Annotated in this window: 166 protein-coding genes, 1 tRNA gene and 1 pseudogene (1 of these 168 only partly in view); 63 read left to right on the forward strand and 105 right to left on the reverse strand. The window is 64.6% G+C overall.

The features are described from left to right. On the reverse strand, positions 1–692 hold the 5' portion of the coding sequence (locus E4K64_RS12745) for an IclR family transcriptional regulator (RefSeq protein WP_135163816.1). 283 nt of this gene lie to the left of the window's left edge; the window shows 692 of its 975 coding nt (coding positions 1–692); it begins with the start codon at positions 690–692; its stop codon lies off the left edge, out of view. 94 nt (positions 693–786) lie between these two features. On the opposite strand from E4K64_RS12745, the gene E4K64_RS12750 reads away from it, so the two are divergent. From E4K64_RS12750 to glsA, 4 genes are all read left to right on the forward strand, one after another. Beyond that, entirely contained in the window at positions 787–1,008 is a 222-nt protein-coding gene (locus E4K64_RS12750; protein WP_135163817.1) for an acyl-CoA carboxylase biotin carboxyl carrier protein subunit, read from the forward strand. A gap of 165 nt (positions 1,009–1,173) precedes the next feature. Then, entirely contained in the window at positions 1,174–2,340 is a 1,167-nt protein-coding gene (locus E4K64_RS12755) for a TAXI family TRAP transporter solute-binding subunit (RefSeq protein WP_135163818.1), read from the forward strand. Positions 2,341–2,576: 236 nt separating this feature from the next. Beyond that, a complete protein-coding gene (locus E4K64_RS12765; RefSeq protein ID WP_135163819.1) occupies positions 2,577–4,649 on the forward strand; it encodes a TRAP transporter permease in 2,073 nt (690 codons plus the stop codon). A 21-nt stretch (positions 4,650–4,670) separates the two neighbouring features. Continuing rightward, a complete protein-coding gene (gene glsA / locus E4K64_RS12770; RefSeq protein WP_135163820.1) occupies positions 4,671–6,518 on the forward strand; it encodes a glutaminase A in 1,848 nt (615 codons plus the stop codon). Between the two features lie 267 nt (positions 6,519–6,785). On the opposite strand, the gene E4K64_RS12775 is transcribed toward glsA, so the two are convergent. The 14 genes from E4K64_RS12775 to E4K64_RS12840 form a co-directional block, all read right to left on the reverse strand. Next, a complete protein-coding gene (locus tag E4K64_RS12775) occupies positions 6,786–7,088 on the reverse strand; it encodes a nucleoside triphosphate pyrophosphohydrolase family protein (protein ID WP_167771971.1) in 303 nt (100 codons plus the stop codon). Positions 7,089–7,115: 27 nt separating this feature from the next. Continuing rightward, positions 7,116–7,643 carry a carboxymuconolactone decarboxylase family protein gene (locus E4K64_RS12780; RefSeq protein ID WP_135163822.1) on the reverse strand — a complete coding sequence of 176 codons (528 nt, stop codon included), beginning with the start codon at positions 7,641–7,643 and terminating at the stop codon, positions 7,116–7,118. 550 nt (positions 7,644–8,193) lie between these two features. After that, positions 8,194–8,553, reverse strand: coding sequence for a Zn-ribbon domain-containing OB-fold protein (locus tag E4K64_RS12785; protein ID WP_135163823.1), 360 nt, complete (start codon positions 8,551–8,553; stop codon positions 8,194–8,196). Continuing rightward, positions 8,550–9,686 (reverse strand): thiolase family protein, encoded by a 1,137-nt coding sequence (locus E4K64_RS12790; protein ID WP_135163824.1) that lies wholly within the window; start codon positions 9,684–9,686, stop codon positions 8,550–8,552. Before E4K64_RS12790 ends, E4K64_RS12785 begins: the two co-directional genes overlap by 4 nt. A gap of 152 nt (positions 9,687–9,838) precedes the next feature. Beyond that, positions 9,839–11,038, reverse strand: coding sequence for a CaiB/BaiF CoA transferase family protein (locus E4K64_RS12795; protein WP_135163825.1), 1,200 nt, complete (start codon positions 11,036–11,038; stop codon positions 9,839–9,841). Between the two features lie 128 nt (positions 11,039–11,166). Further along, on the reverse strand, positions 11,167–11,373 hold the full coding sequence (locus tag E4K64_RS12800) for a hypothetical protein (protein WP_135163826.1): 207 nt from the start codon (positions 11,371–11,373) through the stop codon (positions 11,167–11,169). Between the two features lie 123 nt (positions 11,374–11,496). Beyond that, positions 11,497–12,666, reverse strand: coding sequence for an acetyl-CoA acetyltransferase (locus tag E4K64_RS12805; RefSeq protein ID WP_135163827.1), 1,170 nt, complete (start codon positions 12,664–12,666; stop codon positions 11,497–11,499). 60 nt (positions 12,667–12,726) lie between these two features. Continuing rightward, positions 12,727–13,377, reverse strand: coding sequence for a bifunctional 4-hydroxy-2-oxoglutarate aldolase/2-dehydro-3-deoxy-phosphogluconate aldolase (gene eda, locus E4K64_RS12810; protein WP_126261146.1), 651 nt, complete (start codon positions 13,375–13,377; stop codon positions 12,727–12,729). 11 nt (positions 13,378–13,388) lie between these two features. Continuing rightward, a complete protein-coding gene (locus E4K64_RS12815) occupies positions 13,389–14,357 on the reverse strand; it encodes a sugar kinase (RefSeq protein ID WP_135163828.1) in 969 nt (322 codons plus the stop codon). Between the two features lie 24 nt (positions 14,358–14,381). Continuing rightward, the gene (denD, locus tag E4K64_RS12820) at positions 14,382–15,368 is read right to left on the reverse strand and encodes a D-erythronate dehydrogenase (RefSeq protein WP_135163829.1); all 987 of its coding nucleotides are present in this window, start codon (positions 15,366–15,368) and stop codon (positions 14,382–14,384) included. A gap of 65 nt (positions 15,369–15,433) precedes the next feature. Then, complete coding sequence (locus tag E4K64_RS12825; protein ID WP_135163830.1) at positions 15,434–16,357, reverse strand: carbohydrate ABC transporter permease; 924 nt, start codon at positions 16,355–16,357, stop codon at positions 15,434–15,436. Then, complete coding sequence (locus tag E4K64_RS12830; protein WP_167771986.1) at positions 16,350–17,267, reverse strand: carbohydrate ABC transporter permease; 918 nt, start codon at positions 17,265–17,267, stop codon at positions 16,350–16,352. Before E4K64_RS12830 ends, E4K64_RS12825 begins: the two co-directional genes overlap by 8 nt. A gap of 99 nt (positions 17,268–17,366) precedes the next feature. Further along, on the reverse strand, positions 17,367–18,686 hold the full coding sequence (locus tag E4K64_RS12835; protein WP_135163832.1) for an ABC transporter substrate-binding protein: 1,320 nt from the start codon (positions 18,684–18,686) through the stop codon (positions 17,367–17,369). 46 nt (positions 18,687–18,732) lie between these two features. Further along, positions 18,733–19,800: an ABC transporter ATP-binding protein gene (locus tag E4K64_RS12840; protein WP_135163833.1), complete on the reverse strand. Its 1,068-nt coding sequence runs from the start codon at positions 19,798–19,800 to the stop codon at positions 18,733–18,735. Positions 19,801–20,002: 202 nt separating this feature from the next. On the opposite strand from E4K64_RS12840, the gene gntR reads away from it, so the two are divergent. From gntR to E4K64_RS12875, 7 genes are all read left to right on the forward strand, one after another. After that, positions 20,003–21,103 (forward strand): HTH-type transcriptional regulator GntR, encoded by a 1,101-nt coding sequence (gntR, locus tag E4K64_RS12845; RefSeq protein ID WP_135163834.1) that lies wholly within the window; start codon positions 20,003–20,005, stop codon positions 21,101–21,103. A gap of 122 nt (positions 21,104–21,225) precedes the next feature. After that, entirely contained in the window at positions 21,226–23,055 is a 1,830-nt protein-coding gene (locus E4K64_RS12850) for an IlvD/Edd family dehydratase (RefSeq protein WP_126261154.1), read from the forward strand. A 131-nt stretch (positions 23,056–23,186) separates the two neighbouring features. Then, entirely contained in the window at positions 23,187–23,918 is a 732-nt protein-coding gene (locus tag E4K64_RS12855) for an SDR family oxidoreductase (protein WP_167771972.1), read from the forward strand. Positions 23,919–23,935: 17 nt separating this feature from the next. Then, positions 23,936–24,682 (forward strand): SDR family NAD(P)-dependent oxidoreductase, encoded by a 747-nt coding sequence (locus tag E4K64_RS12860; RefSeq protein WP_135163836.1) that lies wholly within the window; start codon positions 23,936–23,938, stop codon positions 24,680–24,682. Between the two features lie 7 nt (positions 24,683–24,689). After that, the gene (locus tag E4K64_RS12865; protein WP_135163837.1) at positions 24,690–25,082 is read left to right on the forward strand and encodes a GFA family protein; all 393 of its coding nucleotides are present in this window, start codon (positions 24,690–24,692) and stop codon (positions 25,080–25,082) included. A gap of 146 nt (positions 25,083–25,228) precedes the next feature. Next, on the forward strand, positions 25,229–25,909 hold the full coding sequence (locus tag E4K64_RS12870; RefSeq protein ID WP_135163838.1) for a site-2 protease family protein: 681 nt from the start codon (positions 25,229–25,231) through the stop codon (positions 25,907–25,909). Between the two features lie 62 nt (positions 25,910–25,971). Further along, positions 25,972–26,388: a hypothetical protein gene (locus tag E4K64_RS12875; protein WP_135163963.1), complete on the forward strand. Its 417-nt coding sequence runs from the start codon at positions 25,972–25,974 to the stop codon at positions 26,386–26,388. Here E4K64_RS12875 and E4K64_RS12880 read toward each other — a convergent pair. From E4K64_RS12880 to E4K64_RS12905, 6 genes are all read right to left on the reverse strand, one after another. Continuing rightward, on the reverse strand, positions 26,376–27,188 hold the full coding sequence (locus tag E4K64_RS12880) for an energy transducer TonB family protein (RefSeq protein WP_135163839.1): 813 nt from the start codon (positions 27,186–27,188) through the stop codon (positions 26,376–26,378). The genes E4K64_RS12875 and E4K64_RS12880 overlap by 13 nt on opposite strands. A gap of 11 nt (positions 27,189–27,199) precedes the next feature. Beyond that, positions 27,200–27,646: a TonB system transport protein ExbD gene (exbD, locus tag E4K64_RS12885; RefSeq protein WP_135163840.1), complete on the reverse strand. Its 447-nt coding sequence runs from the start codon at positions 27,644–27,646 to the stop codon at positions 27,200–27,202. Between the two features lie 3 nt (positions 27,647–27,649). Continuing rightward, the gene (gene exbB, locus E4K64_RS12890; protein ID WP_135163841.1) at positions 27,650–28,576 is read right to left on the reverse strand and encodes a tonB-system energizer ExbB; all 927 of its coding nucleotides are present in this window, start codon (positions 28,574–28,576) and stop codon (positions 27,650–27,652) included. After that, positions 28,573–29,262 (reverse strand): Fe2+-dependent dioxygenase, encoded by a 690-nt coding sequence (locus tag E4K64_RS12895; RefSeq protein WP_135163842.1) that lies wholly within the window; start codon positions 29,260–29,262, stop codon positions 28,573–28,575. Before E4K64_RS12895 ends, exbB begins: the two co-directional genes overlap by 4 nt. A 2-nt stretch (positions 29,263–29,264) precedes the next feature. After that, on the reverse strand, positions 29,265–31,667 hold the full coding sequence (locus E4K64_RS12900) for a TonB-dependent receptor (protein WP_135163964.1): 2,403 nt from the start codon (positions 31,665–31,667) through the stop codon (positions 29,265–29,267). A gap of 216 nt (positions 31,668–31,883) precedes the next feature. Then, positions 31,884–32,123: a hypothetical protein gene (locus E4K64_RS12905; protein WP_135163965.1), complete on the reverse strand. Its 240-nt coding sequence runs from the start codon at positions 32,121–32,123 to the stop codon at positions 31,884–31,886. A 375-nt stretch (positions 32,124–32,498) separates the two neighbouring features. On the opposite strand from E4K64_RS12905, the gene E4K64_RS12910 reads away from it, so the two are divergent. From E4K64_RS12910 to E4K64_RS12920, 3 genes are all read left to right on the forward strand, one after another. Continuing rightward, positions 32,499–33,668 (forward strand): efflux RND transporter periplasmic adaptor subunit, encoded by a 1,170-nt coding sequence (locus E4K64_RS12910; RefSeq protein ID WP_167771973.1) that lies wholly within the window; start codon positions 32,499–32,501, stop codon positions 33,666–33,668. Next, complete coding sequence (locus tag E4K64_RS12915) at positions 33,665–36,811, forward strand: multidrug efflux RND transporter permease subunit (protein WP_135163843.1); 3,147 nt, start codon at positions 33,665–33,667, stop codon at positions 36,809–36,811. Before E4K64_RS12910 ends, E4K64_RS12915 begins: the two co-directional genes overlap by 4 nt. A 64-nt stretch (positions 36,812–36,875) precedes the next feature. Then, positions 36,876–37,442, forward strand: a complete 567-nt coding sequence (locus E4K64_RS12920; protein ID WP_167771974.1) for an invasion associated locus B family protein — start codon at positions 36,876–36,878, stop codon at positions 37,440–37,442. 10 nt (positions 37,443–37,452) lie between these two features. Here the strand turns inward: E4K64_RS12920 and E4K64_RS12925 are convergent, their stop codons facing one another. The 4 genes from E4K64_RS12925 to E4K64_RS12940 form a co-directional block, all read right to left on the reverse strand. Then, entirely contained in the window at positions 37,453–37,815 is a 363-nt protein-coding gene (locus tag E4K64_RS12925; RefSeq protein WP_167771975.1) for a DUF1428 domain-containing protein, read from the reverse strand. 173 nt (positions 37,816–37,988) lie between these two features. Next, a tRNA-Gln gene (locus E4K64_RS12930) sits at positions 37,989–38,062 on the reverse strand. A gap of 269 nt (positions 38,063–38,331) precedes the next feature. After that, a complete protein-coding gene (gene rnz, locus E4K64_RS12935; protein ID WP_135163845.1) occupies positions 38,332–39,237 on the reverse strand; it encodes a ribonuclease Z in 906 nt (301 codons plus the stop codon). 82 nt (positions 39,238–39,319) lie between these two features. Then, positions 39,320–39,925 carry a TetR/AcrR family transcriptional regulator gene (locus tag E4K64_RS12940; RefSeq protein WP_135163846.1) on the reverse strand — a complete coding sequence of 202 codons (606 nt, stop codon included), beginning with the start codon at positions 39,923–39,925 and terminating at the stop codon, positions 39,320–39,322. A 200-nt stretch (positions 39,926–40,125) separates the two neighbouring features. Between E4K64_RS12940 and E4K64_RS12945 the strand changes: the two genes are divergently transcribed. Next, on the forward strand, positions 40,126–41,367 hold the full coding sequence (locus tag E4K64_RS12945) for an efflux RND transporter periplasmic adaptor subunit (RefSeq protein ID WP_135163847.1): 1,242 nt from the start codon (positions 40,126–40,128) through the stop codon (positions 41,365–41,367). A 184-nt stretch (positions 41,368–41,551) separates the two neighbouring features. Then, entirely contained in the window at positions 41,552–44,740 is a 3,189-nt protein-coding gene (locus tag E4K64_RS12950) for an efflux RND transporter permease subunit (RefSeq protein WP_135163848.1), read from the forward strand. A 393-nt stretch (positions 44,741–45,133) separates the two neighbouring features. On the opposite strand, the gene E4K64_RS12960 is transcribed toward E4K64_RS12950, so the two are convergent. From E4K64_RS12960 to E4K64_RS12980, 5 genes are all read right to left on the reverse strand, one after another. Then, the gene (locus E4K64_RS12960) at positions 45,134–45,631 is read right to left on the reverse strand and encodes a hypothetical protein (RefSeq protein ID WP_135163849.1); all 498 of its coding nucleotides are present in this window, start codon (positions 45,629–45,631) and stop codon (positions 45,134–45,136) included. 528 nt (positions 45,632–46,159) lie between these two features. Beyond that, a complete protein-coding gene (locus E4K64_RS12965) occupies positions 46,160–46,582 on the reverse strand; it encodes a hypothetical protein (protein WP_135163850.1) in 423 nt (140 codons plus the stop codon). Between the two features lie 12 nt (positions 46,583–46,594). Beyond that, positions 46,595–46,816 (reverse strand): hypothetical protein, encoded by a 222-nt coding sequence (locus E4K64_RS12970; RefSeq protein WP_028135731.1) that lies wholly within the window; start codon positions 46,814–46,816, stop codon positions 46,595–46,597. Positions 46,817–46,926: 110 nt separating this feature from the next. Then, the gene (locus E4K64_RS12975) at positions 46,927–47,745 is read right to left on the reverse strand and encodes a lytic murein transglycosylase (protein WP_135163851.1); all 819 of its coding nucleotides are present in this window, start codon (positions 47,743–47,745) and stop codon (positions 46,927–46,929) included. 35 nt (positions 47,746–47,780) lie between these two features. After that, complete coding sequence (locus E4K64_RS12980) at positions 47,781–49,634, reverse strand: flavin-containing monooxygenase (protein ID WP_135163852.1); 1,854 nt, start codon at positions 49,632–49,634, stop codon at positions 47,781–47,783. A gap of 176 nt (positions 49,635–49,810) precedes the next feature. Between E4K64_RS12980 and E4K64_RS12985 the strand changes: the two genes are divergently transcribed. Continuing rightward, on the forward strand, positions 49,811–51,436 hold the full coding sequence (locus E4K64_RS12985; RefSeq protein ID WP_135163853.1) for a long-chain fatty acid--CoA ligase: 1,626 nt from the start codon (positions 49,811–49,813) through the stop codon (positions 51,434–51,436). Positions 51,437–51,484: 48 nt separating this feature from the next. Beyond that, positions 51,485–52,696, forward strand: a complete 1,212-nt coding sequence (locus tag E4K64_RS12990; protein WP_135163854.1) for an acyl-CoA dehydrogenase family protein — start codon at positions 51,485–51,487, stop codon at positions 52,694–52,696. Positions 52,697–52,928: 232 nt separating this feature from the next. Here the strand turns inward: E4K64_RS12990 and E4K64_RS12995 are convergent, their stop codons facing one another. The 5 genes from E4K64_RS12995 to E4K64_RS13015 all read right to left on the reverse strand — a co-directional run bounded on the left by E4K64_RS12995 (position 52,929) and on the right by E4K64_RS13015 (position 58,123). Next, on the reverse strand, positions 52,929–53,837 hold the full coding sequence (locus E4K64_RS12995) for an amino acid ABC transporter substrate-binding protein (protein WP_135163855.1): 909 nt from the start codon (positions 53,835–53,837) through the stop codon (positions 52,929–52,931). 137 nt (positions 53,838–53,974) lie between these two features. After that, positions 53,975–55,408 (reverse strand): amidohydrolase family protein, encoded by a 1,434-nt coding sequence (locus E4K64_RS13000; protein ID WP_135163856.1) that lies wholly within the window; start codon positions 55,406–55,408, stop codon positions 53,975–53,977. Between the two features lie 16 nt (positions 55,409–55,424). After that, a complete protein-coding gene (locus tag E4K64_RS13005; protein WP_135163857.1) occupies positions 55,425–56,450 on the reverse strand; it encodes an ABC transporter substrate-binding protein in 1,026 nt (341 codons plus the stop codon). A 39-nt stretch (positions 56,451–56,489) separates the two neighbouring features. Further along, positions 56,490–57,266 (reverse strand): ABC transporter permease, encoded by a 777-nt coding sequence (locus tag E4K64_RS13010; RefSeq protein ID WP_135163858.1) that lies wholly within the window; start codon positions 57,264–57,266, stop codon positions 56,490–56,492. After that, positions 57,266–58,123, reverse strand: a complete 858-nt coding sequence (locus E4K64_RS13015; RefSeq protein ID WP_135163859.1) for an ABC transporter ATP-binding protein — start codon at positions 58,121–58,123, stop codon at positions 57,266–57,268. The genes E4K64_RS13010 and E4K64_RS13015 overlap by 1 nt, the downstream gene beginning before the upstream one ends. 191 nt (positions 58,124–58,314) lie before the next feature. Here E4K64_RS13015 and E4K64_RS13020 point away from each other — a divergent pair, with 191 nt between their 5' ends. Beyond that, entirely contained in the window at positions 58,315–59,073 is a 759-nt protein-coding gene (locus E4K64_RS13020) for a GntR family transcriptional regulator (protein ID WP_135163860.1), read from the forward strand. Here E4K64_RS13020 and E4K64_RS13025 read toward each other — a convergent pair. Further along, positions 59,070–59,486: a nuclear transport factor 2-like protein gene (locus E4K64_RS13025; RefSeq protein WP_135163861.1), complete on the reverse strand. Its 417-nt coding sequence runs from the start codon at positions 59,484–59,486 to the stop codon at positions 59,070–59,072. The two genes, E4K64_RS13020 and E4K64_RS13025, sit on opposite strands and share 4 nt — an antisense overlap. Before the next feature lie 148 nt (positions 59,487–59,634). Between E4K64_RS13025 and E4K64_RS13030 the strand changes: the two genes are divergently transcribed. Both E4K64_RS13030 and E4K64_RS13035 read left to right on the forward strand, forming a co-directional pair. After that, positions 59,635–60,891 carry an amidohydrolase family protein gene (locus tag E4K64_RS13030; protein WP_135163862.1) on the forward strand — a complete coding sequence of 419 codons (1,257 nt, stop codon included), beginning with the start codon at positions 59,635–59,637 and terminating at the stop codon, positions 60,889–60,891. Between the two features lie 201 nt (positions 60,892–61,092). Beyond that, positions 61,093–61,413 carry a hypothetical protein gene (locus E4K64_RS13035; protein WP_135163863.1) on the forward strand — a complete coding sequence of 107 codons (321 nt, stop codon included), beginning with the start codon at positions 61,093–61,095 and terminating at the stop codon, positions 61,411–61,413. A gap of 16 nt (positions 61,414–61,429) precedes the next feature. Here the strand turns inward: E4K64_RS13035 and E4K64_RS13040 are convergent, their stop codons facing one another. From E4K64_RS13040 to E4K64_RS13065, 6 genes are read right to left on the reverse strand one after another with little or no spacing between them, the layout of a single operon-like run. Next, positions 61,430–62,344 (reverse strand): DUF1932 domain-containing protein, encoded by a 915-nt coding sequence (locus tag E4K64_RS13040; RefSeq protein WP_135163864.1) that lies wholly within the window; start codon positions 62,342–62,344, stop codon positions 61,430–61,432. Between the two features lie 4 nt (positions 62,345–62,348). Further along, positions 62,349–63,218 carry a substrate-binding domain-containing protein gene (locus E4K64_RS13045; RefSeq protein ID WP_135163865.1) on the reverse strand — a complete coding sequence of 290 codons (870 nt, stop codon included), beginning with the start codon at positions 63,216–63,218 and terminating at the stop codon, positions 62,349–62,351. Between the two features lie 24 nt (positions 63,219–63,242). Then, complete coding sequence (locus E4K64_RS13050) at positions 63,243–63,926, reverse strand: 4-carboxy-4-hydroxy-2-oxoadipate aldolase/oxaloacetate decarboxylase (RefSeq protein WP_135163866.1); 684 nt, start codon at positions 63,924–63,926, stop codon at positions 63,243–63,245. Further along, positions 63,923–64,636, reverse strand: a complete 714-nt coding sequence (locus tag E4K64_RS13055) for a PIG-L deacetylase family protein (RefSeq protein ID WP_126261200.1) — start codon at positions 64,634–64,636, stop codon at positions 63,923–63,925. Before E4K64_RS13055 ends, E4K64_RS13050 begins: the two co-directional genes overlap by 4 nt. A gap of 51 nt (positions 64,637–64,687) precedes the next feature. Beyond that, complete coding sequence (locus E4K64_RS13060; protein ID WP_135163867.1) at positions 64,688–65,572, reverse strand: amidohydrolase family protein; 885 nt, start codon at positions 65,570–65,572, stop codon at positions 64,688–64,690. A gap of 32 nt (positions 65,573–65,604) precedes the next feature. After that, complete coding sequence (locus tag E4K64_RS13065; protein ID WP_135163868.1) at positions 65,605–66,315, reverse strand: TetR/AcrR family transcriptional regulator; 711 nt, start codon at positions 66,313–66,315, stop codon at positions 65,605–65,607. A 206-nt stretch (positions 66,316–66,521) separates the two neighbouring features. On the opposite strand from E4K64_RS13065, the gene E4K64_RS13070 reads away from it, so the two are divergent. Further along, a complete protein-coding gene (locus tag E4K64_RS13070) occupies positions 66,522–67,445 on the forward strand; it encodes a PepSY-associated TM helix domain-containing protein (protein ID WP_135163869.1) in 924 nt (307 codons plus the stop codon). A gap of 12 nt (positions 67,446–67,457) precedes the next feature. Here the strand turns inward: E4K64_RS13070 and E4K64_RS13075 are convergent, their stop codons facing one another. Continuing rightward, complete coding sequence (locus E4K64_RS13075) at positions 67,458–68,600, reverse strand: mechanosensitive ion channel family protein (RefSeq protein WP_135163870.1); 1,143 nt, start codon at positions 68,598–68,600, stop codon at positions 67,458–67,460. Between the two features lie 128 nt (positions 68,601–68,728). On the opposite strand from E4K64_RS13075, the gene E4K64_RS13080 reads away from it, so the two are divergent. Beyond that, entirely contained in the window at positions 68,729–70,018 is a 1,290-nt protein-coding gene (locus E4K64_RS13080) for a DUF763 domain-containing protein (RefSeq protein WP_135163871.1), read from the forward strand. On the opposite strand, the gene E4K64_RS13085 is transcribed toward E4K64_RS13080, so the two are convergent. From E4K64_RS13085 to E4K64_RS13115, 7 genes are all read right to left on the reverse strand, one after another. Next, entirely contained in the window at positions 70,015–70,257 is a 243-nt protein-coding gene (locus E4K64_RS13085; RefSeq protein ID WP_135163872.1) for a hypothetical protein, read from the reverse strand. The two genes, E4K64_RS13080 and E4K64_RS13085, sit on opposite strands and share 4 nt — an antisense overlap. A gap of 32 nt (positions 70,258–70,289) precedes the next feature. Next, positions 70,290–70,553, reverse strand: coding sequence for a hypothetical protein (locus E4K64_RS13090; protein ID WP_135163873.1), 264 nt, complete (start codon positions 70,551–70,553; stop codon positions 70,290–70,292). Positions 70,554–70,569: 16 nt separating this feature from the next. Continuing rightward, positions 70,570–70,770, reverse strand: coding sequence for a hypothetical protein (locus E4K64_RS13095; protein WP_135163874.1), 201 nt, complete (start codon positions 70,768–70,770; stop codon positions 70,570–70,572). A 14-nt stretch (positions 70,771–70,784) separates the two neighbouring features. Continuing rightward, complete coding sequence (locus E4K64_RS13100; protein ID WP_135163875.1) at positions 70,785–70,970, reverse strand: hypothetical protein; 186 nt, start codon at positions 70,968–70,970, stop codon at positions 70,785–70,787. Between the two features lie 150 nt (positions 70,971–71,120). After that, positions 71,121–72,389, reverse strand: coding sequence for a cytochrome P450 (locus E4K64_RS13105; RefSeq protein WP_135163876.1), 1,269 nt, complete (start codon positions 72,387–72,389; stop codon positions 71,121–71,123). Between the two features lie 91 nt (positions 72,390–72,480). Then, positions 72,481–72,804: a hypothetical protein gene (locus tag E4K64_RS13110; protein ID WP_135163877.1), complete on the reverse strand. Its 324-nt coding sequence runs from the start codon at positions 72,802–72,804 to the stop codon at positions 72,481–72,483. Positions 72,805–72,899: 95 nt separating this feature from the next. Then, positions 72,900–73,673: a ferredoxin--NADP reductase gene (locus tag E4K64_RS13115; RefSeq protein ID WP_135163878.1), complete on the reverse strand. Its 774-nt coding sequence runs from the start codon at positions 73,671–73,673 to the stop codon at positions 72,900–72,902. A gap of 157 nt (positions 73,674–73,830) precedes the next feature. Between E4K64_RS13115 and E4K64_RS13120 the strand changes: the two genes are divergently transcribed. Both E4K64_RS13120 and E4K64_RS13125 read left to right on the forward strand, forming a co-directional pair. Beyond that, positions 73,831–75,027 (forward strand): amidohydrolase family protein, encoded by a 1,197-nt coding sequence (locus E4K64_RS13120; protein WP_135163879.1) that lies wholly within the window; start codon positions 73,831–73,833, stop codon positions 75,025–75,027. Positions 75,028–75,153: 126 nt separating this feature from the next. Next, positions 75,154–75,843: a hypothetical protein gene (locus E4K64_RS13125; RefSeq protein ID WP_135163880.1), complete on the forward strand. Its 690-nt coding sequence runs from the start codon at positions 75,154–75,156 to the stop codon at positions 75,841–75,843. A 195-nt stretch (positions 75,844–76,038) separates the two neighbouring features. On the opposite strand, the gene E4K64_RS13130 is transcribed toward E4K64_RS13125, so the two are convergent. The 8 genes from E4K64_RS13130 to E4K64_RS13165 form a co-directional block, all read right to left on the reverse strand. Then, the gene (locus E4K64_RS13130; RefSeq protein WP_135163881.1) at positions 76,039–76,494 is read right to left on the reverse strand and encodes a MarR family winged helix-turn-helix transcriptional regulator; all 456 of its coding nucleotides are present in this window, start codon (positions 76,492–76,494) and stop codon (positions 76,039–76,041) included. 25 nt (positions 76,495–76,519) lie between these two features. Next, a complete protein-coding gene (locus E4K64_RS13135; RefSeq protein ID WP_135163882.1) occupies positions 76,520–77,224 on the reverse strand; it encodes an ABC transporter ATP-binding protein in 705 nt (234 codons plus the stop codon). Next, the gene (locus E4K64_RS13140; protein WP_135163883.1) at positions 77,221–78,012 is read right to left on the reverse strand and encodes an ABC transporter ATP-binding protein; all 792 of its coding nucleotides are present in this window, start codon (positions 78,010–78,012) and stop codon (positions 77,221–77,223) included. Before E4K64_RS13140 ends, E4K64_RS13135 begins: the two co-directional genes overlap by 4 nt. Further along, positions 78,009–79,898: an ABC transporter permease gene (locus tag E4K64_RS13145; protein WP_135163884.1), complete on the reverse strand. Its 1,890-nt coding sequence runs from the start codon at positions 79,896–79,898 to the stop codon at positions 78,009–78,011. The genes E4K64_RS13140 and E4K64_RS13145 overlap by 4 nt, the downstream gene beginning before the upstream one ends. A 170-nt stretch (positions 79,899–80,068) precedes the next feature. Further along, positions 80,069–81,271, reverse strand: a complete 1,203-nt coding sequence (locus E4K64_RS13150) for an ABC transporter substrate-binding protein (protein ID WP_135163885.1) — start codon at positions 81,269–81,271, stop codon at positions 80,069–80,071. A gap of 82 nt (positions 81,272–81,353) precedes the next feature. Then, positions 81,354–81,938: an amino acid synthesis family protein gene (locus E4K64_RS13155; protein WP_135163886.1), complete on the reverse strand. Its 585-nt coding sequence runs from the start codon at positions 81,936–81,938 to the stop codon at positions 81,354–81,356. Positions 81,939–81,953: 15 nt separating this feature from the next. Next, positions 81,954–82,850, reverse strand: a complete 897-nt coding sequence (locus tag E4K64_RS13160; RefSeq protein WP_135163968.1) for a UPF0280 family protein — start codon at positions 82,848–82,850, stop codon at positions 81,954–81,956. Continuing rightward, complete coding sequence (locus E4K64_RS13165; RefSeq protein WP_135163887.1) at positions 82,847–84,304, reverse strand: 6-hydroxynicotinate reductase; 1,458 nt, start codon at positions 84,302–84,304, stop codon at positions 82,847–82,849. The genes E4K64_RS13160 and E4K64_RS13165 overlap by 4 nt, the downstream gene beginning before the upstream one ends. Positions 84,305–84,554: 250 nt before the next feature. Here E4K64_RS13165 and E4K64_RS13170 point away from each other — a divergent pair, with 250 nt between their 5' ends. Together E4K64_RS13170 and E4K64_RS13175 are read left to right on the forward strand one after the other, a co-directional pair. Beyond that, positions 84,555–85,037, forward strand: coding sequence for a (2Fe-2S)-binding protein (locus E4K64_RS13170; protein WP_135163888.1), 483 nt, complete (start codon positions 84,555–84,557; stop codon positions 85,035–85,037). Further along, positions 85,037–88,555, forward strand: coding sequence for a molybdopterin cofactor-binding domain-containing protein (locus E4K64_RS13175; RefSeq protein ID WP_135163889.1), 3,519 nt, complete (start codon positions 85,037–85,039; stop codon positions 88,553–88,555). The genes E4K64_RS13170 and E4K64_RS13175 overlap by 1 nt, the downstream gene beginning before the upstream one ends. Positions 88,556–88,684: 129 nt before the next feature. Here the strand turns inward: E4K64_RS13175 and E4K64_RS13180 are convergent, their stop codons facing one another. After that, positions 88,685–89,653, reverse strand: a complete 969-nt coding sequence (locus E4K64_RS13180; RefSeq protein ID WP_135163890.1) for a catechol 2,3-dioxygenase — start codon at positions 89,651–89,653, stop codon at positions 88,685–88,687. Positions 89,654–90,092: 439 nt separating this feature from the next. On the opposite strand from E4K64_RS13180, the gene E4K64_RS13185 reads away from it, so the two are divergent. After that, entirely contained in the window at positions 90,093–91,832 is a 1,740-nt protein-coding gene (locus tag E4K64_RS13185; protein WP_135163891.1) for an ATP-binding protein, read from the forward strand. Between the two features lie 331 nt (positions 91,833–92,163). Here the strand turns inward: E4K64_RS13185 and E4K64_RS13195 are convergent, their stop codons facing one another. The 4 genes from E4K64_RS13195 to E4K64_RS40285 all read right to left on the reverse strand — a co-directional run bounded on the left by E4K64_RS13195 (position 92,164) and on the right by E4K64_RS40285 (position 98,555). Further along, complete coding sequence (locus E4K64_RS13195) at positions 92,164–93,309, reverse strand: PepSY-associated TM helix domain-containing protein (RefSeq protein ID WP_135163893.1); 1,146 nt, start codon at positions 93,307–93,309, stop codon at positions 92,164–92,166. Positions 93,310–93,314: 5 nt separating this feature from the next. Beyond that, on the reverse strand, positions 93,315–95,279 hold the full coding sequence (locus E4K64_RS13200; RefSeq protein WP_135163969.1) for a TonB-dependent siderophore receptor: 1,965 nt from the start codon (positions 95,277–95,279) through the stop codon (positions 93,315–93,317). A 547-nt stretch (positions 95,280–95,826) separates the two neighbouring features. Next, the gene (locus E4K64_RS13205; RefSeq protein ID WP_135163894.1) at positions 95,827–98,391 is read right to left on the reverse strand and encodes a cation-translocating P-type ATPase; all 2,565 of its coding nucleotides are present in this window, start codon (positions 98,389–98,391) and stop codon (positions 95,827–95,829) included. Further along, entirely contained in the window at positions 98,388–98,555 is a 168-nt protein-coding gene (locus E4K64_RS40285) for a hypothetical protein (protein ID WP_164719030.1), read from the reverse strand. The genes E4K64_RS13205 and E4K64_RS40285 overlap by 4 nt, the downstream gene beginning before the upstream one ends. Positions 98,556–98,987: 432 nt before the next feature. Between E4K64_RS40285 and E4K64_RS13210 the strand changes: the two genes are divergently transcribed. The 7 genes from E4K64_RS13210 to E4K64_RS13240 all read left to right on the forward strand — a co-directional run bounded on the left by E4K64_RS13210 (position 98,988) and on the right by E4K64_RS13240 (position 104,891). Then, complete coding sequence (locus E4K64_RS13210; RefSeq protein WP_135163895.1) at positions 98,988–99,917, forward strand: hypothetical protein; 930 nt, start codon at positions 98,988–98,990, stop codon at positions 99,915–99,917. Between the two features lie 212 nt (positions 99,918–100,129). Further along, positions 100,130–100,471, forward strand: coding sequence for a hypothetical protein (locus E4K64_RS13215; RefSeq protein WP_135163896.1), 342 nt, complete (start codon positions 100,130–100,132; stop codon positions 100,469–100,471). 212 nt (positions 100,472–100,683) lie between these two features. After that, entirely contained in the window at positions 100,684–100,971 is a 288-nt protein-coding gene (locus E4K64_RS13220; RefSeq protein ID WP_007592476.1) for an acyl carrier protein, read from the forward strand. A 10-nt stretch (positions 100,972–100,981) separates the two neighbouring features. After that, on the forward strand, positions 100,982–101,452 hold the full coding sequence (locus tag E4K64_RS13225; RefSeq protein ID WP_135163897.1) for a 3-hydroxyacyl-ACP dehydratase FabZ family protein: 471 nt from the start codon (positions 100,982–100,984) through the stop codon (positions 101,450–101,452). After that, a complete protein-coding gene (locus E4K64_RS13230) occupies positions 101,449–102,654 on the forward strand; it encodes a beta-ketoacyl-ACP synthase (protein ID WP_126261229.1) in 1,206 nt (401 codons plus the stop codon). The genes E4K64_RS13225 and E4K64_RS13230 overlap by 4 nt, the downstream gene beginning before the upstream one ends. An 18-nt stretch (positions 102,655–102,672) precedes the next feature. After that, a complete protein-coding gene (locus E4K64_RS13235) occupies positions 102,673–103,950 on the forward strand; it encodes a beta-ketoacyl-ACP synthase (protein ID WP_135163898.1) in 1,278 nt (425 codons plus the stop codon). An 8-nt stretch (positions 103,951–103,958) separates the two neighbouring features. Then, positions 103,959–104,891: a lipid A biosynthesis lauroyl acyltransferase gene (locus tag E4K64_RS13240; RefSeq protein ID WP_135163899.1), complete on the forward strand. Its 933-nt coding sequence runs from the start codon at positions 103,959–103,961 to the stop codon at positions 104,889–104,891. A gap of 106 nt (positions 104,892–104,997) precedes the next feature. Here E4K64_RS13240 and E4K64_RS13245 read toward each other — a convergent pair. From E4K64_RS13245 to E4K64_RS13275, 7 genes and pseudogenes are all read right to left on the reverse strand, one after another. After that, positions 104,998–106,122 (reverse strand): annotated as a pseudogene (locus E4K64_RS13245) (polyamine ABC transporter substrate-binding protein); the annotation flags it as partial. A 2-nt stretch (positions 106,123–106,124) separates the two neighbouring features. Beyond that, positions 106,125–107,303: an aminotransferase gene (locus E4K64_RS13250; RefSeq protein ID WP_135163900.1), complete on the reverse strand. Its 1,179-nt coding sequence runs from the start codon at positions 107,301–107,303 to the stop codon at positions 106,125–106,127. Positions 107,304–107,312: 9 nt separating this feature from the next. Continuing rightward, positions 107,313–107,639 (reverse strand): rhodanese-like domain-containing protein, encoded by a 327-nt coding sequence (locus tag E4K64_RS13255; protein ID WP_128925005.1) that lies wholly within the window; start codon positions 107,637–107,639, stop codon positions 107,313–107,315. 332 nt (positions 107,640–107,971) lie between these two features. Further along, the gene (locus tag E4K64_RS13260) at positions 107,972–109,900 is read right to left on the reverse strand and encodes a potassium transporter Kup (protein WP_135163902.1); all 1,929 of its coding nucleotides are present in this window, start codon (positions 109,898–109,900) and stop codon (positions 107,972–107,974) included. A gap of 137 nt (positions 109,901–110,037) precedes the next feature. Further along, positions 110,038–111,936 (reverse strand): potassium transporter Kup, encoded by a 1,899-nt coding sequence (locus E4K64_RS13265; RefSeq protein ID WP_135163903.1) that lies wholly within the window; start codon positions 111,934–111,936, stop codon positions 110,038–110,040. A 223-nt stretch (positions 111,937–112,159) separates the two neighbouring features. Continuing rightward, positions 112,160–112,990: an OmpA/MotB family protein gene (locus tag E4K64_RS13270; RefSeq protein ID WP_135163904.1), complete on the reverse strand. Its 831-nt coding sequence runs from the start codon at positions 112,988–112,990 to the stop codon at positions 112,160–112,162. A 23-nt stretch (positions 112,991–113,013) separates the two neighbouring features. After that, positions 113,014–113,787, reverse strand: a complete 774-nt coding sequence (locus E4K64_RS13275; RefSeq protein ID WP_091954071.1) for a motility protein A — start codon at positions 113,785–113,787, stop codon at positions 113,014–113,016. A gap of 297 nt (positions 113,788–114,084) precedes the next feature. Here E4K64_RS13275 and plsY point away from each other — a divergent pair, with 297 nt between their 5' ends. Both plsY and E4K64_RS13285 read left to right on the forward strand, forming a co-directional pair. Next, positions 114,085–114,765, forward strand: a complete 681-nt coding sequence (plsY, locus tag E4K64_RS13280) for a glycerol-3-phosphate 1-O-acyltransferase PlsY (protein ID WP_135163905.1) — start codon at positions 114,085–114,087, stop codon at positions 114,763–114,765. A gap of 158 nt (positions 114,766–114,923) precedes the next feature. Further along, positions 114,924–115,217 carry a hypothetical protein gene (locus E4K64_RS13285; RefSeq protein WP_135163906.1) on the forward strand — a complete coding sequence of 98 codons (294 nt, stop codon included), beginning with the start codon at positions 114,924–114,926 and terminating at the stop codon, positions 115,215–115,217. 2 nt (positions 115,218–115,219) lie between these two features. On the opposite strand, the gene E4K64_RS13290 is transcribed toward E4K64_RS13285, so the two are convergent. The 4 genes from E4K64_RS13290 to E4K64_RS13305 form a co-directional block, all read right to left on the reverse strand. Continuing rightward, complete coding sequence (locus tag E4K64_RS13290) at positions 115,220–115,939, reverse strand: RraA family protein (protein ID WP_135163907.1); 720 nt, start codon at positions 115,937–115,939, stop codon at positions 115,220–115,222. Positions 115,940–116,061: 122 nt separating this feature from the next. Next, positions 116,062–116,943: a CDP-alcohol phosphatidyltransferase family protein gene (locus tag E4K64_RS13295; protein ID WP_135163908.1), complete on the reverse strand. Its 882-nt coding sequence runs from the start codon at positions 116,941–116,943 to the stop codon at positions 116,062–116,064. Positions 116,944–117,029: 86 nt separating this feature from the next. Then, positions 117,030–117,734, reverse strand: coding sequence for a phosphatidylserine decarboxylase (locus E4K64_RS13300; RefSeq protein WP_283812317.1), 705 nt, complete (start codon positions 117,732–117,734; stop codon positions 117,030–117,032). A 69-nt stretch (positions 117,735–117,803) separates the two neighbouring features. Further along, the gene (locus E4K64_RS13305) at positions 117,804–119,753 is read right to left on the reverse strand and encodes an ABCB family ABC transporter ATP-binding protein/permease (protein ID WP_135163910.1); all 1,950 of its coding nucleotides are present in this window, start codon (positions 119,751–119,753) and stop codon (positions 117,804–117,806) included. A gap of 201 nt (positions 119,754–119,954) precedes the next feature. Between E4K64_RS13305 and E4K64_RS13310 the strand changes: the two genes are divergently transcribed. After that, complete coding sequence (locus tag E4K64_RS13310) at positions 119,955–120,560, forward strand: LOG family protein (RefSeq protein WP_167771976.1); 606 nt, start codon at positions 119,955–119,957, stop codon at positions 120,558–120,560. Between the two features lie 109 nt (positions 120,561–120,669). Here the strand turns inward: E4K64_RS13310 and E4K64_RS13315 are convergent, their stop codons facing one another. From E4K64_RS13315 to cysS, 4 genes are all read right to left on the reverse strand, one after another. Further along, positions 120,670–121,047 carry a VOC family protein gene (locus E4K64_RS13315; protein ID WP_135163912.1) on the reverse strand — a complete coding sequence of 126 codons (378 nt, stop codon included), beginning with the start codon at positions 121,045–121,047 and terminating at the stop codon, positions 120,670–120,672. A 135-nt stretch (positions 121,048–121,182) separates the two neighbouring features. Beyond that, positions 121,183–122,790, reverse strand: a complete 1,608-nt coding sequence (gene cimA / locus E4K64_RS13320) for a citramalate synthase (RefSeq protein WP_135163913.1) — start codon at positions 122,788–122,790, stop codon at positions 121,183–121,185. 298 nt (positions 122,791–123,088) lie between these two features. After that, complete coding sequence (locus E4K64_RS13325) at positions 123,089–123,580, reverse strand: GNAT family N-acetyltransferase (RefSeq protein ID WP_167771977.1); 492 nt, start codon at positions 123,578–123,580, stop codon at positions 123,089–123,091. A gap of 115 nt (positions 123,581–123,695) precedes the next feature. Next, positions 123,696–125,078, reverse strand: coding sequence for a cysteine--tRNA ligase (gene cysS, locus E4K64_RS13330; protein ID WP_135163915.1), 1,383 nt, complete (start codon positions 125,076–125,078; stop codon positions 123,696–123,698). A 286-nt stretch (positions 125,079–125,364) separates the two neighbouring features. Between cysS and E4K64_RS13335 the strand changes: the two genes are divergently transcribed. Next, positions 125,365–125,670: a hypothetical protein gene (locus E4K64_RS13335; protein WP_135163916.1), complete on the forward strand. Its 306-nt coding sequence runs from the start codon at positions 125,365–125,367 to the stop codon at positions 125,668–125,670. Between the two features lie 155 nt (positions 125,671–125,825). After that, positions 125,826–127,013, forward strand: coding sequence for a DUF2865 domain-containing protein (locus E4K64_RS13340; protein WP_135163917.1), 1,188 nt, complete (start codon positions 125,826–125,828; stop codon positions 127,011–127,013). 176 nt (positions 127,014–127,189) lie between these two features. Here E4K64_RS13340 and E4K64_RS13345 read toward each other — a convergent pair whose 3' ends face one another. After that, the gene (locus tag E4K64_RS13345) at positions 127,190–128,095 is read right to left on the reverse strand and encodes a DUF2189 domain-containing protein (protein ID WP_167771988.1); all 906 of its coding nucleotides are present in this window, start codon (positions 128,093–128,095) and stop codon (positions 127,190–127,192) included. Positions 128,096–128,631: 536 nt separating this feature from the next. Here E4K64_RS13345 and E4K64_RS13350 point away from each other — a divergent pair. The 5 genes from E4K64_RS13350 (at position 128,632) to E4K64_RS13370 (ending at position 133,161) form a co-directional block, all read left to right on the forward strand. Then, complete coding sequence (locus E4K64_RS13350) at positions 128,632–129,465, forward strand: cytochrome c oxidase subunit II (protein ID WP_126261573.1); 834 nt, start codon at positions 128,632–128,634, stop codon at positions 129,463–129,465. A 77-nt stretch (positions 129,466–129,542) separates the two neighbouring features. Beyond that, positions 129,543–131,321, forward strand: coding sequence for a cbb3-type cytochrome c oxidase subunit I (locus E4K64_RS13355; protein WP_135163918.1), 1,779 nt, complete (start codon positions 129,543–129,545; stop codon positions 131,319–131,321). Next, entirely contained in the window at positions 131,318–132,022 is a 705-nt protein-coding gene (locus E4K64_RS13360) for a cytochrome c oxidase subunit 3 (protein ID WP_135163919.1), read from the forward strand. Before E4K64_RS13355 ends, E4K64_RS13360 begins: the two co-directional genes overlap by 4 nt. 14 nt (positions 132,023–132,036) lie before the next feature. Continuing rightward, positions 132,037–132,759: a heme-copper oxidase subunit III family protein gene (locus tag E4K64_RS13365; protein ID WP_135163920.1), complete on the forward strand. Its 723-nt coding sequence runs from the start codon at positions 132,037–132,039 to the stop codon at positions 132,757–132,759. A 9-nt stretch (positions 132,760–132,768) separates the two neighbouring features. Beyond that, positions 132,769–133,161: a cytochrome C oxidase subunit IV family protein gene (locus E4K64_RS13370; protein ID WP_167771978.1), complete on the forward strand. Its 393-nt coding sequence runs from the start codon at positions 132,769–132,771 to the stop codon at positions 133,159–133,161. Between the two features lie 196 nt (positions 133,162–133,357). Here E4K64_RS13370 and E4K64_RS13375 read toward each other — a convergent pair whose 3' ends face one another. Genes E4K64_RS13375 through E4K64_RS13385 form a run of 3 tightly spaced genes read right to left on the reverse strand, consistent with a single transcriptional unit; the run spans position 133,358 to position 136,885 of the window. Then, positions 133,358–135,115, reverse strand: coding sequence for an NAD+ synthase (locus E4K64_RS13375; RefSeq protein WP_135163922.1), 1,758 nt, complete (start codon positions 135,113–135,115; stop codon positions 133,358–133,360). Positions 135,116–135,138: 23 nt separating this feature from the next. Further along, a complete protein-coding gene (locus E4K64_RS13380) occupies positions 135,139–135,492 on the reverse strand; it encodes a diacylglycerol kinase (RefSeq protein WP_135163923.1) in 354 nt (117 codons plus the stop codon). A gap of 4 nt (positions 135,493–135,496) precedes the next feature. Further along, entirely contained in the window at positions 135,497–136,885 is a 1,389-nt protein-coding gene (locus E4K64_RS13385) for a class II 3-deoxy-7-phosphoheptulonate synthase (RefSeq protein ID WP_126261566.1), read from the reverse strand. Positions 136,886–137,066: 181 nt separating this feature from the next. Here E4K64_RS13385 and E4K64_RS13390 point away from each other — a divergent pair, with 181 nt between their 5' ends. Beyond that, positions 137,067–137,963 carry an alpha/beta hydrolase family protein gene (locus tag E4K64_RS13390; protein WP_135163924.1) on the forward strand — a complete coding sequence of 299 codons (897 nt, stop codon included), beginning with the start codon at positions 137,067–137,069 and terminating at the stop codon, positions 137,961–137,963. A 7-nt stretch (positions 137,964–137,970) separates the two neighbouring features. Here the strand turns inward: E4K64_RS13390 and E4K64_RS13395 are convergent, their stop codons facing one another. The 8 genes from E4K64_RS13395 to E4K64_RS13430 form a co-directional block, all read right to left on the reverse strand. Continuing rightward, entirely contained in the window at positions 137,971–138,234 is a 264-nt protein-coding gene (locus E4K64_RS13395) for a hypothetical protein (RefSeq protein WP_135163925.1), read from the reverse strand. A 205-nt stretch (positions 138,235–138,439) separates the two neighbouring features. Then, positions 138,440–139,024, reverse strand: a complete 585-nt coding sequence (locus tag E4K64_RS13400) for a TIGR00645 family protein (protein WP_135163926.1) — start codon at positions 139,022–139,024, stop codon at positions 138,440–138,442. A 32-nt stretch (positions 139,025–139,056) separates the two neighbouring features. After that, positions 139,057–139,692 carry a TerC family protein gene (locus tag E4K64_RS13405; protein WP_135163927.1) on the reverse strand — a complete coding sequence of 212 codons (636 nt, stop codon included), beginning with the start codon at positions 139,690–139,692 and terminating at the stop codon, positions 139,057–139,059. Continuing rightward, a complete protein-coding gene (locus E4K64_RS13410; RefSeq protein WP_135163928.1) occupies positions 139,689–140,051 on the reverse strand; it encodes a hypothetical protein in 363 nt (120 codons plus the stop codon). The genes E4K64_RS13405 and E4K64_RS13410 overlap by 4 nt, the downstream gene beginning before the upstream one ends. 2 nt (positions 140,052–140,053) lie before the next feature. Further along, entirely contained in the window at positions 140,054–140,527 is a 474-nt protein-coding gene (locus E4K64_RS13415) for a TerB family tellurite resistance protein (RefSeq protein ID WP_135163929.1), read from the reverse strand. 302 nt (positions 140,528–140,829) lie between these two features. Next, complete coding sequence (locus E4K64_RS13420; RefSeq protein WP_135163930.1) at positions 140,830–141,312, reverse strand: hypothetical protein; 483 nt, start codon at positions 141,310–141,312, stop codon at positions 140,830–140,832. After that, complete coding sequence (locus E4K64_RS13425) at positions 141,309–141,908, reverse strand: hypothetical protein (RefSeq protein WP_135163931.1); 600 nt, start codon at positions 141,906–141,908, stop codon at positions 141,309–141,311. The genes E4K64_RS13420 and E4K64_RS13425 overlap by 4 nt, the downstream gene beginning before the upstream one ends. Before the next feature lie 177 nt (positions 141,909–142,085). Then, complete coding sequence (locus E4K64_RS13430; RefSeq protein WP_167771979.1) at positions 142,086–142,859, reverse strand: cobalamin B12-binding domain-containing protein; 774 nt, start codon at positions 142,857–142,859, stop codon at positions 142,086–142,088. 521 nt (positions 142,860–143,380) lie between these two features. Between E4K64_RS13430 and E4K64_RS13435 the strand changes: the two genes are divergently transcribed. The 3 genes from E4K64_RS13435 to E4K64_RS13445 all read left to right on the forward strand — a co-directional run bounded on the left by E4K64_RS13435 (position 143,381) and on the right by E4K64_RS13445 (position 145,702). Beyond that, positions 143,381–144,208 carry a class II glutamine amidotransferase gene (locus E4K64_RS13435; RefSeq protein WP_126261558.1) on the forward strand — a complete coding sequence of 276 codons (828 nt, stop codon included), beginning with the start codon at positions 143,381–143,383 and terminating at the stop codon, positions 144,206–144,208. Between the two features lie 16 nt (positions 144,209–144,224). Beyond that, the gene (locus E4K64_RS13440) at positions 144,225–145,454 is read left to right on the forward strand and encodes a carboxylate-amine ligase (RefSeq protein WP_135163933.1); all 1,230 of its coding nucleotides are present in this window, start codon (positions 144,225–144,227) and stop codon (positions 145,452–145,454) included. A gap of 62 nt (positions 145,455–145,516) precedes the next feature. Further along, the gene (locus E4K64_RS13445) at positions 145,517–145,702 is read left to right on the forward strand and encodes a hypothetical protein (protein WP_135163934.1); all 186 of its coding nucleotides are present in this window, start codon (positions 145,517–145,519) and stop codon (positions 145,700–145,702) included. 15 nt (positions 145,703–145,717) lie between these two features. Here the strand turns inward: E4K64_RS13445 and E4K64_RS13450 are convergent, their stop codons facing one another. Then, positions 145,718–146,026, reverse strand: a complete 309-nt coding sequence (locus E4K64_RS13450) for a hypothetical protein (RefSeq protein WP_235884661.1) — start codon at positions 146,024–146,026, stop codon at positions 145,718–145,720. 377 nt (positions 146,027–146,403) lie between these two features. On the opposite strand from E4K64_RS13450, the gene E4K64_RS13455 reads away from it, so the two are divergent. Next, complete coding sequence (locus E4K64_RS13455) at positions 146,404–147,543, forward strand: hypothetical protein (protein ID WP_135163935.1); 1,140 nt, start codon at positions 146,404–146,406, stop codon at positions 147,541–147,543. A gap of 10 nt (positions 147,544–147,553) precedes the next feature. Here the strand turns inward: E4K64_RS13455 and gor are convergent, their stop codons facing one another. The 3 genes from gor to rpiA form a co-directional block, all read right to left on the reverse strand. Then, on the reverse strand, positions 147,554–148,942 hold the full coding sequence (gene gor / locus E4K64_RS13460) for a glutathione-disulfide reductase (RefSeq protein WP_135163936.1): 1,389 nt from the start codon (positions 148,940–148,942) through the stop codon (positions 147,554–147,556). Between the two features lie 125 nt (positions 148,943–149,067). Continuing rightward, entirely contained in the window at positions 149,068–149,607 is a 540-nt protein-coding gene (locus E4K64_RS13465; protein WP_126261548.1) for a DUF2059 domain-containing protein, read from the reverse strand. A gap of 2 nt (positions 149,608–149,609) precedes the next feature. Continuing rightward, complete coding sequence (gene rpiA / locus E4K64_RS13470) at positions 149,610–150,323, reverse strand: ribose-5-phosphate isomerase RpiA (protein ID WP_126261547.1); 714 nt, start codon at positions 150,321–150,323, stop codon at positions 149,610–149,612. A gap of 155 nt (positions 150,324–150,478) precedes the next feature. On the opposite strand from rpiA, the gene E4K64_RS13475 reads away from it, so the two are divergent. The 6 genes from E4K64_RS13475 to E4K64_RS13500 all read left to right on the forward strand — a co-directional run bounded on the left by E4K64_RS13475 (position 150,479) and on the right by E4K64_RS13500 (position 156,775). Next, on the forward strand, positions 150,479–151,153 hold the full coding sequence (locus E4K64_RS13475) for an HAD family hydrolase (protein ID WP_135163937.1): 675 nt from the start codon (positions 150,479–150,481) through the stop codon (positions 151,151–151,153). Between the two features lie 157 nt (positions 151,154–151,310). Next, positions 151,311–151,805: a hypothetical protein gene (locus E4K64_RS13480; RefSeq protein ID WP_167771980.1), complete on the forward strand. Its 495-nt coding sequence runs from the start codon at positions 151,311–151,313 to the stop codon at positions 151,803–151,805. A 109-nt stretch (positions 151,806–151,914) separates the two neighbouring features. After that, positions 151,915–152,934 (forward strand): GTP 3',8-cyclase MoaA, encoded by a 1,020-nt coding sequence (moaA, locus tag E4K64_RS13485; RefSeq protein WP_135163939.1) that lies wholly within the window; start codon positions 151,915–151,917, stop codon positions 152,932–152,934. A 169-nt stretch (positions 152,935–153,103) separates the two neighbouring features. Next, positions 153,104–153,685: a TRAP transporter small permease subunit gene (locus E4K64_RS13490; protein WP_135163940.1), complete on the forward strand. Its 582-nt coding sequence runs from the start codon at positions 153,104–153,106 to the stop codon at positions 153,683–153,685. A 26-nt stretch (positions 153,686–153,711) separates the two neighbouring features. Beyond that, positions 153,712–155,367 (forward strand): TRAP transporter large permease, encoded by a 1,656-nt coding sequence (locus E4K64_RS13495; RefSeq protein ID WP_135163941.1) that lies wholly within the window; start codon positions 153,712–153,714, stop codon positions 155,365–155,367. A 118-nt stretch (positions 155,368–155,485) separates the two neighbouring features. Continuing rightward, the gene (locus E4K64_RS13500) at positions 155,486–156,775 is read left to right on the forward strand and encodes a M20/M25/M40 family metallo-hydrolase (protein WP_135163942.1); all 1,290 of its coding nucleotides are present in this window, start codon (positions 155,486–155,488) and stop codon (positions 156,773–156,775) included. A 119-nt stretch (positions 156,776–156,894) separates the two neighbouring features. On the opposite strand, the gene E4K64_RS13505 is transcribed toward E4K64_RS13500, so the two are convergent. Both E4K64_RS13505 and E4K64_RS13510 read right to left on the reverse strand, forming a co-directional pair. Further along, entirely contained in the window at positions 156,895–158,328 is a 1,434-nt protein-coding gene (locus tag E4K64_RS13505) for a sensor histidine kinase (RefSeq protein WP_167771981.1), read from the reverse strand. Between the two features lies 1 nt (position 158,329). After that, positions 158,330–159,004 (reverse strand): response regulator, encoded by a 675-nt coding sequence (locus E4K64_RS13510; protein WP_135163943.1) that lies wholly within the window; start codon positions 159,002–159,004, stop codon positions 158,330–158,332. Between the two features lie 439 nt (positions 159,005–159,443). On the opposite strand from E4K64_RS13510, the gene E4K64_RS13515 reads away from it, so the two are divergent. Further along, a complete protein-coding gene (locus E4K64_RS13515; RefSeq protein WP_430642494.1) occupies positions 159,444–160,973 on the forward strand; it encodes an FAD-dependent monooxygenase in 1,530 nt (509 codons plus the stop codon). Between the two features lie 138 nt (positions 160,974–161,111). On the opposite strand, the gene E4K64_RS41105 is transcribed toward E4K64_RS13515, so the two are convergent. The 6 genes from E4K64_RS41105 to E4K64_RS13545 all read right to left on the reverse strand — a co-directional run bounded on the left by E4K64_RS41105 (position 161,112) and on the right by E4K64_RS13545 (position 166,371). Continuing rightward, the gene (locus E4K64_RS41105) at positions 161,112–161,297 is read right to left on the reverse strand and encodes a hypothetical protein (protein ID WP_235884662.1); all 186 of its coding nucleotides are present in this window, start codon (positions 161,295–161,297) and stop codon (positions 161,112–161,114) included. A gap of 283 nt (positions 161,298–161,580) precedes the next feature. Beyond that, positions 161,581–161,937 carry a YunG family protein gene (locus tag E4K64_RS13525; protein WP_430642495.1) on the reverse strand — a complete coding sequence of 119 codons (357 nt, stop codon included), beginning with the start codon at positions 161,935–161,937 and terminating at the stop codon, positions 161,581–161,583. A gap of 171 nt (positions 161,938–162,108) precedes the next feature. Continuing rightward, positions 162,109–163,197: a TRAP transporter substrate-binding protein gene (locus E4K64_RS13530; protein ID WP_135163974.1), complete on the reverse strand. Its 1,089-nt coding sequence runs from the start codon at positions 163,195–163,197 to the stop codon at positions 162,109–162,111. Positions 163,198–163,362: 165 nt separating this feature from the next. Beyond that, positions 163,363–164,451 (reverse strand): TRAP transporter substrate-binding protein, encoded by a 1,089-nt coding sequence (locus tag E4K64_RS13535; protein ID WP_135163945.1) that lies wholly within the window; start codon positions 164,449–164,451, stop codon positions 163,363–163,365. Positions 164,452–164,667: 216 nt separating this feature from the next. Beyond that, positions 164,668–165,804 carry an Mrp/NBP35 family ATP-binding protein gene (locus E4K64_RS13540; RefSeq protein WP_028135633.1) on the reverse strand — a complete coding sequence of 379 codons (1,137 nt, stop codon included), beginning with the start codon at positions 165,802–165,804 and terminating at the stop codon, positions 164,668–164,670. A gap of 129 nt (positions 165,805–165,933) precedes the next feature. After that, a complete protein-coding gene (locus E4K64_RS13545; protein WP_135163946.1) occupies positions 165,934–166,371 on the reverse strand; it encodes a VOC family protein in 438 nt (145 codons plus the stop codon). A gap of 198 nt (positions 166,372–166,569) precedes the next feature. Between E4K64_RS13545 and E4K64_RS13550 the strand changes: the two genes are divergently transcribed. From E4K64_RS13550 to E4K64_RS13570, 5 genes are all read left to right on the forward strand, one after another. Beyond that, entirely contained in the window at positions 166,570–167,442 is an 873-nt protein-coding gene (locus tag E4K64_RS13550) for an NAD(P)-dependent oxidoreductase (protein ID WP_135163947.1), read from the forward strand. 114 nt (positions 167,443–167,556) lie between these two features. After that, on the forward strand, positions 167,557–168,837 hold the full coding sequence (gene nhaD, locus E4K64_RS13555) for a sodium:proton antiporter NhaD (protein ID WP_135163948.1): 1,281 nt from the start codon (positions 167,557–167,559) through the stop codon (positions 168,835–168,837). 139 nt (positions 168,838–168,976) lie between these two features. After that, positions 168,977–170,572: a sensor histidine kinase gene (locus E4K64_RS13560; RefSeq protein WP_135163949.1), complete on the forward strand. Its 1,596-nt coding sequence runs from the start codon at positions 168,977–168,979 to the stop codon at positions 170,570–170,572. A 44-nt stretch (positions 170,573–170,616) separates the two neighbouring features. Beyond that, on the forward strand, positions 170,617–170,820 hold the full coding sequence (locus E4K64_RS13565; RefSeq protein WP_135163950.1) for a DUF1289 domain-containing protein: 204 nt from the start codon (positions 170,617–170,619) through the stop codon (positions 170,818–170,820). A 28-nt stretch (positions 170,821–170,848) separates the two neighbouring features. After that, on the forward strand, positions 170,849–171,403 hold the full coding sequence (locus E4K64_RS13570) for a TIGR02281 family clan AA aspartic protease (protein ID WP_135163951.1): 555 nt from the start codon (positions 170,849–170,851) through the stop codon (positions 171,401–171,403). 33 nt (positions 171,404–171,436) lie between these two features. On the opposite strand, the gene E4K64_RS13575 is transcribed toward E4K64_RS13570, so the two are convergent. The 3 genes from E4K64_RS13575 to dctA are packed head-to-tail and all read right to left on the reverse strand — an operon-like array spanning position 171,437 to position 174,168. Continuing rightward, positions 171,437–172,276, reverse strand: coding sequence for a bifunctional allantoicase/(S)-ureidoglycine aminohydrolase (locus E4K64_RS13575; protein ID WP_135163975.1), 840 nt, complete (start codon positions 172,274–172,276; stop codon positions 171,437–171,439). A 34-nt stretch (positions 172,277–172,310) separates the two neighbouring features. Beyond that, entirely contained in the window at positions 172,311–172,811 is a 501-nt protein-coding gene (locus E4K64_RS13580) for an ureidoglycolate lyase (RefSeq protein ID WP_135163952.1), read from the reverse strand. Between the two features lie 22 nt (positions 172,812–172,833). Further along, a complete protein-coding gene (gene dctA, locus E4K64_RS13585; RefSeq protein ID WP_135163953.1) occupies positions 172,834–174,168 on the reverse strand; it encodes a C4-dicarboxylate transporter DctA in 1,335 nt (444 codons plus the stop codon). 194 nt (positions 174,169–174,362) lie between these two features. Between dctA and E4K64_RS13590 the strand changes: the two genes are divergently transcribed. Next, positions 174,363–175,259, forward strand: coding sequence for a LysR substrate-binding domain-containing protein (locus E4K64_RS13590; RefSeq protein WP_135163954.1), 897 nt, complete (start codon positions 174,363–174,365; stop codon positions 175,257–175,259). Positions 175,260–175,858: the final 599 nt, after the last annotated feature.

Raw genomic sequence — 175,858 nt, forward strand, 5'->3', positions numbered from 1 at the left:
GTCTGGTATTGCGGCGACCATATCGGCAGCGCGAGACCGTTGATGTGCGGGCTCCACAGGCCGCAGGCCACGACATAACCGCGCTCGCGCAGCATCTGCCGGTTGGCTTCGATGCGCGGCTTCAGGATCTTCGCCGCCTCGGGAGCTTCCCGCTCCATCTCCGCGATGAAGGCATCGCCGACCTCCGGCGCCAGCGCCGCGGTGTAGGCCGCGCCCGCGGCGGTGGAGGCCATCGCGATGCGGCTGCCGGTGCCCTCGTGCAGGCCGAGTGCGGTCGCCGAGCGCGCGAACAGGAGATAGACGAGATGGAAGCGATCCGGAACGACGAAGCCGACCGTTCCCGGCAATTGCTCGGCGACGTCCTGCAGCCGCTGGCGAATCATGCTGCGCAGCTGCGCGCCCTTCATCATCGTGGCGCTCATCGCGACCGCGCTCGGGCCGATGCGATATTTCTGATCGCGCGGCAGATAGACCAATTGTCCCATCCGCGTCAGCGTGTGTGTGAGCCGCGACACCGTCGAGCGCGGCAGCCCGCAGCGATTTGAAATCTCGAGATTGCCGAGCCTGGCCTCGTGGCCCTCGAAGCATCGCAACACGTCGAACGCGCGCGAGACCACCTGGATGACATCTCCCTCGCCGGCATCGCCAGCGAGCACGCCTTGCCTACTCAACCGCTCCGATCGTCGTCCCATGTTCCCTACCGTATGTTCCGCTGTGCGGAATTAAATTCCGCTTGCAGACGACGCTACCTCAGGCATTTTGCGGCGACAACAAAAAGGCGATGGCATGCCAGAAATTAAGATCGTCACCGAGATCGCGGGACGCATCTGCGCAACTCCCGTGCAAGTTGGAGGAACCGTCGCGGATGGCGATGACGTTGTGGTGGTCGAAGCGATGAAGATGGAGATACCGGTGTCCTCGCCCGCAAGCGGCACGATCACGTCTCTGCTGGTGAAACTCGACGACGTCATCGCGGAGGGTCAGGCGATCGCCATCGTCGCGTGCTGAATGTTCTGTTCGAAGTACGCGCGACAATCTGTCAGCCTCATTCCGCATGCGCGGTACGGCGTTGCCATCGCTCGATCGCGGTGACATGATCTGTTGCAAACAAAACGTTGTTTCAAACAAAGAACGAAAATCTTCGCGGCAAAGCGAGGATCATTGGAGGGAAACATGCTTCGTGGGCTGCTCGTGCTCGCGCCTGCCTTGGTGGCAGGCATTTCTTTTGCGTCTACACGCTACTCGTTCGCCGAAGACATCAAGCTGCCGGCGACGCTGGCCTTCACCGCCTATGACACCGGCACTGCCGGCTTCAACATCGCGGTCGGCGTCGGCAAGATGATGAAGGACAAGTACGGCACCGACGTGCGCGTGCTCCCCGCCGGCAACGACGTCGCCCGCCTTGCGCCGCTGCGCGCCAAGCGCGCGGTGGCCTCGGCGATGGGGTCCGGCACCTACTTCGCGCAGGAAGGCGTGTTCGAGTTCGGCGCCAGGGAATGGGGCCCGCAACCGCTTCAGACCCTGCTCTCGACCGTCGACTGCAATTGCGCCTCGCTTGCGGTGGCCGCCGACACCGGCGTGAAGGAGCTGAAGGACCTCAAGGGCAAGCGCGTCGGATTCGTGGTCGGCTCGCCGGCGCTGAACCAGAACTCGCTCGCGGTGCTCGCCTTCGCCGGCCTGACGCAGAAGGACGTCAAGGTCGTCGAGTTCGCGAGCTACGGCGCGATGTGGAAGGGCCTGATCAACAACGACGTCGATGCCGCCTTCGGCACCACCATCACCGGCCCCGCCAAGGAAGCCGAGACCTCACCGCGCGGCCTGATCTGGCCGCCGCTGCCCGCCAAGGACAAGGAAGGCTGGGCGCGGATGCAGAAGGTCGGCTCGTTCTTCTTCCCGCAGGTCGCAACCTGCGGCGCCGGCATCTCGCCGGAGAAACCGGTCGAACTCGGCAATTACCCCTACCCGATCTTCGTGGCCTACGCCTCGCAGCCGGCCGATCAGGTCTATGCGATGACCAAGGCCATGATCGTCAATTACGACGCCTACAAGGATTCCGCGCCCGGCGCCGGCGGCCTTGCCGCCGATCGCCAGACCAAGAACTGGGTGGTGCCGGTGCATCCCGGCGCGGTGAAGGCGCTGAAGGAGGCCGGGCAATGGAGCGATGCGCAGGAGGCGCACAACAACAAGCTGATCAAGCGGCAAGAGGTGCTCGGCGCGGCGTGGACCGATTACGGCAAGTCCAATCCGCCGGCGGACGACAAGGCGTTTCTCGAGGGCTGGATGAAGGCCCGCGCGGCGGCGCTTGCCAAAGCCGGCATGCCGAACGGGTTCGAGGAATAGAGCGAATGGACCCCGCTTCGCGCCAAGAGGGAAGTGCGCTCCCTCCCCCGCTTGCGGGGGAGGGTTGGGGAGAGGGTGTTTCCATGGTGGGATTCCCGCAGAGGCGAAAGCCCTCACCCGGCGCTGCGCGCCGACCTCTCCCGCAAGCGGGAGAGGTTGAGCCCGTGGCGCGGGCGATTCAAACAACTGTCATTCGATTAATCTGCTTTCAGTAGCCCACGCGCAGGGTCCACCTCATGTCCTCTTCCACCACCACCGCCCCGCAAGACGAGGCCAAGCGGGTCGTGTTCGACGATCCGCATGGCGCCGCCGCCAACATGCAGGAAGCGGAGGTCACGCGTGTGCGTACGCTGCGCGGCGCCTGGCGCTGGCTGCTGGTGGCCGCGACCGCGGCGACCATCCTGCTGTGCATCAACCAGCAATTCTCGCTGCGATTCTTCGTCGGCTATACCCAGCTCAACACGGAATATTTCTACCTCCTGATCGCGTTGATGCTGCCGTTCACCTTCCTGATCTTCCCGGGCACCGAGCGCGCGCCGCTCGACCGCATTCCCTGGTATGACCTTGTCCTGTTCGTCGCGACCTTCGCCGCCGCGCTGCTGCTGATGTCGAACGTCCGCAAGGCCGCGGAGGCCGGCTGGGAATTCGGCGGCGCGCCGAACAACGTGATCGCCGCGGGCCTCGTGATGTGGGTGATGCTGATGGAGGCGCTGCGCCGCACCGGCGGCTGGAGCCTTTTGCTGAGCGTTCTCCCTTTCACCGTCTATCCGCTGTTCGCCGAGGCCGGCTGGCTCGGACCGTTCCGCGGCACGCAATCGACGATCGAACAGGCGACCGCCTATCACGTGCTGTCGGGCGAGAGCCTGCTTGGCATTCCGATCCAGGCCTTTGCCGACACCGTGATCGGCTTCTTGGTGTTCGGCACCGCGCTGATGATGACCGGCGCCGGAAAGTTCTTCATCAACCTCTCTTTCGCGCTGTGCGGCACCTTCCGCGGCGGCGCGGCCAAGGTCTGCATCTTCGCCAGCGGCCTGCTCGGCATGATGTCGGGCTCGATCATCTCCAACGTGCTCACCGCCGGCACCATGACCATCCCGGTGATGAAGAAGAGCGGCTTCCGCGCCTCCTATGCGGCAGCTATCGAGGCCTGTGCCTCGACCGGCGCGGTGCTGGCACCGCCGGTGATGGGTGCCACCGCCTTCGTGATCGCCCAGTTCCTCAACGTCAGCTACGCCGACGTCGCGGTGGCCGCGATCATTCCGGCCGTGCTCTATTACGCCGGCCTGTTCATGCAGGTCGACGCCTACGCCGCGCGCCACAAGCTGAAGGGCATTCCGCGCGCCGACCTGCCGCGCGTCATGGATACGATCAAGGACGGCTGGTACTACGTCTTCGTCATCGCGCTCTTGATCGTGATGCTGCTCTACTTCAAGCGCGAGAGTCATGCGCCGTTCTACGCCACCGCGCTGCTGCTCGTGCTCAACCAGCTCTTCTCCAAGGACACGCGCTGGACGCTTGCGACCATCGGCAAATTCCTCGAGGTCAACGGCCGCACCTTCGTCGAGCTCGTCGGCATCCTCGCCGGCTGCGGCCTGCTGATCGGCGCATTCTCGATGACCGGCGTGGTGTCGAGTCTTGCCAACGACCTGTTGCATATCGCCGGCGACAATCCCTTCCTGCTGCTCGGCATGTGCGCCCTGACCAGCCTGATCCTCGGCCTCGGGCTGACGACGACGGCCTGCTACATCTTCCTCGCCATCCTGGTCGCGCCCGCGCTGGAGAAGCTCGGGCTCAACCGCATGGCGGTGCACATGTTCATCTTCTATTGGGGCATGCTGTCGTCGATCACCCCGCCGGTCGCGATCGCCTCCTTCGCCGCCGCCGGCATTGCCGGCTCGCCGGCGATGAAGACCGGCTGGGAATCGATGTGGGTCGGCAGCATCATCTATTTTCTGCCGTTCTTCTTCGTTCTCAATCCGGCGCTGGTGCTGCAGGGGCCGAGCCCGTATCTCGCCGGCCTCGGCCTGATGGGGCTCGCGGCATTCGGCACGCTGTTCATCTGCGGCGGCATTCAGGGCTACCAGCCTTTCGTCGGGGACTTGCGCGGCGCCGGCGTGCTGGAATGGCCGCTCCGCGTGCTGCTGGTGATCGGCGGCTTCGTGGTGGCCACGCCCGGCGGCGGCATCATGCCGCTGTCGCAGCTGCAGGTGACGCTGCTCGGCCTTGGGATCCTCCTGCCGACGATCTTGATCGCGCTTCTGCTGATCCGACGCCAGCCCGTGATGCCGGACGGGTTGCGCGTCCCCTGATTGCGTTGCACAAGTGAGGCGATGACACCGCTCTCGCCTCTCGCAGCCGCCTGGACCCGCTCGAAACCGCCTTTGCTGCGGTTTCTGGACAATTGCCTCAACGAATTCTCTGCCGAAACTTCAGGCAGCGTTGCCGACTACATTCCCGAGCTGAGCAAGGCCGACCCTGCCTGTTTCGGCATCAGCCTCGCGACCCTGGATGGCCACGTCTACGAGGTCGGCGATTCCAGGGTGCCCTTCACCATCCAGTCGATGTCGAAACCGTTCGTGTTCGCGCTGGCGCTGGACCTGCTCGGCGCCGGCAGGGTCGAGAGCGCGATCGGCGTCGAGCCCTCGGGCGATCCCTTCAACTCGATCCGCCTCAACGCCGAGAACCACCCGTTCAACCCGATGGTCAATGCCGGCGCGATCGCCTGCACCGGGCTGATCCACGACAGCAAGGGCGCAGAAGCCTTCGAGCAGATCCGTCTCGCACTCGGCCGCTTTGCGGGCCGCGAGCTCGCCGTGGACGAGGCCGTCTATGCTTCCGAAAGCCAGACCGGCGACCGCAACCGCGCCATCGCCTATCTCCTCAAGACCAACGCGGTGATCTCGGACGACGTCGCCGCCGTGCTCGACGTCTATTTCCGGCAATGCGCGGTGCTGGTCACCGCGCGCGACATCGCGGTGATGGCGGCAACGCTGGCCAATCGCGGCGTCAATCCGGTCACGGGCGAGCAGGTGCTGACGCCCTACGCGATCTCGCGTACCCTCTCGGTGATGACCTCGTCGGGCATGTACGACTATGCCGGCGAGTGGATCTACCGCATCGGCATTCCCGCCAAGAGCGGCGTCGGCGGCGGCATTCTGGCGGCGCTCCCTGCCCGCCTCGGGCTCGGCACTTATTCGCCAAAGCTCGACAAGCACGGCAACAGCGTGCGCGGCATCAAGGTCTGCGAGGCGCTGTCCTCGCACTACGACCTGCACATGCTCAACCGCAGCGACGATGCCCGCAACGCCGTCATCGCCGATTACGATATCGGCAAGAGCCCGTCGCGCCGCGTGCGCCGGCCGCAGGAGCGCGAGATCCTGGCCGCGCATGAGCAGGAGGTACGGGTCATCGAGCTGGTCGGCACGCTGTCGCTGTCGGCCGTCGACTACGTCTCGCGCCGGCTGGCCGGACGACCGCGGCCGCAAATCGTCGTGTTCGACCTGCACCGTGTCACGTCCACCACCCGCGCAGGCGCGCGGCTGATCGCCGAAGCCTTCGAGGAGCTCGCGGCCCTGAACGTCACTGTGGTGCTGTCCGGCGTCAGGCGCGCCTCCAGGGAATGGGACAGCTTGCGGGAATGGACCGCCGAGCTGAAGAACGTCCGCGACTTCTACCTGCTCGACACCGCGGTCGAATGGGCCGAAGACCAGATCGTCTACCGCTATGGCGGCTCGATCGACTTTCACGAGACCACCGAGCTCGCCGAGCAGCCGCTGCTTGCCGGCATGAGCGAGGAAGAGCTGACGGATCTCGCCTCGATCTGCACGATCCGAACCTTTCAGGCCGGCGCGAAGATCATCACCACGGGCGATCCGGCCTCCTCCCTGTTCTTCCTGCGCAGCGGCGCGGTGCATGTCACGCTGCCCGACGGCGTGCGGCTGGCGACGCTGACCGCCGGCATGGCGTTCGGCGAGATGGCGCTGCTGGAGCCGACGCGCTCGGCCGACGTGTTCGCCGACATGGCGGCGACAGCGTTCGAAGTGCCGCTGAAGGAGTTCGAACGCTTCCGCAAGCAGCACCCGCGCGCCAGCGAGCGCGTCATGCGCAACCTCGCGCAGCTGCTCGCCGACCGCCTGATCGTCGCCAATGCGAAGGTGGATATCTTGACCTCGACCTGAGCGGCGGTGTCTTTGGGGAGACAGAGCTATGACGCTTTGCGGGACCTGAGCACGCGCCTCGTCCTTCGAGACGACCGCTTCGCGGTCTCCTCAGGATGAGGCTAAGCAGCATTGGTGCTCGTTGAAACTCGCGCCGCGCACCCGATCCTCATCCTGAGGGCCCGCCAACGGCGGGCGTCTCGAAGGATGGCCACAGGCGAGATCGCTCCAATATGCGATTGCCCTGCGGAGGGAAGCGGTAGACGGAGCGCACAGTTCGCACATTGCCTAGCGGCTCGCCGCCTCGCTCAGCCGTCGCTTGATCTTCTTTGCGCTCGCTTCGAGCAGCTCTGACGGCTGCTGGCCGGTCGCGGCGCACAGGCAGGCCCAGTAGTAGATGACATCGCCGAGCTCATCGACCAGACCCGCCTTGTCGAGCCAGTCGTCGCGCAGCAGCTTCTTGATGTGATCGGCGACCTCGCCGGCTTCACCGGCAAGACCGAGGCCGAGATAGGACAGCCGCTCGTTGGACGGATGCTCATCGACCTTGGCAATGGTCGCGGCCCAGGCCGCGTAATCGTCGATCGTCATCGGCATCTCTCGCCGCGTTCTTGGGGTTCAGCCTACCACTTCGGTGACGGGTTGGAGATCGATTTCGAAGGTCTCCAGAAATTTCGAGGTCATGATGTAGAAACCGACCGAGAGCTGCAGCTCGACCAGCGCGGCCGGCGTGAGCTTCGACGCGATCGCCCTGAAGGTGGCATCGGTCGGCTTCTTCAGCTTGACGATCTCGTCGGTGAAGGCGAGCGCGGCGCGCTGCACCTCGTTGAAGCAGGTCGCCGCCTGCCAGTTCTCGAGCGCCTCGTTCTGCGCGTCGGTGACGCCGACATTCTTGCCGATCCGCTTGTGCGCAACGATCTCGTACGGCGCCTCACAGAGGATCCCAGTGCGGGTGATCGCGAGCTCGCGCACGATCGGATCGAGCTCACCCTTGTGGCGGATCGCGCCCCCGAGCCGGCAGTACTGCTCGAAATAGCTCGGCGAGTGCGCCATCATGCGGAAGATGTTGGCGTTGCGGTTCTTGTCGAGGATCTCGCGGGTGCGGTCGGATGCCTTGGACGGGTCGCTGTACTGAATGCGGGCCATGATTTTCCTGAAGTTTTCCCAGAGCTCTTGATTCTTTTTGTAATCGCCGGCGAGAGTTGCTCGAAACTCTAGTCTTGCACCGACGCGGGAGCAACATCATCGAGTCAAAATGCCGCCGCATTGCTGATCGACCCTGAGACAGTCGATATTCGCCGCGTGGGGATTACATTGCGGTGAGTACTCGAGAAGTGGGGTGTTCCGAGTAAAACAATTGGCCGTCGGGTGCGCTAGCCGCACAACGATGAGTCACGCCCAAGTCTAGGGAGAAAACGGCATGAAGGAAGCCACCAAGGGGGCGGCCTCGGGAGCGCTCGCGCATATGCTGGCGGTGACGGCGATGCTCGTCATCGCCAGCATCTTGTTCTACGGGCGTTAGAGTCCTTGTTTGCGCGTGATCTTTCCGGAAAACCGGCTCGCACTTTTCCGGATCATGCGCGCAGCGTTTTCGTCATTCCGGGGTGGCTCTCGCACAGGCCAGGCCCAGAATACCCGTTCCAGGCTCGGTCCTCCGGACCGCCCCCGAATGACGAAGCCCGCTCCATGGTCCCCACTATTTCGTCCTGGCAAAGAACGGCACGAGCTTGCCGGCAAAGGGTCTGAAGCTCGCGATGACCGAATCGCCGATCGCAAGGTCATTCTCCCCGTGAGCCATCATGCGAAAACCTTCGGCGCAATCGACCAGCAGGATGTTGTAGGGCACGTGCGCCCGCGTCTCGGGCGCGGCGGCGCGGCAGACCAGCGAGGCCGCGTAGACCCTGCCCTTGCCGCTGGCGCGCAGCACGCGGAGATCCGATTCTCCGCACGCCGCGCAGAAGGCCCGATGGAAATACTGCACGTGCCCGCATGAGGTGCAGGCCTGGTAAGTGATGGCCTCTTCGCCTTTGGTCCAGTCCGCCGGAGGCTCACTCATCGCACCCGCTCCAGGAACATGCTCACATGCGACGACAGCACGCCGCCGTCGCCATGCAGCAGCGCGATCGAGGCATCGCGCACCTGGCGGGCAGCCGCCCGCCCCGTCATCTGCAAATGCGCCTCGACCAGATGCGCCATGGCGCCGCCGACGCCGCAATGGCCGTAGCTGAGCAGGCCGCCATGGGTGTTCAGCGGCATCGCGCCGTCGCGGCCGAAATGACCTGAGCGCACGCGGGCCGCGGCTTCGCCGCGACCGGCAAGGCCGAGGTCTTCCAGCAGCATGGCGAGCGTGATCGTGAAACTGTCGTAGATCGCGGCGTAGCGCACGTCGGAGATCGTAACGCCGCAAGCCTCCCTGCCGCGCGCGATGGAGATCTCGGCGCCGAGCTCGTGAAGCGCGGGCGCCGCCGTGACATGCTGATGGGTATGCGCCTGGGCGCAGCCGCGGATGCGCACGCCCGCTTCTCCGGTCCGCTCGCGGCTGATGACGAAGGCCGCGCCACCGTCGGACACCGGGCAGCAATCGAGCAGCTTGAGCGGCATCGCCACCGGCTTCGAGGCCATGACGTCGGCGACCGTGATGGGATCGCGGAATTGCGCGCCGGGATGGGTGCAGGCGTGGCTGCGCATCAGCACCGCGAACTCGGCGAGATCCTGTTCGGTCACGCCGTATTCGTGCATGTATCTGCTGGCGACGAGGCCGTAATAGGCGGGAATGGTCGGACCTAACGGCACCTCGTAGTCGGGATGGCCGACCTGTGCCAGCGCCTGGATCGAGGCATCGCGGCTCTGCCCGGTGAGGCGGTTCTCGCCGGCGACGACGAGCACGTGGCGCGCCACGCCTGACGTGACGAGGTGATGCGCCAGCATCGTCATCGCGAGCCCCGTGGCGCCGCCGACCTGCACGGCGTGAGCGTAGGCAGGGCGGATGCCGAAATGCTCGGCGAACACGGTCGCCAGCATGATGTGGGGCGAGACGGTGGAATAGCCGCAAAGAATGCCGTCGATGTCCGAACGCTTCAGCCCGGCATCGTCGAGCGCGGCTTGCGCCGCTTTGCTCATCAGGTCCAGCGAGGACGAGCCCTCGTGCTTGCCGAACGACGTGAGGCCGACGCCGGTGACGAAGCTCATGCTCTCTCTCCGCTGTCATTCCGGGGCGGTCCGAAGGACCGAGCCCGGAATCCATCGCGCCGCGTGTGCGGAGGATGGATGGATTCCGGGCTCGCGACTTCGTCGCGCCCCGGAATGACGGATGAGAGAGTCGTCTTACATATCGTCATTCCCTACTCCGGCGCCGACCGCGTCGCGCCATCGCGGACCATGGCGGCGATCTCGTCAGCGGAATAGCCGATCTCGCGCAAAATCTCCTCGCCGTGCTCGTTCAGCCGCGGCGCCAGCCGCACCGGCTCGGCCTCGGTCTCCGACCAGGTTGCCGTCACCTTCATGCTGCGGATCGGACCTTCCGTCGGATGGGTCACGACCGGAAAGAAATTCGTCGCCTCCAGATGCGGATCGTGCAGGATCGAGGCAAGGTCATGCATCGGCATCACGGGCACGTCGGCCTTCGTCAGCAGCTCGATCCATTCGGCCGTGCTGCGCGTCTCGAAGATGCGCGCGAGCTCGGCATAGACGACGTCGATGTTGGCGGCACGTCCCGCGAAGGTCGCGAATTTGGGATCGGCGCGCAGGTCGTCGCGCGCCGTCGCCTTGAAGAAGTTCTCCCACTGCTTGTCGTTGTAGACGATGACGCTGAGATAGCCGTCCGAGGTCTTGTAGGGCCTGCGGTCGCGCGACAAGTGGCGGGCATAGCCGCCCTTGTCGAGCGGCGGCTCGTAAGTGAGGCCGCCCATGTGGTCGCCCATGACGAAGCCGGCCATGGTCTCGAACATCGGGACGTCGACGCGCTGGCCGCGGCCGGTGCGGTCGCGGTGCACCAGGCTGGCGCAGATCGCCCCGACGGCGGTGAGACCGACGATGCGGTCGACCAGCGCGTTCGGCACGTAGCGCGGCACGCCGTCGCCGGTCTGCGCCATCAACGCCGGCAACGCGGTGGCCCCCTGGATCAGGTCGTCATAGGCGGGCTTTGCGGCATAGGGCCCGTCCTGGCCGAATCCGAACACGCCGGCATAGACGAGACGCGGATTGATGGCGGACACGACATCGTAGCCGAGCTGAAGCCGCGCCATCGCCTGCGGACGGACGTTGTAGACGAGGACGTCGGCGTCCTTCAGCAGCCGCAGCACGGCCTCGCGGCCGGCAGGCTTTTTCAGATCGAGGCAGATCGAGCGCTTGCTGCGGTTGGTGTTGAGGAATACCGGGCCCATGCCGGCGTGGCGCATCGGGCCGATCAGGCGGGTGACGTCGCCGTCGAGCGATTCCACCTTGATGACGTCGGCCCCGTAGTCCCCGAGCATCTGGGTCGCATAGGGCCCCATCAGCACGGTGGTCATGTCGATGACCTTGATGCCCTTCAGCGGCCCCATCGTTCGCTCCCGATTGCGCAGGGGCTCAAGGCGCGGCCCCGCGATTTCGGTCCAGCTAAAGGCAGCGAGGCCGTGCGTGCAAGGGCGGCCGGCGTATGGCCGCATGCGCCGCGCGGCGATACCGGCCGCTATTTCTTCTGGCGGGATTCGCGGATCTTGAGCAGCCGGTCGAGTTCGTCGTTCTGCTGGTTGATCCGGTCGGCGATGCGCGACTCGCTCTGCTCGCCCGAGGCGGCCGCGGCCTGCTCGATCAGCTGGCGGATATTGTCCTCGAGGATCGCGATGCGATCGTTGAGTGCGTCGAGGGAGAGAGAGTCTTCGTAGTCGTTGCTCATGATGCGCGTCTCGCCAATCAATCAGGAGCCGGAGGGTGGGCCAAGCGAAGCGGGCCTACCATGATCTAACGCAAGGAAAGGGTGGGCACGGCGCTTACGCGCCTTTGCCCACCCTACGAGAGCCTACTTCAGCGGCTCCAGGATGGAGACATAGTTGGCGACCGCGGCCCCGCCCATGTTGAAAATGCCGCCGAGCTTGGCATTGTTGAGCTGCATGCCCTCGGGCGCCTGGCCTGCGAGCTGCATCGCGGTCATCACGTGCATGGAGACGCCGGTGGCGCCGATCGGATGGCCCTTGGCCTTCAGACCGCCGGACGGGTTGACCGGCAGCTTGCCGTCCTTGAGCGTCCAGCCTTCCTTGATGGCGCGGGCGCCCTGCCCCTTCGGCGTCAGGCCCATCGCTTCGTACTCGATCAGCTCGGCGACGGTAAAGCAGTCGTGGGTTTCGACGAAGGAGAGATCGGACAGCGTCACCCCCGCCTTCTCCAGCGCGCGCTGCCAGGCGACGGTGCAGCCCTCGAACTGAAGGATGTCGCGCTTGCTCATCGGCAGGAAGTCCTGGGCGTGCGCGGTGGCGCGGAAGCCGATCGACTTGGCCATGCCCTTGGCGGTCTCGGCATCGGCCAGAACCAGCGCCGCGGCGCCGTCGGAGACCAGCGAGCAGTCGGTGCGCTTCAGGGGGCCGGCGACGTAAGGATTCTTCTCGCTCTCGGCGCGGCAGAAGTCGAAGCCGAAATCCTTGCGCATCTGGGCGAAGGGATTGGCGACGCCGTTCTTGTGGTTCTTGGCGGCGATCAGCGCCAGCGCATCGGACTGGTCGCCGTATTTCTGGAAGTAGGAGCTGGCGATCTTGCCGAACACGCCGGCAAAGCCGCCGACGGTGTCACCGTCCTCGGGCAGATAGGAGGCCTTGAGCAGGTTCTTGCCGATCTCCGCGCTGGGGGTGCGGGTCATCTGCTCGACGCCGACGACCAACACGATCTTGGCGGCGCCTGCGGCAATCGCGCGCAGGCCCTGATGCACGGCGGCGGAGCCCGTGGCACAGGCGTTCTCGACGCGGGTCGCCGGCTTGAAGCGCAGCTTCGGATCGGCCTGGAGCACCAGCGAGGCGGTAAAGTCCTGCGGCGAGAAGCCGGCGTTGAAATGGCCGAGCACGATCTCGTCGACATCCCCGGCCGAAATGCCGGCATCCGCCATCGCCTCATTGGCTACACGGATAACCAGGCTTTCGACGGTTTCGGTGTCGAACTTGCCGAACGGCGTATGCGCCCATCCGACGATGCTGGCGGTCATGATGTTCTCTCCCTGGGGGTCTTGTCCTGAGCTAAGTCTTAGCCCAGGGATGGCAAGACTTCACGCGGCTTTCAGGGCTTTCAGGGTGCGCTGGCAGATGGCTGTTATGCCGGCCCAGTTCCCGGCCCTGATCTCCGCCGTCGGGCAAAGCCAGGAACCGCCGACCGCGACCACGTTGGGCTCGGCGAGCCAGCTCGCCGCATTGGCCTCACCGATGCCGCCGGTCGGGCAGAACCGCACGTTCGGGAACGGCCCGCCGAGCGAGCGCAGGCCCTTGATGCCGCCGGCCTGCTCGGCCGGGAAGAATTTTGCCACGTCGAAGCCGTGCGCCAGCGCCATCATCAGCTCGGACGCCGTGGCGATGCCCGGCGCGAACGGCAGGGAGCTATGGGTGGCGGCCTTGAGAAGGTCGGGGGTCAGGCCCGGGCTGATGCCGAACGCGACGCCGAGCTTCTCGACACGGGTGAAGTCGGCCGGATTGAGGATCGTGCCGATGCCGACGACCGCCTCGGGCACTTCGGCCATCATCGCCCGCGCCGCCTCGATCGCAACGGGGGTGCGCAGGGTCACCTCCAGCGTGCGGACGCCGCCGGCGACCAGCGCACGCGCCAGCGGCACGGCGTCCTGGATGCGCTCGATGGTGAGGACGGGAATGACGGTCGCGTCCCTGAACAGCGCGACGAGGTGGTTCTGTTGGGCAGTCGTGGGCATAGGATCTCGATTCACTTGGTCGCTTGACGCGTGGCCGCCGGCCGGTGCCGCTTCTTCGGCGGCATGGCATAGCCCGGAATGATGGCGCCGGGATAGCAGATCACGAGGCTGGCGAGGCGATGCCCGGCCTGGGCAGCCTCGACCGGATCGGAACCGGCGAGCCGGGCGGCAATGTAGGCGGCAGCAAAGCTGTCGCCGGCCGCCGTGGTGTCGACGACCGGCTTGGACATCGGTTCGGCGCGGACCTCGCTCGTGCCGCCGGGGAAGCGCAGCAGGCTGACCGGCTCGGCGAGGCGGAATACCAGCTCGGGCGCCGGGATGCGCGCCATCAACTGGTGGTTGCTCTCGCCGGGATAGAGCGCGAGCAGGTCCTCGGTCGAGGTCAGCACGATGTCGGCGGTCGCGAAGGCTGCGGCAAAGACCTCCCGCGCGACGTCGCGGTCCGGCCATCCCCGCGCGCGGAAATTGGTGTCGAACACGAAGCGGGTGCCGAGCAGGCGCGCGCGCTTGATCGCGGCGAACAGGCGCTCGCGCCCCGGCGCATCGTAGATCGAGAGCGTGATCGCCGAGAGATAGACGATGTCGTAGCTCATCAGCGAATTGAGCAGCTCGTCGGTCTCCGGCAGATTCATCAGCTGGCGCGCCGCCGCGCTGTCGCGCCAGTGAAAGAACTGGCGCTCGCCCTTCGCATCCGTCTGGATCATGTAGAGGCCGGGCAACTTGCCCGCCAGCCGCACGACACGCCGCGTGCCGACACCTTCCGTCGTCAAGGCCGCGATCATCTCGTCGCTGAGGGCATCGTCGCCGAGCGCGGTGAGATAGTCGACCTTGATTTCGAGCCGCGCCAGATAGACGGCGGTGTTGAGGGTATCACCGCCGAAGCCGCGCGAATAAAGCCCGCCCCCCTGCCCGGCAGACGCCCCGCCCTGGGCCTGCCGGAGCTCGACCATGCATTCGCCGATGCAAGCAACGCTCGCCATCACCAGGACCCGCTCAGTCAGCGATCAGGCGACGAAATTGCCGCCGAGCTCGTCTTCGATGTGAATTCGGATGATGTCGTCGAAGGTCTTCTCGGCGGTGGTGAAGCCGAGTTCGAGCGCCCGCTTTGGGTTGAAATTGCGCGGCCAGCCACCGACGATGCCGACGATGAAGGGATCGGGCTCGCGCTTGATGCGGGCAGCGACCTTCTCGCCGGCAACGCGCTTCAGGGCCGCGATCTGCTCGCCGACCGTGGCCGAAAGTCCCGGCATGGTCAGGTTGCGGCGCGGGCCGACCGCAGCGAGATCCATGGTGCCGGCATGGAGCAGGAAGCCGACGGCCGAGCGCGGCGTGGCATGCCAGTGGCGGACGTCCTCGGAAACCGGGAGCACCGCTTCCTTGCCGGCCAGCGGCTCGCGCAGGATGTTGGAGAAGAAGCCGGAGGCCGCCTTGTTGGGCAGGCCGGGCCGGATGCAGATGGTCGGCAGGCGGATGCCGATGCCGTCGAGGAAGCCGCGGCGCGAATAGTCGGCCAGCAGGAGTTCGCCGATCGCCTTCTGGGTGCCGTAGCTGAGCAGCGGGGTGTGGAAGAACTCGTCGCCGATTGCATCCGGAAACGGCGCGCCGAACACCGCGATCGAGGACGTGAAGACGACGCGCGGCTTGTAGCCGCCGCCAACCAGCCTGACGGCATCGAGCAGCATCCGCGTGCCGTCCAGATTGATGCGGTAACCCTTGTCGAAATCGAGCTCGGCTTCGCCGGAGACGATGGCGGCGAGATGGAAGATCACGTCGGGGCGGCCGGCGATCAGCTTTTCGGCCGCGCCCGGCACGGCGAAATCGCCCGACACGGTCTCGACGGGGAAACCGGCCTTCTCCGGCTTCTTCGGCTCCACCACATCATGCATGGTCAGTTTGGTGATGTCGCTCTTGCCGAGCCGACCGTCGCGCAGCAGCCGTTCACAGAGTTTGCGGCCGACCATGCCGGCGGCGCCCAGAACCAGAATGTGCAAGAGCTCAACTCCTTGTCATTGGCCGGAGCGCGCCGCTCCTGGCGCGCTCTTAAGCAGCCCGGCGGTCATTCCTTCACGGCGCCGGTCATCGCGGACACATAATGCTCCACGAAGAAGGCGTAAAGGATGACGAGCGGCAACGAGCCGGCCAGGGCTCCCGCCATCAGCGAGCCCCAGCGGTAGATGTCGCCGTCCACGAACTCGTTGACGATCGCGACCGGCACCGTCTTGTTGCTGGTCGATTGCAGGAACGTCAACGCGTAGATGAACTCGTTCCAGCACAGCGTGAAGCAGAAGATGAAGGCCGAGATCAGGCCGGGAATGGCGAGCGGCAGCACGATCTTGATCAGGATCTGCCAGCGGCTCGCCCCGTCGATCAGCGCGCATTCCTCGAGTTCGAACGGGATGGTCTTGAAATAGCCCATCAAGAGCCAGGTCGAGAACGGGATCAGGATGGTCGGGTAGGTCAGGATCAGCGCCAGCGGCGAATCGAACAGGCCGTACTGAAACACGACGGTGGCGAGCGGGATGAACAGGATCGAGGGCGGCACCAGATAGGCGAGGAAGATCAGCCCGCCGACCAGATTGGCACCCTTGTAGCGCAAGCGCACGATCGCGTAGGCCGCAAACACCGATGCGACGATCGAGAGAATGGTGGCGCAGATCGCCACGTACATCGTGTTCCAGAGCCAGTACGGATAGTAGCTCTCGAACAGCAGCTTGTGGAAGTGCTTGAAGGTCGGATTCCAGGTCCAGAATGGGTTGAACCTGTCGAGATCGAGCAACTGATCGTCCGGCTTCACCGAGGTCAGCGCCATCCAGTAGAACGGAAACAGGAGGACCACGACGATGATCGTGAGCGGCAGATACAGCGTCACGAGCCGGCGCGGCACCGACTGCAGATAGCTCATGCCCTCGCTGTTATCGACGCGCGCGGACGCCGACAGGACGGACTTGAGATCGACTTTCGAGGCAGGAAGATCAGTCATTGTTCTCTCCCTGTTGCCACTTGCGGCGCTGCAGGCCGAACCAGGACACCATGATCGCAGCGAGCAGGAACGGAATCATGGCGCTGGAGATCGCCGCGCCCTCGCCGAGCTGCCCGGCGATGATCGCGCGCTGATAGGACAGCGTCGCCATCAGATGGGTGGCGTTGACCGGGCCGCCGCGCGTCATCGCCCAGATCAGCTGGAAGTCGGTGAAGGTGAACAGCACCGAGAAGGTCATCACGACGGCGATGATCGGGGTCAGCAGCGGATAGGTGATGTAGCGGAAATTCTGCCAGCGCGTGGCGCCGTCGAGCGTCGCGGCTTCGTAGAGCGACGGCGACACCGTCTGCAGGCCGGCGAGCAGCGTGATCGCCACGAACGGCACGCCGCGCCAGATATTGGCGAAGATCACGCAAATGCGCGCCCAGGTCGTGTCGCCGAGGAAATTGATGTTCTGATTGATCACACCGAGATGCTTCAGAGACCAGGAGATGATGGAGAATTGAGAGTCGAAGATCCACCAGAACGCCAATGCCGAGAGCACCGTCGGCACGATGAAGGGGATCAGGACCATCGCGCGAAGCATCGCCTTGAACGGCATGTTCTCGTTCAGCAGCAGCGCGAGATAGAGGCCGATCGCGAATTTGAGGGCACTGGCGACGAAGGTGTAGAGCAGCGTGTTGAACACCGACAGCCAGAAGATGGAATCGTCCCACAGCCACTCATAGTTCTCGGTGCCGACGAAGTGCCCGACCCTGCCGATGCGGGTGTCGGTGAAGGACAGCCAGATGCCGAGCCCCAGCGGATAGGCCAGGAAGAAGATCAGGAACGCCATGGCCGGCACCATGAACCAGAAGCCGAGCCAGTTGCGGTTGTGTTTAAGCTGGGTCCAGGCGCCGCCCTCGCTCATCGAAGGCTTGGCCCGGGGAATTGCGACATCAGCCATGCCCGATATCCCTGATCGAAATGTTGATGGGCGGGCGGCCCAAGAGCGCCCGCCCCGTGACCGTCAGCGATAGATGCGCTTCAACTGGCGCTCGGCTTCAGCCATCGCGCCCTTCGTATCCTTGGCGCCGGTGCAGTAATTGGCGAACATGTCGACGACGATGAAATCGGCAATCGCGGTCGCCGCCTTCTCACCGACCGTGCCGATGCCGGACGCCGGCAGCGTGCGCTTGGAGGCCTGCGAGAACACGGCGTTCTTGGGATCGGCCGTCCAGACCGGCGCCGATTCATAGGCGTTCAAGGTCTGCTGCAGATAGCCTTGCGCGCCATCCAGCCACTTCTCGTAGTTCTCCTTCTCCAGCATGAAGGCGACGAAGGCCTTCGCCGCGTTCGGATATTTGGTGAAGTTGAAGGCGAGGATCGGCAGCGTAAGCTGCAGCTCGCTCGGCTTGCCGACCGGTCCGACCGGCCAGAGCGCGTGATGGGTGTCCTCGGCAAGCTCCTTCTTGCTGGGATCGGTCTTGGCGGCGACGTAGATCGAGATGCCGTTGGCCGTGCAATAGAGCTCGCCGGCGAGGAACGCCTTGTTGTTGGAGGAATCGTTCCAGGACGCCGTGCCCGGGATGAAGTTCTCGTACAGCGCCTTGCAATACTCCAGCGCCTTCGCCGTCTCCGGCGAATTGATGATGACCTTGTCGCTCTGGTCGACCGTGTAGGCGCCGTGCCCCCACAGCACCCAGTGCAGCCACGAATTGGCGTCGCCCGAGGCGTGACCGAGCGCGAAGCCGGCCGGCGTGTTGTTGGCCTTCAGCGCCTTGCACATATCGAGGAAGCCGGGGAAGTCCTTCGGGAATTCCTTGAAGCCGGCCTTGTCGAGCGCCGACTTGCGGTAGGTCATGTAACCGCCATTGGTCGCGACGGGAATGCCGAGCCAGTCGTCGCCGAGCTTGCAGGTCTTGGCCGCCGCATCGGTCCAGCCGCCGTATTTCTTGCCGAGATAATCGGCGACGTCGTTCATCTTCAGCACTTTGGTCGGGAACAGCTGCGGCAGCGTGTGCAGGCCCCAGGCGAGGTCGAGCCCCGAGCCGGTATTGGCCGCAACCGAGGCCTTCGGCTGCACGTCCTCGAAGGATTCGCTGAAGACGTTCATTTCGGTGCCGGTCGCAGCCTTGAACGCTGCCACCATCTGGTTGAACGCATCGTCTTCCGCAGGCACGAAGCGCTTCCAGCGCATCACGGTCAGCTTGGCGCCCGCCTCCGGCTTCCAGGGCGCGCTCTGCGCCCAGGCCTTGGCGAAGTCGAACAGCGCCGGCCCGGTGAGCATGCCGGTCGCAGCCAGTGCCGTTCCGCCTTGAAGCAGCGTCCGGCGGGTAAAGTCTTGCATGTCGTCCTCCCTGTGATGCTTTTTATTGTCTTAAGTAAAACTCACACTACGCGTTCAGGCGTTTTCCTGTCGCTTCGTCGAACAAGTGCACCAGTGACGGGTCGGGCTTCAGCCGGATCTTGTCGCCCGGGTTGAACTGGTGACGCTCGCGGAAGACCGCAACGACCTGCTCGCCGCCGATCTTGGCGAATACCTGCGTCTCCGAGCCCGTCGGCTCGACCACGATGATTTCCGCTTCGGCGCCGTCGTCGGCGATGGTGAAATGCTCGGGCCGCACGCCGTACACCGCAGGACGGCCGTCGGACGCCGCGGGCGCGGTCTTGAGCGGCAGCTTGACGCCGTTCGGCCCCTCGAAGGTCGCGACACCGTTGACGCGCACATGCCCCTTCAGGAAGTTCATCGCGGGCGAGCCGATGAAGCCGGCGACGAACTGGTTGTCGGGCTTGTCGTACAGCTCGAGCGGCGTACCCATCTGCTCGACGATACCGTCATGCATGACGACGATCTTGTCGGCCATGGTCATGGCCTCGATCTGGTCGTGGGTGACGTAGACGGTCGTCGTCTTCAGCCGCTGGTGCAGCTCCTTGATCTCCGTGCGCATGGCGACGCGCAGCTTGGCGTCGAGGTTCGACAAGGGCTCGTCGAATAGGAAGACCTGCGGGTCGCGCACGATGGCGCGGCCCATCGCGACGCGCTGGCGCTGGCCGCCGGAGAGCTGGCGCGGGTAGCGATCGAGCAGCGGCGCCAGCGCGAGGATCTCGGCGGCGCGCTTGACGCGCTTGTTGATCTCGTCGGCGCTCGCATTCCGCAGCTTGAGCGAGAAGCCCATATTGTCGGCAACGGTCATGTGCGGATAGAGCGCGTAGTTCTGGAACACCATCGCAATGTCCCGCTCCTTGGGCTGGACATTGTTGACGACGCGGTCGCCGATCGAGATCGTGCCGGAGGTGATGTTCTCGAGACCGGCGAGCATGCGCAGAAGCGTCGACTTGCCGCAGCCGGAGGGGCCGACCAGGACGACGAACTGCCCATCTTCGATCGGTACGGTCACGCCGTGCAGGACTTCAAAGTTGCCGAACGATTTCCGCACGTCGCGGATTTGCACAGACGACATCTAGCTCCCTCCTCGATAGTCCACGACGCCCCTGGCGCCGCGACCGTCTTGTTTTTTCAGACTTCGCCGAACGAAGCCCGACCGTAGCGGGCAACATTGTCGGCAGTTTGTGCGGTTTTGGCAATTTGTCTTTGGTTAGTCGCTGCTGGTAGCGCTGTCAACGTTCCTTTGTTTGCGGGACTGACTGTGTTAAGAGCAGCAAATGGGTCGAAAACGCACCAAGTCAGGCAAAATCCGGCTGGCGGAAGTCGCCGAGCTTGCCGGCGTCAGCCCGATTACGGCGTCACGCTTCTTTCGTAATCCGGAAGCCCTGTCGGTGGCCAAGCGGACGCGGGTGGAGAGCGCCGCCAAGGAGCTCGGCTACGTCCCGAACCTTGCGGCACGCGCACTGGCCTCGCAACGCACCGAGGTCATCGGTGTCTTGATCCCCTCTCTCACCAACAACGTGTTCTCGGACGTGCTGCGCGGCATCTACGACGCATCCGAAGGCAGCCGCTACTCGATCCAGCTGTCCAACACGCGCTACAGCATTCTCCAGGAAGAGAAGCTGCTGCGCCTGTTTCTGGCGCAGAAGCCGGCCGGGCTGATCGTCACCGGGATCGACCAGACCACGGAATCGCGCGCCATGCTGGAGGCCGCCGACTGTCCGATCGTGCAGATCATGGAGATCGGCCCCGATCCGGTCGACATGATGATCGGCTTTTCGCACTATGATGCGGCCCGCGCGGCGGTTGCGCACCTGTTCGACCAAGCCCGCCGCAAGATCGGCTTCATCGGTGCGCGCATGGATCCCAGGGTGCAGCGGCGGCTGGACGGATATGTCTCGGCCATGAAGGACGCTGCATTGTTCGAGCAGCGCCTCGTCGTCACCACCGCGACACCGACCTCGGTGACACTCGGCTGCGCCCTGTTCGCCGATCTCCTGGCGCGGGAGCCCGACCTCGACGCGGTGTTCTGCGCCAATGACGACCTCGCGCTCGGCGTGCTGTTCGAATGCCGCCGCCGCGAGATCGCGGTCCCCGACCGGATCGCAATCGTCGGCTTCAACGACCTCGAATTCATGGCGTCCGCCGTCCCCACCCTCACCAGCGTGCGCACCAACCGCTACGAGATGGGCAACACGGCCGCCACCATGCTGATCGAGGCGATCGACGGACGCCGCCCCGAGCAGCCGGTGCTCGATCTCGGCTTCAAGGTCATCGAGCGGCAAAGCTCGTCGTCGCGTCATTCGGACAGCAGGCCGGTCGCTTCCGGCGCGCCTGCGGCGAACAAAATGGTAGCGTTACCAAGCGCTCATGACTAGTATCGGATTTGTGAGGAAACGACCCGCCAGCGGGCCAGCGATCCATCATTCGCGCCGTTGGGCATCGCACAAGCCGAGACCCCGGGACGGACGCCAGTGCGTTTGCATTGCAGGAGAAACCAATGACAAAGAAACCAACCAATGGGCACGCACCCGCCGGCAACGGCTCGCGACGCCATCTTCGCTCGCAGGAATGGTTCAACAACCCGCATAATCCGGGCATGACCGCGCTCTACATGGAGCGCTATCTCAATTACGGCCTCACCCGCGCCGAGCTGCAATCCGGCAAGCCGATCATCGGCATCGCCCAGACCGGCAACGACCTCTCGCCCTGCAACCGCCACCATATCGAGCTGGCCCATCGGGTCCGCGAGGGCATCCGCGAGGCCGGCGGCATTGCGATGGAATTCCCGACCCATCCGATCCAGGAGACCGGCAAGCGCCCGACCGCGGCGCTCGACCGCAACCTCGCCTATCTCGGCCTGGTCGAGATCCTCTACGGCTATCCGCTCGACGGCGTCGTGCTCACCACCGGCTGCGACAAGACCACGCCGGCCTGCATGATGGCGGCGGCGACCGTGAACCTGCCCGCGATCGTGCTGTCGGGCGGCCCGATGCTGAACGGCTGGCATGCCGGCGAGCGCACCGGCTCCGGCACCATCGTCTGGAAGTCGCGCGAGCGGCTCGCCGCGGGCGAGATCGACTATGAAGAGTTCATGGAGATCGTGGCCTCCTCCGCGCCCTCGGTCGGGCATTGCAACACCATGGGCACCGCCTCGACCATGAACGGGCTCGCCGAAGCGCTCGGCTTCTCGCTGCCGGGCTGCGCGGCCATTCCCGCCCCCTATCGCGAGCGCGGCCAGATCGCCTACGAGACGGGAAAACGCATCGTCGAGATGGTCTGGGAGGACCTCAAGCCTTCGGACATCCTGACCCGCAAGGCGTTCGAGAACTGCATCGTGATCAATTCGGCGATCGGCGGCTCGACCAACGCGCCGATCCACATCAATGCGCTGGCCCGCCACATCGGCGTCGAGCTCACGATCGAGGACTGGCAGAAGGTCGGCCACGACGTGCCGCTCCTGGTCAACATGCAGCCGGCGGGCTTCTATCTCGGCGAGGAATTCCACCGCGCCGGCGGCGTGCCGGCCGTGGTGCGCGAATTGATGAAGCACAAGCGCATCCATGAGGACGCCGTCACGGTCAACGGCCGCGGCATCGGCGAGAACTGCGCCAATGCGCCAAAGCCCGACAACGACGTGATCTGGGCCTACGACAAGCCGCTGGTGAAGGACGCCGGCTTCCTGGTGCTGAAGGGCAATCTGTTCGATTCCGCGATCATGAAGACCTCCGTGATCTCCAAGGAATTCCGCGACCGCTATCTCAACAACCCGAAGGACCTCAACGCCTTCGAGGGCCGCGCCATCGTGTTCGAAGGTCCGGAGGACTATCACGCGCGGATCGACGATCCCTCGCTCGACATCGACGAGCGCTGCGTGCTGTTCATCCGCGGCACCGGCCCGATCGGCTATCCCGGCGGCGCCGAAGTTGTGAACATGCAGCCGCCGGCGGCGCTGATCAAACGCGGCATCCTGTCCCTGCCCTGCATCGGCGACGGCCGCCAGTCCGGCACCTCGGGCTCGCCCTCGATCCTGAACGCCTCGCCGGAAGCCGCGGCCAATGGCGGCCTTGCGATCCTCAGGACCGGCGACAAGGTCCGCATCGACCTCAACAAGGGCAGCGCCAACATCCTGATCTCGGACGAGGAGCTGAAGAAGCGCCACGCCGAGCTGAAGGCCAGCGGCGGCTTCAAGCATCCGCCGAACCAGACGCCGTGGCAGGAGATCTATCGCAATACCGTCGGCCAGCAATCGACCGGCGCCTGCATGGAGCTCGCCACGCGCTACCAGAACGTCGCCGGCACATTTGGCGTGGCGCGGGATAATCACTGACAGCCACACGTCATTGCGAGCAAAGCGAAGCAATCCAGAGATTTGTCCACGGAGACAGCCTGGATTGCTTCGTCGCAAGCGCTCCTCGCAGTGACGGCGGATAGATGACAACCAAGAAGGAGAAAAACAGCATGGCAGACCGCCTTAAGGGCAAACGCGCCGTCGTCACGGCTGCAGCCGCCGGCATCGGCCGCGCCTGCGCCATCGCATTCGCGCGTGAGGGCGCAACCGTCATTGCCACCGACATCAACGAGGCCGGCATCGCCGGCCTGACCAAGGAAGGCATCGCCGAGGTCGCAAAGCTCGACGTCCGCAACACCGCCGACGTCAACGCCTTTGCGAAGCGCGTCGGCAAGATCGACATCCTGCTCAATGCGGCGGGCTTCGTGCACCACGGCACCATCCTGGAATGCTCGGAGGAGGACTTCGATTTCTCGTTCGACCTCAACGTCAAGTCGATGCACCGGACCATCAAGGCGTTCCTGCCCGACATGATCGCGGGCGGCGGCGGCAGCATCGTCAACATCTCGTCCTGCGCGGCCTTGAGGCCGCCCGCCAACCGCTACGTCTACAGCTCGTCGAAGGCCGCGGTGTCGCTGCTGTCGCGCGCGGTGGCGCTCGATTTCATCACCAAGGGCATCCGCTGCAACTCGATCTGCCCCGGCACCGTCGAGACCCCCTCGATGCTCGACCGAGCCGCCACGCAGGGACCGCAGGGCAAGGAGATGTTCATCTCACGCCAGAAGATGGGCCGGCTCGGCACCGCCGAGGAGATCGCATCCATGGCGGTCTATCTCGGCAGCGACGAGAGCGCCTTCACCACCGGCGTCGACCTCGTCGTCGACGGCGGCTACATGCTCTGACGCCAGAGGCCTGCGGCATGAACAAGATTGATCTCAACGGGCGCGTTGCCGTCGTCACCGGCGGCGCGCAGGGCTTTGGCCGCGCCATCACCGAGCGTTTTGTCGCCTCCGGCGCCAAGGTCGCGATCTGGGATTTCGATGCGGCGCTGGCTGAGAAGACCGCAAAGGAGATCGGCGACAACGCCCGGGTGTTCAAGGTCGACGTCACCGACACCGCGGCCGTCGAGCAGGCCCGCGATGCGACGCTCAAGGCCTTCGGCAAGATCGACATCCTCGTCAACAATGCCGGCATCGCCGGAATCAACAAGCCGGTGTGGGAGACCGATCTCGAGGAATGGCGCAAGGTGCTGCGCATCAATCTCGACGGCCCCTTCATCGTCTGCAAGGCGATCGTGCCTGCGATGCTCGAGCAGAAATACGGGCGCATCGTCAACATCGCCTCCATCGCCGGCAAGGAAGGCAATCCGAACGCGGCGCATTATTCGGCGTCCAAGGCCGGTCTGATCGCGCTGACGAAGTCGCTCGGCAAGGAGCTCGCGGCGCACGACATCCTCGTCAACGCGGTGACCCCGGCGGCGGCGAAGACCGCGATCTTCGACCAGATGACGCAGCAGCATATCGACTTCATGCTGTCGAAGATCCCGAAGGGGCGTTTCGTGCTGGTGGAAGAGCTGGCTGCGATGGTGAGCTGGCTGGCGTCGGAAGATTGCGCGTTCTCGACCGGGGCGGTATTCGATATCTCGGGCGGACGGGCGACCTATTGAGGATATCATGATACGGGAAGGCGGATGCCTGTGCGGCGCGGTGCGGTTCAAGGCGGAGGGCGAGCCGCTCAATGTCCGCATCTGCCATTGCCGCATCTGCCAGAAGGCGATGGGCTCGCCCTTCTTCGCCCGGGCGCAGTTCGACCAGCGTGCGCTGACCGTCGACGGCGACACGGAGCGTTACCCGTCATCGGAGAACATCGACCGTGTGTTCTGCAAGCGCTGCGGCACGCGCCTGTTCGCCTGGCGGCGTAATGGCACGCTGGCGGGGGTGGCGCTTGCGACGTTCGACGACCGCAACGCCTTTGCGCCGACCGAGCACATCTGGGTGTCGGAAAAGCTCGCCTGGCTGAAGCTCGACGACGGCTTGATCCAGTATCAGACCACGATCCCCGCGTGAGTTTGCCGCCGGCACGGCGGCGCCGGGGCGATCATTTGCAGCGTGGCATTTCGGAACCGGCGCCCCTATGTTGAGCCGAAGCGTTGCTGCACCGCCGGTTTGGCTGGGACGGCTGCAAGGCCGCTTTCGAACCGGGACCAACGGCTGTGAACATCTCGTTCTATGATCTTTCCGTCTGGGCGCTGCCACTGCTGCTCGCCATCACCTTTCATGAGGCTGCGCACGCCTTTGTCGCGGACCGGCTCGGCGACAACACGGCCGCGCAGCTCGGGCGGGTCAGCTTCAATCCCGTCAGGCACATCGACCCCTTCGGCACCCTGATCCTGCCGGCGATGCTGTTGTTCGCGCATTCGCCGTTCCTGTTCGGCTACGCCAAGCCGGTGCCGGTGAACTTCCGCAAGCTGAACAACCCGAGGCTCGACATGGTCTGGGTGGCGCTGGCGGGGCCTGCCACCAACATCCTGCTGGCGCTCGCCGCCGCCTTGGCTTTTCATGCCCTGCCTCTGGTGCCGGCGAGTGCGGCGAAATGGGTCGCCGACAACCTCAAGAATGCACTCATCATCAACGCGATCCTGGCCGTCTTCAACATGATGCCGATCCCGCCCCTCGATGGCGGGCGCGTCGCGGTCGGGCTGTTGCCCCGCCCCCTTGCCTTGCCCCTCGCCCGTCTCGAGCCGTTCGGTATGCTGATCCTGATCGGGCTGTTGATTTTGCTGCCCCTTGCAGGTTCCCAGTTCGGTCTAAATCTTGATGTTATTTCAGCAATACTGCGGACGTTGACCGGTTATGTGATTCAGGCTGTTCTCTTCCTGACCGGCAACGCGTAGTTGAAGTGCGACACCGAACACAGGCCGAAGGGCCAGAGGCCGACTTGGTCAAAGCTGCCGACATGCTGATCGCGCGACGCGCCGACACCCGCGCCCGCGCCGATTTCGCCACCTGGAAGATGATGGCCAAGCTCAACGGGGCGTCCGCATTGCCCCCGGAGGCCCAGGAATTCCTGGCGAGCTACCAGAACCTGCTGGCGCAGATGAGCGAGGGCGAGGCCACCGAGGTCACCATCGGCGCGATCTACAAGGCCTATTATGCCGAGATGGGCGGCGCTGGAACCCCGCCCGACGTCCGCCCTCGCGCGGCTGAGCCGGCAGCGGACAATGTTACCGCCTTCCGCCGCCCCGCACCGCCGAAGAAGTCTGCCTCCGTCGGGGCGGCATTCGCTGGACCCCAGAAACGACCGCTCCCGGTGGCGCTGATCTTCGCGTGCCTGGTCGTGGTCTATGTCGGGATCCGGCTCTACTGGCGCTGAGCCGTCTTCTTCTTTTTCGCGTCCGGCGGCGTGAAGATGATATCGACGGTGCGCTCGAACCGGTCCTCGGTCAGGCCGGCAGGCGGCTGCGGGATCGGATCGGACTTGCGGACGATCGAGACCGCGGCCGCATCGTAGGCGGCGTCCCCGGACGATTCCACGACATCCACCGACAGCACGTTGCCCTTCCGGTTGATCGCGAAGCTCACCTTGACCTTCTGATTGTTGGGGTGTTTGCCCTCCGGATTGATCTTGTGCAGCGACAGATGCGCGCTGATCTTGCGATTCCAGTCGGCCGTCAGCTTCAGGATGTCCTTGCCGATGCCGATGACGGGCGCCAGCGCCTTCTCGGCCTCGCGCGCATCCTCCTCGAGCGTCTGCCGTGCCGTCGCAACCGATTTCGGCGACGCTTCGGCGGCCGGCGTTTCGACAGCCTGAATCTTCGGATCGTCTTCCGTCGGCTTCTTCGCGTTGTTCTCGGTCACGACGCGGTCGGGATCCTCGACCTCCTGCGACTGATCCTTTGGAAGCTCCGTCTCCTTGGTCTCGGCCTTTTGCTCGGGAAGCGCCTGCTGCTCCTGCATCGCTTCGCTGTCCGGCCCGGGCGGTAGATCGGTTTCGGGCGCCTTGGGCGATGCCATCTCCACGGCGAACTCGGCACCGTTCGCACCCAGGCCGTCGCCGTCATCATCGGCGCGCAAATGCGCCAGCGCGAGCGCAGCGCCACCCAGATGAAGCACCAGCGCCGCCACTGCTGCCAGGATCCAGAGCTTGCGGGATGGTCTGAGTTCGTCCGACATAGCGTGTCTTCTTAAGGCTGCGCGGCGCCGGCCGCAGGCGCGCCTTCCAGCGCCACCAGCTTCACCCGCGTATAGCCGCCTGAGCGCAACAGCTCCATGACCCCCATCAACTCCCCATACGGTACCGACTTGTCGGCACGCAGGAACACGTATTTGTCCTTGCTCATGTCGGACAGGCCGTCGAGCGTCCCGATCAACTCGGCCCGGTGCACCGGATTTTCTCCGATCGCAAGCGTCAGATCGGGCTTGATGCTGAGATAGGTCGGCTTGTCCGGCTTCTTCTGCGGCGTCGCGCTCGACGTCGGCAGATCGATCGGCAGATCGACCGTGGAAAGCGGGGCTGCGACCATGAAGATGATCAGCAGCACCAGGATGACGTCGATGAACGGCGTGACGTTGATGTCATGCGTTTCCGAGAAGTCGTCGTCGTCATCGTCGTCTGCGAGCGAAACGGCCATGATTCACTCCGCTGCGCGCGAATGCACGCTGCCGTGGCTGCGATCGAGATCGCGCGAGAGCAGCCGTCCTGCCGCCCCCGAGGCGCGGTTGACGAGCTCGAGATAGCCCTTCGTCACGCGCGAGAAGTGGTTGTAGATGATGACGGCGGGGATCGCCGCGACGAGGCCGATCGCGGTGGCGAGCAGCGCCTCGGCGATGCCGGGCGCGACGACGGCGAGATTCGTGGTCTGCGACTTCGAGATGCCGATGAAGCTGTTCATGATGCCCCAGACCGTGCCGAACAGTCCGACGAAGGGCGACGTGGAGCCGACGGTCGCAAGCACGCCCATGCCAATCCGGATACGCCGCGCCTCGGCGCGCACGATCTCGGAAAAGCTGGAGGCCGCGCGCTCCTTGATACCGGCATCGCTGGACAGGCCGGCCGACATCCGCGCCTCGCGCAGGGCCGCCGCCAGGAAGGACGACAGGATGCCCTCCTTGGCGCCGACCGCCATCTGCGCTTCGGCAAGGGAGCGCGTCTCCGCGATCTTCTTCAGGGCCGAGCGAAGCCTGGTGGAGGCGACCGACAGCTCGATCGACTTTGCGATGAAGACGGTCCAGGTCATCAGCGATGCGAAGGCGAGCCCGATCATCACCGCCTTCACGATGACGTCGGCCGACATGAACATGACCCAGGGCGACAATTCCTTCATGGCCGGCGCGATACCGGATGCCGCCTCGGGCTTTGCGGGCGCCGGAGCGGTCGCCGTCGAAGCCGCAGGTGCGGTTGCCGAGGGTGCCGCCGCCGGGCTGACCACGGGCGGCTGGGCCGCCTGCTGCGTCGCCGCCGAGGGCGGGGTCTGTGTCTGGGCGGAAACAGGGGTCGCGAGCCAGGCGGCCGCCAGCATGACGGCTGCGGCAAGGCTTGCTTGGAAGGTCATGGTCTTCATACTTCGGCCCAGTAGCGAATGAGGTTGTGATAGATGCCCGTCAATTTGACCGTTTCGGGATCGTCACGCCCGAGCCGTTCCACCAGCGCCTGTATCGCGGTGTCGAGGTCAAAGATCATGCTCCGGGCTTGATCGTCCCGTATCATGCTCTGAAGCCAGAAGAAAGACGCAACCCGCGTTCCCCTCGTCACGGGGGTGACGAGATGCAGGCTGGTCGAAGGATAGAGCACGCAGTCGCCGGCCGACAATTTGACTTCGTGCGAGCCGTAGGTGTCCTCGATCACAAGTTCGCCACCATCGTACTCTTCCGGCTCGGCGAGGAACAGCGTCACCGACAGGTCTGTGCGGATGCGAAGGCCGGTCAGACGGTCGCCGCGGATCGCGTTGTCGACATGCAGGCCGAAATGATGGCCATCGCTCGCCGCATAGCGGTTGAACAGCGGCGGGAAGATCTGGAGCGGAACTGCCGCCGCGATAAAGCGGGGATTCGACGTCAGCGCCGAGATGATGCGGTTGCCGAGCTTGCGCGCGACCTCGCTGTCCGGCGGCAATTGCTCGTTGCGCTTGACCATGGCCGATTGCGCGCCGGCGGTGGAACGGCCGTCCTCCCATTCGCTGGCGTCCATGATGCGGCGGAAATCCGCCACATCATCCTTGCTGAGAACGCCAGGCAGGCACGTCAACATGATCAGAACTTCGCTGTCGTGACGATGTAGAAGGCCCGCCCCGGCGCCACCGCGACGAACGGTACGTTGCTGCGATAGAACGAGTCGTAATAGAGCTTGTTCGTCAAGTTCTGCGCGTAGAACTTCATGGTCCAGTTCTGGTCGATCTTCTTCTCGACGAACGCATCGAAGCGCCAATAGCTCGGCAGCTCGTTGGTGTTGGCGGCGAACGTGCCGCCATAGACCTTGGAGCGGTACACCGCCTGGCCGCCGAGCTCCCAGCCGTCGTCGAACTTGTATTTGGTCAGCATGCTGAACGATTGATGGGCGATGTTGGCAAGCTGCAGGCCGAGATTGGAGGCGACCCCGCTCTGGGTGACCTTGGACTGCATCAGCACCAGGCCGCCGAAGATGCTCCAGCGATCGGTGATCTTGCCCTCGGCTTCGATGTCGATACCCTGGATCCTGTAGGCGGCGCCCGACGTCAGCTGGCCGTTGACGGTCTCGCGCGCGTTGTCCTTGGTGGTCTGGAACAGCGCGCCGGTCACCAGCAGGTGGCGATCCGCAAGCTCCCATTTGGTGCCGAGCTCGATCGCCTTGTTGCGCTCGGGCCCGAGCAAGATGGTCGAGTTGGCGGGAACGCCGCCGTACTCGGTGCCGGTCGCGTCGAGCTCCGAGCCGAACGGATTGGCCGAGGTCGCGTAGGCGCCATAGATACTGCCGATCGACATCGGCTTGTAGACCAAGCCGACGTTGTAGTTCACCAGATCGGAGCTCTGCTTCACATATTGCGGACTGTTGTTCGACGCGCTCTGGCTGTAGCCGTCATAGCGCACGCCGCCGTTCACGATGATCGTGTCCTGCCAGTTTGCGGTGTCCATCACATACACGCTGCTGGTGTTGACGCCATAACGCGTCGGATTTCCAACCAGCGACGGCGTGCCGAAGGGAATGTAGGTGAACTGGGGGGAGTAGAGATTGACGCCCGTCACGGCACCGTTGCTCGTGAAGGCGGAGCCGGACAGTTCCGACGCCAGACCCGCATAGCGATCGATCGAAATGTTCTCGTTCGAATATTCGACACCGAACACGGCGGTGTGCTTGACCCCGCCGGTGTCGAGCTTGAGCGTCGCCTCGTTCTGGTTGGCCCACACGTCCACGTTCTGGTAGCGGCTCTGCGCGCTCGCCGTCGTGGTCCAGAGCAGCGGATTGGCGTTGGTGGTGACCGGGTTTTGCGGCAGCGTGCCGATATAGTTGAGCAGCGAGTGCTCGCCGCGCACCTTGCTGGTCAGCGTAATGGCCTCGTTGACCTTGTACTCGATCGTGCCGGTGCCGAAATCCTGCCGCGCCGTCTGGAAGTCGCGGTTGAGGAAGCCGTACCAGTTTTGACGCGGAATGCCGGCCGAGGTCACCGGCACGTTGCCCTGCTTGTAATAGGGCACGCCGAAATCCGGATAACCGCTGAGGTCGGTGTGGACGTAGTTGGTCGTGATCTTGATGTCGTTGGTCGGGGTGTACTTGGTCGAGATGAAGCTGCCCCAGCGATTGTCGGTCACGTGGTCGCGGCCGGCGACGTTGGCGTCCTGGAACAGGCCGCCGGCGCGAACCGAGAAGGTCGGGTCGATGACCTGGTTGACGTCGAGCGTGACGCGCTTGGTCTGGTCGGTGCCGAACTCGGTGTCCATGCGCTTGAAGTTGACGTCGCCCGCCTGCTTGGTGACGATGTTGATAGCGCCGCCGGCGGTGCCGCGGCCGGCGTAGGACGATGCCGGGCCGCGCAGGATCTCGATCTGCTCGGTGAAGAAGTTCTCGCGGATGGAAACGGCGGGATCGCGGATGCCGTCGATGAAGACGTCGTTGCGCGCGTCGAAGCCGCGGATGAAGAAGCGGTCGCCGAATGCGTTGCCGCCCTCACCGGAGCCCAGCGTCACGCCCGCGGTCGAGCGGCCGATCTCCTTCAGCGTCGTGGCGTTCTTGTCCTCCAGCACTTCCTTGCTGAGCACCGTGATGGACTTCGGCGTGTTCAGCATCTTCTCGGGAAACTTGCCCGAGGCCTGGACGTGGTCGACCTTGTAGGGCGCGGCCGGATCGGCATAGGGATTGCCGTCGGGAGCGCCTGACGGCGTCGCGGGCGCCGTCTGCTGAGCCGCCTGCTCGCGCTGCGCGGCGCGACGAATCGCGTTGCGGGCGCGGACCTGTTCCGGCGAGGGCTTCGATGCCGTCGGACGCGGACGCTCGACAGGCGCGTCGACCGTCACCGGCGGCAGGTTCGATTGCTGCGCCTGCGCGCCGCTCGACACCGATGCCACCGCGATCAAGCTCGCAACCGCCGAAGCCTTCTTGCCGGAAACGCCCGCGAACTTCTCATCCACCAGATCGAATGCTGCGACCGAACGCAACGACCTCGGTGCGACCACCTGCCCCATTACCAAACGCCCCATCTTCTTGTTCGCTCATTCACTTCGACGAACGATGAGTGTTGGTATCGGCCGCAAAATAGCGGGTCAATGCGAGCGCCTCGCAAGAACCCTTGAATCAATCCAGATCAAAACAATTCTAAACTAGAGTTTGAAACCGTTCTAAACCGCGATTGGACTCGTTCTAAGAAACAGCGCCGCGCAATCGCAGCCTCCCTCACTGCATCAATCGCTGCTTGGCGGCTTCATCAGCGAAAACAATTCGTCGACGGTTTTCTGCGCGACGGCGCGCACGCGATCGGTGCGGTCCATGCCGGCGATGTTGACGCCGTTCACCACGGCTTTGATCTCGTCCCGGAAGTCGGTGAGGAAGCGCAAGGGATCGCGCTGCTCGTTGGCCACCCGCGCGATCAATCCCGTGATCAGAATCTGACACGCGATCAGCTTGCCGTTCAATTCGTCCATGTGCGCTCCATTGGTGACGGCGCCGATATGGACGATGCCGAAATTGCAGACAACCGAAACGGCGGCCGCGCAAATTAGAACCGTTCTTGTCAGCAGCACCGGGCGGCTGATCGGTGCGGTGCCTTTCGGCTCGAACACACCATGTGCGGGTGTCGCCCAAAACTTGCCCGCCGATCGATCCGCCCGCGAAAATGCAGCACTGCACAGTGCCGCGCCAGAGCACTGCCCACACGGTGCAAAGCTTTCCAATTGTTTAGGATTATCAACGGATAGTGCTGTTTACACTGGAACTTGGCGTGTATTATACAACGCGATGGAACCCTGCGATTGCCCTATCATTCCTTGCTGAGGGCATACGAGCCGACACGAGACGACATGAAAAAGTCCCGGCCGATCCTCTGGCTTCTGATTATCGCGGCCGTGGCCTCCGCGGGTTACTATGGTTGGCAGAAGTTCGGAGCTGGGGCCGGAAAAACCCAGACCGCCCAGAAGGGTCCACCCCGCCCGCCCGCCGTCCCCGTAAGCGTTGCGCCGGTCGAGAAGATCGACTTTCCCGTCTACCTGACCGGTCTCGGCACGGTTCAGGGTTTCAACACCGTCCAGGTCCGCAGCCGGGTGGATGGCCAGATCGACAAGCTGACCTTCAGGGAAGGCCAGATCGTCCAGCAGGGCGAGCTTCTGGTCTCGATCGATCCCCGTCCCTATCAGGCCGCGCTCGACCAGGCCAAGGCCAAGAAGGCGCAGGACGAGGCGAGCCTCGCCAACGCCAATCTCGAACTTCAGCGCGCCACGAAGCTCGGCGAATTCGCGACCGCGCAGCGGGTCGACACCCAGCGCTCGACCGTGGCCCAGCTCACCGCGCAGATTGCCGCCGACGAAGCCGCGATCGCCAACGCCCAGACCCAGCTCGACTACACCCAGGTCAAGGCGCCGATCACCGGCGTCGCCGGCCTGCGCCAGGTCGACGTCGGCAACATCGTCAACGCCTCGACGCAGACCGGCATCGTCACGATCTCGCAGGTCGAGCCGATCTCCGTGATCTTCACCGCGCCGGAAGACCAGCTTCCCTATATCAGCGAGGGCCAGAAGAGCGGCGCGCTCAAGGTGATCGCCTTCACCACCGACGGCAAGAAGACGCTGGCCGAGGGCAAGCTTGCGGTCATCAACAACCAGGTCGATACGAGCAGCGGGACAATCCGGCTCAAGGCCGTGTTCGAAAACAAGGACCACGCGCTGTGGCCGGGCCAATCGGTCTCGACGCGGCTTTTGGTGCGGACGCTGAAGGACGCGACCGTGGTTCCGGATGACGCGGTCCAGCACTCCACCAACGGCCTCTATGCCTACACCGTCAGTCAGGACAACAAGGCCGAGGTGCATAAGGTCAAGGTCAGCTATGCCATCGATGGACGTTCGGTCATCGAAGAAGGCTTGAGTCCCGGCCAGCAGGTGATCACCGGCGGCCAGTTCAAGGTGCAGCCCGGAAGCCTCGTCTCGACGGCGGTGGCGAGTTCGAACCCGGCCCAGAACAAGGTACGACAGGAATGACCGAGGGCGGGATTTCGGCACCTTTCATCCGTTATCCCATCGGCACCTCTCTGCTGATGGCCGGCATCCTCTTTGTCGGTCTCGTCGCCTATCCCCTGCTTCCGGTCGCACCGCTGCCGCAGGTCGACTTCCCGACCATCCAGATCACCGCCAATTTGCCGGGCGGCAGCCCCGAGACGATGGCCTCGTCCGTGGCCCAGCCGCTGGAGCGCCAGTTCGCCCAGATCCCCGGCATCGCCCAGATGACCTCGACGAGCTATCTCGGCACCGCGTCGATCACCATCCAGTTCGACCTCAACCGCAGCATCGACGGCGCCGCCAACGACGTGCAGGGCGCCATCAACGCCGCCAGCGGCCAGTTGCCGAAGAACCTGCCGTCGCCGCCGACCTACCGCAAGGTCAACCCGGCCGACGCGCCGATCCTGCTATTGTCGGCGACGTCGGAGACACTGCCTCTGACCAGCGTCAGCGACGCGGTCGATGCCCAGCTCGCCCAGCAGATCAGTCAGCTGTCGGGCGTGGCGCAGGTCTTCATCGGCGGCCAGCAGAAACCCTCCATCCGCATCCAGGTCGATCCGGCCAAGCTGGTCGCCAAGGGCCTGTCGATGGAGGACGTCCGCAGCCAGATCGCGATCACCACCGTCGACAGTCCCAAGGGCAATATCGACGGCGAGAAGCGCGCTTACACGATCTACGCCAACGACCAGCTCACGCACGCGAAGGACTGGAACGACGTCATCATCGCCTATCGCAACGGCGGCCCGTTGCGAATCCGCGACATCGGCCAGGCGGTCAGCGCCGCCGAAGACGCCAAGCAGGCGGCCTGGGCGAACGGCAAGCGCGGCGTGTTCCTGGTGATCTTCAAGCAGCCCGGCGCCAACGTCATCGAGACCGTCGACAGGATCAAGGCGACCCTGCCGCGCCTGGTGGCGGCGATCCCGCCTGCCATCAAGATCGAGCTCATCAGCGACCGTACCACGACCATCCGCGCGGCGGTCGAGGACGTCCAGTTCACGCTGCTGCTGACCATCGCCCTCGTGGTCATGGTGATCTTCATCTTCCTGCGCAGCTTCTGGGCCACCGTCATTCCCACCGTCACGGTTCCGCTGGCGCTGCTCGGCGCCTGCGCCCTGATGTGGGTCGCCGGCTATTCGCTCGACAATCTGTCGCTGATGGCGCTCACCATCGCGGTCGGATTCGTCGTCGACGATGCCATCGTGATGCTCGAGAACATCACGCGCTACATCGAGGAAGGCGAACAGCCGATGGCGGCGGCGTTCCGGGGCGCGAAGGAAATCGGGTTCACCATCGTGTCGATCAGCATCTCGCTGGTGGCGGTGCTGATCCCGCTGCTGTTGATGGGCGGCATCATCGGGCGCCTGTTCCGCGAATTCGCCGTCGTGCTGGCGATGACCATCTTCGTCTCGATGTTCGTGTCGCTGACCCTGACGCCGATGATGGCCTCGCGCTTCCTGCGTGCCCATGGCGAGGTGCAGCACGGCCGCTTCTATCAGTGGAGCGAGCGCGCCTTCGACGCGATGCTCCGCGGCTACGAATCCGTTCTGGATCACGCCCTGGCCTGGCGGCGCACCACGCTTGCGATCTTCTTCGCCACGCTCGGCCTGTCGGTCTACCTGTTTGTCCTGATCCCGAAGGGCTTCTTCCCGCAGCAGGATGTCGGTCTGATCACCGCCACCTCGGAAGCCTCGCAGGACATCTCGTTCAAGGAGATGACCCGGCGCCAGGAACAGCTCGGCAAGATCATCCTGGCCGATCCTGACGTCGCCAGCGTCGCCATGTCGATCGGCGGCAGCGGCCGCGCCGGCAACAACGGCAACATCTTCATCACGCTGAAGCCTCGCGACCAGCGCGAGGCCTCGGCCCAGCAGATCATCGCGCGACTGCGTCCCCAGTTCGACAAGGTCGAGGGCGCCCGCCTCTACATGCAGGCGGCCCAGGACGTGCGGCTCGGCGGCCGGCCGACGCGCACGCAGTTCGAATTCACGCTGCAGGACGCCAATCTGGACGAGCTCAACGAATGGGCGCCCAAGATCCTCGCCAAGATGCAGACGCTGCCGGAGCTGCGCGACGTCGCCACCGACCAGCAGACGCAGGGCACCACCGTCCAGCTCAAGATCAACCGCGATACCGCCTCACGCTACGGCATCCAGCCGCAGCTGATCGACGACACGCTCTATGACGCCTTCGGACAGCGGCAGGTCACGCAATATTTCACCCAGCTCAACACCTACAAGGTGATCCTGGAGATCCTGCCGGAGATGCAGGGCAATCTCGACAGCCTCAACAAGCTTTATCTCAAATCGCCGCTGACCGGCGACCAGGTGCCGCTGTCGACGTTCGCGACCTGGACCACCGATCCGGTCCGCCCGCTCTCGATCAGCCATCAGGGCCAGTTCCCATCGATCACGATCAGCTTCAACCTCGCGCAAGGCGTCGCGCTCGGCCAGGCGACCGAGGCGGTGCAGAAGGCGATGGCCGATCTCGGCGCGCCGCCGACCCTGAACTCCAGCTTCCAGGGCACCGCGCAGGCGTTCCAGCAGTCGCTCGGCACCGTGCCGCTGCTGATCCTCGCCGCACTCGTCGTGGTCTACCTGATCCTCGGCATCCTCTACGAGAGCTACATCCATCCGATCACGATTCTGTCGACGCTGCCCTCGGCCGGTGTCGGCGCGCTCGCGATCCTGATGGCGGCGGGTTTCGACTTCAGCCTGATCGCGCTGATCGGCATCATCCTGCTGATCGGCATCGTGAAGAAGAACGGCATCATGATGGTCGATTTTGCGATCGCCGCCGAACGCGACGAGCACAAGACGCCGGAGCAATCGATCCGCCAGGCCGCGCTGCTGCGCTTCCGCCCGATCATGATGACGACGATGGCCGCGCTGCTCGGCGGCGTGCCCCTGATGCTCGGCCACGGCACCGGCGCCGAGATCCGTCAGCCGCTCGGCTACGCCATGGTCGGCGGCCTGATCGTCAGCCAGGCGCTGACGCTGTTCACCACGCCCGTGGTCTATCTCTATCTCGACAAGCTCAACAACTGGTTCTCCACCTGGGGCCGTTCGGGCGACGACGAAGGCGACGAGGCGCCCGCGCCCGGCACTGTCAAGGAAGCCGCCGAGTAAGCTTGCGCCGCGGCCGCCGCGACGCTACAGCGAGACCCTCGGTTAACGCCAAAATGGTCTCGTCATGTCCATGCAATCCAGACTTGTCGCCCTCGCCGCCGCGGCCCTGTTGCCCTTGGCCGCCGCGCATGCCCAGCAGAGCGCGAAGAAGAACGCAGCGCCTGCCCCGGCCGCGCAACCCTCGCCCGCGCCGACGCAAGCACAGGCCGACGGTGCTCCCGGGCAGCCCGGCTGGGTCGTCCGTTGCACCAGCGCCAGCCGCGAGGCCCCGCTCGAATGCGCGATGGAGCAGAACGCGGTGCTGACCAAGACCGGCCAGACCGTCGTCCTGATCAACATCCGCATCGCGCCCGACACCCGCACGCCGATCGCGCTGTTGCAATTGCCGCTCGGCCTCAACCTTCCCGTCGGCGCCAAGCTCCAGGTCGACGAAGGCAAGACGTTCGACCTCCAGATCCAGACCTGCGAGAACCGCGGCTGCTACGCCTCGACTCCGATCGCAGCGGACCTGCTCGCCGCTTTGAGGTCGGGCAAGCAGTTGAAGGTCTCCTTCCAGAACATGGCCAAGGAGACGATCGCGATTCCGATGCCGCTCGGCGATTTCGCGGCCGCCTACGACAAGATCAAGTAGCTCGCTCTCGTCAGCCGATCACATCGCTCGCCCGGAGCAGCGTGGTGAAGCCGCCGTAGATCATGCGCTTGCCGTCGAACGGCACGCCCTCCATCTTCAGCCGCGGGTCCGCCATCACCTTCTTGTTGACGGCATCGCGGGTCTCGCGGTCGCGGTAGACGATCCAGGAGAACACCACGACCTCGTCCTCCTTCGCCATCACTGCGCGCGGAAACGAGGTCAGCTCGCCATAGGGAACGTCGTCGCCGATGCATTCGACATAATCGAGCGCGCCGTGCTCCATCCAGAGCGCGCAGGCGGTGGTCGCCAGCGTCTTGTAGGCCTCGATCTTGTCCTTGGGCACGGCCAGAACGAAACCATCGACATAGGGCATCACGGATCTCCTTGGGTTGTATGGCCCAAGGACGAGCGAGCGCGCCGCGATCCGACGGCGAGATGCGATGTCAGGATGAGGCAAACCGTCGCGAGCGGCGGTGCGGTCATGGCCCGAACGTCCCTGCCGACGGCCTGCAAAGAGTTGGACGCTGGGGGAAAAGTGCCCGGAACTGGCTGGGGAACCTGGATTCGAACCAAGACAAACAGAGTCAGAGTCTGTTGTGCTACCGTTACACCATTCCCCAACGGAATAGTCGAACAAATTCAATTAGTTGCTGACTTGTTCGACTGTCGCCGGCAGCGCGTTTGGCGCAAATCACGGCTCAGGCGTGGCAGGGTTCTACCCGCTCGTCCCCGGACTGGCAAGCGCTGCGGCGCGAAGCGCCGGGAGAGGGCTTTCTCCTGTTGGGGGATTGTCCCATTGAGGAGACACCCTCTCCCCAGCCCTCTCCCGCAAGCGGGCGAGGGAGTGCACCTCCGTCATCGTGGCAAACAAGCCTCATCCCATCGCCCTTCAGATCACGATGTGATCGAAATCAGCGGCGATCCGGGTGTTCGGAAAGATCCGCGCCGCTTCGGCCAGGATCTCGTCGTCCTCGTATCGTCCGGACAGATGGGTCAGCACGAGCTGGCGGACGTTGCCGGCGGCCGCAAGAGCGGCCGCTTCCGCCGCGGTCAGATGGCCGTAATCCCGCGCAGTTGCGGCGTCGCGATCGAGGAAGGTCGCCTCGATCACCAGCAGGTCGGCGCCAGCGACGTATTGCGACAATCCCTCGGTGGTTTCGGTGTCGCCGATCACCACGAGTTTCCTGCCGCCGCTCGGCGGCCCCAGAACATCTTCCGGATCGACCATGCGATCGCCCTCGATCACGACCGCTCGACCTGCGGCCAACTCGCCGCGCAAGGGACCGTCGGGAACGCCCAGCGCCGCGAGCCGATCCGGCCGAAGGTGGCGGCGTGAGGGGCTCTGGAAGGCGAATCCAAAACTGTCGGTATCGCGATGACGAACCGGAAAGCAGGCGATGGTGAAATCGCCGGCGTCGACGACCTGTCCTTCGGAGAGCGCTGCGAACTCGACCGCGATCGGCGCCCTGCCCGCACCCCACAGGCCGGCGAGCATTCGGATGACGATGTCGAGCGTGCCCGGCCCGCCATGAATGCTCATCACATCGGCGCTCTGCCGCAGCCCCAATGTTGAAAACAGACCGGGGATGCCGAGCACGTGATCGAGATGAGCATGGGTCAGCAGCACGCGGTCGAGCCGCCGAAAGCCCGAGCCGCTCCTCAAGAGCTGGCGCTGCGTGCCCTCGCCGCAATCGACCAGGACACGCTTGCCCGCGGCCTCCACGAGGAGAGCCGGATGATTACGTTCCGCAGAGGGAACGCTTGCCGAGGTGCCGAGGAATGTCAGGGCAAACATGGTCGTCGATGTCCAGGACCGTCCCTCTCCGCGACGGCGCCGTCGCTGTCTGAGAAGCAGTCCGCGCTATGATGATGGTCGATTACGCCTTGCCTGCCGACTGCGCTTCCACCGCCTGCACGGCGACGCTCGCCACCTGCCGCAGCGCTTCGCGGTCCGCGCCGGAGGATGCCATCACGCCCATGCCGACGGACACGGCCGAGACGTAGCGCGCGAGGGCGGCGGGATCGGCCGTCGGCTTCAGATCGCCTTCAGCCTTGGCGCGGATGAAACGGTCGCGGAGCTGGTCCTCGTTCTGGCCGCGGCGGGCGGCGAGCTCGAACGGGACGTTCTCGGAGCCGGTGCCGCAGGCGATGCCGCCTTGCACGAGCAGGCAGCCGGGCGGATTGGCGGGGTCGGTCTGCTTGTCGGCGATGCCCATCAGCATCCGCTCGGCGACGTCGCGGGCGGTGGGGGCCGCGACCACCTCGTCCATCCAGGCGCCGCGCAATTTGGTGTAGCGGTCGAGCGCGGCCTTCAGCAGGCCTTCCTTGTTGCCGAAGCAGGCATAGAGACTCGGAGGATTGATGCCCATGGCCTCGGTGAGCTGGGCGATGGTGGCGCCCTCATAGCCATGGCGCCAAAACACTTCCATCGCCTGATCCAACGCCGTGTCGGCGTCGAATTCGCGGGGGCGTCCCATGCGCATGTGCCTGTCTCCTCGGAATCGGCGGACCGTATCAGCCTAACGCCAGCCCCTATCTATTTGTTCTGGCTTTCTTTTCTTCTGTCTTCCAATTGTCGCGGTATCGGCGTACATTTTTTTCTTAGTGATTGGTACATAAGTATCTTGCGCTGCGGTATCCAGCTCCACATCTGTAGTGAACACTACATATCTGGAGCGCGCAAATGCACCCCTCCCAAGAAGCGTCTTCCGCCGGCCGTTTTCGCCGTCTTCTCGGCGGCGTCGCCGTCGTGGGCGCCCTCGCCCTCGCAGGCTCGATCGCGACCGGCCACTATTTCCACGCCGCCCAGGCGACGGCAACGGCCGCGGCAGCTGAACAGGCCGTCCCTGTCACCGTCGCGCTGATCGAACCGAAGCAGACCGTGCTGTGGGACGATTTCTCCGGCCGGCTCGAGGCCATCCACCGCGTCGAGCTGCGCCCGCGCGTTGCGGGCGCGATCCTCTCCGCCAACTTCACCGAAGGCGCGCTGGTGAAGGCCGGCGACGTCCTGTTCAAGATCGACCCGGCGCCCTACGCGGCCGAGGTCGACAAGGCCAATGCCCAGCTCGAGGCGGCCAAAGCGCGCGTGGTGTTCACCACCAGCGAGCTCGAACGGGGCGCGCAGCTGGTCGGCAACGCCGTGGTGACGCGGCGCGATTTCGACCAGCGCGAGAACGCCAACCGCGAAGCGATCGCCAATGTGAAGGCGGCCGAGGCGACGCTCCAGACCGCAAGGCTCAATCTCGACTACACCGAGGTGCGCGCGCCCGTGGACGGCCGCGTCGGCAAGATCGAGGTCACCGTCGGCAATCTCGTCGCCGCCGGCACCGCCTCCCCGGTGCTGACCTCGCTAGTCTCGGTCAATCCGATCTACGCCTCGTTCGATGCGGATGAAGAGGTCGTGCTGCGCGCGCTGAACTCGATCGCGGATGCCTCCGGCCGGCGCGGCAAGCTCGACCAGATCCCCGTGGAGATGACGACCTCCGGCGGCCTCTCGGCGAAAGGCCACATCCAGCTCATCGACAACCAGGTCAACGGCCAGAGCGGCACGATCCGGGTCCGGGCGGTGTTCCGGAACGAGGACGGCCGTCTCATCCCCGGCCAGTTCGCCCGCGTGCGCATGGGGCAGCCGAAGCAGCAGACGCTGGTGATGATCGACGAGCGCGCGATCGGCACCGACCAGGACAAGAAGTTCGTGATGGCGGTCGGCGACGACAGCCGCGCGGTGTACCGGCCGGTCACGCTCGGCGGCGCCGTGGATGGATTGCGCGTCGTGACCGAGGGTCTGAAGCCCGGCGACCGCATCGTCGTCAACGGCCTGCAGCGCGTGCGTCCGGGGGCGCTGCTCAAGACAGAGGTGGCGGCAATGGGTGCGCGTGGGCAGCAAGCCTCCAATCGCAGCAATCAGGACGTGGTGCAACGCTGATACTCGTCGTCATTCCGGGGCGCGACAAAGTCGCGAACTACGGTGCGCAATTGCGCACCTGAGAATCTCGAAATTTCTGAACTCCCATCACTTCACCTCAGGATTCCGGGTTCGCGCTTCGCGCGCCCCGGAATAGCGACGGAGCTGTGTGGAGACGACCAAGATATTGCCCAGGGGCAAGGCCATGAATCTCTCAAAGTTCTTCATCGACCGTCCGATTTTCGCCGGCGTGCTGTCGGTCCTGATCTTCCTTGCCGGCCTGATCTCGCTGTTCGCGATGCCGATCTCGGAATATCCCGATGTCGTGCCGCCCTCCGTCGTCGTGCGCGCGACCTATCCCGGCGCCAATCCCAAGGTGATTGCGGAGACGGTGGCAACGCCGATCGAGGAGCAGATCAACGGCGTCGAGAACATGCTGTATATGTCGAGCCAGGCGACCACCGACGGCGCGATGACGCTGACGGTGACGTTCCGGCTCGGCACCGACCCCGACAAGGCGACGCAGCTGGTGCAGAACCGCGTGCAGCAGGCCGAGCCGCGCCTGCCCGCCGTGGTCCGCCAGCTCGGCATCATCACCAAGAAGTCCTCGCCCGACCTCACCATGGTCGTGCACTTGTTGTCGCCGAACGGCCGCTACGACATGACGTATCTGCGCAATTACGCGGTGCTCAACGTCAAGGACCGGCTCGCGCGGATCGACGGCGTCGGCGACGTGCAGCTCTATGGTGCCGGCGACTATTCGATGCGGGTCTGGGTCGACCCGCAGAAGGCCGCCGAGCACGGTCTGACCGCAAGCGACATCGTCAGGGCGATCCAGGCGCAGAACGTCGAGGCCGCCGCCGGCGTGGTCGGCTCCTCCCCGAACGTGAAGGGCATCGACCTGCAACTGTCCGTCAACGCAGAAGGCCGGCTCGCCAACGAGGAGCAGTTCGGCGACATCGTGGTCAAGACCGGCGCGCGCGGCGAGGTCGTGCGCCTGCGCGATCTCGCGCGCATCGAGCTCGGCGCCTCCGAATACGGCCTGCGCTCGCTGCTGGACAACAAGCAGGCGGTGGCGATCCCGATCTTCCAGGCGCCCGGCTCCAACGCGCTGCAGATCTCCGACCACGTCCGCGCCACCATGGCCGAGATCAAGAAGAACATGCCGGAGGGCGTGTCGTACCAGATCGTCTACGACCCCACCCAGTTCGTACGCTCCTCGATCGAGGCGGTGATCCATACGCTGTTGGAAGCGATCGCGTTGGTGGTGCTGGTCGTGATCCTGTTCCTGCAGACCTGGCGCGCCTCGATCATCCCGCTGCTGGCGGTGCCGGTGTCGATCGTCGGCACCTTTGCCGTGATGCACGTGTTCGGCTTCTCCATCAACGCGCTCAGCCTGTTCGGCCTCGTGCTCGCGATCGGCATCGTCGTCGACGATGCCATCGTCGTGGTCGAGAACGTCGAGCGCAACATCGAGGCCGGGCTGTCGCCGCGCGATGCCACCTATCAGGCGATGCGCGAGGTGTCGGGGCCGATCATCGCCATCGCGATGGTGCTGATCGCGGTGTTCGTGCCGCTCGCCTTCATCTCCGGCCTCACCGGGCAGTTCTACAAGCAGTTCGCGCTGACAATCGCGATCTCGACGGTGATCTCCGCCGTCAACTCCCTGACGCTGTCGCCGGCGCTGTCGGCATTGCTGCTCAAGGGGCACAACGAGCCGAAGGACCGGCTGACGCGGATCATGGAAAAGAGCCTCGGCTGGTTCTTCCGTGGCTTCAACAAGGCCTTCACACGCTCCTCGGAGAACTACGGCGCCTCCGTCACCAAGGTGATCTCGGGCAAGGCCGCCGTGATGGGCCTCTATGTGCTGCTGGTCGGCCTCACCGCCCTGTTGTTCCAGCAGGTGCCGAGCGGCTTCGTGCCCGGTCAGGACAAGCAGTACCTGGTCGGCTTCGCCCGCCTGCCCGACGGCGCGACCCTCGACCGCACCGAAGAGGTGATCCGCAAGATGAGCGACATCGCGCTGACCCAGCCCGGTGTCGAAAGCTCGGTGGCCTTCCCCGGCCTGTCGATCTCCGGCTTCACCAACTCGTCCAATGCCGGCATCGTGTTCTCGACGCTGAAGCCATTCGACGAGCGCAAGGATCCCTCGCTGAGCGGGAATGCCATCGCGGCCGAGCTGAACAAGAAATATGCCGGCATCCAGGAAGCCTTCATCGCCATGTTCCCGCCGCCGCCGGTCAACGGTCTCGGCACCATCGGCGGCTTCAAGCTGCAGATCGAGGACCGCGCCGGTCTCGGCTATGACGCGCTGAACGAGGCGACCAAAGCGTTCATGGCGGCGATGCAGAAGGCGCCCGAGATCGCCGGCGTGTTCTCGAGCTTCCAGGTCAACGTGCCCCAGCTGTTCGCCGACATCGACCGCACCAAGGCGCTGCAGCTTGGCGTGCCCGTCACCGAGGTCTTCAACACGCTCCAGATCTACCTCGGCTCCTACTACGTCAACGACTTCAACAAGTTCGGCCGCACCTATTCCGTCCGCGTCCAGGCCGACGCGCCGTTCCGCGCGCGTGCCGACGACATCAGGCAGTTGAAGGTGCGCTCGTCCTCGGGCGACATGGTGCCGTTGTCGGCGCTGCTCAAGATCCGCCAGAGCGCGGGGCCGGAGCGCGCGATCCGCTACAACGGATTCCTGTCATCCGACATCAACGCGGCGGCCGCGCCCGGCTTCTCCTCGGGCCAGGCCCAGGAGGCGGCGACGCGGATCGCGGCCGAGGTGTTGCCGCCCGGCTTTGCCTTCGAATGGACCGACCTGACCTATCAGGAGTTCATCGCCGGCAATTCCGGCATCTGGGTGTTCCCGCTGGCGATCCTGCTGGTCTTCCTGGTGCTGGCCGCGCTTTATGAGAGCCTGACACTGCCGCTCTCGATCATCATGATCGTACCGATGGGCCTCTTGGCTGCGATGTTCGGCGTCTGGGTCTCCAAGGGCGACAACAACGTCTTCACCCAGATCGGTCTGATCGTCCTCGTGGGGCTCTCGGCCAAGAACGCGATCCTGATCGTCGAATTCGCGCGCGAGCTCGAATTCGCAGGCCGCACGCCGATCCGGGCCGCGATCGAGGCCAGCCGCTTGCGGCTTCGTCCGATCCTGATGACGTCGATGGCGTTCATCATGGGCGTGCTGCCGCTGGTGCTCTCGACCGGCGCAGGCTCGGAGATGCGGCGCGCCATGGGCGTTGCCGTGTTCTCCGGCATGATCGGCGTCACCGTGTTCGGCCTGTTCCTGACGCCGGTGTTCTATGTGCTGCTGCGAACCGTCACCGGCATGAAGCCGCTGACGCATCACGGCAGCGACACCAGCGCGGCGCCGGCCCAGCCTGTGAGCCACTAAAGCATGATGGGATGAGGCCTGGGTGCCGCGATGAGGGAGCTGCACTCCCTCTCCCGCTTGCGGGAGAGGGCTGGGGAGAGGGTGTCTCCTCAATGGGACAATCCCCAAGAGGAGAAAGCCCTCTCCCGGCGCGCGGGACGATGCTTCGCATCGCCCGGACGCGCCGACCTCTCCCGCATGCGGGAGAGGTGAACGACCCTGCTGCAATCGGTTCAACCTAAAGCCATTCCGCTCCAAACCTGGGAGATTCCCGCGAGCCGCAACAACGAGCACGGTCTTGCGAAAGACCGTCTCGTTGACGCGGGGGAAGGCGATCACGCCGAGCGCGGAGCCGGCGAACAACGCCGGCAGGCCGATGGCGAGGTCGACGAAGACCTCGCCGGCATCGGCAATCTATTTCCGGTTCTCCTCGCAGAACTTCAACGCGGCCAGCGCTTCGCCGGCGCGCGGTATCTGCATCTCGATGCTGTCGTCGTCATCGTCTTCGAAGTCGAGCGTGAGGCGCTTGGCCTTCGACAGGCGATCCATCATCGACTGGTCATACTCGAAGATGCCGCGCACGGTGGTCCTGTCCATGACCTCCCACTTCGCCTTCTTCATGATGTCCGCATCGTCAGTGCCGATATCGGCCCGAAGGATCTCGCCGACCGTCTCCCACTCCCAGCCGTCGTAGATCATCACGATCACGATCGTCTTCTCGGAATAGGTGATCACGATGACGTAGTCGCGGTTCTCGTCGTCCTTGTCCTTGTAGCCCCGGCTTGCATTGCAGTGCGTATCCTGCGTCCGCTTTTCGATGGTCCAGTCACCGACCTTCGATTTTTGCGCCAGCGCCGGCCCTGCCCCCAGGACGCCTGCGACCAGCAAAACGGCGAGAAGGTATCGGTTCATGTCAGCCTCCAGCGCTTCCCGGGGCGAGATGACCATCTCCGCGGGAGAGCCGCAAGGGTCCGTGCCGGCCGGAAGACGTGCCTTCATCCTGATCCGGCCTCGGGATTTGGTGCGGCCGCAGCGCACAAACCCGCCCTCCGGGTTCCCCGCGAAACCCCATTCCCGACGCGACGAAACACCCCTGAAACAGATCGCCGGTTAAATGGTTGTCAAAACAAGTACAGGGACGGCCACCATGCAATTCCTTCTTGACCTGATCTACGAATATTCCTGCTGTCAGAGCCTCGTCGCCCAGCCGCCAGGGGAGGACGCGCTATGATCGAGCTGATCTCCGCCCTTCTTGCCCTTTGCAGCGTCGGCGTTTTCGCAGCGCATGCGCTGGATGCCTACCGCACCACGCACTCCTGATCGGTTCGCTGTTCCGGCACTAAAGCGCAATGCAATTAAGATGAATCGTCATCGCGCTTTAGGTTGTTGTTTAAGCATGATCTCTTCGGAAAACCGCTGCGCACGTTTCCGGATCATGCTTCAGAACGGCCGTCGGTAGAAATGCTCCGAATGCGTTGCCGCTGGAAAGCGGTTGGCGAGCGCCAACGCTCCGTTCTCGTCCGTTTCGAGCGCGATCTTCTGCGCCAGCATCACGTCGCCCGGGACGAGAAAGCCTGACGGGACGAAGCACCAGCCCATCGTCGCGTGCCCGGCCCCGTCGATCTCGTGGACATTTGCGGCCGTGCCGTAGTGGATGCGGTATGACTTGCCGGTATCACAGCCGACGACGTCGAAATACCGGTGCTCTTCGAACTGCGCGCGCTGCGCCGGCGACAGCCATTCAGCCAGAAGCCGGCGGCCACGAGCATCCGGCGTGTTCTCGCCGAAGAACCGCCGATAGAGTTCACGCAGCGCGTGCAAACGCGCACGCGCCGGCGCGCGGAGCCAAACTGCCGCAATCATGTGCAGCTCAGATCAACCGCCGACCAGGCGGGGATAGAACAGCGTTTCCTGCGCGGTCGGATCGAACGATTTGATGCGGGTGACCTCGCCAGGTCCGGTTCGCAGGGCGGCGGTGAAGCCGGCCCCGGTCAGCTCCCGAAAGCGCCGTTCGGCTCGCGCCAGCGCTTCGGCATTGCCAGGATCAAACTCGTGGCGCGTATCGCCCGTCTGGTCCATCACGATCTGGGTTGCCATGTTGAGTCTCCTCATGCCCACCCCTGAAGCTGATCAAAGCAAACGTCGTGCCGTCGGTTCCTGTTGGCAACAATTTTCTCGTGCCGGCGCATCACGCCTTGCTGAACTGGTCAGCGCGAGGCGGCCGCCGCTCCGCCCTCGTCGATCTGCCGGCCCATCAAAGCAATCGCCTTTTGATAGACGCCGGCGGCATTCCAGGCCTCGATAGCGGCGAAATTCGGCTCGCCCGGCTGGTACCCGGCACCCGCGCGCCAGCCATGAGCCCTCAGGAAATTCGCCGTCGAATTCAGCGCGTTGGCGGCCACCTCGAGATTGCCGGTGCCATAGGCCAGGATGTTCTTGGGCATGAACTGGGTCTGGCCGACCTCCCCGTGCATGGAGCCGCGGGTCGCCCCCGACAGCGTGCCGCGGTCGATCAGCTTCAGCGCGGCGTAGAGCTGGTCGGTGAAGAATTCGGGACGGCGGCAGTCATAGGCAAGGGTTGCGATCGACGACAGCATGTTCTGGTTGCCGCGCTGGCTGCCAAAACCGGTCTCCATGCCCCAGATCGCGATCAAGGGTCCGGGCGGGACGCCATAGCGCTGCTGGATGGAGGCGAACAAGGCAGCCTGCGACTGCTTGAGCTGCCGCCCCTTGGCGACGATGGTGGTGGCGCCGCGCTTGGCGAGGAACTGGTCGAGCGTCAGTGAAAAGCTGCGCTGGCCGCGATCGGCCGCGATGGTCGCACTGGCGTAGTTGGTCTGCATCAGGGCCGCGAGCGCGGTCTGGCCGATGCCCTTGCCTTGCGCCTCCGCGCTGAACTCGCGCTTCCAGGCCTCGAACCCGCCGGGTCCGTTGCCGCAAGTGGCAGCCTCGGCGGCGGGCGCCAGGCACCCAAACAGCGCCATCGCGCCAAATACCGCCCTTGCAACAGCCCTGCCCCTGATCATGCCCAGCATCTCCCGTCCAGTACCAATCGGCAATCTTACCCCCTCGAAGGCGCCGACTCCATGGCGCGATCATAGGTCAATTCCAGCCCCGCCAGATTGCCTTCCTTGCGCCATTTGTCGAGCAGCCGCAGGAACGCCACCGGCCCGCGCCAATATTGGCTGTTTCTTGCCGCGATCGGATCGAACACGCCTTCATTGTTGTAGTAGCCGGGCGTGCATTCGGCGAGATAGGTCTGCCGGCCGATCGCGGCCTTGACGACCTCGTCGACCCAGGCATTCTCGGCGGCAAGTGTCGGCTCGAGCGTTTTGGCGCCGCGCTTGCGCGCCTGGTCGATGACGTAGGCGATGTGCTGCGACTGCTCGTCGATGATGTGCGGGAAGTTGGCGCTCTGGCCGGCCTGCACGGTGACGATCAGGAAGCAATTCGGGAAGCCGCGGCTGTAGAAGCCATGCATCGTCTTGACGCCGCCCTGCCAGCGTTCGGACAGGCTCATGCCGCCGCGGCCATAGACCTCAAAGCCCATGCGCCGGGCGTAATCGGTGCCGACCTCGAAACCGCTGGCGTAGATCAGGCAGTCGAGCTCATAGGCCTTGCCGCCAGCCACGACCGCATTCTCGGTGATGCGATCGACGCCCCGCCCTTTGGTGTCGACGAGATGAACGTTGGGACGATTGAAAGTGTCGAGATATTCGTCGTGAAAGCATGGCCGCTTGCAGAACGCCTTGTACCAGGGCTTGAGCGCATCCGCCGTCGCCTTGTCCTTGACGACCGCATCGACCCGGGCGCGGATCTCCTCCATCTTGCGGTAGTCGGCCTGCTCGATGACCTTCAGCGCCTCTTCCATCGAGGTGACCGGTTGCGGCTGCCGACGCGGCGCGAGCAGGATCTCGCCGAGCAGACCGGTCCAGCCGTCCTGCACCAGATCCCGCTCGAACGGCTCGCCTGAGATCACGGCGGTGAAATTGTCCATGCGCTCGCGCTGCCAACCGGCCTTCAGGCTCTCCGCCCAGCCCGGATCCGTCGGCCGGTCGTCGCGCACGCCGATCGCGGACGGCGTGCGCTGGAACACATAGAGCTCCTTCGCCGAACCGCCGAGATGCGGCACGCATTGCACGGCGGTGGCACCGGTGCCGATGATGCCGACGCGCTTGTCGGCAAGTCCGGTCAGACCGCCATCGGCGTTGCCGCCGGTGTAGCCGTAGTCCCAACGGCTGGTATGAAAGCTGTGGCCTTCGAAGCTCTCGATGCCGGGAATGCCGGGCAGCTTCGGCCGGCTGAGCGGACCTCCGGCGAGAATGACAAAGCGTGCGCGGATCCGGTCGCCCCGATCGGTCTCGACCAGCCAACGCGCCTCCTCCTCCTGCCACACCATGCGGGAGATGACGGTCTGAAACAGCGCGCGCTCGTAGAGACCGAAATGACGGCCGATGCGGCGGGAATGCTCGTAGATCTCCGGCGCCCGGGCGTATTTGCGCACCGGCATGTAGCCGGTCTCTTCCAGCAGCGGCAGGTAGATGTAGCTCTCGGTATCGCAGGCAGCTCCAGGATAACGATTCCAATACCAGGTGCCGCCGAAATCGGCCGCCTTTTCCACGATGCGGAAATCATCGATGCCGGCCTCGCGCAAGCGCGCGCCACAAAGAAGCCCGCCGAAGCCGCCGCCGACGACAAGCACCTCGGTCTCTTCACGGACAGGTGCGCGCGCAAATCCTGGATCGGCCCAGGGGTCGTCGAGATAGCGACTGAAGCCGCCTGCCACCTCGACATATTGAGCCTTGCCTTCGGCACGAAAACGGCGATCGCGCTCCTCGCGATAGCGCGCACGAAGAGCCGCGATGTCGACGGTAGGTTCGCCGGCTGCACCGGTCTTGTGTCTTTCCGCTGACATGCACGTCCTCCACGCAGGGCGCTGCTTCGCCGGCAGCTCGCCTCAGTTAGCCCCGAAAAAGTGAGGCATGCAATCACGTCCACCGTTTTTTGCGTGAACGCCGCGCGACCTTCCGCTAACCTCGCGCGCAAATCACAAGCGTGCGCCACGCAACGACGTGGCTTCCGGAGGAGACCATGCAGGGATTGATGATGGACATGCCGCTTCTGATCAGCGGCCTGATCCAGTATGCCGCCGACTATCACGGCGAAGCCGAGATCGTCGCGCGCGAGATCGAGGGCGACATTCATCGCTACACCTATGCGGATGCGCACCCGCGCATCAAGCGCATGGCGCTGGCGTTGAAGCGGCTCGGCATGACGCAAGGCGACCGCGTCGGCACGCTGGCCTGGAACACCCATCGGCATTTCGAGATGTTCTACGCCGCGCCGGGCATGGGCTACGTGCTGCACACCGTCAACCCGCGGCTGTTTCCCGAGCAGCTCGTCTACATCATCAACCACGCGGAAGACCGCCTGCTGTTCGTCGACCGCGCCACGCTGCCGCTGATCGAAGCGATCGCGCCGCAGCTCAAGACGGTCGAGGCTTACGTCGTGATGTCCTCGCGCGAACGGATGCCCGAGACGAAGCTAAAGAACGTGCATTGCTACGAGGAGCTTCTGGAGACGGAGAACGACGCCGGCTTCGCCTGGCCGGAGTTCGACGAGAAGTCCGCTTCGACCATCTGCTACACCTCGGGCACGACCGGTAATCCCAAGGGCGTGATCTATTCGCACCGCGCCGCCATCCTGCAGACCATGACCTGTTGCAATTTCGATTTCCTGCCGGGCCATGTCGAGGGCGTGCGCGAGGTGATGATGCCGATGGCGCCCCTCTTCCACGGCAATGGCTGGAACATGCCGTTCACGGCTCCCTATACCGGCTCGAAGCTGGTGCTGCCCGGCCGCAATTACGAGCCCGACAAGCTCTATGAATTGCTTGAAGGCGAGAAGGTGACGCTATCGGCCGGTGTGCCGAGCTTCTGGCTGATCCTGCTCGACTGGCTCACACGCACCGGCAACAGGTTCTCGACGCTGCGCGCGACGTTGTCGTCGGGCTCGGCCCCGCCGCGCGCGATGGTCGAGAAGCTGAAGCGCGACTATGGCATCGACTATATCCAGGCCTGGGGCATGACCGAGGCCCTGGGCTGCTCGATGCCGGGTCTGCGGCCCGGCTCGGAGCACCTCACCGAGACGGAGAAATTCGACCGGCGCCAGGTCTCGGGCCGCGCCTGTTTCGGCACCGCCTTGCGCATCGTCGACGACGCCGGAAACGAGCTGCCGCGCGACGGCAAGACCGTCGGTCATCTGCGCGCCCGCGGCCCCTGGGTCGCCTCCGGCTATATGAAGCTGGACGAAGGTCTCGACCGCGACGGCTGGCTGATCACCGGCGACATGGCGGTGATCGACCACCAAGGTCACGTCACGCTGACCGACCGCTCCAAGGACGTGATCAAATCCGGCGGCGAATGGATCTCCTCGATCCAGCTCGAGGACGTCGCGCTGTCGCATCCCGATGTGCTGCAGGCTGCGGTGGTCGCTATCCACCATGAGAAGTGGCAGGAACGCCCCCTGCTGCTCGTTGTCCGCAAGAAAGGCGCGACCGTCGACGGCAAGACGCTGCTCGACCATATGCGCCCGAAGATCGCGAGCTGGTGGATGCCGGACGCCGTCGAATTCCTCGACGAGTTTCCGATGACGGGGACCGGAAAGGTGCTGAAATCGGCGCTGCGCGAGAAATTTAGAGAATATCGCGTCGCCTAGGCCGGCGCGCTCGAAAGAATGCCGCCCATCGATCAAGGGAAACGAAAGATGCTCTACCCGATGTCGCCCAAAGTCGTCGAGCTCAAGCGCAAGCTCGAGAGTTTCATGGACCGGCACATCTATCCGAACGAGGAGCGCTTCTATCGCGAGGCCGAGGAACTCGGGCCGTGGAAGGTCTATCCGGTCGTCGAGGAATTGAAGCCGCTGGCGCGCGCAGAGGGCCTCTGGAATCTGTTCCTGCCGGAATCCAGCCATGGCGCGGGCCTCACCAATCTCGACTATGCCCCGCTCTGCGAGGTGATGGGCCGCTCGCATCTTGCGCCCGAGGTGTTCAACTGCTCGGCGCCCGACACCGGCAACATGGAGGTGCTGGAGCGCTATGGCACCGAGAGGGACAAGGAGCGCTGGCTGAAGCCGCTGCTCGCCGGCGAGATCCGCTCCTGCTTCGCCATGACCGAACCTGCTGTCGCATCATCGGACGCGACCAACATCGAGAGCTCGATCGTCCGCGACGGCGACCATTACGTCATCAACGGGCGCAAATGGTACACCACCAACGCAACCGATCCCCGCTGCAAGATCTGCATCTTCATGGGCAAGACCGATCCGGACAATCCGGACCGGCACAAGCAGCAGTCCATGATTCTGGTGCCGATGGATACGCCCGGCATCGAGGTGAAGCGTCCTCTGCCCGTGTTCGGCTTCTACGGCGTACCTGACCGCGCCTCCGAGGTCGTCTTCACCAATGTACGGGTGCCCCGGGAGAACATGCTGCTCGGCGAGGGCCGCGGCTTCGAGATCGCGCAGGGCCGCCTCGGTCCCGGCCGCATCCATCACTGCATGCGGCTGATTGGCCTCGCCGAGCGCACGCTGGAGAAGATGTGCCGCCGCGTGCGCAGCCGCGTCGCCTTCGGCAAGCCGGTCTCCGAGCAGACGGTGACGCAGGAGCGCATCGCGGAAGCCCGCATCATGATCGAGCAAGCCCGGCTGCTGACGCTCAACGCCGCCTCTGCCATGGACACGGTCGGCAACAAGGTGGCGAAGGCCGAAATCGCGATGATCAAGGTCGCCGTGCCCAACATGGCGTGCCAGATCATCGACTGGGCGATCCAGGCCCATGGCGGCGGCGGCACCTCGAACGATTTCGGCTTGACCCAGGCCTACGCCACCGCGCGGCTGCTGCGTCTCGCCGACGGACCTGACGAGGTGCACAGGAACCAGATCGCGCGGATCGAGCTGAAGAAATATTCGAACGCGTGAGAGTCGCGTCCTCGTGAGGCGCCCTTCCCTTCTCCCCTCATGTCCGCCGAAGCCTTGGCGAAGGCGGATGTGGGAGAAGGTTGCGCGAAGCGCCGGATGAGGGGTCTGCATCCACGGATACAGGCCCCTCACCCGAATGAGCTTGTATCAACCAGCGGAGATGCCCTCCCCCACAGAGGGAGAAGGCGCAATAATGGGCTGCGCTAAGCGCGCGATCAGTAGCGCCCTCGCCTCAATTCACCACATACACATCCGGATCGGCGCTCGAGCTCGGCTTCTTGAAAGCGTTGCGCAAAGCGGACGACATCGGGACGTTGTAATTGAGGCCGTTCGGCGGCGTCGGCGATTGCAGCCACTTCTTGTAGAGCACCTCGATCTCCGGGCTGGCGTAGAGCTCTGCGGTGGCGCGATCGGCAAGCGCTTTGAAAGGCGGATCCTCCCGTCGCAGCATAATGCCGTAAGGCTCCGGCTTCGAGAACGCCTCCTCGCTGATCATGTAGAGCTGCGGCTCCTTGGAGCGCGCGATCGCAACTGCCAGCTGCACGTCATCGAGTGCGTAGGCCTGGGCGCGGTCGGTTTCCAGCAACAAGAAGGCCTCGGCCTGGTCCTTCGCCGGCATCACGTTGAGGCCGAGATTGCGTTCGGTGTTGACCTTGGCGAGCTGCGTCAGGTTGACCGAGCCGGCCACGGCCGTGACCGCCTTGCCCTTGAGATCGTCGATGGTGTTGATCTTCGCGGCCTTCTTGGCTGCGAACCGCGTCGCGCTGAGAAAATGCGTGTTGGTGAAGGCGACCTGCTTCTGGCGATCGGCGTTGTTCGTGGTCGCCGAGCAGTGCAGATCGAGCGTGCCGTTGACCATCAACGGGATCCGGTTCGACGAGGTCACGGCGAGCGTGTCGACGGCGATGTCGGGCATGCTCAGCTGCTTCTTCACGGCATCGACGATCTTGAGGCAGATGTCCATGGCAAAGCCGACCGGTTTCTGGTTGCCGTCCAGATAGCTGAACGGGACCGAGGCCTCCTGATAGCCCAACGTGATCTTCTTGGTCTCCTTGATCTTCTGGAGCGTGCCCGACAGATCTTCGGCTGAGGCTGCGCCCGCAAGACTTGCCAGGGCCAGGAAAAGAACGGGTAGACGCATCAGCTGCTCCTCAATGGGGTCGTCGACCTTGTCGCGACGGGATTGCAGAGGTGATAACCGACACATGCAGCATCCGCCAGACGGGACAGCGACTACCAGCTATCGCGCTTTTCAATACTGGGCGAACGGGAGCCGCTTCACTGGCACGTCAGCTGCTGTTCGAACCAGCCGCCCAACTGCTCCGCCAGGGGTGGCCACATCCGCTGAAAGTTCGCGAGCTTACCGACATTGGCGCGGTACATGTCCCGCAACTCGCGCTCGATGGCCGGCAGATCGACACCCGTGCAACCCCCTTCCCTCACGATGGTCTTGCCGGCGACGACGACCTCCTTCACCAGAGACGCATTACCCCTTGCGAACAGGAGCGCCATCGGATCGACCGGCATGATCCGGTCGCGGTCCAGCCGATCGAGATCGATCACCACGTAGTCGGCCGGGTTGCCGGCGACGAGCTCGCCATTTCCAGGAGCCCCCGTCGCGCGGCGTCCGTTGCGGATGGCGAGCGAGAACATCTCGGCCGGCGTCCACGTCTGCCTGAAGCCGAGGCCACCATGGGCCATCTGCACCAGCCGCATCTCGCGCAGGATGTCGTCGTCCTCGTCCAGCGCCAGCCCGTCGACGCCGACGGCGATGGCACAGCCGCATTTATGCGCGGCGGCAATCGGAGCGAGCCCCGAGCGCAGATGCATGTTCGAGCTGAAATTGGTGACGATGCGCGTACCGGAGGCCGCGATCATCTCAAGCTCATCCGGGCGGGCGTGGATGCAGTGCGCCAGCGTCAGCCGCTCGGAGAGGAAGCCAACGTCGCGAAGCCAGGGCACCATGTCCGGAAAATTCCGGTCGGCCCAGGCGCGCTGGTACGCGGTCTCCAGCAGATGCATGTGGATGCGGCGGCCGGTACGCGCCGAATTCTCGGCCACCGCTTCCAGCAGCGGCTTCGAGCACCATTGCACTCCGGCAGGACCGAGCTGCACGTCCACCATCGGACCGGCGATGGCCGCGGCAATGGCGTCCGTGAGTTCAATATACGCCTTTGGCGACATCGGCGTGCGGACGAACAGCTCCTCGACGGTCTTGCGATCAGGGCCGGAGAGACCCGAGAGCACCGGCTCGACATCGCCATAGACGATCGGATTCTGGTCGCGCACGGCCATCGCAAACGCGATGCGGATGCCGACGTCGGACGCAGCCTTCGCGATGGCTTTCGCCTCGTCGACCAGGGGCATCGTCCCGCTCGGGCGCGTGTAGTGCACCATCATCGCCGCGCAGCCGGCCCTAGCGGAACGCGCCAGGGCGGAAGCTGCGGTCAGATAGGGATCAACAGGCGTGCCCAGCGCGGTGCGCAGGATCCAGCTTTCCAGGGGCATGCCGACCGCACCGAAGGACGATGCGGTGGCACGGGCGTGGTCATGGGCGTTGACGAAGGCCGGGATGACGAAGGAGCGTGGCCCCGGCCCCGCTCCTTCCGCGATTTCGGTGATGACGCCGCCATCGTGCCGCAGCACGACGTTGTCGCTGACACCGAGGTCAGGGCCACGGAACAGGCTCGTTGCCGAAATCCCCGTGGCCATGGCCGTCGCTCTGGGATCAGTTGGCCGTATACACCAGCTCCCGCTCCGCGCGGGGCGGCAGGAACTCGCGCGAGAACACCTCCGCCGGCGTCGGCGTCCGGGTGAGCTGATAGCCCTCGACCACGATGCCGATGGCGCGTGCCATGCGGTCATCCTTGATGTCGCCGATGCCGATCTCCTTCATCTCCGGCGAGACGATCAGCTTCTCGAAGGAATATTGCAGCCGGCGCTTCTCGACGTCGGCGTTGATGAGGTTGTCGTAGTTCATCGCCGCCTTCATGCCGGCATTCTGGTCCTTGGCGACCGCGATCGCGCCCTTGTTGATGGCGCGCACCAGGCCCGCGACCGCCTTCGGGTTCGAGGCGATCAGCTTGCGGGAGACCATCACGCCATTCGAATAGAGATCGAGGCCGTACTCACCGAACGAGAACCATTTGAAATCCTTGTCCGGATCCTGGCGGTTCAGCACCAGGTTGAAATAGCTGGTGATGTTGAAGACGAGGGCTGCATCGATGTCGCCCTTGATCAGCATCGGCTCCTGCAGGTTCGGCGCCATGTTGGAGATCTTGATCTTCTCGCCGTCGAGACCGTTCTTGCGCGTGAACACCGGCAGGAGGCGCGTCGTCGGCGTGCCCTGCGCGCCGCCGAGCGTGTGGCCTTCGAAATCCTTGATGGTGTTGATGCCGCTGGTCTTCTTGGCGACGATCGCGAACGGCGGCTGATTCCACATCATGTAGACCATGACGGGCGCATCCTGCGGCTTGCTCGAGGCGTTCTGGATGATGGCATTGACGTCGCCGAAGCCGGCGTCATAGGCGCCAGACATCACGCGCGTGACGGTGGCGCCGGAGCCCTCGCCCTGGTCGATGATGACGTTGAGGCCTTCTTCCTTGAAGAAGCCGTTGTCCTTGGCATAGAAGAACGCCGCGTCGCTGCCCTGGGTCTTCCAGCCCAGCGTGAACTTGATCGTGGTTTCTTCCGCCGTGGCGGCTCCTGCGGACAGCGCCAATCCCACCAGCGCCGCACTTAACTTCCTCAACATCGAGACCTCCTCAGCTTCGTTGCGTGACGGTTCAAGAACTCAGGTTGCGATCACGTCGTTCTTGCGCGTCGCCCAGCCGGTAACCTGCCCCTCGATCAGCGAGAACACGACATAGAGTGCGACGCCGAGCCCGGCGAGCACGAACAGGCCGGCGAACACCAGCGGCACGTTGAAATTGGAGGACGCGGTCATCATGACGTTGCCGATGCCGCGGTTGGAGGCGACGGTCTCCGACAGCACCGCGCCGACGAAAGCGTATGAGATCGCGACCTTCAGCGAGGCGAAGAAGAAAGGCATGGTCCTGGGCAGGCCGACGTTCCAGAGGATGTCGAGCTTGCTGGCGCCGAGCGCCTTCAACACGTCTTCGAGCTCGGGCTCGGTGGTCGCGAGGCCCGTGGCGATATTCACGACGATCGGGAAGAAGCAGATCGACAGCGCGGTCAGCACCGCCGGCACCGTGCCGGAGCCGAACCACAGCACGAAGATCGGCACCACCGCGACCTTGGGGATGGAGGAGAAGCCGATCAACAGCGGATAGCAGGTGTCATAGGCCGTCTTCGACACGCCGATGATCGCGCCGAGGGCGACGCCGAGCGCGACACCGAGGACGAAGCCGAACATCGTGGTCGCCAGCGTCTGCACGATGTGCGGCCACAGCACCGGGAAGCGCTGGTACAACGTCAAGAACACCTGCGAGGGTCGCGGCAGCACGAGATCCGACATGCCGGTCATCAGGCAGAACAGCTCCCAGGCGACGAAGAACAACACGATCAGCCCCGCCGACCACGCTTTCTGCCTGATATCGATCCCGAACATCAGCCTGTCCCCTGCTCAGCCGCGCTGCGCGCATCCTCGATGAAGGTCCGCAGCTTCTGGTTCAGCGCGACGAATTCCGGCTCGAAGGTCATGGCGACGGTGCGCGGCCGGGCGAATTCGACACGGCTGTCGTCGAGGATGCGGCCGGGACGCGCGCTCATCACGCAGATGCGGCTGGCGAGAAAGCCGGCCTCGCGCAGATCGTGGGTGACCAGCAGCACAGTCGGCTTGTGCGTCATCCAAAGGTTCTGCAGGATCGCCCACAGCTCTTCGCGGGTGAACTGGTCGAGCGCGCCGAACGGCTCATCCAGCAGCAGCATGCGCGGTTCGTGGATCAGGGCGCGGCAGAGATTGGCGCGCTGGAGCATGCCGCCGGAGAGCTGCCAGGGGTAACGGCTGCCAAAACCCTTGAGGCCGACCTGCTCCAGCAGCGCGTTGGCCTTGTCGCGGAATTCGGATTTGCGCAGCTTCCGGAAATTCGAGCGGAAGGGCTCGACGATCTTCAGCGGCAGCATGATGTTCCGCTCGATGGTCATCCACGGCAGCATGGTCGGATTCTGGAAGGCCATGCCGACCCGCATCGCGCGCGCCGCGACTTCGCGGCCGCCGACGATGACGACGCCGCTGGTCGGCTGCACGAGGCCGCTGACGAGACGCAGAATGGTCGATTTGCCGCATCCTGATGGGCCGACCAGTGCGACAAACTCGCCGTCGGCGATCTTCAAGGTGGTCTTCGACAGGGCGGGCACGGCGCGGTCGCCGCGCCCGAAGGTCACGGAAGCCTCGGACAGCTCGATGGCCGTTGCGCCTTCGGGAACGGGCTGGCCGTCAAACTGGGCGTTGGGTTGCATGCGCATCACAGTCAAAGTGCATGCAAGCTGGGTGCCAGCCTGCTGTGCCCCGCAAATTCAATGATTTGCCAAATCCCCGCGGCGTCCGATCGGATTCGATTTAGGCAATCTCGACGTCAAACTGCATGCAATTGGAGCGCCGGATCGCTGCAGGAATGTGCTAAAGAGAGGCTTCGACCCATCTCAAGGATTCGCCGATGGCGGCGCGCCCCAGCAGCAAGACTTCTGAATCGTCGGACAAGGTCAGCGTGATCTGCCGCGCGCTCAGGCGCGCGATCATCGAACAGGCGCTGGAGCCCGGCGCCAAGCTGCCGGAGGATGCACTCGGCGAGCGCTTCGGCGTCAGCCGCACCATTGCCCGCCACGCGCTTGGGCAACTCGCCGCGGAGGGCCTCGTCGAGCTGCGCCGCAACCGGATCGCGGTGGTGGCGACGCCGAGCTGGCAGGAGGCGCGCGATGCCTTCGACATCCGCATCGAGCTCGAACGGCTCGTCGTGCGCCAGCTCGCGGGCAAGCTGACCAAGGCGCAGATCGCCGAGCTGAACGCCCATGTCGACGCCGAGGATCGCGCGCGCGGCGGCACGGATGCGGTCTCGATCCGGCTCGCCACCGAATTCCACATCCTGCTCGCGCACATGACGAACAGCCCGATCCTGGTGCGCTATGTGAGCGAGGTCGCCTATCGCTGCTGCCTGACGCTGTCGCTCTACAGCCGGCCGCATTCCAGCGAATGTGCCATCAACGAGCACCGCGCCATCATCGCCGCGCTCGCCAGGGGCGACGAGGTCAAGGTGATGGAACTGATGCATCATCACCTGGATTCCGTGGCCAATCGCGCGCTGGTGGCCCCGACTCCCCGGCGCGGCCGGGATCTGCTCGATATCCTCGCGCCCTACGCCGACGAGGTTACGAGCGATCGCGTCGTCAAGCTGACGAAAATCGCACGAAGGGGCTAAGCCTCGATGCCGCGCTGAACGAGGATGCGCTCGGCGCTGTCGTTCCATACGTCCATCTTCACGATCTGGCCGCCCCGGACGACGAAGCGATCGACATAACGATTGCCCTCGAATGGCGTGCCGTCCATCCACTCGCCGTAGAGCGTGCCGACGCTGTAGACGACGGTCTCGTCCGCACCGGGGCAGACATCAAAGCGGTCCATCTTCTTCTTCACCCAGCGATAGCGCCCGGCGTTGAAACCAGTCGGCCCGCGCGGATGATCGAACTCGCGCCCGCCGGTGAACGTAATCACGGTGCCCGGCTTCATATAGGCCGCCGCGGCATCGGGATCGGGGATCATCGACGCAGTGAGGTAGGCTTCGACGATCTCGGCGTCGGTCATCGAACGTTCGGCTGGTGCGGGGGCGGACATAGCGGGTTCTCCAAGTGGGAGATATCTTACGATCCATGGCCAGAAGTGCATGCACATTTTTTGAACAGTGGAGCGACATAAGTGCACACAATCTGGAGCTGCCTGCTCCTTCAGCTTCGGCTAGGTTGCCGAAGCTGAATCCGACGCCATGGCCACCGAGACCGCCTTCGACCTGATCTTCCGCAACGCGCTGTTGCGCTCATCCGCCGCACCCGTCGATATCGGCGTGAAGGGCGGCCGCATCGCCGCGATCGAGCCGAAGCTGACCTGCGAAGGGCTTGGCTGCGAGGCCGTCGAGGTGGAGGTCGGCGGCCGCCTCGCCCTGCCCGGCTTCGTCGATACCCACATCCATCTCGACAAGGCCTGCCTGCTCGGCCGCTGCGGGCACGATCACGGCAGCGTCTCGGAAGCAATCCGCGCCGTCGCCGGGATGAAAAAGGATTTCACCGTCGAGGACGTCTACGCGCGCGGCGCAAGAGTGCTCGAACGCGCCATCGTGCACGGCACCACGCGCATGCGCACGCATGTCGAGATCGATCCGCGCATCGGCTTGCGCGGCTTCGAGGCGATCAAGTCGCTCAAGCGCGACTACGCCTGGGCGGTCGACCTCGAACTCTGTGTCTTCCCGCAGGAGGGCCTGACCAACGATCCCGGAGCCGAGGAACTGCTGATCGAGGCGCTGCGCAGCGGCGGCGAGGCCATCGGCGGCTGTCCCTACATGGACACCGACCCGAACGCGCATCTCGGGCGCATCTTCGATCTCGCTGAGGAATTCGACGTCGACATCGACCTTCACCTGGATTTCGATCTCGATCCGTCCTGGTGGCATCTCGACGAAGTCTTGCGGCAGACCGAGCGGCGCAACTATCACGGACGGGTCGCGATCGGCCATGCGACAAAACTCTCGGCCCTGCCGCCGGAGCGGATGAGAGCTGCTACCGCGCAACTGGCAAGAGCCGGCGTCGCCGTCACCGTGCTGCCCGCGACGGATCTCTATCTGATGGGCCGCGAGGCTACCCACAACGCGCCGCGCGGGCTGACACTCGCCCACAAGCTCGCGGGCGATGGCGTCGTGTGCTCGGTCGCGACCAACAACGTGCTCAATCCCTTCACGCCGTTCGGCGACGCCTCGCTGCTGCGGATGGCGAACTTCTACGCCAATGTCGCGCACGCCGCGGTGACCGATTTCGACACCTGCCTCGATCTCGTGACCGAACAGCCGGCGCGGCTGATGAACCTCGCCGATTACGGCATCAGGGTCGGAAATCCCGCCGATCTCATCGTGCTCGATACGACGGATAGCCGCTTTGCTGTCGCCGAGCTGCCTGATGTCGTGATGGGCTTCAAGCGCGGCCGGCAGACCTTTGAGCGGCAGCGGCCCACCCTGTTCCGGCCCGGAACCTGAACGCTTTTCCAGTCGAAACACCGACGGTAAAATCGTCGGGAAACGCAGCCGAGCGCAGGACATTTCGCGCTTATTTCGCTGCCGATCTCCCCCCAGCCCGGTAGAATCCCGGACCGTAGCGGTGCGCATTGAACAAGAGGCCGTCCGGATCATACTAAGGGGGCGCTCTGAACCAGCCGTGTTCAGTGGGGAAGTCTGTCTATGTTCAACGCCTTCAGTAGCATCGATTATCGCTCCATTCGGGCCGACACACCTGCGGAAACCGCCGTCAAGCGACTGAACGGAATCGGCGAAGTCCTGTCGGACCTCGATATCTCGACGATCCACACGCAGGACGACATGACCCGCGCGCTCTGGACGCTCGATACCGCCGACAAGTGCATCCGCATGATCGTCTCGGAGTTCCGCACCACGCCCGCCAAGGAGCAGGTTGTCTGCAAGGCCAAGAGCCTGGTCGATGCGATCGAGCTCGCGCGCGACGAAATCTCGAACTATCGCGACGGCCGCAGGGTCTTGAGCTGAACGCAGGCGCTCGGCGTCAGCGCTTGATCTTCGCCAATATCCGGTCTGCCTCGGTGCGCCAATCGGCGCTGCGGGCGAACTCCTTGGTGCCCCTGGCGCCGAACAGCCGTTCGTCGGCGAGATCGGCCACCCACGCTTGCCGTTCGGCAGTACCTTGCGCGGACCATGGTGTCAGCCCCGCCTCGCGCACGGTCTCGGCGACCTCCCGCACCTCTTCGGCACGCCGGCGGCCGTGCTCGATCACGCGCTGGAAGAAATAGGCGCCCTGCTTCTCCCAGTTGATCCCGGGAAACGTCTCCGCGAGCGAGGCCAGCACCGCATCCTCGACCCCATAGGCGCGCGCGGTGGTGAAGCTTTCGATGACCATGGCCTCGAGGCCCTTGATCATGATGCTGCGGCACATCTTCACCGCGGAGGACACGCCGAGCTCATCGCTCGCAACCTTCGCCGCAAAGCCGATCGCATTCAGAAGCGGCTCGATTTCCCTCGCGCCGGGGCCGCCGAGCAGCAGCGGCACCTTGATGCGATAGGGCGGCACCGAGGTCATCACGGCGCCCTCGACATAGCGACCGCCTCCACCATCAATCAGGGCCGCCGCGCGCTGCTTGGCGCCGGGAGAGGCCGAATTGAAATCGAGGAACCAGGTGCCCTGGTTGAGCGCGGCGGCACAGGCCTTCGCCACCGGCACGGCCTGGCTGGCGGTGACGGCGGAGATGAGGAAGTCGGATTTCGCAGCCAGCTCGGCGTGCGAAGCCGCGAGCGCCACACCGAATTCTGCCGCATGCTGCTTCAGCGAGGCGCCCTGCTCGCTTCCGAGCTTGATGTCGTAGGCTGACACCTTGATATCCTGCTGGCGCAAATCCTCCGCCAGAATCCGGCCAACCTCGCCATACCCGACCAGCCCGATCTGCCAGCGCTTCGGATCCGCCATCAGTTCAATCCTCGTGTCGTGTCGTGTCGTCGAACAGCTCCTCGACCCCATAGCGGCGCGGGATCAGCGACTGCTGGAAGGCGTAGTCGACGATCAGCTCGAGCGGCTTCCTGTTGGCCTCGATCCCGAACGGAAGGAGATCGGGTGCTGCCGCAGGCCCCATCTGTTCCTTGTTCCGCTTGAGCAGATCATAAACGCCCGCGACCACGTCAGGACGCGACTTCGCGAGCTTCTCAGTCACCACCACGAGATGATTGACCGGCACGACGCCGCGCCGGGCGTACCATCTGGCGGCTTCCGCGGCCGGGTCAGGGAATAGAGGCTTGAGCCTGGGATCATCCGAGGTCTCGCCAAGCACGGCATCGAGCTCGCCGTCGAGCAGCATCTGAAGGATCTTCTTGTCCTTGGGCGCGCGCTCGGTGGTGTCGACATATTCGGCGACGTGCGGATCCTCGAAGGTGATCCAGCGGATCTTGTCGAGATTGACGCCGTAATCGTTGGCGAGGATCCCCCTGATCCAGGCGCCTGTCGTCGTGGTGAACGAGCGGATGCCGACGCGCCTGCCTTCGAGATCGGTCGGCCCGAGCAATCCACGTGCGGGATCGTAGAGCGCGTAGGAATGCTGGAAACGGCCGAGCATGGTCGCCGGCAGCAGCACCAGCGGCTTGCCATGCGCCTTCGCCATCAGATAGGTGACGATCGCCATCTCGCAGACGTCGAAGGCCTGCTCGCGCACCATCGGCTTGAACGCCGTGTTGGTCGGCGTGTACGCGATGAAGTCGAGATCAAACAGCTCGGAGCGGAGCTCGCCGCTCTTGACCGCCTGCACATGGCGGTGGCTTCCGAGCACGGCCTTCAGCTTGAGACGATCCATCCGCCCGCTCCGCTTGTCTTCGCCTTAGACGTCTTCGGGATTGTCGACATAGACGAGCCCGGCCTTCGCCAGCGCCTCGCGCATGTTGTACATGTCGAGGCCCAGCTCGCCGGAGGCGAGGCGCTCGCGCTTGCCGCCCTCGTCCGCGTTGCGCTTTTTCGCCTTGTCGGCGACCTCCGCCGCGTAGCGCTTCGGCACCACCACGACGCCGTCGTCGTCAGCGACGACGATGTCGCCGGGATCGACGTTGACGCCGGCACAGACCACGGAGACGTTGACCGAGCCGAGCGTCGCCTTGACCGTGCCCTTGGCCGAGACCGCGCGCGACCAGACCGGAAATCCCATCTCGTGCAGCGCTTTGACGTCGCGGCAGCCGGCATCGATGATCAGCCCTTGCACACCGCGCGCCTGAAGCGAGGTCGCGAGCAGCTCACCGAACATGCCGTCGGTATTGTCGGTGGTGCAGCCGACGACGAGGATGTCGCCCTTCCTGCACTGCTCGACGGCGACATGGATCATCCAATTGTCGCCGGGCTGCGCCAGCACGGTGACCGCGGGACCGGCAATCGAAGCGCCCGGCCAGACGGGCCGCAAGTAAGGCTTCATCAGGCCGAGACGGCCATAGGCCTCGTGCACGGTCGAGACACCGTACGCGGCCATCCCGGCGGGATCGGCACGCTTGATGTGGCGAACGACGACCGGCTTCATGCCAGCTCCTCCGCAACCGTCGGGAACAGGCGTTGATAGGCCTCGCCATAGGTCATTGGCACGCCGGTGTTGCGGCTGCCCTGGATGCCGCGATTGAGGGCGACGCGCTCGTAATAGCCCCACAGATGCTTCTGCGCGGCCAGGATCTGGAACGCCTCGTACTTCTCCTTCCAGACCTCGTCGATCTTGAGGAGGAGGTCCGGCTTGTAGTTGCATTGCTCCGGCTGGTGCGGCTCGAACAGGAACACCGGCGGCGCGGCATATTTGTACTGCGCGCCGGGCTTATGGCCCATCGCCTGCGCGACCACGCGCGTCTCCTGCGCGAAATGAGCCGCATTCGGATGGTCGAAATTATAGGGATCCTCCAGCGCGTGCGTCAGCACGAAGCTCGGGTTCAGCTCGCGGTAGATGTCGACCATGCGGTCGAAATGCGCCTCGGTGAGCTTCAGTGGATAGTCGCCGCAGTCGAAGAACTCGATCTCGGCACCCAGCAGCTTCGCCGCGCGCTCCGCCTCGTCCTTGCGCCCTGCCTTGACCGATTCCAGCGTCGCGCCCTTCTCCTTCCAGGCGAACTGGCTTTCGCCACGTTCGCCGAAGGACAGGCAGACGATCTTCATGCGATAGCCCTTCTTCGCATGCAGCGCGATAGCGCCGCCGGCGCGCCAGACGAAATCGCCGGGATGGGCGGTGACGACGAGACCTGTCTTCATGGGACGAACTCCCTTCTTTCGTTTGTAGGCATCAAATTGATCGCGGCCCCTTCATTGGTCGAAGCCAAACAGGCGCGCGGGATTGTCGACAAGAATCTTCTGCTGAAGCTCCGGCTCCGGCGCGAACAGCGGGATCAGATCGACGAGGTCTCCATCGTTCGGCATCGCCTTGACGTTGGGATGCGGCCAGTCCGTGCCCCAGATGACGCGGTCGGGCGCCGTCTCGACGATCTTTCGTGCGAACGGCACCGCATCGGTAAACGGCGGACCGGCCGAGGACACCCGCTCCGAGCCGCAGATTTTGACCCAGCATTTCTCATCGCGCTGCATCAGCTCGATCAGTATCCTGAACGGGAGCTGGTCGAGCCCCTCGGCGGCCTTCACCCGCCCCATATGGTCGATCGTGTAGCTCAGCGGCAACTTTGCCAGCATGTCGGCATAGTCCGGCAAGTCGATCGCGTCGAAATGCAGGTCGATGTGCCAGCCGAGCGGCGCGACCATGGCGATGACGCGGTCGAACACGCCCTTGTCGGGCACGCCGCCGAGATGGCGGACGAAATTGAAGCGGCAGCCGCGGAAGCCGCCCTCATGCAGCACGCGAAGCCCGCGCTCGGTGCTGGTGTCGTCGATATTGGCGACCGCGCGATAGGCGCCGTTGCTCTCAGCGATCGCATCGAGCGCGACCGTATTGTCGGTGCCGTGCACGCTGGCATTGACGATGACCGCGCGCTCGACGCCGAGCTTGGCATGCAGCACGCGAAAATCCTCGAGCGGCGCGTCCGGCGGCGTGTAGGAACGATCCGGCGCATAAGGATATTTCGCGCCGGGCCCGAAGATGTGGCAATGCGCGTCGCAAGACAGCTTCGGCAGCTTGAACTTCGGCGTGCGCGTGTTCGGATCGGGCGGCGGAATGGTCGGCGTGTACATCATCGTCATCAGGTGAGCCCGCCGAAGCGAGACCGCTTGTTTCAAGTCTTGCTGCCGACGACCGGCCGGCGCCGTGCCGGCGCGGCATGATCGAGCGGCGGCGCCTGGAACGCGGCAACCGTCGCCTGCACCAATTGCTCGATGGCAGTAGCGGCATCGCCGCCGTCGGCCTCGCCGCGCGACAGGCGCGAAACGCGGTCCGGCGTCACCAGTGAATAATAGAGCGCGCCGAGCAGGAAGTGGCTGCGCCAGACGATCTCGGTGCGCGGAATGTGCGGCAGGCTTTCGTGGACCGCATCGATGAAGGCGTGGCTGGTGTCGTCAAAGGTCTGCGCGATGATCTTTCGCGCGACCTCGTTACCTTCGGCCGACATCACGGCGCGCAGCCGCGTGAAGCGCGCCCCGCCACCGGCGAGATCGCTGCCCGAGGTGAAGGCTGGCACCACATAGGCGCGCACGATCGCTTCCAGCCGGTCCTGCAGATCGCGCACGCGCCTGGCGGCCGCGAGCAGCTCCGAACGGCGCAGATTCATCGGCCCGCAATGGCGCCGATAGATCTCCAGCAGCAGACCGTCCTTGGTCTTGAAATGATAGGTCACGCTGCCGGGATTGGCCCCGGCCGCGTGCGCGATGTCGCGCACCGAGACGGCATTGAAGCCGTTGGTGGCGAACAGCTCCTCGGCCGCGGCGAGGATGGCCTCGCGCATATTCGGCTTGCGGGCCGTTTCCCTGCTGGTGGGCTTGCGTACCATGTCATTTGTACTATCGTACAAAAGATCAGGTCTCGTCAACAAAAACCACGACCTGCGGAACGGCTTGGAGAACCGCACAGGCGCGAAGACCCTCAAGGAGAGGGCTGGGAAATTGCTGCACGTCAACGCAACAATATGGACAAAGCGTCATTTGTGTTTTGCACGGCTGTGCGCGAGCACGGTCTGGAGAGCACAGAGGACGATGAATGAGCAAACCCGCATTGTTGAGACTTCATCGCTGGATCACTCTGGTCTTCGCCCTTCCCTTGCTCGCGATCATCGTCACCGGCCTGATCCTGTCCGTCGAGCCCCTCGTGCAAACGAGTAGCATGAGCGGGGCCGCAATCGAGGCCGGCCGTGTCGTCGAGCTGGTGAGGCGATACGATCCCGACGGCAAGGCGCGTGGGCTCTCCATCGACGCGGGCAGCCACAGCATGACGCTCCGGGGCACCAATGTGCCGGCGATCGATCTTGCAACCGGCGAAGCCATCTCGGCGGGGTCGACCCTGTCCAATGTCTTCCTCTGGGCGCGGTTCACGCATGAACGTCTCATGGGACAGGCCTGGCTGGTGACGGCGTCCACGCTGGCCATGGTGATCATCATGCTGCTCGGCATCGTCATGGGATTGCCGCGGCTGCGCAACACGCTGTCGGGATGGCATAAGGGGACCGCCTGGTTCACGCTGCCGCTGATCCTGCTCAGTCCGCTGACCGGCCTGTGCATGGCGTTCGGCCTGACATTCCAGAGTGGCGCTGCTCCGGCCGCAGCCGGCCGCCCTCTGGCCCTGCCGGACGCGATCCGCATGGTCGCAGCCTCGCACGAGCTGTCGCATGTGATCTCGATCGGCACGCGCGGCGGCCGCATGATGGCGAGACTTTACGACGGCGGCGAGCTGCGCGCCTATGCGGTCACGTCGTCCGAGGTCGCCCCCCTGCCGCGCAACTGGCCACGCCTGATCCATGAGGGAAACTGGTCGGCCCTGATCGCCGCGCCACTCAACTTCGTGACGTCGATCGCGCTGCTGACCCTGCTGTCGACCGGCCTCCTGATCTGGGCGCGGCGAACGCTGCGCAAGCGGCGACCGCGCACGGAGGGGCCGGCCGACGCGGCAATGGTCGGCGCCGGCTGATCGCGCGGAGAGTCAATTGCGCGCGCCCGCCCGCGCCTTCTCTCGTAGCGCCACGCGCTGGAGCAGATCGCCATCGTCGTCGGCCGACGGGATCAGGATCGCGCGATCGCGCGGCAGCGCTTCCGGCATCTCGTCGCGAATGAAGGCCACGAGCTTTTCCCTGATCTCGCAGCGCAGATCCCAGGATTGCGGCGCGTTCCGTGCGCTGACCAGCGCGCGCAGCTCGATGGTGCGCGAATCCGCGTCGATGACTTGAAGATTGACGACGGCCCCGTCCCAGAGCTTGGACTGCTTCACCGCCTCCTCCAGCCAACGCCGAATGCGCGGAACGTCGGCACGGTAATCGACATGAAGCGCGATCACTCCGATCAGGGATGCGGTGTCGCGAGTCCAGTTCTGGAACGGCTTCTCGATGAAATAGGACAGCGGCACCACCATGCGGCGCCAGTCCCACAGCCGGATCACGACATAGGTCGAGGCGATGTCCTCGACCCAGCCCCACTCGTTCTCGATGATCACCGCGTCCTCGATGCGGATCGGCTGGGTGATCGCGATCTGCAAGCCCGCGATCAGATTGCTCAGCAGCGGGCGCGCCGCAAGGCCGACGATGATACCGGCAGCACCTGCCGAGGCGAACAGGCTGACGCCGTATTGCCGGACGGAATCGAACGTCATCAGCGCGGTGGACACCGTGATGACGACGATGATGGTGTCGGTGACGCGCTTGAACACGCGGACCTGCGTGACGTGCTTGCGCGCGACGAAATTCTCGGTGACATCGCGAAAATTCTGCAGGTAGCGCGCCGCGCTCATGTCGACGATCCTGATCGAGATCCAGCCGATCAGGGCGATGACGGCGACGACGAACAGGCGCATCATCGGCGTGCGGATCGTGTCGTCGAGCGGCGCGAGCGGCAGGACCAAGGCGACGGCCGCCAGGCACAGCGCCAGCTGGGCCGGGCCGGAGGTCCGCTCGATGAAGACGCTCAGCATTGGAAGGCGGGTTCCAAAGGCGCGGTTAAGCAGCCATTTGGCAATCCGGTAAAACGACAGGGCAAGGAGGATTGCTCCCGCAACGAGGCTGAGACCGATGAACCATGACGGTATCCAGCCGAACATCCTGTCGATGTCGGCCATCAAGGCCTGCCAATGCATCGCTTTTCCCCACGTTGCTCTGCGGTAGCCGGCTCAACGCCTCTCGGCCGGCTTCGCTCCCCCCGCTCTGTGCAATGCAGCATTCCATAGGTGCAAGTGCTGCCGAACTGGGCTAATTTGGGACGCTCATGACTCGACGTAGCGGCAGCGCCGATCTTCCCTTGCACACCGGCCGGGTTCCGCCCTGGCTTACAAGCCGCATGGCCTCCCTCGGGTCGATCGTCACGCAGGCGATCGTGCATCATTATGGCCGCGATGCATTTCTGCAGCGGCTATCCCATCCGTTCTGGTTCCAGTCGTTCGGTGCCGTCATGGGAATGGACTGGCACTCCTCAGGGATCACGACCTCCGTGATCGGCGCGTTGAAGCGCGGGCTGGGGCCGCTTCAGGACGAGCTCGGGATTTACGTCTGCGGCGGCCGAGGCCAGCATTCGCGCAAGACACCGGACGAGCTGATGCAACTCGCCGACCGCGTCGGATTCGACGGCGCAAAGCTGACCCGCGCCAGCCGCCTGGTGGCGAAGGTCGACAGCGCGGCCGTGCAGGACGGTTTCGACCTCTACCTCCACGGCTTCTTCGTCACCGCCGACGGCAAATGGACGGTGGTGCAGCAGGGCAAGAACGGCGACAAGCGCCAGGCCCGCCGCTATCACTGGCATTCCGAGGCGCTGAAGAGCTTCGTCGACACGCCGCATAGCGCGATCGACGGCCCGCAACAGGGCCAGATCGTCAATCTCACCGACCATCGCGCCGAGATCTCACGCAGCGCGCAGCTCGATCTCCTGGGTGATCTCGGTCCCGATCGCACCGTCTTGGAATTCGAACGGCTTGTCGGGACTGTGTCCGAGCCGGCACAGGCCATGCTGCCGCATCTGATCATGCCGACGCATCACGACGTCAGGCCGAAGGACGTATTCGCGCGACGCCTGCACGGCACGCTGGCCGCGGCAGCCGAGCGCGGCCCAATCGACTTTCCGGAATTGCTGCTGACCCCCGGCGTCGGCGCCCGCACCGTGCGCTCGCTGGCGATGGTCGCAGAGGTCGTGCACGGCGCGCCCTATCGCTTCGCGGACCCCGCGCGTTTTTCGCTCGCCCATGGCGGCAAGGACCGGCATCCCTATCCCGTGCCGATCAAGGTCTATGACGAGACCATCCGCGTGCTGAAGGGCGCGATCCAGAGCGCCAAGCTCGGGCGGGAGGAAGAGATGCAGGCGATGAAACGACTCGACGATCAGGCACGGCGACTGGAGCGGACTGCGCGCGGGCCTTCGGTGGAGGCCCACATCGCCGGCGAGCGCGCCGCCTCGCCCGATCTCGACGGCCGCTCCGTGTTCGGCTGGGAACGCGACCTCGCGCCCCACAAAGAAGCGGACCGGCTGAGCACCGGTCCGCGAGTTGGTCGGGAGGAACGCTCTTAGGACTCGTCGGTCTCCGGCTTCTCGTCGAGCCGGTTGGCGGCGTGGTCCTGATATTGTTCGGTCTGGATGGTCTTGCCGTCCATGCCGCGAATGTTCGAATGCTGCTTCTTGTCGCGGTTGGACAGGACCATGTTGTCGCCGATCATGTCCTTCGGCACGTCGGTCAGGCCGCCGGTGCCGTCGCCCTTGCCATGCATGCCGGATCTGAAATGCGTCTTGCTGCCGTGCCCACCTGGCATCGGTTTCTCCTCTTGCAGTGATCTTCCGAAGTCTAGTGCTTCTGTTGCGCCGGCGTCGGTTTCGGCGGCTTGTGGCCGCTCTGGCCGGAATCGTTGTGCTTGTTGTGGTCGCTCTCCTGGTTGAGGCCGCCGCGGCTTACCGGAAATTCGCTGTGCCGTGCTTCGGGCCGCGCGCGACGGACTGCCGCGTCTTCCGGATTGTGACCGATGGCCTGATCGAGCTCGCGCGCGTCCGGAACATCGGGTTTGCGCTCGAGGATACGAACCTGCTGCTCGTGGGTCTTTCTGCCCTGCATTCGAGACCTCCAGTCTTCACCTGCCTCCGCCCTTGCCTGCCTCGTCGTGCGTGTGATGGGAGTCGTGCTCGCCTCCGCCACCAGAGACGCGGCTGTGGCTACGCTGTGAATCATCCGCAGGCGGCTTCTTCACCTGCAACGGCGCCTTGGCGTTCTCGTGTGATGCGCCGGGTCCGCCCTGGCGAATGCTGTTCGGTGTCTTGGTGGATGTCGACATGAATGCCGCCCTCCTTAACGATCCTGCTGATAGCCTTGATTGGTCGTGTTCTGCTTGATGTTGCCCTGCTGTCCCTGCTGGTCCGGATTTTGCGCGCGCTGCTGGCCGTGCGGCGCCTGATCGGCGGACATTTTCTTACTGTCGCCGGTTCCCTTGCGGCTCTGATTGTCCGGCGGAACAGGTGGCATCTTGCTGGTCATGATCTTGTCTCCAGTTCAGACATCGTCCTGCGACGTCGACGGCCGTGGAACCCGTCGTCGAGTCCGATGTGCCAGTGACAACAGGACGAACGGCACACCGTTCCTGATCGATTGCGCGCGAAGAAGATTTTCCGAAGGGACGCTCGTGAGTCAGCCGGCGGCGGTGAGGGAACGATCGATGCTCGCTTCTCTGCGTGCAGTCGCCGGTGTTCCACGCGTCTCTGTCACGGGAAGTTTCGCGATCGCACGCAAGCCCGGCCGCTTGCGCCAGTGGACCTCGGCGGGATCGACCGCCAGTCCAAGTTTCGGCCATCGTACGAACAGCGCTTCCAGCGCGCAGGCCGCCTCGATGCGCGCGAGTTGATGGCCGAGGCAGAAATGGATTCCTGTTCCGAACGAGACGTGACGGTTCGGCTTGCGTTCGAGATCGAGCCGCTCCGGGCGCTCATGGATCGCCGGATCCATGTTTGCGGCGGCGAGCATCGCCATGACACGATCGCCCTTGTTCAGACGTACGCCTTCGACCACGACATCCTGTCGGACATAGCGCGGCTTGGAGAACTGCACTGGCGAGACGAAGCGCAGGAACTCCTCGACGGCGAGCCCGACGCGGCTCCAGTCCTGCTCCAGCCAATCGCGCAAGTCCGGACTTCTGAGGAGCTCGTAAGCGGAGCCGCTGATGAGATGGGTGGTGGTCTCCGACCCCGCCGCGAGCAGCAGAAAGACCATCGAGACCATTTCATCCGGCGTGATCTGGCCGCCCTCGCGCTCGACCTGGACCAGCTCTGCGATCAGGCCCTCGCCGCCCCGTTCGCGCGCGACCTGCAATTGTCGGCCCAGATAGGCACGCATCTTGCGGAACGCGAACAGCAGGCGGAAGAAGCTGACGACATTGGTCAGCGAAGACATCGTATTGGCCCAGGCGATGAAGCGAGGACGATCGGCCAACGGCAACCCGAGCAACTCCGAGATCACCGCGAGCGGCAGGATGCGTGCGTAGCGCTGGACGAGATCGGCCGGACTTCCTGCCGAGAACAGCTCGTCCGCGAGACCGTCGGCGATGGCGCGGATGCGGGGCTCCATAGCGACGATCGCGCGGCGGCGAAAGGCCTCATCCACGATGCTGCGCAGCCGGGTGTGATCCGGCTCGTCCATCGTCAGCATGTTGTTGGCCATGGTCCTGACGTATCGCGGCATCCACCAGCGCAGACCGGCGACGTCGCCATCTTCCTTTCGCAACGTGAAGGTCGCGCTGTCCTTCAGGACCTGCGCGGCAGCGTCATGGGTCGTGGTGACCCAGACGTCGCCGACGAGAGGGAATCGTGTCGCGACCACGGGCCCGGACATGCGCAACGTCGCGATGGACTTGGGCGGATCGCGAAAGAAGGCCTCGCTGGTGAAATCGAGGCGCACAATCATGGGATCACCGGACTGATTGCTGGCGTCTCACCCAGATGGTGCGCGGCGCGGCCGGCGCAAGGGGCCTTTCCCCTTCGGAAACGAAACGCGTCTATCCGCGTTCCGGCGAACGCTGCCCCGTCTTGCGCTGCTGTTGCGTATAGGCGTCCCAATGGCTCCAACTGCCCTTGCTGAGACTCTGCAGGTCGGTTGCGAGCGGACGGCGTGTGCGCTTGTCGTAATCGGCGATCACGCGCTCGGACTGCGCGATCTTGCGCTTGATTTCCGCGACCGCTTTCTGAGTCTGGCCGTTGCGCTTCGACGAGGCGATCTCCCCCATCGTGAAGCGCGCGGTCTCGAGCGCCTTCAACTCGGCGCGATTCTTCTTCAACTGAACCCGGTGCCAGGCGATGTTGCTGTCGCTGTCCGCAACCATGTGGGAACTCCGCTGATTCGCTCCCACAGTGTATCAAGCGCCGAATCGGCGCCGCAACGCCCACCCGAGGGCGAAAATACGGTCTTTCTGCGGACTTAACGCTCGGCGAAGGCCTTTTCGACCACGAATTGGGCCGGCTCGCCGTGATTGCCCTCGACGAAACCGCGCTCGCCGAGGAGCACGCGGGTGTCCGCCACCAGCGCGGGGCTGCCACAGATCATGACGCGGTCATGGGCCGCTTCCAGCACCGGCAGGCCGATATCGGTGAACAGCTTGCCCGAGGTGATCAGGTCGGTGATGCGGCCGCGATTGCGGAAGGGATCGCGGGTCACGGTCGGATAATAGATCAGCTGCTCGCGGATGTATTCGCCGATCAGCTCGTCCTTCGGCAGGGTCTGCGTGATCATCTCGCCATAGGCGAGCTCCTTGACGTGCCGGCAGCCATGCAGCAGCACCACCTTCTCGAACCGCTCGTAGGTCTCGGGGTCCTTGATCACGCTCAGGAACGGCGCAAGGCCGGTGCCGGTGCCGATGAGGTAGAGGTTGCGCCCCTCCTCCAGATTGTCGATCACCAGCGTGCCGGTGGCCTTGCGGCTGACGATGATCTCGTCGCCTTCCTTCAGGTGCTGGAGGCGCGAGGTCAGCGGTCCGTCCGGCACCTTGATCGAGAAGAACTCCAGCGTGTCCTCGTAGTTGGCGCTGGCGACGCTGTAGGCCCGCAGCAGCGGCTTCTCGCCGACCTTGAGCCCGATCATGGTGAACTCTCCGTTGCGGAAGCGGAAGGTCGGGCTGCGGGTGGTCTTGAAGGAGAACAGCGTGTCGGTCCAGTGGTGGACGCTCAAAACGCTTTCCTGATTGAAATTGCTCATCTCACCTTCCCTGTCGCGTCAATTGCGGTTCGAGGCGGTCCAGCTATGCGTCGTTTGTACACGATCATTCGTATACTAATGAATAATCCTGCTTGATCCCGGGGTCAAGGCTGCCCAAGATCGAAAGCGTTGCAGTTAGGAATAAGGAGCCCCTTCCATGGCGCATGACGCACCCCAGGCCACCGGACCCTCGAAGCTCGTGATCCGGAATATCGGCCTGATCCTGTCCGGCGCCCTGGAAAAGCCGATCCTGGACGGCGACACCATCGTCGCCGAAAACGGCAAGATCACCGCGATCGGCCGCTTCAAGGACGTCGACATCGAGGGCGCGACCACCATCGTCGACGCCCAGGGCACCACGGTGGCGCCGGGCCTGATCGACAGTCACGTTCACCCCGTCGCCGGCGACTGGACGCCGCGCCAGAACCAGATCAACTGGATCGACAGCTACCTCCACGGCGGCGTCACCACCATGATCTCCGCCGGCGAAGTGCACATGCCCGGCCGCCCCCGCGACGTGGTCGGCCTGAAGGCCATGGCGGTATTCGCCCAGCGCGCGTTCTGGACCTTGCGTCCCGGCGGCGTGAAGGTTCACGCCGGCGCGCCGGTGATCGAATGCGAGATGGTCGAGGAAGACTTCAAGGAGATGGCCGCGAACGGCGTCAAGCTGCTCGGCGAGGTCGGTCTCGGCGGCGTCAAGGACGGCCCGACCGCGCGCAAGATGGTGGGCTGGGCGCGCAAATACGGCATCCAGAGCACGATCCACACCGGCGGCCCCTCGATCCCCGGCTCCGGCCTGATCGACAAGGACGTGGTGCTGGAGGCCGACACCGACGTGGTCGGCCACATCAACGGCGGCCACACGGCGCTGCCCGACGACCAGATCCGCTGCATCTGCGAGGGCTGCAAGCGCGGGCTCGAGCTCGTGCACAACGGTAACGAGCGCTCGGCGCTGTTCACGCTGCGCACCGCGCGCGAGATGGGCGACCTGCACCGCGTCATCCTCGGCACCGACGCGCCCGCCGGCTCCGGCGTGCAGCCACTCGGCATCCTGCGCATGGTCTCGATGCTGTCCTCGCTCGGCGAGCTGCCGGCCGAGATCGCGTTCTGTCTCGCCACCGGCAACACCGCGCGGATGCGGCAGCTCGATTGCGGCCTGATCGAGGTCGGCCGCTCCGCCGACTTCGTCATCATGGACAAGGCGCAGCACTCGCCCGGCAAGAACATCCTGGAGAGCGTCCAGCTCGGCGACCTCCCCGGCATCGGCATGACCATCATCGACGGCATCGTGCGCACCCAGCGCAGCCGCAATACGCCGCCGGCGGGGAAAGTGCCGGAAGTGGTGGCGAAGTAGGCCCGGGCGGAGCGACCAACCGCTCCGCATCGTCCCTCGAAGGGTTTGAACAAGTTTGCGGCCTGCTGCGTCTAACGCAGGCAGCCCTCGGCGGCGGCAGTTCATTGCTGGACCATCGAGGGAGACATGAAAAGCTCATCGCGAATAGCCGTCGGCGTTGCCGGCGCGGTGGCGGGCTATATCGCCACTTTTGTGCTGTTGTCCTTTTTCGATTTCGGCAACCGGGCGGACCCGATCACATCGGGTCTGCTGGGACTGTTCGTTTACTCCCCCATCGGCGCAATCGCCGGCGCGGTGCTCGCAAGCTGGCTGGTGACGCGCCCAGAGACGGACGCAAGCAACGGAAGCGTCGCCCGCACCAGTCTGAAATCCCTTGGTATCGTCGCACTCTTCTGCGTCGCAGCTGCCGCCACTTACCTCGCCTACGCCTATGCGACCGCGACGCCGTGGCTCAATCCGAACGCGGCCAATCCTCTTCTCGTGTTCGAGGTCCGTTTTCCGGCAGGAGTAACGGTGCCGGCATCAGCACAGGGCATCACCATCGAATTGCAGACCGACCTCAACACCATGCCCGCCGAATTGACCCCGGCCGCCTTCCATCGCGACGGCGACCAGCCCGTCATCGCAGGCGAAGTTGAACTCGCCTTTCGAACCTCGCACCGTCAACTCGCTGTGAGCATCCAGGGCCAGCCGACCCGGATCTACCCGATCGACTTGACGGCCCGTGCGCCGCATACGCCGGAGTTCGGAACGTGGCGGCGGCTCGCTGACGGCAGCGAAATCCGCTACCGCGCCAAATGGCCGGGCAAGACATAAACGTTGAGAACGGCACTCTTTTGGAACTTCACGACGCGCATAGATCTGCGCTCCTTGTTCAACTGAAGGATGGGAAAGGGGCGAAGCGCCGTGCCCACGATCTTTTACTGATTGAGAGAGATGGTGGGCATGCTCCCGCCTTCGCTCTGCGAGCTACGGCGGACAAGTCGCTTTGCCCACCCTACGGCACCGTGGTTACCGCAGCTTGTTGAGCAGCGCCATCAGCGTCTCGCGCTCCTTGGCGTCGAGCGGCGCCAGGGTCTCGCGGGTGATCGCCAGTGCATTCGGCGCGACCTTCTCCGCGAGCTGCTGGCCGGCCCGCGTCAGACTCACCAGCAGACGCCGTCCATCCTCGGGGTCCTGACTGGTCTCGGTCAGGCCGCGCGCCGTGAGGCGGTCGATCACGCCCTTGATGGTGGCGACATCCATCGCGGTCAGGCGGCCGAGCTGATTCTGCGAGCACGGACCGGTCTCGGCGAGCTTGGACAGCGCCGCCCATTGCGTCGGCGTCAGATTGGTGCCGATATCGCGGGCGAAGATCGAGCTGTGGCGCTGCCAGACCTGGCGCAGGATGAAGCCGACCTGCTCGTCGAGCACGTAAGGCGGTTTTGCCGGTTTGATGTTCTTCTTCGCCGTGACGCTTCTCGCCATCCGCTCGCAGCCCTTCCCTTTGCCCTCACAACGACAGATGCGCGTCGCGGATATCAGGACGCGCGTCGAGCTCGGCCATGGTGCCGCCGAAGCAGATGCGGCCGCGCTCGATGATATAGGCGCGATCCGAGATCAAGCGCGCGAAGTGCAGATTCTGCTCGGAGACGACGATGCTGACGCCCTCCTTTTTCATGGTCAGGATGGCATCCACCATCTGCTCCACGATCTTCGGCGACAGGCCTTCCGAGGGCTCGTCGAGCAGTACCAGCGAGGGATTGCCCATCAGCGTGCGGGCAATGGTGAGCATCTGCTGCTCGCCGCCGCTCATGCGGCCGCCCGGTCGGTTCTTCATCTCACCCAGATTGGGAAACAGCGCGAACAGCTTTTCGCGGGTCCAGTCCGGCGCGTTCGCACGCTTCGGCTGCTTGCCGACTTCGAGATTCTCTTCAACCGTCAAATCGGTGAAGATACGTCGCTCCTCCGGCACGTAGCCGAGCCCCTCGCGCACGATCTCGTGGGTCGGCTTTGCCGAGACATCCTTGCCCTCGAACACGATGCGGCCGGTTCGCTGTGCGACGAGGCCGACGATCGAGCGGAAGGTGGTCGACTTGCCCGCGCCGTTGCGCCCAAGCAATGCCACCACCTCACCCTCACCGACCTCGAAGCCGATGTCGAACAGGATATGCGCCGGGCCATAATGGCTGTTGAGGTCTTGCACCGTGAGCTTCATGCCGAGGTTCCCTCGCGGTGGCGGGCATCGTAGACGAGGCCCTCGCCGAGATAGACTGCCTGCACCTGCGGATTGCCGCGCACCTCGGCCGGCGAGCCCTCGGCGATCAGCGTGCCGCGGTTGAGCACGATGATGCGGTCGGCATGCTCGAACACCACGTCCATGTCGTGCTCGGTGAAGAGCACGCCGATCGATTTCTCCCGCGCGATCTGCGCCGTGAGCCGCATCAGATCGACGCGCTCGCGCGGCGCCATGCCGGCGGTCGGCTCGTCCATCAGGAGCAGCTTCGGCTGGTTGGCGAGCGCGACCGCAAGCTCGAGTCGCTTGAGGTCGCCATAGGCGAGCTCGCCGCAGGGGCGATCCGCATAGCCGCCCATGCCGACCAGCTCGAGCAGCCGGCCGGCTTCGTCGCGGTCGAACTTGGGTGCCGAGCCGAACAGATTGAACAGCTGCCTCCCGTGCGAGATCAGCGCGACCTGCACGTTCTCGCGCACGGTCATGGTGGCGAAGGTCGCGGTGATCTGAAAGGTGCGCCCGACGCCGAGCCGCCAGACATCGCGCGGTTTCCTGGCCGTGATCTCTTCACCGAGCAGGCGAACATGGCCGGTATCGGGCTTGTTCTGGCCGTTGAGCATGTCGAAGCAGGTGCTCTTTCCCGCGCCGTTCGGCCCGATCAGCGCCAGGATTTCACCGGCACGCAGCGAGAACGAGACGCCGCGCACGGCGTGGATGCCGCCATAGGATTTGCTCAGACCTTCGACCGCAAGAAGTGGGGGTGCAACGCTCATTCGGCAGACTCGATCGGCTTGGCAAGCAGAGGTGAGGCCGGCGGCGGCGCCTTCTTGCGGCGCTGCGCCAACGTTTCCAGCATGCCGACGATGCCCTTGGGGAAGACGACGACGATCAGCATGATGAAGCCGCCGAGCACGAGCTTCGACAAATCGGTCTGGCTGACCAGCCAGATGTTGAGCGCCTTGTAGACGATGGCACCGATCACCGCGCCCGACACCGTCTCGACGCCGCCGAGCAGCACCATGACGAGCGCGTCGACCGACAGCGAGATGCCGAGATTGTCAGGGAAGACGCTGCCCTTGAGGTAAGCGAACAGCGCACCGCCGATGCCGGCGGTCGTGCCTGCGATCACGAACGCCGTCCACTGGATGCGCTTGGCGTCGATGCCGATCGCTTCGCTGCGCAGCAGCGAGTCACGCGTGGCACGAAGCGCGTAGCCGAATGGCGAGAACACCATGGCCCGCAGCGCGATGGTCACCAGCGCCGCAACGCCGAGCGCCAGCCAATAGAAGTGCGACGGGCTCGCCGCCCACTTTTCCGGCCAGACGCCCAAAATGCCGTTGTCGCCGCCTGTCACGCTCACCCATTGGAACGCGATCGACCAGACGATCTGCGCGAAAGCCAGCGTCAGCATCGCAAAGTAGACACCGGAGAGCTGCACGGCAAAGAAGCCGAATACCGCGGCGCCCATGCAGCCGAGCAGCGGCCCGAGCAAGAGGCAGACGACCATCGGCAGCCCCGCCATCTTGGCAAGGAATGCGATGCCATAGGCGCCGAGGCCGAAATAGGCGGCGTGGCCGAATGACGCCAGCCCGCCGACCGACATCAGGAAATGCAAGGAGACGGCGAAGATCACGAAGATCGCGATCTCCGAGCCAACGGTCAGCGCGTAATTGCCGGCGAACAGCGGTAGCGTCGCCGCGATGACCAGCGCCGCAAGCGCGGCGAGCCGCTCGTTCGACGTCAACGGCCGCCACGGATTGACGGTGAGCCCCGGCGTCTTGCGCGCGGGAGCCTCCGGCTTTCCGAACAGGCCCCAGGGGCGCACAATCAGCACCACCGCCATCACCAGGAAGACCAGGATGATGGAGATCTTCGGGAAGATCAGGATGCCGAAGGCATTGAGCTCGGAGACCAGCACCGCCGCGACGAAGGCCCCGATGATGCTGCCGAGGCCGCCGATCACCACGACGACGAAGACCTCGACGATGATGCGCAGATCCATGGCGTGATGCACGGCATCGCGCGGGATCTGGAGGGCGCCGCCGAGGGCGGCGAGGAAGACGCCGACCGCGAACACCGATGTGAACAGCCATTTCTGATTGACGCCGAGGGCTGCGACCATGTCTCGGTCCTGCGTCGCGGCACGCACCAGGACGCCCCATCGCGTGCGCTGAAACAGCAGCCAGAGGATGCCGAGCACGACCGGCCCGAGCACGATCAGGAACAGATCGTAGCTCGGGATGTTCTGGCCGAAGAAATCGATGGCGCCCTTGAAGCCCGGCGCGCGGCGGCCGACGAGATCGTCGGGCCCCCAGACCAGCACCACGAGGTCCTCCACCATCAAGGTCAGGCCGAAGGTCGCGAGCAGCTGGAACAGCTCGGGTGCGTGATAGATGCGGCGGAGCAGCACCATCTCGACGATGATGCCGATCATCGCCACGGCCAGCGCGGCCAGCACGATGCTGCCCCAGAACCCAAACGCACCCGAAAGCCGCTCGGTGAGCGTAAAGGCGATGTAGGCGCCGATCATGTAGAAGGCGCCATGCGCGAAATTCACGATCCGCGTCACGCCGAAGATGATCGACAGGCCCGAGGCCACCAGGAACAGCGACGCCGCGCTGGCGAGACCGGTCAGAAACTGTACGACGTAAAAGGCCATCGGCGGTCCGGGTTGGGTCTGAGTTTCACCTCTCCCCGCTCTTCGCGGGGAGAGGTCGGATCGCCCTTGCGATCCGGGTGAGGGGCTCTCTCCACCAGCGCGGGGCGTGGAGAGAGCCCCTCACCCCGACCCTCTCCCCGCGAAGAGCGGGGAGAGGGAGAGATAAAAGATCAATCCTTCGGCCGCAGCTTCTCGACTTCGGCGTCACCAGGCAGATAGTCCGCTCCCTTCTTGTAGGACGAATCCACCATCACGCCCTTGCCGTCCTTCAGCGCGGTCTTGCCGACGAAGGCACCGAGTGTCGACTGGTGATCGATCTTGCGGAAGGTGATCTCGCCGAACGGCGACGGCACGGAGAGGCCTTCGGCCGCGGCGATCAGCTTCTCCGGATCGCTCGAGCCGGCCTTGGCCAGGATGGCGGCCGCCGACTTGATGGTCTGGTAGCCGACGATCGAGCCGAGGCGCGGATAATCGTTGTACTTGGCCTGGTAGGCCTTCAGGAACGCGTCATGCTCGGGCGTCTTGATCGAGTACCAGGGATAGCCGGTGACAATCCACCCCTCGGGCGTCTCGTCCTTCAGCGGATCGAGATATTCGGGCTCGCCGGTCAGGAACGAGACGACCTCGCGCCCTTTGAACAGGCCGCGGGTGTTGCCTTCACGCACGAGCTTGACGAGGTCGGCGCCGAAGGTGACGTTGAGGATCGCTTCCGGGTTGGCGGCGGCAACGGCCTGCACCACGGGACCCGCGTCGATCTTGCCCTGCGGCGGCCATTGCTCGTCGACCCACTGGATGTCCGGACGCTTCTCCGACATCAGCTTCTTGAACACCGCGACCGCGGACTGGCCATACTCGTAATTTGGCGCGATCGTCGCCCAGCGCTTGGCCGGCAGCTTGCTGGCGGCTTCCACCAGCATCGCGGCCTGCATGTAATTGGAGGGGCGCAGGCGGAAGGTGTATTTGTTGCCCTTCGACCAGGTGATGGCGTCCGTCAGCGGCTCGGCCGCGAGGAAGAACACTTTCTTCTGGTTGGCGAAGTCGCTGACGGCAAGGCCGATATTGGACAGGAACGTGCCGGCGAGCATCGCAACCCCTTCGCTCGACACCAGCTCGTTGGCCGCGGTCTGCGCGTCCGCCGGCTTGCCGCCATCGTCCTTGGAGATGACGACGAGCTTCTTGCCGTTGATGCCGCCGGCTGCGTTGACCTCCTCGACCGCGAGCTGCCAGCCCTTACGATAGGGCTCGGTGAACGCCGGCAGCAGCGAATAGCTGTTGATCTCGCCGATCTTGATGTCCTGCGCCAGCGCCGAATGTGCCATGCCGCCCGCCAGAAGCGCGAAGGCCGCTCCCACAAAAGTGTTTCTCGCTCGCATCCCAACCTCCAGTTTTTGAACTCTTGACGTCTTCAGCGTGACTTTGTCGGGGAAGCTGTGCCCGCCTCCCCGGTTTCAAACCCTATCTCAGACCGTCCTCGCCCTTGATCTCCGCGACCGTGAGCCCGCCGACGCGCGGCAGCGGACGGCCGCTGTCGGTGACGGCGACGGCGACCATGATCTCGTTGGCGCGCGGCGCATCGTTGATCTGCACTTCCATGCCGTCGAAATGGCTGCGCACGAAGGCCGCATCCTTGTGCCCCAGCGGGATGTCGAGCGTCGTGCCCGGCCCGCTGCGCTTCTTCGACGACGGGATCAGCGCCGCGCCCTTGCTCAGGACTTTACGCACCGGCGCCCCCATTTTCGGATGCAGGATCGCGGCGGCATGCTCCAACTCACCGTTCTCCCCGACGGCCGCGGCCTTGCCATAGCTCTGCGCCTTGGCGCCATCGATCCCGAGAGCAGCCACCGCACGCTTCGACAAAAGTTCGCCCAGCTCCTCGCCGATCGCGATCAGCGGCGAGAGATCCTCGACATATTGTCCCGCGAAAGGATTTTCGATGACAGCAATCGCAGCCGCACGCCGGGTCGGCGGCGAGACCGGGCGCCCCATCTCCATCTGCGTCTCTTCGACGACGGTGACGATCTTGCGGATGATCGCGCTCATGGTTCGCTTCCCTGTTCAGGCACAGACCGCGTTCTCCGGCAGACGCGGGCGCGTTCGTTGCTCTTCTATATCCTTAGGTCCGATGACAAGCATATCACCACAAAGCTGCAATACGGCACCCTCGATCAAGCCGCGATCGAACAATTGACGTGCACATTCCGCGCCAGATTCGAGGGCGGCTGCGATCTCATTCTGTGACAATTCACCGACATGCCGGGTGACAAGACGCGCGCCGAGATCGCTGTCGGGCTGAAGCTCGCAGGCCGGTTGCCTGACGATGGCAGGATGCCCCGGAAGATCGACGGCATTGGCGATGACCGTCGCCGCGGCATCGGCCTGTGACGCCGTTGCAGCCAGCACCGTTACCGCATCGGCAATCCCGAGCGAAAAGCTGCGGCCGTGGCGTCCGCTGGTCGCGACGCCCCGCACCCGGTCATCCGCATCGACCCGCATGGCGCGCATGACGCCGTCACGGTCGGGACGATCCATCAGGCCAATCGAAAAATGCTCGCCTCTGCCGAGATGAAATGCGATGTCGCCGCCATTGTTGACATAGGCGCGATCGAGCGCCGCAGCACCCAGCATGGCGCCGAGAATCTCCTCCGCCACGCTGCCGGCAACGGCGGCCATCGGCGTGATGAAGCCATCAGCGGCAAAGGGCGCGACCGCCGCGTGCATCCGGCGCGCCACCACGCCCCTCAGCGAGGTCCGCGCCGCGGCCGCCGCGCGCAGCACCGGCAGCTCCGCGCAGAGCTCGTCGAGCAATCCGGTGAACCGCTGCGCCGCGGCCTCATAGGCCGCACGGACCGCGTCCGCACGCCCCCTCGCCTCGATGATCAGGTCGATCGGTCCATCCTGCAAATGCAGCCGCCGGCCGTCAGACAGCAATGCGATTTGCGGCAGCCTCGTCATGCCCGTGGCCCAGGGATCGGGTTCTGCCACGGCAGCTGCCGCACATCGTCGCCGTTCTGCACTTCGGACAGCGGCTTCACGTAATCCATGTGGCCGCCGAGCGCGGCGTAATCAGACAGCTTCATCGTGAACTCGATCGGCGCGACCAGCGCGGGGGTCGGAACGTAGCCGAACGCGCCCGCCGGCATCTGCGTCACATCGACCATGTAGGTGATGCCGCCGCCGGGCCAGACATAGACCGGCGCACCGCCGCTGGTGACGCGCGTCAGCGCGTCCTTCACCGAGCGCGTCAAGCGCACCGGATTGTCGGTGACGCCGGCGCGCAGCGAGCCGCCCGCGCCGGCCATGAACAGCACGGTGCACAGCGCGGGCTCGCAATTCTCCTGGATGCGCTCGACCGAGAACTTCAGATCGGCCGGCATCTCGGTCTCGACCGGCTTCAAGGCCTCGTCGAGCACGTAATAGGACGAGTGCTCACCGGTCGTGGAGACCATCAGCATGGTCAGACCGGGTCTTGCCTCCTTGGCATCGAACGGCCCCAGGATCGCCAGCGGATCGGAAATGTTGGTGCCGCCCCACCCCGTGCCGGGATCGGCGACCTGGAAATAGCGGCCCGGCGTCGAGCGCCGTCCCTTCATCTTGATGCCGGTGTCGGCGATATCGAGCAGCTTACCGGCCTGGTGCTCGCTCAGCACGCCGGTGATGTGGTCGTCGACCACGACGACTTCATCCACCTTGCCGTGCCATTGCTTGGCGAACATGCCGATCGTCGCCGAGCCGCAGCCGACGCGCATGCGCTCTTCTTTCATGCCGTTGACGATCGGCGGCTGCCCGGCCTGCACCACCACGGTGGCGCCGCCGTCGATGGTGAGCTCGACCGCCTTGCAATTGGCGAGGTCCATCAGCGTGTCGCAGGTGACGCGGCCCTCCTTCTTGGAGCCGCCGGTGAGATGATGCACGCCGCCCAACGACAGCATCTGCGAGCCGTATTCGCTGGTGGTGACGTGGCCGACCGCCTCACCCTGGGCGCGCACGGTCGCGGTCTCCGGCCCGAGATAGCGGTCGGTGTCGATCTTCACCTTGATCCCGCAATAGGAGAAGATGCCCTCGGTGACCACGGTCACCATGTCGACACCGTCGACCTCGGCGGAGACGATGAAGGGCGCCGGCTTGTAATCGGGGTAGGTCGTGCCCGCACCGATCGCGGTGACGAAGGTCGAGGGCTCGTGGACGATCTTGCCGTCCCAGTCTTCGGTGCGGCTGAACGGAACCAGCTTGCCACCATGCGAGACGGTGCGCTCCAGGATCACGTGCGGATCGACGCGGACGAGCTTGCCGTCGTGGTTGGCATAGCGGTCGCAGGCACCCGCCGCGCCCGGCTTGATATAGCACATCACCGGACACGCATCGCAGCGGATCTTGTCGATGGCGGCGCTCGTCGTTTCAGTCACCATGTCGGACCCAGCTGGCGCGGGTTATCATTCGTATACGAACGATGTTGCGCGCGGTCGCCTCCGGCTGTCAAGCGGCGGTGCAGTGCAAAAGATGCAGCTGCCGCATAAAACCTCATTTGCCTATCCGCTCTGTCCACTAACAAGGCAGTCGCGCTGCACTGCGGCATGCATGGCTTGCACGTTTGTGTACAAACGGTATCGTCGCGATGTCGAATTTGATGCGGCTTGGACCCAAGACTTGGACCTCAGGATGACGCAGACACCGATCCGCCTCACCGTGAACGGCAGGATCCACGAGATCGATGCGGCGCCGGAGACGCCGCTGCTCTACGTGCTGCGCAACGATCTCGCGCTCAACGGCCCGAAATATGGATGCGGCCTCGGCGAATGCGGCACCTGCACTGTCCTGATCGACGGAGCTGCGGCACGCGCCTGCGTCATTCCCGTCAGCGGCTGCGCCGGCCGCGACATCGTGACGCTCGAAGGTCTCGGCACGCGCGACAAGCCCGATGCCGTGCAGCAAGCCTTCATCGACGAGCAGGCCGCGCAATGCGGCTATTGTCTCAACGGCATGATCATGACCACCAAGGCGTTGCTCGCGATCAACCCGCGGCCGACCGAACAGGAGGCGCTGGCGGCGTTGCGCTACAATCTCTGCCGCTGCGGCACCCATGTCGAAATCCTGCGCGCCGTGATGCGGGCGTCGGGCCAGCTCACCGAGGCGGCTGACTGATGGCCTCCCCTGTTTCGAACGGAGCCGGGTCATCGGGATCGCTCGTCGTCGTCCGCACCGTGGACGAGGTTACATCCGAGACCTTCGTCCGCATCACCGCCGACGGTTCGGTCACGGCCTATAACGGCCATGTCGATCTCGGCACCGGCATTCGCACGGCACTCGGTCAGATCGTCGCCGAAGAGCTGGACGTGTCTTTTGCGCGCGTCGTGATCGTGCTCGGCGACACCGCCTTGGTGCCGAACCAGGGCGCGACCATCGCCAGCGAGACCATCCAGATCACCGCCGTGCCCCTGCGCAAGGCCGCAGCGCAGGCGCGACACTTCCTGATCGCGCGCGCGGCGGAGCGGCTGGAGCTGCCGGAGGCCGATCTCAGGATCGAGGACGGCCTCGTGCGCGGACACGACAACCGCAGCGTCAGCTATGGCGAGCTGATCGGCGGCGAAGAGATCCGGCTCGAGCTTGCCGACGATGTCGCGGTCAAACCCGTCGGCGACTACGCCATCGTCGGCCAATCCGTCCCGCGCGTCGACCTGCCGGCCAAGGCCACGGGCGAGTTGACCTTCGTCCACGACATCCGCGTGCCCGGCATGCTGCACGGCCGCGTGGTGCGACCGCCCTATGCCGGCGTCGATGCCGGGCCGTTCGTCGGCACCAGCCTGATCGGCGTCGATGAAGCATCGGTCCGCGGCATTCCCGGCCTCGTGGCCGTGGTGCGCATCGGCGATTTCGTCGGTGTCGTCGCCGAGCGCGAGGAGAATGCGATCCGCGCGGCGGAGCAGCTCAAGGTGAGCTGGAAGCCGACGCCCACCCTGACCGATCTTTCGGACGTCGAGACCGCGCTGCGCGCCAATCCATCGACCCCGCGCACGCTGATCGACAAGGGCGATGTTGGCGCGGCGATATCAGGCGCGGCCAAGCCGATGCAGCGCACTTATGTCTGGCCGTATCAGATGCACGCCTCGATCGGCCCGTCCTGCGCGGTCGCGGATTTTCAGGACGGCAATATCCGGGTCTGGTCGGGCACGCAGAACCCGCACCTGCTGCGCAGCGACCTTGCGCTCCTGATCGAGCGGCCCGAGAGCGAGATCGAGGTCATCCGCCTGGAGGCCGCGGGCTGCTACGGCCGCAACTGCGCCGACGACGTCACCGCCGACGCGCTGCTGCTGTCGCGCGCGGTCGGCCGTCCCGTGCGCGTGCAGCTGTCGCGCGAGCAGGAGCACGCCTGGGAGCCCAAGGGCACCGCGCAGCTCATCGACGTCAATGGCGGCCTCGATGCCGACGGCGGCATCGCCGGTTACGACCTCGCCACGCGCTATCCCTCGAACGCCGCGCCCACACTGGCGCTGCTGCTCACCGGCCGTATCTCCCCCGAGCCAGCCGTGCTCCAGATGGGCGATCGCACCGCGATCCCGCCCTATGACTACGAGCACATGCGCGTCGTCGCCCACGACACGCCGCCGATCGTGCGCGCATCCTGGTTTCGCGGCGTCTCCGCGCTGCCGAACACCTTTGCGCACGAATCCTACATCGACGAGGCTGCCACCGAGGCCGGAATCGACCCGATCGAATATCGCCTGCGTTACCTGAAAGACCAGCGTGCAATTGATCTCGTCAATGCCGTGGCGGAGCGCGCCGGCTGGACGCCACGCCCTGTGAGGCAGGACAAGGACGGCGAGATCGTGCACGGGCGAGGCTTTGCCTATGCCCTTTACGTCCACAGCAAATTTCCAGGCTATGGCGCGGCGTGGTCGGCCTGGGTCGCCGACGTCGCGGTGAACAAGACCACCGGCGACGTCAGCGTGACCCGCGTCGTTGCCGGGCAGGATTCCGGCCTGATGATCAACCCGGACGGCGTGCGCCACCAGATTCATGGCAACGTGATCCAGTCCACCAGCCGCGCGCTGATGGAGGAGGTCTCGTTCGAACGCGGCGCCGTGGCGGCGCGCGAATGGGGCGCCTATCCGATCATCCCCTTCCCCGACGTGCCCAAGATCGACGTCCTGATGCTGCCGCGGCAGGACCAGCCGCCGCTCGGCGTTGGCGAATCCGCCTCGGTGCCGAGTGCGGCGGCGATTGCCAATGCGATCTTCGATGCCACCGGCGTGCGCTTCCGCGAGCCGCCATTCACGCCCGAGCGCATCCTGAGGGGGCTTCACGGCGAAACATCGTTCGCGCCCCAGCCCCTGCCCGCGCCCACGGCCCCGCCGCCGTCTCGCATCTGGGAAAATCCGTTCGCCAAGCGCGCCGGCATCTTCGCAGCAATTACGGCGGTCTGCACTGCTGCGATCGGCATTGGCGCCGCGCTGCTGCCAGGGCGCGCCATCGCGCCGATCGTGCGACCGGATGCATCGGTCTATTCCGCGGCGACGATCGCCCGCGGCGAGCAGCTCGCAGCGCTCGGCAATTGCGCGGAGTGCCACACCACGCTTCGAGGCGCGCTCAATGCCGGCGGCCGCGCGCTGGAGACCCCGTTCGGCACGATCTACAGCACCAACATCACGCCCGATGTCGACACCGGCATCGGCACATGGTCCTATCCCGCCTTCGAGCGCGCGATGCGCGACGGGCTGCACCGTGATGGGCGGCAGCTTTATCCCGCCTTCCCCTACACGCATTTCGCCAAGACCAGCGACGCCGACATGCAGGCGCTCTACGCCTATCTGATGGCGCAGCCTGCGGTGCGCGCGACGCCGCCGGCGACCGAGCTCGCCTTCCCGTTCAATCTCCGGCCGCTGCTTGCAGGCTGGAATGCGCTATTCCATCAGACCCGGGAGTTCAAACCCGATCCCGCGAAGTCGGAAGCGTGGAATCGCGGTGCCTATCTCGTCGAAGGTCTTGGCCATTGCAGCGGCTGCCATTCGCCGCGCAACGCGTTCGGCGCCGAGCAGCGCAATGCCTATCTTGCCGGCGGCTTTGCCGAAGGCTGGGAAGCGCCGCCGCTGACCGCACTCTCGCGTGCGCCGATCCCATGGAGCGAGGACGAGCTGTTCGCGTACTTGCGCACCGGCCATTCGCGCTATCACGGCGTCGCCGCCGGTCCGATGGCACCTGTGGTCAGGGACCTCAGAGCCCTACCGGATCAGGACATTCGCGCGATGGCGGTCTATCTCAATTCCTTCAACGACGCCGCCGCCGATGCGCCTGCTCTCGCCGCGAAGCTCGAGAGCGCAACGCAGGTCACCGTCACCTCCTCCACCGGCGCGCGGCTCTATCAGGGCGCCTGCGCGGTGTGCCACGAGGTCGGCGGCCTGCCGCTGTTCGGCAGCCGCCCCTCGCTCGCGCTGAACAGCAACCTGCACAGCGCGACGGCGGACAATCTGGTCCAAGTGATCCTGCATGGGATCGCCGAACCGGTCACAAGCGATCTCGGCTACATGCCCGCCTTCAAGGGCAGCATGAGCGACGCGCAGATCGAGGAGCTCGTCACGTTCCTGCGCAGGCAGTTCGCGCCGGACAAGCCGGCGTGGTCAGGCGTGCGGGATACGATCGCACGGGTGCGCAGCTTCAACCCCTGATGTCATTCCGGGGCGACGCGAAGCGGCGAGCCCGGAATCCATAACCCCGGCTGGTGGTTATGGATTCCGGGCTCCCTCGCTACGCTCGGGCCCCGGAATGACGCTGAATGACACGTCGGATGTGCGACTCTAGCCGTGCTGCTTCATCTCCACCGGCGGCGTGCCGTGGGTGTGGAACGACTCGATCGTCTTCAGCCCCCACGCCTGGCCCTTCTTGCGCTCCTCCTCGGTCCACACGATGGGCTTCCAGTCGGGCGCGAGAATGAGGCGCGCGCCGGCATTGGCGACTTCGACGCGGTTGCCGCCGGGCTCGTAGACGTAGAGGAAGAAGGTCTGCTGGATCGCATGCTTGTGCGGGCCGGTCTCGATGTGCACGCCGTTCTCGAGGAAAATATCGGCGGCGCGAAGAATCTCCTCGCGGCTGTCGAGCGCGTAGGTGACGTGATGGAAGCGGCCCGGCACGCCTGAATGGTCGAGCGAATAGGCAAAATCGTAGCTCTTGTTCGACATCGTCAGCCACATCGCAGCTTCCCGGCCGTCGTTGAGCACGATCTGCTCCGTGAGGCGGCAGCCGAGGTAATTCTCGAAGAACTCGCGGTTGGCCTTGATGTCGACGGCGAGGCAATTGAGGTGATCGAGACGCCGGACATTGACGCCGCGCGCCGGAAAGCGCTGCGCCTGGTTCTTCAGTGCGGGCTTCAGCTCCGGCGGCGCCTGATACCACTCGGTCTCGTAATAGAGCTCGACGATGTGACCGTCGGGATCGCGGCAACGGAAGGTCGGGCCCTGCCCCATGTCGCCGTCGATCCACCCAATGTCGAAGCCAGATCCTTTCAGCGCGGCGACGCGGCGCTCCAGCGCCTGCTGGCTGCGCGCGCGCAGCGCCATGTGCTCCATGCCCGAGGTTTTCGACGCCGTCAGCTTCAGCGAGTAGCGCTCGTAATCGTCCCAGCCGCGCAAATAAACCGACTCGCCCTTTTGGCCGCTGACGGTCATGCCCATGACGTCGACGAAGAATTTCAGGCTCTCATCGGGCTTGGGCGTCAGCAGCTCCATATGGCCGAGATGAGCAAGATCGAGGATCGGTTCGGGCTGCATGTCTTCCTCCAGCACGGCTAGCGATCGGCCGGACCGGATCGCGCGATCGGGTGCAGGGTTGCAACACGCTCACCCACCCGAAGACGGCACCAAGGCCGCCGGTTATTTGTACTAATGTACAAATGATTAGGTCTCGTCAACAAATCAAAACGCCCCCACCGAATCGGATGACGTTCGTGCGCGAGGGCCAACGGCCGGCAAACGGGAACTGAGTGACGGGATGGTAAAATATTCCTTAAACCGCTTTTTGCTCCAATAGCCGTGGAATTTGCAGCATTTTCCTGCCGTTTCCGCCCATAAGTCCGCGTTCGGAAACAAATCTCACTGCCGAATTGTCGCGGATTTAACGAAGCGGGCGCGCCTGACGCTTAACCGTTTGTCCAGCGACGGCCGCGCATAGTCCGGGACAAATCCCTCGCTCTTGCCAGGTTTATTGATCGTGACATCCTTTGGACGCGTGATTTCGGTTCGCGGATCGCTCGCCCGGGTCGGGCTGCTGGCGGAAAGCCAGATGCCCATCTCGGAAGTTCGGGCAACCGTCGGCCGGTTCGTCAGCATTCGCATCGCCAGCTCGGTCATCGTCGCGATGATCACCGAGGTGTCCTGCGAGAACCTGTCCAGCAGCGACAACTATATCGCGGTCGCCTCGGTCGACCTGCTCGGCGAAATCCTCAACGCCAGCGACAAGCCGAAATTCCAGCGCGGCGTCACCAATTACCCGACCATCGGCGATGCCGTCGACCTGATCACCAGCCAGGAGCTGCGCACGATCTACGCGCCGACCGGCTCGGACCAGATCAATGTCGGCTTCCTCCAGCAGGACCGCTCGGTCGTCGCCTATGTCGACGTCGAGGAAATGCTGTCCAAGCATTTTGCGGTGCTGGGATCGACCGGCGTCGGCAAATCGACCGGCGTGTCACTGCTGCTCAACGAGATCCTGAAGGCGCGCCCGAACCTGCGCATCTTCCTGCTCGACGTGCACAACGAATATGGCCGCTGCTTCGGCGACCGCGCGCTGGTGCTCAATCCGCGGAACCTGAAGCTGCCGTTCTGGCTGTTCAATTTCGAGGAAATCGTCGACGTGCTGTTCGGTGGCCGCGCCGGCGTGCCCGAGGAGCTCGACATCCTCGCCGAGGTGATCCCGCTGGCCAAGGGCGTCTACACCCAATACCAGAACGCCGACCGCATCGGCCTCAAGCGCATCGATCCCAAGCAGATCGGCTACACCGTCGACACGCCGGTGCCCTATCGCCTGGTCGACCTGATGTCGCTGATCGACGAGCGCATGGGCAAACTCGAGAACCGCTCGTCGCGCATCATCTATCACAAGCTGATCTCGCGCATCGAGGCGGTGCGTAACGATCCGCGCTACGCCTTCATGTTCGACAACGCCAATGTCGGCGGCGACACCATGGCCGAGGTCATCAGCCATCTGTTCCGCCTCCCGGCGAACGGCAAGCCGATGACGGTGATGCAGCTCGCCGGCTTCCCGGCCGAAGTCATCGATTCCGTCGTCTCGGTGCTCTGCCGCATGGCCTTCGATTTCGGCCTGTGGAGCGACGGCGTCTCGCCGCTACTGTTCGTGTGCGAGGAAGCGCATCGTTACGCCTCCGCCGACCGCAACATCGGTTTCGGGCCGACCCGCAAGGCGGTGTCGCGCATCGCCAAGGAAGGCCGCAAATACGGCGTCTATCTCGGCCTCATCACCCAGCGCCCCGCAGAGCTCGACGCCACCATCATCTCCCAGTGCAACACGCTGTTCACGATGCGTCTTGCCAACGAGCGCGACCAGGCGCTGCTCCGCGCCGCGGTGTCGGACGCCGCCGCGAATCTGCTCTCCTTCGTGCCCTCGCTCGGCACGCGTGAGGTGCTGGCCTTCGGCGAGGGCGTCGCGCTGCCGACCCGGTTGCGCTTCAAGGAGGTGCCGCCGCATCAATTGCCGCGCGGCGAAGCCACCATCTCGAGCGTGCCGTCCGTCACCTCGGGCCACGACATGCATTTCGTCAGCGCCGTGCTCGAGCGCTGGCGCGGCGCCACCTCGCAACGCGACGTGCCGAACGATCCGGTGTTCTCGGCCCCGCCCGCCAAAACGCTCTCCAACGTGGAGGCCCCGATGCTGCAACCCTCGATGGGGCTCGATCCGGACCGCTTCTCGCTCCTGAAGAAGCCGCTGCGGTAACGACTCTCGTGTCCCGAACGCGCTGCAGCGTGAAACGCTGCTGCGCAGAGCCGGGATCCAGACGGCAACACGATACACGTGGAGTGATGGGCCCCGGCTCGGCAGCGCACCGCTGAAGTCAGCGCGGGTGACCTGCGCTGCACCAGCAGAAGATCCCCAGAACGACCGGCAACGACAACGCCAGCCACGAAAGAGCGTCCCAAACACCGTCTCCAACCAGCGCGAGGCCGAGCCCCGCGCCGCAAACGACGCCGACGAGGAGGGGCCAGCGGAAGACGCCCCATGCGCTTCTGTGAACCCGAGGCAGGTTCCGGGCGGGATTGTCCATGGGCTAGATGCCAACTGCCGCGGTCCGGCCCGCGTCCGCCGGCTTGCGGCGGGCCGACGACTTTCGCCTCGCCACCCAGAGATAGATCCCGCTGACGAGAACGATGATCGTGATCATGTCCAGCAGCCCCCAGATGATCTTCAGCGGAAGCCCGCCATAGTCGCCGAAATGCAGCGGCCGCGACACCTGAAGTGACTTCAGATACCAGGGCACCTCGGGTGCCACGATCGTCTCGCCGTCATTGGCATCGACGAGCATCGGCTGGAGCATCCGTGCCGTAAAGGGTGTCGCGCCTTTGGTCCAGACGACGAGGTGCTGCGGGCTGCCAAAGCGCGCCGATGTCGGCATCGTCACCGATGTGACCAGGCGATCCGGAAATCTCGCGCGGACGCGCTCGACAGCAGCCTGTACCGATGGGATCGGCGCCACGGGCTTGCCGAGATGAGGCGCCAGCAAGACCGGGATCAGCTGCGCACGCCACAAATCGAACAGCGGCGTCGCCAGCGTGTTGATCATGCCGGTGAGACCCACAACCATCGTCCAGGTCACGGTGACGATGCCGAGAAGGTTATGGATATCGAGCCACTTGGCGCGAGGCGACGATTGCCGGCGGATCGTGCCGAAATCGAGCCGCCGCATGAACGGCCAATACACGACCACACCGGATATGATCGACGCGGCGAACACAAGACCCATCGCGCCGAGAAACAATTCGCCGGGCAGGCCCGCAAACATGTCCTTGTGAATCCGCAACACGATGTCCATGACGTCCTGATGCGGCGCCTCCTCCCCGAGCACATCCGCCGTCCGCGCATCGAGCGTGAGGCGATGGAAGTTGCCCGGCGCCGGGACGGCGGTCGGCGAAACCGCGACCGTTACCAGCGGCTCGGTCTGCTTCAAGTTGAGCAGCAGGACGTATTGCCCGGGAAAGCGCGCCTGGGCCGCCGCGATCATGCGGTCGAGCGAGAGATGCGGCGTCCCCTCCGGCATGGCGGGAGCTGCGATCTCGTCCTCGAGCAGACCGTCGATCTCGTCGTGAAAAACCAGCGGAAGGCCTGTCACGCATAGCATCAGCAGGAACAGCATGCACAGCAGCGAGGTCCAGGTGTGAATGCGGGACCACAGACGGATCGTGCGTGCGTGAACCATGTCGCCTACCAGCGATAGCTGATTGTGCCCGTGATGGTGCGCGGGCTGGTGTATTGGCAACCGCCGCCGGTCGTGCAAGCGAGGGTGACGCGGTCGGCGATGTTCTTCACGTTCAGCGCCAGGTTCACGCCCTTCGGCTGGCGATAATGCAGGCCGGCGTCGAACACGACGTAGCCCTCGTTGACGATAGTGTTGGTGGTGTCGGCGAAGGTCGGCCCGTTGTAGCGGACGCCGCCGCCAAGGCCCCAGCCGTCCCAGCTGCCGCCCTGAACCGTGTAGTCGAGATAGGCCGACGCCATCTGGCGGGCCACGAGCGTCGGCACCATGCCGAGGTCGGTCCCGGTGCTCTGCGTCACCTTCACGTCCTGATTGGTGTAGGTCGCCACGAGATTCAGCCCGGGCAGGATCTGCGCCAGCGTCTCGAACTCGACACCGCGCGAATTCACCTCGCCGAGCTGGACCGAGAAGCCGAGATGTGATGGATCCGTCGTGAGCGAGTTTTGCCGCGTCAGGTCATACAGCGCCAGCGTCATCAGCAAGGTGCGCGATGGTTGATACTTGACGCCGACCTCATGCTGCTGCGCCGTCGTCGGCTTGAATGGGCTGCCCGCAAAGTCCGTGCCTGGCGTCGGCAAGAACGACTCCGAATAGCTATAGTAAGGTGCCACTCCGGAATCGAACACATAGGAGACCGCCCCTCGCTTGGTGAAAGCCGTGTCCTTCGTGTCGGTGGTCTTTTTGGTCGCCAAGGCGTAGGTGTTCTGCTCCGACGCGTCGTACCGTCCACCCAGGGTAAAGATCCAGTTCTGGATCTTCATCTGATCCTGGACATAAACGCCGACCTGGTCGATCGTCTGGTTCGCCGAGGGGGTGGTGAGTGCAGTCGGATCCGCGATGGCCTGGTTATAGACCGGATTGATCTTGCTGAGCGACGGCGCACTTCCGGAAGTGGTCCGATCCGTCATGTTGAACGTCAGATAGTCCACGCCGGAGACCACGGTATGCTGAAGCGGCCCGGTGCTGAACTTGCTGATCAGGTGGTTGTCGGTCGACAGGGTGTCGATTTGCTCCTGTATGCGCATCGCGCGCCGTGGAAAGATCGTGGTCGTATCGAGCGGAGTTCCGATGAACGTCAGATAGCGATAGTCGAGCTCGCTGTGGCCGTAGCGGGCCTTCGATTCGAAGATCAGATTGTTGTTGAAGCGATGCTCGAGCTGGTAGCCGACGCGCTCCTGCTCCTGGTCGAATTTGTTGTAGCTGGGATCGCCGAGGAACAGCGGCAGCGCGGTGATACCGGTGATCTTTCCACCCGTTACATGGAGCATCGACAGCGGAAACGCGTTTCCGGTCACGTCGTGCGTGTAGTCGGCAAGAATAGTGAGAGTGGTGTCGTTGGTCGGCTTCCAGGTCACGGCGGGAGCGATATAGGTCCGGTTGTCCTTCACGAAATTCGAGAAGTTCGCGATCTGCGCATCGGAATCCCGGAACACGCCGGTCAAGCGATAGAGCAGCGTGCCATCCTTGGTCGCGGGACCTCCGACGTCGAACGCGCCCTGGAAGCGGTCGTAATTGCCGAACTGGCCGACGATCTCGCCAAAAGCCTGTTCGGGCGGCCGCTTGCTGATGACGTCGACGAGGCCGCCTGGTGCCCCCTGCCCGTACATGACGGAGCTCGGTCCTTTGATGACGTCGATGCGTTCGAAGCCATAGGGCTCGTTGCGGAACAGCGACAGGAAGTTGGGATCGCCGACCTCGCGAAGCCCGTCGCGATAAGCACCGTAGCCGTTGTTGTCGAAGCCGCGGATGAAGACATTGTCGAAGCGCGGGTCCTTGCCGCCCGGTTGAACCGCAAGACCCGCCACATATTGCAGTCCTTCGACCAGGGTTGTGGCCGAGCGGGCATCGAGCTGATCGCGGCTGACGACGGAGACGGATTGGGGCGTCTCGAGAATAGGCGTGTCGGACTTCATCGCAGCCGAGCTGACGACGGGCACGAACCCCTTCACCGGATCCGTACCGCGTTCCACTACAGCGGCGGCCGGCTGAGAACCGCCCTGGGGCACCGGTCCTGCCGCACGAGATCGCGCACCTCTGGCACTCGCAGATCGCGACGTGCGCGATGTCGTAACCTGACGCTTGTTCGCGCGGCTTTGCTCGACCACGACGGGCGGAATATCTGATGCTCCGCCCTGGGCTCGCGCACCGCCGCCAAACGCGATGGCCGGCGGAAGCACGAGAAGACCGCACAGCACCGACACGCGTCCGCGCTTCGTTGCGCGCGCGTCAAACACAAATTCCAGCATTCCCAGTCCCCGAATTCACGGGGACGACCATGCAGAGACTCCGATCGCACAATCAAAGTGTTTTGGACATTCGGATCGTAGAATCCATGTAGACTAGATCCGTTCTAATGAAATGACGCCAGCATCTCGCGCGCATCTTCCGCTGGCTGCATGAATTCCCGACGCTGAACGGTTCATCGCCGCGCCGCGATGACAGACCTGCCGCGGTCGCGATCTAGAATCGCAACCGCCGTGCCCATATCGGTTTCAGCAGTTCGAGCACGGTGAGCACCAGCAAGCCTGCGCCGAACGTCACCATGAGATCGTCCAGGTGCAGGGGACCGAAGCGAAACAGGCTGGACGCCGGCGGCCAGAACAGAGCCGCGGCGAGAACGAGCGTGATCGCCAGGAATATCCAGAGCAATGCCGGGTTCGGACGGAAGAAGGCGGACAGGAACGATGCGCTGAAGGACCGGTTGACCAGCACCAGCGCGACGATGCAGACGACGAGCGCGATGAAGGCGAGCGTGCGCGCCTCGTCGGGAGGAATGCCGGAACGAAGCGCGACGATGAAGATCGCGGCGATCAGCGCGAACGCCAGAACACCCTGAAGAATGCTCCAGCCGACCAACACCCACGAGAACAGCTCCGCATCGGCGCGCCGTGGCGGACGCGCCATGACATCGCGCTCCTCCCGCTCGGCTTCGAACACCAGCGAGCAGACGGGGTCGATGATCAGCTCCAGAAACGCGATGTGAACGGGGCCGAGGATCACGGGCAGCCCGAACACCAGGGGTAGCAGGGCAAGCCCCGCGATCGGAACATGGACGGCGAATATGAAGGCCATCGCCTTGCGGAGATTGTCGTAAATCCGGCGCCCGAGGCGGACGGATGCGACGATCGAGCCGAAATCGTCGTCGAGCAGAACGATCGAGGATGCCTCGCGGGCCACATCGGTGCCGCGGCCGCCCATCGCGACCCCGATATGGGCAGCCTTCAGGGACGGCGCGTCGTTGACGCCGTCGCCGGTCATCGCGACGATCTCACCGTTGCGCTTCATCGCCTGAACGATCCGCAGCTTCTGCTCGGGCAGGACCCGCGCGAACACGTTCACGTTCCTGACGAGCGCCTCCAGCTCGCTCTCGTTCGCGAGCTTGATCTGCGCGCCGGTTACGACCTCTTTGACGTCGAGCCCGGCCTGCGCGGCGATCGCCATGGCGGTCGCAGGATAGTCGCCCGTGATCATGACGACGCGAATGCCGGCCGAACGACATTCCGCCACGGCCTCGGGGACGCCAGGGCGAAGCGGATCGGCCAGCCCGACGAGACCGAGGAAGCGAAACGAAAAGCCTTCCTGCGAGGTCGGCAGACTCTCGCCGCCACAGCTCGCAGCGGCCACGCCCAGCACGCGTAGACCATTCTTTGCCATCGCCGCGACCGAATCGCGCATCGCCTCCTGCTGCGCACCATCCAGCTTGCAGAGGCGGGCAATCGCCTCGGGGGCGCCTTTCGCCGAAGCGAAGACGTCCTGGCGATGCGGCAACCGCCAGACCTGGGTCATCGCCAGCAGCTCGGGTCGCAGGCCGTAGGTGCGTATCAAGGTCGGAGCGCCGCCGGCTTCCTGATCCTTCGGCAGCTTCGCCTGCACGAACGTATGCAGGGCCTTCTCCATCGGATCGAACGGTTGCGGCGAGCTCGCCAGCACGCTGCAACGCGCCAGCTCGAAGAACTCTGCTCCCACAGGAGCGGGCTGCGATGAGCCAAGGCTCATGCTCGTCCCGTCGCGCAGCCTCAGTTCCGCAACCGACATCCGGTTCTGCGTCAGCGTGCCGGTCTTGTCGGTGCACAGCACCGTGGCGGAGCCAAGCACCTCGATCGCGGCGGCGCGCCGCGTCAGCACGCGCGCCTTTGAAATGCGCCAGGCGCCCATCGCCATGAACACCGTGAGGACGACGGCAAACTCCTCGGGAAGCATCGACATGCCGATTGCGATGCCCCCGAGCAGCGCCTGCAGCCAATCCCCGCGCAACGTTCCGTAAAGCAGGACGGCGGCCAGGCTGATCACCGCACCGCCGAGAAAGCAAAGCCGCACCAGCCGTGCGGTCTGTTGTTGCAACCGCGGCGGCTCTGCCTGCAAGCCATGCAGCGACAGTCCGATCTTCCCGATCTCGCTGCGAGGGCCGGTGGCCTCGACCTCGGCCAGGCCCTCGCCTCGCACGACCAACGAGCCTGAATACACAAAAGGCTGATCGTCGCCGCCCGGGCGATGCTCGGCCAAAGCGGCTTCGGGCGTCGGCGTTTTGACGGCCTGCTTGCGAACGGGGACCGACTCGCCGGTCAGCAGGGACTCGTCGACCGCCAGATCATGCGCGCTGACGAGCACCGCGTCTGCCGGCACCCGGTCGCCTTCGGCCAGGACGAGAAGGTCGCCACGGACGACCTCCCGGCCCGCGATCCGCCGCCGCTCCCCATCCCTGACCACGAGCGCGCGCGGACTGGTCAGCTCCCGCAGGGCTTCCAGCACCCGTTCGGTGCGGGTCTCCTGCACGATGGTGATCACGACGGAGATGCCGCCGAATGCGAGGAGCAGCAGCGCCTCGCGGAGGTCGCCGAGCAGGAGGTAAACCAGCCCGCCGCACAGAAGCAGCGCGAGCATCGGCTCGCGCAACACTTCGAGAACGATGCGCAGCGGCGTGCGCCGCTCCGCCCGAGGCAGCTCGTTGTAACCGTCCTGTTTCAGCCGCAGCCGAGCCTCGGTTTCGCTCAGCCCGCCGGAAATGCCGCGTTCTGCCTTGCTCACGTCTTCCGCCGCAGGCTCCAGAGACTTCCAGCCCCCACGATGGCCGTCACGAGCAGGACAGCGACGAAAGTCTGGATGATGGTGAAGTTCAGGGCATCACGCGCCACGAACAGGGCGGTGATTGCGCCGGCAATGACAAAGAGGATGCGGAAGATGATGCTCATGGCCGTGTCTCCAGTTGGCATGACCTGGAGCCCACCTCACCCATCGACTTCAGGGCAGAACGCTGCTTCGGCAATCATGCAGGCGGACAGTACCGGCTGGCCTCCACACGCATTTGCGGAATGTCAAACCGTTGCCTGAGACGCGATGTCGCTGATCCCGCGAACTCCGCCGCCGCCGCTTGCTTGTTGCTTTGCCTGTCCATGACAAGCGCGGCCGAACGAGGGGCGTGTGGCTCGCATGCGAAAATGACGCCGCCGGCGGGAAATAAAGTTCCCGCCCTGCGGGAACCGGAATGATTCCACAATCGAAAACGTTTTATTAAGAATCTCGCCCCTTATTAGCGCAAACACTTCGGCACAACCTCCACGATTTCCGTCAAAGTCCACGGACGGAGACGCGGACGAGTCGTGCCTGCTAAAGGGCGCCATCTCATGAACCTGCGAGCATCCATCGTCGCGACGTGCGTGGGCGCAGCATTCTTCGGGGCTGGCTACATGTGGAACTACCAGCCCGACATCGTCAATCCCGATGAAATATGGAGCATGTTTCAATCTGAGCACCGCAGGGCCCGAGCGGCGGTCTCTCGCGTGCTGATCGAGCCGCACTCAGCTCATTTCAGAGGCCTGCGAACGGTCGAGGCAGACGCTGCGAGATACGTATGCGGCGTTGTGAACGCGAAGAACAGGGCCGGCCACGCGATCGATGCCGCGTTCGTCTACGCCGTGGCCAGCGACTTCGCCCGGGTCGACGACGACGGCCGGATTACCTCCCAACACTTTGCATACAAATCGTGCCCAACGGCGACCGAGGTCAGGACTGCCGAACAACAAATGCCGGTAACACCAGGCGCGCTGGCGGTGGCCAAGGCCGTCGGGAAGGTCATTCCCCCATCCAGTGGCGGCACGATGGAGCAACAGCTTGGCCAACTCGCGGCGCGGACAGCAGCAGTCGCACCGGGAGCGGCGGGCTCGCCCGGTCCGGTGAGGACAGGACCGGCCGGGACGGGACCGGCGCCGGCAGGGCAACCTTCTGTTTCGCAGATGAAGCCTGTACCGGACAGCGAACCGATCTGGCAGGCCGACCGGCCACCGGTCGCATGGCCGGCGCCGCCCTCAGGCCAATGCCCGGCAAAATCGACGCAGGAGCGGACGGCCGCTGAAGCCTTGGCTGTTGCGAAGGAGATCGAAGCGCGTTGGGAGCAGTCGAGAACATTGGAGGCTCCGACGAAGCGTGTATCGTCGGAAGAGATCAAGAGAGCACGCTGCGCGCTGCTTGCCATCGATCCCGCCGACAAGGACTATCCGCAGGCTTGGGCAGCCTTCGTGCGGCTGCGCAACATCGAACGAGACCTGGCCGGTTGAGGCGCGACGTCTTCGGCTGTCGCTATGCCTGTTGCTGCAACGCAACTCTCGCGTCCTGCCGCCGACATGACGGCCGGTCCCACGATCGATCCGCACGGTCCATGCACAAATAGAGCGCGCGCCAGATTACACGCGGACATTGCGAAGATTTTCTGCAACGCGTTCATCACGTGTGCTATCTAAAAGCGCTGCTTCGGAGTGATCCCCGCCCTATGACGACCCAGCGGCCCATAAGCTCTGACGACGAGCACCGGGTGCTCCAGTTCAGGCCGCGCACCTCGCCTTCCCCTGCGGTCCACCGCGGTAGCGGTACCGTGCAGCCGATGCGCGTTGCGCCCGAACCGCTCGACCTGTCACGCTACGAGCAGCCTCGTGCCGAGCCGGACGATTTCCGTCATCGCATGCTCGCCAACATCGCGGCGCTGGCCTTCACGATCGCGTTGACCGCAATCGGAATTTGGCTCGCGGTCAGCATCGCCGACCTGCGCCGGACCCAGGATTGCGTGCTGATGGGCCGTCGCGACTGCGTCAAGATCACGACGCCGCATATCTAGGCCCGATCCGCCGGCGGGAGGGAGCTCCGGCGGGCATCCCCAGCCCCGTCCCCTCGCCTGCCCGGCTCCATTGAACTCAGGGCGGCGCTCCGATATACGGGCTTTCGACCCGGCCAGAGCGGGGGTTGAGGGCGTCATCAGGGCGCGATGCCCACCCACCGTGCCACTCTGGACAATCTGACAAATACCAGCAATATATCAAAGGCTTAGTGATGTCCTCCACATTCGATCAGGTCGCCACGATCATCGCTGAAACCTGCGACATCCCGCGCGACACGATCACGCCGGATAGCCATGCCATCGACGATCTCGGCATCGACAGCCTCGATTTCCTGGACATCGCGTTCGCGATCGACAAGCAGTTCGGTATCAAGCTGCCGCTGGAAAAGTGGACCCAGGAGGTCAACGACGGCAAGGCGACCACCGAGCAGTATTTCGTGCTGAAGAACCTGTGCGCCCGCATCGACGAACTGGTTGCGGCCAAGGGCGCGAGCGCGTAAGCGCGCGGCCATGCAACTCGAATACTTCCACATGATCGATCGCATCGTCGACCTCAAGGTCGACGAGAAGACGATCGTCGTCGAAGCCCAGGTCCCGAAGGAGAGCACCGTCTTCGAGGGGCACTTCCCGGGTTACCCCTTGATGCCCGGCGTGCTCCTGATCGAATCGATGGCGCAGGCCTCGGGCTGGCTCCAGCTCGGCGTGTTCAAGTTCGAGCGCATGCCGATCCTTGCCGCCGTGAAGGAGGCCAAGGTGCGCGGCTCGGTCTTCCCCGGCGACCTTATGAGCATCGAGGCGAGCCTCACCTATGAAGGCTCCGGCTACGCCATGACCGAAGCCAAGATCAGGGTCGGCGGCAAGCTGCGGGCGAACTCGGCGCTGACCTTCACGCTGATCCCCTTCCCCAATGCGGATATGCGCGGATACATGGCGAAAGTCGCCGAGCGTGTCGGCTTTCCCCAACAGGCCGTCTCGCCATGATTGACACTGCTGCGAAGCCCGGCCAGACCGAAGTCTGGATCACCGGCATTGGCCTTGCGACCTCGCTCGGCGAGGGCCTGGACGCCAATTGGGCTGCGCTTCAGGAGAAGCGCATCAACGTCGACGAGAAGGGCTTTGCGCCCTACATCGTGCATCCCCTGATGCCTGTTACCTTCGACAGCCAGATCCCGAAGAAGGGCGACCAGCGCCAGATGGAAGCCTGGCAGCGCATCGGCACCTATGCCGCCGGCCTTGCGCTCGACTCTGCCGGGATAAAGGGCAACAAGGACATCCTGTCGAAGATCGACATGGTGGTGGCCGCCGGCGGCGGCGAGCGCGACCTCAACGTCGACACCGGCGTCCTGACGGCCGAGGCCAAGGGAGCGAACGCGCCCGGCTTCCTCAACGAACGGCTGATGAGCGATCTGCGGCCGACTTTGTTCCTGGCGCAGCTCTCCAACCTGCTCGCCGGCAACATCGCCATCGTGCACGGTCTTGGCGGCACCTCGCGCACCTTCATGGGCGAGGAAGTCGCTGGCGCCGATGCCGCCCGCATCGCGCTGGCGCGCATCGCCTCGGGCGAGAGCGACATTGCCCTGGTCGGCGGCTCGCACAACGGCGAGCGCAAGGACCTCATGGTCCTCTACGAATTCGGCGACTTCAACCTGAAGGACAAGTTTGCACCGGTGTGGGCGCGCAAGGACCACGCCGGCTTCGCGCTCGGCTCGGCCGGCGCGTTCCTGGTGCTGGAATCGAAAGCACACGCGCAAGCGCGCGGCGCAAAGCCGTTCGCAAGACTGTCGAGCGTCGTGGCCGATCTCGCCCGGCGCAAGCAGCCCGGCGACATGGCCGCGACGCTGGAGCAGCTCTGGGCCAAGCTGCCCAAGCGCGAGGGCAAGGGCGCGATCATCACGGGCGCGACCGGTGCGGAGCCGGCGACGAGCGAAGAGCGCGGCTTCCTGAAGGCTCACGCCGACTTTCCGGTGCGTTCGACCGGCACGATGTTCGGCCACACCATGGAGACGCAATTCCCGCTCGGCATCGCGCTCGCCGCGCTGTCGATCTCGCGCGGTGCGCTGTTCCCGCCGAACGATTCCACCGGCACCGAGATTGAAATGCAGGGAGCACCCACCCAGATTGTGGTGGTGGGAGCCGGACACTGGCGCGGCGAAGGCATGGCGCTGGTCGAGGCAGTTGGCTAGCTCACCCGGGGGATCGACATGACTGCACCACGCGACAAACTCGGGCGTCCCGTCGTCGTCGTCACCGGCATGGGGATCATGACCTCGCTCGGTGCCGGCAAGGCCGACAATTGGGCCAAGCTCGTCGCCGGCGAATCCGGCATCCGCACCATTACCCGCTTTCCAATCGATGGCCTGAAGACCACGATGGCCGGCACTGTCGATTTCGTCGGCGTCGAGCCGTTCTCTTCCACCGGCCTGTCCGAACGGATGGCTGAGCTCGTCACGCAGGAAGCGCTCGATCAGGCCGGCATCGGCGCCAAGGCCGATTTCCCGGGTCCGCTCTTCCTCGCGGTCGCGCCGGTCGAGGTGGAATGGCCGCAGCGCCGCGAGCTCGGCCGCGCCGTCGGCAAGCCCGACTTCACGTATGACGATCTGCTGCGGATCTCCGGCGGCGGCAAATACGCCGCTTATCATCACCGTTTCATGTTCGGCTCGGTCGCAGCTTACCTCGCCGAAACCTTCGGCACCAAGGGGTCGCCGATCTCGCTGTCGACGGCGTGCGCGTCCGGAGCCACTTCGATCCAGCTCGGCGTCGAGGCGATCCGACGCGGCGAGACCGATGCCGCGCTGTGCGTCGCCACCGACGGCACGGTCAACCCCGAGGCCATGGTGCGCTTCTCGCTGCTCTCGGCGCTGTCGACCCAGAACGATCCGCCGCAGGCGGCCTCCCGCCCCTTCTCCAAGAACCGCGACGGCTTCGTGATGGCCGAGGGCGCCGGCGCGCTCGTGCTCGAAAGCTACGAAGCCGCCACCGCGCGTGGCGCAAAGATCCTGGGCGTGATCGCCGGCTGCGGCGAGCTCACCGATTCCTTCCATCGCACCCGCTCCTCGCCCGACGGCAAGCCGATCATCGGCTGCATGAACAAGACGCTGGCCGACGCCGGCATGACGCCGGATCAGATCGACCACATCAACGCGCACGGCACCGCGACGCCCGAGAACGACAAGATGGAGTACAACACGACATCGGCCGTGTTCGGCGAGCTCCTGCAGAAGATTCCGGTCACCTCCAACAAGTCGATGGTCGGCCACACCATCTCGGCCGCCGGCGCGGTCGAGGCGATCTTCTCGCTGCTCACGCTCGAGCATCAGCGCATTCCGCCGACGATCAACTACGACACCCCGGATCCCACCATCCTGTTCGACGTCGTCGGCAACAAGGCGCGCGATGCCCGCGTCACCGCCGTGATGTCGAACTCGTTCGGCTTCGGCGGCCAGAACGCCTCGCTGATCCTGACCCGCGAACCGGCCTGACCGGACGCATGGCGCTACTGACTGCGAGCACGAAGGCCCGCGCGCGGCAGGCTGCCAAATCGATCGGCGGCAGCCTGATCGGCGCCGCCACGGTCGGCATGCTGCGCACCACGCGCTATTTCGACCCGGTCAAGACTTCGGACTTTTTCGCACGCGTCGTGAAAACGATCGGCCCGCGCCTGCGCGAGCACCGCATCGGCCGCGCCAATCTCGCTGCAGCCTTTCCCGAGAAGTCGCCGGAGGAGATCGAACAGATCCTGATGGGCGTGTGGGACAATCTCGGCCGCGTCGGCGCCGAGTTCGCCCATATGGACCGTGTCTGGGATTACGACCGTGCCCATGCGGAAAGCAGCCGGATCGAGCTGCCCGAGAGCAGCATCGCACAATTCGACCGCATCCGCGACGACGGCAAGCCGGCGCTGATCTTCGCCGCACATCTGGCCAATTGGGAATTGCCGGCGCTCGCGGCGGTCGCGCACGGGCTGGATACCGCGATCCTCTACCGCCGCCCCAACATCGCCTCCGCCGACCGCATCATCCAGGAGATGCGCCAGGTCAACATGGGCACGCTGATCCCCGCCGGCCGCGACGCGCCGTTGCGGCTCGCGCAGGCGCTGAAGGACGGCAAGCACGTCGCCATGCTGATCGACCAATACCTGACCGGCGGCGTCGAGGTCACCTTCTTCGGCCGCAAGACCCGCGCCAATCCGATGCTGGCGCGCCTGCTCCGTCAGGTCGAATGCCCGATCCACGGCGTGCGCGTCATCCGCCTGCCCGGCTTTCGCTTCCGTGCCGAGCTGACCGAAGAAATCCCGCCGGTGCGCGACGCCGAGGGCAGGATCGACATCCAGGGCACGACGCAGGCCATCACCAACGTGGTGGAGAGCTGGGTGCGCGAGCATCCCGAGCAGTGGCTGTGGCTGCATCGAAGGTGGCGGTAGCTCGTCGTCATTGCGAGGAGCGAAGCGACGAAGCAATCCAGAGTGCCGCCGCGGAGAGATTCTGGATTGCTTCGCTTCGCTCGCAATGACGAAGGGCGCCCCCTAACCGCCCCGTCTTCACCTTGGTCCAGAGGCGGTTGATGATCCGCTGCGTCGCCGGCTCCCGCGCCGTGATGACGAAGAGTTTTGAAAGCGTCGCCTCGTCCGGATAGATGTTCCTGTCGTTCAGGATCTTTGGATCGACCAGCTTCTGGCTGGCGAGGTTGCCGCTGGCGTAGGACAGGAAGTCCGAGTTCTTGGCGGCGACATCAGGGCGGCAGAGGTAGTTGATCAGCTCGTAGGCTTCATTGACGTTCTTGGCATCGGCGGGGATGGCGAGATTGTCGAAGAACATCTGCGCGCCCTCCTTCGGAATGGCGTAGCCGATCTCGATGCCGGCGTTCGCTTCGGCGGCGCGGGCGCGGGCCTGCATGATGTCGCCGGACCAGCCGACCACCAAGCAGATCTCGCCGGTGGCGAGCGCGCTCAAATATTCGGACGAGTGGAACTTGCGGACGGACGGGCGGACCCTGGCGACCGCGTCGGCGGCTTTCTCGAGGTCGGCCTGCTTGGTCGAGTTCGGATCGAGCCCGAGCCAGCTCAGCGCCGCCGGGAAGATGTCGTCGGCGGAGTCGAGCATGTGCACGCCGCAATCCTTGAACTTGGCCAGGTTCTCCGGCTTGAAGACGATGTCCCAACTGTCGATCTTGGCATCGGCCCCGAGGATCTGCTTCACCTTGGCGACGTTGTAGCCGATGCCCGTCGTGCCCCACATGTAGTTAGCGGCGTAGACGTTGCCGGGATCGTAAGTCGCCAGATGCTTGGTCACCATCGGCCAGGCATTGGCGAGGTTCGGCAGCTTCGCCTTGTCGAGCTTCTGGAAGATGTTGGCCTTGATCTGGCGCTGCAGGAAATAGGCCGTGGGCACCACGACGTCGTAGCCGGACTTGCCGGCCATCAGGCGCGTCTCCAGCGTCTCGTTGGCATCGAAGGTATCGTAGACCACCTTGATGCCGGTCTCCTTGGTGAAGGCCTCCAGGACGTCCGGCGCCATGTAGTTGGACCAATTGTAGAAGTTGACGACCCGCTCCTCGGCCCTAGCGGGGACGATGAGCAACGTCAGCGCTGCGGCGAATGCAAAACCAAGGCAAAGCCAGGAAAAGCAAAGCCTCGAGCGGCCAACCTTCGTCATCGCTACCTCTTGCGTCCACGCACCGCGTCGGACAGCCGCTCCAGCGCGGTGTCCAGCGTCTGGTCCTTCTTGGCGAAGCAGAAGCGCACCACCGAGGTCACCGGGTCCTGCTCGTAGAACGCCGAGACCGGGATCGCCGCGACCTTGTAGTCCCTCACGATGCGCCAGCAGAACTCGGTATCGCTCTCGTTCAGCCCGAGCGGCGACAGGTCCACGGTGAGGAAGTAGGTGCCCTGCGACTTCAGCACGGGGAAACCGAGGCTTTCGAGTCCCTTGGTCAGGCGGTCCCTGCTCCGCGTCAGATCCTTGCGCATCGACAGGAAATAGTCGTCGGACTTGCCGAGACCGTAGGCCACGGCGGCCTGCAGATTCGGCGCGGTGGTGAAGGTCAGGAACTGGTGCACCTTGGCGGCGACGCGCAACAGCGGCGGCGCGGCGCAGACGAAGCCGATCTTCCAGCCGGTCAGCGAGAAGATCTTGCCGGCCGAGCCGACCTTGATGGTGCGCTCGCGCATGCCCGGGATGGTGATCAGCGGGATGTGCTTGTGCTCGTCGAAGGTGACGTGCTCCCAGACCTCGTCGCAGATCGCGATGACGTCGAACTCCTGGCAATAGCGCGCGAGCAGCTCGAGGTCCTCGCGCGGATAGACCACCGCGCTGGGATTCAGGGGATTGTTGAACAGCACCGCCTTGGTCTTTGAATTGAAGACGCTTTTCAGCATGTCCTCGTTCAGCCGCCAATGCGGCGGCTCGAGCCGGACCAGGCGCGGAATGCCGCCGGCCTGCCGGATGATCGGCAAATAGGAATCATAGACCGGCTGGAAGCAAACCACCTCGTCGCCAGGCTGGACCACCGCGAGGATGGCCGAGGTCAGCGCCTCGGTGCCGCCGGATGTCACCATCACCTCGCTCATCGGGTCGAGCCTGAGGCCGTGCCAATGGCCGTAATGGGTCGCGATCGCCTGGCGCAGCTCGGGCAGGCCCATCATCGAAGGGTACTGGTTGTAGCCGTTCAGCGAGGCCTCGGCCGCGGCGCGGCGGATGTCCTCCGGGCCGGGATCGTCAGGAAAGCCCTGGCCGAGATTGATCGCGTCGTTGTCGCGCGCGGCCTGCGACATCGCCTCGAAGATGGTGACGGGAAGGTCGGCGAAGACCTTGTTCAGCGAGGAGCTCTTTGACATCGGGTGAGGTCAGCCACCGACCTTGCTGGGAAGACCGGCCGCCTTCCAGCCCAGCATACCGCCGGCCAGATGCTTGTCGTAAGGGAGGCCCGCCGCCTGCGCCGCGAGCGAGGCCGTCACCGAGCGCTTGCCCGAGCGACAGGCGAACACGACCTGCTTGCCTTGGGGATCGGGAATTGCCTTGGGATCGAAGGTCGAGAGCGGCACGACGACGCCGTAAGGGTAGGCCTCGGCTTGGACCTCGTTCGGCTCGCGAACGTCGACCAGCAGATAGCGTCCTTCCGCGACACCTTTGGAGACCTCGTCCGGGGTCAGATCCTGTACCTGGTTTGCCACATCATCCTCCAACGTCGCGAGCCGCATGCCGGGGCGCCCCGGCCGGCGGCAACCTCGCCTCTCGGGAGACGAAAATCAAGCGCTACAAAGGCTTGAGCCGCCCAGCGCAAGTTAAAGCTAAATCGCAGCGAGTTGAAGTGCGGCTTTCGGGAGGGCTGAAAGCTGCCTTTGCCCGAGCCACATCCAGGGTCATTCCCCGCGCAGGCGGGAATCCAGTACGCCGCGGCGGCTGCGGCGAGAGCGAACGTTTCGACGCCGGCCTCTGGGATACTGGATTGCCCGCCTTCGCGGACGACGACTGCGGTGGAGACGGACAGGACGCCGACTTGCGCCTAGATCGCCACCTGGGTGCCGACTTCGACCACGCGGCCGGAGGGGATCTGGAAATAATCCGTGGCGTCGTTGGCGGAGCGGCTGAGCGAGATGAACAGCCGGTCCTGCCAGCGCGGCATGCCCGAATGCGCGGCGGGCTTCAGCGCCCTGCGCGACAGGAAGAACGAGGTCGACATGATGTCGAACTGCCAGCCGAGCTTGCGGGCGATCGCCAGCGCCTTCGGCACGTTGGGCGATTCCATGAAGCCGAACTTCAGTGTCACCTTGGAGAAGGTCGGTGAGATCTGCTCCAGCTTGACGCGCTCGGCCGGATCGATACGCGGGGTCTGCGCCGTCTCGATGGTGAGAATGACGTTCTTCTCGTGCAGCACCTTGTAGTGCTTCAGACTATGCATCAGCGCCGTCGGGGCGCTGAGCGGGTCCGAAGTCAGGAACACGGCGGTGCCGGGCACGCGTTGCGGGGGCCGCTTCTCCAGCATCGCCACGAGGTCGGCGAGCGGGAACTCGAGCTTGCGCGACTTCTCGAACAGCAGCCGGCTACCGCGCCGCCACGTGTACATCAGGATGATCATGAGCGCGCCGAGCGCCAGCGGCACCCAGCCGCCCTCGAACACCTTGAGCAGGTTGGCGGCAAGGAAGGTCAGGTCGAGGAACAGGAATGGCGCAATGAGCGCGGCGGCGGCGAATGGCGACCACCGCCAAACCTTCCAGATCACGACGAAGCCCATCATCGCCGTGACCACCATGGTGCCGGTGACGGAGATGCCATACGCCGACGCCAGCGCGCTGGAGGAGCGGAACAGAAGCACCAGCAACACCACCGCGACCAGCAGCAACTGGTTGATGCGCGGGATGAAGATCTGGCCGGAATGGGCTTCAGAGGTATGGCGAATTTCGAAGCGCGGCAGCAGCCCGAGCTGAATCGCCTGGCGCGTCAGCGAATAGGCGCCGGTGATGACCGCCTGGCTGGCGATCACGGTGGCGGCGGTGGCGAGCACGACCATGGCGCCGCGGATCCAGCCTTGCGGAAACAGCTGGAAGAACGGGCTCTCGATCGCGCCTGGATCGCCGAGCACGAGCGCGCCCTGCCCCAGATAGTTCAGCGCCAGCGACGGCAGCACGATGAACAGCCAGGCGGTCTGGATCGGCCGCTTGCCGAAATGGCCGAGATCGGCGTAGAGCGCCTCCGCGCCGGTGACGGCCAGGAACACCGCGCCGAGCGTCACGAAGCCGATCATGCCGTGGTGGAGCATGAAGGACACGGCATAGAGCGGGTTCAGAGCCAGCAGCACCTGCGGGTGCTGGATGATCGGATGGATCGCCGCGATCGCGAGCACTGCAAACCAGACGCACATGATCGGACCGAAGAACGCGGCGACGCGGGCGGTGCCGCGCGACTGCACGGCAAACAGGCAGACCAGGATGATCACGGTCAGCGGCACGATATAGGGCTCGAACCGCAGCGTGACGTCCTTCATGCCCTCGATCGCCGACAGCACCGAGAGCGCCGGCGTGATCACCGCATCGCCGTAGAACAGCGCGCCGGAGATGATGCCGAGCAGGACGACGGTGGCCCCGCCGGTGCCGACCGCGCGCTGGGCCAGCGCCATCAGGGCGAGCGTGCCGCCCTCGCCGTTGTTGTCGGCGCGGAGCAGGATGACGACGTATTTGAGCGTCACCACGACGATCAGCGCCCAGAGGATCAGGGAGAGCACGCCGAGCACGGCAGCCGGGGTGGCGACGCCTTCGGCGCCCGAGGCCGCCGTCACCGCCTCGCGGAACGCGTAGAGCGGGCTGGTGCCGATATCGCCATAGACCACCCCGATGCTGCCGAGCGTCAGCGCACCGAAACCGGCGGTGGTGTGGGTGTCGCCATGCCCATTGGCCGCCGCCGTTTCCGGTGCGGAAGTCGCTACGTCACTTGTCATGGGAGAGCCCGGTGGCCTCTGAAATGCTTCACTGCACAACGGCGGAAGAGCGCGCGGCTTATAGCCCTGCGCTGCCGGCATAGCCTAGCCCGATTTTGGGCCCTTGGCATGCAATTTTCGCATGGCGGCAGTTGTCTTCAAATAACCACCTGGGTTCCCACTTCAACCACGCGCCCGGTGGGGATCTGGAAATAATCCGTGGCATCGTTGGCGGACCGGCTGAGCGCGATGAACAAATGATCCTGCCACAGCGGCATGCCCGACTGCGGGGATGCTTTCAGCGATCGTCGTGACACGAAGAACGACGTCGACATGATGTCGAACTGCCAGCCCTGCTTGCGCGCGATCGCGAGCGCCTTGGGCACGTTCGGCTGCTCCATGTATCCGAAGCGCAGACGCACCTTGAAGAACTTGTCGCTGATCTTCTCCATGCGGAATCGCTCCGCCAAGTCGACCCGCGGCGTCTGTGCGGTCTCGATGGTCAAGATCACGTTGTGCTCGTGCAGCACCTTGTTGTGCTTGAGGTTGTGCAGCAGCGCGGTCGGCACGAAGGAGGGATCGCTGGTCAGGAACACCGCGGTGCCCTTGACGATGTGCGGGGGCCGCTTCTCGAGGCTCCGGACCAGGTCGTCCAGCGGCACCTCGATCCGGCGCGTTTTCTGGATCAAGATCGCGGACCCCTTCCGCCAGGTCCAGATCGTTCCCGCCATCACCGCGCCGAACAGCAGCGGCACCCAGGCGCCTTCGAGCAGCTTGAGCAGGTTGGCGCTGAAGAAGCTCAAATCGACGATGACGAAGGGGACGATCACGGCCGCGGCCGTCGCCGCGCGCCAGTTCCACAATTTCCAGATCACGACGAAGCCCATGATGCCGTCGGCGACCATGGTGGTGGAGACCGCGATGCCGTAGGCCGACGCCAGATTGCTGGGGGTGTGAAACAGCAGCACCAGCAGCATCACGCCGATCAGCAGCAGCCGGTTCACCCGCGGCAGATAGATCTGGCCGGCATGGGATTCCGAGGTATAGCGCACCTCGAAGCGCGGCAAGAGGCCGAGCTGCACCGCCTGATAGACCAGCGAGTAAGCGCCGGTGATCACCGCCTGGCTCGCGATCACCGTTGCGGCGGTCGCAAGCCCGACCAGCGGCAGCACCAGGCTCTCGGGCACCATGCGATAGAACGAGTGCTGGATCGCACTGGGATCGGACAGCACCAGCGCACCCTGCCCGAAATAGTTGATCAGGAGCGCGGGCAGCACGAAGAACATCCAGGCCGACTGGATCGGCTTGCGTCCGAAATGGCCGAGATCGGCATAGAGCGCCTCGCCGCCGGTAACCGCCAGGAACACCGCGCCGAGCGTCACGAGGCCGATCGTTCCGTGCGACAGCACGAACTGCACCGCGTAATAAGGATTGATTGCCGCCAGCACGGAGGGGTCGTCGGCGATGTGGACCGCCCCCATCACCGCGATGACGGTGAACCAAACCACCATCACCGGCCCGAACGCCGAAGCGACCAGCGCGGTCCCTTTGCTCTGTACCGCGAACAGCAGCACCAGGATGAGGACGGTGAGCGGCACGACGTAGTGCTCGAGCGCAGGGGTTGCGAGCTTCAGGCCTTCCACTGCCGATAGCACCGAGATCGCCGGCGTGATCATGGAATCGCCGATGAACATGGAGGCGCCGACCACGCCGAGGGCGAGCAGCACCCAGCTTCGCCGCCCGAGCGCGCGTTGACCGAGCGCCATCAGCGAGAGCGTGCCGCCCTCCCCGTTATTGTCGGCACGCAGCAGCAGCAGGACGTATTTGGCGGTGACGACGATCAGCAGGGCCCACAGGATCAGCGAGAGCACCCCAAGCACGATGCCCCGTGAGACCGGCTCGCCATGGGCGGCGGCCTTGACCGCCTCGTGGAATGCGTAGAGCGGCGAGGTGCCGATATCGCCGAAGACGACGCCGATGCTCCCGAGCGTAAGGGACCAAAAACCCGATCTGACCGGCCCTTCCTGGGTCTCGGCCTGTGTGATACTCGCCGTCATGAGGGTGGAAAACGCTTCTTCCCTGGATTCGATCCGGCGCCTTTTGACGCTTCCGATGTGCCTGTCAATCGGCGCACCACCATAGCAGGCGCCGAGCCGGATGCTGTGACGCCGCAGCCACGCTCATCGCCGGCGCGACGACATGCCTCAGGTAGGATGGTAGCGCAAGGGGGTCAGCTTCCGGGCATGATCGCGTCGGAAGGCCGATGCTCACCGCGTCCGGTCACGGCCTCAGATTCGGCGGCAGCGGCGGATCCTCGCGCATCAGGGTGATGGTCACCCGCCGGTTGGCTGCGAGCGAGGGATCGTCCGGAAACAGCGGCTGGGTGTCCGCCTTGCCGGCGACGGCGAAGATGTGCGACGGCGGCAGGCCCTCGCGTTCGAGAATCTGACGCACTGCATTGGCGCGGTCGGCCGACAGATCGAAGGCGCCGTAATCGCTGCGGTTCGGCACGAAGCCGGCCGCGGTGTGGCCGGCGATGGAGACGCGAAGCGGCGTGGCCTTGAGCGGAATTGCGAGCTTCTCGACCAGGCGGCGGGTGCGGTCATAGGGCACCTTGGAGCCGTCGGCGAACATCGAGCGGCCGTCCTGATCGACGATCTCCAGGTTGAGCCCCTGCTTGGTCTCCTCGAACATGATGTGCTTGGACATCTCGGTCAGCTCCGGCATGTCCTGCAACGCCTGGCGCAGCGAGGCTGCGGCGAGCGCGAAATTGCGGTCGACCTTGATCTTCGCGCCGGACGTCTTGTTGCGGTCTTCCTGGTCCGGCGTCGGGGTGTTGGAGGCATCTTCGGGCTGGATGTGATCGACGTTCTTCAGCCGCGGGCGGGTCGGCAGGCCGTCGGATTCGACGATGCCGGCATAGCGCGCTTCGCTCTGCACGCCGAAGGCGTCGCGCATCGAGCCGGCGACGATCTTCAGCTTGTTGGCGTCCTGGGTCGAGAACGCCACCAGCATGACGAAGAAGCTCATCATCAGGCCCATGAGGTCGGCGAAGGTCACGAACCAGCCGTGACCGCCGCCGTGCGCATCGCCGCGTTTCTTCTTGGCCATGGCCTAGATCCTGGGGCGCGCGATCAGGCCGGCACCGGCTCGCCCTCGGCATTCCGATGCTTCTCCGGCAGATAGGCCAGCAGCATTTCGCGCACCAAGGTCGGGCTCTTGGAGTCGCGGATCATCAGGATGCCGTCGATGATCAGGGTGCGATTGGTCTCCTCGTCGAGCAGCTTGCCGTGCAGCTTGTCGGCGATCGGCAGACAGAACAGGTTCGCGACCAGCGCGCCGTAAAGCGTGGCGAGCAGCGCCGTCGCCATGAACGGGCCGAGCTTGGAGGGGTCCGTCATGTTGGCGAACATCTGCACCATGCCGATCAGGGTGCCGATCATGCCGAAGGCCGGGGCGCAGTCGCCGATGGCGCGGTAGATCTTGCTGCCCTCGTCGAGGTGCATCAGGAAGTTGTCGCGGTCGCGCTCCAGATTGTCGCGGATGAAGTCGAGGTCGTAGCCGTCGGCGACGTAGCGGATGCCCTTGGCGAGGAAGGGCTCGTCGGTCTCGACCTTTTCGAGGCCGACCGGACCCTGCTTGCGGGCGATCTCGGCGATGCGGGCGAGCTCGTCGACGAGGTCGTGCGCCGACAGCCGGCTCATGGTGAAGGCGAACTTGGCGCCGAGCGGAAGGCCGTGCAGAAGCGCGCTGAGCGGAAAGCGGATCATGGTGGCGGAGATCGAGCCGCCGAAGATGATGATCATGGCATGTTCGGAGATGAACATGTGGAGATCGCCGCCCATGAAGATCATCATCGTGATGACGATGATGCCTGCAATGAGGCCAACGCTCGTCATAATATCCATGGGAGACTCCAACGCGTACGCAACAACGGCCGTCCTGGCCGCTGGCGCGGCCCAACCCCGAACCGCATCGGAAACCCTAGAGCGCCGCCCTTAAAGCCGCGTAAAGGTTAAGTTGAGCCGGCGCGCCGGACCGGCGCAACGCGCCACAATGAAGCCGGCTTTGCCGCTTGCCGACAGCAATCTCAACGCTTCACTAACCATAAATGCGCCACGGACGATGATGTCTTCGCCGTCCGGGCGGCGGTTTCATCAACACGTCAGCCGTTTGGCCGATACAAGAGCATCGAAGGGGCTCCCATGATTTTCTGGCTAGCGAGCGCGATGGGATTGGCCATCGCCTATCTCCTCGGTTCTGTACCCACCGGCTATCTCGCAGGGAAACTGCTGAGGGGTATCGACATTCGAAAGCACGGCTCCAAGTCGACCGGCGCGACAAATGTGTTGCGCATCCTTGGAAAATGGCCTGCGCTGGCTGTGCTTCTGGTCGATGTGCTCAAAGGGGCCGCGGCAATCGTCTGCGCCCGCTGGTTCTTTGGCTGGGTCTTCACGTTTCCATCAGGCACGCCACCGGCCGCGCTCGATCAGCAAGGCTGGATAGTCTGGGCCGTGTGTCTTGCTGGACTTGCCGCGTTGCTGGGACACGCCCTTTCGATTTGGCTGAACTTCACGGGCGGCAAATCCGCAGCGACTGGGCTCGGCGTCCTGCTTGCGATGTCCTGGCCCGTCGGCCTCGGGGCGGCAATCGCCTTTGCGGTCGCATTGGCCCTCTCGCGCATCGTCTCGCTGGGCTCGATATTGGCCGCGCTGACGGCGATCGCCCTCGTCTGCATCCTCGATCAACCGTTGCCTTATCGATTGCTGGTGATTGCAGGTGGCATCTATGTGATCGTGCGCCACCGCGGCAACATTCAGCGCCTGCTGGCCGGGACAGAGCCACGGTTCGGGCAATTCAGTCCGGAACCGCGGGCGGAAGCGTAAGGGGCTGCGCGCTCGCGGTCGACGCTGGGCTTCCGAAGCGAGACGAGTCCCGGGAGCGCCGGTCGGCGGCCGACTGCGGCCCTGCGCCACGGGCGAAACGAAGGACGATCTGCTATCCTATAGCCTGCGGCAGGGCCCAATCGCGGGAGCGATTTGCAATGTTGACGCTGTTCAGTGTTCTCACCGCGCTGCCGGCGGTGCTGGCGCTCCACCTGCTCGAGCCGCAGCTGGTCCTGCCGGCATTCAGCGCCCTGCTGTTCGTCGAGGCCGCCTTCGCCGTGATCGCAGCGCGGTTGATTCACAGTCCCGACAACTCGGACGACATTACCCTGTGGGATTTCGCCGGCGGCTTCACCCTGATCGGATGCGCCGCCGCAATGTTCGGAGAGCCGGACCAGGCTGCCCTGTTCCTGACCGAACAAGGCAGCGCGCGACCGGCGTCATCGCCGTAAGCTCAGTGGATCTCCGCCGAGCGCTTCAGCGCGGCTTTCAGCTTCTCAAGCGAGAAGTCGGGACTGCGTGCGATCTCCAGGATCGGCGTCTCGCGGCGGCCGCAGAGTTCGGCAGCCTCAGGCAGCTTTGCCGCGACGTCGAGCGGGATCACGATGGCGCCGTGCCGGTCGGCGTGGATCAGGTCGTCGGACCTCACGGTCATGCCGGCGACGCGAACCTCGCCGCCAAAACTCTCGGCATGGACCCAGGCGTGCGACGGGCCGATCGAGCCGGCCAGCGCCTGGAAGCCCGGCGCCCATTGCGGAATGTCGCGGATCGAGCCGTCGGTGACGACGCCGAGGCAGCCGAGCGCCTTGTGCACGTTGCTCTGCACCTCGCCCCAGAACGCGCCGTAGCCGACGTCGGGACCGTCGATGTCCTGGATCACGGAGATACGCGGCCCATGGCCGGTGCCGACATATTCGTAATATTCGATGCGGCGCTTCGACTGCTCCTCGGCGGGAAGCGAGGATTTCAGCACCGAGCGGATCGCAACCGTACGGGCATAGCCGACGATCGGCGGCAAATCGGGGAACGGGCAGACCAGCTGCTTGGTGGTGTAGCCGATCAGCCGGCGCTCGGGCGCCACGATCTCCATGGCATTGCAGATCGTCGGCGTGTCGTAGCGGCCCAGCGCTTCGAGGACGGCAGCGGGCAGCGGCCCGGTCGCTTTATCGGTCACGGCGTTCTCTCCCAGATTGGCGGCGCTGATTGACGCGATGCCGCCGTCACAGGGCGATATAGCCGAGATCGGGTCTCAACCCAACTCGGCGGGCCTCATGGCAGATATCCGCGTGTCGCTGCTCAGTGCAGCCGTCCGGGCCGGTCGTCCTCGTGCGGCGGCTCCGACAAATTGGTCAGCGTCGGCGCTGAGGGCGGCGAGGAGACCTCGTCTCCCGCGGGCGCGGCAGACTCCATCGCGCGGGCCTGATCGCGATAGGATTTGTAGCCGAGCGGCAAAGCGAGAAGATACAGCACCGTGCCGATCGACAGCACGTGCCAGGGATAGGCGATCAAGAGCGCGATGAAGACGATCACCCCGACGAAGGCCGGCAGCACCAGCTCCGGCGGCACGCGCATGCGCTTGGTCTTGCCGGAGAACACCGGCAGGCGCGACACCATCAGGAAGGCGATCAGAAGCGTATAGGCCGCCGTCACCACCGCAGGCATGCGGCCGAGATCGAGGAAAGCGACATAGATCGGCAGCAGCACGGTGATCGCGCCGGCCGGCGCCGGCACGCCGGTGAAGAAATTGGCGGCGAAGGCCGGCTTGTTGGGATCGTCCATGGTGGCGTTGAAGCGTGCCAGGCGCAGGCCGCCGGAAATCGCGAACACCATGGCGGCGATCCAGCCGGCATTGCCGAGCTCGTGCAGCTGCCAGAAATACAGCATCAGACCGGGCGCGACGCCGAAATTGACGAAATCGGCGAGGCTGTCGAGCTCGGCGCCGAACTTGGACTGGCCCTTGATCATGCGCGCGATGCGCCCGTCGATACCGTCGAGCGCGGCCGCGAACACGATGGCATAGACCGCGAGCGACATCCGCCCTTCGATCGACAGCCGGATCGAGGTCAGGCCGGCACAGATCGCCAGCAGCGTGATGACGTTGGGCACCAGCATCCGGACCGGAATCGGGCGGAACCGCCGGCGGCGCGCATCGGGATCCTTGAAGTCATAGGGCGTCATGGCTCGTCCTCACCTTGAGGCGAGATATAGCAAGCCGCGCCCCCCTCCGCCATTGCGACGGAGGGCCATCGCGGACCGACTATTGGTTAATTGGCGCGGTAGGTCCGGCTGGGGTCGTCGACGGCAAGATCGGCCAGAATCGTTTCGCCGGCGATGGCGGTCTGCCCTTCCGAGACCAGCGCCTTGGTCCCCACAGGCAGATAGACGTCGAGCCGCGAGCCGAAGCGGATCAGGCCGAAGCGCTCGCCGGTGCCGATCGCCTGGCCTTCCCGGACGAAGCAGACGATGCGCTTGGCGACGAGACCTGCAATCTGCACCACGCCGATGCGAGCCGTCGGTGTCGAGATGACCAGCGAGTTGCGCTCGTTGTCCTCGCTGGCCTTGTCGAGCTCGGCATTGATGAAGAGTCCGGGCCGGTAGGCGATGCGGTCCACCCTCCCCGCGACGGGCGCGCGGTTCACGTGACAATTGAACACGCTCATGAACACCGAAATGCGCGGCAGCGGCCGGTCGCCGAGGCCGAGCTCGGCCGGCGGCAGCGCCATGGTGATCATCGAGACGCGGCCGTCGGCCGGCGACACCACCAGCCCCTCGCGCACCGGCGTCACGCGCACGGGATCGCGGAAGAACAGCGCGCACCACACGGTCAGGATCGTGCCGATCCAGCCCAGAGGCGACCACAGCCAGAACAGGATTAGGCTTGCCAGCGCAAAGCCGCCGATGAAGGGATAGCCCTCCTTGTGGATCGGCGGGATCTGACGCTGGATCGAATCGAGAATGGACATCGTTATCTGCCGCTCGGGGTTGATGGCGCAGGTCGCGCGGGCCTGTTTAGGCCAGAGTTGGGACCGGAGACAAGGTCACACCGCCGCCGCAGGCGTCGTCAGGGCGTCATCGACCGGGGGCGGCTCCCGGTTGGGGGCCTCGCCGGTATCGGCCATCTTGGCCAGCTTCTCGCGCGCCGCCTCGGCCTCGCGCTGCCTGTTCCACATGCTGGCATAGAGGCCGCCATGGGCGAGCAGCCTGGCGTGGGTCCCCCGCTCGGCGATGCGGCCCTGATCCAGCACGATGATTTCGTCGGCCCCGACGATGGTCGAGAGCCGGTGCGCGATCACCAGCGAGGTGCGGTTCTTCGCCACGCGGTCGAGCGCGCCCTGGATCTCGTGCTCGGTGTGGGTATCGAGCGCCGAGGTCGCCTCGTCCAGCACCAGGATCGGCGGCGCCTTCAAGACGGTGCGCGCGATCGCGACGCGCTGCTTCTCGCCGCCCGACAGCTTGAGCCCGCGCTCCCCGACCTGGGTCTCGTAGCCCTTCGGCGCCATGCGGATGAAATGATCGATCTGCGCCAGTTGCGCGGCTTCCTCGACCTCGGCATCGCTGGCGTCCCAGCGACCGTAGCGGATGTTATAGCGAATGGTGTCGTTGAACAGCACGGTATCCTGCGGCACCATGCCGATCGAGGCGCGGAGCGAATCTTGCGTCACCGCGCGAATGTCCTGGCCGTCGATCAGTATCCTGCCGCCGGAGACGTCATAGAGGCGGAACAGAAGGCGCGAGATGGTCGACTTGCCGGCGCCCGACGGGCCGACGATGGCGACGGTCTTGCCGGCCGGCACCTCGAAGCTGATGCCCTTGAGGATCGGCCGCGCCGGCTCATAGGCGAAGCGCACGTCCTCGAAGCGCACGGTGCCGGCGGAGATGACCAGCGGCTCGGCATCGGGCGCGTCCTTGATCTCGGCCTCGCGGCCGAGCACGCCGAACATCTTCTCGATGTCGATGATCGCCTGCTTGATCTCGCGATAGACCATGCCCATGAAGTTCAGGGGCTGGTAGAGCTGGATCATCATGGCGTTGACCAGCACGAAATCGCCGACCGTGTTGGTGCCGTTGCGCACGCCGATCGCGCACATCAGCATGGTCGCGGTCAGGCCCAGCGTGAAGATCACCGCCTGGCCGGTATTCAGCACCGCGAGCGAGGTGTAGCTGCGGACGCTCGCTTCCTCGTAGCGCTCCACCGATTTGTCGTAGCGCTTCGCCTCGCGCGCCTCGGCGCTGAAATATTTCACGGTCTCGTAGTTGAGCAGCGAGTCGATCGCCTTGGTGTTCGCCTCGGTGTCGGAATCGTTCATCTTGCGGCGGATGCCGATCCGCCACTCGGTCGCGATGTAGGTGTAGTACATGTAGAGCGCGACCATGATCAGGGTGGCGACCACGTAACGCCAGTCGAACTGCCAGAGCAGCACGGCCATCAGCAGCGAGACCTCGACGATGGTCGGGATCAGCTGCAGGATCACCATGCGGACGATCACCTCGATGCCCTCGCGGCCGCGCTCGAGCACGCGGGTCAGGCCGCCGGTCTTGCGCTCGAGGTGGAAGCGCAGCGACAGCTCGTGCATGTGGATGAAGGTGATGGTGGCGAGCTTGCGCACCGCATGCATGGCGACGCGCGCGAAGATGCCGTCGCGCCATTGCGTCAGCAGCGCCATCAGGATGCGCATCACGCCGTAGCTCGCGGTCAGCAACAACGGCGAGGCGATCACCCAGAGCTGCCAATTGTCGGCCTGCACCGGCGCCGAGTTGGCGCCGGTCAGCGCGTCCGTCGCCCATTTGAAGCTGAACGGTACCGCGAGCGTGATCAGCTTGGCCGCGAGCAGCAGCACCAGCGACCAGACCACGCGCATCTTCAGGTCGAAGCGGTCGCCCGGCCAGATATAGGGCCACAGATGCGCCAGCGTGCCCATCAGCGTCCCCTGCTCGGGCGGGCCGCCGGCGGGAACGTCGGCGCCGTCGAACGATTGAGGTTGGTCCATCAAGAAGCCTGAAAGCCCACCGGATGCGGGCGTCGTCGAGATTTACGATTTTCGCCTGTCATATAGAGCCTTCCCGATGCCAGCGCACCCCGTCAAATGGCGAATCTTCGATTGTTTGCCGCGATTTACCGGTAGATTTCCGGGAGTATCGAATCACCGATTAGGCTTGACGCCTCTTCGCTGCAATGCATCATGGCACCAATGAGCACGATCAAAACCGTCTGTGTCTATTGCGGCTCCGGCCCCGGAACCAATCCCAACTTCATCGAAGCGGCAAAGGCGCTCGGCAAAGCGCTGGCGGATAGCAAGATCCGCCTCGTTTATGGCGGCGGCTCGCTCGGGCTGATGGGGGCGGTCGCAACCTCCGTGCTCGATCACGGCGGCACCGTCACCGGCATCATCCCCGACTTCCTGCGGATGCGCGAGAACGCGCTGACGCGCGTCCAGGAGATGGTCGTCACGCCCGACATGCACGAGCGCAAGCGGCTGATGTTCGAGCGCTCCGACGCCTTCGTCGCCCTGCCCGGCGGGCTCGGCACGCTCGAGGAGCTGGTCGAGCAATTGACCTGGCAGCAGCTCGGCCGTCACGCCAAGCCCGTGCTGCTCGCCAATATCGACAATTTCTGGGAGCCGCTGTTCTCTCTGGTGGCGCACATGCGCCAAACCGAATTCATCCGGGCCGGCCTCACCGTCGATATCCTGAAGGCCGACAAGGTCGAGGAGATCGTTCCGCGACTGCGCGCCGCTGCTGCGCAGATTTCGGACAGCCAGCTCGATCTCGCGCCCGACGTGGCGCGCCGGCTCTAAAGCATCATCCGGAAAAGTGCGCAGCGGTTTTCCGAAAAGATCATGCTTAAACAACAACCTAGAGCGCGATGGCGATTCATCCTAATCGCATCGCGCTTTAGGCTGCCCGCTATCCCTGTGGAAACGTCACCGCCTCGATGCGGTTGCCGTCGGGATCGACGACGAAGGCCGCGTAGTAGCGCACGCGATCGTGCGGGCGGATGCCGGGCGCGCCGTCAGAGGTCCCGCCCGCGGCGAGAGCCGCGGCATGAAACGCATCGACCTCGTCCGTCGTCTTGGCGCGCAGGCAGATGTGCGCGCCGCTTTCCCGAGCTACAGGCGCCATGTTCTCGCGCAGATTGATCCAGAACTCGGGATAGGCCTTGCCGAAGCCGACCGTCCGCGGCCGCGCGACGAGGCGCGCAAGGCCGAGGGCTGCGAGCGTGGCCTCGTAGAATCTTGCGGCCCGCTCGAGATCGCTGACGCCGACGGAAATGTGGTCGATCATTGGCCCCCTCCTCGCTCCGCTGTCATCGCCCGGCTTGACCGGGCGATCCAGTACTCCGAGACGTTGCGACGTTGCGGAGAAGCCGCGGCGTACTGGATACCCCGCTTTCGCGGGGTATGACAGTCGTCGTGGACCCTACGCCGGCGCTCCCGACCTCACGAGCTTGTAGATCACCGAATCCATCAGCGCCTGGAACGAGGCGTCGATGATGTTCGGGGAGACGCCGACCGTGGTCCAGCTGTCGCCGTTCTCGTCCTCGCTCTCGATCAGCACGCGCGTGACCGCGCCGGTGCCGCCGTTGAGGATACGCACCCGGTAGTCGATCAGCTTCAAGCCCTCGATGTATTTCTGGTACTTGCCGAGGTCCTTGCGCATGGCGACGTCGAGCGCGTTGACGGGGCCGTTGCCCTCGGCGGCCGAGATCAGGTGCTCGCCGGCGACGTCGACCTTCACCACCGCGAGCGCCACGGTGACGCGCTCGCCGAGCGCGTTGTAGCGCTGCTCGACATTGACGTCGAACTGCTCGACCTCGAAATAATGCGGCACCTTGCCGAGCGTGCGACGCGCCAGGAGCTCGAAGGACGCGTTGGCGGACTCATAGGCGTAGCCGGCCGCCTCGCGCTCCTTCAGCTCCTCGACGAGGCGCGTCAGCTTGGGATCGCTCTTCTCGTAGGGAATACCGGCTCGCTCGAGCTCGGCGATGACGTTGGACCGCCCGGCCTGGTCCGAGACCAGCACCTTGCGGTGATTGCCCACCGTCTCCGGCAGCACGTGCTCGTAGGTCTGCGGGTCCTTCAACACCGCGGAGGCATGAATGCCGGTCTTGGTGACGAAGGCGCTCTCGCCGACGTAGGGCGCATGCCGGTTCGGGACGCGGTTGAGCATGTCGTCGAGCGTGCGCGAGACCTTGACGAGCGTCGCCAGCTTCTCCGCGGTGACGCCGATCTCGAACGCGTCGGCAAAGCCCTGCTTCAACTTCAGCGTCGGGATCAGCGAGCAGAGATTGGCATTGCCGCAGCGCTCGCCGAGGCCGTTCAGCGTGCCCTGGATCTGCCGCGCACCGGCCCGCACCGCGGCGAGCGAGTTCGCCACCGCCTGCTCGGTGTCGTTATGGGCGTGGATACCGACGTGATCGCCGGGGATGTGCTTCGTCACCTCGGTGACGATGGCCTCGACCTCGTCAGGCATGGTGCCGCCGTTGGTGTCGCACAGCACCACCCAGCGCGCGCCGGCATCGAAGGCGGCTTTGGCGCAGGCGAGCGCGAAGCTGGAATCTTCCTTGTAGCCGTCGAAGAAATGCTCGCAGTCGAGCATGACCTCGCGGCCGGCGGCCTTCGCGGCCGCGACGCTGTCGCGGATGGAGGCGAGGTTCTCTTCCTGCGTCGTCTCCAGCGCGACGCGCACCTGATAGGCCGACGCCTTCGCCACGAAGCAGATCGCATCCGCCTTCGCTTCCAACAGCCCGGCCACGCCGGGATCGTTCGAGACCGAGCGCCCGGCCCGGCGCGTCATGCCGAACGCGGTGAAGCGAGCATGATTGAGCTTCGGCTTGCTGGCAAAGAATTCGCTGTCGAGCGGATTGGCGCCGGGATAGCCGCCCTCGACATAGTCGATGCCGAGGTCGTCGAGCATCGCGGCGATGACCTGCTTGTCGGTCAGCGTGAAGTCGACGCCATTGGTCTGCGCGCCGTCGCGCAGCGTGGTGTCGAACAGATAAAGACGCTCTTTCCTTGCCGAGTTCATCGCGAGCGTCCGTTCTTGTTACCTCCCCCCTTGTGGGGGAGGGCTATGACATTTGAAAGCTTTTCCCTGCGGCCATCCTTCGAGACGCCCGCTTTAGGCGGGCTCCTCAGGATGAGGACGGGAGTGCGCGGCAGCAGTTTCAACGGGCGCTCGCGCCGATTAGCCTCATCCTGAGGAGGCGCGTAAGCGCCGTCTCGAAGGACGAGGCGTGTGCGCAGGCTGCCGCCGCGCGTCACTTGCGATAGCCCTACGCAGGGGGAGCGGAGAGAGGCTCGCGCCTGGTGAACAAGCTCCTTGCTCATTGCACCGCTCCGAGCGTCTTCTTCATCGTGGTGTTGGCGAGCCATTCGTCGTTGATCGTGACGCTGTTGCGCTGCTGGGCGGTGTAGCCGCGCTTGGCGAAAAAACCCTGCGCGGTGTCGCTGGCATCGACGGTGAGGCTTTGCGCGCCGCGGCCGCCGGCAAGCTTCTCCAGCGCGTCGATCAGCATGGTGGCGATGCCGTGCCCGGCCACGGCCGGATGCACATAGAGCATGCGGATGTGGTCGTTGCCGCGCAGCGAAGCAAAACCGACCGGCGAGCCTTCGATCGTCGCGATCAGCGTCAAATCGGCCGCAAGCCGCTTGCCGAACTCTTCGCCTTCCGCGATCTCCATCCAGGCCCGCTGCTGCGCCTCGCTATAGTCCTCGCCGGTCAGCTCCTCGATGCTGGCGGCGAAGATCGCGGCGAGCACCGGCACGTCGTCGGGCAGGAACGGCCGCAAGCCGGGCTTTGGCAAAGTCTGTCCCATCGTCCTCACCACATCCCATACAGCTTGAGCACCAGCAGCACGGCGCCGACGAGCAGCGCGATCTTCAGCGCGATGTAATAGAGCCAGTGCCGCGGGAAAGGCGTGTCGGGCCGCTTCATCGCGCAATCTCCCACGTCGTTCCTTCCTTGGAGTCCTTGATCGCAACGCCCATCGCGGCGAGCAGATCACGAATGCGGTCGGATTCCCCAAAGTCCTTGCGGCTACGGGCCGCCGTCCGCTCCGCGATCAGGCGCTCGACCTCCTTGGCATCGACGCCGCTCGCCTGCTGCTTGCGGCCTTCCCATTGCGCAGCGCTCTCGGACAGGAATCCGAGCAGCCGCAGCGAGCCCGCCAGAGCGCTCACATCTCCGCCGCGCAGACCATGCAGTGCGGCGATCGCCAGCGGGGTGTTGAGATCGTCGAGCAGCGGCTCGACAACGGACGCTGCCGGCCTGCCGGGCTCGACGTCCGCCGCGACGCGATACCAGTCGTCGAGCGTCTTGGCGCTCTCCTCCAGCGACTTCATGGTCCAGTCGATCGGCGAACGGTAATGCGTCTTGAGCATGTTCAGGCGCAGCACCTCGCCCGGCCAGTCCTTTAGCAGCTCGTGGATCGTGATGAAGTTGCCGAGCGACTTCGACATCTTCTCGCTCTCGACCTGGAGGAAGCCGTTGTGCATCCAATAGTTCGCCATGCGCTCGCGGTGGAAGGCGCAGCAGGTCTGCGCGACCTCGTTCTCGTGATGCGGAAACACGAGATCGATGCCGCCGCCATGAATGTCGAAATGCTCGCCGAGATGCTTCCAGGCCATCGCCGAGCACTCGATGTGCCAGCCCGGACGGCCCTCGGCCTTGATGCCGGCCGGCGAGGCCCATGACGGCTCGCCGGGCTTGGACGGCTTCCACAGCACGAAGTCGGTGTTGCCCTTCTTGTAGGGCGCGACATCGACGCGGGCACCGGCCACCATCTCGTCGAGCGAGCGGTTGGACAGGGCGCCGTAGCGCGGCAGCGAGGAATTGGCCGCGTTCATCGCCTGCGGCGAGAACAGCACGTGGTCCTCGGCGACATACGCAAAGCCGCCCTTGACCAGCCGTTCGATGATCTCGCGCATCTCGGCGATATGCTCGGTCGCACGCGGCTCGACGCTCGGCCGCAATGCGCCGAGTGCATCGACATCGGCATGAAACTGCCGGCCCGTCTCCTCCGTCACCTTGCGGATCGCCTCGTTCAGCGGCAGGCCGGGGAAATCGCGCGCGGCGCGGTCGTTGATCTTGTCGTCGACGTCGGTGATGTTGCGGACATATTTGACATGCGCCTCGCCGTACAAGTGGCGCAGCAGCCGAAACAGCACGTCGAACACGATCACCGGCCGCGCATTGCCGATATGGGCGAAGTCATAGACGGTCGGTCCGCAGACATACATGCGGACGTTGCTCGCATCGAGCGGCACAAAGGCGCGCTTTTCCCGGCTCAGCGTATCGTAGAGGCGCAATTCCATGACAACCCATCCCTTGCGGCCGGGCGTCCAAGGCTCTCAACGTGTTTGAGAAAAGACGGCTCCAGCCAGCGAATCGCTAGCTCGTAATCTCGCGGCAAATGGCGCAAATGGCGAGGAGACCGTTCATGCGGAACATATGGGCCATCAGGCGCCCCTGCGTCAAGAGAGCCGCGAAAACGCCGTTTGTGCCCCGGGAGGCCCGCCTGTCGTGAGGGTTCACGATCTCCTAACCATTTGAGCCCATTCTGGAACCGGCAGTTCCCTTTTTTTGCCCCGGTGCATTTTCATGCGATTCCTGCCCGCGCTCATTTCCAGCGCCTTCGTCTTTGCGGCCTCCAGCGCCTTGGCCGAGAGCCGCGTCTTCATCATCGCCAATCAGGCAGACGGCTACGGCGTCGACCAGTGCCTGGCCAGGGGTGACAAATGCGGCGCCTCCGCCGCGCGCACCTATTGCCAGTCACGAGATTTTGCCCAGGCGTCAGCCTATCGCCGGATCGATCCCGACGAAATTACCGGCTCTGTCCCCAAATCCGGCACAAATTGCTCCCATGGCCATTGCGACGAATATGTCGCAATCACCTGCCAGCGCTGAATTTGCTCGGAGCTGGCGCAGCTTAGGCCGGTCCTTGGGCCCCCGAAACGACGTGACGATGCCGCCGGAAGCGGCTATTGGGAGGGCGCGCTTTGGCCCTCCAAGTCACGTGGCAAGTCACGTGGAACGTCACATTGGGCCGTGACCTCGCTAGAATGGCGGATATGCCTGAATTCCTGTCTCTCTCCCGTGCTCGCTGTTTCCTTGCCTGCACCGTGCTGTTGAGCACGGCCGTGCTCGTCACCGGCGCTTTCGCGCAGGCCGGTCCGCCCGGACCGCCGCCGCAAGCGGGCCAGAACGGCCTCGGGCCGAATCCGATGTGCGTGCGCCTCGAGGGCCAGCTCGCCGCGCTGGACCGCGGCGGGGGTGGCGACCCCGCGCGTGAGGAGCAGATCCGCCGCTACCAGGATTCCCAGGCCCGCCAGCAGGCCGAGCTCGACCGCGTCACCATGCAGGCCAAGCGCATGGGCTGCGATTCCTCCGGCTTCTTCTCGCTGTTCAACGGCCAGTCGGCGCAATGCGGCCCGGTCAACACCCAGATCCAGCAGATGCGCGCCAATCTGGACCAGATCACCGGCAATCTCGAACGCCTGCGCGGCGGCGGCCCCGGCGGCTTCAGCCCGGAGCGCGACAGCCAGCGCCGCTCGGTGCTGGCGGCGCTGGCGCAGAACAATTGCGGCCCGCAATACGCCAACGCCGCGCAGTCGCAGGGCGGCGGCAACTTCCTGAGCAATCTGTTCGGCGGCAACAACGCCGGCAATCCGCAAGGCGTGCCGCCCTCCGATCTCGGGCCGCAATCCGGCACCTACCGTACCGTGTGCGTGCGCACCTGCGACGGCGCCTATTTCCCGGTCTCGTTTGCGACGGTGCCGGCGCGCTTCCCAGACGATGAGAAGACCTGCAAGGCGCTCTGCCCCGCCGCGGAAGCCGTGCTCTACACCCATCGCAATCCCGGCGAAGACATGAATGCGGCGGTCTCGATCAGCGGCCAGCCCTACACGGCGCTGCCGACCGCGTTCAAATTCCGCAGCGAGTTCAACCCGTCATGCTCCTGCAAGGCCGCAGGACAGACCTGGGCGGACGCGCTGAAATCTGCCGACGACAAGGCGGCGGCCGAGCAGCAGGGCGACATCATCGTCACCGAAGAGAGCGCCAAGAAGATGCAGCAGCAGCGGCTCAACAAGGGCACGCCTGTGAGCCCCAAGAAGGGCCCAGCTCCCGCGCCGACGACGGCCACCGCACCGGCCGCACCGCCGCCGGCGGATCCAGCCCCCGCGACCTCGTCGGAGAACAAGCCGATCCGTTCGGTCGGCCCGAGCTTCCTGCCACAGCAGCAGAAGTAGGCAGCCCTGCTTTTACTGTCATGCCCAGCGAGGGCGGGGCACGTACTCCGTGACGCCAGCCGTGCACCAAGCAGCGCCGCAGGGTACTGGATCATCCGCTTTCGCGGATGATGACAGCAGTCCAGGGGCACAATCGCCCGCCTCACTCGCAACAGTTATCTCTCAAACGCGCGCTACTACTCGCCCTCGCGGCTCCACGGGATGAGATTGGCCGGAAAGTCTGCTGCGTAGCGCCTTCCCTTCGGGGGCGGCGGCGGTGCGTCCGGTGGGTTCGGATTCGGCTCAACCACCCGCCGATAGAGGTGCCAAGTGGCATGACCGAGCACCGGCAAGACGACAGCGAGACCGACGAAGAGCGGCAGCGAGCCGATCACGAGCAGCGCCGCCACGATGAGGCCCCATCCGGCCATCGCAACCGGATTCGCCGCCACCGCTCGGAGCGACGTGCGGATCGCGTCGATCGCAGTCGCATGCCGGTCGAGCATCAACGGAAATGACACGACGCTGACGCACAACGCCACAACCGCAAACAGGAAGCCGACACCGCAACCGACGATGATGAGCGACCAGCCTTCCGGTGTCGTCAGCACGCGCGTTGCGAAGTCGGGAATGCTTGCGGCCGCCGCATGACCGAAGATTGAGACATAGATCGCGTTCGCGACACCGATCCAGGCCCCGAACAGGACCAGCAGGAGCACGCCGAGCTCGACCATGGCGCCGAACGACGGTGCGCGCACCACCTTGATCGCATCCCATGCATCGACCTCGTCGCCGCGCTCGCGACGCCGGCTGAGTTCGTAGAGACCGATCGCGGCAAAAGGACCGATCAAGGCAAAGCCGGCGGCCAGCGGAAACAGTAGCGGCAGCACCGAATAGCCGAGAACCATCCTGAACAGGGCGAGACCGAGGACGGGATAAATCAGGCACACGACGATCGCGTGGCTCGGCATCGCCTGGAAATCCTCCCAACCCAGGCGCAAGGCCTCGGTCAGATCGGACAAACTGATCTTGCGAATGGGATAGGAGGCCGCTTCGCCGAATGCGTGCCGCCTGGTGATGTGGTGGGGGTACAGAGTGGCCATGAGCAGACCCTCCCCTGCTGAAAATCGCGGTTTCGATAACACGCGCTTTCCAGTCCACGCGTGTCCGCCGAACGAGCAGGAAACGCGATGGGTTGAGTACGGCAACCCAGGTTCATCTAACGAGCCTGGCCGGACGGAACCCGTCGCGACCTACCTTGGAAGCTTAGCGCGTGCGGGCCACGGCTGCACTCACGGTTGGGTGAACTATGCGCCCGATTTGTGCGTTGCATCACCCAGGACGCTGAAATGCGCTGATGCTTTGTGTCGACTTGCCGAGCGACGGCAACACCCACGTCGGGACGCCTATCTGCTCTATTGACGCCGGATTAGGCTGGTACCATTTTAGACGCAGACGCCCTTAGCTCCGATGAGATTGATGGTCGCGGGCTTTCTCCTGATTTCGCGACCAGTGGAATGGGCGAGGCAAGAGGCCGGCGATGGCATGTATGCCAACCAAGAAAGGCCAGCCATCGCGACAGACATGAGCTCCGCCCTGGATTCGTATCCGTAGCCTTCAGTGGCAAGGATGGATCAGGATGGCTGTCGCACTGATATTGCTTCTGGTCGCGATCGGCTCCGTGCTGTTTCACCTCTACAGCCCGTGGTGGTGGACGCCGATCGCCACGAACTGGGCCTATATCGACCACACCATCAGCATCACGTTCTGGATTACGGGCTTTGTGTTCGTCGCCGTCATCGCCTTCATGGCTTATTGCGTCTTCCGCTTTCACCACAAAGAGGGAAGACGGGCCGACTACAATCCGGAAAACAAGAGGCTCGAATGGTGGTTGAGCGTCGGGACCGGCGTCGGCGTCGCAGCCATGCTGGCACCTGGCCTCGTGGTCTGGCACCAGTTCGTGACGGTGCCTGCGGATGCCACCGAGGTCGAGGTCATGGGCCAGCAATGGCAATGGAGCTTCCGGCTTCCCGGCAAGGATGGGAAATTGGGCACATCCGATGTTCGCAACATCGCTTCCGACAATCCGATGGGGCTGAACCGTGACGACTCGCACGCGCAGGACGACGTCGTGATCGAGAACGGCGACTTGCACCTTCAAGTGGGAAAGCCGGTCAAGGTCCTCCTCCGCTCGGTTGATGTCCTGCACGATTTCTACGTGCCCGAATTCCGGGCCAAGATGGACATGGTCCCAGGCATGGTGACCTATTTCTGGATAACGCCGATCCGAACCGGAACGTTCGATGTTCTCTGTGCGGAGCTCTGTGGCGCTGCTCATTATCAGATGCGGGCCAAGGTCATCGTCGACGAAGAGCGTGAATATCACGCCTGGCTGGAGCAACAAAAGACGTTCGCAGAATTATCGCCGGCAAGAGCCGTCGTGAAGACGACGTACCAATCCGGCGGCAAGTAGCAAGCTGCCGCCGCGACGATTGATCGGGTGCACGAGGCCAACGCCTCACCCCGATGGAAACGATCGAGGAGGTTTCTATGGTCGATATTCCATATGAAGGGATCCGCAGCATCCCGCCTGCCGAAGTACCTGATGTCGAGCTCTACCATCCGCGGAGCTGGTGGACACGGTATGTCTTCTCGCAGGACGCCAAGGTGATCGCCATTCAGTATTCGCTGACGGCCTCGGCCATCGGGCTGGTGGCCCTGGTGCTGTCGTGGCTGATGCGGCTGCAACTGGGATTCCCCGGCACCTTCTCTTTCATCGATGCCAACCAGTACCTCCAGTTCATCACCATGCACGGCATGATCATGGTGATCTATCTGCTCACCGCGTTGTTCCTGGGCGGCTTCGGCAACTACCTGATCCCGCTGATGGTAGGCGCCCGGGACATGGTCTTCCCTTATGTGAACATGCTGAGCTACTGGGTCTACCTGCTCGCAGTCCTGGTGCTTGCCTCGACATTCTTCGTGCCCGGCGGCCCCACCGGCGCCGGCTGGACGTTATACCCGCCGCAAGCAATCCTCTCCGGAACGCCCGGGCAGGATTGGGGCATCATTCTCATGATGTCGTCCCTGATCCTGTTCATCATCGGCTTCACCATGGGCGGGCTGAATTATGTGGTGACGGTGCTGCAGGCGCGCACCCGCGGCATGACCTTGATGCGCCTGCCCCTGACGGTGTGGGGCATCTTCACGGCGACCGTCATGGCGTTGTTGGCATTCCCTGCACTCTTCGTTGCCTCGGTCATGCTGCTGCTAGACCGTCTCTTGGGAACCAGCTTCTTCATGCCCTCCCTCGTCGAGATGGGCACGCTTTCGAAATATGGTGGTGGCAGCCCGCTGCTCTTCCAGCACCTGTTCTGGTTCTTCGGCCACCCCGAGGTCTACATCGTCGCCCTGCCCGCCTTCGGCATCGTCTCCGATCTGATCAGCACGCATGCGCGCAAGAACATCTTTGGCTATCGCATGATGGTCTGGGCGATCGTGGCCATCGGCGCGCTCAGCTTCGTCGTATGGGCGCACCACATGTATGTGAGCGGCATGTTCCCGCAATTCGGGTACTTCTTCGCCACCACGACGCTCATCATCGCAATCCCCACCGCGATCAAGGTCTACAACTGGGTGCTGACCCTGTGGCGCGGCGACATTCATCTCACGGTGCCGATGCTGTTCGCCCTCGGCTTCATCATCACCTTCGTGAACGGCGGGCTCACCGGCCTCTTCCTCGGCAACGTTGTCGTGGACGTGCCCCTCTCGGATACCATGTTCGTGGTCGCGCATTTCCACATGGTGATGGGCGTGGCGCCGATCATGGTCGTGCTCGGCGCGATCTATCATTGGTATCCAAAGGTCACGGGGCGGATGCTGAACGACGCCCTGGGCAAGTTTCACTTCTGGGTCACCTTCCTCGGCGCCTACCTGATCTTCTTCCCCATGCACTATCTTGGACTGCTCGGGGTCCCGCGCCGGTATTTCGAACTCGGAGATACGACGTTCATCCCGTCCTCGGCCCATTCACTAAACGCCTTCATCTCCGTGGTGGCCTTGACAGTCGGCTTCAGCCAGATGGTGTTCCTGTTCAACCTTGCCTGGAGCTTGTTCAAGGGTGAGGCCTCAGGCGGCAATCCGTGGCGGGCGACGACGCTGGAGTGGCAGACGCCGGAGACGCCCCCGGGGCACGGCAACTGGGGCAAGGAGCTGCCTGTCGTATACCGCTGGGCCTATGATTACAGTGTGCCCGGCGCCGCGGAGGACTTCATTCCGCAGAACCAGCCGCCACGCGCGACGCAGCTCATTCAGGGAGCCGCTTCGTGAGCGCCGTCATCCTGTTCCTGGCTGTGCTTGTGGTGATCGCCGGATGGTGGCTGTCGCAGCAGCGGCTGACGGCCAAGCCCTGGCTGGAAGAAGGCCCGGCCGGTGACTTCCCCGGCGGCGATGCCATGACCTGGCCGGCAGCGAAGCTCGGACTTGGCGTGTTTCTCGCTGTCGCGAGCGCATTATTCGTCCTCTTCATCAGCGCCTACTCGATGCGCATGAGCGTGGCGGACTGGCGGCCGCTGCCGGTACCACGGCTGCTGTGGGTCAACACGGGCGTCCTGGTCCTGAGCAGTGTCGCGCTGCAATGGTCTTACCTGGCCGCGCGCCGACACGATGCTGAAGGCATCACGATCGGCCTACTCGCTGGCGGGGCATCTGCCGTGATCTTCCTCGCCGGACAGCTCCTGGCCTGGCAGCGGCTCGCGGCTGCCGGATATCTCGTGGCGTCCAATCCGGCGAATTCGTTCTTCTACGTGTTGACCGCAGTGCACGGGCTGCATCTGACGGGCGGTCTGGTGGCCTTGGGCCGAACCTCAGCCAAGATGTGGCGCGGCGCCGAGATCGCCGACATGCGCTTGAGCGTGGAACTGTGCGCCATCTACTGGCACTTCCTGCTGTTGGTCTGGCTTGTCCTGCTCGGTCTCCTCACCGGCTGGACCGATGATTTCGTCAACATCTGCCGCCAATTGCTGAGCTAGGGAGGCGAGACCCGATGGCCGAGACCGTGCTGACAAATCCGGGCCAATCGCCTGCGCGGCTTGAAGGCTGGCGCGGCATCGCCGCCGACTGGGCGTCCGATCAACGCGCCTTCAAGAACGTGTCCTGGGGCAAGGCCATGATGTGGATCTTCCTCCTCAGCGACACCTTCATCTTCAGTTGCTTCCTGCTCTCCTACATGACGGCGCGCATGTCGACGACCGTGCCGTGGCCGAATCCCAGCGAAGTCTTCGCCCTCAATATCGGGGGCAACCACATCCCCCTGATCCTGATCGCCATCATGACCTTTGTCCTGATCAGCAGCAGCGGAACAATGGCGATGGCCGTCAATTTCGGCTACCGCCGCGATCGCGTGAGAACCGCAATCCTGATGCTGGTCACTGCGGCCTTCGGCGCAACCTTCGTCGGAATGCAGGCCTTCGAATGGACCAAGCTGATCATGGAGGGCGTCCGGCCCTGGGGCAATCCATGGGGTGCGCCGCAGTTTGGTGCGAGCTTCTTCATGATCACCGGATTCCACGGTACCCATGTGACGATCGGTGTGATCTTCCTGATTGCCATTGCGCGGAAGGTCCTTCGCGGCGATTTCGACGTCGAGAGGCGCGGCTTCTTCACGAGCCGCAAGGGGTACTACGAGATCGTCGAGATCATGGGCCTGTACTGGCACTTCGTCGATCTCGTTTGGGTGTTCATCTTCGCATTCTTCTATCTTTGGTGAGGTCGGCGCATGACAAACGCGGCGGTACACATGGAAGGACAGCTCCACGCTCCGGCGCAGGGCGCAGTCGCAACGGGAGCCGTTCACGCCAAGGGGCAACAGCACCCGATCAAGCTCTACCTCGTGGTCTGGGGCTGGTTGTTCGTCCTCAGCACGTGCTCCTATCTCGTCGACTACTTTGGCCTACATGGCTATCTGAGGTGGTCGCTGATCCTGCTGTTCATGGTGTTGAAGGCCGGCCTGATCGTCGCCGTCTTCATGCACATGGCCTGGGAGCGACTGGCCTTGGCCTATGCCATCCTGCTGCCGCCGATCGCGGTATTGGTATTTGTGTCGATCATGGTGCTCGAATCCGAATACACGCACTTGCTTCGAGTCTTGTTCTTCGCAGCCCCGCCGTAGCAGAACGCGAGGTTCCCACTGTCATGCCCCGCGCAGGCGGGGCATCCAGTACTCCGCGGCGGAAGTTGGTTTTCACAATGTCCGCCGCGGAGTACTGGATCATCCGCCCCAGTGCGCAAGTGCGCACAAGGCGGATGATGACAGCGGAATGAGTAGCGAGATCGCCTGCCTCGCCCCCGCAAGCATCTTTGAAAGCTCACCCCTCGAACGCGTCGATCGACGCCTGGTTCCCGCGCGACACCAGCGTCTCGTCAGGCGCGGACACCCCCTCGCCCTTGTCGCGAAACCGGTTGGTGATGGGATAGCGGCGGTCGCGGCCGAAGTTTCTGGGCGTGACCTTCACGCCGGGCGCGGCCTGGCGGCGCTTGTATTCGGCGACGTTGAGCAGATGGTCGATGCGCGTGACGGTCTCGCGGTCGAAGCCGGCGGCGATGATCTGGTCCAGCGGCTCTTCGCGCTCGACCAGGCGCTCCAGGATGGCGTCGAGCACGTCATAGGGCGGCAGAGAATCCTGGTCGGTCTGGTTCTCGCGCAGCTCCGCGGTCGGCGGCCGCGTGATGATGTCGGGCGGGATCACCTCGCCGGCGGGCCCGAGCGCGCCGTCAGGCTTCCAGCTGTTGCGCAAGCTTGCCAGCCGAAACACCTGCGTCTTGTAGATATCCTTGATCGGATTGAAGCCGCCGTTCATGTCGCCATAGAGCGTGGCGTAGCCGACCGACATCTCGGACTTGTTGCCTGTCGTCACCACCATCAGGCCGGTCTTATTGGAGATCGCCATCAGGAGCGTGCCGCGGGTGCGGGCCTGGAGATTCTCCTCGGTGATATCTGGCGGCAGATTCTTGAAGAGGCCCGAGAGGATGGTCTCGAACCCGCTGACGGCTTCCGCGATCGGCAGCACCTCGTAGCGGATGCCGAGATGGCCGGCGAGCTCGCCGGCATCCGCAATCGAATGTGCCGCCGTGTAGCGATACGGCAGCATCACGCCATGCACCTGATCGACACCGAGCGCATCGACCGCGATAGCCGCGCACAGCGCGGAATCGATGCCGCCGGAAATGCCGAGCAGCACGCCGGGAAAGCCGTTCTTGCCGACATAGTCGCGCAGACCCAGCACGCAGGCGGCGTAATCGGCCTTGTCGCCCTCGGGCAGCGTCGCGATCGGCCCCGCGCAGCGCCAATCGTCGCCGTTGCGGGTGAAGCGCAGCGTGACGATGCTTTCCTCGAATGCCGGCAGTTGCGCCGCCAGCGAGAGATCGCCGTTGAGCGCGAAGGAGGCGCCGTCGAACACCAGCTCGTCCTGGCCGCCGACCTGGTTGAGATAGACCAGCGGCAGCCCGCTCTCGGTGACGCGTGCCACCGCGACCGACAGGCGCACGTCGTTCTTGTCGCAGGCGTAAGGCGAGCCGTTCGGAACCAGGATGATCTCGGCGCCGGTCTCGGCCAGCGTCTCGACCACGTTCTCGTAATCCTCGGACTCCTCCAGCCAGATGTCCTCGCAGATCGGCACGCCGATGCGCACGCCGCGCACGGTCACCGGACCAGCGGCGGGCCCACGCGAAAACAGCCGCTTCTCGTCGAACACGCCGTAATTCGGCAGGTTGCATTTGAAGCGCAAGCTGGCGATGCGGCCGCCGTCGAGCAGCGCGCAGGCATTGTAGAGCTTGCCCTCCTCGAGCCAAGGCGTGCCGACCAGCATCGCAGGCCCGCCATCGGCGGTCTCGCGCGCCAGAGCTTCGATCGCGGCGCGGCAGGCGGCCTGGAAAGACGGCTTCTGCACGAGGTCTTCCGGCGGATAGCCGGCGATGAACAATTCCGGAAACAGCACGAGATCGGCGCCGTCGGCGATCGCCTGCGCGCGCGCCGCCCGCGCCTTGGCGGCATTGCCCTCGATGTCGCCCATGGTCGGATTGAGCTGGGCGAGCGTGACCGCGAATGCGGCGAGACGTTCGGTCATCGGGCGCCCTTATCCGTTCCTCGTTAGACGAAACCCAACCGCTCGACGATGGCGAAGATCCAGAACGCACCGGCCATCAGCAGCGCCACGCCGACCGCGGCCGAGCCCATGTCCTTGACCCGGCCGATCTGCTTGTCGTGATCCATGGTCAGGCGGTCGGCGAGCTTCTCGATCGCGGTGTTGAGGAGTTCGACGACCAGCACGAAGGCGACGGCGCAGACCAGCTCGGCGGCCCGCATCGCGGTCGCGGCGACGAACCAGGCGAGCGGCACCGACAGCAGGAGCGCAAACATCTCCTCGCGGACGGCCTGCTCCGATCGAAGCGCAAAAGCCAGACCGTTACGGGAATTGATCGTGGCCTTCCAGATCCGCAGCAAGGTTTTAGAGCCCCGCTGCGACCGGCATCGGCTGGGCCTTGCCGGCGCGCTCCTGCTTGAGCAGTTCTGCGATCAGGAAAGCCATGTCGATGGATTGCTCGGCGTTGAGGCGGGGATCGCAGACCGTGTGGTAGCGGTCGTTGAGGTCCTCGTCAGTGATCGCGCGGGCGCCGCCGAGGCATTCGGTGACGTCCTGGCCCGTCATTTCCAGATGCACGCCGCCGGCATGGGTGCCTTCGGCGGCATGGATCGCGAAGAACGATTTCACCTCGGACAGGATGCGGTCGAAGGGGCGCGTCTTGTAGCCCGAGGTCGAGGTGATCGTATTGCCGTGCATGGGATCGCAGGACCAGACCACCACCCGGCCCTCGCGCTTAACGGCGCGGATCATGTTCGGCAGGTGCTCTCCGACCTTGTCCGAGCCGAAGCGGCCGATCAGCGTCAACCGGCCCGGCTCGTTGTCGGGGTTGAGCACGTCGATCAGCTTCAGGAGCTCGTCGGGCTTCAGCGACGGGCCGCACTTCAGCCCGATCGGGTTCTTGATGCCGCGGAAATATTCGATATGGCCGTGATCGAGCTGGCGGGTGCGGTCGCCGATCCAGATCATGTGGCCCGAGGTCGCGTACCAATCCCCGGTGGTGGAATCGACGCGGGTCATGGCCTGCTCGTAGCCGAGCAGCAATGCCTCGTGGCTGGTGTAGAAATCGGTGGCGCGCAGCTCCGGATGGCTCTCGAGATCGAGGCCGCAGGCGCGCATGAAGTTGAGCGCGTCCGAGATGCGGTCGGCCAGCTCCTTGTAGCGGCGGGACTGCGGGGAATCCTTGAGGAAGCCCAGCATCCATTGATGCACGCTGCCGAGATTGGCGAAGCCGCCGGTGGCAAAGGCGCGCAGCAGATTCAGCGTCGCGGCCGACTGGCGATAGGCCATCAGCTGGCGCTGCGGATCGGGGACGCGCGCTTCCCTGGTGAAGGCGATGTCGTTGACGATGTCGCCGCGATAGCTCGGCAGCTCGACGCCATTCACCTTCTCGGTCGGCGACGAGCGCGGCTTGGCGAACTGCCCGGCGATGCGGCCGACCTTCACCACCGGCACGGCGCCGGCATAGGTCAAGACCACCGCCATCTGCAGCAGCACGCGGAAGAAGTCGCGGATATTGTTGGCGCCGTGCTCGGCAAAGCTCTCGGCGCAGTCGCCGCCCTGAAGCAGGAAGGCTTCGCCGGCCGCAACGCGCGCCAGCGCCTTCTTCAGGTTGCGGGCCTCGCCCGCGAACACCAGCGGCGGAAAGGTCGCAAGCTGCGCCTCGACGTCGGCCAGGGCCTTGGCGTCGGGGTAGTCGGGCACCTGTAGCACCGGCTTGCTGCGCCAGGACTCGGGCGTCCACCGCTCGGACATCGCAATCTCTCCGTGAAGCAAAAAGCACAACCTGATCTGGGGGTTGTGAGGGCCGCCTTATACACAGGCTGGCTCCGCCCCGCCAGTTGTAAATCCGTTTGGCATCGCAAGCCCTTGCGGGGAAAGCCAAATTCGCATTTGCTGGGAAAGCTTGAGGAAACTGGCGAAATAGCTCCTGGCCATGGGCGCGGCATTGGACGACGTTTTCATCGACGAGATCAGCTTCCCGGCGACCGACGGGTATGGGCTCACCGGCACCCTGTTCCTGCCGCGGGGGGCCAAGCGCCACGCCGTGCTGATCAACTCGGCGACCGCGGTCCCGCGCAAAATCTATCGCGGCTTTGCTTCCTACCTCGCCCATCGCGGCTGCGCGGTGCTCACTTACGACTATCGCGGCATCGGCGATTCCCGGCTGCCGGCGATGGTCGGCTACAACCGGCCAAAGTCGCTGGTCGGCTTCAAGGCCTCGATGTCGGACTGGGCCGCGCTGGACGTCACCGCCGCGGTGCGCTGGATGCGCGAGCGGTACAATACGCTGCCGCTCGCCTATATCGGTCATTCCTTCGGCGGCCAGGCGCTCGGGCTGATCGCGAACAATACCGACATCTCTCGTGCTGCCTTGGTGGCCTCGCAGGCCGCGACCTGGCGGCTGATGACCTCACCCGAGAAGTACCGCGTCTTCGCGTTCATGAACCTCGTCGGCGTACCGCTGGTCCACGCGCTCGGCTATGCGCCGGGCTGGGCCGGAATCGGCGAGGATCTGCCCAAGGGGGTCTTCCTGCAATGGTCCGAGTGGGTCTCGAGCCCCCGTTATCTCTTCGATTCCAAGCTGCCGGCGCTGGACAATTTCACCAAGTTCAAGGGCGAGCTGCGGGCGCTGTGCTTTTCCGACGATCCCTGGGCGACGCGGCCCGCGGTCGAGCTGCTCACAAGCGGGTTCTCCGCGATCAAGCCGGAGGTGCTGACGGTGAAGCCGTCCGAGGTCGGCGCCAAGGCCATCGGCCATTTCGGCTTCTTCCGCCCCGAACACCGCGACACGCTGTGGCGCGGCGTCGCTGAATGGGTCCAGGGGGAGTGAGACGGCGTCAGCGAATGATGGTCGTGAGAGACGAGTAGCGCCTGTTCGGTCTTGCATCGCTCGGCGCGAATTGTGCGAACGCTTCGCTGACGCGGACCGCCGGCGGCGTGTCGCTCGCAAACCGAAACTCCTTCGGCCGCGGCGCATAGAAGCTGGCGCGGTAATAAGCGTCGTCGAAGCGCGCCTCGCCGACCCCGAACAATGCGTCACAGACCAGCAGGAGCGCGTAGACTCCCGCGACGGCTGCGACGATCTCCCTGAGAATTGACATGCCGATAGCCCTGCCCTTTTGCGGGCAGGATGCAGACCGGTTCCAAAGACCTGGTTTAAAGCGCCGGGCTTGTTGTCCGCAGCGTTTGCCGCCGTTGAACGGATTGCAGACAATTTGATCGATCTCGCAAAAAGAGCCCGCCGGATCGGACGATCGGGCGGGCCCCTGGACTGGCCGCTCGGGAGGCCTCAGGCGGCCAGGTCCGTCAGTCGTGGGCGGCCTTCTCGCGATGGCCGCTCTCGCTGAGACGATCGACCCAGGCGATGCCGATCGCGGAGATGATGAAGGTCAGGTGGATCAGCACCTGCCACATCACGCCGGTCTCGGTGAAGTTGCTGCGCGTGGTGCCGAGATTGCCGGCTTCGATGAAGGTTCTGAGCAGCGAGATCGAGGAAATGCCGATGATCGCCATCGCCAGCTTGATCTTGAGCACGCTGGCATTGACGTGACCGAGCCATTCCGGCTCGTCCGGATGCCCGCTCAGGTTCAGGCGGGAGACGAAGGTCTCGTAGCCGCCGACGATCACCATGATAAGCAGGTTCGAGATCATGACCACGTCGATCAGCCCGAGCACGACCAGCATGATCTGCTGCTCGCTGGCGTCAAACGAGTGCAGGACCAGGTGCCAGAGCTCCTTCAGGAACAGCAGCACATAGACGGCCTGGGCGACGATGAGGCCGACATAGAGCGGCAATTGCAGCCAGCGTGAGCCGAAGATCAGCTTCGGAAGCAGCCCGACCGGCGGCTGCGGTGCGGTCGGCACCGAAGGTGCTTTGGGTTCAGACGTCATGGATCACTCCGGATTGCGGACGGGCGTGCGCCTCAGAGACTCGCGATGACAGGCGCGAGCTCGAGCGAACCCCGATAGATCATCTCGAAGGCGACGTAAATGATGATGGCAAGGCCGACATAGGCGACCCAGCGATGCTTCTGGAGCACGCGGCCGAGCAGATCGGCGGCGACGCCCATCATCGCGACCGAGAGCAACAGGCCGAAAATGAGGATGTAGGGGTGCTCGCGCGCGGCGCCCGCGACCGCGAGCACGTTGTCGAGCGACATCGAGACGTCGGCCGCGACGATCTGCACCGCGGCCTGGCCGAAGGTCTTTGGCCGCGCGGGCTCGGCGTCGGCGCCGCTGCCATGACTGAACGCGAGTTGCCTCGCATGCGATTGCTCGCGCAGTTCGCGCCACATCTTCCAGCATACCCAGAGCAGCAGCACGCCGCCGGCAAGCAACAGGCCGATGATCTGCAGCAGCTGGGTGGCGACGCCGGCAAAGACGATGCGCAGTGCGGTGGCAGCAGCGATGCCGACGATGATGGCGCGGCGGCGCTGCTCGGCCGGCAGTCCCGCTGCGGCAAGGCCGATGACAACGGCGTTGTCGCCGGCGAGAACGAGGTCGATCAGGACGACTTGAAGCAGCGCAGACAGCGCATCGGGCGTGATGAATTCAGTCATGATTGATCATTCTTCGCTACGGACGGATCGAGCCAATGCGGCTTGCGACGCTCGATCCAGTCGAAGACCTTCGAACGGGAGGAGCGCAGCGCAGGCACGTCCTCGGCGAGCAGCGCGAGACCCAGCGGCAGCATCCAGATCCCGAGCAACGGCAGGATGGAGAGCACACCGCCGGCGACGAGCAGCGCGCCCGAGGGGATTCTGACCCAGCGGCTCGACGGTTTGAGCAGATAGGTGACGGTCTCGCTCACGCGCGGTGGCAATCGATCGACGAGCTTGTCGAGGCGCGGGTCACCGCCCGCCAGCTCGCTGGCGGGACGTGCGGCCTCACGCGTACGCTCGTTCGATGCTGCGCTCATGCTTACTCCTCCGTGGCCAATTGCCGTTCGGTCTGCCCCTGACCCGACGGGATCGACTTCGCGCGCGGCAGCGCCAGTGTCAGCAAGCGCAACAATTTGATCGCCTGCACTTCGTGGGGATGGACGTCTTCGTCGGCGGCCGCGACTCGCTGCGACAGTTCCATCAGATGTGACGACAACGGCATGTCCGAGACCGGCCGCAGCGTCTCGATCACGACATTGGCAAAATCCGGCTCCTCCAGCCGCTCGGCGAGTGCGTCGAACATTGCAAACAGCCTCTCGTCGTCGAGATGCGGCGCCAATCCGCGAGCCCTGATGAACCGGATCACCTCGTCGCGCTCGACCGGCGAAACCCGCCGGTCGGCCACGGCGACGAGCGCGCCGGCAATCACCAGCGCGGCCGCAGCCTGCTCGTTCAGACTGGACGGCTCCGCGATCTCGATCTCGATCGGATTTGAATGCTTGGCGTCGGACATCGTTGCTCCCTTATTGCGAAATGACCGCACGGAGCTGCGATGGGGACGATGAGGTCGGAGAGAACATCGAGGGCCCGACGATCGGCCAATCCATCGCATTCGCGCGGGACAGGTCATCCGACATCACGAGGTTTGCCGACATTGTCGGCGTCCTCGCCAGAGGGGCCCGGATTCTTGTTCGTGTCAGAGATAAAGGTGGGCCTGTCGGAATCAAGGCAAGATGACTGCGACCAGCCGCCGCATCGGTTCCATATCTATCGGAACGGGCCGGGGGAGCGACGCCTTCGAACCCCATCCCGATGTCAGCTTGCGCAGGAGCGCACCGTCAAGCGCTCCCCCCTGACTACTGCTTCAACCGCTTTGCGTGCGACGTCGTCAAAGTCGGACGGTTGCAGATAGCCCTGCGCATAAGCTTCCTGCGTCAGTCGCTCGAGGCGTTTGTCTTCGCCGGTGGACCATTGCTTCGTGATGTAGTCCGCACCGGGCCTGCCAAAGGTCTCGGGGTAACGTTCGGCCTCGTTCTGACGGCGATAGTAATATCCGTTGACCGAACCGATGAACCGCTTCCGGCCCTCACCTGCACAGCGCGAGCCATAGGGAATTTCGAACGCCAGCGTCGCTTCACGGCGCGTCCTCGCTCTCCCGTCGACGAAGATCGCTTCGTTGGAGCCATAGCCCGGACCGTCGGTTGGCCTTGCAGGCTCGGCTGGCTTTTGCGGCGCAAATGCCCAAGCGGCAACCTGACAGACGACCAGGGCCCAGACGATGAACCAGGCACGATTCATCTCGCATTCGTCCCGCGTTGCTGCGGCAGGCACACAGGAGACGGATCGGACCACAGGCCGGGCCCGGCAAACTGGAGCACCGTGAGGCGGATCTCCTCCGGGAAATCCTCCTTGACGATTCCCTTTTGGTCGAACGCCTCGGCGAGCTGCGCGCGGACGCGAACGTCAAGCGGCGTCGAGTATGCGGCATTGGCCTGATCACGCTTCTTTTCGCTACAGAACATCGCCAGTGCCGGATTTGGGCAGTCGAAAATCTTCATGTAGCCCCGCGCATAGGCCGACGTTGCCGCGATAAGGTTCGCCTTCATCGTTTTGTCACACGGCGACATCGCGTAGGCAGTGCCAGCCTGCAGCGCGTCCATGCGCAGCGCATCGAGCTGCGGATCCTTGTCACTTTGCAGGGTGTGCTTGGCTTCCCACGCCTTGCGTTCGTGCACCTTGACACTCTCGTCGCCGAACGAGGTCGTGAGTGTCGCCTTCAACTCACCGGTCGGTGAAGAGGAAGCGACGGTCATGGGAAAGCCGCGCATCGCCCAGGACACGCCGACAAAGGCGGTGACGAACGCCATGCAAGTGAAAAGAACGAAGCGGCTCATAATGCGCACTCAAATTACCGGGCGCAACCTAGCCGTGTCCTGTTAACAGTTTACTAGGACGTGTACTCAAAACCCGATCGACCCGCGCGGAGGGAGGGTCCGTTTAACCCTCAAGACCGGACATGGCCAGTTCGCCCCGGCTGGTCCCTTAAGGGGCCAGAAGCGGAAGTCCTCTAATCAGGAAGTGCTTAGCAAGTTGATGTCGGTAGCCAGCTCAGCGCCAGGCACAAACCTCACCAGGCCTGATTTGATCGCATATCCGCCGACTATGACCTTCGGACGAGCGCCGCCCGGCAATTCTCTGACAAGAGCGGAGATAGCCGTCACACCGGTGAGTTGTTGGGGCAAAGCCATCGAAATCAACAGCGCTTTGGGGGCAACTGCGATAATTTGCTGAGCTAGTTCATGCAAATCGAGATGGTCGACGACAGTTGGTGAACAGATGCTGTGACTTTCCAACCAAAGAGCAAGAATGCGGACGGCCAGAGTATGAGTATTGCCGGGCGCATTCATGAGAAAGTACCGGGGTGCGCCTTTTCGACGTCGTGTCCTACCCCGTTGCATGCTTCCTTCGATCAATTCGATGACGCGCTCGCTAAAGGCAGTGAACTCGTGTTCGTCGGCGACGGTGATGGTGCCGGAATGCCACTGTTCGCCGATCTTGTAGAGCAGCGGGGCCAAAACTCCGAGGAGGATATCAACGGGCTTGAAGTTAGCGGCGATCGCTTCCTCAACAAGCTGCTGAGCCAAACGAATATCATTCCGTCGCCCTGCTTCGTAGAGCGAATTGTAAACACGGCGGAGAAGCTCGGAGTGCTGGACGACATCGCTTGCGAATATATCCGGGTGCTCTGACTCGCACCTCCGGCAGAGTCCGTAAGTGACGGACAAATCTTCAAAGGGAAAGGTTTCGCCTTGAAATTTCTGACAGTAGGAGCACCACTTCAGCATTAGCGTTAGCACCTCCCAACTTTGCTAGTGGCTGCGATGGTTTCGGGCTGATTTGGCTCGGGCAATTCCTTTTTTTAGTCCGCAGCATCATTCTTCGTGACGTCTCAGTCAAAGACTAATTCAAATTACCTCGGCAACCCCCGGTAAGTTCAAAAGTGAACACCCGGATCCCTTGCGCTCCCTGTAGTTGAGCGGGAATCGACCGACGCACCAGCCCCTCTCGATAAGACCTAGCCAAGGGTGACCTCAGACTGCTGGATGAATCCGGAGCTGAGATGACCGTTTCGGGTCACAAGCCGCAGATCACGCTCAAGTCGCGGCCTTCCGCCTTGCATTGGTGAGCCGACGTTCATGAGTCCGCGCCCGCGTATGCGCGTTGCAACTCCGCAGGGTGAATGAACGTCTCAAGATGCCACGCGACATGCGAATCCTGCCGAAGAGGACGAACAGCAGCGGTCAGGAACTATCATGCAGGCCAATGAGTTACCGCACATCACGGCATCTCCCGACAGGATACACCCATGTGCCGCTGGATCGCATACCGGGGCGAGACGACGTCGTTCGAGCCCTATGTCACCGAACCCGAGCATTCCCTGGTCGCGCAGAGCATCCGCTCGCTGCAATCGACGGCGGGCTCGAACGGCGACGGCTTTGGTCTCGGCTGGTACGGCGAGCATCCCGAGCCCGGCCTTTATCGCGAGACGCGCCCGGCGTGGTCGGACGAAAATTTGCGCTACCTCTGCCGGCATCTGCGCTCGCACTTGTTCTTTGCCCATGTGCGCGCCGCCACCGGCACGGCGGTGACGCGGCAGAATTGCCATCCCTTTGCCTGCGGTCACTGGATGTTCATGCACAACGGATTCGTCGGAAGCTGGAATCGGCTGCGGCGCAAGGTCGAGGCGCTGATTCCCAATGACTATTACCCTTCACGACTCGGCACGACCGACTCCGAAGCCGTGTTCCTGGCGATGATGGGCGCCGGCCTCGACAGCGATCCGCTCCGCGCGACGCAGCGCGTGCTGCAGGCTCTCGTCGGCCTCGTCAATGAAGGCCACTTGCGCGAACGGCTGCGCTTCACCAGTGCGATCGCCAATGGCAAGGATCTCTACGCCTTCCGTGTTGCGGTCAACGACGCCGCGAACACACTCTATTTCCGTGAGGACGGCGGCCAGGTCATCGTCGTATCCGAGCCGTTCGACAAGGAAGCGGACTGGAGCGAAGTGCCGCCAAACCACGCGCTGATCGCGCGTGCATCGGAAAGCGTGAAGATTGTTCCCTTCGACGCGACAATTTGCAGTGGCGCCGAGACGGAACCCGCCCCTGCCAGAAGGATTAGTTCCCGGAGGTGACACTGCCGGGTGGGACATGACATCTGCTTCAGACGTTGTAAAACTTCTTCGACTGGATCCCTCCGACGACAAGCAGCACCTCGTCATTCGCTCCGCTGGCGGCGGCGGCAAGGCAGCGGAATATTCCTTCGGCATCGAGGAGGAGTATTTCCTGGCCGACCGCCGCAGCTTCGAGGTCGCGATCCAGACTCCCAACGAATTGTTCGAATCGGCAAACTGGTCGACCGGCGGCCAGGCCATGCGCGAGATGCTGCAATCCCAGCTCGAGGTCGCCACCAACGTTCACGTCGACGTCAACGACGCCCGCGAAGAGCTGCGCTTCCTGCGGCGCGAGGTCGCGAACGTCGCCGCGCAATATGGCTTCGTGATCATGGCCTGCGGCACGCACCCGACGGCGGTCTGGCGCATGTCGCAGCCGAGCCCGAAGCCGCGCTACGAGGAGATGATCGAGGATCTGCGCAGCATCGGCCATCGCAACATGATGTGCGGCATGCACGTGCATGTTCAGTTGCCGGATCCCGAGAGGCGCATGGCGGTGATGCGGGCGATGCTGCCGCACCTGCCGCTGTTCATCGCGCTGTCGGCATCCTCTCCGTTCTGGGATTCGCACAAGACCGGGCTGAAGGGCTACCGCCTCGCCGCCTATTCCGAACTGCCGCGCACCGGCCTGCCCGAACTATTCGAGAGCCGGCGGGACTACGACGAATATCTCGGCGCCTTGCAGCGCTCCGGCGTCATTCCCGACGAGAGCCACATCTGGTGGGCGATGCGTCCTTCGATGCGGCACCCGACGCTCGAGCTTCGTGCGCCCGACACCTGCACCTTCGTCGACGATGCCGTTGCCATCGCCTCGCTCTATCGCTGCCTGACGCGTCACCTTTATCTGCGGCCTCATTTGTCGAAGGAGGTCACGGCGGTCGACCGCGCCATCGCGGTGGAGAATAAATGGCGCGCCCAGCGCTACGGAACCGATTGCATCTTTGCCTCCCGGGACGGACCGGTCACGATCTCGGAGTTGCTCTCCCGAATCATCGACGCCACGGCCGAGGACGCGGACCTGCTGGGGTGCGCCGCCGAGATCGAGCATTGCCGCGTCATTGTGGACCGCGGCAGCTCGGCCGAATTCCAGCTTCGCGCCTATCGCGAAAACGGCGACGACATCGCAGCCGTGTCACGATGGATCGCTACATCAACGATCTCGGGAACGAGCGCGCCGATCGGGCGCAGGACTCCAGCGCCGTCATAGCGCCCGCACAAGCTTCGCGGACGGGAAGTCATTTCTGAATTTGGTACGCCGTGGGGGAATGCATGACTGACATCGCCTGGTGCGCCGGTTGCGGCCACAGCCTGGTTCCGATCCTGTCCGAGAACGGCCGCGCGCGGCCAAGCTGCTTCTGGTGCGAGGGCGTCGACGCGCGGACCATGGAGATGGCAAAGTGGGCGGACAACCCGGCCGGCAAGCCGGATCGGGCCGCGCCTCGCGCCTTCGATTGAGGCGCCCCCCGCGCGTCAAGCCCGCGCCACCAGGCGCGGACGAAACAGGGACTCGGCGGCCGGGGAAGGCGCCGCGACCGGCTTCCGCGCCGGCCGGCGCCGCGGGATGAAGACATTGTTCACCAGGATCGGCTCGTGATCGCCGAGCGCAATCCGCTCCTTTGCGAGCAGGCTCATGACCGAGCGCATCTTGATCACCTCCTGCGCCACGAAGCTGCAGTCCTCGGCGCGGTTGATCTGCTCGTGCATGATCGCCTCGGCTTCGCGCATGCTGACGCGAAGCGCTCTGATGGTTCTGCGAAGTTCGCTGATACGGTTGTCCATGGCTGCCTCCATCTCGGTGGCAGCATAAGAACAAAACATGAACACTCTGTCAATCGCCGCCAGCCCGGTCGCGACGTCTTTCGCTCATCCCAAGGCCGGCATCGCGCCGCTTCTCCCCCGACGCCGCTGCACGCACTGGCGAGGCTTGCCGACAAATTAGACAGGTCCCGTCGCTATCCCGCAAGCACGCGCCCCTCGCACCGCGCCTGACGATCAGACCAAGCCATCGATCTAACGTCCCGTGCAACCATCGGATTTTCTCCTGCGCGAGCACGCCCGCATCCCGGCGCCGGGCTCGCTTGCTGCTTCGCCAACCAACTGGCCCAAAATTCGCAGTGACGTTGCGAGCGAAGCAACGGCGCAGAGCGGAGAACGTCATGAACGTGCATGCTGCGGGCGGTCTCAAGACGATCGGCCTCACCCATCCGAATGGCGCGCCGCTTCGCCTCAACATGCAGGACTTCGTCGCAATCGATCGCGACCGGAATGCGAAGTTCGAGGCGACGTATCGTCCGCAAGCGCTCTACAATCGCGCCAACGAAGGCTTTCACGCCAACAACGAAACCTTCCTGCTGCACGAAGTCGCGACCAATCTGCCGATCTACCGTCCCGACACCGGTCCCACCGATTTCCATCTGCATCTCCCGCCCGGCGGCTTTCAGCTCGTGCTGGTCACCTCGGGCGCGTTCACCTTCGACTATGACGGGCGTTTCTATAATGTCGGCCCTGGCGCGGTGATGCTGCAAAGCGCGATCGTGCATCGCCAGCTGTTCTACACCTGGTCGGGCCTTTCGACCGAAGAGAACCTGAAGACGCCGCAGACAGTGGTGCCCGACCCGATCTCGATGGGCTATTCGGGCAAATTCCTCGAAGCCTTCATCACCGATCCCACCACCTTTCCGAATCCGACCATCGTGGGTCCGAACCAGATCGACGAGGCCGAGACGCCGCGCGTGGCCTGGAGCCACAAGCTGCACGACCGGCCGGCCGGTGCCGGCTTCTGGCTGCAGGATCCGCTGGCGCTGGATGCGCTGTTCAAGCCGCTCACCGATGGTTCCGTCAAATCGGCCATGCCGGTTTATCTGCGCGATATCGGCATCGAGAGCCCGAGTGGCCATCTCGTTACCGGCCACATCATCGCAACCGATCCGCGCGGCCAGTCGCTGCTGCCGAAGAGCACGTCGATCGCCGCCGATGCGACCTGCTTTGCGAAGGGCGAGGTCGTGATCTACCGCGTCATTCGCGGCACGGCCGAGTTCAGGAAGAAAGCCGGCGAGAGCTTCGAGCTTGCCGCTGGCGACGTAGTGACGGCGAGCAAGGATTCGATCGGCCTCGTCGGCGTCGGCGAAAACACCCAGGTGCTCCGCCTCGGCCTGCTCAAGGGCATGAACGAGCTGCGCAGCTGGACGCCGACGCAACGCGACGAGATCGACGCACTCGCCGGTCAGATCATCACGCACAAGGACGTCCGTCCGCTGCGCACCGAAGGCAAGCCGGTCGGGTATCTCTACGGCTGAGCGGCCGAGCTTACTCCGCCGCCTGCCGCACGTGGCGTGCGGTCGGGGTGCGCATGGTGACGAGTTCTTCGGCGGCGGTCGGATGCAGCGCGATCGTCGCGTCGAAATCGGCCTTGGTCGCCTTCATCTTCACAGCGATCGCGACGGCTTGCGTGATCTCGGCGGCAGCGTCGCCGACGATATGGCAGCCGAGCACGCGATCGGTCGCGCCGTCGACCACAAGCTTCATCAGCACGCGGGTGTCGCGGCCCGACATCGTCGCCTTGATCGGGCGAAACGTCGTCTTGTAGATGTCGACGTGGCTGAATTGCGCGCGCGCTTCGGTTTCGGTCAGACCCACCGTGCCGACCTCCGGCTGCGAGAACACCGCGGTCGGGATGTTGGCGTGATCGACCCTGACCTCGCGCTTGCCGAACACGGTATCGGCGAAGGCATGGCCCTCGCGGATCGCGACCGGCGTCAGGTTGAAGCGATGGGTGACGTCGCCGATCGCATAGATGCTGTCGACCGAGCTCTTCGAGAAATGATCGACCGCGATGCCGCCATTCGCAGGATTGATGGCGACGCCGGCCTTCTCCAGCCCGAGATTGGCCACCGCCGGATGGCGGCCGATCGCGAACATCACCTGGTCGGAAGCGAGGCTCGATCCGTTCGACAGATGCGTGGTGAACTCCTCGCCGTGACGGTCGACCTTCGCCACCGTGCAGCCGGTGAGGATGGTGATGCCCTGTTTCTCCATCTCTGCTCGGACATGGGCGCGGACATCCTCGTCGAAACCGCGAAGGATGTTGTCGCCGCGATAGACCACGGTGACGTCGGAGCCGAAGCCGGCGAAGATGCCGGCGAATTCCAGCGCGATATAGCCCCCGCCCTGGATCACGATCCGCTTCGGCAGCTTCTTGAGATGGAACGCCTCGTTGGAGGAGATCACGTGCTCGATGCCGGGGATCGCGGCACCGTGGTTGGGCGCGCCGCCGGTGGCGATCAGGATATATCTTGCGGTGATCTTGCGGTCGTTCTCGAGCAGACGGACGGTGTGCTTGTCCTCGATCACCGCGCGGCTCTTGACGATCTGCGCGCCGGACTTCTCGACATTGGCCGTGTAGGCCGCCTCCAGCCGCGCGATCTCCTTGTCCTTGTTGGCGATCAGCGTCGCCCAGTCGAAGCTGGCGGGCGGAACGGTCCAGCCGAAACCGGCGGCGTCCTCGAGCTCGTGACGGACATGCGAGCCGATCACGAACAGCTTCTTCGGCACGCAGCCGCGGATCACGCAGGTCCCGCCCATGCGGTACTCCTCCGCGATCATCACGCGCGCGCCGTGACCGGCCGCGATGCGGGCGGCACGCACGCCGCCCGAACCGCCACCGATGACGAAGAGGTCGACGTCGAATTCAGCCATTGTCCACTCCGACCCCTAAAGCATGGTCCGCAAAAGTGTGCAGCGGTTTTCCGAGAAGACCATGCCCAAATAACAACCTGAAGCGCGATGATGCGCTTCAGGAATTCCATGACAGATAGTGTGTGTCAGATGTCCTTGCCACGCTTGCGCATCTCGGCGCGGAAGGCCCCCATCACGGTCTCGGAGAAGGTCTGGGCCCAGGAGTTCATGAAGTTCATGCTGAGTCCGATGGCGCGCGGCTCGGCGTCGATCAGCTTCTTGCCCAGCGGCGACTTGTAGAAGGTGACGAGATCCTTCAGCTCCTGCTCGGTGAACTCGCTGGCATAGATCTGCGCCATGCCTTCGCCGATCTCGCTCTGGCGGCCGTTGAGCTGCTGGGCCACGATCGGCGCGACCTCGTTGAGGTCCTTCTGGTAGTTGAGGTTCTGCTGGATCAGCGCATTCTTGGTCTTCTCGACGAGGCCGGGCACGGCGCCCGCATACATCCCGCTGGCGTTCTTGATCTGCAGGATCTCCCTGGCTGCGGCAACGGCTGCAGGCGAGGCCTTCGGCTGGGCCGGCGCAGCCGGAGCCTTCTGGGCCTGCTGCGCCACGGCCGGGACGGCCGCCAGCGCCAAGCCCGCAGCGAGGGTCGCGGCTGGCAAGAATTTCAAAAAGCTCTTCATTCCTAGTCTCCTTTCGGCTTGCGCCGTTCAATCACGCGGATTCCCTCGCCACCCGCCAGAACGGCAGAGCTGGCCAAGCCGATGAACAATCCATGCTCGACCACGCCGGGGATCGCGCTCAACGCTCTGGCGAGGCTGGCAGGATCCTCGATCCGTCCGAGCTGGGCATCGACGATCCAGTGGCCGCCGTCGGTGACGAAAACGTGGCCGTCCTTGCCCTTGCGGACCGCCATTTGCCCGGAAACGCCGCATTCGGCAAATGCCTTCTCGATCGCGCGTCGCGTCGCGCCGAGGCCGAACGGGATGACCTCGACCGGCAGCGGAAACTTGCCGAGCGTCGGCACCCATTTGCTGTCGTCGGCAATCACGATCATGCGATCCGAGGCCGCCGCCACGATCTTCTCGCGCAGCAGCGCCCCGCCGCCGCCCTTGATCAGGTTGAGCGCGGGATCGATCTCGTCGGCGCCGTCGACCGTGATGTCGAGATGGTCGATCTCATCGAGCGTGGTCAGCGGCACGCCGCAACGCGTCGCGTCGAGGCGCGTCGCCTCGGAGGTCGGCACGCCGATCACTTTCAGCCCGGCGGCGACCCGCTCGCCGAGCAGCTCGACGAAATGCTTGGCGGTCGAGCCGGTGCCGAGCCCGAGCTGCATGCCGTCCCGCACCTCCTCGAGCGCGCGGGCAGCAGCCTGTCGCTTCAACTGATCCATATTCACGTTTGCGCCCGCCTTTGAAGTCTCGAAGGTGCCGCCGATCATGGCCGCTTTCGGCGGCCTATGTAGCCTCGTTTGTCCCGCGGGAACAGGCCTATAAGGTGATCTTATGGGCCCGCCCCTTGCGTGGACGCGACCGGGCCGGTAGCGCTTGGATCATGACCTCCCCTCACACCATCGTCTTCGATCTCGACGGCACGCTTGTGGATACGGCGCCCGACCTGATCACAGCGCTGAACTACGTGCTCGACCGCGAAGGGCTGCCGCCGGTGCCGATGGCCTCGGCCCGCAACATGATCGGCGCCGGCGCCCGCAAGCTGATCGAGCGGGGGCTGGAAGCGGAGGGCCGCGCCGTCACCCCCGCCGACATGGACCGGATGACCGCCGATTTCATCGCCTATTATGCCGATCATATCGCGGTCGAATCCCGCCCCTTCGAGGGGCTCGAGGCCGCGCTCGACCAGTTTTCGGCTCAAGGCCATCGCCTCGCGGTCTGCACCAACAAGCTGGAATGGCTGTCCAAGCGGCTGCTGGACCAGCTCGACCTCAGCCGCCGCTTCGCGGCGATCTGCGGCGCCGACACTTTTGGCGTCCAGAAGCCCGATCCGACCATCTTCCGGGAAACGGTGGCGCGGGCCGGCGGCGCGGTCAAAGCCAGCATCATGGTCGGCGATGCCGGAACCGATGTCGGGGTGGCCCGGCGGGCCGGGGTGCCCGTGATCGGGGTCAGCTTCGGCTACACCGACGTGCCGATTGCCGAGCTGAAGCCGGACCGGCTGATCCATCACATGCGCGACCTGCCGGCTGCCGCCAGCAGCCTGATGACCACGTAGCGCCGCCAGCCCCCTGAAATAACTAGCTTATTGCGCGCGGCTGCGCATTAACCATTCATTGACTATGCGCCACCCGCCGGTTGCCTGCCCCAAACGACGCTCCTAAGGTCCCTGCGGGGCTTGTGTGGCGGTTCGTCGCAGTCGAAGTGGATGGGTCATGCGTCGTGTCAGCGCGGTTGCGTTAGCGGGAGCAGGTCTGTTGGGAGCGGCAAGCCTTGGCGGCTGCTCCTCGATGTCCTGGGACGTGTTCAAATCGACCCCGCCGACGGTCCAGGTCCGGCTCGAATCCAATCCCCCGGGCGCGGACGCCACGACATCGCTCGGCCCGGGCTGCAAGACCCCCTGCTCTGTCTCGGTTCCAGCTCCCGACGTCCCCTTCACGGTCGCTTTCGCGCTGCCGAAGTACCAGCCGGCAAGCGTCCCGGTGAATCTGATCAGGAATCCGGGGGATTTCACCACCCCGGCCTCGGTGACCACGGACCCGAATCCGGTGTTTGCGGAACTGCAGCCCGCGACCCCGCCCAGACCGGCTCGCAAGCCGCACCGGCCCAGGAAACCGAAACGGGCCGCAGCGGCGCCTGCTGCGGCACCGGCTCAAGCGATTCCGGCCGCGGCCTCGCCGTTCCCCGATCCGAACGCCGGCCGGCGCTGATCTAAGTATACCACCCGATTGTCCTCGCCGCGGACGATGCTTAGATTGCGTCCCGAGCACCGCCTGAAGCCAAGGTGCGCCCGTCGCCATAAGTGACAAGGCCTCTCGCATGAACGGATCCGCCGCGCTGTCGAACCCGATGACCGATCCGTTCGGGCGGACCATCAGCTATTTGCGCGTATCCGTCACCGACCGCTGCGACCTGCGCTGCTTCTATTGCATGTCGGAAGATATGACGTTCCTGCCCAAGGCGAACCTGTTGACGCTGGAGGAACTCGACCGGCTCTGCTCGGCCTTCATCGCCAAAGGCGTCAAGAAGCTGCGCCTCACCGGAGGCGAGCCGCTGGTCCGGCGCAACGTGATGACGCTGGTGCGCTCGCTGTCGCGGCATCTTTCGAGCGGCGCCCTCAACGAGCTGACGCTGACCACCAACGGCACCCAGCTCGCGAAATACGCGAGCGAGCTCGCCGATTGCGGCGTCCGCCGCATCAACGTCTCGCTCGACACGCTCGATCCCAGCAAGTTCCGCGAGATCACCCGCTGGGGCGAGATCGACAAGGTGATGGAAGGCATCGAGGCCGCGCGCGCCGCGGGACTTGCCGTCAAGATCAACGCGGTGGCGCTGAAGAATCTCAACGAGGACGAGCTTCCCGAGCTGATGCGCTGGGCCCACGGCAAGGGCATGGGCCTGACGCTGATCGAGGTCATGCCGATGGGCGAGATCGGCTCGGGCCGCATCGACCAATATCTGCCGCTGTCGCTGGTGCGTGCGCGCCTTGCCCAGCAATTCACGCTGACGGATCTGGCCGAGAGCACCGGAGGTCCGGCCCGCTATGTCAGCGTCGCCGAGACCGGCGGCAAGCTCGGCTTCATCACACCGATGACGCACAATTTCTGCGAGTCCTGCAACCGGGTTCGCATTACCTGCACCGGAACGCTGCACACCTGCCTCGGCCACGAGGACGCCTCGGACTTGCGCAAACCGCTGCGTGCATCCGACGACGACATGCTGCTCGCGGATGCGATCGACCGCGCCATCGGCCTGAAGCCCAAGGGCCACGATTTCATCATCGACCGCCGCCACGACCGCCCCAGCGTCAGCAGGCACATGAGCGTCACCGGCGGCTGACACCGGCGGACTACGGCCTTATTCCCCTGAATTATCAACAAACTTCCGATTGACTGGCGGCACGCCCGCTGGTTTGGTGCGGCTGCCTCATGCCTGCGCGGCCAGACAAGCCACGCGCCCGTTCGGCGCAGTCAAGACGCCCGGGGCACAATCGGGGGAGGACCTATCATTGCAAGCGCTCCTAAAGCTGAGCCAGGGGATCGACGCGTTCACACGCTGGACGGGCAAACGCCTTGCGTGGCTGATCGTGGCCGCCGTCATCATCTCTGCGGTCAATGCGATCATCCGCAAGACCTTCGACACCTCCTCCAATTCGTGGCTCGAGCTGCAATGGGTGCTGTTCAGCATCGTGTTCCTGCTCTGCTCGCCCTGGACGCTGCTCGACAACGAGCACATCCGCATCGACATCGTGAACAACGCGCTGCCGAAGACGCTCCGCAACGTGATCGACGTGGTCGGTCACCTGTTCTTCCTCATTCCGCTGTGCGTCGTCATGATTATCACCGGCGTGCCGTTCTTCCAGCGCTCGTTCCATGTCAACGAGCAATCCGGCAATGCCGGCGGCCTGCCGCAATGGCCCGCCAAGGCCCTGATCATGGTCGGGTTCGCGTTCCTGCTCGTTCAAGGCATCTCCGAGCTGATCAAGCGGATTGCGGTCATGCGCGGACTGATACCGGATCCCCATGAATCGCAGGTGTCGGCGCTGGAAGCTGAAGTCGAGCATCTCGTCGAAGTGATCGAGAAGAAATAGCCGTTGGCGACGGTTTAGGGGGAATCATGACCGCTTTCATCATCGCCAATATGGCGCCCATCATGTTCGCGTCGCTGGTCGTCGTGCTGCTGCTCGGCTATCCCGCGGCATTCTCGCTCGGCGCTGTCGGCCTGTTCTACGCCATCATCGGCGTCCAACTCGGCCAATTCCATCCGGACTTCCTCCAGGCGCTTCCGGAGCGGGTCTACGGCGTGATGAACAACGACACGCTGCTCGCCATTCCCTTCTTCACCTTCATGGGACTGGTGCTGGAGCGATCGGGCATGGCCGAGGACCTGCTCGACACGATCGGCCAATTGTTCGGCACCATCCGCGGCGGCCTTGCCTACGCAGTGGTGTTCGTCGGCGCGCTGCTCGCCGCGACGACAGGCGTGGTCGCGGCGTCGGTGATCTCGATGGGGCTGATCTCGCTGCCCATCATGCTGCGCTATGGCTACGACCGTCGCATGGCGACGGGCATCATCGCCGCCTCGGGCACGCTCGCGCAGATCATTCCGCCCTCGCTCGTCCTGATCGTGATGGCCGACCAGCTCGGCAAGTCCGTGGGCGACATGTACGAGGGCGCCTTCATCCCGGGTCTCGTGCTCGCCGGCCTCTACGCCGGCTACGCTTTCCTCGTCACCTTGATCTTCCCGAACGCCGCGCCGGGCCTGCCGAAGGAGGCGATCGGCTTCCGCGAGGAAGACGGCAACCGCGGTCTCCGCTCGCTCGGTGTGCTGTTCCTGGCGAGCTGTGTCTTCGGCTGGTTCATGATGCGCAATTCGGAGACGCATGGCGCCGACTACGTCGTGCTCAGCATGTTCTATGGCATCGTCTTCGCGTTCGCCGTCGCCGTCGTGAACTGGGTCATCGACAAGCTGACCGGCTTCCGCTTCCTGTCGAAGATGGCGCAGCAGACGACCTTCGTGATGGTGCCGCCGCTGTTCCTGATCTTCCTGGTGCTGGGCACGATCTTCATCGGCATCGCGACCCCGACCGAAGGCGGCGCGATGGGGGCCGCCGGCGCCCTCATCCTCGGTGCGGCGAAGCGGCGGCTGAGCTGGGACCTGATCAGGCAGGCCACGGAATCGACCGCCAAGCTGTCGGCTTTCGTCGTGTTCATCCTGGTCGGCGCCCGCGTGTTCTCGCTCACCTTCTACGGCGTCAACGGTCACGTCTGGGTCGAGCACCTGCTCACCTCGCTGCCCGGCGGCCAGGTCGGCTTCCTGATCTTCGTCAACGCCTTCGTGTTCGTGCTGGCGTTCTTCCTCGACTTCTTCGAGCTGGCCTTCATCGTGATCCCGCTGCTCGGGCCGGCCGCCGAGCACCTCGGCATCGACCTGATCTGGTTCGGCGTCATTCTCGGCGTCAACATGCAGACCTCGTTCATGCATCCGCCATTCGGCTTCGCGCTGTTCTATCTCCGCTCGGTCGCTCCGAAGGAACGCTACACCGATCGCGTCACCGGCAAGCGGATGGAACCCGTCACCACGGGCCAGATCTATTGGGGCGCGGTGCCTTTCGTCGTCATCCAGGTCATCATGGTCGGTCTCGTGATTATGTTCCCCGCGATGGTGATGCATTACAAGGGCGTGCAGTCGACCATCGATCCCAGCACGATCAGGATCGAGGTGCCGCAGATCGAGCTGCCGCCGCTGGATCTCGGTCCGCCGTCGAAGTAGGGGGACGCAACTCGCCGTCGTGCTCCGCGCAAGCGGGGCATGATGCGCGACGGCGGGCGTGACAAGCACCGAAAACGGAGGCATACCGGGCCATCCTCAACCCTAGGGATGGCCGCCCATGCCCCGACTGCACCCTGCTCCATCGCTCGTTGGCCGGTTGATCGCCTCACTCTGGCTGACATGTGCCGCAGCGACGGTGCAGGCCGAGCCGATCGCCGATGTCCATATGCTGGCGCAACAGGAGCAGCAGCCGCTGCTCGACACGCTGCGCGATCTCGTCAACATCGAATCCGGCAGCAAGGACATCGAAGGCCTGAACCAGATCGCCGAGCGCGTTGCCGGTCAGCTCAAGCAGCTCGGCGGCACGGTGGAGATCCTGCAACCCACCGACGTCTATCGCCTCGACGACACCCCCGAGAAGATCGGGCCGGCCGTGCACGCCGTGTTCAAGGGCACGGGAACCAGGAAGATCATGCTGATCGCCCACATGGACACGGTGTACCTGAAGGGCATGCTGAAGGACCAGCCGTTCCGCATCGACGGCGACAAGGCCTACGGTCTCGGCATCGCCGATGACAAGCAGGGCGTTGCGCTCATTCTTCACACCGTGGCCCTGCTGCAGAAGTTGGGCTTCAGGGACTACGGCACGCTCACGGTGCTCACCAACGGCGACGAGGAGATTTCCTCGCCCGGCTGGCGCAGCACCATCACCCGCCTCGCCGCGGATCAGGACGCGGTGTTCTCGTTCGAAGGCGGCGGGACCGACGGCACGCTGCGCCTCGCCACCAGCGGCATCGGCTCGGCCTATCTCACCGTGCAGGGCAAGTCGTCACATGCCGGCGCAAGGCCCGAGGGCGGCGTGAATGCGCTGTACGAGCTCTCGCATCAGGTGCTGCAGATGAAGGACCTGTCCAAGCCCGAGCGGGGCCTGAAGCTGAATTGGACCGTCTCCCAATCCGGCACCAACCGCAACGTGATTCCAGCGAACGCCACGGCCCAGGCCGATGCGCGTGCGCTCAAGGTGTCCGATTTCGACGGGCTGGAGAAGGAACTGCAGGACAAGATCAAGAATCGCCTGCTGCCCGATTCCAAGGTCGATCTGAAGTTCGAGGTGCGCCGCCCGCCGCTGGAAGCCAACGAGGCCTCGCGCCGCGTGGCGGCCCACGGCAAGACCATCTATCAGGAGCTCGGAATGGCCCTCAAGGTCGACGAGAAGGCGACCGGCGGCGGCACCGACGCCGCGTTTGCCGCGCTCAAGACCAGCGGCGCCGTGGTCGAAGGCATGGGTCTGTCAGGCTTCGGTGCACATTCCAACGATGCCGAATATGTGCAGCTGGGCAGCATCGTGCCGCGGCTGTATCTGGCGACGCGCATGATCATGGACCTCTCCACCGGCAAGCTGAAATAGCGGCTCTTTCTCCCTTCTCCCCTTGTGGGAGAAGGTGGCGCGAAGCGCCGGATGAGGGGTTCTCTCCACGCGCTCAATTGAGAGTGGCCTCACTGAGAGACCCCTCACCCGTCTCGCCGTTACCGCGGCGAGCCACCCTGTTCCGCATCCGCCTTCGCCGAGGCTTCGGCGGACATGGGGGGCGAGGGTGAACCGGCAAACCCTTCCGCCAACCGAAACCGCAGCGTGAACTCGGCTCCGCCGCCGGGAAGATTCTCCACCGCAACGGTCGCCGCGTGATCGTCCGCCACGGCGCGCACGATCGAGAGTCCGAGCCCCGCACCGTCGCTGCGGCGGCGGTCGGCGCGCCAGAAGCGCTGGAAGATCAGCTCGCGCTCGGCCTCCGCGATCCCCGGACCGGAATCGCGCACGCGCACCGAACCGTCCTCGCTTACCTCGACGTCGACGGTGCTGTCCTTTGCCGTGAACTTGATGGCGTTTTCGGCGAGGTTGAAGATCGCCCGCTGCAGCATCTCCGCATTGCCGTGGATCGGCACCGGCGCATCGGCGCCCTTCAGCGCGATGTCCTTGTGCTGCGCGATCGCGAACGGGGCGATCGCGGCGACCACCTCGGCGCTGACGGCGCGCAAATCCGCGGTCTCGCCGGGATCGAGCACCAGGGTGTCGAGCTCGGCGATCTCCAGCAGCTGGGCAACGAGACGGCTCATGGTTTCGATGTCGGCATGCAGCGCCTGCCGCGCCGCGCGATCGTCAAGCGTCTCGATCCGGGTGCGCAGGATCGCGAGCGGCGTGCGCAATTGATGCGCGGCGTCCGCCGTGAACTGCCGCTGCACCCGAAAGCCACCTTCGAGCCGGTCGAGCGCCTGGTTGACGGCGGTGACGAGCGGCAGGATCTCGCGCGGGATCTGCTCCGTCGGCAGGCGGATGTCGGTGCGCGCCGGGCCGATATTGCTGGCCTTCTCGGAGGCCTTCCACAGCGGCGCGATCGCCCGGCGAAAGATGATGATGTCTGTGGCGAGCAGGATCAGCAGGATCGGGATCGTGATCCATCCGACGCGCCGGAAGAAGTTCGAGACGATGTCGTCGATGATGACGTCGCGGTGCGCGAGGTCCTCGGCGACCTGGATGCGCACCGTCTTGCCGTCGATGTCCCGGGCGACCGTGGCGCCGGAAATGCTCTCGGGCGGGCGCGTTGCAGCGGCGGCGGAGCGCCGGTGCGAAGAGAACAGCAAGCGGCCGTCGGCATCGCGAATGTCGTACTGATAGCGGCCGTACGCGTCCGAATAGAGGCCCTTGAGACTGTCGGGCAGATTGAACGTCAACTGGCCGCCCGGCTGCGCCACGATGCGCTCCGCCAGCACTTCGGCCTGGGCGCGCATGGCATCGCGATGCAGCTGGTCGATCTCGGAATTGAGCAGCCAGAACAGCACCAGCGGCAGGAAGATCGCGACCACCGCGACCGCCAGGATGTGCAGAAACACGATGCGCCAGATCAGCGATTTGAACGTCGGCGACCTGCCATAGGACCCGGCCTCTGACCCGATCTGGGCCACGCTATTTCTCCACGTCCATGAGATAGCCGACGCCGCGGATGGTGTGGATCGCGACCTTGGCGCCGTGTTCGGCGAGCTGCTTTCGCAGCCGCGAGACGTAAACCTCGACCGCGTTGGAGGCGACCTCGCCGTCCAGCCCGAAAATATGGTCCTCGACGTTCTTCTTCGGCACCACCCGCCCCTGCCGGCGCAGCAGGATCTCGAGCACCGAGGTCTCGCGCGCGGAGATGATCCGCGGCTGGTCGTCGACGAAGATCTGGCGGCTCTCGGTGTCGTAGACCAGGTTGGCGAGACTGAGCGAGCGGCCGAGCAGCTGGCCGGGCCGGCGCAGGATCGCCTCCAGCCGTGCCACCAGTTCCTCCATCGCAAAGGGTTTTGCGAGATAGTCGTCGGCGCCGCTGCGCAGGCCGCTGACGCGGTCCTGCAGGCCGCCGCGTGCGGTCAGCACCAGCACGGGGAGCGGCTCCATCTTGACGCGCAGCTCGCGCAACACCGACAGACCGTCGCCGTCGGGCAGCCCGAGGTCGAGGATCATCGCGGCATAGCTGACGCTGCTCACCGCCTCGCGCGCCTCGGCCGCGCTGCCCACGATGTCGCTCTGGTAGCCGGCCGCCGCCAGCCCACCCGCGACGAGCCGCGACAGCTCGGCATTGTCCTCGACGATCAGAAGGCGCATCGCATATCCGCCGAATACCCAAGTCACCGCACGGCTCGCGCCGCATCTTCGCTCTCTTCCCCCATTCCGGCCGCCTCGGCCAGCGAAAAAACGCCGAACAGCTGGCCCTTCCCTGTCAAGCTCATGTAGGTCGGAGCCGCGCGCATCTCCAGCAGGCAAGCCGCTCCCATATGATCAGACATCGCGTGCGGCCGTTGCCGGCCTCGGGCCGTTTGCTCCATTGACGGGGCCGCGACCCAACGGCTAAATTGGCGATGTCGGAAAAGGCAGACTTGGCTTGGTAAGCCCAAGTCCTTTCGGTAACGAAAGCTCTGGTCTTTGGCCCCGTGCCTGAGATCCCCGCGACGAACACGATCGCCTTTCAAGCGGTCAAGCGTTCGTCCGTGAGGTCCTCAGGTCTGGGAAACGCTCCGGTCGAACATTGACCATGGAGCAGTTTATGCAGATCCCCGACACTCCTCTGTATGACGTCATCATCGCGGGCGCAGGCCCCGTCGGCCTCTTTCTGGCTTGTGAGCTGCGGCTCGCCGGCCGCTCGGTGCTGGTCCTGGAAAAGGCACGACACCCGCACTCGCCGCTCAAGAGCCTGCCTTTCGGCTTGCGCGGTCTCTCGGTGCCGACGATCGAGAGCTTCGACCGCCGTGGCTTGCTGGAGCGTCTGAAAGCCGGCGCGGCGAGCCGAGAGACGCCAGCGGGTGCGCACTGGATGCAGCAGCAGCGCCGCCCCGGCGGTCATTTCGCGGGCATCCAGTTCTTCCACGATCAGATCGACGCAACGCAATGGCCATACCGCCTGCCCGGCCCGATCGGGAGCATGGCGGCCGAAATGGCGAGCATCGAGGCCGTCCTTGCGATCCGCGCAGAGGCGCTGGGTGCAGAGATCCGGCGCGGCCGCGGCGTCGAAACTCTCAGGCAATCCACGGACGGCGTGACTGTCGAGACGGCCGGCGAAACCGTCCAAGGCCGCTGGCTCGTTGGTTGCGACGGCGGGCGCAGCAGCGTGCGAAAGGCGGCCGGTATCGGCTTCACCGGTACCGATCCGGAATTCACCGGCTATTCCGTGCAGGTCGAACTGGCCGATCCGGCCTTGCTCGAGCCCGGTCGCCATTACACGCCTACGGGGATGTACACCTATGCGGCGCCTGGGACGATCGCGATGGTCGATTTCGACGGCGGCGCCGCGCATCGCCGCGAGCTGGCGCGCGACCATGTCGAGGCGGTGCTGCGCAGGGTTTCGGGCGTCGACCTGACGGTAACTGCCCTGCTGCTCGCCACCACCTGGACCGACCGCGCTTGTCAGGCAACCGACTATCGCGCCGGCCGCGTATTGCTGGCCGGCGATGCCGCACACATCCATTCGCCGCTGGGCGGCCAGGGCCTGAACCTCGGTCTCGGCGATGCCATGAACCTCGGGTGGAAACTCGCGGCGACCATTCGTGGCGATGCGCCCGCCGGGCTGCTCGACAGCTATTCGACTGAACGACATCCGGTGGGAGCGCAGATCCTCGACTGGTCGCGCGCCCAGGTCGGGCTGATGCGCCCCAGCCGGAGTTCGCGCGCACTCGAAGCCGTCGTCCGTGATCTCATCAACACGCGCGACGGCGCGACCTACTTCGCCGAGCGCGTGTGGGGTGTTTCCCTCCGCTATGATCTCGGCGGGAGCCATCCGCTGGTGGGGCGGAGTGCGCCCGACTTTGAACTGGGCGATGGGACAAGACTAAGCGCGCTCCTCAGAACCGGGAAAGGGCTGCTGCTGGATTTCGGCGCACGGCCGTCACTTCAAGCGCTTGCGCGCCGCTGGCGTGGCCGGATCAACTATGTTGCAAGCGAGGCAAAGGAACGATTGGGCTTGATCGCCTTGCTCGTGCGCCCCGACGGCGTCGTGGCCTGGGCCGGCGAACAGGCTCCCGACAACGAGGAAGCGTCTCAGGCCGCAGCGCGATGGTTCGGTGAGCCCAACGCGAACTAAAGGCAGTCTTGAGTTCGGTCCAGCGGATTGCCGCCGCTAGAGCATGATCCGGAAAAGTGCGCCGCGGTTTTTCCGAAAAGATCATGCTTAAACAACCACCTAAAGCGCGATGACGATTCATCCTAATCGCATCGCGCTTTAGGCCTGTTCATCCGGATACCGCCGCGCGATCAGGAACGAGCTGGCCGCTGCGCCGGCGAGCAGGCACGCCACCACGACAATGCTGGTGGGCAATGAGATCAGACCGCGCTCGTGAGCGCTGATCGCGGCGGTGCCAAATGTCAGCCAGCCTCCAGTCACGACAAAGCACGACACGGCCCGCAAGACAGCGCATCGTGTCACCGGCCTATAATTGAGGAATTTCAGGAGCAACGGCCCGCACGTGAGTCCTAGCGCAAGGACCCATCCATAGATCAGCGTCGGTACGTGAAGGAGATCGGTCAGACTGGGAGACAAGGTGACACCTGGGGCTTCCGGAGTTTGACGTCCCTGACCGAAATGCGGTTCACATATTTCGCGCATAGCGGATCGGCAGGCGCGCACCGGATGGCCATCGGCAGACCAGCAGCGAACCCGACGACGCCAGCGAGGCGACAAGGTCGGCTGCTCACCCTTCCGACCTGGAACTGCGCTTCCCGAACGCCGCTCTGAGTTCGGCCAGCTCGTCGCGGGTTGCTCCTCGCTCCGCGTCGGCCCGACTTGCAGGCAAGTCCAAATAATCGATCGGCGCGTCGAACTGGCTCGCCGTGAAGTCGTACCTCTTGCCGCCGATCCGATTGTAAAAATGCTCGCCGGCCGGCAAGGGCGTCTTCAGCAGCTCGCCGCCGAACAGTTCGTGAATGAGCAGCGAGGTGACGTTGCACTGTCCCGCCGCGGGGTTGCTCGCGGTCCATTGGCTCGCCGTCGCCAGCGACCATGCCCTGCACAGCGCTCTGTGAACATCATCTGGATCGAAGCTCAGCACCGTTCCCGCCTCCGCGAAGACCGCTTGTATCGCCGATTTTTTCCGATGACTTATCAAGCCGTTGGCTACTGTGCATGGGGTTGTTTTTCGGTTTTCAAGCCTGGGCCCGTCCAGACATGACAGCGCCCCGGAGCTTTCGCGCCGGGGCGCTGCCTGCGAGAGACGGCGTGGTCAGCTCTGCGAGCGCCGCGCCATGAAGATGTCGTAGCCGACCTCGGCGACCTGGAACCAGGCGTAGCCGTCGCTCGTGAACTTGGCGAGCGAGTCGTGCACCTTCTTGAAGTTGGGGTTGGTCGCGGCGACTTCGGCGTGCAGCTCCTTGGCGGCCTTGTGGCAGGCATCCATGATCGACGGCGAGAACGGGTGCAGCTTGGTGCCGCCCGCCAGCAGCTTCTTCAGCGCCAGCGGATTGGCATTGTCGTAGCGCGCCATCATGTAGTTGTTGGCGTAGTGGCCGGCCTGCTCCAGCACGCTCTGGTAATATTTCGGCAGCGCGTTCCACTTGTCGAGGTTGACGAAGGCCATCAGCATCGGTCCGCCTTCCCACCAGCCGGGATAGTAGTAGTGCGGCGCGATCTTGTAGAAGCCGAGCTTCTCGTCGTCATAGGGGCCGACCCATTCGGCGGCGTCGATGGTGCCCTTCTCCAGCGCGGGATAGATGTCGCCGCCGGCGAGCTGCTGCGGCACCACGCCGAGCTTCTGGAGCACGCGGCCGGTGAAACCACCAATGCGGAATTTCATGCCCTTGAGATCGTCGGGCGTGTTGACCTCTTTCCTGAACCAGCCGCCCATCTGGCAGCCGGTGTTTCCCGCGAGCAGCGAGACGACGTTGTAGCTCTTGTAGAATTCGTTGAGCACGTCGCGGCCGCCGCCCAGCATGTACCAGGCCTGGTTGATGCGCATGTTGGGGCCGAACGGCACGGCCGAACCGAAGGTGAAGGTCGGATCCTTGCCGAAATAATAGTAGGAGGCGGTGTGGCCGATTTCGCAGGTGCCGTTCTGCACGGCGTCGAGCACCTGGAGGCCCGGGACGATCTCGCCAGCCGCGAAGATCTGGATCTGGAATTTGTTGTCGGTCGCCTCAGCGACCATCTTGCACATCATCTCGGCCCCGCCAAACAGCGTGTCGAGCGACTTCGGCCAGCTCGTCGGCATACGCCATTTGATTTCCGGCATCGATTGCGCGATCGCGGGAGCCGCGAGCGTGGCGGCGCCGGCCGCGCCAAGTCCAGTGACCTTGATGAAGTCTCTTCTCTTCATGATTTCCTGCCCTGATGGATCGTGATTGTGGGCCTTCTTGTCGAGGCTTGCCGCCAGCATGACGCAAGCCGCGGCCGAATGCCATCCCGATCGCACTGCGGCAAAGAAAAAGCCCGGCCTCGCGAGTGAGGCCGGGCGATCTGGTCCTGCGACTTAAGCCGCAGATCAGCCGCGCGTGCGCGAGCGGATCATGAAGCTGTCGTAGGTATATTCGGCAACCTGCCACCACAGATATTCGTCGGAGCGGTAGGCCTGCATGGCGTCGATCGACTTCTTGAAGTCGGCGTTCTTGGCCGAGACCTCGGCCCAGAGCTCGTTGGTCGCCTTTAGGCAGGCTTCGAGCACTTCGTTGGTGAAGGGACGAAGCTGGGTGCCGCCGGCAACCAGGCGCTTCAGCGCCGTCGGGTTCTGCATGTCGTAACGCGCGGCCATCCAGCTGTTGGCATTGGCCGTCGCGTTGGTGAGGATCGCCTGGTAGCTCTTGGGCAGCGCATTGAACTTTTCCAGGTTGGCGAAGGCGTGGACGGTGGGACCGCCTTCCCAGAAGCCCGGATAATAGTAGTACTTGGCGACCTTGGCGAAGCCGAGCTTCTCGTCATCGTAAGGCCCGACCCACTCGGCCGCGTCGATGGTGCCCTTCTCCAGCGCCGGATAGATGTCGCCGCCGGCGAGCTGCTGCGGCACCACGCCGACCTTCTGAAGCACCTGGCCGGCAATGCCGCCGATGCGCATCTTCAGGCCGGAGAGGTCGGCGACCGTCTTGATCTCCTTGCGGAACCAGCCGCCCATCTGGGTGCCGGTGTTGCCGCAGGGGAATCCGATCACGTTCGACTTCTTGAAGAACTCGTTGGCGAGCTCGTTGCCGCCGCCCTGATAGAGCCACGAATTCTGCTGGCGTGCATTGAGGCCGAACGGCACCGAGGCAAAGATCGCGAAGGTCGGGTCCTTGCCGACATAGTAGTAGGACACGGTGTGGCACATGTCGACCGTGCCGTTCGAGGTCGCATCGAGCGCCTGCAGGCCGGGAACGAGTTCACCGGCGGCGAACACCTGGATCTGGAATTTGTTGTCGGTCATCTCGGCGACGTATTTCGCCACCTGCTCGGCACCGCCATAGATGGTATCGAGCGACTTCGGGAAGCTCGAAGTCAGGCGCCACTTCACCTCGGGCGAGGACTGCGCGATCGCCGGTGAGGCCACTGCGGTCGCCGCCGCGCCTGCTGCCGACACTTTCAGAAAATCACGACGCTTCATCTTCAGGTCTCTCCTTGCTGGGGCGTTTCCCCTTGAACTTCTCTTGTGCCGCCGCTGATTCCGGCGACGCGACCGGGCCGCGTCGAACCGAAGGGGCTTGACTGCGGTGGGCCTTTAACACGGAAGGCCCGTTTTCGGAACGCGACAATGGCATGACGGGGGTCTACGAAAGTCGCATGTCCCCCAAAGGAACGAGGAGGCGCGCCGGCGGCCGCTTCAGGCCGCCGCGATGACGCCCTTGAGCTGGTCCCGGACCTGCCCCGCAATGGCGCGGTAGATGGCCGCATGGGGACCATCCGGCTCGCTGTCGACGACGGGGTTACCGGCGTCCGAAGTGGCGCGAATCGCCATGTGCAGCGGGATCTCGCCGAGGAACGGCACCTCGAGCTTCTCGGCCTCGTGGCGCGCCCCGCCATGGCCGAAAATGTCCGACCGCGTGCCGCAATGCGGGCACTGGAAATAGCTCATGTTCTCGACGATGCCGAGCACGGGCACGTTGACCTTCTTGAACATGGCAAGTCCGCGCCGCGCATCGATCAAGGACAGGTCCTGCGGGGTCGAGACGATCACCGCGCCCTTGAGCGGCACGTTCTGCGCCAGGGTGAGCTGGGCATCGCCGGTGCCCGGCGGCATGTCGACCACGAGAACGTCGAGCTTGCCCCATTCGACGTCGCGCAGCATCTGCGTCACCGCCGACATCACCATGGGACCGCGCCAGATCATCGCGGTCTCTTCCTCGACCAGGAAACCGATCGACATGATGGCAAGGCCGAAGCGCCGAAGCGGAATCATCTTGCGCTCGTCGTTCAGCTCCGGCTTGTCGCGCAGGCCCGTGAGGCGCGGCACCGAGGGGCCGTAGATGTCGGCATCGAGCAGCCCGACCTTGAGGCCGAGATCGCGCAGGCCGAGCGCCAGGTTCAGCGCGGTGGTCGACTTGCCGACGCCGCCCTTGCCGGAGGCGACCGCGATCACGGCGGCGACGCCCGGGATCTCCGACTGCCGCGCCATGGGCGAGCCGCCTCCCTGCGGCGGCTTGTGGGCATGGGCCGGCTGCACGCCGGGTGCGCCGCGACTGGGTTGCGGAGGCGGCGGCGGTGCGGAGCCCGGCTTGCGCTCGGCGGTCAGTGCCACCATGACGGTGGTGACGCCGGGGATGCTGCGCACGGCGGCCTCGGCCTCGGCCCGGATGGATTCCCAGGCTCTGGCCTCGGCGGCATCGACATTGATCGAGAAGAACACCTTGCCGTCGGACGCGCTGATCGCGCTCAGCACATTGGCATTGGTAAGCGCGACCCCGCGGGGCGACTTGATCCTGGCGAGGCTGTCGAGAACCTGTTGCTGCGTCACGCTCAAAGCGCATCTCCTGAACGGAGCCTGATCCGGACCCGGAGGGCCGCGCCAGCGCAAAGCGGGAAGCGGCTTTCCGGCAAGGTCAGGCTCGAGACTTTAGGATGCCCCATTAGAGCGGAAACGCCCAAAAGGCTACTGCCTGCCGATATCGTCAGCCATCTCGGCGGGCGCCGCCCCCTGCTCCTTGGCGGCCTCGTAGTTCAGCTCGATCATGACCCCGTTGGGGTCGTGAACGAAGATCTGCCAGAGGTCGCCGCCGGGCACCTGGCGGGAGTCGAACTTCATCCCCTTGGATGTCAGCCGCTGCTTCATGCCGTCGAAGCCGCGGCTGACGAAGGCGACATGATGGACGACGCCGGAATCCGGCTTCTGCGGCTCCGCCGTCGCGGAAATATCGACCAGGTGCACCACCGCCCGGCCCTCGCTGTACATCCAGGCGCCGGGGAAGGCGAAATTCGGCCGGGCGCCTTTTTCCAGGCCCAGCACGTCCTCGTAGAAGCGGACGGTCTCGGCCAGATTCCGGGTCCGGATGTTGAAATGATCGAGGACGCCAACGCTCACACCGCCCATGCTCTCGCTCCCTTTTTCGAAGTTCTTGGGTCCCGCCATCCTAGCACAGGGGGCCGCCAAACGAAGCCGTTGCCCTCCCGGCTTAACGGTTTATGGTGCGCCTCCGGTCCGCCCTCGCAGCGGAACTTCGAGGGCGCCGCCCGGCGCCCTCGCCCGGCTACAACCGTAAAACTCAAAACTACGGACAAGGTACCACACATGGCTAAAGTCGCTTTCCTCGGTCTCGGCGTCATGGGCTTCCCCATGGCCGGACACCTCGTGAAAAAAGGGGGCCATGAGGTCACCGTCTACAACCGCACCGCGGCCAAGGCGAAGGAATGGGCGGACAAGTTCGGCGGCAAGACCGCGGCGACCCCGAAGGCGGCCGCCGAAGGTCAGGATTTCGTGATGTGCTGCGTCGGCAACGACAACGATCTGCGCGCGGTCACGATCGGTCCCGACGGCGCCTTCGCCGGCATGAAGAAGGGCGCGACCTTCGTCGATCACACCACCGCATCCGCCGAGGTCGCGCGCGAGCTGGACGCAGCCGCCGCCAAGGCGGGCTTCAAATTCGTCGACGCGCCGGTCTCCGGCGGCCAGGCCGGCGCCGAGAACGGCGTGCTGACGGTGATGTGCGGCGGTGCGCCCGATGCCTATTCCGGCGCCGAGCCGATCATCACGGGCGCCTATGCGCGGATGTGCAAGCTGCTCGGGCCCGCCGGAAGCGGCCAGCTGACGAAGATGGTCAACCAGATCTGCATCGCCGGTCTGGTGCAGGGTCTCTCCGAGGGTATCCACTTCGCCAAGAAGAGCGGCCTCGACGTCGCCGCGGTGATCGAGACCATCTCGAAAGGGGCCGCGCAGTCCTGGCAGATGGAAAATCGCTACAAGACCATGAACGAGGACAAGTACGATTTCGGCTTCGCGGTCGAATGGATGCGCAAGGACCTCTCGATCGCGATCGCTGAAGCCCGCCGCAACGGCGCCAACCTGCCTGTGACGGCGCTGGTCGACCAGTTCTATTCCGAGGTCGAGAAGATGGGCGGCAAGCGCTGGGACACGTCGAGCCTGCTCGCGCGCCTGCAACGCTGACGAACGCGTCGATGGTCGCAGCCGGGCAGCTGCGACCATCATCGGTCTCGACGCCGTACTCGCGCCGCGACGAGGCCCGCATCGAGCCGAAAAACGAATTCCGGGGGGACTGACTTGCTGAGCGTGATAGCCGCCGTTTTCATCGTTGCGTATGCTGCCATCGCGCTCGAACATCCGCTCGGCGTCAACAAGAGTGCCTCGGCTCTGCTGGGGGCGGGCCTGCTCTGGACCATCTACGCGATGTCCGTCGGCGACGCCTCGCTCGTCAACCACCAGCTCGACGAATCCGTGGCCTCGACCGCGCAGATCGTCTTCTTCCTGATCGGCGCCATGACGATCGTCGAGGTGATCGACGCCCACAACGGCTTCGAGGTCATCACCTCGGTCATCCGCACCACGAAGCAGACCACGCTGATGTGGATCATCGGCTTCGTGACGTTCTTCCTCAGCGCGATCCTCGACAATCTGACGACCACCATCGTGATGATCTCGCTGATCCAGAAGCTGATCGGCAATAAGGGCGATCGCCTGCTGTTTGCGTCCATCATCGTGATTGCCGCCAATGCCGGCGGCGCCTGGACCGTGATCGGCGACGTCACGACCACGATGCTCTGGATCGGGGGCCAGATCACTCCGGTCAACATCATGAAGTCGGTGTTCCTGCCGTCGCTGCTCAACCTGCTGATACCGCTGCTCATCATCGGCTATTCGCTGAGGGGCAAGGAGATCGCCCCGCCGCTGCAGGCACAAGCGAAGGCCCTCAGGGTCGAGCTGTTCGAGCGCAATTTGATGTTCTATCTCGGCCTCGGCACCCTGATTGCCGTGCCGGTCTTCAAGGCCGTGACGCACCTCGCGCCGTTCATGGGCATCCTTTTCGGGCTGGGCGTCCTCTGGCTGGTCGGCGAGATCGTCCACCGCCACAAGGACGAGGATGCGCGCCGTCCCCTCACCCTCGTCCATGCGCTGGCGCGGATCGACATGAGCTCGATCGTGTTCTTCGTCGGTATCCTGATGGCCGTCGCGTGCCTGGAGCACGCCGGCCTGCTCGAGCTGCTCGCCAAATGGCTCGACGCCACGGTCGGCCGTCTCGACGTCATCGTCATCCTGCTCGGCCTCCTCAGCGCCATCATCGACAACGTGCCGCTCGTCGCCGCCACGATGGGCATGTACAATCTGGTGCAATATCCGCCGGACAGCTTCATCTGGGAGTTCATCGCCTATTGCGCCGGCACCGGCGGCTCGATCCTGATCATCGGCTCGGCCGCGGGCGTTGCCGCCATGGGGCTCGAGAAGATCGAGTTCTTCTGGTACGCCCGCCGCATCGCGGGCCCCGCGCTCGTGGGCTATCTGGCGGGGGCGATGGTCTACATCGTGCAGCATGCCGCACTGCACTGAACGGGCGCGGGCGAGATCCAAATTAACGCCGGGTTAACGTAATTCTTTAGCTCCTTAAGTCACCTCTTAACGATTTCTTGCCAGAGATAGACAATGCAGAAGGCCCGCGTCCGGCGTGGGCAGGAATCGTTGTTGCTTGATGAGTAACCCCGCTGAAAAGCCTGAGGTTGTGCAGCTTCCGGCCGAGCCGGTGAGCGCTCCATCGGCGAGCAGCCGAAGGGCTGCGGCGCAGCGGGTGCGCGAGGCGCGCGACAAGTTAACCTCGACCAGCGGAACCCGACCGGCCTTCGACGCCGAGATGCTGCGGCAATACGCCCAGACCCGGCTGTCGGCTTCCTATGTCGTGATGCTGCTGGTGGTCGCGACCGGGTTGCTGTTCGGGCTGTGGATGCAGCCGATCCCCGCCGCCGCCTGGACCGTCGGCATGCTCTGCATCCACGCGGCGATGATCCGCAGCTGCCGGCGCTTCCTGACCGAGCCCACCTCGCCCGCGGGGACGCGCGCATGGCGGACGCGCTTCGTCGTGCTCGATCTGCTCTATGGCCTGTGCTGGATGGCGATCCTGATCCACCCCGTGGTCGACATGGTCACGGAAACGCTGATGATGTTCCTGATGCTGCTGGTGATCGCGGTATCGAGCATGGTCGCCGCGAACTTGCCGATCGCAGCCCTTGCCGCCACCGCGCCCGTCGCGGTCGCCATGGCGCTGAGCTTTGCGATCACCGGCTCGCTGGACAATTACATCCTGGCCGCGCTCGCGCTCGCGGCCGAAGGCTATTTCGTGCTGCTGGCGCATCGCCTGCACTCCTCCACCTTCGCGACGCTGGAGGCGCGCGCCGAGAAGGACGCCCTGATCGGCGAGCTCGAACAGGCCAAGGCGATCTCGGACGAAGCGCGCCACCGCGCCGAATCCGCCAACGTCGCCAAGTCGCGCTTCCTGGCGCAGATGAGCCACGAGCTGCGCACGCCGCTGAACGCCATCCTCGGTTTCTCCGAGGTGATGAAGAGCGAGATCTTCGGGGCGCATGCGGTGCCGGTCTACAAGGAATATTCGGCCGACATCCATAATTCCGGCGTCCACCTGCTCAACCTCATCAACGAGATCCTCGATCTGTCGCGGATCGAGGCCGGCCGCTACGAGCTCAACGAGGAAGCGGTGTCGCTGGTCGGCGTCGTCGCCGACTGCCACCATCTGATGAAGCTGCGCGCCTCGAGCCGGGGCATCACCATCCACGAAGTGTTCGAGCAGGCCATGCCGCGGCTCTGGGCCGACGAGCGCGCCATCCGCCAGGTCGTGCTCAACCTGATCTCCAACTCGATCAAGTTCACGCCGCAGGGCGGCGAGATCTGGCTCAAGGCCGGCTGGACCGCTTCGGGCGGACAATATCTCTCGGTGAGGGATACTGGTTCCGGCATTCCCGAGGACGAGATCCCGATCGTGCTCGCCTCGTTCGGCCAGGGCTCCAACTCGATCAAATCGGCCGAACAGGGCGCAGGCCTCGGCCTGCCGATCGCCAAGAATCTGATCGACCTGCACGGCGGCACGTTCACGCTGAAATCGAAGCTGCGCATCGGCACCGAGGTGATCGTCACCTTCCCGCCGGAGCGGGTGATGAGCGCGCTTGCGCCGCTGTCGGATGATTCTCCGCCGCTTCAACCGGAGGGTTCCGGGCTGCCCGACGAGAAGCGCCGGCCGCGCCACAAGCCGATCATGAGCGCCGGCACGGGCTCTTAACCAGAAGCTTGCAGAGATGGCCGACAATCCCCCACTATGTCCGAATGAGCAAAGAAACGCCGTGCGTCGCCGTCTGCATGATCGATCCCAGGACCAAGCTGTGCTTCGGCTGCGGCCGCACCTTGCCCGAGATCGCGCGCTGGCACGCCATGGACAGCGCGGAACGGCACGCGATCATGGCCCTGTTGCCGGGACGCATGACGGAAGCCGGGCTTGCGCCGATCGCGGCATCGCCCAAACGCGCCTGACCGGCCTGCGCGCCCGCGGAGGCGCGCGATGATCCGCTTCCTGCTCGTTCTCGTCATGCTCGCCGGCACGGCAGGCGCGGTCGTCGCCTATGGCGATCCCGAGCAGATCGCGCGCGCCAGCCACAAGGTCTCGCACATCTTTCGCGCGCAGACGGTGGCGCCCGCCCCCGCGGTGCAGATCCCGCGCGGCCAGGGCGGCGAATTTGCACTGCGTGCGAAGATCAACGGGGTCGCAGCGCCGATGGTGATCGATACCGGTGCGACGTCGGTGGTGCTGACCTGGGAAACCGCGAAAGCCATCGGGCTGCCGCTCGAGATGCTCGAATACGATGTCGATCTCGAAACCGCGGGCGGCCATACCAAGGCGGCCCGCCTCACGCTCGACCGTCTTTCCGTCGGCCATCTCGTCGAAAAATCGGTGCCGGCCCTCGTCGTCCAACGCGGGCAGATGAAGACCAACCTGCTCGGCATGAGCTTTCTCGACCGCCTGGAGAGCTGGGGCGTCCGCGCCGACAAGCTGATGCTGACCGGCTATCCCGAGCTTCAGAGCAGCCCCCGCCGCTCGCGCACCGCGATCGACTAGATCGCAACGGCGCGTGCGCGGCCATCGCCGGGGCTAGAGCAGCGGCGGGCCCTGCCGCAGGTTCATGTGCCGGTTGACGTCCTTGTAGAGAAGATAGCGAAACCGGCCGGGGCCTCCGGCGTAGCACGCCTGCGGGCAGAAGGCGCGCAGCCACATGTAGTCGCCGGCCTCGACCTCCACCCAGTCCTGGTTGAGACGGTAGACCGCCTTGCCCTCGAGGACGTACAACCCGTGCTCCATGACATGCGTCTCGGCAAAGGGGATCGTCGCCCCCGGCTCGAACGTCACGATGTTGATGTGCATGTCATAGCGCATATCGGCCGGATCGATGAAGCGCGTGGTGGCCCACCTCCCCTCCGTGCCCGGCATCGCGACCGGTTCGATGGAATCTTCGTTGGTCACGATTGCCTCGGGCTCGGCCAAGCCCGGCACGCGCTGGTACAGCTTGCGGATCCAGTGAACCTGTGCAGGGCCAGGGCCGCGGTTGCGAACGCTCCAGGCACAGCCGGGCGGCAGATAGGCGAAGCTGCCGGGCCTCAGCTCACGTTCACCTTCTGCCAAGCTGAGATTCAACGTGCCGCCTGCGACGAACAACGCCCCTTCGGCATCCTTGTCCGGCTCGGGCATGTCACTTCCTCCGGCCGGCGCGATCTCCATGAGGTAATGGGAGAAGGTCTCGGCGAAGCCGGACAGCGGTCGCGCCAACACCCACAGGCGCGTGTTGTCCCAGTGCGGCAGGTGGCTGACGACGATATCGCGTTGCACGCCGCTGGGAATGACGGCGTAGGCGTTCGTAAAGACCGCGCGGCCGCTCAGCAGATCCGTCTGCGACGGAAGGCCGCCCTTCGGTACGTGATAGGTGGGCGATGACATCATGAAGCCTCGTGAAGTTACCTATGGGAACGTATCAGCTTGCAGCCGACTGGACACCGAGCTGCAGCTGCTCGCTCAGCCAATGTTCTTCGAGATTGGCGCCATCCCCCTTGCGGTCGACAACGAGGAACGCGCTTGCGTCCTTGAGAACCAGGAGTGGATGGTGCCAGCAATTCCGGGCATAGTTCACGCCTTGGTGGCCTTTTGCCGCGAACGCCCGATAGCTCGCGGAGATGGCGGGGTCCGTGCAGACGACGACCAGCCAGTCGGCGCCGTTCAGAGGCATGAACATCTGGCTCCCGAGCGGATGGCGCTCCATCAGGCGGATCGCGATCGGCGCGGGCCGCACCGAGGCGACAAACCAGCTGATGTTGACCTGTCCGCCTTCCGCGGCAACGTCGATATTGGCAAGTCCGTTGAAGCGCTGAGCGTAGCCCTGGTTGATCGATAGCGGCGTGTTGCCTTCCGTTTCGACGACGTCTCCGAACGGAGCGAACGCCTGCTTCGTCAAAGGCTCGATCGAGAGTGTCACCATTGCCAACTCAAGCGCTCCGCGTTCAAAGGGTCTGCAGGCCCGCGACGGGAGCATCGGCACCGGCTGGATCGACCCGAAGATTGTCGACCGAAGGATCAATCTCGCCGTTCAGAATGCGATGCGCCTTCGCGTGATCGAGATCCCCCTCCCAAGAGGCGACGACGACCGCCGCAACGCAGTTGCCAACGTAGTTGCCGAGCGCGCGGGCGATGCCGATGAACCAGTCTACCGACAAGATGAGCACCAGTCCAATCGCCGGGATGGCCGGAATAGCAGCCAGCGTCGCGGCGAGGACGACAATGGCCGAGCCCGGGACACCGTGAGCACCTTTGGAGGTGAGCAAGGCGACGCCGAGGATTGCCAGGAGATCGCCTGTAGCCAGCGGCGTATTCGTCGCCTGTGCAATGAAGACGGCCGCCAAGGTCAGGTAGATGGAGAATGCATCCAGATTGAACGAGTACCCGGTCGGGATCACCAGACCGACGGTCGATCGCTTGATCCCGAGCAGCTCGAGCTTGCGCATGGTCTGCGGCAGCACGCTGTCGCCCGCGGCCGTCCCGAGGACGATCAACAGCTCTTCGCGCAGATAGGCCAGCAGCTTGAACAGGCTGAAGCCGGAGAGCCGCATGATCGCTCCGAGAACGACGACCACGAACAGAACCACGGCCAGGTAGAACAGGGCAACGAGGCCGCCGAGCTGCTTGAGCGAACCGATGCCGTATTTCCCGACGGTGAAGGCGATCGCACCAAACACACCGATCGGCGCGAGCCGGACCACGAAGTTCATCATCTTGAAGATGATCTCGTTGACCCGCTCGACGAAATCGATCACGGGCCTGGCGCGTTCGCCGCACAGCGACACGGCACAACCGAACATGATCGAGACGATCAGGACCTGCAGAACGTCGCCGGAGCTGAAGGCGCCAACAAGCGTCGAAGGAATGAGCTTCATCAGGAATTCCGAGACGCCTCCGCCGGCGACCTGGGCCGCCGTCTGGCTGAACCCGCTGAGCGCCTTGGCGTCCAACGCCTTCGGATCGATGTTCATTCCGGCGCCCGGTTGGAAATAATAGGCGAGCGCAATGCCGAACACCAAGGCGATGGTGGTGACGATCTCGAAATAGACCAGCGAACGGATGCCGACCCTTCCAACCTTGGTGAGGTCGCCGGCCGCTGAAATTCCGTGCACGACGACGCAGAACACGATCACCGGCACCAGCATCTTTATCAACTTGATGAAGCCGTCACCCAGCGGCTTCATCTGCAATGCGGTGTCCGGATAGGCGACGCCGAGCGCGATGCCGGCGGCGAGTGCGACGACGACCTGGAAGAAGAGTGACTTGAAAATCTTGGGCATGGCTCCTCGCTCGCTGGGCTTCCATCTGGCTTGGTCGGCCGGAGCCTTCGCCATTGTTGTCGTTGGCGGCGACGCGAGGTCGCTGCGTGCGGAGCGTCTCGCCGCGACAGGACGCAAGGCTCCATCGGTCATTCGTTGACCAGCTGCGACATCAAGTCCAATATATAGAACGACACGATTGATAGGTTTTCGCTATGGATCTCCGCCAGCTCCGGTACTTCATCGCGGTTGCCGAAGAGCGCAGCTTCACCCTCGCCGCCCGGCGGCTGAACCTCTCGCAACCGCCGCTCAGCCAACATATCCAGGCCCTCGAGGCAGAGCTCGGGACCCAGTTGCTCTATAGGACCAGCCGCAGGGTGGAGTTGACGCAGGCGGGTGAGGCCATGCTGGTGCGGGGACGCGCCATCCTGCAACAGGTCAAAGCCGCGGAAGACGAGGCGCGGTCGATCGGAGCCGGCCTGATCGGAACGCTGGATGTCGGAGCGACCGGCTCGATCCTGCGCGGCCGTCTCGCAGAGCTGCTCGCGGCCTACCGGAAGGTCGCTCCGCGGGTCAGGATGACGCTGCATGAGCAGGCGCCGGCACTGCAGATCGCGGCGCTCCTCAGTCGCACGACCAACATCTGTCTCATTCGCGGAATTCCCGCCGAGCGCGACCTGACCAGCAAGCTCGCGTGGCGGGAGGAGGTCGTCATCGCAATGCCGCGCACCCATCAGCTGGCGCGCCGCAAGCGCATCGCGCTCGGTGAGCTCGCGTCCGAGGACCACGTCGTCCTCGATCCCGATAGCTCCGATTTCGCACGATACGTGCAGACCTGCTGTGTCGATGCCGGCTTCCTGCCAAAGGTGTCCCAGCAGGTCGTCGACGCCCAGTCGATCCCAAGCCTGATCGCCGCGGGATTCGGCGTGGCGCTCGTGCCGCAGTCGATCGCACGCTTCACCACGACCGACATCGTCTTCCGTCCGATCCGGCCCTCGCCGCCCACGGCCGACGTGTTTCTGGTCTTCAGAGCGGACGAGACGTCGATGGTGGTGCACAATTTCATCAAGCTCGCGCTTCGATACCTGAATCACCGCAAGGGTGCGGGTTGATGCTGCCGGGCCCAGCCCCGCCTTCTCCGATGCTGCGACGTGTCCGAGCAATAGGATGCACGCCACTCTCCTCCGCGTCATTGCGAGATCCACGCAAGTGACTCGGCGCCTCCGCCGTGTCCCGGACAAGCCGCAACGCCTCTTGGCGTTGCGGCGCAGAGCCGGGACCCAGGTGGCGGCACGGTCCAATGCGGAGAGATGGGCCCCGGCTCAGCAGCGCACCGTCGAAGAGACGCTGCGCTGCGTCCGGGGCACGAGTGGAGGGTGGCGTACGCTCTCCGAACGACGCCATCGCGAGCGTGCAAGGGCTCCTCGCGATGACGACACTACTCAATCCGTCATCCTGAGGTGCGAGGCATGGGACGCAACGCGTCCCATGGGGAGCCTCGAAGGATGAGCGGCCCGGATGTAGCCGGGCCGTCGCCCTTCGAGGCTTGCTCTGCAGCGCTGCGCGCAGCAGAGCGCGCGCCTCAGGGTGACGGTCATGAGTTTGGGCCCGCATCATCGATTTTGAGATTTTTAGAGAAGACACACCTTCGCAGCCTCGCGGCTTAATTCGCCCGAGCTTTGCTTGCGTCTCCACCCTCTCAAAGCCAAGA

It is taken from the genome of Bradyrhizobium frederickii, from assembly GCF_004570865.1.
Taxonomy (GTDB): Bacteria; Pseudomonadota; Alphaproteobacteria; order Rhizobiales; family Xanthobacteraceae; genus Bradyrhizobium; species Bradyrhizobium frederickii.

What these genes read in the sequence shown, in the direction of transcription:
- E4K64_RS12940 (WP_135163846.1), bottom strand. Translation starts at nt 39,925, where the DNA reads ATGCGCATGGGACGCCCCCGCGAATTCGACGCCGACACGGCGTTGGAT.
- E4K64_RS13395 (WP_135163925.1), bottom strand. Translation starts at nt 138,234, where the DNA reads ATGTCAATTCTCAGGGAGATCGTCGCAGCCGTCGCGGGAGTCTACGCG.
- dctA (WP_135163953.1), bottom strand. Translation starts at nt 174,168, where the DNA reads ATGCCCAAGATTTTCAAGTCACTCTTCTTCCAGGTCGTCGTCGCACTC.
- E4K64_RS13590 (WP_135163954.1), top strand. Translation starts at nt 174,363, where the DNA reads ATGGATCTCCGCCAGCTCCGGTACTTCATCGCGGTTGCCGAAGAGCGC.
- E4K64_RS13500 (WP_135163942.1), top strand. Translation starts at nt 155,486, where the DNA reads ATGCCCCGACTGCACCCTGCTCCATCGCTCGTTGGCCGGTTGATCGCC.
- E4K64_RS12990 (WP_135163854.1), top strand. Translation starts at nt 51,485, where the DNA reads ATGCTCTACCCGATGTCGCCCAAAGTCGTCGAGCTCAAGCGCAAGCTC.
- E4K64_RS12750 (WP_135163817.1), top strand. Translation starts at nt 787, where the DNA reads ATGCCAGAAATTAAGATCGTCACCGAGATCGCGGGACGCATCTGCGCA.
- E4K64_RS12800 (WP_135163826.1), bottom strand. Translation starts at nt 11,373, where the DNA reads ATGAGCAACGACTACGAAGACTCTCTCTCCCTCGACGCACTCAACGAT.
- E4K64_RS13155 (WP_135163886.1), bottom strand. Translation starts at nt 81,938, where the DNA reads ATGAGCGCGATCATCCGCAAGATCGTCACCGTCGTCGAAGAGACGCAG.
- E4K64_RS13115 (WP_135163878.1), bottom strand. Translation starts at nt 73,673, where the DNA reads ATGAGCAATTTCAATCAGGAAAGCGTTTTGAGCGTCCACCACTGGACC.
- E4K64_RS13355 (WP_135163918.1), top strand. Translation starts at nt 129,543, where the DNA reads ATGGTCGATATTCCATATGAAGGGATCCGCAGCATCCCGCCTGCCGAA.
- E4K64_RS13105 (WP_135163876.1), bottom strand. Translation starts at nt 72,389, where the DNA reads ATGATTGTGCGCCTCGATTTCACCAGCGAGGCCTTCTTTCGCGATCCG.
- E4K64_RS13515 (WP_430642494.1), top strand. Translation starts at nt 159,444, where the DNA reads ATGCAGATCCCCGACACTCCTCTGTATGACGTCATCATCGCGGGCGCA.
- E4K64_RS12945 (WP_135163847.1), top strand. Translation starts at nt 40,126, where the DNA reads ATGCACCCCTCCCAAGAAGCGTCTTCCGCCGGCCGTTTTCGCCGTCTT.
- E4K64_RS13135 (WP_135163882.1), bottom strand. Translation starts at nt 77,224, where the DNA reads ATGAAGCTCACGGTGCAAGACCTCAACAGCCATTATGGCCCGGCGCAT.
- E4K64_RS13040 (WP_135163864.1), bottom strand. Translation starts at nt 62,344, where the DNA reads ATGGCGGATCCGAAGCGCTGGCAGATCGGGCTGGTCGGGTATGGCGAG.
- E4K64_RS12785 (WP_135163823.1), bottom strand. Translation starts at nt 8,553, where the DNA reads ATGAGTGAGCCTCCGGCGGACTGGACCAAAGGCGAAGAGGCCATCACT.
- E4K64_RS12790 (WP_135163824.1), bottom strand. Translation starts at nt 9,686, where the DNA reads ATGAGCTTCGTCACCGGCGTCGGCCTCACGTCGTTCGGCAAGCACGAG.
- E4K64_RS13165 (WP_135163887.1), bottom strand. Translation starts at nt 84,304, where the DNA reads ATGGTGACTGAAACGACGAGCGCCGCCATCGACAAGATCCGCTGCGAT.
- E4K64_RS13140 (WP_135163883.1), bottom strand. Translation starts at nt 78,012, where the DNA reads ATGAGCGTTGCACCCCCACTTCTTGCGGTCGAAGGTCTGAGCAAATCC.
- E4K64_RS12970 (WP_028135731.1), bottom strand. Translation starts at nt 46,816, where the DNA reads ATGGCAACCCAGATCGTGATGGACCAGACGGGCGATACGCGCCACGAG.
- E4K64_RS13080 (WP_135163871.1), top strand. Translation starts at nt 68,729, where the DNA reads ATGACTCGACGTAGCGGCAGCGCCGATCTTCCCTTGCACACCGGCCGG.
- cysS (WP_135163915.1), bottom strand. Translation starts at nt 125,078, where the DNA reads ATGGAATTGCGCCTCTACGATACGCTGAGCCGGGAAAAGCGCGCCTTT.
- E4K64_RS13130 (WP_135163881.1), bottom strand. Translation starts at nt 76,494, where the DNA reads ATGGCGAGAAGCGTCACGGCGAAGAAGAACATCAAACCGGCAAAACCG.
- E4K64_RS13350 (WP_126261573.1), top strand. Translation starts at nt 128,632, where the DNA reads ATGGCTGTCGCACTGATATTGCTTCTGGTCGCGATCGGCTCCGTGCTG.
- E4K64_RS13265 (WP_135163903.1), bottom strand. Translation starts at nt 111,936, where the DNA reads ATGACGGCGAGTATCACACAGGCCGAGACCCAGGAAGGGCCGGTCAGA.
- E4K64_RS13030 (WP_135163862.1), top strand. Translation starts at nt 59,635, where the DNA reads ATGGCCACCGAGACCGCCTTCGACCTGATCTTCCGCAACGCGCTGTTG.
- E4K64_RS13465 (WP_126261548.1), bottom strand. Translation starts at nt 149,607, where the DNA reads ATGAAGAGCTTTTTGAAATTCTTGCCAGCCGCGACCCTCGCTGCGGGC.
- E4K64_RS12805 (WP_135163827.1), bottom strand. Translation starts at nt 12,666, where the DNA reads ATGACCGCCAGCATCGTCGGATGGGCGCATACGCCGTTCGGCAAGTTC.
- E4K64_RS13365 (WP_135163920.1), top strand. Translation starts at nt 132,037, where the DNA reads ATGGCCGAGACCGTGCTGACAAATCCGGGCCAATCGCCTGCGCGGCTT.
- E4K64_RS12875 (WP_135163963.1), top strand. Translation starts at nt 25,972, where the DNA reads ATGCTGATCGCGCGACGCGCCGACACCCGCGCCCGCGCCGATTTCGCC.
- glsA (WP_135163820.1), top strand. Translation starts at nt 4,671, where the DNA reads ATGACACCGCTCTCGCCTCTCGCAGCCGCCTGGACCCGCTCGAAACCG.
- E4K64_RS13305 (WP_135163910.1), bottom strand. Translation starts at nt 119,753, where the DNA reads ATGGACCAACCTCAATCGTTCGACGGCGCCGACGTTCCCGCCGGCGGC.
- E4K64_RS12985 (WP_135163853.1), top strand. Translation starts at nt 49,811, where the DNA reads ATGCAGGGATTGATGATGGACATGCCGCTTCTGATCAGCGGCCTGATC.
- E4K64_RS13345 (WP_167771988.1), bottom strand. Translation starts at nt 128,095, where the DNA reads ATGGCCACTCTGTACCCCCACCACATCACCAGGCGGCACGCATTCGGC.
- E4K64_RS13120 (WP_135163879.1), top strand. Translation starts at nt 73,831, where the DNA reads ATGGCGCATGACGCACCCCAGGCCACCGGACCCTCGAAGCTCGTGATC.
- E4K64_RS40285 (WP_164719030.1), bottom strand. Translation starts at nt 98,555, where the DNA reads ATGAGCATCATCTTCCGCATCCTCTTTGTCATTGCCGGCGCAATCACC.
- rnz (WP_135163845.1), bottom strand. Translation starts at nt 39,237, where the DNA reads ATGTTTGCCCTGACATTCCTCGGCACCTCGGCAAGCGTTCCCTCTGCG.
- eda (WP_126261146.1), bottom strand. Translation starts at nt 13,377, where the DNA reads ATGCCCACGACTGCCCAACAGAACCACCTCGTCGCGCTGTTCAGGGAC.
- E4K64_RS13450 (WP_235884661.1), bottom strand. Translation starts at nt 146,026, where the DNA reads ATGGACAACCGTATCAGCGAACTTCGCAGAACCATCAGAGCGCTTCGC.
- E4K64_RS13480 (WP_167771980.1), top strand. Translation starts at nt 151,311, where the DNA reads ATGCGTCGTGTCAGCGCGGTTGCGTTAGCGGGAGCAGGTCTGTTGGGA.
- E4K64_RS13220 (WP_007592476.1), top strand. Translation starts at nt 100,684, where the DNA reads ATGTCCTCCACATTCGATCAGGTCGCCACGATCATCGCTGAAACCTGC.
- E4K64_RS12765 (WP_135163819.1), top strand. Translation starts at nt 2,577, where the DNA reads ATGTCCTCTTCCACCACCACCGCCCCGCAAGACGAGGCCAAGCGGGTC.
- E4K64_RS13145 (WP_135163884.1), bottom strand. Translation starts at nt 79,898, where the DNA reads ATGGCCTTTTACGTCGTACAGTTTCTGACCGGTCTCGCCAGCGCGGCG.
- E4K64_RS13235 (WP_135163898.1), top strand. Translation starts at nt 102,673, where the DNA reads ATGACTGCACCACGCGACAAACTCGGGCGTCCCGTCGTCGTCGTCACC.
- E4K64_RS13295 (WP_135163908.1), bottom strand. Translation starts at nt 116,943, where the DNA reads ATGACGCCCTATGACTTCAAGGATCCCGATGCGCGCCGCCGGCGGTTC.
- E4K64_RS13160 (WP_135163968.1), bottom strand. Translation starts at nt 82,850, where the DNA reads ATGACGAGGCTGCCGCAAATCGCATTGCTGTCTGACGGCCGGCGGCTG.
- E4K64_RS13580 (WP_135163952.1), bottom strand. Translation starts at nt 172,811, where the DNA reads ATGGTGACACTCTCGATCGAGCCTTTGACGAAGCAGGCGTTCGCTCCG.
- E4K64_RS13430 (WP_167771979.1), bottom strand. Translation starts at nt 142,859, where the DNA reads ATGCTGAAGTGGTGCTCCTACTGTCAGAAATTTCAAGGCGAAACCTTT.
- E4K64_RS13110 (WP_135163877.1), bottom strand. Translation starts at nt 72,804, where the DNA reads ATGGTTGCGGACAGCGACAGCAACATCGCCTGGCACCGGGTTCAGTTG.
- E4K64_RS13375 (WP_135163922.1), bottom strand. Translation starts at nt 135,115, where the DNA reads ATGACCGAACGTCTCGCCGCATTCGCGGTCACGCTCGCCCAGCTCAAT.
- E4K64_RS13210 (WP_135163895.1), top strand. Translation starts at nt 98,988, where the DNA reads ATGAACCTGCGAGCATCCATCGTCGCGACGTGCGTGGGCGCAGCATTC.
- E4K64_RS13550 (WP_135163947.1), top strand. Translation starts at nt 166,570, where the DNA reads ATGGCTAAAGTCGCTTTCCTCGGTCTCGGCGTCATGGGCTTCCCCATG.
- E4K64_RS12775 (WP_167771971.1), bottom strand. Translation starts at nt 7,088, where the DNA reads ATGACGATCGACGATTACGCGGCCTGGGCCGCGACCATTGCCAAGGTC.
- E4K64_RS13545 (WP_135163946.1), bottom strand. Translation starts at nt 166,371, where the DNA reads ATGGGCGGTGTGAGCGTTGGCGTCCTCGATCATTTCAACATCCGGACC.
- E4K64_RS13200 (WP_135163969.1), bottom strand. Translation starts at nt 95,279, where the DNA reads ATGAAGTCCGACACGCCTATTCTCGAGACGCCCCAATCCGTCTCCGTC.
- E4K64_RS12835 (WP_135163832.1), bottom strand. Translation starts at nt 18,686, where the DNA reads ATGCAAGACTTTACCCGCCGGACGCTGCTTCAAGGCGGAACGGCACTG.
- E4K64_RS13215 (WP_135163896.1), top strand. Translation starts at nt 100,130, where the DNA reads ATGACGACCCAGCGGCCCATAAGCTCTGACGACGAGCACCGGGTGCTC.
- E4K64_RS13035 (WP_135163863.1), top strand. Translation starts at nt 61,093, where the DNA reads ATGTTCAACGCCTTCAGTAGCATCGATTATCGCTCCATTCGGGCCGAC.
- E4K64_RS13340 (WP_135163917.1), top strand. Translation starts at nt 125,826, where the DNA reads ATGGCGGATATGCCTGAATTCCTGTCTCTCTCCCGTGCTCGCTGTTTC.
- E4K64_RS13385 (WP_126261566.1), bottom strand. Translation starts at nt 136,885, where the DNA reads ATGTCCGAGCGGTGGACGCCCGAGTCCTGGCGCAGCAAGCCGGTGCTA.
- E4K64_RS13275 (WP_091954071.1), bottom strand. Translation starts at nt 113,787, where the DNA reads ATGGATATTATGACGAGCGTTGGCCTCATTGCAGGCATCATCGTCATC.
- E4K64_RS12900 (WP_135163964.1), bottom strand. Translation starts at nt 31,667, where the DNA reads ATGGGGCAGGTGGTCGCACCGAGGTCGTTGCGTTCGGTCGCAGCATTC.
- E4K64_RS13010 (WP_135163858.1), bottom strand. Translation starts at nt 57,266, where the DNA reads ATGTTCGGGATCGATATCAGGCAGAAAGCGTGGTCGGCGGGGCTGATC.
- E4K64_RS13050 (WP_135163866.1), bottom strand. Translation starts at nt 63,926, where the DNA reads ATGAAGCCGGTCGTCGTTCGCCACATCAAGCGTGCCGATCCCGCCGGG.
- E4K64_RS13570 (WP_135163951.1), top strand. Translation starts at nt 170,849, where the DNA reads ATGATCCGCTTCCTGCTCGTTCTCGTCATGCTCGCCGGCACGGCAGGC.
- E4K64_RS13535 (WP_135163945.1), bottom strand. Translation starts at nt 164,451, where the DNA reads ATGAAGCGTCGTGATTTTCTGAAAGTGTCGGCAGCAGGCGCGGCGGCG.
- E4K64_RS13335 (WP_135163916.1), top strand. Translation starts at nt 125,365, where the DNA reads ATGCGATTCCTGCCCGCGCTCATTTCCAGCGCCTTCGTCTTTGCGGCC.
- gntR (WP_135163834.1), top strand. Translation starts at nt 20,003, where the DNA reads ATGGGTCGAAAACGCACCAAGTCAGGCAAAATCCGGCTGGCGGAAGTC.
- exbB (WP_135163841.1), bottom strand. Translation starts at nt 28,576, where the DNA reads ATGAAGACCATGACCTTCCAAGCAAGCCTTGCCGCAGCCGTCATGCTG.
- E4K64_RS13325 (WP_167771977.1), bottom strand. Translation starts at nt 123,580, where the DNA reads ATGGGACAGACTTTGCCAAAGCCCGGCTTGCGGCCGTTCCTGCCCGAC.
- E4K64_RS13150 (WP_135163885.1), bottom strand. Translation starts at nt 81,271, where the DNA reads ATGCGAGCGAGAAACACTTTTGTGGGAGCGGCCTTCGCGCTTCTGGCG.
- E4K64_RS13000 (WP_135163856.1), bottom strand. Translation starts at nt 55,408, where the DNA reads ATGGCCACGGGGATTTCGGCAACGAGCCTGTTCCGTGGCCCTGACCTC.
- E4K64_RS13020 (WP_135163860.1), top strand. Translation starts at nt 58,315, where the DNA reads ATGGCGGCGCGCCCCAGCAGCAAGACTTCTGAATCGTCGGACAAGGTC.
- E4K64_RS12830 (WP_167771986.1), bottom strand. Translation starts at nt 17,267, where the DNA reads ATGAGCGAGGGCGGCGCCTGGACCCAGCTTAAACACAACCGCAACTGG.
- E4K64_RS13065 (WP_135163868.1), bottom strand. Translation starts at nt 66,315, where the DNA reads ATGGTACGCAAGCCCACCAGCAGGGAAACGGCCCGCAAGCCGAATATG.
- E4K64_RS13100 (WP_135163875.1), bottom strand. Translation starts at nt 70,970, where the DNA reads ATGACCAGCAAGATGCCACCTGTTCCGCCGGACAATCAGAGCCGCAAG.
- E4K64_RS13170 (WP_135163888.1), top strand. Translation starts at nt 84,555, where the DNA reads ATGACGCAGACACCGATCCGCCTCACCGTGAACGGCAGGATCCACGAG.
- E4K64_RS12895 (WP_135163842.1), bottom strand. Translation starts at nt 29,262, where the DNA reads ATGTTGACGTGCCTGCCTGGCGTTCTCAGCAAGGATGATGTGGCGGAT.
- E4K64_RS13095 (WP_135163874.1), bottom strand. Translation starts at nt 70,770, where the DNA reads ATGTCGACATCCACCAAGACACCGAACAGCATTCGCCAGGGCGGACCC.
- E4K64_RS13070 (WP_135163869.1), top strand. Translation starts at nt 66,522, where the DNA reads ATGAGCAAACCCGCATTGTTGAGACTTCATCGCTGGATCACTCTGGTC.
- E4K64_RS13445 (WP_135163934.1), top strand. Translation starts at nt 145,517, where the DNA reads ATGACTGACATCGCCTGGTGCGCCGGTTGCGGCCACAGCCTGGTTCCG.
- E4K64_RS12950 (WP_135163848.1), top strand. Translation starts at nt 41,552, where the DNA reads ATGAATCTCTCAAAGTTCTTCATCGACCGTCCGATTTTCGCCGGCGTG.
- E4K64_RS13015 (WP_135163859.1), bottom strand. Translation starts at nt 58,123, where the DNA reads ATGCGCATGCAACCCAACGCCCAGTTTGACGGCCAGCCCGTTCCCGAA.
- E4K64_RS13045 (WP_135163865.1), bottom strand. Translation starts at nt 63,218, where the DNA reads ATGGATCGTCTCAAGCTGAAGGCCGTGCTCGGAAGCCACCGCCATGTG.
- E4K64_RS13495 (WP_135163941.1), top strand. Translation starts at nt 153,712, where the DNA reads ATGACCGCTTTCATCATCGCCAATATGGCGCCCATCATGTTCGCGTCG.
- E4K64_RS12960 (WP_135163849.1), bottom strand. Translation starts at nt 45,631, where the DNA reads ATGAACCGATACCTTCTCGCCGTTTTGCTGGTCGCAGGCGTCCTGGGG.
- E4K64_RS13510 (WP_135163943.1), bottom strand. Translation starts at nt 159,004, where the DNA reads ATGCGCCTTCTGATCGTCGAGGACAATGCCGAGCTGTCGCGGCTCGTC.
- E4K64_RS12975 (WP_135163851.1), bottom strand. Translation starts at nt 47,745, where the DNA reads ATGATCAGGGGCAGGGCTGTTGCAAGGGCGGTATTTGGCGCGATGGCG.
- E4K64_RS13090 (WP_135163873.1), bottom strand. Translation starts at nt 70,553, where the DNA reads ATGCAGGGCAGAAAGACCCACGAGCAGCAGGTTCGTATCCTCGAGCGC.
- E4K64_RS12915 (WP_135163843.1), top strand. Translation starts at nt 33,665, where the DNA reads ATGACCGAGGGCGGGATTTCGGCACCTTTCATCCGTTATCCCATCGGC.
- E4K64_RS12795 (WP_135163825.1), bottom strand. Translation starts at nt 11,038, where the DNA reads ATGGGGCCGCTGAAGGGCATCAAGGTCATCGACATGACCACCGTGCTG.
- E4K64_RS12815 (WP_135163828.1), bottom strand. Translation starts at nt 14,357, where the DNA reads ATGGCGAGCGTTGCTTGCATCGGCGAATGCATGGTCGAGCTCCGGCAG.
- E4K64_RS13240 (WP_135163899.1), top strand. Translation starts at nt 103,959, where the DNA reads ATGGCGCTACTGACTGCGAGCACGAAGGCCCGCGCGCGGCAGGCTGCC.
- moaA (WP_135163939.1), top strand. Translation starts at nt 151,915, where the DNA reads ATGAACGGATCCGCCGCGCTGTCGAACCCGATGACCGATCCGTTCGGG.
- E4K64_RS12840 (WP_135163833.1), bottom strand. Translation starts at nt 19,800, where the DNA reads ATGTCGTCTGTGCAAATCCGCGACGTGCGGAAATCGTTCGGCAACTTT.
- E4K64_RS13415 (WP_135163929.1), bottom strand. Translation starts at nt 140,527, where the DNA reads ATGTCCGACGCCAAGCATTCAAATCCGATCGAGATCGAGATCGCGGAG.
- E4K64_RS13435 (WP_126261558.1), top strand. Translation starts at nt 143,381, where the DNA reads ATGTGCCGCTGGATCGCATACCGGGGCGAGACGACGTCGTTCGAGCCC.
- E4K64_RS12880 (WP_135163839.1), bottom strand. Translation starts at nt 27,188, where the DNA reads ATGTCGGACGAACTCAGACCATCCCGCAAGCTCTGGATCCTGGCAGCA.
- E4K64_RS13475 (WP_135163937.1), top strand. Translation starts at nt 150,479, where the DNA reads ATGACCTCCCCTCACACCATCGTCTTCGATCTCGACGGCACGCTTGTG.
- E4K64_RS13455 (WP_135163935.1), top strand. Translation starts at nt 146,404, where the DNA reads ATGAACGTGCATGCTGCGGGCGGTCTCAAGACGATCGGCCTCACCCAT.
- E4K64_RS12860 (WP_135163836.1), top strand. Translation starts at nt 23,936, where the DNA reads ATGAACAAGATTGATCTCAACGGGCGCGTTGCCGTCGTCACCGGCGGC.
- E4K64_RS13420 (WP_135163930.1), bottom strand. Translation starts at nt 141,312, where the DNA reads ATGAATCGTGCCTGGTTCATCGTCTGGGCCCTGGTCGTCTGTCAGGTT.
- E4K64_RS13260 (WP_135163902.1), bottom strand. Translation starts at nt 109,900, where the DNA reads ATGACAAGTGACGTAGCGACTTCCGCACCGGAAACGGCGGCGGCCAAT.
- E4K64_RS13400 (WP_135163926.1), bottom strand. Translation starts at nt 139,024, where the DNA reads ATGACGTCTGAACCCAAAGCACCTTCGGTGCCGACCGCACCGCAGCCG.
- gor (WP_135163936.1), bottom strand. Translation starts at nt 148,942, where the DNA reads ATGGCTGAATTCGACGTCGACCTCTTCGTCATCGGTGGCGGTTCGGGC.
- E4K64_RS13440 (WP_135163933.1), top strand. Translation starts at nt 144,225, where the DNA reads ATGACATCTGCTTCAGACGTTGTAAAACTTCTTCGACTGGATCCCTCC.
- E4K64_RS12995 (WP_135163855.1), bottom strand. Translation starts at nt 53,837, where the DNA reads ATGCGTCTACCCGTTCTTTTCCTGGCCCTGGCAAGTCTTGCGGGCGCA.
- E4K64_RS13085 (WP_135163872.1), bottom strand. Translation starts at nt 70,257, where the DNA reads ATGCCAGGTGGGCACGGCAGCAAGACGCATTTCAGATCCGGCATGCAT.
- cimA (WP_135163913.1), bottom strand. Translation starts at nt 122,790, where the DNA reads ATGAACTCGGCAAGGAAAGAGCGTCTTTATCTGTTCGACACCACGCTG.
- E4K64_RS13530 (WP_135163974.1), bottom strand. Translation starts at nt 163,197, where the DNA reads ATGAAGAGAAGAGACTTCATCAAGGTCACTGGACTTGGCGCGGCCGGC.
- E4K64_RS13180 (WP_135163890.1), bottom strand. Translation starts at nt 89,653, where the DNA reads ATGCAGCCCGAACCGATCCTCGATCTTGCTCATCTCGGCCATATGGAG.
- E4K64_RS12850 (WP_126261154.1), top strand. Translation starts at nt 21,226, where the DNA reads ATGACAAAGAAACCAACCAATGGGCACGCACCCGCCGGCAACGGCTCG.
- E4K64_RS13230 (WP_126261229.1), top strand. Translation starts at nt 101,449, where the DNA reads ATGATTGACACTGCTGCGAAGCCCGGCCAGACCGAAGTCTGGATCACC.
- E4K64_RS13560 (WP_135163949.1), top strand. Translation starts at nt 168,977, where the DNA reads ATGAGTAACCCCGCTGAAAAGCCTGAGGTTGTGCAGCTTCCGGCCGAG.
- E4K64_RS13405 (WP_135163927.1), bottom strand. Translation starts at nt 139,692, where the DNA reads ATGACTGAATTCATCACGCCCGATGCGCTGTCTGCGCTGCTTCAAGTC.
- E4K64_RS12980 (WP_135163852.1), bottom strand. Translation starts at nt 49,634, where the DNA reads ATGTCAGCGGAAAGACACAAGACCGGTGCAGCCGGCGAACCTACCGTC.
- E4K64_RS13195 (WP_135163893.1), bottom strand. Translation starts at nt 93,309, where the DNA reads ATGGTTCACGCACGCACGATCCGTCTGTGGTCCCGCATTCACACCTGG.
- E4K64_RS13575 (WP_135163975.1), bottom strand. Translation starts at nt 172,276, where the DNA reads ATGTCATCGCCCACCTATCACGTACCGAAGGGCGGCCTTCCGTCGCAG.
- E4K64_RS13315 (WP_135163912.1), bottom strand. Translation starts at nt 121,047, where the DNA reads ATGATCGACCACATTTCCGTCGGCGTCAGCGATCTCGAGCGGGCCGCA.
- plsY (WP_135163905.1), top strand. Translation starts at nt 114,085, where the DNA reads ATGATTTTCTGGCTAGCGAGCGCGATGGGATTGGCCATCGCCTATCTC.
- E4K64_RS13390 (WP_135163924.1), top strand. Translation starts at nt 137,067, where the DNA reads ATGGGCGCGGCATTGGACGACGTTTTCATCGACGAGATCAGCTTCCCG.
- E4K64_RS13025 (WP_135163861.1), bottom strand. Translation starts at nt 59,486, where the DNA reads ATGTCCGCCCCCGCACCAGCCGAACGTTCGATGACCGACGCCGAGATC.
- E4K64_RS12920 (WP_167771974.1), top strand. Translation starts at nt 36,876, where the DNA reads ATGTCCATGCAATCCAGACTTGTCGCCCTCGCCGCCGCGGCCCTGTTG.
- E4K64_RS13005 (WP_135163857.1), bottom strand. Translation starts at nt 56,450, where the DNA reads ATGTTGAGGAAGTTAAGTGCGGCGCTGGTGGGATTGGCGCTGTCCGCA.
- exbD (WP_135163840.1), bottom strand. Translation starts at nt 27,646, where the DNA reads ATGGCCGTTTCGCTCGCAGACGACGATGACGACGACGACTTCTCGGAA.
- E4K64_RS12925 (WP_167771975.1), bottom strand. Translation starts at nt 37,815, where the DNA reads ATGCCCTATGTCGATGGTTTCGTTCTGGCCGTGCCCAAGGACAAGATC.
- E4K64_RS12825 (WP_135163830.1), bottom strand. Translation starts at nt 16,357, where the DNA reads ATGACTGATCTTCCTGCCTCGAAAGTCGATCTCAAGTCCGTCCTGTCG.
- E4K64_RS13125 (WP_135163880.1), top strand. Translation starts at nt 75,154, where the DNA reads ATGAAAAGCTCATCGCGAATAGCCGTCGGCGTTGCCGGCGCGGTGGCG.
- E4K64_RS13425 (WP_135163931.1), bottom strand. Translation starts at nt 141,908, where the DNA reads ATGAGCCGCTTCGTTCTTTTCACTTGCATGGCGTTCGTCACCGCCTTT.
- E4K64_RS13060 (WP_135163867.1), bottom strand. Translation starts at nt 65,572, where the DNA reads ATGACGATGATGTACACGCCGACCATTCCGCCGCCCGATCCGAACACG.
- E4K64_RS12855 (WP_167771972.1), top strand. Translation starts at nt 23,187, where the DNA reads ATGGCAGACCGCCTTAAGGGCAAACGCGCCGTCGTCACGGCTGCAGCC.
- E4K64_RS13250 (WP_135163900.1), bottom strand. Translation starts at nt 107,303, where the DNA reads ATGTCAAAGAGCTCCTCGCTGAACAAGGTCTTCGCCGACCTTCCCGTC.
- E4K64_RS13285 (WP_135163906.1), top strand. Translation starts at nt 114,924, where the DNA reads ATGTTGACGCTGTTCAGTGTTCTCACCGCGCTGCCGGCGGTGCTGGCG.
- E4K64_RS13055 (WP_126261200.1), bottom strand. Translation starts at nt 64,636, where the DNA reads ATGAAGACAGGTCTCGTCGTCACCGCCCATCCCGGCGATTTCGTCTGG.
- E4K64_RS12965 (WP_135163850.1), bottom strand. Translation starts at nt 46,582, where the DNA reads ATGATTGCGGCAGTTTGGCTCCGCGCGCCGGCGCGTGCGCGTTTGCAC.
- E4K64_RS12910 (WP_167771973.1), top strand. Translation starts at nt 32,499, where the DNA reads ATGAAAAAGTCCCGGCCGATCCTCTGGCTTCTGATTATCGCGGCCGTG.
- E4K64_RS13175 (WP_135163889.1), top strand. Translation starts at nt 85,037, where the DNA reads ATGGCCTCCCCTGTTTCGAACGGAGCCGGGTCATCGGGATCGCTCGTC.
- E4K64_RS13410 (WP_135163928.1), bottom strand. Translation starts at nt 140,051, where the DNA reads ATGAGCGCAGCATCGAACGAGCGTACGCGTGAGGCCGCACGTCCCGCC.
- E4K64_RS13270 (WP_135163904.1), bottom strand. Translation starts at nt 112,990, where the DNA reads ATGGCCAAGAAGAAACGCGGCGATGCGCACGGCGGCGGTCACGGCTGG.
- E4K64_RS13075 (WP_135163870.1), bottom strand. Translation starts at nt 68,600, where the DNA reads ATGCATTGGCAGGCCTTGATGGCCGACATCGACAGGATGTTCGGCTGG.
- E4K64_RS13225 (WP_135163897.1), top strand. Translation starts at nt 100,982, where the DNA reads ATGCAACTCGAATACTTCCACATGATCGATCGCATCGTCGACCTCAAG.
- E4K64_RS12780 (WP_135163822.1), bottom strand. Translation starts at nt 7,643, where the DNA reads ATGGCCCGCATTCAGTACAGCGACCCGTCCAAGGCATCCGACCGCACC.
- E4K64_RS12755 (WP_135163818.1), top strand. Translation starts at nt 1,174, where the DNA reads ATGCTTCGTGGGCTGCTCGTGCTCGCGCCTGCCTTGGTGGCAGGCATT.
- E4K64_RS13565 (WP_135163950.1), top strand. Translation starts at nt 170,617, where the DNA reads ATGAGCAAAGAAACGCCGTGCGTCGCCGTCTGCATGATCGATCCCAGG.
- E4K64_RS13310 (WP_167771976.1), top strand. Translation starts at nt 119,955, where the DNA reads ATGAGCACGATCAAAACCGTCTGTGTCTATTGCGGCTCCGGCCCCGGA.
- E4K64_RS12905 (WP_135163965.1), bottom strand. Translation starts at nt 32,123, where the DNA reads ATGGACGAATTGAACGGCAAGCTGATCGCGTGTCAGATTCTGATCACG.
- E4K64_RS13370 (WP_167771978.1), top strand. Translation starts at nt 132,769, where the DNA reads ATGACAAACGCGGCGGTACACATGGAAGGACAGCTCCACGCTCCGGCG.
- E4K64_RS12865 (WP_135163837.1), top strand. Translation starts at nt 24,690, where the DNA reads ATGATACGGGAAGGCGGATGCCTGTGCGGCGCGGTGCGGTTCAAGGCG.